Annotated in this window: 207 protein-coding genes and 3 tRNA genes (2 of these 210 cut by a window edge); 86 read left to right on the forward strand and 124 right to left on the reverse strand. The window is 51.0% G+C overall.

From position 1 onward, the window contains the following. The 3 genes in view from GQ51_RS03055 to GQ51_RS03065 are tightly spaced (at most 37 nt apart) and all read right to left on the reverse strand, a layout consistent with a single transcriptional unit that may run on beyond the window. Positions 1-30 carry the beginning of a chemotaxis protein CheW gene (locus GQ51_RS03055; RefSeq protein WP_047549632.1) on the reverse strand. Its footprint begins 489 nt before the window's first position, so only the first 30 of its 519 coding nucleotides appear in the window; its start codon is at positions 28-30; its stop codon lies beyond the left edge, outside the window. A 37-nt stretch (positions 31-67) separates the two neighbouring features. Beyond that, the gene (locus GQ51_RS03060; RefSeq protein WP_047549636.1) at positions 68-433 is read right to left on the reverse strand and encodes a response regulator; all 366 of its coding nucleotides are present in this window, start codon (positions 431-433) and stop codon (positions 68-70) included. A gap of 2 nt (positions 434-435) precedes the next feature. Beyond that, positions 436-813, reverse strand: coding sequence for a response regulator (locus GQ51_RS03065; RefSeq protein ID WP_052177669.1), 378 nt, complete (start codon positions 811-813; stop codon positions 436-438). 348 nt (positions 814-1,161) lie between these two features. Between GQ51_RS03065 and GQ51_RS03070 the strand changes: the two genes are divergently transcribed. Further along, positions 1,162-2,310 (forward strand): FIST signal transduction protein, encoded by a 1,149-nt coding sequence (locus GQ51_RS03070; protein WP_047549639.1) that lies wholly within the window; start codon positions 1,162-1,164, stop codon positions 2,308-2,310. A 147-nt stretch (positions 2,311-2,457) separates the two neighbouring features. After that, positions 2,458-2,961, forward strand: coding sequence for a thiol peroxidase (gene tpx / locus GQ51_RS03075; protein WP_047549642.1), 504 nt, complete (start codon positions 2,458-2,460; stop codon positions 2,959-2,961). A 94-nt stretch (positions 2,962-3,055) separates the two neighbouring features. Here tpx and GQ51_RS03080 read toward each other — a convergent pair whose 3' ends face one another. The 4 genes from GQ51_RS03080 to GQ51_RS03095 are packed head-to-tail and all read right to left on the reverse strand — an operon-like array spanning position 3,056 to position 7,399. Beyond that, positions 3,056-3,415 carry a nucleotide pyrophosphohydrolase gene (locus GQ51_RS03080; protein ID WP_047549645.1) on the reverse strand — a complete coding sequence of 120 codons (360 nt, stop codon included), beginning with the start codon at positions 3,413-3,415 and terminating at the stop codon, positions 3,056-3,058. Beyond that, positions 3,408-4,577 (reverse strand): THUMP domain-containing class I SAM-dependent RNA methyltransferase, encoded by a 1,170-nt coding sequence (locus GQ51_RS03085; RefSeq protein ID WP_047549648.1) that lies wholly within the window; start codon positions 4,575-4,577, stop codon positions 3,408-3,410. The genes GQ51_RS03080 and GQ51_RS03085 overlap by 8 nt, the downstream gene beginning before the upstream one ends. Before the next feature lie 3 nt (positions 4,578-4,580). After that, entirely contained in the window at positions 4,581-5,390 is an 810-nt protein-coding gene (locus tag GQ51_RS03090) for a polyamine aminopropyltransferase (RefSeq protein WP_047549651.1), read from the reverse strand. Beyond that, positions 5,390-7,399 (reverse strand): ribonuclease catalytic domain-containing protein, encoded by a 2,010-nt coding sequence (locus GQ51_RS03095; RefSeq protein ID WP_052177670.1) that lies wholly within the window; start codon positions 7,397-7,399, stop codon positions 5,390-5,392. Before GQ51_RS03095 ends, GQ51_RS03090 begins: the two co-directional genes overlap by 1 nt. Before the next feature lie 221 nt (positions 7,400-7,620). On the opposite strand from GQ51_RS03095, the gene GQ51_RS03100 reads away from it, so the two are divergent. After that, a complete protein-coding gene (locus GQ51_RS03100; RefSeq protein ID WP_047549654.1) occupies positions 7,621-8,652 on the forward strand; it encodes a CobW family GTP-binding protein in 1,032 nt (343 codons plus the stop codon). A gap of 82 nt (positions 8,653-8,734) precedes the next feature. Next, the gene (locus GQ51_RS03105) at positions 8,735-9,223 is read left to right on the forward strand and encodes a nucleoside deaminase (RefSeq protein ID WP_047549657.1); all 489 of its coding nucleotides are present in this window, start codon (positions 8,735-8,737) and stop codon (positions 9,221-9,223) included. Positions 9,224-9,272: 49 nt separating this feature from the next. Here GQ51_RS03105 and GQ51_RS03110 read toward each other — a convergent pair whose 3' ends face one another. Then, entirely contained in the window at positions 9,273-10,085 is an 813-nt protein-coding gene (locus GQ51_RS03110) for a methyltransferase domain-containing protein (protein ID WP_047549658.1), read from the reverse strand. A 73-nt stretch (positions 10,086-10,158) separates the two neighbouring features. Here GQ51_RS03110 and gloB point away from each other — a divergent pair, with 73 nt between their 5' ends. From gloB to GQ51_RS03140, 6 genes are all read left to right on the forward strand, one after another. Further along, positions 10,159-10,935: a hydroxyacylglutathione hydrolase gene (gene gloB, locus GQ51_RS03115; protein ID WP_047549661.1), complete on the forward strand. Its 777-nt coding sequence runs from the start codon at positions 10,159-10,161 to the stop codon at positions 10,933-10,935. A 169-nt stretch (positions 10,936-11,104) separates the two neighbouring features. Then, positions 11,105-12,991 carry a LysM peptidoglycan-binding domain-containing protein gene (locus GQ51_RS03120; protein WP_052177671.1) on the forward strand — a complete coding sequence of 629 codons (1,887 nt, stop codon included), beginning with the start codon at positions 11,105-11,107 and terminating at the stop codon, positions 12,989-12,991. A gap of 14 nt (positions 12,992-13,005) precedes the next feature. After that, the gene (locus GQ51_RS03125) at positions 13,006-14,667 is read left to right on the forward strand and encodes a peptide-binding protein (RefSeq protein WP_200884388.1); all 1,662 of its coding nucleotides are present in this window, start codon (positions 13,006-13,008) and stop codon (positions 14,665-14,667) included. Between the two features lie 2 nt (positions 14,668-14,669). After that, positions 14,670-15,692, forward strand: coding sequence for an ABC transporter permease (locus GQ51_RS03130; protein ID WP_047549664.1), 1,023 nt, complete (start codon positions 14,670-14,672; stop codon positions 15,690-15,692). 4 nt (positions 15,693-15,696) lie between these two features. Beyond that, on the forward strand, positions 15,697-16,536 hold the full coding sequence (locus tag GQ51_RS03135) for an ABC transporter permease (RefSeq protein ID WP_047549667.1): 840 nt from the start codon (positions 15,697-15,699) through the stop codon (positions 16,534-16,536). A gap of 53 nt (positions 16,537-16,589) precedes the next feature. Continuing rightward, positions 16,590-17,375, forward strand: a complete 786-nt coding sequence (locus GQ51_RS03140) for an enoyl-ACP reductase FabI (protein ID WP_047549670.1) — start codon at positions 16,590-16,592, stop codon at positions 17,373-17,375. A gap of 150 nt (positions 17,376-17,525) precedes the next feature. Here the strand turns inward: GQ51_RS03140 and GQ51_RS03145 are convergent, their stop codons facing one another. The 9 genes from GQ51_RS03145 to GQ51_RS03185 form a co-directional block, all read right to left on the reverse strand. Then, on the reverse strand, positions 17,526-19,427 hold the full coding sequence (locus GQ51_RS03145) for a SurA N-terminal domain-containing protein (RefSeq protein WP_047549673.1): 1,902 nt from the start codon (positions 19,425-19,427) through the stop codon (positions 17,526-17,528). A gap of 215 nt (positions 19,428-19,642) precedes the next feature. After that, a tRNA-Asp gene (locus GQ51_RS03150) sits at positions 19,643-19,719 on the reverse strand. A 121-nt stretch (positions 19,720-19,840) separates the two neighbouring features. Continuing rightward, a tRNA-Val gene (locus GQ51_RS03155) sits at positions 19,841-19,916 on the reverse strand. A gap of 19 nt (positions 19,917-19,935) precedes the next feature. Then, on the reverse strand, positions 19,936-20,208 hold the full coding sequence (locus tag GQ51_RS03160; RefSeq protein ID WP_047549676.1) for an HU family DNA-binding protein: 273 nt from the start codon (positions 20,206-20,208) through the stop codon (positions 19,936-19,938). 136 nt (positions 20,209-20,344) lie between these two features. Continuing rightward, positions 20,345-22,804 carry an endopeptidase La gene (gene lon, locus GQ51_RS03165; protein ID WP_047549678.1) on the reverse strand — a complete coding sequence of 820 codons (2,460 nt, stop codon included), beginning with the start codon at positions 22,802-22,804 and terminating at the stop codon, positions 20,345-20,347. A gap of 266 nt (positions 22,805-23,070) precedes the next feature. Continuing rightward, positions 23,071-24,351: an ATP-dependent Clp protease ATP-binding subunit ClpX gene (clpX, locus tag GQ51_RS03170; RefSeq protein WP_047549681.1), complete on the reverse strand. Its 1,281-nt coding sequence runs from the start codon at positions 24,349-24,351 to the stop codon at positions 23,071-23,073. Between the two features lie 107 nt (positions 24,352-24,458). Then, positions 24,459-25,103 (reverse strand): ATP-dependent Clp endopeptidase proteolytic subunit ClpP, encoded by a 645-nt coding sequence (gene clpP / locus GQ51_RS03175; protein ID WP_052177672.1) that lies wholly within the window; start codon positions 25,101-25,103, stop codon positions 24,459-24,461. Next, positions 25,103-26,407: a trigger factor gene (tig, locus tag GQ51_RS03180; protein WP_047549684.1), complete on the reverse strand. Its 1,305-nt coding sequence runs from the start codon at positions 26,405-26,407 to the stop codon at positions 25,103-25,105. The genes clpP and tig overlap by 1 nt, the downstream gene beginning before the upstream one ends. 105 nt (positions 26,408-26,512) lie before the next feature. Then, positions 26,513-26,597: transfer RNA gene (locus GQ51_RS03185), tRNA-Leu, on the reverse strand. 242 nt (positions 26,598-26,839) lie between these two features. Between GQ51_RS03185 and GQ51_RS03190 the strand changes: the two genes are divergently transcribed. The 4 genes from GQ51_RS03190 (at position 26,840) to GQ51_RS03210 (ending at position 33,131) form a co-directional block, all read left to right on the forward strand. Next, complete coding sequence (locus GQ51_RS03190; RefSeq protein ID WP_047549687.1) at positions 26,840-27,088, forward strand: hypothetical protein; 249 nt, start codon at positions 26,840-26,842, stop codon at positions 27,086-27,088. 40 nt (positions 27,089-27,128) lie between these two features. Then, positions 27,129-28,577, forward strand: coding sequence for a TolC family protein (locus GQ51_RS03195; RefSeq protein WP_052177673.1), 1,449 nt, complete (start codon positions 27,129-27,131; stop codon positions 28,575-28,577). A 129-nt stretch (positions 28,578-28,706) separates the two neighbouring features. Continuing rightward, complete coding sequence (locus GQ51_RS03200; protein ID WP_047549691.1) at positions 28,707-29,771, forward strand: hypothetical protein; 1,065 nt, start codon at positions 28,707-28,709, stop codon at positions 29,769-29,771. Between the two features lie 231 nt (positions 29,772-30,002). Beyond that, positions 30,003-33,131, forward strand: a complete 3,129-nt coding sequence (locus GQ51_RS03210; RefSeq protein WP_047549699.1) for an efflux RND transporter permease subunit — start codon at positions 30,003-30,005, stop codon at positions 33,129-33,131. Positions 33,132-33,185: 54 nt separating this feature from the next. Here the strand turns inward: GQ51_RS03210 and GQ51_RS03215 are convergent, their stop codons facing one another. Genes GQ51_RS03215 through GQ51_RS03235 form a run of 5 tightly spaced genes read right to left on the reverse strand, consistent with a single transcriptional unit; the run spans position 33,186 to position 37,662 of the window. Next, entirely contained in the window at positions 33,186-33,557 is a 372-nt protein-coding gene (locus GQ51_RS03215) for a 4a-hydroxytetrahydrobiopterin dehydratase (protein WP_047549702.1), read from the reverse strand. A gap of 27 nt (positions 33,558-33,584) precedes the next feature. After that, positions 33,585-34,217, reverse strand: coding sequence for an amino acid kinase family protein (locus GQ51_RS03220; protein ID WP_047549704.1), 633 nt, complete (start codon positions 34,215-34,217; stop codon positions 33,585-33,587). A 27-nt stretch (positions 34,218-34,244) separates the two neighbouring features. Then, positions 34,245-35,666: an aminodeoxychorismate synthase component I gene (gene pabB, locus GQ51_RS03225; protein ID WP_047549707.1), complete on the reverse strand. Its 1,422-nt coding sequence runs from the start codon at positions 35,664-35,666 to the stop codon at positions 34,245-34,247. Beyond that, positions 35,663-36,709, reverse strand: a complete 1,047-nt coding sequence (locus GQ51_RS03230) for a hydantoinase/oxoprolinase family protein (protein ID WP_047549710.1) — start codon at positions 36,707-36,709, stop codon at positions 35,663-35,665. The genes pabB and GQ51_RS03230 overlap by 4 nt, the downstream gene beginning before the upstream one ends. After that, positions 36,706-37,662: an ATP-grasp domain-containing protein gene (locus GQ51_RS03235; protein WP_235276157.1), complete on the reverse strand. Its 957-nt coding sequence runs from the start codon at positions 37,660-37,662 to the stop codon at positions 36,706-36,708. Before GQ51_RS03235 ends, GQ51_RS03230 begins: the two co-directional genes overlap by 4 nt. Before the next feature lie 125 nt (positions 37,663-37,787). Here GQ51_RS03235 and GQ51_RS03240 point away from each other — a divergent pair, with 125 nt between their 5' ends. Then, a complete protein-coding gene (locus GQ51_RS03240) occupies positions 37,788-38,492 on the forward strand; it encodes a HisA/HisF-related TIM barrel protein (protein ID WP_047549714.1) in 705 nt (234 codons plus the stop codon). Positions 38,493-38,570: 78 nt separating this feature from the next. Here the strand turns inward: GQ51_RS03240 and hxlB are convergent, their stop codons facing one another. The 6 genes from hxlB to GQ51_RS03270 all read right to left on the reverse strand — a co-directional run bounded on the left by hxlB (position 38,571) and on the right by GQ51_RS03270 (position 46,676). Beyond that, positions 38,571-39,107, reverse strand: a complete 537-nt coding sequence (gene hxlB, locus GQ51_RS03245) for a 6-phospho-3-hexuloisomerase (RefSeq protein ID WP_047549716.1) — start codon at positions 39,105-39,107, stop codon at positions 38,571-38,573. 132 nt (positions 39,108-39,239) lie between these two features. Further along, complete coding sequence (hxlA, locus tag GQ51_RS03250) at positions 39,240-39,872, reverse strand: 3-hexulose-6-phosphate synthase (protein ID WP_047549718.1); 633 nt, start codon at positions 39,870-39,872, stop codon at positions 39,240-39,242. Positions 39,873-40,135: 263 nt separating this feature from the next. After that, complete coding sequence (locus GQ51_RS03255) at positions 40,136-43,210, reverse strand: YadA-like family protein (protein ID WP_081987074.1); 3,075 nt, start codon at positions 43,208-43,210, stop codon at positions 40,136-40,138. A gap of 435 nt (positions 43,211-43,645) precedes the next feature. Further along, on the reverse strand, positions 43,646-44,596 hold the full coding sequence (gene tal, locus GQ51_RS03260; protein ID WP_047549722.1) for a transaldolase: 951 nt from the start codon (positions 44,594-44,596) through the stop codon (positions 43,646-43,648). A gap of 72 nt (positions 44,597-44,668) precedes the next feature. After that, positions 44,669-45,907 carry an ATP-binding protein gene (locus tag GQ51_RS03265; protein WP_052177675.1) on the reverse strand — a complete coding sequence of 413 codons (1,239 nt, stop codon included), beginning with the start codon at positions 45,905-45,907 and terminating at the stop codon, positions 44,669-44,671. An 82-nt stretch (positions 45,908-45,989) separates the two neighbouring features. Then, positions 45,990-46,676 (reverse strand): response regulator transcription factor, encoded by a 687-nt coding sequence (locus tag GQ51_RS03270; RefSeq protein WP_047549724.1) that lies wholly within the window; start codon positions 46,674-46,676, stop codon positions 45,990-45,992. A gap of 329 nt (positions 46,677-47,005) precedes the next feature. On the opposite strand from GQ51_RS03270, the gene GQ51_RS03280 reads away from it, so the two are divergent. Beyond that, positions 47,006-48,427 carry a phosphomannomutase gene (locus GQ51_RS03280; protein WP_047549728.1) on the forward strand — a complete coding sequence of 474 codons (1,422 nt, stop codon included), beginning with the start codon at positions 47,006-47,008 and terminating at the stop codon, positions 48,425-48,427. Positions 48,428-48,496: 69 nt separating this feature from the next. Here the strand turns inward: GQ51_RS03280 and GQ51_RS03285 are convergent, their stop codons facing one another. The 22 genes from GQ51_RS03285 to GQ51_RS03390 all read right to left on the reverse strand — a co-directional run bounded on the left by GQ51_RS03285 (position 48,497) and on the right by GQ51_RS03390 (position 75,477). After that, on the reverse strand, positions 48,497-49,921 hold the full coding sequence (locus GQ51_RS03285; RefSeq protein ID WP_152604105.1) for an O-antigen ligase family protein: 1,425 nt from the start codon (positions 49,919-49,921) through the stop codon (positions 48,497-48,499). A gap of 79 nt (positions 49,922-50,000) precedes the next feature. Beyond that, entirely contained in the window at positions 50,001-50,474 is a 474-nt protein-coding gene (locus GQ51_RS03290) for a hypothetical protein (protein WP_047549730.1), read from the reverse strand. A 65-nt stretch (positions 50,475-50,539) separates the two neighbouring features. Further along, entirely contained in the window at positions 50,540-51,751 is a 1,212-nt protein-coding gene (locus GQ51_RS03295) for a hypothetical protein (protein ID WP_047549733.1), read from the reverse strand. Positions 51,752-51,812: 61 nt separating this feature from the next. Beyond that, complete coding sequence (locus GQ51_RS03300) at positions 51,813-53,315, reverse strand: J domain-containing protein (RefSeq protein WP_047549735.1); 1,503 nt, start codon at positions 53,313-53,315, stop codon at positions 51,813-51,815. Position 53,316: 1 nt separating this feature from the next. Continuing rightward, complete coding sequence (locus GQ51_RS03305) at positions 53,317-55,617, reverse strand: GumC family protein (protein WP_047549736.1); 2,301 nt, start codon at positions 55,615-55,617, stop codon at positions 53,317-53,319. 50 nt (positions 55,618-55,667) lie between these two features. Then, a complete protein-coding gene (locus tag GQ51_RS12005) occupies positions 55,668-56,648 on the reverse strand; it encodes a polysaccharide biosynthesis/export family protein (RefSeq protein ID WP_160279994.1) in 981 nt (326 codons plus the stop codon). 74 nt (positions 56,649-56,722) lie between these two features. After that, complete coding sequence (locus tag GQ51_RS03315; RefSeq protein WP_047549738.1) at positions 56,723-57,535, reverse strand: tyrosine-protein phosphatase; 813 nt, start codon at positions 57,533-57,535, stop codon at positions 56,723-56,725. 24 nt (positions 57,536-57,559) lie between these two features. Further along, positions 57,560-58,954, reverse strand: a complete 1,395-nt coding sequence (locus tag GQ51_RS03320; RefSeq protein WP_052177679.1) for an undecaprenyl-phosphate glucose phosphotransferase — start codon at positions 58,952-58,954, stop codon at positions 57,560-57,562. Between the two features lie 320 nt (positions 58,955-59,274). Continuing rightward, positions 59,275-61,422, reverse strand: coding sequence for a DUF6600 domain-containing protein (locus GQ51_RS03325; RefSeq protein WP_152604106.1), 2,148 nt, complete (start codon positions 61,420-61,422; stop codon positions 59,275-59,277). Positions 61,423-61,591: 169 nt separating this feature from the next. After that, a complete protein-coding gene (locus tag GQ51_RS03330) occupies positions 61,592-61,936 on the reverse strand; it encodes a VanZ family protein (protein WP_160279995.1) in 345 nt (114 codons plus the stop codon). Positions 61,937-61,943: 7 nt separating this feature from the next. Continuing rightward, positions 61,944-63,230: a glycosyltransferase WbuB gene (locus GQ51_RS03335; RefSeq protein ID WP_047549748.1), complete on the reverse strand. Its 1,287-nt coding sequence runs from the start codon at positions 63,228-63,230 to the stop codon at positions 61,944-61,946. Between the two features lie 7 nt (positions 63,231-63,237). After that, on the reverse strand, positions 63,238-64,086 hold the full coding sequence (locus tag GQ51_RS03340) for a glycosyltransferase family 2 protein (RefSeq protein WP_047549750.1): 849 nt from the start codon (positions 64,084-64,086) through the stop codon (positions 63,238-63,240). Beyond that, positions 64,083-64,652: an acetyltransferase gene (locus GQ51_RS03345; protein WP_047549753.1), complete on the reverse strand. Its 570-nt coding sequence runs from the start codon at positions 64,650-64,652 to the stop codon at positions 64,083-64,085. Before GQ51_RS03345 ends, GQ51_RS03340 begins: the two co-directional genes overlap by 4 nt. Continuing rightward, positions 64,649-65,839 carry a glycosyltransferase gene (locus GQ51_RS03350; protein WP_047549756.1) on the reverse strand — a complete coding sequence of 397 codons (1,191 nt, stop codon included), beginning with the start codon at positions 65,837-65,839 and terminating at the stop codon, positions 64,649-64,651. The genes GQ51_RS03345 and GQ51_RS03350 overlap by 4 nt, the downstream gene beginning before the upstream one ends. Next, positions 65,836-66,993, reverse strand: coding sequence for a glycosyltransferase (locus GQ51_RS03355; protein WP_047549757.1), 1,158 nt, complete (start codon positions 66,991-66,993; stop codon positions 65,836-65,838). The genes GQ51_RS03350 and GQ51_RS03355 overlap by 4 nt, the downstream gene beginning before the upstream one ends. 8 nt (positions 66,994-67,001) lie before the next feature. Further along, positions 67,002-67,790: a glycosyltransferase family 2 protein gene (locus GQ51_RS03360; RefSeq protein WP_047549760.1), complete on the reverse strand. Its 789-nt coding sequence runs from the start codon at positions 67,788-67,790 to the stop codon at positions 67,002-67,004. Next, positions 67,787-69,046 carry a hypothetical protein gene (locus GQ51_RS03365; RefSeq protein WP_047549763.1) on the reverse strand — a complete coding sequence of 420 codons (1,260 nt, stop codon included), beginning with the start codon at positions 69,044-69,046 and terminating at the stop codon, positions 67,787-67,789. Before GQ51_RS03365 ends, GQ51_RS03360 begins: the two co-directional genes overlap by 4 nt. Before the next feature lie 3 nt (positions 69,047-69,049). Beyond that, entirely contained in the window at positions 69,050-70,540 is a 1,491-nt protein-coding gene (locus tag GQ51_RS03370) for an oligosaccharide flippase family protein (protein WP_081987075.1), read from the reverse strand. Positions 70,541-70,641: 101 nt separating this feature from the next. After that, positions 70,642-71,808, reverse strand: a complete 1,167-nt coding sequence (locus tag GQ51_RS03375) for a nucleotide sugar dehydrogenase (RefSeq protein ID WP_047549769.1) — start codon at positions 71,806-71,808, stop codon at positions 70,642-70,644. Then, positions 71,805-72,767 carry a GDP-L-fucose synthase family protein gene (locus GQ51_RS03380; RefSeq protein ID WP_047549772.1) on the reverse strand — a complete coding sequence of 321 codons (963 nt, stop codon included), beginning with the start codon at positions 72,765-72,767 and terminating at the stop codon, positions 71,805-71,807. The genes GQ51_RS03375 and GQ51_RS03380 overlap by 4 nt, the downstream gene beginning before the upstream one ends. Positions 72,768-72,829: 62 nt before the next feature. Further along, a complete protein-coding gene (gene gmd, locus GQ51_RS03385) occupies positions 72,830-73,939 on the reverse strand; it encodes a GDP-mannose 4,6-dehydratase (RefSeq protein WP_047549774.1) in 1,110 nt (369 codons plus the stop codon). An 83-nt stretch (positions 73,940-74,022) separates the two neighbouring features. Beyond that, complete coding sequence (locus GQ51_RS03390; protein WP_047549777.1) at positions 74,023-75,477, reverse strand: mannose-1-phosphate guanylyltransferase/mannose-6-phosphate isomerase; 1,455 nt, start codon at positions 75,475-75,477, stop codon at positions 74,023-74,025. Positions 75,478-75,879: 402 nt separating this feature from the next. Here GQ51_RS03390 and rfaH point away from each other — a divergent pair, with 402 nt between their 5' ends. After that, complete coding sequence (gene rfaH / locus GQ51_RS03400; protein WP_052177681.1) at positions 75,880-76,425, forward strand: transcription/translation regulatory transformer protein RfaH; 546 nt, start codon at positions 75,880-75,882, stop codon at positions 76,423-76,425. Between the two features lie 169 nt (positions 76,426-76,594). Beyond that, a complete protein-coding gene (locus tag GQ51_RS03405; RefSeq protein ID WP_047549782.1) occupies positions 76,595-77,374 on the forward strand; it encodes an ankyrin repeat domain-containing protein in 780 nt (259 codons plus the stop codon). Between the two features lie 22 nt (positions 77,375-77,396). On the opposite strand, the gene GQ51_RS03410 is transcribed toward GQ51_RS03405, so the two are convergent. Both GQ51_RS03410 and GQ51_RS03415 read right to left on the reverse strand, forming a co-directional pair. Next, positions 77,397-78,143, reverse strand: coding sequence for a phytanoyl-CoA dioxygenase family protein (locus GQ51_RS03410; protein ID WP_047549785.1), 747 nt, complete (start codon positions 78,141-78,143; stop codon positions 77,397-77,399). Further along, positions 78,143-78,952, reverse strand: a complete 810-nt coding sequence (locus GQ51_RS03415) for a glycosyltransferase family 32 protein (protein ID WP_047549788.1) — start codon at positions 78,950-78,952, stop codon at positions 78,143-78,145. The genes GQ51_RS03410 and GQ51_RS03415 overlap by 1 nt, the downstream gene beginning before the upstream one ends. Before the next feature lie 219 nt (positions 78,953-79,171). Between GQ51_RS03415 and GQ51_RS03420 the strand changes: the two genes are divergently transcribed. The 4 genes from GQ51_RS03420 to GQ51_RS03435 all read left to right on the forward strand — a co-directional run bounded on the left by GQ51_RS03420 (position 79,172) and on the right by GQ51_RS03435 (position 83,831). Next, the gene (locus GQ51_RS03420; protein WP_047549791.1) at positions 79,172-79,468 is read left to right on the forward strand and encodes a hypothetical protein; all 297 of its coding nucleotides are present in this window, start codon (positions 79,172-79,174) and stop codon (positions 79,466-79,468) included. Between the two features lie 21 nt (positions 79,469-79,489). Beyond that, on the forward strand, positions 79,490-82,006 hold the full coding sequence (locus GQ51_RS03425; protein WP_052177682.1) for a tetratricopeptide repeat protein: 2,517 nt from the start codon (positions 79,490-79,492) through the stop codon (positions 82,004-82,006). A 259-nt stretch (positions 82,007-82,265) separates the two neighbouring features. Continuing rightward, entirely contained in the window at positions 82,266-83,066 is an 801-nt protein-coding gene (locus GQ51_RS03430; protein ID WP_047549794.1) for an ABC transporter permease, read from the forward strand. A 15-nt stretch (positions 83,067-83,081) separates the two neighbouring features. After that, complete coding sequence (locus tag GQ51_RS03435) at positions 83,082-83,831, forward strand: ABC transporter ATP-binding protein (protein WP_047549797.1); 750 nt, start codon at positions 83,082-83,084, stop codon at positions 83,829-83,831. Positions 83,832-83,881: 50 nt separating this feature from the next. On the opposite strand, the gene GQ51_RS03440 is transcribed toward GQ51_RS03435, so the two are convergent. The 14 genes from GQ51_RS03440 to GQ51_RS03505 form a co-directional block, all read right to left on the reverse strand. Beyond that, on the reverse strand, positions 83,882-84,991 hold the full coding sequence (locus GQ51_RS03440) for a glycosyltransferase family 4 protein (protein WP_327037007.1): 1,110 nt from the start codon (positions 84,989-84,991) through the stop codon (positions 83,882-83,884). Then, positions 84,988-86,172 carry a glycosyltransferase family 4 protein gene (locus GQ51_RS03445; protein ID WP_047549800.1) on the reverse strand — a complete coding sequence of 395 codons (1,185 nt, stop codon included), beginning with the start codon at positions 86,170-86,172 and terminating at the stop codon, positions 84,988-84,990. Before GQ51_RS03445 ends, GQ51_RS03440 begins: the two co-directional genes overlap by 4 nt. A gap of 85 nt (positions 86,173-86,257) precedes the next feature. After that, on the reverse strand, positions 86,258-87,424 hold the full coding sequence (locus tag GQ51_RS03450) for a nucleotide sugar dehydrogenase (RefSeq protein WP_047549803.1): 1,167 nt from the start codon (positions 87,422-87,424) through the stop codon (positions 86,258-86,260). An 80-nt stretch (positions 87,425-87,504) separates the two neighbouring features. After that, on the reverse strand, positions 87,505-89,574 hold the full coding sequence (locus tag GQ51_RS03455) for a hypothetical protein (protein WP_047549806.1): 2,070 nt from the start codon (positions 89,572-89,574) through the stop codon (positions 87,505-87,507). 127 nt (positions 89,575-89,701) lie between these two features. After that, complete coding sequence (locus GQ51_RS03460) at positions 89,702-90,298, reverse strand: hypothetical protein (RefSeq protein WP_047549809.1); 597 nt, start codon at positions 90,296-90,298, stop codon at positions 89,702-89,704. Next, the gene (locus GQ51_RS03465; RefSeq protein WP_047549812.1) at positions 90,295-90,681 is read right to left on the reverse strand and encodes a GtrA family protein; all 387 of its coding nucleotides are present in this window, start codon (positions 90,679-90,681) and stop codon (positions 90,295-90,297) included. The genes GQ51_RS03460 and GQ51_RS03465 overlap by 4 nt, the downstream gene beginning before the upstream one ends. Beyond that, complete coding sequence (locus GQ51_RS03470) at positions 90,678-91,643, reverse strand: glycosyltransferase (RefSeq protein ID WP_047549815.1); 966 nt, start codon at positions 91,641-91,643, stop codon at positions 90,678-90,680. Before GQ51_RS03470 ends, GQ51_RS03465 begins: the two co-directional genes overlap by 4 nt. After that, complete coding sequence (locus GQ51_RS03475; RefSeq protein ID WP_047549817.1) at positions 91,640-92,593, reverse strand: UDP-glucuronic acid decarboxylase family protein; 954 nt, start codon at positions 92,591-92,593, stop codon at positions 91,640-91,642. Before GQ51_RS03475 ends, GQ51_RS03470 begins: the two co-directional genes overlap by 4 nt. A gap of 93 nt (positions 92,594-92,686) precedes the next feature. Further along, positions 92,687-93,535, reverse strand: a complete 849-nt coding sequence (locus GQ51_RS03480) for a triphosphoribosyl-dephospho-CoA synthase (protein WP_047549822.1) — start codon at positions 93,533-93,535, stop codon at positions 92,687-92,689. Between the two features lie 25 nt (positions 93,536-93,560). Further along, on the reverse strand, positions 93,561-94,448 hold the full coding sequence (locus GQ51_RS03485; RefSeq protein WP_047549824.1) for an ATP-grasp domain-containing protein: 888 nt from the start codon (positions 94,446-94,448) through the stop codon (positions 93,561-93,563). A 136-nt stretch (positions 94,449-94,584) separates the two neighbouring features. After that, positions 94,585-95,565, reverse strand: coding sequence for a methenyltetrahydromethanopterin cyclohydrolase (mch, locus tag GQ51_RS03490; RefSeq protein WP_052177684.1), 981 nt, complete (start codon positions 95,563-95,565; stop codon positions 94,585-94,587). Positions 95,566-95,659: 94 nt separating this feature from the next. Then, the gene (locus GQ51_RS03495) at positions 95,660-96,823 is read right to left on the reverse strand and encodes an ATP-grasp domain-containing protein (RefSeq protein ID WP_052177685.1); all 1,164 of its coding nucleotides are present in this window, start codon (positions 96,821-96,823) and stop codon (positions 95,660-95,662) included. 83 nt (positions 96,824-96,906) lie between these two features. Continuing rightward, complete coding sequence (locus GQ51_RS03500; RefSeq protein ID WP_047549827.1) at positions 96,907-97,824, reverse strand: NAD(P)-dependent methylenetetrahydromethanopterin dehydrogenase; 918 nt, start codon at positions 97,822-97,824, stop codon at positions 96,907-96,909. An 84-nt stretch (positions 97,825-97,908) separates the two neighbouring features. After that, positions 97,909-98,913 carry a beta-ribofuranosylaminobenzene 5'-phosphate synthase family protein gene (locus GQ51_RS03505; RefSeq protein WP_088178124.1) on the reverse strand — a complete coding sequence of 335 codons (1,005 nt, stop codon included), beginning with the start codon at positions 98,911-98,913 and terminating at the stop codon, positions 97,909-97,911. A 373-nt stretch (positions 98,914-99,286) separates the two neighbouring features. Between GQ51_RS03505 and ppsA the strand changes: the two genes are divergently transcribed. Beyond that, positions 99,287-101,659 (forward strand): phosphoenolpyruvate synthase, encoded by a 2,373-nt coding sequence (ppsA, locus tag GQ51_RS03510; RefSeq protein ID WP_081987076.1) that lies wholly within the window; start codon positions 99,287-99,289, stop codon positions 101,657-101,659. A 48-nt stretch (positions 101,660-101,707) separates the two neighbouring features. After that, positions 101,708-102,535 carry a pyruvate, water dikinase regulatory protein gene (locus tag GQ51_RS03515; RefSeq protein WP_047549834.1) on the forward strand — a complete coding sequence of 276 codons (828 nt, stop codon included), beginning with the start codon at positions 101,708-101,710 and terminating at the stop codon, positions 102,533-102,535. A gap of 111 nt (positions 102,536-102,646) precedes the next feature. Here the strand turns inward: GQ51_RS03515 and GQ51_RS03520 are convergent, their stop codons facing one another. Further along, positions 102,647-103,132: a glutathione peroxidase gene (locus GQ51_RS03520; protein ID WP_052177686.1), complete on the reverse strand. Its 486-nt coding sequence runs from the start codon at positions 103,130-103,132 to the stop codon at positions 102,647-102,649. A 148-nt stretch (positions 103,133-103,280) separates the two neighbouring features. Continuing rightward, entirely contained in the window at positions 103,281-103,676 is a 396-nt protein-coding gene (locus GQ51_RS03525) for a CrcB family protein (protein WP_052177687.1), read from the reverse strand. An 88-nt stretch (positions 103,677-103,764) separates the two neighbouring features. On the opposite strand from GQ51_RS03525, the gene glgA reads away from it, so the two are divergent. Continuing rightward, positions 103,765-105,222, forward strand: coding sequence for a glycogen synthase GlgA (gene glgA, locus GQ51_RS03530; protein WP_200884390.1), 1,458 nt, complete (start codon positions 103,765-103,767; stop codon positions 105,220-105,222). Between the two features lie 202 nt (positions 105,223-105,424). Here the strand turns inward: glgA and orn are convergent, their stop codons facing one another. Further along, entirely contained in the window at positions 105,425-105,985 is a 561-nt protein-coding gene (orn, locus tag GQ51_RS03535) for an oligoribonuclease (protein ID WP_200884391.1), read from the reverse strand. 182 nt (positions 105,986-106,167) lie between these two features. On the opposite strand from orn, the gene GQ51_RS03540 reads away from it, so the two are divergent. The 5 genes from GQ51_RS03540 to queD all read left to right on the forward strand — a co-directional run bounded on the left by GQ51_RS03540 (position 106,168) and on the right by queD (position 110,122). Further along, a complete protein-coding gene (locus tag GQ51_RS03540) occupies positions 106,168-107,418 on the forward strand; it encodes a M48 family metallopeptidase (protein ID WP_047549842.1) in 1,251 nt (416 codons plus the stop codon). A 24-nt stretch (positions 107,419-107,442) separates the two neighbouring features. Then, positions 107,443-107,754, forward strand: coding sequence for a c-type cytochrome (locus tag GQ51_RS03545; RefSeq protein WP_047549846.1), 312 nt, complete (start codon positions 107,443-107,445; stop codon positions 107,752-107,754). A 7-nt stretch (positions 107,755-107,761) separates the two neighbouring features. Beyond that, complete coding sequence (gene rsgA, locus GQ51_RS03550) at positions 107,762-108,661, forward strand: ribosome small subunit-dependent GTPase A (RefSeq protein ID WP_235276159.1); 900 nt, start codon at positions 107,762-107,764, stop codon at positions 108,659-108,661. 6 nt (positions 108,662-108,667) lie between these two features. Further along, positions 108,668-109,588, forward strand: coding sequence for a histone deacetylase family protein (locus GQ51_RS03555; RefSeq protein WP_047549852.1), 921 nt, complete (start codon positions 108,668-108,670; stop codon positions 109,586-109,588). 93 nt (positions 109,589-109,681) lie between these two features. Continuing rightward, positions 109,682-110,122 carry a 6-carboxytetrahydropterin synthase QueD gene (gene queD / locus GQ51_RS03560; protein ID WP_047549855.1) on the forward strand — a complete coding sequence of 147 codons (441 nt, stop codon included), beginning with the start codon at positions 109,682-109,684 and terminating at the stop codon, positions 110,120-110,122. Between the two features lie 58 nt (positions 110,123-110,180). Here queD and rfbD read toward each other — a convergent pair whose 3' ends face one another. The 9 genes from rfbD to GQ51_RS03605 all read right to left on the reverse strand — a co-directional run bounded on the left by rfbD (position 110,181) and on the right by GQ51_RS03605 (position 118,542). Continuing rightward, the gene (gene rfbD / locus GQ51_RS03565; protein ID WP_047549858.1) at positions 110,181-111,089 is read right to left on the reverse strand and encodes a dTDP-4-dehydrorhamnose reductase; all 909 of its coding nucleotides are present in this window, start codon (positions 111,087-111,089) and stop codon (positions 110,181-110,183) included. Positions 111,090-111,094: 5 nt separating this feature from the next. Then, on the reverse strand, positions 111,095-111,643 hold the full coding sequence (gene rfbC / locus GQ51_RS03570) for a dTDP-4-dehydrorhamnose 3,5-epimerase (RefSeq protein WP_047549861.1): 549 nt from the start codon (positions 111,641-111,643) through the stop codon (positions 111,095-111,097). Continuing rightward, positions 111,643-112,518: a glucose-1-phosphate thymidylyltransferase RfbA gene (gene rfbA / locus GQ51_RS03575; RefSeq protein ID WP_047549863.1), complete on the reverse strand. Its 876-nt coding sequence runs from the start codon at positions 112,516-112,518 to the stop codon at positions 111,643-111,645. The genes rfbC and rfbA overlap by 1 nt, the downstream gene beginning before the upstream one ends. Further along, positions 112,515-113,600 carry a dTDP-glucose 4,6-dehydratase gene (rfbB, locus tag GQ51_RS03580; RefSeq protein ID WP_047549865.1) on the reverse strand — a complete coding sequence of 362 codons (1,086 nt, stop codon included), beginning with the start codon at positions 113,598-113,600 and terminating at the stop codon, positions 112,515-112,517. Before rfbB ends, rfbA begins: the two co-directional genes overlap by 4 nt. Positions 113,601-113,673: 73 nt before the next feature. After that, a complete protein-coding gene (gene dnaQ, locus GQ51_RS03585) occupies positions 113,674-114,357 on the reverse strand; it encodes a DNA polymerase III subunit epsilon (RefSeq protein ID WP_047549866.1) in 684 nt (227 codons plus the stop codon). Next, entirely contained in the window at positions 114,354-114,830 is a 477-nt protein-coding gene (rnhA, locus tag GQ51_RS03590; RefSeq protein WP_047549869.1) for a ribonuclease HI, read from the reverse strand. The genes dnaQ and rnhA overlap by 4 nt, the downstream gene beginning before the upstream one ends. A 195-nt stretch (positions 114,831-115,025) precedes the next feature. Continuing rightward, complete coding sequence (locus tag GQ51_RS03595; protein ID WP_047549872.1) at positions 115,026-116,246, reverse strand: argininosuccinate synthase; 1,221 nt, start codon at positions 116,244-116,246, stop codon at positions 115,026-115,028. Positions 116,247-116,353: 107 nt separating this feature from the next. Beyond that, a complete protein-coding gene (gene argF / locus GQ51_RS03600) occupies positions 116,354-117,268 on the reverse strand; it encodes an ornithine carbamoyltransferase (protein WP_047549874.1) in 915 nt (304 codons plus the stop codon). Positions 117,269-117,360: 92 nt separating this feature from the next. Beyond that, positions 117,361-118,542 carry an aspartate aminotransferase family protein gene (locus tag GQ51_RS03605; RefSeq protein ID WP_047549877.1) on the reverse strand — a complete coding sequence of 394 codons (1,182 nt, stop codon included), beginning with the start codon at positions 118,540-118,542 and terminating at the stop codon, positions 117,361-117,363. Positions 118,543-118,829: 287 nt separating this feature from the next. Here GQ51_RS03605 and GQ51_RS03610 point away from each other — a divergent pair, with 287 nt between their 5' ends. From GQ51_RS03610 to GQ51_RS03625, 4 genes are all read left to right on the forward strand, one after another. Beyond that, positions 118,830-119,939: an aromatic ring-hydroxylating oxygenase subunit alpha gene (locus tag GQ51_RS03610; RefSeq protein ID WP_047549880.1), complete on the forward strand. Its 1,110-nt coding sequence runs from the start codon at positions 118,830-118,832 to the stop codon at positions 119,937-119,939. A 25-nt stretch (positions 119,940-119,964) separates the two neighbouring features. Further along, on the forward strand, positions 119,965-120,864 hold the full coding sequence (locus tag GQ51_RS03615) for a DMT family transporter (RefSeq protein ID WP_268746802.1): 900 nt from the start codon (positions 119,965-119,967) through the stop codon (positions 120,862-120,864). 149 nt (positions 120,865-121,013) lie between these two features. Then, positions 121,014-121,634, forward strand: coding sequence for a hypothetical protein (locus GQ51_RS03620; RefSeq protein WP_047549887.1), 621 nt, complete (start codon positions 121,014-121,016; stop codon positions 121,632-121,634). 102 nt (positions 121,635-121,736) lie between these two features. Then, the gene (locus GQ51_RS03625) at positions 121,737-122,855 is read left to right on the forward strand and encodes an FUSC family protein (RefSeq protein ID WP_235276160.1); all 1,119 of its coding nucleotides are present in this window, start codon (positions 121,737-121,739) and stop codon (positions 122,853-122,855) included. Positions 122,856-122,900: 45 nt separating this feature from the next. Here GQ51_RS03625 and GQ51_RS03630 read toward each other — a convergent pair whose 3' ends face one another. Both GQ51_RS03630 and GQ51_RS03635 read right to left on the reverse strand, forming a co-directional pair. Then, entirely contained in the window at positions 122,901-123,539 is a 639-nt protein-coding gene (locus GQ51_RS03630; RefSeq protein ID WP_047549891.1) for a response regulator, read from the reverse strand. Positions 123,540-123,577: 38 nt separating this feature from the next. Next, complete coding sequence (locus tag GQ51_RS03635; protein WP_081987077.1) at positions 123,578-124,948, reverse strand: HAMP domain-containing sensor histidine kinase; 1,371 nt, start codon at positions 124,946-124,948, stop codon at positions 123,578-123,580. A gap of 74 nt (positions 124,949-125,022) precedes the next feature. Between GQ51_RS03635 and dhaL the strand changes: the two genes are divergently transcribed. The 3 genes from dhaL (at position 125,023) to GQ51_RS12225 (ending at position 127,045) form a co-directional block, all read left to right on the forward strand. Further along, positions 125,023-125,646, forward strand: coding sequence for a dihydroxyacetone kinase subunit DhaL (gene dhaL, locus GQ51_RS03640; protein WP_047549894.1), 624 nt, complete (start codon positions 125,023-125,025; stop codon positions 125,644-125,646). Positions 125,647-125,657: 11 nt separating this feature from the next. Continuing rightward, positions 125,658-126,647, forward strand: coding sequence for a dihydroxyacetone kinase subunit DhaK (gene dhaK, locus GQ51_RS03645; RefSeq protein WP_047549897.1), 990 nt, complete (start codon positions 125,658-125,660; stop codon positions 126,645-126,647). Positions 126,648-126,727: 80 nt separating this feature from the next. Next, positions 126,728-127,045, forward strand: a complete 318-nt coding sequence (locus GQ51_RS12225; protein ID WP_081987078.1) for a YkgJ family cysteine cluster protein — start codon at positions 126,728-126,730, stop codon at positions 127,043-127,045. A gap of 106 nt (positions 127,046-127,151) precedes the next feature. On the opposite strand, the gene glnE is transcribed toward GQ51_RS12225, so the two are convergent. Then, positions 127,152-129,872 (reverse strand): bifunctional [glutamate--ammonia ligase]-adenylyl-L-tyrosine phosphorylase/[glutamate--ammonia-ligase] adenylyltransferase, encoded by a 2,721-nt coding sequence (glnE, locus tag GQ51_RS03650; protein ID WP_047549900.1) that lies wholly within the window; start codon positions 129,870-129,872, stop codon positions 127,152-127,154. 112 nt (positions 129,873-129,984) lie between these two features. On the opposite strand from glnE, the gene acs reads away from it, so the two are divergent. The 3 genes from acs to GQ51_RS03665 all read left to right on the forward strand — a co-directional run bounded on the left by acs (position 129,985) and on the right by GQ51_RS03665 (position 132,869). Continuing rightward, positions 129,985-131,961 carry an acetate--CoA ligase gene (acs, locus tag GQ51_RS03655; RefSeq protein ID WP_047549903.1) on the forward strand — a complete coding sequence of 659 codons (1,977 nt, stop codon included), beginning with the start codon at positions 129,985-129,987 and terminating at the stop codon, positions 131,959-131,961. A gap of 18 nt (positions 131,962-131,979) precedes the next feature. Next, positions 131,980-132,414, forward strand: a complete 435-nt coding sequence (locus GQ51_RS03660) for an EamA family transporter (RefSeq protein ID WP_047549906.1) — start codon at positions 131,980-131,982, stop codon at positions 132,412-132,414. A gap of 68 nt (positions 132,415-132,482) precedes the next feature. Further along, the gene (locus GQ51_RS03665; protein WP_052177691.1) at positions 132,483-132,869 is read left to right on the forward strand and encodes a hypothetical protein; all 387 of its coding nucleotides are present in this window, start codon (positions 132,483-132,485) and stop codon (positions 132,867-132,869) included. Positions 132,870-132,913: 44 nt separating this feature from the next. Here GQ51_RS03665 and GQ51_RS03670 read toward each other — a convergent pair whose 3' ends face one another. Next, positions 132,914-133,603: a hypothetical protein gene (locus GQ51_RS03670; RefSeq protein WP_047549912.1), complete on the reverse strand. Its 690-nt coding sequence runs from the start codon at positions 133,601-133,603 to the stop codon at positions 132,914-132,916. A 203-nt stretch (positions 133,604-133,806) separates the two neighbouring features. On the opposite strand from GQ51_RS03670, the gene GQ51_RS03675 reads away from it, so the two are divergent. The 3 genes from GQ51_RS03675 (at position 133,807) to GQ51_RS03685 (ending at position 136,500) form a co-directional block, all read left to right on the forward strand. Beyond that, positions 133,807-135,378, forward strand: coding sequence for a peptide chain release factor 3 (locus GQ51_RS03675; RefSeq protein ID WP_047549915.1), 1,572 nt, complete (start codon positions 133,807-133,809; stop codon positions 135,376-135,378). 30 nt (positions 135,379-135,408) lie between these two features. Then, on the forward strand, positions 135,409-135,810 hold the full coding sequence (locus GQ51_RS03680; protein WP_047549918.1) for a YchJ family protein: 402 nt from the start codon (positions 135,409-135,411) through the stop codon (positions 135,808-135,810). 129 nt (positions 135,811-135,939) lie between these two features. Continuing rightward, on the forward strand, positions 135,940-136,500 hold the full coding sequence (locus tag GQ51_RS03685; RefSeq protein WP_047553770.1) for a hypothetical protein: 561 nt from the start codon (positions 135,940-135,942) through the stop codon (positions 136,498-136,500). Positions 136,501-136,503: 3 nt separating this feature from the next. Here the strand turns inward: GQ51_RS03685 and GQ51_RS03690 are convergent, their stop codons facing one another. Both GQ51_RS03690 and GQ51_RS03695 read right to left on the reverse strand, forming a co-directional pair. Continuing rightward, positions 136,504-137,913: a HAMP domain-containing sensor histidine kinase gene (locus tag GQ51_RS03690; RefSeq protein ID WP_047549921.1), complete on the reverse strand. Its 1,410-nt coding sequence runs from the start codon at positions 137,911-137,913 to the stop codon at positions 136,504-136,506. 29 nt (positions 137,914-137,942) lie between these two features. Further along, positions 137,943-138,647, reverse strand: a complete 705-nt coding sequence (locus GQ51_RS03695; protein ID WP_047549924.1) for a response regulator — start codon at positions 138,645-138,647, stop codon at positions 137,943-137,945. A 260-nt stretch (positions 138,648-138,907) separates the two neighbouring features. Between GQ51_RS03695 and GQ51_RS03700 the strand changes: the two genes are divergently transcribed. Next, on the forward strand, positions 138,908-139,495 hold the full coding sequence (locus tag GQ51_RS03700) for a Spy/CpxP family protein refolding chaperone (RefSeq protein WP_047549927.1): 588 nt from the start codon (positions 138,908-138,910) through the stop codon (positions 139,493-139,495). 81 nt (positions 139,496-139,576) lie between these two features. On the opposite strand, the gene GQ51_RS03705 is transcribed toward GQ51_RS03700, so the two are convergent. Beyond that, complete coding sequence (locus GQ51_RS03705; RefSeq protein ID WP_047549931.1) at positions 139,577-140,140, reverse strand: hypothetical protein; 564 nt, start codon at positions 140,138-140,140, stop codon at positions 139,577-139,579. 185 nt (positions 140,141-140,325) lie between these two features. Further along, the gene (locus tag GQ51_RS03710) at positions 140,326-142,230 is read right to left on the reverse strand and encodes an ATP-binding cassette domain-containing protein (RefSeq protein ID WP_047549940.1); all 1,905 of its coding nucleotides are present in this window, start codon (positions 142,228-142,230) and stop codon (positions 140,326-140,328) included. 250 nt (positions 142,231-142,480) lie between these two features. Here GQ51_RS03710 and GQ51_RS03715 point away from each other — a divergent pair, with 250 nt between their 5' ends. From GQ51_RS03715 to mfd, 5 genes are all read left to right on the forward strand, one after another. After that, the gene (locus GQ51_RS03715; protein WP_047553774.1) at positions 142,481-146,422 is read left to right on the forward strand and encodes a YhdP family protein; all 3,942 of its coding nucleotides are present in this window, start codon (positions 142,481-142,483) and stop codon (positions 146,420-146,422) included. Positions 146,423-146,443: 21 nt separating this feature from the next. Then, positions 146,444-147,322, forward strand: a complete 879-nt coding sequence (locus GQ51_RS03720; RefSeq protein WP_047549943.1) for a carbon-nitrogen hydrolase family protein — start codon at positions 146,444-146,446, stop codon at positions 147,320-147,322. A 29-nt stretch (positions 147,323-147,351) separates the two neighbouring features. Then, positions 147,352-148,830 carry a metalloprotease TldD gene (gene tldD / locus GQ51_RS03725; RefSeq protein ID WP_047549946.1) on the forward strand — a complete coding sequence of 493 codons (1,479 nt, stop codon included), beginning with the start codon at positions 147,352-147,354 and terminating at the stop codon, positions 148,828-148,830. 66 nt (positions 148,831-148,896) lie between these two features. Next, positions 148,897-149,181 (forward strand): DUF2934 domain-containing protein, encoded by a 285-nt coding sequence (locus GQ51_RS03730; protein ID WP_047549949.1) that lies wholly within the window; start codon positions 148,897-148,899, stop codon positions 149,179-149,181. A 174-nt stretch (positions 149,182-149,355) separates the two neighbouring features. Next, positions 149,356-152,925 carry a transcription-repair coupling factor gene (gene mfd / locus GQ51_RS12520; protein ID WP_047549952.1) on the forward strand — a complete coding sequence of 1,190 codons (3,570 nt, stop codon included), beginning with the start codon at positions 149,356-149,358 and terminating at the stop codon, positions 152,923-152,925. Between the two features lie 116 nt (positions 152,926-153,041). Here the strand turns inward: mfd and GQ51_RS03740 are convergent, their stop codons facing one another. From GQ51_RS03740 to GQ51_RS03760, 5 genes are all read right to left on the reverse strand, one after another. After that, the gene (locus tag GQ51_RS03740) at positions 153,042-153,620 is read right to left on the reverse strand and encodes a glycine zipper 2TM domain-containing protein (protein ID WP_047549955.1); all 579 of its coding nucleotides are present in this window, start codon (positions 153,618-153,620) and stop codon (positions 153,042-153,044) included. Positions 153,621-153,684: 64 nt separating this feature from the next. After that, positions 153,685-154,251 (reverse strand): YSC84-related protein, encoded by a 567-nt coding sequence (locus GQ51_RS03745; RefSeq protein ID WP_047549958.1) that lies wholly within the window; start codon positions 154,249-154,251, stop codon positions 153,685-153,687. Between the two features lie 111 nt (positions 154,252-154,362). Beyond that, the gene (locus tag GQ51_RS03750; RefSeq protein WP_052177693.1) at positions 154,363-155,433 is read right to left on the reverse strand and encodes an acyltransferase family protein; all 1,071 of its coding nucleotides are present in this window, start codon (positions 155,431-155,433) and stop codon (positions 154,363-154,365) included. A gap of 149 nt (positions 155,434-155,582) precedes the next feature. Continuing rightward, positions 155,583-155,870 (reverse strand): c-type cytochrome, encoded by a 288-nt coding sequence (locus GQ51_RS03755; RefSeq protein WP_235276224.1) that lies wholly within the window; start codon positions 155,868-155,870, stop codon positions 155,583-155,585. Between the two features lie 74 nt (positions 155,871-155,944). Next, positions 155,945-157,825, reverse strand: a complete 1,881-nt coding sequence (locus GQ51_RS03760; protein WP_047549964.1) for a methanol/ethanol family PQQ-dependent dehydrogenase — start codon at positions 157,823-157,825, stop codon at positions 155,945-155,947. Between the two features lie 305 nt (positions 157,826-158,130). On the opposite strand from GQ51_RS03760, the gene GQ51_RS03765 reads away from it, so the two are divergent. Next, positions 158,131-160,074: a sigma-54-dependent Fis family transcriptional regulator gene (locus GQ51_RS03765; protein ID WP_047549967.1), complete on the forward strand. Its 1,944-nt coding sequence runs from the start codon at positions 158,131-158,133 to the stop codon at positions 160,072-160,074. Between the two features lie 83 nt (positions 160,075-160,157). Here the strand turns inward: GQ51_RS03765 and GQ51_RS12010 are convergent, their stop codons facing one another. The 3 genes from GQ51_RS12010 to GQ51_RS03780 form a co-directional block, all read right to left on the reverse strand. Beyond that, positions 160,158-160,427 carry a hypothetical protein gene (locus tag GQ51_RS12010; protein WP_152604108.1) on the reverse strand — a complete coding sequence of 90 codons (270 nt, stop codon included), beginning with the start codon at positions 160,425-160,427 and terminating at the stop codon, positions 160,158-160,160. A 127-nt stretch (positions 160,428-160,554) separates the two neighbouring features. Next, positions 160,555-163,905 carry a UvrD-helicase domain-containing protein gene (locus tag GQ51_RS03775; protein WP_047549970.1) on the reverse strand — a complete coding sequence of 1,117 codons (3,351 nt, stop codon included), beginning with the start codon at positions 163,903-163,905 and terminating at the stop codon, positions 160,555-160,557. Continuing rightward, positions 163,902-166,583 (reverse strand): PD-(D/E)XK nuclease family protein, encoded by a 2,682-nt coding sequence (locus tag GQ51_RS03780; RefSeq protein WP_047549973.1) that lies wholly within the window; start codon positions 166,581-166,583, stop codon positions 163,902-163,904. The genes GQ51_RS03775 and GQ51_RS03780 overlap by 4 nt, the downstream gene beginning before the upstream one ends. Before the next feature lie 77 nt (positions 166,584-166,660). Here GQ51_RS03780 and GQ51_RS03785 point away from each other — a divergent pair, with 77 nt between their 5' ends. The 7 genes from GQ51_RS03785 (at position 166,661) to GQ51_RS12240 (ending at position 172,863) form a co-directional block, all read left to right on the forward strand. Then, the gene (locus GQ51_RS03785) at positions 166,661-167,038 is read left to right on the forward strand and encodes a hypothetical protein (protein ID WP_047549976.1); all 378 of its coding nucleotides are present in this window, start codon (positions 166,661-166,663) and stop codon (positions 167,036-167,038) included. Between the two features lie 13 nt (positions 167,039-167,051). After that, positions 167,052-167,558, forward strand: coding sequence for a transcription elongation factor GreB (gene greB, locus GQ51_RS03790; RefSeq protein WP_047549979.1), 507 nt, complete (start codon positions 167,052-167,054; stop codon positions 167,556-167,558). Next, a complete protein-coding gene (earP, locus tag GQ51_RS03795; protein ID WP_047549982.1) occupies positions 167,555-168,694 on the forward strand; it encodes an elongation factor P maturation arginine rhamnosyltransferase EarP in 1,140 nt (379 codons plus the stop codon). The genes greB and earP overlap by 4 nt, the downstream gene beginning before the upstream one ends. 43 nt (positions 168,695-168,737) lie before the next feature. Then, positions 168,738-169,298, forward strand: coding sequence for an elongation factor P (gene efp / locus GQ51_RS03800; protein ID WP_047549986.1), 561 nt, complete (start codon positions 168,738-168,740; stop codon positions 169,296-169,298). Positions 169,299-169,658: 360 nt separating this feature from the next. Further along, positions 169,659-170,345, forward strand: coding sequence for a ribose-5-phosphate isomerase RpiA (gene rpiA, locus GQ51_RS03805; protein ID WP_047549989.1), 687 nt, complete (start codon positions 169,659-169,661; stop codon positions 170,343-170,345). Positions 170,346-170,374: 29 nt separating this feature from the next. Continuing rightward, positions 170,375-171,787, forward strand: coding sequence for a membrane-bound lytic murein transglycosylase MltF (mltF, locus tag GQ51_RS03810; RefSeq protein WP_235276161.1), 1,413 nt, complete (start codon positions 170,375-170,377; stop codon positions 171,785-171,787). 29 nt (positions 171,788-171,816) lie between these two features. Then, the gene (locus GQ51_RS12240) at positions 171,817-172,863 is read left to right on the forward strand and encodes a M15 family metallopeptidase (RefSeq protein WP_081987080.1); all 1,047 of its coding nucleotides are present in this window, start codon (positions 171,817-171,819) and stop codon (positions 172,861-172,863) included. A gap of 107 nt (positions 172,864-172,970) precedes the next feature. On the opposite strand, the gene GQ51_RS03820 is transcribed toward GQ51_RS12240, so the two are convergent. The 5 genes from GQ51_RS03820 to GQ51_RS03840 form a co-directional block, all read right to left on the reverse strand. Then, complete coding sequence (locus GQ51_RS03820) at positions 172,971-173,570, reverse strand: cysteine hydrolase family protein (protein ID WP_047549992.1); 600 nt, start codon at positions 173,568-173,570, stop codon at positions 172,971-172,973. A 42-nt stretch (positions 173,571-173,612) separates the two neighbouring features. Then, complete coding sequence (serS, locus tag GQ51_RS03825) at positions 173,613-174,887, reverse strand: serine--tRNA ligase (protein ID WP_047549995.1); 1,275 nt, start codon at positions 174,885-174,887, stop codon at positions 173,613-173,615. A gap of 216 nt (positions 174,888-175,103) precedes the next feature. Beyond that, positions 175,104-176,411 (reverse strand): replication-associated recombination protein A, encoded by a 1,308-nt coding sequence (locus GQ51_RS03830; protein ID WP_047549998.1) that lies wholly within the window; start codon positions 176,409-176,411, stop codon positions 175,104-175,106. Between the two features lie 142 nt (positions 176,412-176,553). After that, positions 176,554-177,177 carry an outer membrane lipoprotein chaperone LolA gene (gene lolA, locus GQ51_RS03835; protein ID WP_047553790.1) on the reverse strand — a complete coding sequence of 208 codons (624 nt, stop codon included), beginning with the start codon at positions 177,175-177,177 and terminating at the stop codon, positions 176,554-176,556. A gap of 58 nt (positions 177,178-177,235) precedes the next feature. Continuing rightward, a complete protein-coding gene (locus tag GQ51_RS03840; RefSeq protein ID WP_442922088.1) occupies positions 177,236-179,548 on the reverse strand; it encodes a DNA translocase FtsK in 2,313 nt (770 codons plus the stop codon). Between the two features lie 115 nt (positions 179,549-179,663). Between GQ51_RS03840 and GQ51_RS03845 the strand changes: the two genes are divergently transcribed. The 3 genes from GQ51_RS03845 to GQ51_RS03855 all read left to right on the forward strand — a co-directional run bounded on the left by GQ51_RS03845 (position 179,664) and on the right by GQ51_RS03855 (position 182,041). Further along, entirely contained in the window at positions 179,664-180,128 is a 465-nt protein-coding gene (locus GQ51_RS03845) for a Dps family protein (RefSeq protein WP_047550004.1), read from the forward strand. A gap of 272 nt (positions 180,129-180,400) precedes the next feature. Next, entirely contained in the window at positions 180,401-181,351 is a 951-nt protein-coding gene (gene trxB, locus GQ51_RS03850) for a thioredoxin-disulfide reductase (protein ID WP_047550007.1), read from the forward strand. 63 nt (positions 181,352-181,414) lie between these two features. Continuing rightward, on the forward strand, positions 181,415-182,041 hold the full coding sequence (locus tag GQ51_RS03855; RefSeq protein WP_081987081.1) for a Smr/MutS family protein: 627 nt from the start codon (positions 181,415-181,417) through the stop codon (positions 182,039-182,041). Between the two features lie 8 nt (positions 182,042-182,049). On the opposite strand, the gene GQ51_RS03860 is transcribed toward GQ51_RS03855, so the two are convergent. The 5 genes from GQ51_RS03860 to GQ51_RS03880 all read right to left on the reverse strand — a co-directional run bounded on the left by GQ51_RS03860 (position 182,050) and on the right by GQ51_RS03880 (position 186,633). Beyond that, the gene (locus GQ51_RS03860) at positions 182,050-182,529 is read right to left on the reverse strand and encodes a nuclear transport factor 2 family protein (RefSeq protein WP_047550010.1); all 480 of its coding nucleotides are present in this window, start codon (positions 182,527-182,529) and stop codon (positions 182,050-182,052) included. 59 nt (positions 182,530-182,588) lie between these two features. Further along, positions 182,589-184,415, reverse strand: coding sequence for an ABC transporter ATP-binding protein (locus GQ51_RS03865; RefSeq protein ID WP_047550013.1), 1,827 nt, complete (start codon positions 184,413-184,415; stop codon positions 182,589-182,591). A 9-nt stretch (positions 184,416-184,424) separates the two neighbouring features. After that, positions 184,425-184,898, reverse strand: coding sequence for a 2-C-methyl-D-erythritol 2,4-cyclodiphosphate synthase (gene ispF, locus GQ51_RS03870; RefSeq protein WP_047550015.1), 474 nt, complete (start codon positions 184,896-184,898; stop codon positions 184,425-184,427). Beyond that, a complete protein-coding gene (gene ispD, locus GQ51_RS03875) occupies positions 184,895-185,587 on the reverse strand; it encodes a 2-C-methyl-D-erythritol 4-phosphate cytidylyltransferase (protein ID WP_047550019.1) in 693 nt (230 codons plus the stop codon). Before ispD ends, ispF begins: the two co-directional genes overlap by 4 nt. A gap of 140 nt (positions 185,588-185,727) precedes the next feature. Continuing rightward, complete coding sequence (locus tag GQ51_RS03880; RefSeq protein ID WP_047550022.1) at positions 185,728-186,633, reverse strand: LysR family transcriptional regulator; 906 nt, start codon at positions 186,631-186,633, stop codon at positions 185,728-185,730. Between the two features lie 132 nt (positions 186,634-186,765). Here GQ51_RS03880 and rnk point away from each other — a divergent pair, with 132 nt between their 5' ends. The 3 genes from rnk (at position 186,766) to GQ51_RS03895 (ending at position 188,734) form a co-directional block, all read left to right on the forward strand. Beyond that, positions 186,766-187,125 carry a nucleoside diphosphate kinase regulator gene (gene rnk / locus GQ51_RS03885; protein WP_047550025.1) on the forward strand — a complete coding sequence of 120 codons (360 nt, stop codon included), beginning with the start codon at positions 186,766-186,768 and terminating at the stop codon, positions 187,123-187,125. Positions 187,126-187,129: 4 nt separating this feature from the next. Then, on the forward strand, positions 187,130-187,549 hold the full coding sequence (locus GQ51_RS03890; RefSeq protein WP_047550028.1) for a hypothetical protein: 420 nt from the start codon (positions 187,130-187,132) through the stop codon (positions 187,547-187,549). 258 nt (positions 187,550-187,807) lie between these two features. Continuing rightward, positions 187,808-188,734: a universal stress protein gene (locus GQ51_RS03895; RefSeq protein WP_052177695.1), complete on the forward strand. Its 927-nt coding sequence runs from the start codon at positions 187,808-187,810 to the stop codon at positions 188,732-188,734. 10 nt (positions 188,735-188,744) lie between these two features. On the opposite strand, the gene GQ51_RS03900 is transcribed toward GQ51_RS03895, so the two are convergent. Further along, entirely contained in the window at positions 188,745-189,662 is a 918-nt protein-coding gene (locus GQ51_RS03900) for a LysR family transcriptional regulator (RefSeq protein WP_047550031.1), read from the reverse strand. 177 nt (positions 189,663-189,839) lie between these two features. On the opposite strand from GQ51_RS03900, the gene GQ51_RS03905 reads away from it, so the two are divergent. From GQ51_RS03905 to GQ51_RS03925, 5 genes are all read left to right on the forward strand, one after another. Then, positions 189,840-190,541: a pirin family protein gene (locus GQ51_RS03905; RefSeq protein WP_047550034.1), complete on the forward strand. Its 702-nt coding sequence runs from the start codon at positions 189,840-189,842 to the stop codon at positions 190,539-190,541. Positions 190,542-190,590: 49 nt separating this feature from the next. Next, positions 190,591-191,469 carry an SDR family oxidoreductase gene (locus GQ51_RS03910; RefSeq protein ID WP_047550038.1) on the forward strand — a complete coding sequence of 293 codons (879 nt, stop codon included), beginning with the start codon at positions 190,591-190,593 and terminating at the stop codon, positions 191,467-191,469. A gap of 83 nt (positions 191,470-191,552) precedes the next feature. Next, positions 191,553-192,113 carry a cytochrome b gene (locus tag GQ51_RS03915; protein WP_052177696.1) on the forward strand — a complete coding sequence of 187 codons (561 nt, stop codon included), beginning with the start codon at positions 191,553-191,555 and terminating at the stop codon, positions 192,111-192,113. Positions 192,114-192,154: 41 nt separating this feature from the next. Next, positions 192,155-192,715 carry a YceI family protein gene (locus GQ51_RS03920; protein WP_047550041.1) on the forward strand — a complete coding sequence of 187 codons (561 nt, stop codon included), beginning with the start codon at positions 192,155-192,157 and terminating at the stop codon, positions 192,713-192,715. 36 nt (positions 192,716-192,751) lie between these two features. Beyond that, positions 192,752-193,318, forward strand: coding sequence for a YceI family protein (locus GQ51_RS03925; protein WP_047550045.1), 567 nt, complete (start codon positions 192,752-192,754; stop codon positions 193,316-193,318). A gap of 115 nt (positions 193,319-193,433) precedes the next feature. On the opposite strand, the gene GQ51_RS03930 is transcribed toward GQ51_RS03925, so the two are convergent. The 11 genes from GQ51_RS03930 to GQ51_RS03980 form a co-directional block, all read right to left on the reverse strand. Then, positions 193,434-193,949 (reverse strand): cytochrome b/b6 domain-containing protein, encoded by a 516-nt coding sequence (locus GQ51_RS03930; RefSeq protein WP_047550046.1) that lies wholly within the window; start codon positions 193,947-193,949, stop codon positions 193,434-193,436. An 18-nt stretch (positions 193,950-193,967) separates the two neighbouring features. Next, positions 193,968-194,228 (reverse strand): PepSY domain-containing protein, encoded by a 261-nt coding sequence (locus tag GQ51_RS03935; protein ID WP_047553802.1) that lies wholly within the window; start codon positions 194,226-194,228, stop codon positions 193,968-193,970. A 94-nt stretch (positions 194,229-194,322) separates the two neighbouring features. Beyond that, positions 194,323-195,396, reverse strand: a complete 1,074-nt coding sequence (locus GQ51_RS03940) for an alpha-hydroxy acid oxidase (RefSeq protein ID WP_088178143.1) — start codon at positions 195,394-195,396, stop codon at positions 194,323-194,325. After that, positions 195,396-196,076: a Fe2+-dependent dioxygenase gene (locus GQ51_RS03945; protein WP_047550050.1), complete on the reverse strand. Its 681-nt coding sequence runs from the start codon at positions 196,074-196,076 to the stop codon at positions 195,396-195,398. The genes GQ51_RS03940 and GQ51_RS03945 overlap by 1 nt, the downstream gene beginning before the upstream one ends. A 127-nt stretch (positions 196,077-196,203) precedes the next feature. Further along, positions 196,204-198,399 carry a TonB-dependent receptor gene (locus tag GQ51_RS03950; RefSeq protein WP_052177697.1) on the reverse strand — a complete coding sequence of 732 codons (2,196 nt, stop codon included), beginning with the start codon at positions 198,397-198,399 and terminating at the stop codon, positions 196,204-196,206. A gap of 131 nt (positions 198,400-198,530) precedes the next feature. Next, positions 198,531-198,956: an ExbD/TolR family protein gene (locus GQ51_RS03955; RefSeq protein WP_047550053.1), complete on the reverse strand. Its 426-nt coding sequence runs from the start codon at positions 198,954-198,956 to the stop codon at positions 198,531-198,533. Further along, the gene (locus GQ51_RS03960) at positions 198,953-199,693 is read right to left on the reverse strand and encodes a MotA/TolQ/ExbB proton channel family protein (protein WP_047550057.1); all 741 of its coding nucleotides are present in this window, start codon (positions 199,691-199,693) and stop codon (positions 198,953-198,955) included. The genes GQ51_RS03955 and GQ51_RS03960 overlap by 4 nt, the downstream gene beginning before the upstream one ends. 31 nt (positions 199,694-199,724) lie before the next feature. Then, the gene (locus GQ51_RS03965) at positions 199,725-200,534 is read right to left on the reverse strand and encodes an energy transducer TonB (protein WP_047550059.1); all 810 of its coding nucleotides are present in this window, start codon (positions 200,532-200,534) and stop codon (positions 199,725-199,727) included. Positions 200,535-200,609: 75 nt separating this feature from the next. Next, positions 200,610-200,792 (reverse strand): hemin uptake protein HemP, encoded by a 183-nt coding sequence (hemP, locus tag GQ51_RS03970; RefSeq protein WP_152604109.1) that lies wholly within the window; start codon positions 200,790-200,792, stop codon positions 200,610-200,612. A 384-nt stretch (positions 200,793-201,176) separates the two neighbouring features. Beyond that, entirely contained in the window at positions 201,177-201,665 is a 489-nt protein-coding gene (locus GQ51_RS03975) for a thermonuclease family protein (RefSeq protein ID WP_047550062.1), read from the reverse strand. A gap of 67 nt (positions 201,666-201,732) precedes the next feature. Next, positions 201,733-202,704: a quinone oxidoreductase family protein gene (locus tag GQ51_RS03980; protein WP_047550065.1), complete on the reverse strand. Its 972-nt coding sequence runs from the start codon at positions 202,702-202,704 to the stop codon at positions 201,733-201,735. 155 nt (positions 202,705-202,859) lie between these two features. Here GQ51_RS03980 and GQ51_RS03985 point away from each other — a divergent pair, with 155 nt between their 5' ends. The 9 genes from GQ51_RS03985 to GQ51_RS04025 all read left to right on the forward strand — a co-directional run bounded on the left by GQ51_RS03985 (position 202,860) and on the right by GQ51_RS04025 (position 214,223). After that, positions 202,860-203,072 carry a heavy-metal-associated domain-containing protein gene (locus tag GQ51_RS03985; RefSeq protein ID WP_047550068.1) on the forward strand — a complete coding sequence of 71 codons (213 nt, stop codon included), beginning with the start codon at positions 202,860-202,862 and terminating at the stop codon, positions 203,070-203,072. A 29-nt stretch (positions 203,073-203,101) separates the two neighbouring features. Next, positions 203,102-204,523 carry an aminotransferase-like domain-containing protein gene (locus tag GQ51_RS03990; RefSeq protein ID WP_047550071.1) on the forward strand — a complete coding sequence of 474 codons (1,422 nt, stop codon included), beginning with the start codon at positions 203,102-203,104 and terminating at the stop codon, positions 204,521-204,523. Between the two features lie 206 nt (positions 204,524-204,729). Next, positions 204,730-204,984, forward strand: a complete 255-nt coding sequence (locus GQ51_RS03995; RefSeq protein WP_047550073.1) for a hypothetical protein — start codon at positions 204,730-204,732, stop codon at positions 204,982-204,984. A 183-nt stretch (positions 204,985-205,167) separates the two neighbouring features. Further along, positions 205,168-206,778 carry a type I restriction-modification system subunit M gene (locus GQ51_RS04000; protein ID WP_047550076.1) on the forward strand — a complete coding sequence of 537 codons (1,611 nt, stop codon included), beginning with the start codon at positions 205,168-205,170 and terminating at the stop codon, positions 206,776-206,778. Next, on the forward strand, positions 206,775-207,950 hold the full coding sequence (locus GQ51_RS12245) for a restriction endonuclease subunit S (RefSeq protein ID WP_081987083.1): 1,176 nt from the start codon (positions 206,775-206,777) through the stop codon (positions 207,948-207,950). The genes GQ51_RS04000 and GQ51_RS12245 overlap by 4 nt, the downstream gene beginning before the upstream one ends. Before the next feature lie 88 nt (positions 207,951-208,038). Next, a complete protein-coding gene (locus GQ51_RS04010; RefSeq protein WP_047550079.1) occupies positions 208,039-209,304 on the forward strand; it encodes an AAA family ATPase in 1,266 nt (421 codons plus the stop codon). Next, positions 209,291-209,983: an RloB family protein gene (locus tag GQ51_RS04015; RefSeq protein ID WP_200884392.1), complete on the forward strand. Its 693-nt coding sequence runs from the start codon at positions 209,291-209,293 to the stop codon at positions 209,981-209,983. The genes GQ51_RS04010 and GQ51_RS04015 overlap by 14 nt, the downstream gene beginning before the upstream one ends. A 9-nt stretch (positions 209,984-209,992) precedes the next feature. After that, positions 209,993-211,012 (forward strand): virulence RhuM family protein, encoded by a 1,020-nt coding sequence (locus GQ51_RS04020; RefSeq protein WP_047553821.1) that lies wholly within the window; start codon positions 209,993-209,995, stop codon positions 211,010-211,012. Positions 211,013-211,019: 7 nt separating this feature from the next. Next, entirely contained in the window at positions 211,020-214,223 is a 3,204-nt protein-coding gene (locus tag GQ51_RS04025; RefSeq protein ID WP_047550085.1) for a type I restriction endonuclease subunit R, read from the forward strand. 94 nt (positions 214,224-214,317) lie between these two features. On the opposite strand, the gene GQ51_RS04030 is transcribed toward GQ51_RS04025, so the two are convergent. Together GQ51_RS04030 and GQ51_RS04035 are read right to left on the reverse strand one after the other, a co-directional pair. Beyond that, the gene (locus GQ51_RS04030) at positions 214,318-215,265 is read right to left on the reverse strand and encodes a vWA domain-containing protein (RefSeq protein WP_160279996.1); all 948 of its coding nucleotides are present in this window, start codon (positions 215,263-215,265) and stop codon (positions 214,318-214,320) included. Between the two features lie 19 nt (positions 215,266-215,284). Further along, positions 215,285-215,725, reverse strand: coding sequence for a hypothetical protein (locus tag GQ51_RS04035; protein WP_047550088.1), 441 nt, complete (start codon positions 215,723-215,725; stop codon positions 215,285-215,287). 169 nt (positions 215,726-215,894) lie between these two features. On the opposite strand from GQ51_RS04035, the gene GQ51_RS04040 reads away from it, so the two are divergent. After that, on the forward strand, positions 215,895-216,872 hold the full coding sequence (locus GQ51_RS04040) for a helix-turn-helix domain-containing protein (RefSeq protein WP_047550091.1): 978 nt from the start codon (positions 215,895-215,897) through the stop codon (positions 216,870-216,872). Between the two features lie 181 nt (positions 216,873-217,053). On the opposite strand, the gene GQ51_RS04045 is transcribed toward GQ51_RS04040, so the two are convergent. Continuing rightward, positions 217,054-218,244: an ammonium transporter gene (locus GQ51_RS04045; RefSeq protein WP_047550094.1), complete on the reverse strand. Its 1,191-nt coding sequence runs from the start codon at positions 218,242-218,244 to the stop codon at positions 217,054-217,056. A 273-nt stretch (positions 218,245-218,517) separates the two neighbouring features. Further along, the gene (locus GQ51_RS04050; protein WP_047550097.1) at positions 218,518-219,192 is read right to left on the reverse strand and encodes a hypothetical protein; all 675 of its coding nucleotides are present in this window, start codon (positions 219,190-219,192) and stop codon (positions 218,518-218,520) included. Positions 219,193-219,538: 346 nt separating this feature from the next. On the opposite strand from GQ51_RS04050, the gene GQ51_RS04055 reads away from it, so the two are divergent. The 4 genes from GQ51_RS04055 to hslO all read left to right on the forward strand — a co-directional run bounded on the left by GQ51_RS04055 (position 219,539) and on the right by hslO (position 224,202). Further along, complete coding sequence (locus GQ51_RS04055; protein WP_047550100.1) at positions 219,539-219,850, forward strand: DUF3301 domain-containing protein; 312 nt, start codon at positions 219,539-219,541, stop codon at positions 219,848-219,850. A 12-nt stretch (positions 219,851-219,862) separates the two neighbouring features. Next, positions 219,863-220,759: a tRNA glutamyl-Q(34) synthetase GluQRS gene (gluQRS, locus tag GQ51_RS04060; protein WP_047550103.1), complete on the forward strand. Its 897-nt coding sequence runs from the start codon at positions 219,863-219,865 to the stop codon at positions 220,757-220,759. 163 nt (positions 220,760-220,922) lie between these two features. Beyond that, positions 220,923-223,169, forward strand: coding sequence for a TonB-dependent receptor (locus tag GQ51_RS04065; RefSeq protein WP_047550106.1), 2,247 nt, complete (start codon positions 220,923-220,925; stop codon positions 223,167-223,169). A gap of 121 nt (positions 223,170-223,290) precedes the next feature. Further along, the gene (hslO, locus tag GQ51_RS04070) at positions 223,291-224,202 is read left to right on the forward strand and encodes an Hsp33 family molecular chaperone HslO (RefSeq protein ID WP_047550109.1); all 912 of its coding nucleotides are present in this window, start codon (positions 223,291-223,293) and stop codon (positions 224,200-224,202) included. Between the two features lie 28 nt (positions 224,203-224,230). On the opposite strand, the gene GQ51_RS04075 is transcribed toward hslO, so the two are convergent. Both GQ51_RS04075 and GQ51_RS04080 read right to left on the reverse strand, forming a co-directional pair. After that, a complete protein-coding gene (locus tag GQ51_RS04075) occupies positions 224,231-224,782 on the reverse strand; it encodes a pilin (protein WP_235276162.1) in 552 nt (183 codons plus the stop codon). Further along, positions 224,782-225,558: a TrmH family RNA methyltransferase gene (locus tag GQ51_RS04080; protein ID WP_047550112.1), complete on the reverse strand. Its 777-nt coding sequence runs from the start codon at positions 225,556-225,558 to the stop codon at positions 224,782-224,784. The genes GQ51_RS04075 and GQ51_RS04080 overlap by 1 nt, the downstream gene beginning before the upstream one ends. Before the next feature lie 131 nt (positions 225,559-225,689). Here GQ51_RS04080 and aqpZ point away from each other — a divergent pair, with 131 nt between their 5' ends. From aqpZ to GQ51_RS04100, 4 genes are all read left to right on the forward strand, one after another. After that, a complete protein-coding gene (aqpZ, locus tag GQ51_RS04085) occupies positions 225,690-226,382 on the forward strand; it encodes an aquaporin Z (protein ID WP_047550114.1) in 693 nt (230 codons plus the stop codon). An 81-nt stretch (positions 226,383-226,463) separates the two neighbouring features. After that, complete coding sequence (locus GQ51_RS04090; protein ID WP_047550117.1) at positions 226,464-227,198, forward strand: pseudouridine synthase; 735 nt, start codon at positions 226,464-226,466, stop codon at positions 227,196-227,198. A gap of 14 nt (positions 227,199-227,212) precedes the next feature. Then, positions 227,213-227,815 (forward strand): lipocalin family protein, encoded by a 603-nt coding sequence (locus GQ51_RS04095; RefSeq protein ID WP_442922089.1) that lies wholly within the window; start codon positions 227,213-227,215, stop codon positions 227,813-227,815. A 30-nt stretch (positions 227,816-227,845) separates the two neighbouring features. Beyond that, entirely contained in the window at positions 227,846-228,319 is a 474-nt protein-coding gene (locus GQ51_RS04100) for a hypothetical protein (RefSeq protein ID WP_047550120.1), read from the forward strand. 29 nt (positions 228,320-228,348) lie between these two features. Here GQ51_RS04100 and GQ51_RS04105 read toward each other — a convergent pair whose 3' ends face one another. Continuing rightward, positions 228,349-229,188, reverse strand: coding sequence for a TraB/GumN family protein (locus GQ51_RS04105; RefSeq protein WP_235276163.1), 840 nt, complete (start codon positions 229,186-229,188; stop codon positions 228,349-228,351). A 261-nt stretch (positions 229,189-229,449) separates the two neighbouring features. Beyond that, positions 229,450-230,686, reverse strand: partial view of a YgiQ family radical SAM protein gene (locus tag GQ51_RS04110; protein ID WP_047550125.1) — the 3' portion only. The gene runs 896 nt beyond the window's last position; the window shows 1,237 of its 2,133 coding nt (coding positions 897-2,133); its start codon lies beyond the right edge, outside the window — the gene reads right to left on this strand; the stop codon is at positions 229,450-229,452.

A 230,686-nucleotide genomic window follows, 5' to 3' on the forward strand; every position in this document is an offset into this window, starting at 1 on the left:
GAACTCACGTAAATTTGAAGTTTTTGCCACGATTTATTAACCAATCAAAGTGGAGTATTAATTGCGCTTACTCTAGAGTTTTAATCAAAGCCAGCAACTCAGAACCTACAACCGGCTTGGTCACACAAGCTTTAGCGCCCATTTTCAACGCCCATGCCAGATCGGTTGCCTGAGACTTGCCAGTGCATAGAATCACCGGGATATTCGCAGTATCAGGATTTTTGGTCAGCGTACGTGTCACCTGAAAACCGGTTAAACCTGGCATGACAACATCACACAGAATCAGGTCAGGATGGATTTCCGCAGCTTTAGCCAGACACTCCTCACCACTCTCAGCGCCAATCACTTTGTAACCGGAGGTTTCCAGAAGCTCAGTTAAAAAGAAACGGTCTGTTGCAGAATCATCAACCACTAAAATATTTTGTATTGCCATGTTTAATCCTCTTCTTGATTTTTTCTAGATTGCGCAGCATAAACCTGCACTGCTTCCAATAATGTTTCTTGCGTAAATGGTTTGGTGAGATATTGGTCAGAACCGACCATACGTCCGCGGGCACGGTCAAACAAGCCGTCTTTGCTGGATAGCATAATGACCGGTGTTGTTTTATAGCGTGCATTTCTTTTGATGAGTGAACAGGTTTGATAACCGTCCAGCCTTGGCATCATGATGTCGACAAAAATCAAATCAGGATGTTCGTTGGATATCTTTGCCAGTGCATCAAAGCCATCCTCAGCGAGGACAACCTGACAGCCGGATGACTTAAGGAATATTTCAGCACTACGACGGATCGTATTGCTGTCATCTATGACCATGACCTTGATTGTAGACAATTGATCTGACGTCAATTTTTCTTGATTTGGCTTTTCCTGGGTCACCAGTAAGCTCCTTATAATATATGCAACTATTTATAGATATTGGTTATTTGCACTATGTTGTGAACCATTTTATATATAGTCTTAGTTAATAAGCAATACTAATTAAAATTTTATTAAAAAAATAATATTTATTCCCCATTCAGCTGTAGGGTCATTTATAATAAATATTACATTTATTTACAATTTTGTGTAACATTTATTTACAACTTTAATTGTGCAAGATAAAGTGCATACAAAAATATTATAAAAATTCTGATGTTTTAAGCAGAAATCCGAGGGGTCAGCATGATAGTAAGACAAGAGTCATTAACGGCAAAAATGACGTTAAAAGATTTACCAGCCACATCGCCACTGCCTACCGCAAACCTGGTTCTGGTGTTTGGTTCGGTTAAACGCTTTGGCGAGGCCAAGCTACAAAGTACATTAAAAGAACGTTATCCAACTGCACAAATTATCGGCTGTTCAACTTCCGGGGAAATCACTGCATCCGGCGTATTCGACGACAGCCTGCAAATCACGGCCGTTTTGTGGGAAAAAACCGTTCAACGCGTCACACACACCAAAATGTCCGGCATGCAGAATTCATTCGAAACGGCAGCAGGACTGGCCAAGCAGTTAAAAGCCGACAGCCTGAAAGCCGTGCTCGTATACTCCGATGGTCTGAACGTAAACGGTTCCGAGCTGCTGGAGGGCTTCAAAAGCGTTCTGGGCGAGGTGCCTATCATGGGCGGCATGGCCGGTGATGGTTTCAATTTCAACAAGACAGTGCAGATATTCAACGACACGGTCGGTGACGGCCTGGTGATTGCGGTTGGCCTGTATGGCAGCCATTTGATTGCCGCCACCGGCGTTGGCAGGGGCTGGAAACCTTACGGCCCGCCACGCAAAGTAACGAAATCCGAGAAGAACATCGTATTGGAACTCGACGGCAAGCCTGCCCTGCCGCTTTACAACCTTTACATTGGCGCACACTCGGCAAAAGACTTGCCGGGCAGCGGATTGAAGTTCCCGTTTGCCATCATTGAGGAAGGCAAACGCGATATTGAAAAAATCCGCACGCTATTGGCAATTGACCCAAAATCCAACAGCCTGACCTTTGCCGGTAACGTAGATGAAGGTGAAACCGTGCGCTTCTGCCAATCCACGCATGACAGGCTGGTAGAAGGCGCCGGTGATGCCGCGCACCTTGTTAAAGACAATACCAATGTCAACCAGTCCGGCTTGGCTGTGTGCGTAAGCTGTGTTGGCCGTAAAGGCGTGATGGCTGAACTGGTGGCCGATGAAGTGAAACTGGTACAGCAGATCCTGGGCAACCAGACTGCGATCACCGGTTTCTATTCATACGGTGAATTTGCCCCGCGTCCGGATACCAGCGACAGTGTGCTGCACAACCAGACCATGACGATTGGCTACCTCAGCGAAAATCTGATTTAAAACACAAAAGACCCCACTAAAACAAAGGGTTATATTTAGCATGAATCCTCATACGCTCAGTGCAAACTGGGCGTTTTTGTTTTATGATGTGCGTATCCGCGGCTTCAGGGCCGATATTACAACACTCAACAACAAAGGATCACGCATATGACAAACACAGTTACCCTCAAAGGCGGACCAGTCGACATCGGTGGAAATTTCCCACAAAAAGGCCAGACCGCACCTGACTTCAATTTAGCTGACAAAACACGTACCGACGTAACACTGGCCAACTTTGCCGGCAAACGCAAAGTGTTGAATATTTTCCCTAGCATCGACACCCCGACCTGCGCGACTTCAGTGCGCACTTTCAACCAGCAGGCAGCCAGCCTGAACAACACGGTCGTACTGTGCATTTCTGCTGACCTGCCTTTTGCACAAAACCGCTTCTGCGCAGCGGAAGGTATTGAAAATGTAGAGACGCTTTCAACATTCCGCAATACAGCGGCATTTGCCGAAAGCTATGGCGTGGCGATCAAATCAAGCAGCCTGGCAGGCCTGACCACCCGTGCGGTCGTCGTACTGGATGAAAACAACAAGGTTCTGCACAGTGAACTGGTTGCAGAAATCACGGAAGAACCAAACTACAATGCGGCTTTAGCTGTTTTGTAATCAACCAGGCACAGTAATAAACGCCTGACAATATAGACTTCCGGCAATAAAAAAGACCAGCATGCAGCTGGTCTTTTTTATTGCCGGGCTTAAATTAATCTTCGCTGTAAGCCGTGTATTTGGCATTGCTGCCGCGTGCTTTATCCGCCGGGTATTTCTTGGCATTCAGGTCAATTTTCTGATTCGCAGCCGCAATCAGGTCAATCTTCAGCACTTCGGCAATACGCAGCAGGTACACGAAAGTATCCGCCAGTTCATGGCTCACCGCCTCGCGCTTCTCAGGGCTCAATTGCTGGCTCTCCTGCGCGGTATCCCACTGGAACTGTTCTACCAGCTCCGCAGCTTCCACGATCATCGCCATTGCCAGGTTTTTAGGGGTGTGGAACTGCGCCCAATCGCGCTCAGCCACAAAGTGATTAATACGCGCCGTCAGCGCCTGCAGTGAATCATCCATCATTTCTTTCCTTACGATTTGAACCAGCCACCATTTTAATCTCGAACAGACGGCACTCCAATGGCCCGTTAAACAACGGGGTGCGTTTGCTGGGGGTGAGCCGCATCAGTTTGGGCATGCGTAAATCGTTAGTCAGGAAATAAGCATTCCAGCCGGCAAACCTGCGTTTTAATGCTTCCCCCATTTTCGGGTAGAGTATCGCCAGCTCTTCATCTTCACCGATACGCACCCCATATGGCGGATTGGCCACAAGCACGCCGCTATCGGCCGGCGGCACCACATTGACCATGTCGACATGCGCCACCTGCACTGCCTCCAGCAGGCCTGCTGCTTCAAGATTCTGCTTGGTTACGCGCACTGCGCGCAGATCCATATCGGAGCCATATATCTTCTGGAACGATACATTTTTAACCTTGCCCAGTGCCTGGTTCCTGATTTTCTTCCAGGTATCAGACTCAAAAGTCCTGAGCTTCTCAAAACCGAAGCTGCGTTTTAATCCGGGCGCAATATCAAGCGCTACCATGGCGGCTTCAAGCAGGAACGTCCCGCTGCCGCACATTGGATCAAGAAACGGCTGCCCTGGCTGCCAGCCGGATAATTTCAAAATGCCTGCCGCCAGGTTCTCGCGCAGCGGCGCTTCAATACTGGCGCCGCGGTTGCCGCGCTGATACAGGGCTGCACCGGAGGTATCCACATAAAATTGATACTCATCTACGGTTAAATAAGCATGGATGCGCACCGCCGGGGTTTTGGTATCGATGTAAGGCCTGCTGCCTACAGCCTGCCTGAATTTATCGCACACCGCATCCTTGATCTTCAAGGTGGCAAATTCCAGGCTCTTGAGTGGGCATTTCACGCCTGTCACCTTCACCATGAAGTCATGCTTGACCTCGAACCATTGCGGCCAGTTAAGCTTATAGGCAGCGTTGAACAGGTCGTCCTCATTCGCATATTTTCCGCGCCCTACCTGCCATAAGATACGCGTAGCAATGCGGGAATGCAGATTAGCGGCATAACACACCGCCCAATCACCATCAAAGCTTACACCGCCATCGGTGACCTTGATGGATCTGGCGGCAACTTTTTGCAGCTCATCTGCAAGCAACTGCTCCAGGCCGCGCGGGCAAGTTGCAAAATATCGGTTTGGGGCATGCTGGGCCATAAATTAACGATCACTTTTCATAAAAATTCGGTTACTGGTACTGTCGTTGTGTTCCGCCAGCTTTTCTACAAACTGCAGGAACTCAATCTTGTGTGTTTTTTCCAATTCTTTTGCACGCAGGCGCAAGCTATTGATACGCAGATCTGCCGGCTCACGCTTAAAGCCGAACACGGCGATATTGCCAGGCCTGCCTGTGGGCAGGATCAGCGCTTTTCCGGAAAAACTTTGCTCGATCCGGTTCAGGTAAACATCAAAGTGTTTATCGCTGCCCCATAAATTAATCACCAGAATACCATCATACCTGAGGGAATCCGCACATTGATCAAAGAAGTCCTGGCTGCAGAAATCAGGCGGTATGCCATTGCTGTCAAAAGCATCGATCATCAGCACATCGGCCACTTCTTTATGTTCAGCCAGGTACTGCAGGCCATCCGCTTCAATCACTTGCAGCCGCTCATCATTTTCCGGCACACAGAACTGATTACGCGCAACCTGGATGATCCTCGGATTGATTTCAATGACCTTGCTTTCGATTTCGGGGCAGTACGCATGCACATATTTTGCAATGGAGCCGCCGCCCAACCCAATCGTCAGCAGATGCCGGACGCTATGGTGAAACAGCAGGAAACACATCATGCCGCGCGTATAAGCCAGTTCGAGCGCTAACGGATCCCTGATGCGCATGGCACTCTGTATAGTTGCAGATCCTAGATGCAGGGCGCGCACGCCATCCAGCTCACTCACATCAACGGCTTCATCCGCCGCTGAAGTCTGCGTCATGCCCCGCAGCAAATGCTTAGCAACCCGGAACACTACGCAGCCTCCCCTTCACTCATCGGGTCAGCATCATGCGTTTGATGGATACCTGGATCGGCTGCGCTGTCATTGGAAACTTGGGCATCAGTAACGGTAGCATCGGCTTCCGTTACTGTCATATCCATCGCCTCCCCTTCAGCATCATCCAGCACCAAAGGCTGCACGGGCTCTTCCTCAAGCACGCGCTGGAATTTTGTCCGCAAATCCATCATCAGCGTATCGACATCCTGCACCAGCAGACTCACGCGCGTACCGGGCTTAAGCTCCGGCATGCCATAAACCTTGGTCATATACGGCAGGTTGTCCAGTCGCACCAGGTTCTCACGCCAGACCGTAGCGTGAATCTCCTGAATACCTTCCTGAACCAGGTATTGCAGGCACCAGTAGCGCTCCATCCGGATCTGGAACTCGCTATAGGCTTTATAAGTCAGTTCGAAGTTACGCATATGCGATGTCAGGGCATCACTTTTCTGCGGATAGGCAGGTGCTGCATTCTGCACCACGCTGATGATCTGGCGCTGGTTAATCAGGTCTACCGCACGGCGCAGCGGTGAAGTACTCCAGCTATATTGGGCAACGCCCAGGCCTTGATGCGGTTCAGGCCTGGTGGTCATGTAAACCTTGCCGCCCATCTGCGCCCGGTACAGTCCTGGCACCTCATGCGCCGCAAGCAGCGCACCCCACTGGCTATTGGCCTCAATCATGAGTTCCGCCACCACTTTATCCATAGGCGAACCACGGCGGCGGCTGACGATACTGATCTTGTCATCATTGACATAAAAATTGTAATCAACCTGCGGCGGCTTGGTCGGGTCATATTTGCCACGGGCTTTTTCCAGTGACTCCGCAAGGTCGAACAGGAAACGCAGCCGGCCCCAGTAAGGATGGCCACTGTCAGCCTCAAGCGTATTTTCGTTAAAGAATGGCTCCAGTGAGTCATGACGCAGATTATCTGCGATTTTAATGCGCTCAACTTTACTGTTGCGCTGCAGTACCGTCATATCAGGCGCAACATCCAGGTATAACGACAATACCGGCTTGATCTCGCCTGCATCAAGGCTGAACGGCCTGATGGTGGATTCGGGCAGCATCGTGATTTTATGCCCCGGCATATAAACCGTGGATAAACGGTACATCGCCTCCTTATCCAGCGGGCTGTCGACCGGAATGCCCAGCGCCGGCGCTGAAATATGGATGCCGACCCTGGTAATGCCGTCAGCCAGCAGCTGTACTGACAATGCATCATCAATCTCGGTAGTCGTGCTATCGTCAATACTGAATGCTTCAACCTCTGCCAGTGGCAAATCATCGGGCGCAACGGGAATCTCATCCGTGCTGAAATCCGTGCCTTTGGCGAAATACTCTCGCAGGAACGCTCCAAGGTGATAATCGTGTATGGAAGGGATAGCACCGCAGGCATGCAGCAGCTTGATGTGATTCAGGTGCAGGGCTCCGGCGGCGGCATCCAGCGTTTTATATTCAAATGCGTTCTTATCCGGCTCGTACATCAGCATATCAAGTTTCTGCATCAGCTCATCAGGCATGCGATGCGCCTTGAGCTGCTCGACATAACTCGCCATCTTTTCTGCCAGCAGGCGTTTTTTCTCAAGTCCGGCCAATGCGGCTTTTAATATTTCGGCAGGTGCAGCCTTGTAGCGTCCCTTGCCCTTACGATTGAAATAGACAGGAGCGCTATGCAGCTTGATCGCAATCGCGGCAGCCTCCGTCGGTGCGGGTTTACGGCCATAATACTCGGCAGCGAACTCTTCAAAGCCAAACTCCGGTTCGCTGCAGCATTCCCACAGGAAATCAAGATCCAGTGTCTCGGCTTCAGTATTGGCGGCTTCCAGAAACCCGGCTACCGGCACTTCAAAACGCATCAGCACATTATTCGCCTTGAGCTTGCTGCGTTTACCGCTTGCAGATTCTATTTGCATAGAACCCTGCGTTTCGGTCATGATAGAGGCAACTTTAAAATTGCCGTCTTCTTCAAAAAATACATTCATACTGTGCCATAAATTAAAATTTGTGACATTTTACCTTGTATTTAGGGCACTTCTATAAATTCAAATTGCTAAATTAGACAAGGCGCGAATAAAAAATCAGGACGCGGTATATATTGATATATAAGGACTAATTTTTTATGAGCAACGCAGTATCATGACGGAATTTTAATTTATAGAAGTGCCCTTTAGCAGATTCCCTTTGAATAAAACCAAACTACATTATGGATAATCGAATCCCCGTTACCCTGCTCACCGGTTTTTTAGGCAGCGGAAAAACAACACTGCTGAATAAACTGCTGCACAACCCCGCCATGCGCGACACTGCCGTCATCATCAACGAACTTGGCGATGCCGGCCTGGACCAGATTTTTGCCAACAGCAACCTGGCTCAAAACATTGAAAGTGAACATATCGCAGACAATACCGTGCTGCTCAGCTCCGGCTGCCTGTGCTGCTCACTTAAAAACGAACTCGCAGACACCATGCGCGACCTGTTTTTCAAACGCGCGCTGCAGGCGATTCCGAAGTTCAAGCGCCTGGTGATTGAAACAACAGGCATGGCAGACCCTGGGCCGATACTGGCTAATCTCATGAATGAACCGGTCATCGAATCCGTGTACAGGCTGGATGCGGTTGTGGTCACCATAGACAGCGTTTACGGCCTGCAACAGCTCACGGCAAATCAGGAAGCGCTTAAGCAGGCTGCCGTTGCTGACGTATTGCTGCTGACGAAACCCGACCTGGCCAGCGATACCCAAGTCAATGACCTGGCACTGAAACTGAGTGCCATCAATCCGGGCGCGACCCAGCACAGGGTGGTTCATGGCGATATCGACCCTGCATTCATTATTGATGCCGGTTTATTCAACATTGCAACCAAACAGGCAGAACCGCAGCGCTGGCTGCGCGCACCGGTGAAAAACAACCTGCCGAAAGGCACGCTGCCGCAGAAGACGCATGATGATGAAATCAAAAGTTTCACCGTCACCATGCCCACCGCCCTGAAATGGCGTGAGCTGAAACCAGTGATTTTAAAACTATGCCAGACACATGGTGAAAAACTACTGAGGTTAAAAGGTATTATCCATGCGGATGACCAGCCGGCGCCACTGGCAATCCATGCGGTACATTTCACGCCCTATCCGCCCACGCTGCTTGAAGGCTGGTCAGAAGCTGAACCAGACTCGCGCATTGTGATTATCGGTAAAGGCCTGGATGAACTGGAAATCAGGAAAATATTAATGCAGGTTTAATGCCTGACCATGACAAATTTTCCGGCAGATATGCTGTCATAATTGCAGTGTGCAGGGTCAATGAGCGCAATGGGGAATGGCAATGAGCTTTTACGAAAAAGGACAGGCTGAGAAATTCATGCGATATGCCATTGCGCTTGGACGCAAAGGCATGGAAGCCGGCGACGGCGGGCCGTTTGGCGCAATCATCGTTAAAGACGGGAACATCATAGGCGAAGGCTGGAACCGCGTGCTTTCGTCCAAAGACCCGACCGCGCATGGTGAAATCGTTGCGATCCGCGATGCCAGCAAACACATTCAATCCTACGACTTAAGTGGCTGCGAGCTTTACACGAGCGGCGAACCCTGCCCGATGTGCCTGAGCGCCATCTACTGGGCTCGCCTGGATCGCGTATTTTACGGCTTCAGCATACAGGCTGCTGCGACGGCGTTATTTGATGATCAATTGATCTTTGAAGAACTGGGCAAAGCACCAGTTCAGCGCCGGATCCCCGAAATCCAGCTTCTTGAAGCAGAAGCATTAAAAACACTGGAAGACTACGTAGCCAATCCCAAACGCATCATTTACTGAGACTCAAGTGCCAGTTCTACTCAGGTGTATTGATCCAATCCGGTTATTTTCACTGCCCGCAATGGTTGGGATGCCGGGGTTTGATCGCGCTGTTCTGGCTTGGCTTGCGCTGGGTCGGCCTTACGGCCAGGCCGGGCTGCAAAGGTGATTTTTTCCAGTTCGGTTTAAGCGGCGTCATGCCGGCCACTCGCTTCTTGGCCACGATAAAATACACACCGCCCATAAATGGCAGCCAGCGATTGCCGAGTTTATGCATAAACCGGAAACGCTGCCGCCATGTTTCCTGCTCAAATGGTGGAATATGGCAGCAGGTTTCTACGGACAGGACTTCAAACCCCAGTAAAGTCAGCCAGTCTTTCAAACGGGCAAGCCCGATAAACCTGCTGTTCCATGGATAGGTTCGGGTACAGCATCGGCCTGAAACTATATTTTTCAACCCCAGTGCCAAACCCCACAGGCTCAGCGGATTAAACCCGGATATCAGCAAGTGCCCTTCCGGAATCATGACGCGCTCAGCCTCTCGCAGCGTCTGGTGAGGACGCTCACTGAATTCAAGGCGATGCGGCAACAGCAGCAGATCCAGGCTGGTATCGGCTATTGGCAGAAAGTCATCGCAGCACTGCAGGTCAACTCTGGCTGCTGCGTCAGCAAAGTCTGAAGATACATAACGATAGGCAACACGCGAATTACGCAGCAGGTCCATCTGCGGGCAGCCCATCTGCAAGGCATTGAAGCCGAACAAATCGACTACAGCCTGGTCATACAGGGGTTGCTCCTCCTGCTGCAGGTAGTGTCCCAGCGTACTGTCAAACCACGCATGGCGGGCATCATTCACTTGCTGTTGATTCGGCTGCTCACTCATTACAAGGGTATTATTCCAATATAACGCAATATTCAGTAAAAAAATTGAAACCTTTTGCCAGATAATAGACGATATGCAACATCAAATACAAATTATTCCGGTACCGGCTTTTAATGACAACTACATCTGGCTGATCCACAACGGCGTCAAAGCCGTGGCTGTTGATCCGGGCGACGCTGTGCCATTGCTCAGCGTATTGAATGCACAGAGCCTGGAACTGGAAGCGATCCTGATCACGCATCATCACCAGGACCACATCGGCGGTGTTGATGCGCTGCTCAGCAAGTTTCCCGATGTCCAGGTATTCGCACCAAGACTGGAACGCTACCACTTCCGGCACGTGCCTGTCAGCGAACCCGACAAGTTCAGATGTACCGGCTGGCTAACAGAAATCAAAGTGCTGGACGTACCTGGCCACACCCTTGGCCACATTGCTTTTTATATGGAACATGCCGGTAAAAAGTGGCTGTTCTGCGGCGATACGCTGTTTGGTGCCGGTTGCGGCCGGCTGTTTGAGGGCACCCCGTCACAGATGCTTGCCTCGTTGCAGAAACTGGCGGCGCTGCCACCGGAAACACAGGTATTCTGCACGCATGAATACACGCTGCAGAATATCGACTTTGCATTATCCATAGAGCCGGACAACGAAGCGCTGGCCAGAAGACAGCAAGAGACTGCCGCCATGCGCAAAGCGCAATTGCCCAGCCTGCCGTCTACGATCGCACTGGAACTGGCAACCAATCCATTTCTGCGTTGCGAATCAAAACAAATCCAGCTGTCAACGCACTTGCCAAACCAGCCGTTACTTCAGGTTTTCACAAAAGTTAGAGAGCTAAGAAACTCTTATTAATCATAGTGTTATGATTAATATATAAAGTAATTTGCACTGGAATTTTACTTGACTTTACAAGCATCTATTCGTTACCATGCTGCTACCTTATGATTTACAGCGTACCCATGGAATTTCTATTGATTTGCGCATTGATCATTTCAATAAAAATATCCTGCGTCCCACTTGAATGAAATCTTCCAGCATCAAATTATCAGTTCTCTCCTCAATATTGCTTGGCAGCAGCCTGCTGGCCAGCAAGCCACTGCATGCTGAATCCAACGTTGTCAGCAATGTACAAGGTGATGAGATCATCATCTACTCCGATGAAAGCTTTAAACCGGCGCTGCGCGACATGGGCAGCCCAGGCAACGGCCAGAACGATTATTCCCAGAAAAACAGCGACAGGAAAAACACAAGCCCTTTATCCAATGCCGCGCCGACATATAACAGCAGCCCGATTTATAACAGCGGTGATGGCGTCATGCCGAAAAGCCCACGTGATGACAGGATCACCAAGGTACTTGATTTAACGATCCCCCCGAACGATACCTACCAGAATACACTGCCCCAGGTCGAAAGGGATGACTTGTGGCAGCGCATCAAGAACGGGTACGCCATGCCGGAATCGACATCCAGCCTCACGCAGAAGCACGAGCAATGGTATAGCTCACGCCCTGACTATGTTAAGCGCATGGTTGAACGCAGCCAGAGATACCTGTTCCATGTCGTGGAAGAAGTGGAAAAACGCGGCATGCCTACTGAAATTGCGCTGCTGCCCATGATTGAAAGTGCTTACAACCCCAAGGCCTACTCTACCAGCCGTGCTTCAGGCATCTGGCAATTCGTGCCGTCCACAGGCAAATATTTCGGCCTGAAGCAGAACTGGTGGTTTGATAACCGCCGCAATATTACATTTGCGACCGACGCCGCACTGACTTACCTGCAGAAACTGCATGCCATGTTCGGTGCATGGGACCTGGCGCTGGCCGCATACAACGCCGGTGAAGGGACTGTATCGCGCGCAATTGAACGCAACCGCAGGTTAGGCCTGCCTACGGATTACGAAAGCCTGAACCTTCCGCCAGAAACCAGGAACTACGTACCCAAGCTACAGGCGGTCAAAAATCTCATGACCAACCCCGGCAACTATGGCCTCAATATCCAAACCATCGCCAATACCCCCTACTTTGCCAAAGTGACTGCCCCGGCACAGATAGATGCACACCTGGCGGCCAAGCTGGCTGAGATCAGCGATGAAGAGTTCCTGGCATTGAACCCCAGCTTTAACCGCCCGGTCATTACCAACGAGAACAAGAACGTGGAATTGCTATTGCCTATAGTGGCGGCACAGAACTTCAGGACCAACCTTGAAAACTACAATAAACCGCTGGTGAGCTGGAAAACCTATTTTGCAAAGAAAGGCGAACGCCTGGAAAAAATTGCGGATAAGTTTGGCATTCATGTCAGCAAGCTGCGTGATGTGAACGATCTGCCGGCTCAAAGCAAAATCAAGAAGACCGCGACTATCCTGGTCCCCAACGGCAACCGTACGGACTTCAAGGCAGATGGCAATAATGCTGCCGGCACACCAGAAACCGCTTTGCAAAGTACAGATACGGATTTTTCCGCCAACCCGGAACATGGCGCCGCCAATATCAATCTAGCCGACAGTGAAGATGGTTCGTTCAGCAGCGAATCAGGTGATGAAAATGAACCAAAAGAAAACCGCAGCGTCAGACATAAAGTTAAAAAAGGCGAGGTCATGGCGACTATTGCCAAGCGCTATGGCGTTAGCGTCAAGCAGATCATGGCCGCCAACTCACTGAAAACAAGCCGGGTAAAAACCGGCCAGGTGCTCAACATCAATGCTGCCGAAAACAGCAGTACAAAAACAAATAAAACAAATGATGCTAAAAAGACACAGTCTTATATCGTGAAACGTGGTGATACGCTGCATAGCATCTCCCAGAAGTTCGATGTTACAGTTGCAGACCTGAAGCGCTGGAACAAAAAATACAGCAGCCACATCCAGCCCGGCAACAAACTTACCATTAAACAATCTGATGCCTCTTAAATAAAAATATCAAAATGACAAACGCACTTTCGAGCTTTACTCAATCAGCTTCAATTGTTCTTGTCACCTTAATCATTTCCGCTTGCGGCTCTTCATACAATCCGGCTGCAACCAGCCAGGATTTATCCAAGCCTTATCCAAGCGAGGCCGGCGGCACCCTGATCAGCGCAATGACCGCAGAGCCCAGCGGCTTGATCTCGATGATTGCCGGCGAATCAGCATCATCGGCCATCAGCTCGAACATCTTCAACACGCTGCTCAAGTATGATAAAAACCTCGAACTTGAAGGTGAACTGGTCAAAAGCTGGGAAATTTCATCCGACCAGAAAACGATTACTTTCAGGCTGAAATCCGGCCTGAAATGGGCTGACGGCAAACCGTTAACGAGTGCGGATGCTTTATTTACATGGCAAGCCGTGACCGACGACAAAACAGCGAGCCCATACGCCTCTGACTTCCAGCTGGTTAAAAAAGCCGAAACACCAGACCCGCTCACATTTACCGTGACATACGCCCAAGCTTACGCACCGGCACTGGATAGCTGGGCAGGATTGCAGATACTGCCTAAGCATCTGCTGCAAGGCCAGGATTTACACACCACTTCATTTGCACGCAACCCGGTAGGCAGCCATTACTACAAACTAGATCGCTGGACCCATGGCGAAAACCTGAAGCTATCCAGGAACCCTAACTCGGTGCTGGGCCAGGCCAAAATCGACCAGCTGATTACGCGCATTATTCCGGATAATTCAGCCCAGTTCCTCGAACTGATGGCCGACAACATTGATTATATGGGCCTCGACCCGATTAAATATTCGCGCATTATTCCGTCACGCCCGGCATTACAGCAAAAACTCGCGCTTTACAAAGAGCTTGGCAATAGTTATACCTACATGGGTTTCAATCTCAAACACAAACCCTTTGATGACGTCCGTGTACGCCGCGCCATTAACTATGCAATCGATAAACAGGAAATCATAGACGGCGTATATCTGGGCCTGGGCATCAATATCGCCTCCCCGTACAAACCAGGTACACGCTGGAGCAACCCCGCGCTCACCCCCTACCCTTACGATCCGGCCAAAGCGCGGCAACTGCTTAAGGAAGCCGGTTTTTCCGACACGGATGGCGACGGCATACTGGACCGCGATGGCAAGCCTTTTGCGTTTGAAATCATCACCAACCAGAACAAGGAACGTGAAAAGTCAGCCGTATTGATCCAGCGCCGCCTGAAAGATATCGGGATTGATGTCAAAATCCGCGCCATTGAATGGGCAAGCTTTATCAGCCGCTTTATTAAAACCGGAGATTTTGATGTAGTCGTGCTTGGCTGGGGCCTGGGGCTTGATCCTGACCAGTTCAATATCTGGCATTCTAGCCAGCAGGCGCCGGGGCAGTTTAATTTTATCGGCTACCATAATCCGGCAGTGGATCAATTGCTGGAACAAGGCCGACTTGAACTCAACCCTGATAAACGCATGAAGATCTATCATGAATTCGCACGCGTGTTACTGGAAGACAGCCCGATCGTATATTTATCCGCCGGCTATGGCCTCACTGCCATCCATAAACGCGTAAAAGGTATTGATGACCCAGCCCCTCCGGCCGGCATTGGTCACAACTCCCAGGATTGGTATATTCCACAGCCGCTCAGGCGTAACGAAATAAGTCAGTAACCATGCTTAAATATATTATCAAACGTGTTCTATGGATGATTCCGCTACTGGTCGGCATCAGCCTGGTTTCGTTCCTGATCATGCATCTGGCCCCAGGCGACATCACCAGCAATGAATCGGCCTTCAACCCGAAAGCCAGTGAAGAATCCCGCCAGAAGCTGCGTGAAATGTACAACCTGGATAAACCGGTGATCGTACAGTATGGTTTATGGTTGAAGCGTATGGCTACGCTGGATTTCGGAAAATCATTCGCAAGCCACCAGAAACCCGTATTCTGGCAGACTACAGATAAAGACGGCAACGTGACCAAAGGGCTCATCCAGGAAGCGCTGCCGATCACCTTGATGATCAACCTGCTGGGGCTGGCGATTACGCTGCTGCTGGCAATCCCGTTAGGCGTGATTGCCGCGCGCAAATACCTGGGCTGGCAGGATCGCGCTATCACCTTGTTTAATTTCATCGGGTTCTCCATACCGGGTTTCTGGCTTTCGCTGCTGTTGATGTACTGGCTGGGCGTCGTCAATAACTGGTTCCCGATTTCAGGCCTGCACAGCCTTAACTACGATTCATTCGACACCTGGGGCAAGATCAAGGACTCCCTGAGTCATTTATTCCTGCCGGTGATCATTCCGTCCATTACCGGCCTGGCAGGCATCACCTTGTTTGTTAAAAATGGCATGCTGGATGTGCTGCATCAGGATTACATCACAACCGCGCGGGCAAAAGGCCTCAATGAGCGCAAAGTGATTTATACACATGCGTTGCGCAATGCACTGCTGCCGCTGATTACGATCATAGGCCTATCGATACCCGGCCTCATCGGCGGCTCCGTAATCGCAGAGACTATTTTCGCCATACCTGGCATGGGTAAGTTATTTTATGACGCAGTGCTGATGCGCGACTTTCCGGTGGTGATGGGAATACTGACCATCGGTTCTGCATTAACGCTGCTTGGCAATTTACTTGCCGACCTCATGTATGCATGGGCCGATCCGCGCGTAAGACGCGGTGTGGTAAAAGGATAACGACATGAACTGGCCCCTGTTCAAAAAAGCGCTTTCCAACCCTCTGGCACTGGCTGGTTTCATAATCATCCTGCTGATATTCGTACTCGCGATGCTGGCACCTGTGATCGCGCCATTTGACCCGGATGAAATCAATGTGAAAGCGATCCTGCTTGGGCCATCCATGCAGCACTGGATGGGAACAGATGGCCTGGGACGCGACGTATTAAGCCGTATGCTGCACGGTGGCCGCATCTCGTTACTGGTGGGCCTGGTCGCTGTCGGCATTTCAACCCTGATAGGCATACTGCTCGGGGCGGTTGCCGGCTTCTATCGCGGCTGGGTGGATGTTTTCATCATGCGCCTGGTAGATGTCATGCTTTCGATCCCCAGTTTTTTCCTGATACTCGCAGTCATCGCTTTCCTGACGCCGTCCATCATCAACATCATGATCGTGATTGGCCTGACTTCATGGATGGGGGTCACGCGGCTGGTACGGGCCGAATTCCTGAGCTTGTGCGAGCGCGAATATGTCATGGCATCACGTACGCTGGGAGCCAGGGACTACCGCCTGATTTTCAAACACCTGCTGCCCAATAGCCTGACCCCGATCATCGTGAGCGCGGTATTGGGTGTTGCCGGTGCAGTGCTGATGGAATCAGGATTAAGCTTCCTGGGCTTAGGCGTACAGGCGCCACAAGCCTCATGGGGCAATATACTGACGGATGGCAAAGAATACATTCAATTCGCCTGGTGGTTGTCGCTATTCCCTGGATTAGCGATTTTAATCACGGTGTTAGGGTATAATTTGCTCGGTGAAGGCCTGCGCGATGCGCTGGACCCCAGGAGCGGACATCTCAAGTAAGTGCCGCATAGCAAAACAAATTACAGATTTAATAAATCATTACAGGATTCATTATGGGATTTTTAGCAGGTAAAAAAGTACTCATCGCGGGCTTATTAAGCAACCGCTCAATCGCTTACGGTATCGCAGCGGCAATGAAGCGGGAAGGCGCTGAACTCGCATTTACCTATCAACTGGAAAAACACGAGAAAAGAGTGGCTGATTTAGCCGCTGATTTCGACTCTAAGATCGTATTGCCATGTGATGTTGCGGAAGATGCACAGATTGATGCCCTGTTTCCAGCACTGGCTAAACATTGGGATGGCCTGGACGCACTGGTACACTCCGTCGCGTTCGTGCCCAAAGTGGCACTGGATGGTGACTATCTGGATAACATCAACCGTGAGTATTTCCGTATCGCCCATGACATCAGTTCGTACAGCTTTTCAGCACTGGCGAAAGCGGCTTACCCGATGATGGAAGGCCGTAACGGCAGCCTGCTTACACTCAGCTACCTTGGCGCAGAACGCACCATGCCTAACTACAATGTGATGGGTGTTGCCAAAGCCAGCTTGGAAGCGAATGTACGCTATCTGGCGCAGAGCTTAGGCCCACGTGGCATCCGCGTGAATGCGGTGTCTGCCGGCCCGATTAAAACGCTTGCAGCATCAGGCATTGCCGACTTTGACAAAATGATAGGTTTCAATGAAAAACACGCGGCGCTGCGCCGCAATGTCACCATCGATGAAGTAGGCAATGCGGCAGCTTTCCTCTGCAGTGACCTGGCCTCAGGTATTACCGGTGAAATCACTTACGTGGACGGCGGCATGAACATCACCGCAGCGGGTGTGATTGACTAAGCAAGTCATACCTTGCAAATAAAAAAGGCACCAATAAAATGGTGCCTTTTTTATTCTGGATCGGTTTTATTTTGCATCAGGTCTGGAGAATTAAACCAGAGCCGGGCCCGCAAGCCCGTATCCCGGTAACCGGTCAGTTAATAGCCAATGCTATTGCTCTGCACTTTTATCCATTAACAATCTCTCGTTCACTTTGATTTTGGCTTTTTCGCGCAATGACTGCTTGTATGCTGTCAGGTACTCATCAGCCAATGCCGCATTCAGCTCAAACTTCGCACTCTTAATTGACTCATCATCACCAGCGGCAGAATTATCCACGCTGACGACTTTAACCAATAAGTAACCTTGTTTGCTATCTGCATGGCCTGAGTAAGCTGGCAATTTACTGATATCTGTTTTAAATACCTGCGTCATTGCCAATTGTGTCAGTCCTTGTGCTGTCTTGCGATCCACAGTCACTTCAGGAATCCACTCTACGCCTGCCGCTTCCTTACCGGCTTGCAGGTTCTTCAGCGCGTCTTCACCTTTAGCAACTGCCAGTTTTGCAGCCGCTTCCAGTTTCAGCAATGCTTCAATACCGCCTTTAACCTCATCAAAGCTCTTAGGCGTTGCCGGCTTGTAATCCAGAACACGGGCTGACAACAAGTTATTCGGTGAGATCTCGATAGCTTCGGTGTTGCGGCGCTCTTTTATAGAATCTTCAGAAAAGATTGCGCTAACCACTTTGTCGCTCTTGAAGAATTTTGCGACATCTTCCCTTGAAGACCAGTCAGATACCTGTACCTGTCCGCCGAATGTTTTCGCAGCAGGCTGCAAGCTATCAGACTGTTCGTATACGGTATTGCTGAACCCCTCGGCTTTTTCCGTGAAAGCGGCTTGTGCCTTCTGGAAAATCAACTCGCCTTTGATTTGTGGTTTCAGGCTCTCAAAATCTGAGCTTTGACCAGTGATTTCGGTCAGCTTGATAATGTGGTAGCCAAACTCGGATTCAACCAGGTCGCTCACCTGGCCAACCTTCATGCCAAATGCAGCATCTTCAAAAGGTTTAACCATTGCACCTCGACCAAAGCTACCCAGATCGCCGCCTTTGGTTGCAGATCCCGGATCCTGTGAGTTTTTGATTGCAAGTTCTTCGAATGATTTCGGATTCTTTCTGATTGCAGCCAAAAGCCCTTCTGCCTTGGCTTTAGCCGCCTGTTTCTGTTCCGCTGTTGCACTGACACCAAAGCCGATCAGGATGTGGCTGGCACGCCTTTGTTCATTGCCCTGGAATTTTGATGCATTTTCATCATAAAACTTCCTGACTTCGGCATCATCCACTTTGATTGTAGGCACCAGGCTGCTTGCTGACAGCAACAGGAACTCGATCTTGACTTGTTCAGGATTACGCAAACTGTCTTTATGTTTATCGTAATAAGCCTTCACTTCCGCAGGATCCACTTTGACCTGATCGATAAAATCTTTTGTTTTGATTTCTGAAACGGTAACCACGCGTTTTTGCTTGAGAAGCTTCAAGGTGCTTTCAGCGCGCGCATTTGAAATAAAGCCTAACTTAGCGATACCGTCCTGCGCCTGCTGTGCCAGCAAGTCGGCACGTACGGAGTCTTCGAACTTTTTAGGGGTCAGCTGATTCTGCTGCAGCAGTTCATCATACAACTCTTGTGAGAACTTACCGTCCTTCTGGAAGGTTGGCATGCCGGTAATGTAAGTAGCCAGCTGCGCATCACTGATTGCATATTTGGCAGTTTTAAGTTCTTTTTCCAGCAATTGCTGATTGATCAGACGATCCAGCACCAGCATTTTAACCTGGGGATTATCCAGCTCTGCCGGATCAGCCTTACCCTCTGACTGGAGCCGGTTACGCAAATTCTGCAATGCGTTCGAATATTCCTGTATGGATATGTTGCTGCCATCGACTTTGGCAACTGCAACATTATTACCGGCCTGACTTAAATAAGAGTCAATGCCAAATAAAGCAAATGGAATGGTGATCAGAGCCAGCAAGGTTTTACCAACCCAGCCTTGTGCAACAGAACGGATACTATCTAACATAAAACTCTCTTTTAATTTTTCACTGATAAGTAAAACATTTATGAACTTATACGAGACAAGTACATACCAAAACCGCATTAATATATCACAAGTTACAGGCTAGATATGCAGCAACCGTGATATGACACAAGATATAGGGGATCGGTTCTTTTTATGCTGCAGCAAACGTGAGGTAGAAATAAAAAAAGCGAGTCCTAAGACTCGCTTTTTTTATTTGGCGGAGTGGACGGGACTCGAACCCGCGACCCCCGGCGTGACAGGCCGGTATTCTAACCAACTGAACTACCACTCCATAAAATCTGCGTTTCTACATCGTAAAGATTTTTTACAAAATAAAGAGTGCTTAAACTACCAGCACTCTAAATTTAATAAGTAGAAACGGCTTAGTCACTTACATTATCGTCGGTTTTTTTTGGTGGGTGCTAACGGGGTCGAACCGCTGACATTCGCCTTGTAAGGGCGACGCTCTACCAACTGAGCTAAGCACCCTGCCTAACCAACGAAAACGCTAGTTTACAGCATCTTTGAGCGCTTTACCAGCCCTAAATTTAGGAGAATTAGCAGCTTTGATCTTAATTGTTGCACCTGTGCGAGGATTGCGGCCATTACGAGCTTCACGCTTACCTACGTAAAAAGTGCCAAAACCGATTAATGTAACCAAATCACCCTTTTTTAATGCTTTTGTTACGGCAGCAGTTGTTGCATCCAATGCACGGCCTGCAGCAGCTTTAGAAATACCTGCAGCACTTGCAACTTGATCAATTAGTTCTGATTTATTCACGTGTAATCCCCTTTTTAAGGTTTATTAAAGAAAAACAACGGTAATTTCCATGGGGAATAATCCCCGCACTGCCTTTATATCAAGCCTACAAAGGCCATGTCAAGCCTTTATAGACCTAATACCAGTACTTATTTTCTTAATGTTTTACGGCGTCAGATGTAGCAGTCTGCGTTTCCTGAGAGTTATCAGCAAGTTGAACCTCTTTTGCAGGAATTTCATTAACATCCGCAGCGTCCGCCAAAGGCACTGGCGCTGAAGCCAAAGCCAATGCCAGCACGTCATCGATCCATTTTACCGGATGAATATCCAGGTGATTCTTGATGTTTTCGGGAACGTCACTCAAATCTTTGACATTCTGTTGCGGAATCAATACGGTTTTAATGCCGCCGCGGTGCGCAGCCAGCAGTTTCTCTTTCAACCCACCGATAGGCAGCACTTCGCCCCTTAAGGTAATCTCACCGGTCATTGCGACATCTGCGCGCACAGGAATCCCCGTCAGGATGGAAACCAGAGCGGTAGTGATAGCAATACCCGCGCTGGGGCCATCTTTAGGTGTTGCCCCTTCCGGAAAGTGAATGTGTATATCATTCTCTTCATAGAAATTACTAGCGATACCTAAACGCTGCGCACGGCTTCTTACCACGCTCATAGCAGCCTGGGTGGATTCTTTCATGACATCGCCCAGCTTGCCGGTAGTGGTGGTTTTACCTTTACCCGGCAGCAGTACCGCTTCAATCGTCAATAACTCGCCGCCAACTGAAGTCCAGGCAAGGCCGGTTACCTGGCCAACCTGATTCTCTTTTGCCGCCACGCCAAAGTCATAACGCTGTACGCCAAGATATTTATCGAGGTTTTTAGGTGTCACATTGATTTTCTTAGGCGCTGTCGCGGCTTTTTTCGCTTTGGCAGTCAACAGCTCTTTCACTACTTTCCTGCATACTTTGGCGACTTCCTGCTCCAGCCTGCGCACGCCGGCCTCGCGTGTGTAATAACGTACGATATCCCGTACCGCAGCTTCAGACACATGCAGTTCCTCATCCTTCAAGCCATGTGACTTGAGCTGTTTAGGCAACAGGTAGCGCATTGCGATGTTTACTTTTTCATCTTCCGTATAACCGGACAGGTTGATGATTTCCATACGATCCAGCAAAGGCGCAGGAATATTCATTGAGTTGGCAGTCGCCACGAACATTACATCGGAGAGATCATACTCAACCTCGACATAATGATCCACAAAAGTATGGTTCTGTTCCGGATCCAGCACTTCCAGCAATGCTGATGAAGGGTCGCCCCTGAAGTCCTGTCCAAGCTTGTCCACTTCGTCCAGCAGGAACAACGGGTTTTTCACGCCGACTTTAGTCATGCTCTGCAGGATTTTGCCTGGCATGGAACCGATATAAGTACGTCTGTGACCGCGAATTTCAGATTCATCACGCACACCGCCCAGCGCCATGCGCACAAATTTACGGTTCACCGCTTTCGCAATGCTTTGGCCTAATGAAGTTTTACCTACACCAGGAGGGCCAACCAGGCACAGTATCGGCGCTTTGATTTTATCAACGCGCTGCTGCACCGCAAGATACTCGACAATGCGCTCTTTCACTTTTTCGAGGCCATAATGGTCATCATCCAGCACAGCTTCAGCCTTAGCCAGATTCTTGCTGATTCTGGTTTTTTTATTCCACGGCAGGCTGATCAGCGTATCGATAAAATTACGCACGACTGAAGCCTCTGCCGACATCGGCGACATCAGCTTAAGCTTCTTGAGCTCACTCGCCACTTTTGCCTGTGCATCCTTGGGCAATTTAGCATCTTCAATGCGCTTTTCAAGCTCATCCATCTCAGCATTTTCGTCATGTTCGCCCAGCTCTTTCTGGATAGCTTTCACCTGCTCATTCAAATAATACTCACGCTGCGTTTTTTCCATCTGGCGCTTTACGCGGCCACGTATGCGTTTTTCAACCTGCAGAATATCGATCTCGCCTTCCATCAGGCGCAGCAGATGTTCCAGACGCTCTGCAACATCGAACATTTCAAGGATTTTTTGCTTCTCTTCAAGCTTAAGTGTCAAATGCGCGGCAATGGTATCTGCCAGCCGGCCGGCTTCATCTATCGTAGCAAGTGAAGTCAGGATTTCAGGCGGGATTTTCTTGTTCAGTTTGACGTACTGGTCAAACTGCGCAAATACTGTACGCATTAAAGCCTGTATTTCCACATCGGTTTCAGATTCGGCAATCAGCTCAGGACGCGCAGCGAAGCACTCTTCCGTTTCAGTAAACTCGTTGATTTTTGCGCGCTGGACCCCTTCTACCAGCACTTTAACAGTGCCATCCGGCAGTTTCAGCATTTGCAGTACGGTTGCAACGGTTCCCACTTCATGCAGATCGCTCGCTTCAGGATCGTCTTTGCTGGCAGACTTCTGCGCTACCAGTAAAATCTGCTTATTGCCTTCAGACGCAAGCTCTAGCGCCTTGACGGATTTTGTGCGTCCAACAAAGAGGGGAATTACCAGATGCGGATATACAACGACATCACGCAACGGCAAGAGCGGTAATAGACCGCTATCTGGACTATATGAAGGTAATAATTGTGCCATGTGTAGACTTCCAAAATTAAGCTAAAAAGTAAGCAGGAATACTTATATAACTGTTGATGGGGTTAATTCTTATGAGTTCAAGTGTTAATTGATATTTAAGCACTAAATTAGCGAATCAGTGCTAATAATATAAAAGAAATTTAACGAGATCCGTTAAACAAAAAAGAACAGCAGGTATTTCAAGGAGATGGCTCTAAATAATTAGTCCCGGCTTGTTTGAAAATACAAACCGGGACTATATTTATCTAGCGGAATGATGAATGAAGCTAGCTGGCAGCTTCTTCCATGGCTTTGTCTTCATAGATAAGGATAGGTGGTGCATCACCGCGGATAACGCCCTCATCCACTACTACTTTGCTTAAGTTTTTCAAGGATGGCAACTCATACATGATCTCAAGTAATGAATGCTCCATGATCGAACGCAAACCACGTGCACCTGTTTTACGTTCCAGGGCTTTTTTCGCGATCAGCAACAATGCGGATTCCCTGAATTCAAGGTCAACCCCTTCCATCTTGAACAGCTTGATGTATTGTTTGGTCAGCGCATTCTTAGGTTCGGTCAGGATAGTCATCAGCGCGGCTTCATCCAATGATTCAAGCGTAGCTACAACAGGCAGACGCCCGATAAACTCAGGAATCAGGCCGAACTTGATCAGGTCTTCAGGCTCTACATCGCGCAATACCGTACCGACTTCGCGCACGTCAACCTTGCTTTTCACTTCAGCGCCAAAACCGATACCGCCTTTTTCTGAACGCAGGCGGATCACCTTCTCCAATCCATCAAATGCACCGCCGCAGATGAACAGGATATTGGTCGTATCAAGCTGCACAAACTCCTGATTAGGGTGCTTACGGCCACCTTGCGGCGGAATCGAAGCCACGGTACCTTCAATCAGCTTCAATAGCGCCTGCTGCACGCCTTCACCGGATACGTCACGAGTAATCGAAGGGTTATCTGACTTGCGTGAAATCTTATCCACTTCATCGATGTAAACAATGCCACGCTGTGCTTTCTCGATATCGTAATCGCACTTCTGCAACAGCTTCTGCATAATGTTTTCAACGTCTTCGCCCACATAACCAGCTTCGGTCAATGTAGTCGCATCCGCCATCACGAACGGCACATCCAACAACCTTGCCAGCGTCTGGGCAAGCAATGTTTTACCGGAACCGGTCGGGCCTATCAGCAGGATATTGCTTTTTGCGATTTCAACTTCATCTTTTTGGCCGCCGTTAGACAGGTTGTTATGTCCCAGACGTTTATAGTGGTTATACACCGCAACAGCAAGATTCTTCTTGGCCTGGGTCTGGCCGATTACGTATTGATCCAGTATTTTGCAGATTTCCTGCGGTGTAGGCAGGTTGGCTTCGGCAGACTTCAGACCGTCCGAATTCTGCACTTCTTCCTTAATGATATCGTTGCATAAATCAACACATTCATTACAAATGAATACAGAAGGACCCGCGATCAGTTTTTTAACTTCGTGTTGGCTTTTGCCACAAAAAGAGCAATAAAGTAATTTATCGTCGTCGGCTTTAGTGGCCATGGATTTAGTCCTATTAGTGTATTGCGCAGGAAAACCTAGCTGAGCCAGGTTCCATGCATGTTTGATGCTACTACTATACTATTAATAAAATAGAGTGAATAGTGCAATTACGCAGCTTCGTTGCGGCTACCAATCACTTTATCAATCATGCCGTACTCAACTGACTGCTCGGCACTCATGAAATTATCGCGCTCAGTATCGCGGTCGATTTCTTCAGAAGTCCTGCCAGTATGATGCGCAAGGATGTCGTTTAGTTTTGAACGCAAGTAGAGAATTTCTTTTGCGTGGATTTCAATATCGGTAGACTGCCCCTGGAACCCGCCGGAAGGCTGGTGAATCATGATACGGGAATTAGGCAAGCTGAAACGTTTGCCTTTTGCACCGGCAGCCAACAGGAAAGCACCCATGCTGGCCGCCTGGCCGATACATAACGTGCTTACGTCAGGTTTGATAAACTGGATGGTATCGTAGATCGACATACCGGCAGTGACGGAACCACCGGGAGAGTTGATATACAGGTAGATATCCTTATCCGGGTTTTCGGCTTCCAGAAACAACAGCTGCGCTACCACAAGGTTTGCAGACATGTCGTTAACCGGCCCAACCAGAAATATCACACGCTCCTTAAGCAAGCGTGAGTAAATATCATAGGAACGCTCGCCGCGACCACTCTGCTCAACCACCATCGGGATATAACCCAATCCGGTCGGTACTGAATCAAACTGAGATTGCGGTTGCGGCATTTTATTCATTAGGCAGTTCCCATTAAATCATCAAACTTAACTTTTTTATCAGTTACTTTAACTTGCGTCAGCACCCAGCTCACGGCATTTTCTTCTGTAGCCAAAGCCGCAGGCTCATCCAGGCGTTTTGGATCAGCATAGTACCAGGTCACAACATCCGCCGGACGCTCGAAACTTTGCGAGAACACATCAACCATTGCTCGCACTTGGTCAGCATTTGCATGCAGACCATTCTTGTTGATCAACTCACCAAGCAACAGGCGTAATTTACTGCTGCGTTTAGCCTGATCTTCAAACATTGACGGCTCAAGCCTGATGTTGGATATATCTGCGCCGCGCTGTTTCAGGTTCTGCTCGGTAGTCTGCATCATGCGATTGATTTCAACTTCCAGGATTGCACGTGGAATATCGAACTCTGAATTGTCAGCCAATGCCTGGAACACCTGTTCCTTCAGTTTGGCGCTCACACGCTTGGCAACCTCCTGCTTCAGGCTTTCGGCAATCTCAGCCTTCATTTTTTCTACATCGCCATCTTCGATGCCTAAGCTCTTAGCAAAGTCCGCATCAATTTCAGGATATTTAGGCTGAGACACGCTGTTGAATGTAACTTCATACCCAACGGTTTTACCTGCGATCTGGGCAGACTCATAGTCTTCAGGATAGGTAATATCGAATTTTTTGCTAACGCCAGTTTTGCTGCCGATCAGCTCATCGTCAAAAGAAGCCACACGGCCGCCTTCGCCAATCACCAGGTCAATGCCGTTATCACCGGTTGACTCGACTTCCTGGCCATCCAGAAATGCTTTCAAGGTTACATTAACGCGATCGCCTTTCTTGGATGCGCGCTTAACCGGCTCGAAGCTGACACGCTGTTTAACCAGCACATCCAGCGTTTTCTTAACGTCAGCATCAGAAATATCAGTCACTGGACGCTCGATTTTTACTTTAGACAGGTCACCGATAGCCACTTCAGGAAAAATTTCGAATGTAGCCGTGTATTCCAGAACCTCTGAAGCCGCGTCAAAAGGTTTATGTTCAATATTAGGGAACCCGGCAACGCGCAACTTGTTTTCTTCAACCGCATCGCCAAAGCTTTTCTCAACCGCGCCTGAGTAAACTTCATCACGCACCTGGTTGCCGTAATGCTGATTCACCAAACCGATCGGCGCCTTGCCCGGCCTGAAGCCAGCAAACTTTGCCGTACGTGAGATTTGGTTTAATCGTTGTTTGATCTGCGCCTCTAATGGCTGTAGCGGAACGCTGATAGTGATTCTACGTTCAAGGTTGCCGAGGGTTTCAACATTCAGAGCCATGCTGTAATTCCTAAAATTTTTAACCGCAAGTCATGAGCAGATGCATCTAGAAAAATCATTTTCCAGATTAAAGCCATCTTGATGACATGCTATTTAAAGTAAAGTTGGTGCGAAAGGAGAGACTCGAACTCTCACGCCGCGAGGCGCTGGAACCTAAATCCAGTGCGTCTACCAATTCCGCCACTTTCGCAGGTAGTGTACGGCTTACAAAACATCAGCCGTTCAGATAATTCGCTATTGTATCCCAAGTTTTCACATTGAGAAAAGACATAAAATGAAAAAGCGATAAATTATTCGGGCCTGCGCATTATTTAATCAGCGCACCCCGCCCATACCAGACAATGCTGAAAATATAGCGGTATCAGCAATGATTGTGCGAGAATAACACCAAGACTTCCTTTAGACATCAATTGAAAATTAAAGCTGACGACCATGCCAAACACCATTAATCAAAATGAAATCAATATGCTGCGTGCAGAATTAGAGCTGCTGATGCGTGAGCGACAAGCCCTGCTCAAGATTGCCGGGGTCGCCGCAGGGCTCATCGCAGAAATGGATAGCCATGAACTTCCGATTGCTACTGTAGAAGCAGCAGATCTGCTTGCAACATCAATCAACAGCCTAAGTGAAGAAACATTGCAGGATGCATTAAGCGCCGTCAATGCCGAAATCGTTGGATAAATGCACGGTCATCAATCACCGGTAAACTTGATCAGTCACCTTGAGTAATTCTGCCTATTCATATTCTGCTGCAACACCTAAAGCCGCCCTGCTTTCACTCCTGTGCCTGGGCATGGCTGCCTGCAGCTTTCAGGAATATATTGCCAAGCCAATAGATACGGCAGCCCTGACCCAGAAAATCGCCGGCAGGCGAGCAGACGATGCGCTGTTTCAACAATACCTGATCAATAATGGCTACTCCCCTGCGCAACTGCCCATCCAGCAGTGGGAGTTGGACGACCTGATTCACTGCGCCTTATTTTTCAACCCGAGCCTGGACGTTGCCCGTGCGCAATGGCGCAGTGCTGAAGCGGCAAAATTGACCGCGGCGGAAATGCGGCTGCCGACAGTAGGCGGTCAATATTCAAAAAGCAACAACGCAAGCGAAGAGATCAGCCCGCACGCTTATGGCTTGAGCATTGAGATACCGATTGAAACCGCAAACAAACGCAACATTCGCATTGAAAGCGCCCAGCACCTGTCGGAAGCGGCCAAACTGCGGATTGCACAAGCAGCCTGGCAATTGCGCAATGACGTTGCAAAGGCCTTCAACGAGTACCAGGCCAATCGACAGCAGATGAAACTGCTATCAAAAGAACAGGCTTACCGGCAAGATGTCGTTGCCATTTACCAGAAACGCGTCGATCTTGGGGAATCTTCCAATATCGAACTGAGTAAGGCAAAACTACAGCTGCAAACACTGAATACCGAACTGGAATCAAAGCAGCGCAATCACCTGGTATTGCTTTCCAGCCTGGCAAGCAGCCTGGGATTACCTCTGGCACAGGTCGAACAAATGCAGATAGTCGATGCTGCAAACACAAAAACACCGGGCATACCAGCTTCAGGCACGCCAGCCCTGGCGGATTTACAGACCCAAGCCCTGCTTAACCGCCTTGATATCCGTATCGCACTTGAGCGCTACGCTATTGCTGAAACCAAGTTGAAGCTGGAAATAGCCAGACAATATCCGGATATCGTGATCAGCCCCGGCTATGCCTACGAATTTGGTGACAAAATCTGGTCACTGGGCTTATCCAGCCTCATGACCATCCTGACTAAAAATAAATTGGCCATTGCAGAAGCAACGCAGTTGCGCGAAGCCGAAGCCAAACAATTTGAGGCATTGCAGACCAGCGTAATCTCTGAAGTTAACGTTGCCAATGCCAGGCTGACACAAGCCATGCAGTTTCTGGAAAACCAAAAGAACCTTTACCGACAGCAGCAAGCCAATACCAGGCGTATGGACAGCAGGCTGCGTACCGGCGAGATCGACAGGCTGGAACTCAGTTATGCCAGGCTGGAAGAAGTACTCGCCGAACAACATATTGCACTGGCTGATTTTCAACTGGCTTCAAGCATCAACGATCTGGAAAATGCCATACAGGCACCACTGGCCGGCAGCAGCATCACCAATGAAAAATTTGAAAACTTAAGCTCTGCGCCATAAAGTTTCATAACAAAACCAGAAGTTCATAACAAAGCTGACTAGTGATGCGCAGGCATGCACTAAAAGCACTAAAACATTAACAGCAGGCGCTTAAGCGTCATTTTCAAGCTCAATGGGAATAAAATAAAAATGAATCGTAAACTGACCATCATTATTGGCTTACAGGCATTTTTAATTGTAGTCTTATTCTGGGTTCTCGTGTTTTACGGTAAAGACGAATTTGAAGCCATGACACAGCAGTCAGAAGAGGAAATCGAAACGCCAAGCCGCGTTGTGACTGAAAAAGGCGCGACGATTATCAACATCAGCGCTGCCGCCCAGAAGCAGAGCGAAATCACCACCAGCCAACTGGCTCCCGGCAAGCACCAAAGCAGCGTCAACAGTTATGGAAGCGTCGTCAGCATCGACACGCTCATTGACCTTCGGTCACGCTACCTGGCAGCAAAGTCCGACATCGAAGTGCTGCGCACTGCACTGGCATACAACAAAAATGAGTTTTTACGCTTACAGACCCTGAATCAGGATGACAAAAACGTTTCGGATAAAGTCGTGGCAGCAGCCAGGTCAAATATCAAAGCAGATGAGGCAAAAATAGCAGCTGCCGAATCCAGCGCAAAAAGCATCACGGACAGCATGCGCCAGATGTGGGGAGAGACCCTGACCCAGCATGCGACCCAGCTCGAAAAAAGTGAATTGCTGCAAAACCTGATCTCCAATCAGGAAGTGCTGATACAGATCACCCTTCCGTTCGATGCCGCAGAGCCAGGGCAGAATAGCAGCATCATGATTGCTCCGACAGCCGTGCCAAGCCAATCGATTCGCGCATTATTCCTTTCACGCGCCCCAGCAAGCAGCACTACGATCCAGGGCAAAACTTATTTCTATCATGCCAAAACCAGGGCATTGCGTGCAGGCATGCAAGTGAATGCGGTGAGTGCAACATCCAGTAAGGTAGATGACGGCGTCATTATTCCCAATGCAGCGATCATCTGGTATGCAGGCAAATCCTGGGTTTACAAAAGAACCGCTGATGAGAAATTCAGCCGCATTCCGGTAGCCGCCGATATTGAGGTTGGAAACGGCTGGTTCTATCAGGGCAACTTGGAACCCGGCGACCAGGTGGTCACCAGCGGCGCCCAGCTACTGCTATCCGAAGAATTCAAATCACAGATCACCAATGAAAACGACGACTAAATTGTTAAATTTAGGAGGAGTCTCAGTGGAGACTAATATAGCGAAGCTATGTTATGTCGGAGCTAAAATGACGATTAATATAAATAGCCCACTCGTCATTTCGGTGCAGACTAATGCGACAAAGTCGCGTTACGTCGGAGCCAAAACGACGACTAAATTGTTAAATTTAGCAATGATTACTGCGACTCAATTGCATCACGAAACCATCGTCAAACCGGAGGCCAGCCAATCATGATGTCGGCTTTAGTACGCTTCTCTATCCGCTTCAGCGGCGTCATCATCGGCCTTGCTACACTCGTTGTTTTATATGGCTTTTATAGTCTGAACCACAGCAACCTCGACGTGTTCCCCGAATTCGCGCCTACCCAGATCATCATCCAGACTGAATCGCCGGGCCTTTCTGCAGAACTGGTCGAGAGCCTGGTCACCCAGCGCATTGAAACCAGTATTGCCGGCACGGTCGGCATTGCCAGCATGCGCTCGCAATCCATTCCCGGCCTCTCTATCGTTACGATCATTTTTAATGAGAAAACAGATGTTTACCGTAACCGCCAGGTAATTGCAGAACGCCTATCCACATTAAACAACAAATTACCGCAGGGCATTACCCCTAACATCACCCCGCTCACCTCATCCGCCAGCACCGTACTCGGCTTCGGTGTGACCTCTGAAAGCCGCAGCCTGACAGAATTAAGGACCCTGGTAGACTGGACTATCGTGCCACATTTAATGGCAATACCCGGTGTTGCCGATGTCAACGTGTTTGGCGGTAAGATACGCCAGCTTCAGGTACAGGTTGAGCCTGAAAAAATGATCAAATACGGCATTTCCCTGTTACAGGTTGAAGATGCCGTAAAGAAAGCGACCGGAGTGCGTGGCAATGGCTTCATTGAAAATAAAAATCAGCGTATCGTCATCAATACGGAAGGCCAGTCCACAACCGCCGATAAACTGGCAATGGTTGCACTGCTGCATAAAGATGGACAAACCATCAGGCTAGGTGATATCGGTAAAGTGATTGAAGGCGCGGTACCATCCATCAGCGCTGCTGCCATCAATGAAAAAACCGGCGTATATCTCTCAGTCCAGGGTCAACTGGGCGCCAACACGCATGGCGTAACGCTCGCCATTGAAAAAGCGCTGCAAGAATTGAAACCCACCCTGCAGGCGGAAAATGTAACGCTGCATGAGGGCCTGTTCAGGCCTGCCAACTTTATCGAGGTGGCAATCGAAGGTGTCCGCACCGATATCCTGGTCGGTTCAGTGCTGGTGATTACCGTGCTGTTCCTGTTTCTGTTCAATGTGCGCACGGCTTTCATTTCAGCTACGGCAATCCCGCTCTCCCTGCTCACCGCTATCGTAGTCATGAGCTACTACAACATCGGGCTGAATATCATGGTATTGGGCGGCCTTGCAATCGCACTCGGCGAGGTTGTGGATGATGCGATTATCGATACCGAAAATATATTCCGGCGCCTGCGCGAGAATCGCACCCTGGCAGCACCGCTGCCAACTTATCGGGTTGTGTTCGATGCGTCGATGGAAGTCCGCAGCTCCGTCGTCTATGCAACGATTATCGTGGTCCTGGTATTCATGCCGCTGCTGACCTTGAGCGGGGTTGCAGGTAAATTGTTCGCGCCGCTCGGCATCGCCTATATCGCCGCCATCATGGCTTCTTTACTGGTAGCGTTAACACTGACACCGGCACTATGCTACCTGCTGCTCGGCAACGCCAGGCTGGAAACAGAAGACCCGCCAATGATACGCATCATCAAAAAATGGTATGTCTCTACACTGGTGAAAATCGAAGCCCACTACAAACTGATACTGGCCATAAGCTTCATGCTGATGGCGATTGGCCTGGGCATGCTGCCTTTATTCAAAAACCAGTTCATTCCCGCACTGCATGAAGGCCATTACATCATGCATATGACGGCAGTGCCCGGCACATCCGAACAGGAATCCCTGCGCATCGGTAAAAAAGTATCTGCAGCCATCCGCAGCATTGATGGTGTCAAGACCGTGACGCAATGGGTAGGCCGTGCACCCAACGGGGCAGATACTTTCGGCACGCATTACAGTGAGTTTGAAATCGAGATCGGCGCCGTTTCCGGGCCGGAACAGCGCCGCATCCTGGATGCGATCCGCGAGAAGCTTGGTGGTGAGCCCATAGACCATGATGGTGATGGAGAAGCCGAAGCAGGTTTTGTCGGTGTCAATTTTGCCATCAACACTTTCTTGACAGAACGGATCGAAGAGACCATTTCCGGCTATGCCGCATCGACTGTGATTAATATTTACGGCCAGGACCTGGATGCACTGGACAGGGATGCCAGCGCGATTGCCGGCATTTTAGGCAGCATAAAAGGTGCCACAGACGTACTGGTACAATCCCCGCCGGGTACACCGCAGTTGGTCATGCGGCTGCGTACTGAAAAAATGGCCAGGCTGGGCCTGCATCCAACCGATGTGCTGGATAGCATTCGTGCCGCATACGAGGGTGTTCCGGCCACCCAGGTATATGAAGGCAACCGGGTCATCGGCGTCAGCGTACTGCTCGCCCCTGAAGCGCGTGATGATATTCAGGAAGCCGGCAATCTGCCATTATTCAATGCTGACGGCAAATTGATCAGGCTGCGTGATGTTGCCGATATTGTGCAGGAAAACGGCCGTTCCAAGATTCTGCATGCCGGTGCCAAGCGCATCCAGACCGTAACTGCCAATGTAGTGGGCCGCGATATCAGTGCATTTACCGAAGAACTTAAAGAAAAATTGAGGACCGACCTGACGCTTTCACAAGGCGCATACCTGGAGTTTACAGGTGCTGCCGAAGCGAATGCAAAATCCAGGGAAGCGCTGATCCTGCAATCCCTGCTAGCGGGCGTCACGGTATTCCTGATGCTGTATATCGCATTTGGCCGCCTGCGCAACCTGCTGCTGACTTTCGCAAACCTGCCTTTTGCGCTCATTGGCGGCGTGCTGGCCGTCATGTTTACCGGCGGCTGGATTTCACTGGGTTCACTGGTCGGCTTTGTCACCCTGTTCGGTATCACCTTACGTAACTCGATCATGATGATATCGCATTACCAGCACCTGATTGATGCAGAAAACTGCGTATGGGGAATAGACACCTGTATCCGTGGCGCATCAGAGCGGCTGCCATCTATCCTGATGACTGCGCTGGTAACGGCACTGGGGCTGTTGCCTTTAGCCGCCGCCAGCGGCCAGCCTGGGCGCGAAATCGAAGGCCCGATGGCAACCATCATTGTCGGCGGCCTGGTGACATCCACCATCCTGAATCTGCTGATCCTGCCAACGATCATGCTGCACTTTGGCAAGTTCGAGCGGCGTCAGGTTTGAGCGGCAGCAGTTTAAAACCAGCTGATTCAAACAGGAAGCGATTAGCCTGGCTGCCTAATCGTATTTAATATATTTGAACCTGGGATCGTCATTCGGCGTGCCGGTTAAGGCGCCACCTTCATTGGCAGGCTGCCAGCCGATGACTGCCTCGATTTTTGCCGCCAGCTGAAAATCCTTATCGGTAATCCCTTTGGCATCATGTGTGCATAGCTTGACGATGACATAGGCATAAGTCACCGCCAGATCCGGGTGATGCCACGCCGCCTCTGCCAGGTGACCGATGGTGTTCACAACCATCAATGTCGCCTTCCAGCCGCTGGTTCTGTACTTGCGGCGTATCCAGCCGTTTTCGAGATACCAATGCGGCAACTCCGCCTTTAACCTGGCTTCAATTTCCAACTCTGAATATGTGCGGTCAGACGTCATGATATTCTCCTGTTAATCATGTCAGATTCAATTTTTACTGACTGACAATGCCTGTTCCTTAAGTTTTTCCAGATTAAGGCCTTGTGCAAACACATTGCTGTCAGCCTTGTTCAAAATCCATATCTGCGTATTCACGCCGACGCCAAACTCGGCAAAGGCATTATCGATCAATCCATCTGCAATCAGTGTCTGCATGGCAACTGGTGATGCCTTTGAATAACCGGCCAAGGTTTTTGATTTAACCAAAACCAGATGCTCAGAACCGATTTTATCAGCGATCCATGCGCTCAAACTATCAGAAGTCACTTGCCAGTTTTTAGGTATATTTTCATCTGCAAGCACCATGCGGCTAGGCAGCCAGACAATGCCGCGATGCTGCCAGCCACGTTCTGCGATTTCCAGCTCACTGCTGGCTGTAACCAGCCGCGGGTTCATGCCAGCCAGCAATAAACCGAATTGGTCCATCGCCAGCAGCGCGAGGTGATGCGCCACTGCATCGTTTACCTGGGTAGTATGCTGCGCTTCACGCACAGCATCTGCAAACATGCCGCCGCCAGGCACGATCAGCACCTTGCCGTCACTGATCCTGACCAAGGTATCCAGCCAGCGTGGAAGCTCTGGTGAGCCAAGTAAACTGCCGCCTAATTTAACCACCCACATTACTTCGCTCCCTAATATTCAGATATGTTATGTTTTTGTAAAAAACTTCATCACCTTCATCATGCTCGAAGCTTTATCCAGCGTTTCCGTATACTCTTTATCCATATCGGAATCTGCCACAATCCCGCCGCCGGCATAAAAGCTCAGCTCCCCCTCACCATCACTGTTTTTAATATAAACGGCCGTACGGATGGCAATATTGGTATCCATATTGCCATCAAAACCAATGTAGCCGATTGCGCCGCAATACACGCCGCGCCGGTGCGGCTCCAGCTCTTCTATGATTTCCATGGCCCTGAGCTTAGGCGCACCGGTGATAGAGCCTCCGGGAAAGCAGCCGCGCAGCAGGTCAACCGCCGTTTTTACCGCCTGCAGCCTGCCAGTGACGATACTGACTAAATGATGCACGTTGGCAAAGCTTTGCAGCTGAAATAATTTATCAGCTTTAACTGAACCCGTCTCACAATTCTTGCCGATATCATTACGCAGCAAATCTACAATCATCAGGTTCTCGGCTTTATCTTTAATACTCGATTGCAGCTCTGCCGCATACTGTGCGTCGAGCACCGCATCTTCTGCGCGCGGCCTGGTGCCTTTGATCGGCCGCGTCTCAACATGCCCATCCACCACCTGCAGGAATCGCTCAGGGGAGCCGGACAGCACCTCCGTACGCCCCAGATTCATATAGGCCATGAAAGGTGCCGGGCTAACCTCCCGTAACTTGCGGTATGCCAGCCAGCCATCACCCGTCGCCCTCGCAGCAAACCTTTGTGCAAGATTCACCTGGTAACAGTCACCTTCGTGGATATAATTTTTGATTGCGGAAAAAGCTCTTGCATAAGTATGCTTATCCATATTGGCACAGACTGGAGAGCTCACGGCAAAGCCCACCAAGTTTGTATCCTGATCACTGAAAGGCGCATCGAACAAGGCTTTTAAAGCATCCCAATTTTCACGCGTCTCAGCATCAAACCCATGGGAAACCAAACAGGCTGTTTTATCGCGATGGTCAATCACAACCGCCCAGTCATAGATGCCAACCTGCATGGGCGGAATTGCATCGCTGTTTGATGCAGTACTCGCCAGTTTTTCCAGCCGGCGCGCAAGGTCATAACCAAAATAGCCGATCACCCCGCCTGTAAACGGAATATCGCCCGGCTCCGCTACATAAGACTGCATCGCCTGTTTTACCAGTTCAAACGGGTCTATGTCAGTGATATAAGTATGGCCGTGCTCTGATACGGTAGTCTGCGACTCATCGCTGATCAATGTGATAAAAGGGTCTGCCGCCAGAATATCATAGCGGCCATACTGGCTGCCTGGCTGTCCGCTAACAGGGTCAAGCAGCTGCCCGCTATCCAGGAACACGGCCCATGGTTTATGTGCAATTCGCGCAAACAGGCGCGCACTGTCATGATGATATACAAGATGGTGCTTCAGCAAACTCACGCCGATTCTCCCGCATCCCCAACGCACAGGTAAGCAACTGCATAAGCAGGGAAACATATGGCCGCCATGTCCCTGGTTTCGTGATCGATCGCTGCAATAAATTCAGAAACAGCGTGATATTCAAGTTCAAGCCGGACAGCCAGTTCCGACGCCAGGAACGCACCTGCGCCTGCACCGACTAATTGCAAAGCAGAATCATCCTTCAGCAAGGACATATGTTTAAGCAAAGCTTGCCTGATCTGTTCAAGCTGCATTTCTTTAAAAGAGCCGGCCAGAGCTTTCCATGAAGACAATGGCGCATCCTCGGCATCACGACCTATCATACGCGCAATACGGCAGGCACTGGCCTCAATTGTCTTATCGGCACCATCAGCGGTTTCCGCCATGTTGCCAGCCATATCCATATCACCGGTTAAGCTATACACATCGGCGGCAGTGGCAAAAAACTCTGCTGCAACATTAGTCATCTGCCCTGCAAATGGAACTTTCTGCGCAACTGCCATCAGCGGTGTACGGACGACCCCCGTATACACCAGCTCATCACTCTGCAAACGCGCAGCATCGGTGAATCCATCGACCTGCGGCGCCGCATTATCAATCAGGGCAATATCGGTTGTGGTACTGCCAATATCTACAAATATCGCTTTAGGCAGCTTCTTTGCGACATACTGTACACTGGCATACCAGTTCATGGATGCAATATCCGCCCAATGCCGATCAAGGGCGGTGCTGTCCACAAAGCCGTGCCTGCCGGCATAGTAACGCACCTCACCCTGCAGTTTTGAAGTCAGCGTACCTGCGATTTTCAGCACACCCTCACGCCTGTTCTGGAAAATATCCACCAGTTCGCCGGTCATGGTCACCGCATGCCGGTTCGCATTGAACTCCAGCAAAACATGGTCAATCGCGAATTCCAGCTCACGCAGACCTCGCCATAGCGGGCAATAAACCTGAGTAGCGGCCTGCACTACGCCTTCACTATCGAGCAGCACCGCTTTCAGGTGCGCCCCGCCTATATCCCAGCCTATATAATTTTCTGTCATAGTCGTACTTCAGCCTGATTCTGCGCCAAGCCATTTTTCGTAAAATCAGGCATTCTGAAACGGTCATTCAAAATACAGTCCAGGATCAGCCTGGCTGGGTTCATATTCAATGCCTGGCGCAGCCCAGCATAGCTTGTTGTGAGGCGCGGGTTAATTTCCAGCACATAAATTTTATTGGTTTCAGGCTCCACAATCACATCCACACCGATATAACCAAGCGCATCGGGCAGCATTCTGGCGATTTTCCTGGCAATGGTCTCGAAGCGCTGCCAGTAAGGCAGCATTGCATTCACTGACACGCCTGCCAGCCTGAACCGGCCGTCATTGCACTCAATATGCTGCTGATTACAGCTTAACAGCCATGCTTTTCCGTTACGGCACAACATCGAGAAACTTGCCGAGATGCCTTGCTGATATGGCTGCGCAAAATAATTCAGATAGCGCCCATCTTCAGATATCCAGTCTTTTAGTTCCGGCAGTGAATCAAACCGGCGGATTCCCTCGCAGCCGGCGCCATCTTCAGGTTTGACCACCCAGCTTTTAATATTCAGCTTCAACAGGCTATCGTAATAAGACGGCTGCATGACATCTTCCCCGGCATGCACCGGCAAGGTATGGATATTGGCTGCCAGCAGTGCTTCGTAGCACAGCGTCTTGCTGGTACCGGTCAGCATAGTATCAAAACCGGAGCCCAGAAAGATCGGGCCATGCTCAGCTTTTTCTGCCTCATAGCACAACTCGCTTAATTCCAGCAGCGTACCTTCTGATTCCGGTGCAATTAACCAGACCATATCCACTTGGGCAAGCGCCAGGGTGAAATGTTCTTTAAACTTACCCGGCTCTACTGCAATGCTATGTGCGGCCTGAGGCGGCGGCTGTAATCTCGCATCATGAAGAACCGTGAGCTCGTAAAAGCCCAGTTCAGCCAGGTCCTGCAGCAAGGTATCGCGCATGAGTGTGCCCTCATGCGCCAAAGATTCGGGTAAAGCTTCTGCTGCAAGACCGCCAGCAGTGATAAACTCACACACTAATATTTTTTTTCCGTGTTTAATATTTTGTTCGATGATATAACTGCCTTATGCAAATAATCCCTGTCATTGATTTATTGGGTGGCACGGTCGTGCATGCGAAAAAAGGCGACCGTAAAAACTACCATGCCATTCAATCCTTGATTTCAGGTTCCAGTGACCCTCTTGATATTGTTGCCGCCTTACTTAAATATCACCCTTTTAAACAACTCTACATCGCCGACCTCAATGCCATACAGAAGACCGGTAGCAACAATCTGAAGATCATTAAAAGTATCGCACTGCATCACCCCGGCCTTGAACTTTGGGTTGATGCCGGTATTAATAGCACGGCTGAGGTCGCCCTGTGGTCCGCTTGTAATTTTAACGTGATTTTAGGTAGCGAAAACTTTTCTGATTTGGATAATTTCATAAATATCAGAAAACAGCTGAATTCAAACTTTGTATTGTCTCTGGACTTTATGCCGAACGGTTACCATGGCCCGCAGGAACTCCTGCAAAACCCGGAATACTGGCCTGAACAGGTAATATTGATGTCGCTCCCGCATGTAGGGGCTAACCAGGGCCCAGACTTGGAACTAATCGAGAGGTTCAGGCAGCTATCGCAACAGCATAGATTCTACTCAGCCGGCGGTGTGCGCAGTGCTGATGATTTAAACAGGCTGAAGCAAGTCGGCACTGATGGCGCCCTGCTAGCTACGGCACTGCATCGCAGGCAGATATCCCAGGCTGAACTGGAATGCCTGTCACAGTAAATGCGACATAGCAAATACTGCGCAATAAAAAAGCCCGACAAGTCGGGCTTTTTTATCACACTTGCTTTACTGAAAACCTTATTCCAGGTTAGCGTGAATTGCACGCATACCTTCTTCAGTCAGGCCTTTAGCAAAAATCAGGTCAGCAATAGCGGCTTCCAGGAACAGCAATGTTGAAAGCTCGAACTGGCTGCCCATAGGCATGCCCTTAGTTAACGGGAAGCTATTGTCGTTACCGATTTGGATAACGAGGTCTGCAACATCTGCCATTGCAGAAGATTTCTTCATGGAAATCACAACCAGTTTGGCGCCCACTGATTTTGCCTTTTTAACGAATGGCAACAATGTTTCTGTACCGCCTGAACCGGAAACCAGAACCAGCAAGTCACCCGCTTTGATCGCCGGAGTAACCACTTCACCGATCATATTAACGTTATAGCCAGCATGCACCAAGCGCATTGCGAAGAAACGTGATACAAGTAGAGAACGACCAGCACCGCCAATAAATGTACGGCCAGCCTCTTCAACCATTTTCAGCAAAGTAGCTGCTTTGCTGTTATCTGTTTCTGACAAAATAGTAGTTAGTCTACCCAAAATCAATTCTTGACTGCTCATGATATGTCCTTCTCTAAAATTTAGTTTTATTTTTTAAATCAAAAAATCTTATAAAAAAAATCCCGACCCATTACTGAGTCAGGATTTCTTTATGCGTTCATTTCAATAATGGTTTATTGAAAAGAGGTTGAATTAACCGTGAACGATAGCTGTGATTTCTGCAGCAGCAGCAGCTGGGTCAGCAGCGCCGTAGATAGCAGCACCAGCAACAACGATAGTTGCACCAGCGTCAACAACTTGTTTAGCTGTAGCAGCTTTAACGCCACCAGCAACTGAGATTTCAACGCCTAAGTTCAAACCAGCAACTAAAGCCAAGTCAGCGAATGGTGTTTGACCAGCAGCTTGTTGGTCCAGACCAGTGTGAACGCCGATGATGTGAGCGCCAGCAGCAGCAACTGCTTTAGTAACAGCAGCTTTGTCAGCAACGTTGATCAAGTCAACTTGTGCTTTTTTGCCGTATTTGTTAGCAACATCGATTACGCCTTTGATTGTACCGATATCTGAGATACCCAATACAGTAACGATATCAGCACCAGCCTTGAAGAATGGCTCAGCTTCGTAGAAACCAGCGTCAGCTGTTTTCAAGTCAACCAAGATTTTGTTGTTTGGGAATTTAGCGCGCAATGTTTCAAGCAATTTGATACCGTTGTGCTTGATGCATGGTGTACCGATTTCCAGGATGTCCACGTGTGGAGCAACTGTAGTTGCCAAAGCAACTGTTGCGTCGAAATCTAATGAATCTAATGCCATTTGGGTTAAAGCCATGGTGTTTCTCCGATTATTAATTTAAATTACTACAGATTTATTGCTATTGTGCAGAATTAACTCACATATACACATTTGATTACTGACTGTTAAACACCCAATAAAAAATGCAATTTATGCGTATTAACCCTACCTGTTCAAATTTATACATCACTAAAGAATGTATAAAACTCATGCTATAAAAGCCGGGCACTAATAATAAGTGCCCGGCCAATTAATGTCAATCCAAAAGCGATTAAATTAGCAATAAATAGACTTAACAACTACCAGCTAAAACCAGCGCCCACGGCAAGGGCATTATTTCCCTGGCTAACACCGGCACTTGCATTCACTTGCCAGTTTTCGCCAATATTTGCCTTAGCACCAATTGCAACCGCACTTTGGTTAGCATAGTTACCAACTGCCATACCCACGTTATAATTAAAGCCCGGGCGAATCTGCGGCAAAGCAGACATAGCAAGTGCTGATGCAACGCCGGCATAAGCCTTGTCTGCAACGCCGCCAAGCTTGTTATCCAAATAGTCATATTGGCGTCTATTTACCGCATCATTTGGCGCCACACCATCCGCTATGCCACCCACCCTAACCGGTGCGCCGGTACCATTGTTGGCAAACGATGCACCATTGTTATCCAGCGTCATGGTTGTGCCACCAGCCGCAGTACCGCCTTTTAACACAGTACTGGTGTTGTTGTTAATCACCACACTACCACCGCCTGCTGTCGGTGTTGCCATTGACGCTGTTGTTGAATTCAAAATAACTTGAGATTTGGCAAGTGGCGTCGCCTCGTTAGATCCACTGATCACCACACCATTGGTTACACCGCTGCCACTCAGCGTTGTACCGTTTGCGGCACCTGCCGCATTGGTTTGAAGCTGATTGGCACCGCCTGCTGATGAAATGGTATTAGTGTTACCTTGCATGGTATTGGTTGATGTATAGGCATTACCAATCGTATTCACAGAGTTGCTGCTGCCGCCAATTGTGTTGTTAGCATTTGCACCGCTACCAAAAGTATTGGTGGTGCCATTAGCGGTAGCAATGGTTGAATTACCGGTTGAAGACATGCCGCCATTTACCTGCAACGCTTTATCTGTCACAGCATTAGCAGAATTACCTATGGTTGTAAGCGTACCTGTTGGTGTTGTGGTGTTAATATTGGTAGCACCTGCTATGTTGTTGGTAGTGCCGGTAATAGTATTGGTGGTGCCTGTCAGGCTATTTGCACCACCCTTGATATCTACACCAGTGCCGGTTACCTGAATGCCGCTGGTCGCACCTGCATAAGTTCCGCTGTTGGCAATGGTGTTGGTCGTCGCGTTCAACAGGTTAGATGCACCCTGCATGGTGTTGGTAGACGTAGTGCCATTACCGATGGTATTTACAGAATTTGGCACTAATGTACCAATCAGGTTAGTTCCACTCTGCATGGATGTCGTGTTGCCTGCGTTGCCGATATTCACCGCACCCGTCGTGGTACCGGTGCCGATATTGGTGACATTGGCACCCTGTGAGCTGTTCAGATTTAGCGTTGTGCCCTTCACATCAAGCACGCCGGTAGCCCCCAGCGCATTGATACCCACTGTTGATGCGCCAAAGGTGTTAGCGTTACCGATAAGCGTGGTTGGTGCAACAAAGTTATTAGTAGCACCAGCACCAGTAGCAGTGATGCTATTAGCAGTAGCACCCTTCACATCAACACCAGTTCCGGTTACCTGAATACCGCTAGTAGCACCTGCATAAGTTGCGCTGTTGGCAATGGTATTTGTAGAACCAACCATAGTATTTACACTATTGTTGTTGACAGCATCACCAATAGTGACTGCGCTGAGCGAGCTGTCAGCGTTGGTGGTTGCATTAAACAAGGTTTTAGCAGTACCACTATTAACACCACTTACCGTCAATGTTGCACCGCCGGGATTAGGGCTGCCTACAGGGCCAAGGCCATCCAAATTACCGTCTTGCAACGTCCATGTAGCCGAACGCGTACCGCCATTAAGTGTTGTAGTATTGTTACTAGCATCAATCGTTAAGCCATGACTGTTGGCGAGTAAAGAAGCTGCCGTGCCATTCACGGTAAGCGTGTTGCCACCAGCCGCCGCGCCATTAGTGTCTACTGCCAGCGTATTACTAAGCGTTGCTGCACCGTCTAATGTCATAGCTCCTGTCACACCTAAAGTGGTGTTTACAACGGCAGAGTTCAGTGTGGCAAGCCCGGTAGTGCCTAAGGTAGCCGTACCGACGTTGCCGCTGTTAGTAATATCACCAGTATTGCCGATACCTGCTGTGGTGGTTTGACCGGTAACGCCTAATGTATTGTTCACTTGCGTTGCACCACCAAGTGTCGTCGCACCAGTGACACCTAAGGTGGTGGTCACAGATGCTGAGTTCAGGGTTGCAAGACCGCTGGTGCCTAAAGTAGCGGTATTTGTTGCTGTACTATTTACAGTGGTAATATTACCCGTCGCGGCACCAATTGCCCCAGTGGCTCCATTTAGCTGAATTGTGGTAGAAGCGCCATTTTGTATGTTAACTATACCCGACGAACCGGACAAATTACCGACACCCAAGTTGGTGGTAATATTCGCATTAGTGGTATTTGCTGTAGTGGTATTTACTGTACTACTATTTACAGTGGTGATATTGCCAACATTGGCGCCCACAGTAGCGGCACCGATTGCCCCAGTGGCTCCATTTAGCTGAATTGTGGTAGAAGCGCCATTTTGTATGTTAACTATACCCGACGAACCGGACAAATTACCGACACCCAAGTTGGTGGTAATATTTACACTGTCCGCATTTGCTGTAGTGGCATTCACAGTTTCAGCACCCAAAGCATAGACAACATTCACATTATCAGCAGCTATAGAGCTAGTATCCAAAGTAGTGATACTGCCTAAATTAGTAGTTAATCTTCCTGTCATTCCTAGTTGTAGAACAGTGCCACTGTTGGTAATGGTAATAGTGGTTGGAACATAACCACCCATGCCATCCGACACCAGAATTTCTTCTGCCGCATTTGCCCCACTTACGAACGCCGAACATACGGCCATGACTAATAGTTTCTGTTTACATTTATCTATGTCATAGAGATTTTGCAATGCCTCGCTGTGTTTAGTAGCTTGTGCGCCAGTTTCACGATTAGACTTGCCTGAACTAGTTACGTGTTCTGCCACAGCCATGAGCATGCCGCGAAGTTTGTTAAATACAAGTCGATAATGCGTTTTGTTCATTTGAAGCTCCCTATTATCAAATTTACTTAAGTAAACACTTTGCAATTGCCATGAAATTAAATTTCCAGCTTTTACAAAAAATATATAAATGGATTTTTTTCCCATTTGAAGACTACTAAATAACTTTGTAAGTTACAAGAAAAATTTACAAATAAATGGGATTTTTTCCGTTATTTATAATTAATAATTTTGATTTTAGGAAATATCGGCTGATAAGTGATGCAAATGACAAGAGACATTTGAAATCACTGATTTATTGAATGGTTCATCATGAACATGAGACTTGATGAGTGATTGAGAACATCCTTATGACACGTCAATCCAATGAAAACGCCTAATGTATGGATTACTTCGGGCTACGCTATAGCAATGACGGGACAAGCACATACAACGCATTGATTACAAGAGATTACGTGGCTAATCTCATACTATTCTCAGCTAAACGCAAAAAATAACGCCCTGCTTGCTTTCACAAGTAGGGCGTTATTTACAGCATAGCTATACGCAGCTAGCTACAAGAGCATAGCCAACTGCATTTGATTATAGTTTTGCGCTTAATGCAGCTTCCAGTTTGTTTTGGTCAACTACGAAACCGCGGATGCCTTCAGCCAGTTTCTCAGTCGCCATTGGGTCTTCGTTCAATGCAAAACGGAACTCAGCTTCTGTCAATTTAGCAGGCGCTGCTGTTTTAGTGCCGCCATCAACCAGTACGCGGGTCAATGAACCTTCTGTTGCTTCCAGCTCTTGCAGCAGGTTTGGAGCGATAGTCAGGCGATCGCAGCCAGCCAAGGCAGTTACTTCACCGATGTTACGGAATGACGCGCCCATCACAACAGTTTTGTAGCCATGCTCTTTGTAGTAAGCGTAGATTTTACGCACTGACAATACACCTGGGTCTGTTTCTGATGTGTATGTCTCACCTGTTTTTGCCTTGTACCAGTCAAGGATACGGCCAACGAATGGTGAAATCAGGAATACGCCAGCTTCAGCACATGCACGTGCCTGGCCGAAACCGAACAGCAATGTCAGGTTACAGTTGATGCCTTCTTTTTCAAGGATCTCACCGGCTTTGATACCTTCCCAGGTTGAAGCCAGCTTGATCAGAACACGGCTTTTATCTACGCCGGCTTCTTCATACAGTTTGATGATTTTACGGCCTTTAGCCACCATTGCATCGATATTGAATGACAGACGTGCATCAACTTCAGTTGAGATGCGGCCTGGCACTTCTTTAACGATTTCCATACCGATCAATACAGCCAGTTTGTCAGCCGCGTTGTCGATTTGCTGTTCCTTAGAACCGCCTTGTGCTTTTGCGTAAGCAATAGCAGCATCAATCAATGGAGCGTATTGCGGCAATTGGCTTGCTTTTAACAATAAAGATGGGTTGGTTGTTGCGTCGTATGGTTTAACCGCTTTAATCGCTTCAACATCACCTGTATCTGCCACGATTGTGGTCATAGTTTTTAATTGCTCTAATAAAGTAGCCATTACATGCCTCCTAAAAATTATTCGAATACAACAGTCATACACAAAATCAAGTGCAATATTATAGCTTAAAAATCATATGATGTCCTCAAATGTGCTTTGCGGTTTGGCTCTTCTGTCATAAGCAACCGGAAGATTTTTCCGCCTGCGCTCAAGCGGCAGGGTAATCACAAACTCAGCCCCGCGCATGGGAATATTTGCAGCCGAGACCGTACCGCGATGTTTTCTAACGGTGACATCCACAAAATACAGACCCAGACCGCTGCCTCCCTGGTCTTGGTGCTCCCCATCCGCACGGGTGAAGCGCCTGAACAGCTTCTGGATTTTATCTTCAGGAATTCCCGGCCCTTGGTCGGTCACTTTCAGGCGGAGCATGACATCGTCCTTATCAATCACCACCCTGATCACGGAACGTTCCGGGGAATAATTGACTGCATTCTGAAGGATGTTGGACACAGCCCTGAACAAGAGCCCGAAATCACCCCTAACCCAAACATTCTCATCCGGATGATGCATTTCCAGAGATATATTTTTAGTGGTCAGCAACTCATAAACATCATCGACAACCTGCTGCGTCAAGCTCACCATGTCCAGCACGTTAAATTTATTGACATCGGACATCTCTGCACGCGATGCCTGAAGAAAACCTTCCGCCATGGTGTGTGCACGCGTCAGCAAATGCTCGATGCGCCCCCTGTATTTATTCTGTTCGAACTTTTCGAGAAGCAGCATTGCAGCCCCAAGCGGGGTACGGATATCATGCGAAATAAAAACCAGCGTATCGCTCCTGGCTTTATGCATGTCGCGCAAGTGTCTGGCGGTTAACGCCAATTTACGGATACGCGCCTGCTGAGGGTCTTCGCCACTATGCGGCTGCCCGGACTCCTGCTCCATACCCAGCCTTGCAAGTTCATCCTGCAGGTTTTGCAGTGCATGATCCAGCGCCGCCTGTGCCGAGTTAAGCCTGGCGCAGCTCCATATAGGATAAGCCAGCAATATTGCCAGAATGCAGCCAGTTGGCGGCACCCATATTTTGAACAGGTATGCCGCCGCAAATACCAGCGTAACAATGGCAAGAATGTATGCACATATACTGAGCAAAGCGTAAACGGGAGACAGTTTTGAAAACCATAAGAATGGCAGCACTGCGAACACAACCGTCAAGAAGCATGTAAGCCCCAGCGATGCATGCCCGACTGAATGATCATCCATAATGGCAGACAAGGCATGCGTGTTGAACTCGGCACTTAACGCGAGCATGCATGCAACAAGCGAAAGACCAGCCATGATAAAAATACGGTCTTTAAATTGCATGGGGAATCAGATCACCACTATACTTAAATGCAGGATTTAAACGCAGGCGGCAATCAGGCCAGATATACAGTGCAAGCATGAATCAGTTGCTGCGCTCAAGCCGGTAGCCCTGCTGGTAAATGGAAGTCAGCCGCCATCCGTATTCGGGCGTCAGCTTCAGCTTTGTACGTAAATGGCTGACATGCACATCCACCTTACGCGTTTCTATATCGGGCGATGCGCCCCACACCACCTGCATCAGATGCGACCTTGATAACAGCACGCCTTCATTTTTCATGAAATACAGCGCCAGATCGAACTCTTTATCGGTGAGCTTGAAATCCTCGCCATCCATACTGGCCAGACGCAGCTTGGTATCGAATTTCAGCGAACCAAACTCAATGCACGGGTCGGTGTTTGACTGCGGATTGACTCGCCGCAATAAAGCATTCACCCGTGCCAGCAATATTGCACGGCTTGCCGGCTTGACCACATAATCATCAGCACCGGCCTCTATCACGCGCACGATATCCTGTTCTTCAGAGTGGCCGGTAAGAAATATCAACGGGGGGAGCCTGTTGGCGCGCAGCTTGATACTGACCATCACATCCGGGCCTTCCATATCAGGCAAGCCCCAGTCAAAGATACAAAGGTCATAGTGTTCATGCGGATACCTGCGCACAAAATCCAAACCGGACTTGAAGTGATCAACCTCGAAACCGGCTTCCCCTAACCACTCAATCACAATCTCGGCATAGGCTAAATCATCATCTAACAAAGCTATTTTCATTTTTATAGTTTTAACTTTCGCATGAATTCTTAATTCTAAAGCCTTAGCTGCAAGGCATATGAAACCTATAGATTTCACCTTGCAACCTCCCCTGCATTTTAATTATTTTCCCGATAATCTAAAAATTGAACAGACAGGCATTCAGATTCAGATCATCAAGCAGCATCAAGTTGAATTCATTGTAATGTACAAAGTAAGCAAAAACAATCTCAGGCGAGGCTACAAGGCACTTCAGCCGCATAATAGCGACTGATATGCGATAATGACGACCTAATATCCAACCTGATCCAGAAACGCTTACCAGAATGCAGCACCCACTAAAAACAATAATGAATACCAGCGGAGTCGGGTTTGGCACCAGCGGTGTCCGCGGACTCGTTTCCGATCTGTCGGATGAATTATGCTACGCATATACATCAGCCTTTCTTCAAACAGTGGCCGCTGAAAAAAACCTGGTTTTAATTGGTCACGACCTGCGTCCAAGCAGCCCCGGCATTGCTTCTGCATGCATCGCAGCCATTGTTGATTCTGGGCGGGATTATATATATGCAGGTGCATTGCCTACCCCGGCATTGGCTTACTATGGCAGCCAGATTGCCGCTCCAGCACTTATTGTTACGGGCAGCCATATCCCGTTTGACCGTAACGGCATCAAATTCTATAGCGCCAGCGGCGAAATTTCCAAAGCGCAAGAACAGCAAATCCTTGGTGCAACAGTAGATATCCCCGAAAATATAAATAAAACCGAGCTGCCTTCGGTGGATGATAACGCGCATAAAGCGTATGTCAGTCGTTACGTAGAGTTTTTTGGTCAGGGCAGCCTTAACGGAATGCGTATTGCGCTCTATGAGCACAGCAGCGTTGCCCGTGACATACTGCGCGAAATATTGGAATCCCTAGGCGCAGAAGTGCTGTCGCTTGGGCGCAGCGATGCATTCGTGCCCATTGATACTGAAGCAGTACGCACCGAAGATGTGGCACAAGCTGCAGAATGGGCTAAAAAATACGCTTTTGATGCAATTGTCACAACAGACGGTGATGCAGACCGCCCACTGATAGGCGATGAAAACGGCCAATGGCTGCGCGGGGATATAGTGGGTATTCTGTGCGCCAGATTCCTGCAGGCAACACATGTCATTGCACCGGTCAGCTGCAACACGGCGCTGGAACGCTGCCACTTGTTCCAATCGACCGTTCGCACGCGCATTGGCTCACCTTATGTAATTGCGGACATGGAAGCCACCAAGAAACAATTTGGCAGACTGGTCGTGGGTTATGAAGCAAACGGCGGCTTTTTACTGGGCGGCAACCATGTTTCCGAGGGGCGAAGACTGCTCGCGCTGCCTACACGTGATGCAGTACTGCCCATTTTATCGCTACTCTGCGACGCGCGTAAACGCGCCTGCAAACTTTCAGAGTTATCCCAAGCCTTGCCAGCCCGCTTTACGGCAAGCGATAGGCTGCAGCAATTTACGACAGCGCTTAGTCACGACTTAATGGCACGCCTGCAATCCGACAAGAAAGAATCGGAGAAAATTCTTGCTCCAGATTCAGGTACCATTACAGACACAGATTTGACCGATGGCTTACGCCTGACTTTTGCCAACGGCGACATCGTGCATCTACGTCCATCAGGCAACGCCCCGGAACTCCGATGCTATGCAGAGGCTGACTCCCCCATGCATGCCCAGCAACTTTGCAATGCATGCCTGCAACGCCTGTCTGCGCTTATAGCGACTGCCCATACTTAAGCAGCAATGAAGTTTCACGAAATACAACCGTACAATTGCATATTTCGGTAGTGCGCATCAACGCAACCTTTAATCAGCAAAAGGGTTAGTGCTCTTCACTACATAAGATTTTTTCTCTTCCTGAACTGGCAAAGCATCTAAACGAGATACCTTTTTCACATCGGGGTTGCTTTGGAGCGGATGCGCATCAGACTCATTGTCAGATTGATAAAAGAACAATGCAGCCAGAAATGCAAAATAGATCTGGTTAGCCGGAATATGCAGGTTAAAATCAACGAAGGTATGCAGGATCATCGCAAGCAAGCCAATGCCAGCGCCAATTTGCATAAAATTGAATGTTCTCCATTCACCGCGCTTAATCACTTTGGTCCACCTGCCAACATAAAGGGACAAAAAGATCACAATCAAGACAGCAGCAAAAATACCGCCCTCCATGAGCCATTCCAGATAGTCATTATGCGCTCGGTTCACAAATGCACCATTAAAGCTAAAGTCCTGGAATCGGGGGAACACCTGATTAAAAGTGCCAACCCCACTGCCCAATGGGAAAAACTCGCCTATCGCTTTAATGGTGCTATTGAAAATCATCCAACGGCCATCTTGTAATGGATCCTGCTCTATGAATCTGTTCAAGACCGGCGCCATGCCCACCTCGACAGCGAGCATCAAAGTAATCGCCGCAAAAGTGCCGATCACGCCATAAACATTTCTGCCGCCTATCCGCGTGGAAAACATCACTGTACTCAGGAATATCACCAGCATAGCAAGCGCATTACCGGTCCTTGAATGCGTAAATATCAAACCCAGCAATATCGCAATTGAAATAGACGCATAAACAGCGGTCTGATTCAGATAGGCCGATGTCAGAAAAGCCAGGCGCTGCCGCAGGTTTCGGGTATGTCTCCGCACAGAATGCGTATGGCCGACAGAGACACTGAGCATCGCCAGTGACAATGGCAATGCCATTTCCAAAAACCCAGCCAGATGGTCGCGATTTGTATAAGTGCCCAATGCATAGGCTTTATGCGGACTGTCATTGATCTGCAGCAGGCTATCAGGCCCTGCGCCATACTGCATTAAACCCAAAATGGCCTGAAATGCTGCCATGCCCAAAAACACCATCACCGCTGTTTTGAGCTGTTCCCTGGGTACATTGAGGGTAAATAGAAAAACCATGATAGGCGGCAACACTGCCAGCCAGGAGTACTCGGTCAGAGATGGATCAATAGAGGCGGCGCGTGCGCTGCCATTTAAATTGACACCGATATCAGCTAAGGCCTGCGCATAAACTGCATGCCCTGGCAACGTTGCCCACAACGAGGAAGGCAGTGGAACCAAGTGAATCAGGGGCAGCAGGAAAATACCTGCCACTACCGCAATATATAACTTTGGAATACGTGAGAGTTTTTGAGGGTTTGCCACCAGATAACCGGCAATCGCCAGTGCGGCAAGCTCAAGGATCAGGAGGGGAATAGGCCTATTCCCACCTTTCACTAGCGGAGCAAATACCAACAATAATACAAGAAGGTAAAAACCCCGCACTTGATACTACTTACTACAGTTAATTACAGAATTACTGAGGACTGCTGTTGCGATTGTTGTTATTATCGTTGTTTGCCTGCGTAGCAACAAGCGCTCCCATGCTGCCTGCGAAACCAATAACAACAGGATTTATAATGGATGCAGGAGGTTTTACAGCAACAGTGCTATCACCTAGCGCAGCCACATAAATGCGCTCTTTACCTGCGTTAGCAGCACACTGCTCCGGAGTGCCTACGGTATGCATTGTGTTTTGCTTAAGCTCTTTAACACAACCATTCTGATATATCAGAGATACATTGGATGACTTGGCTGTTACGATTTTTGCACCTGGTTTAAGCTCAAGACCTGAAACGGCTTTTACAAAGCGTGAACCGTTATTGACCATAACATCACCCTGCACCTGCGCCAGCTTTACAGGTTCGGCTACAGAAGCCGCTAAAACTCCTTGTGACAACAGGACAGCTGATGCTGCTAAAAAAGTTACAGCGCATTTAGACATTTTCATTTTTTTCTCTTCTTTTTATTTAAGTAAACCGCTTTACGGCATGTAGGTTACAACACCATCCATGATCAGTCAACCCTTGCAATCTCAAGATCATCAAACCACGCCGCCCCGCTAAAAGGGGTTTCATCATAATCATTTCCGGCATCGAGTTGCAGGCGCAGCATCTGCACTTCACATTTTTCAGGCGGGACATCAAATCCGGTTTCGAATTTATTCCAGCTATCGGTACCGATAAAATATTCCGAACTGGACAACAATTGCCTGCCATCCCTGTCAGCGCAATTAATTTCCCAGCGCACGCCTTTTCCTGCATCCAGTTTATCAAGCCTGGCTTTACCCGACAAACGGTACTTGCCGGCATCCAGCATTAAGAACTGATGAATCAGTTCACGTGATTGCAGTTTTTGCTGAAAAGCGACGTGCAGCGCTTTTTTACCGCCCTGGCCATAAGTTGGTTCTGCCGCCATCATAACGCCTTTGCTCACGCTCAGGCGCCAGCCAAAACCCTCATCATCAAGCATCTGCTCGAAACCACCATCATATACATTCCCCAGCGCAGCCAATTGACCAGACTGCAAACCGTTTAACCAGACAAAATAAGCATCTGTATAGTAGCCGACATCAAGCAGATGATCGATATATGCACGCCGCTGGTCATGCGCGATTTTGTCACTACGCGCAAGGTACAATGCCTTGAGTGTATCTTCCTGCGTTGTATTTTTCAGCACATGCATAAAAAATCCATTCCACCAATCGGGCACATTACTTAGCACCTTTGCGGCTTCCAGACGGCTCTGTGGCGTATCTACAATACTCTGCATCACCGGAAATAATGTTTTAGACAGCGCCGGATTAGACTCCACGGCCGCCCCCCAATGTGACAGTGCCTGAATCGGCAACCCCCTGCGCAGCCAGAAAGCACCTAATGGCAACTGTACATCAGCATCTCGCGGAGCCAGGAAATGTGCCATCTTCGCGGCATTTTGAGCCAAAGCGACATTGCCTTCCAACTCCAGCAACCCTGCCAGCATCAAAAATCCCCGCCCGCTGGCAGGATTATAAAAAACGGCATCTTCAGCAATCGCACGTGCCCTTGCCGCGTCGGCATGCGCTGTAACCGCAGCTTGTGCCAACAGAATCTGTGACGAATTCTTATTCCATGCTGAAGCGGCCGTAATATTTTCAGCTGCCAGATGCTGCGAGACATTAACAGCGACAATCCTCCATGCAAGGAAAGTTGCCACAACACCAAAAACCCACCACTTGACCTGTTTCATCTATCTGCCGTTCTGAAATCAAATTGAGCATCAACACCATTCATGTTGTGATTATCCATGTTCACTTTTTCGCTTCCTGATAGAAAAACCCTGAAATCATGGCACGGCTACCCGTCTTTGCGACTTCGATCTGCAGTTTTCCGGAACTGGTGCTATCTTTCGATTCACCTGTACGCAAGGTAGTGGCCCGATAGTCTGCGAACGCAATAGCCAACGCGCCCTGCTTTTTCCATTGCAAGTCTTTCAGCACGATAGATCGCGAGGCTGTTTTAGCAAAAAAATCTGCATAGGCACTGGACAAACCTCGTTTGCCGCCGCTTTCATCGGAGCGTACCTGCTCGTCAAATATCTGCATAAAGGCATTGATATCTCCATTTGCATAATTATTCATGAAGCTGGCAATAAGATCATGCAACTCACGATCAGTTGGCGCATCTGCAACCTTGACCAGTTCTGCTCTTTCGCTAGCCTCCGGCAACCGCGCGGCATCAGGAGCCGTCAATGCATTTTTCTTATTGACCTGAGGCACAACCGTGCTTGGCAAACTGTTGCCCGGCGGCGCAGCTACGGCGACAGGCTGCACAACTGCTGCTTTGTTGTCAGGTTTGGCATCGGCATATTTAATATCGGCAGGCTTGGCTTTCTTTTCCGCAACGACAGTGGCCTGCGCCGCCTTCACCATATGTTTTTTTACCAGGGGTGGAGTTTCCAAATTAACAGGCTTAACCTCGACAGGCAGCTGTTCCGGCGCTGCTGCTTCCACCTCCACAGGGGTCGGCATAACTTCAACAGGAATATCTTTAACAATCTCGTCAGGCAGCGGTGGCGGCTCAGATGCAGCCACCCCTGGGCCAGGCGTGAAGCGATCAGCAGGCATCATTGCCAATGGCTCCTCAACCGTACTCGCACCCCATGGTTGCATACGCATTTTCTGTGGAAAAGACAGGTAGATAATCAACCCAGCCAGCAACGCCATGCCAAACAGAACCCTGGCTGGCGTTAACCCCGATGCCCAGCGTAAGGAATCGCTGCCGTTATTTTCAATACCGACAGGCTTTGCAAACCTGCGCGGCATCACTGCAGGCTGCGCACGATAACCTGCATTTGAGTGTTTTGGCAGATCAATACTGCTGTCGGTTACCTGCTGTTTCAGCAAGGCATAGGCCTGATTGATCCTTGCAGAATAGGCTTCTGCAACTTTGCCATCTACCTGCCCGCGGTCAGGATGAAAGATACGGATCAGCAAGCGATAATGTTCTTTCACGGCATCCGTATTTGCCCATGGGTTCAACCCAAGCACACTGAATGGGTCAGCGTCCTTACCAAAACAGATACGCTCAATAAAAGCGACACAACTCACGCGCAACTCTTCTGCCGCGGCACTGGTAGAGCTGGTTGCCCAAGCCATTAATTCAGCGTCGCCATTGGCAAGGCGCAGCAGCAGCAATATATCGTCTGTGTATCCGGCATCCGGGATGTCGACCAGCCGTTTGCGGTGCAGGGAAAGTATCAGGTGCAGCAGCTTGACGCCGTTTGCACGGTTAAAATCCTGGCTAGACGACATATCAGGTAGTTAATTGATTAGCGGTTGACTGCGGCTTAACCCCATAGCCTTCACCGTAATAATATTCATAACCATAACCATGTGCCTGCCCGCTCATTTTTGTGAGCAGGCAACCTAGCGGTTTAGCGCGCACACTTAGCAAGCGCTTAATGCTGGCTTGCGCTGCTGCGCGCCTGGTTTTGCCTGACTCCACCACTACCAGCATGCCTTCGACCAGGTTCGCTATCACCAATGCATCCGCCAGACCCAATATTGGCGGACTGTCAATGATGATATGGTCAAAACGCTCCGCCGCCAGTTCCAGCAGCATCTGCATTTTCTTGCCTGACAGCAATTCGGCAGGATTCGGAGGCAATGGCCCTGTAGTGATCGCAAACAGGTTATTCACCGTTGTGTTAAGCGTCACTTCAAACGGCTGCAATTTCCCGGCCAGGCAATTTGACAGCCCCTGGGTATTTTCAGCACCCAATACGCGATGCAATGATGGGTTACGCAAGTCGGCGTCGATCAGCAATACGCGCTGCCCGGACTGCGCAAACTGAATTGCGATACTGAGCGCACTGGTACTTTTACCCTCACCCATATTGGTGCTGGTCACACCCATCAACTTCGGTGCCCCATGCGCAGTGGCAAACTGCAGTGCGGTACGCACAGACCGGTATGCTTCTGCAAGTGCAGAACGTCCGTCTTCCACCATGAGTTGTACCACATTCGTCTTATTGTTCAATTCGGCCGATTCCGGGATCAAACCCAGCACCGGTATACCCAGCAGGCGCTCCACTTCAGAAGCCTGCTTGAAGGTATCATCCAGATACTCGAAGAACAAGGCAAGACCAATGCCGCCAACCAGCCCAAGAATAACTGCAATCGCCAGATTCAGCTTGAGCACCGGCTTGAACATTTTGTTGGGCACCTGCGCATGATCGACTACAGAGATATTATTAGTACCGACGCCACCGGCAACGCTCACTTCTTTAAGCCTTTGCAGCAGCCCGTCGTACAGCTGGCGATTGGTGTCTGCTTCACGCTTGATAATGTTGTACTGGATGCTGCGTGTCTGCAAATCCAGCATTTCATTCTTGCTGCTGGCCAGCATTTCTTTCAGCAGATTCTCCTGCACCTTAGCCGCTTCATAGGTTGCAATGACTGAATTACGCGCATTCTCGGTTTCCGTTGCAACCTGCATCTTTACTTCAGCGATCTGCGCCGCCAGCTCCTGCATTTTGGGGTAACCGGGTTTAAACTGCTTCAGATTATTCTGATACTCTGCTTCCAGCTTGGCTTTGTTTTCTTTTAACTGCTGAATGAGCTCATTTTCCAGCCCCTGCGGCAACTGGCCCGACTTGCTGGCCTGGATCTGGCGATAAGCAGACTCCGACTTGATTCGCTCTTGCTGTGCTTTGGATAATGCAGCGTTGAATTCCTGCAGGTTCTGTGCGCTGGTCGTGCCGCCATCTTTATCCGTAGTAAAAATTTCCTTATCGCGCGCAAACTCGACTTGGGCACGTTCGGTTTCCTCAAGTTTGGACTTGACCTGTTTAATACGCTGTTCCAAAAAGTTTTTGGCATAAGCGTTCGCATCAAAGCGACGCTCCAGGTTCACTGCAATAAAATTTTCCGTCACTGCATTAGTGACATCCGCTGCCAGGGTCGCACTTGGGCTATCGAAGCTGAGTTTGACCAGCCGCGAGTTGCGTATCGGCTCTACCGTCAGGCCATTCATCACCACAGTAACCAACTGGCGCTTGACTCTTTCCTCTTGCTTCAGCAGTTCGGCCTGCTGCTGGTCAATCCTTGACTGTTTCCCGCTTGCACCAGCACTGCCGCTTTCTTTTGCCAGGGTCAAATCTTCTGAATACTCACGTTCCAGCGCGGGGCGCATTTTTTCGACGACACGTTCTGCCAGCGTGCGACTTTTGAGCAGCTCATATTGCGTCTGATAGAAATCACGGTCGCCGGCAGTCTCGGTTTGCGCAGCATCCTTGAACTCGACAACCTTGGCCGCCTCACGCTCGATCTGCAGCACACTGGTTGCACGGTATATCGGCGTCATCAGCAGGGTTGCCGTTGCAACGGCAACCAGCACAATGATAAAAAAGCCTATGACAGTCCATTTACGCTTGACGATAATGCGCCAGTATTCGCGCAAGTCCAGCGTATCATCATCTTCATCCTCGACAGCGGCGGCAGGCGCTGGCTGTAACACATGCGTACTGAGCATGCGATGTACAGTTTGCTCAATCAATGCGCGATGGCTGGATTCCGGGTCGGACGGGATAGGATGAATATCTGAAGATGCCATAATTTAATATCTACGTTATTTAATATCTACGTTGAGTAAAAGAAACGCGCTTAGCGACTACCCCAGGGGTTACCGAAACCGATAAACCCGCGTAAAGTTCTGGTGACATTTTCTACCAGAGACTTGCCGGCAGAACGCTCGACCACGACCACGTCGCCTGCATGCAGCATGGGATCAACCATTTTGCCGTCACGAATTTTTTCCAGGTCGTACTCCAGCGCTGCATTCTTGTTGTTTTTCTGTGTGCTGAACACTTTAATTGTCGAGGGGTCAGCCAAATCGTGCAGGCCACCAGCCTGTGAAATCACCTGCATCAGCGAGGTGTTACCGCTCAGGTAGAACATACCGGCCTTGACCACCGCGCCCTCCACCGTTATCGGCTCAGCTTCTTCCACCACTACCACATCACCGCCCTTCAGAATCGGGTTTGGTGCATTGTTTTTGCGAATTGCCAGCAGATCGTATACAACGGTCTCCGTCTTGTTGCCAGGCAACTGGCGGATCACCTTAACAGCCCGCTCATCTGCTTTAACATCCAGGCCACCGCCCATAGAAATGGCTTGCAGCAGCGTGGCCTGCCCCTGAAAATCATAAAGGCCGGCTTTCTTTACAACCCCCTGTACCGTCACACGCTGGCTGGTAAACTCTTTGATAAAAACACTGACTTGTGGATTCTGCAGGTAATCTGCCTCCAGCTTTGCGGCGATCAGCTGCTCGGCCTCATAAGCGCTGAGCCCGGCTACATGCACGACATTGATCAGCGGCATTGAGATATTGCCGCGCGCATCTACCCGTACTGAACGCGACAGATTGACATCCTGCAGCACTTTAATCTCCAGCAGATCAAGCACGCCGATCTTGTATTCGTTGCTTTCAAGCACTTCTTCAGCGGCATTCACTTCAGCCGCATTGCTCACTGTCGCCGGCATAGCCACCTTGGCTGAACCTGCACTCTCGGCGTAAACGGTTTGAGATAGCGTGACCATGCCCGCCAGAAGCAACCTGGCACCTACCCTATAAAAATTCTGCATATTGCCCATTCCTTTTAAAAATACATCACATTGGCCTAGTGCCTTGCCGCATAACCATCATGATGTCTCCATACTCAGTGAGAAATTCCCACCCAACGTTTGATCTTGTTTAACAAATTATTCTGTTGTGAGCTGCCTGCTGCCGATAACGCCAGCATGGGCGCTACATGCGCCGGATCAACGTTCGCCAGCACAGCAGCCGGACGCTCCGACACCATGCGCTGCGCTTCTTCCTGCCCCACCCATTTCGCTGCCGCAACCATGCCCTCGGCCAGCAGCGGTGGGCGCCTTGTTACACCGTGCGAATCAGTCGCCAGTATCTGCACTATGCCTTCATCCAGCATGCGCTCACCCCAGTAACGGGCGCCATTACCAAAACGCCCCGTCAGGCTCCCAGAAGTCAACTGCATCCACGCCCCTTTATGTGCCAGGCGCTGGAAAACCGTATAGTCCTGCTCAATCCAGCTCAGCCGTTCCGGATGCGTGACAATAGGCACATAGCCGGCAGCCAGCAACCGAAACACGAAATCTTCGAAATTCGGCGGCGCTACATGATGCGGCGGCTCGAGCAAAAAATATCGACCGCCGTTAAAGGTGGGAGATGTGCCGTTTTGCAGTTTTTCAACCAGGTTCGGCACCACATGGGTATCCGACGCATAGGTGAGTTTCAGCGGTATGCCGGCATCCTGCAATGCCAGCTTTAACGCCTCGGTTGCCTGTGCAATGCCGGAGGCTGTGTTCTCGTACATGCCGGGATAAATGTGCGGCGTACAGGCAACCGTATGGATGCCATCCGCTACGGCGATACGTGCCATCTCAAGCGATGTCGCCATATCCGGCGCGCCGTCATCGATTCCTGGCAGCATATGACAATGCAAGTCAATCATTCAGGTTTTCCCATGGTTATAGGGCTAATAGGCATGCTTGCTGTTAAACCCCCTGATTACGGTAAGCACGACAATCCGGATATCCAGCCACACGGTCCAGTTGCGGATATACTCCAGATCGCACCTGACGCGGTTCTGCATCTTGTCCAGCGTGTCGGTTTCACCGCGATATCCCTTGATCTGTGCCAGTCCTGTAATGCCCGGCTTGACCTTATGGCGCAACATATAGCCATGCACCAGCTTACGATATTCCTCATTATGCGATATGGCATGCGGCCTTGGCCCCACTACCGACATTGTCCCTTGCAGCACATTAATGAACTGGGGCAACTCATCCAGCGAAGTCCGCCGCAAAAAGGCACCCAGGCGCGTCACTCGTGCATCACCGGGCTTTGCCTGCGGCACAACATCGCCGTCTTCACAAACCCGCATCGTGCGAAACTTCCATACTTCTACCACATGACTGTTAAGACCGTAACGACGCTGTTTAAAAATAACCGGCCCCGGCGAACTCAGCTTTACCGCAAGCGCGATCAGCAGCATCGGCAACGCTACCGCCAACAGAATCAGCGATGAGAGCACAACATCTTCGGCACGCTTGAGCCAGCCATCTACGCCATTGAATGGCGACTCATAAACACTCACCACCGGCACGCCGCTCATGTTGTACCAACGCGCATGCATCAACTCGAATGTCAGCATGTCGGGCACGATATAAACGGTAGCGGTCGTGTCGGCAAGCTCATTCACGCAGAACTCAAGCTCCACGGTTTTATGTTGCGGCAACGCCAGGTAAATCTGGTCAACCCCGCCCAGCTTGACTTCCTGCACCATGTCTTCCAGGCTGCCCAGCACTTTTAATTCCGGATAGTCCGGCAATGGCACAAAACCAATAGGATGGCTGTAATCATAGAAACCCAACACATCCAGCCCCAGCCACTTAGACTCCAGAGCAACCAGCGCCATGCTCTGCGCCGCAGCGCCGGTGCCTGCAATCACCAGATTGCGGCTATTCATGCCCTGACGGCGCGCATAGCGCAGCGCCTGGCGCAACAGTATCCGGTAACCAATCAGCAACCCCCAGCTTATCAGCGCATGGGCGACAATGACGACCCTTGAATAGTTACTTGAAGTTTTAGTCAGAAATGCCAGCGTTACCATCACGACCAGCGCCAGAACCCATGCAATCGTAACGCTGCGAATCTCCGGCCACAGCTGCGAGATACGCCACGAACCATAGACCCGGTTTGCACTGGCAAACAATAGATAAATCAATATCGCACGAATGGCAGCATTGATATATTGCCCATCGAAGGTGACATTATGCAGTCCGGTGCTGATGACCATTGCCAGCATGATGACCAGACTATCGACAAATTTATGAGCTACGGAAAACTTGGTTTGATGGGGACGAATCATTCCACCTTGCGGCATGCAGTTTACACTTTCTTATTAGTTATTTTTAGCTTATTAGTTATTTCCAGGAGATGTCTGCGCATCACCTGAAATTATTTAAACTCGCCATTAGAGGCGGTTTTGGTCATGGTTTATTATAGTCGAAATCCGGTGATTAAGTAGCAGTATTCTGTTACAGGCATAACACCGGTACAGATGGCTTTACGCGTGCTGTCAGCAATCACTGCCAAGCAGCAACTACCTATGTTTTAAGGAATAAAACGCGCCTGAACGGAATATTCACAGCGTTGTGCAGGCAACGCCGGGCTGCCATGCACAACGACCTATTGGCGCTGAGGTCTACCCTGGTCTTGTTGTCTACCCTGGTCCTGCCTGCCTTGAAAAGCCCTGCCCGGGTTCTGCATTTCCGGCACTGCCCTTCCCTGCTCCGGCCGGCCAAAATCAGAACGCCCCGGGTTCACATCTCGATAGACCCGATTGGCAGGCATGCCCGGCAATTCTGCACGCCCGCCGCGTGGCTGCTCTACCTGTGGCACTGACTCAAAACGCTGCTGGCGCTGGGGCATTTCTGCCGGCACCTGCGGCAAACGCTCTTGCGGCGCAATGCGTATCTGCGCAGGCACATCGCCATCGCGACCTCCCCGCGATGGCTGCCTCAGGTTCGGCTCACCTTGCGGCATCGGCTGCTGACGTGCTGCCGGTTCACGCCATCTGTAAGGCTCTGTGATCTCGCGTGATTCAAATCGGTTCGGCCTGGACTCAACCGCACTGCCAGTATCCGGTTTGGCAACATTGCCGTTACCCGGCTCAACAACCGTGCCGGCACTTGAACTATTGCGGTTAGCGCCAGCCGGCCTGTTGACACTGCTATTGCCAGGTTCACGCATTTTGGGCGACGCTGCAGGAGCGGGCTGCGGCCGCCAATCTTCATAGCGTGACGGCAGAGGCGGGCGAACGCGCTCGGGACCTAGCTGGGTGCCGGGTTCAGGGCGACGCAGCTCCGTAACGCCAGACTTCGGCGGTTGCAGATAGCGCGGCTCATCATTGCCCGTTGACCGCGCTTCAGGCTGCCATGGCAGCTTGGTTTCCTGCGGCCGTTTATTAACCACGACCGGCCTTGATATTATCTGCTCCGGCGGACGCGAAGCCCTGGGGGCATCAGCCACCAGGTTCGCGGCTCCCGGTTTCATCGGCAGCGCACCCTGCATCGGTTTTAATTCTTTAGTCTGTGCAGGCAGGCGCTGTGCGGTTTCCTGCATACGGTGCCTGCCAAAGTTCTCGGCAGAGGTTGCGATAATGGCATCTTTCACGCGACTGTTGCTGTACTGGATGCTGTTGATATTGATCGCCCTTCTGGGATCCACATGTTTATGGTTCACCAGGCGCGGCCCACCCCAGTTACCCCACCACGGCTTGCCGACAAATCCGCGATATCCCCACCACGGCACACAGGGCTCACCCCAGCCCAGGGCAACCCAGCCAAACCCCGGGCTGCCGAACGATACCCCGAAAAACGCCACCAATGCCGGTGCATACACCGGGCGCACGGTAACAACGGGGCCGGGAGTCCAGGCCCAGTAACCGGCGTAATGCACCCAGCGTCCGTAGTGAAATGGCACCCAACCCCAGGGCGCATCATCAATCCAGGTCCACTGGTAATAAGGATCCCACACCCAGCGTCCGGTACTGTAAGGAGCCCAGTTGCCTGGCATGGCATCCGGCACCCATATCGGGCCATATTCAACGGTAGTACGCCAATTGCCGTAATAATCGAGATCACGCGCCCCTGCGATGCCCGGCGTAATATAGCGCTCGCTGTACGCATCCGCCAGGTCATTGCTGCGCTCATCATTCCAGCGGTCCCAGGAATTGGGCTCCGGAGCCACATAGGTCTCTGCGCGGCCATCCTCACTCACCACGATTTCTTCAGAGGGCAGAATAACCAGCGCCTGCCCCTTGGCCTGCGTCATCGTAGCTGCACCGCCGCGTCGCGTAATGAAATGCACGTTCCCGTTTACATCCACGCGGTAATAACCGATACGGTCGATCGTAAACACAGCATGCGGGGTCGCGATTTCAATGTTATAACCCGCGACAGGCAAGGTACGGATATCCAGGGAAACGCGCCCGCTGGCTACCTTGATTTGCAGAAAATCCGGTGTCTGGCTGACTACGGACACTTCCGTCCTGTCATCGGCGCGAATGAACATACGTCCCTCGCCTTGCAGCTCCAGCACGGAATCAGGGCTGGTGTATAAGGCATCACCGCTGATGATCGGTGTATTGAGGCGAGCGTCGACCCAGTCTTCTGCGCCATTGCGCCAGAAAGACACATTGCCGGTGGTATAACTAAGCCGTAGCGGGTTGACTGCGGATCGCTGCGGATCAGTTTGCGCAAGCACATTAGCGCTGGCAAAGGCTAAAAGCAGCCACAGCATTAATGAGCTAGTGAATCGGGAAAAGGTAAGCATTTGGGCACCTGCTTTATTCATGACGGATCGTGTCTGCATCCCCCGCGATTTGCGGGATGACAATAACTGGTTAACGTATCTTCATGGTTGCAGTTGACACCCCATCAAGCATACAAACACGGCAAAAAAATCCATCACCGGCAATCACATTGCCCGTAGCGCAAAAGTATTATTTGCGTTTAAAAATGAGCCCGGCAAACGCCAGCGCCAGTGCGACACCTATGCTGTCAGCCAGAAAGTCATCCCAGTCGGCGGTTCTGCCCGGTAAATAAGTCTGGTGAATTTCATCAGCCATACCAAGCGCTAAAGAGACTGCAACGACCAGGACCACCGGCAATCCAACAAATCGATACAAAAGCAAAGTGAGCACAAAAAAGTACCCGGCATGCACGAGCTTATCCCAAGGCGGGTGGAACAAACTGCCTGCGCCTGGCTGTGCGCCGCCTATGAACAATGAAGCAACCATGAACACAACCACTACCAATCCTAACAGGCGCATAAATTTACCAACCAAATCACTCTCACTTTTGGGCATTGATCAGCTGCTTGATATTTAACTCAAACTGGCTCAATACTGCACCTTTATCCAGAAAATCCTCTGCATATTTACGCCCGGCAGCACCTAAGCCAGCGCGTAAACCTGCATCGTTCACCAATCTTTTAATCGCATCTGCGAACAGCATCGGGGTCGCCGGGGGCACTACAAGCCCACATCCGGCAACTACTTTTGCTAACTCGGTGCCCTCAATTGCAGTTGCCACAACCGGGCGGCCACTCGCCAGCATACCCGTAAGCTTGGATGGCATCACCAAGTCGGCCGCATCAGCACGCTGTGGCAGCAAGTGAATATCCGCCATGCTTAGCAGCTCGCCTAACCGCTCTAATGGCTGCAAATCGAGGAATCTAACATTTTCAAGGCCTGAGCATTCGCGCTCCAGCATGGGTCGCTCGGCTCCATTGCCACAAAATACAAAAACAATACCCGTTAAATCACCAAGCAGCACTGTCGCCTGCGCCAAAATCTCCAGCCCCTGCTTACCGCCCATATTGCCAGAATACAGCGCTACAACTGCATTTGCATCTATACCCAATTCATGCCTGTAACTTAAGGCATTTGCCCGTGAGGCATTCAATCCGGCAGCTTGCGGGCTGGGCACAATAGCGCTCACGTCTACCCAGTTTGGAAAAAACACACACTGATCAGCTACAACACCTTTAAGCAGAAGCCGATCCAGCATGCGCTGCGAAATCGTAGAAACCTTATGAAAGCGCGACAACAGCCAACGCTCTGCGGCGGCAACAAAGCTGCGCAAACGCGCACCTTTAATCAGCCCCAGATCAAACGCTGCATCCACCTCAAAATCCTGAACATGCAGCCAGGCCCTGGCGCCTGATAACCTTGCCACCAGCAACGCCTGTGGCGCACAGAACAAAGGCGGCTCAACCACAAACACAATATGAGGCCGCCAGAAAACCTGGCGCAGCATCACCGGTAAACTTGTTAAAGCAAAGCTGGCCAAATGCAACAGCCGCTTCAACCCGGATGGCTTAGCCGGCACCCATAACGGGCAGCGATACACCAATAGACCACCGCCACTTGCCGGCAAACGCTTTGCAAGATTAACTGATTGTTTATGCCACCAATTTGCATAGCCATCCGCTATTTTCCACTGCGGATAATAAGGCGGCGCAGTGACAACCCGCACCTCATGGCCTTGCAAGGCAAGCCACTCAGCCAGTTCACCGGAATATTTGCCTATGCCGGTGAGTTCGGGTGAAAAATTAATACCGTGGATCAAAATGCGCACAACACACTCACTGTTTTTTCTTATTGGTTTCTAGCTCGCGAGTTTTTAAGACAATAAAATACTCATAAATGGATTGCAGCATTGCATAGGTAAACCCTGCCCGACCATCCAAAAAACCGCGTTTGCCAACATACAAGATTAAAAACTTGATAAACGGGCGGAACGGCAGCCGATAAAACAACTCTTTTTGATGAAAGCGGCGCTCGTTAAAATCTTTAGCCATGAAGGCTTTTTTTAAACTGAACGTTGCCTGATTTGCTCTGTTTTCAACAATCTGCTGCGCCTCAAAGCGGCTGTAAGCATTGTGCCGATCCACCCAATGACCAATGCCCTTGCTGAACGGAAAGTGATCCAGGTAACCTGCGATGTCACCTATAGGGCCATCAACGATAGTTACCGTATTGATCACTCGCTCGTGGTGTATTTTTTCCGGCTTAAATAAGCGAATGTAAAACGGCGATGTTTGCACATGCTTTAGCCATGTATCCATAAAAAAGTCACGCCGCTGAATACGGAACGCCACATAAACATTCGGCTCGTTCACCGCAGCATTCATGGCGGCCAACAGACCAGGGGTAACACGTTCATCAGCATCTATCACAAAAACCCAAGGGTATTTGAAAGGGAGATTGCTTAAACCCCAATTTCGATGCGCCGATTCATCACCTCCAAAAGCAAGCTTACTCTCACCGTAACCACGCTGAGTAACCTTTGCACCAAAACGCTCTGCAATGGCAACCGTATCATCCGTACTCATAGAATCATAAACGTGAACATCATCTGACCACGCAACACTCTCGAGGCAGCCTGGCAGATCTTGCTGTTCGTTTTTGGTAAGAATTAATACTGAAATCATTTTTGATTTAAAACCCGCTGCTTATCACGAACGCCAACCTGCTTTACGGGCACACCCGCCCAAACCAGCCAAGGCTCATTTATGGTTTTAGATACCACGCTACGCGCAGCCACCACAGAACCATCTGCAATTGAAACACCAGGCCCAACAAAAGACTCTGCACACAACCACACACGGCTACCTATGGCAATTGGTGAAGTAATCAACTGAAAGTTACTGGAATTGTAATCATGGCTACCCGTGCATAAATGCGCACCTTGTGAAATAACGGCAAAATCACCGACATTGATTTTATCCATAGAATACAAGTTCACACCGTTAGCCACACCAACATGATCACCCAAAACCAGATTCCATGGCGCCCAAATTTTCACCGCAGGGTAAACATGGCAGCCTGAACCCACTTTTGCACCAAACAACCTGAGCAAAAAACTACGCCATGCATGCAAAGGACGTGGGCTCGATCTAAACAGCATTAGATACACCACACCCCAAACCACGCGCATTAAGCGATTGCCCAGTGAAAATGATGCCCCGCGATAAGGGTCATTGCCTTGCAGAATCATTGACTCTCCCGAATGATTTCCAGCAGCCGCCCTGCCGCACGCTGTACATGGAAACGGCTCATGAAACAAAGCTGTGTTTTTGCTTTCATTGCATTAAACTCATTTGAGGTCATGTTCAACCAGCGTTCAAGGTTATATAGCGTTCCGCTTAAGTTATCTGCTGCAACCAGCCCCGCGCCATCGGCCTCTATCTCGCGCCAGATATTCACCTTGTTGCTGATTAACACTGGTTTACCGCAGGCCAAGGCTTCTGCAACCACAATGCCAAAATTCTCCTGGTGCGAAGGCAAACAGAACACCTCGGCTGCATAGAATGCACCCCATTTCATATCACCTTGCAGCATGCCCGGCCAACTAATGCGGTGTGCAATACCCAATGCTTCCGCCTGCGCTTTTAATTTAGCGACCCAGCCTGTTTGATCTGGCCCGGCCATGACTAAATGCAGGCTTTCATCTCGCTGCGCCACTTTGGCAAAAGCCTCTACTAAAAGGTCGCAGCCTTTTTTTTCATGAATGCGGCTGAGATATAAAGCAATGCGCTTACCCTGCAACTGGGGGTGCTGCGCAAAAAACTTTGAAACCAGATCATCAGAATCGGCAGGTGGATTGGCTACACCGTAAGCAGTGACGGCTTCTTTAGCTTTATATAGCCAGAAAGATTCCCTGGCTAACAAGCGCTCATCTTCACAGGTAAAAATCACCCTGCGTGCATCACGCAACACCCTATATTCTGCCCAAGGCCAATAGAGCCATTTTTTTAGATGCTTTAACGGATAAGTGTTTTTAAACCAAGGATCTAACATGCCATGGGTGAACACATAATAAGGCGTTGCGGTGCCCTTCAAAGCTCGCCATACGGCAAAACTATGGTACTGCCATATGCCATTCACAATCACGGCATCATACGCATGCGCATGCGCCCGCAGCCAGGGGATTAATCTGGGGGTATAGCCATAACCAAAATAAGAAGGCCCCAAGGCAATAACATTCGTGCCAGGGATACCTACCGCAGTGTTACTGGCCGCCAAAGCCTGGATTTCAGCTATATATGCAGCGCTATCGTTATCACCACAAACTATGTCAACCTGAACACCTAAGCCACGCACAGGGAGGTTAAGCTGCTTAATACCTTCAATTGGGCCGCCACCTTTAGGGTCGACTGAAGAAATTACGTGGAGGATTTTCAATTAACAGCCTTTATTTCATAAAATGGTGCAGGCCTCGCTGCCAGTAGAAATCGCCATTCAATTATGTCCAGGAAATATCGAGCACCACTTTCTGCACTCAAACACTGCCTTGCTAAAATAGCACGTTGTATACGCATATCTTCAGAGTAAGCATCTTGGGATTGGAGTTCAATTATTGCTTGGGCAATGCTATCAGGTGATTTTGCAGGAACACATTTTCCAAATGATGACTTACTCAACACAATTGAGGCACCAACAAATGGTGTAGCAATTACAGCGGTGCCAGTCATGAGTGCCTCACTAACGACAACACCCCAACCGTCTTTTGATGTAGAAGCTAATACCAATACATCTAACTTATTCATAAAGCTACTTACTTCTTGAATTGGCATTACACCTAAAAAGTTTGCATCTAAGTGCAGTTCTTGACATTTAGTTCTCAGCGCTTGCTCTTCTGACCCTGAACCAACAATACTTAACTGAACAACTGAACCAAGCTTAGCAACAGCATTTATAAGATCAAAAACACCCTTCATCTTAACTAAGCGACCTACATAGCCAACATGAATAAGAAGATTAGAATCACGTAATTTATGGCTCAAAGAATCAAGTTGTTTAGGTGGATCAATAAAATAAGCAAACGGGAAAATTTTATTCTCAGGATACCCTACAGACTTAAACCACGAAGGCCCATTGCCACCTTGAGCCAGAACAAACTGAGAGTTTTTACGCAACCAACCTTCTGTCAACCAAGAGTGTAAAAATCTCAACTCACCTTTCCACCCCTCTCGTACTCGAGGCTCAGACATAATGGCAAATTTGGCTCGATTACGTTTTACTGATTTAAGACCAGCGATAATACTTGGCACCCAGCGGATACCTGAAAAAACATGCAAAGTAGTGTCTAAATACTCAGTTACAAGCTGATCTATTTGAGCTTGATTAGGTGACAAAATTGTTTGAAATTTATCAGAAGTTTTAATACGCCACCCTTGCGATTGACGCTCACTTGATAGATTGCTGTTTGCGCAGCAGATAACTTCTATATCAGGCTTTATATTTTTGATAGCAGAAAAGAAGTCTTCTTTATGCGGTGATATACAAGGTTCCCAGAAAACAATACGCTTTATCTGCAACAAACTTCTATTATTCATTATTTAATTTAGCTAAAAAATGTTGAAATACGCCTGAAGTAATATGCAGGATCAACAATTCCTTTAACTATTCTCGCTAACGTATCCTGAATGCTATCAAAGGCATTTCTTTGTCGACCAGTCCCTTTGACAAATAATCGCATCGTGTCTTTTTTGTATTGTTCTTCTAAACGGCCACTTCCGGTTATTCCACCATCATGCAAACAAAAATGCGCTAAATCATCACCTATGGTCGCAAACTTTGCACCGGCTAGGCTCATATCAAGAAACAACTCACCATCCCAACAAGTTTTATTTTCAACATTAAACCCTCTGACCTTATTGAAATAGTTTGCACGGAAAAATGTTCCTTGCTGAAAAACTGAAACACCGCCATGCACATAAAGCCATGAGGTTAGTTTAGATGGCACGATACGACGCAGCCGTTTACCTTCAGCATTGGTAAAGTATCCGCAACCAGAGACTGCATCCACCGTTGGGTTAGCAGTTAAAAATTTAACAATCTTATTAAAGGCATCTGGCAACAGTTCGTCATCCGAGTTTAAAAAGTAAAAAATATCACCAGTTGCATATGCAAAACCTTTATTAAGACCATCTGCAGCTCCAGCATCTTTCTCAAAGACTACTTTTGAAATCTTATTTCGATATTTTTCAATAATCTCTCTACTGCCATCTGTAGAGCCAGGATCAACTACAATATATTCAATATTAGAATACTTCTGATTAATCACAGAAAGAATTGCCCGTTCAAGGAACTGAGCTTGGTTGTATGAAATAGTTACGATGGATATTTTCATTTAATAACGCCTTTTACTTTACCATTGTGCTCAAATATTTTGGATTTCAACACCGTACTCCCAATAAATATGACCACTAAAACTATAGCCCATGAGATGCGTGCATTGGCTCCGAATGGGGAAAACAACAAATTCCAAATTGCAGAAATACCGCTAAAAATAACCAAGGGTTGTAGTGCATATGATGATGTAAATGATGCGAAGGTAATACGCATGATGAAGCGTAAAATGAACAACCAAAATACAGCGCCCAGCAAACCAGCCCACACCCATGCCTGCATGATCGCTGAATGCGTTGGAATCAAATCGCTGGATTCAACGCTGTATTTCATATAGGCCTCGTCAACGTCTAACCCTAACTTGGCTACTGCATCATATCGCATGTACGTATACTTTGAATCTTCTGCCCATGAGCCATGCCCGATAATGGGCGAATCAATCACAGCTTGCGAAGATATTAATATCTCAGGGCGACCGCCGGCAATCAGCCCCAATAATCCGGCATCTTTAGTTTTGCCCATTTGATATTTCTCAGCCACTTTCTCTGGCAAGTAACCTGATTCAGCAACCCATTGATATATATAAAGAATACAAAAAACAGCCATCAACACCGCTGCTGCCATTCCAGCTAATTTGGCCGGATTACTACGCTGCGTTGCATAACTTCTAAAACCGGGTTGCTTACCTAGATAAAGAATCGCAGCGGTCAATATCGTCATCCCACCCAAAGATCGGGCATTCAAATAAACACTTAACATACCCAGCATCACCAATATCAAAAGCCCAGCTGTAGATTTAAACTTGTTCCCAGTCGATAAATACAAGAGCACCAGCATCGTCACAGGAAAACCATAGCCAAACTTCCATGGCTCGATTTCTGAATAGTCGGTCGGCAAAGCCAACACAGCGAATATCGCCCCTAATGAGCTTCCAAGAATCAATACTCGCAACACACCAGGCTTACGTCGCACCATGATGTAAACCGCGCAAAAATCGATCAGGAAGAAAATAATTGCCGCCCAACCACGCAGATAATTTTCAGATGGTGTGTCCCGTATCATGTCTGTCGCAATCTGCGATAACAACCACAAACCACCAAGCAGGAGAATATTACGCGGCAACGGCTCAGATAATAGGCGGTATCTATTGATCGAAATAAAAAGATAAGCAGCAAACAGTAGCTCTGTGATGTAAAGCTCACCACCCACGCTGATATGTGCAAAGGAAAGAAATGAAGCAAAAAAAGCAAAAATCATTTCTTAAACACGCTTCTTAAAACGCTGGAGCAACAACGTCCTATATGGATGAACCCACATTACAGCACCAATACTTACTAAGTAGACACTCACATTAATAACACCCGAAATAACAATACTTTGATTCAAGAGATACATTGAATTTATCCATATAGATATTAAAATGTACCCAAAAATTACTATCAATAACATATAGTGTTCATGTGGAACAATTGTTTTGAATGAAATTTTGTATCGTTTGTGCAGTGTATAAATAACAAATCCACTCCCTACAACCAATGCTGCCATTGAACTAATCGCTACACCTATCCCACCATACATAGAACCTAATAACAAACCTAACAACACATTCAAAATCGCCGTTAAAACATGTGAAATCGAGTTCCATTTCAGATCACCAGTACCCAGATTGATGAAATAAGCAGGACCATTTAATGTATTTAATCCCCAGCCTACTATCAAAACGGTTCCATAGATTATAAATTGCGCTTCACTATAGCCTATCCATAGCATCGAGACCGCTGGCAGCGTAATTAAAATGGCGACATAAAAAGGGATCACCACGAAGAATAACAATCGGTATGCCTTTAGATAAACATCTCTTACCTTATCAGGTGAGATTTCGTACAACTCAGCTACTGCTGGCACAAGCGCCTGATTTGCTGCAATAATTAAGGCTCGCAGCTTTAGTACTAATTGACTGGCCATTTCATAATATGCTGCACTCGAAAGCCCTCCGTATCGACTCATTAATAATTTAGTAAGTGGGTCAAACAGCATTATTGCAATAGAGTTGATTTGGAAATTAACAGCATAACTAAACATCTCTTTAAATTTCTCTTTGTGCCAAAATATGGGTAGCCAAGGCAATGTTTTAAGTTGCCTTCGAAGGACAAGCCAGCTTGCCAGCATAAGTAATATAACTTGCAAGGTCTGCCCAATCGCCAGACCAACCAAACCAAAACTAGGTACCGCCCAAACTGCTGCTACGAGAAAAAATATATTGCCAAAAATCATCAGTATGTTGCGTATATCCATGCGCTGACAACCATCCAAGCCTGATTGGAATACACCGGCTATACTGCTTAGCCATAAAGAAAAGACTGCCCACGGCAAAATGCTCATTGCTTGCGGCATTGATGCAGAAGGAATAGCCAACACCAACAAGTTATCTAATAACGGGTAAGCTGCTAGACACAAAAATCCCATTATAAATGCGATGCTAATAGCGGCTGTCTGCACAATTTCTGCCGCCTGTTTATTATCTTTAAGTGCATAGTAGCGCGCTACAAACTTAACAACACTTCCTGTTAATCCCATTTCGCTAAGACGTGCAATTGATGTGCTCGCCAGTACTACAGACCATAAACCTAATTGCTCAGAACCAAGGTGATCAATAAGATATCGGTAAAGAACAAATAAAATCAAACTCGATATTACAGTCTGAGCAACAGATACTGAGGCATTGCTGATAAAGCGGCGAGTATTAATCATAAAAAATTAAATTTTTGATACTGTAAGCATTTGTTGAAATTCAGAAAAAGTACACTTTGCCAAATTAATTAGAGCTTTAAAAACTCAAACACTTAACTAACTTAATCTTTACCAAACAAATCACGGCTATAGATTTTGCCAGGCATGTCGCTAATCTCATCGCTAATGCGGTTCGCCACAATCACATCTGCCATCTGCTTAAACTGTTGCAGATCTTTAATGACTTTTGAATTAAAGAACAATGGCTCGGCAAAGGCGGGCTCATACACCACGACCTCTATGCCTTTTGCCTTGATGCGTTTCATGACGCCCTGAATGCTGGAATCTCGAAAATTATCGGAGCCTGCTTTCATCACCAGCCGGTAGATGCCAACCACTTTGGGGTTACGCTTGAGGATTTCATTAGCAATAAAGTCTTTACGGGTGGTGTTGGTTTCTACAATTGCATGAATCAGGTTTTGCGGCACTTCATTGTAATTGGCCAATAGCTGTTTGGTGTCTTTTGGCAGGCAGTAGCCGCCATAGCCGAATGAAGGGTTGTTGTAGTGGTCGCCTATACGTGGGTCCAGGCTCACCCCCTGAATGATCTGTTTTGTATCCAGGCCATGGGTGCTCGCATAGGTATCAAGCTCATTAAAATAGGCTACCCGCATTGCCAGGTAGGTGTTGGCGAACAGTTTGATCGCTTCAGCCTCGGTGCTGCCGGTAAACAGCACCTCGATATTTTGCTTCACTGCGCCCTGCTTCAGCAAATTGGCAAAAACCTCGGCACGTGGTGAGCGCTCGCCGATAATGATGCGTGACGGGTACAGGTTGTCATAAAGGGCTTTGCCTTCACGCAGGAACTCCGGCGAAAAAACGATGTTGTTGCAATTAAACTGCTGGCGTATCTTTTCGGTATACCCGACAGGTACCGTGGATTTGATCACCATGACCGCATGCGGGTTGATGTCAATCACATCGCGTATCACCGATTCAATACTTTGGGTATTGAAGTAGTTGGTGTTCGGGTTGTAGTCGGTAGGCGTCGCTATGACAACGAAATCCGCACCGGTATACGCTTCATTACGATTCAGCGTGGCTTTAAAGTTAAGCGGTTTGTTCGCCAGGTAATCCTGTATCTCTGCATCTTCAATCGGTGATTGCTTGCGATTGAGCATGGCGACTTTTTCTGGCAAAACATCAAGGGCAACAACTTCATGATGTTGCGCCAGTAGAATCCCGTTTGATAACCCGACATAGCCGGTGCCGGCAATTGCTATTTTCATGATGGCAAACTTTCCAGATAATCTTTATAAGAGAGGGCGATACCAGCTTCCAGATCCGTTTTCGGCTGCCAGCCCAACGCTTTGATTCTGGATACATCCATAATTTTGCGCATGGTGCCATCAGGTTTGCTGGTGTCCTGCACAAAGCCGCCCTGATAACCGACGACTTTGGCCACGGTTTCAGCAAGGGCGCGTATCGTGAGGTCTTCACCGGAGCCAACATTGATGAGCGGGCAACGTGTCGGCTCAACCAAGGTGTCATAACGGGCAGCATCAAGCGTAGCCAGAAACACAAGGGCATTCGCCAGGTCATCCACATACAGGAATTCACGCTTGGGCGTGCCGCTACCCCACAGCACAACCTCTTTGGCATTGGCCTGCCTGGCTTCGTGCATCTTGCGAATCAATGCCGGCAGCACATGCGAGTTGTTCAGGTCGTAACTATCACCCGGGCCATACAGGTTGGTCGGCATGGCAGCCAGCCACTTGGTGCCATACTGGCGATTATAAGACCAGCACATTTCAATGCCGGCGATCTTTGCCAGCGCATAGGCACGGTTAGTCGGCTCCAGCGGGCCGGTCAGCAGGTATTCTTCTTTAATTGGCTGCGGGCAGTCACGCGGATAGATGCAGGAACTGCCGAGAAAGATCACGCGCTCAACCTTGGTGGCAAAAGCAGCCTTGCATACGCTGTTCTCTATTTGCAGGTTATTCATCAGAAAATCTACCGGATAGGTATTATTCGCATGAATGCCGCCTACCTTGGCCGCCGCCAGAAATACAATAGCCGGCCGCTCCTGTTCAAAAAAAGCGCGTGTCGCTGCGGCATCTTCCAGATCCAGCTCGGCATGGGTGCGCGTAACGATATTGGTGTAGCCTTCACGTTGCAGTGCGCGCAGTATGGCGCCGCCAGCCAGGCCGCGGTGACCGGCAATGTAGATTTTTGTGTGCTTATCCATAAGTTTGATGAATGTTTTTTATAATGACATTGGAATGAAAAGGCTGCTGATAAATAGCACGATTACTCGTGGTAATCCATGGCCTGATAGCCATGAAGCTTCACCAGCTCGTCACGCTGTGCGCTCTTCAAATCTTCACGCACCATCTCGGCCACCAGTTCATCGAAAGTGATCTTGGGCGACCAGCCCAGTTTTTGTTTGGCTTTACTTGGGTCGCCTAATAAGGTTTCCACTTCCGTTGGGCGGAAATAGCGCGGGTCAACCTGCACAATGCATTTGCCGGTAGCGGCATCGTAGCCTTTTTCATCAACGCCTGTGCCTTCCCAACGTACGCTGATACCAAGCTCTTTGGCTGCGGCATTGACGAAATCGCGCACGCTGTATTGTACGCCGGTGGCAATCACAAAGTCGTCTGGCTGGTCTTGCTGCAGCATTAGCCATTGCATCTCGACGTAATCTTTGGCATGGCCCCAGTCACGCAGTGAGTCAAGGTTACCCAGATACAGGCAGTCTTGCAGCTCAAGCTTGATGCGGGCAAGTGCGCGCGTGATCTTGCGCGTCACAAAGGTTTCTCCGCGGATCGGGCTTTCATGGTTGAACAGGATGCCGTTGCAGGCGTAAATACCGTAGGCTTCACGGTAATTAACCGTAATCCAGTACGCATACATTTTGGCAACCGCATATGGGCTGCGCGGGTAAAATGGGGTGGTTTCTTTCTGCGGAGTTTCCTGCACCAGGCCATACAGTTCTGAAGTTGAGGCCTGATAGAATTTTGTTTTTTTCTCAAAACCTAAAATACGAATGGCTTCGAGAATGCGCAGAGTACCAATGCCGTCGGCATTAGCGGTATATTCCGGGGTTTCAAAGCTGACAGCGACATGGCTCATGGCAGCCAGGTTGTAAATCTCGTCCGGCTGCGTCTGCTGAATGATGCGGATCAGGTTGGTGGAGTCCGTGAGGTCGCCATAGTGCAGGATGAAATTTTTGTTATCTACATGTGGATCCTGGTAGAGGTGGTCGATGCGGTCAGTATTAAACAGGGATGCACGGCGCTTTACGCCATGCACAATATATCCTTTGCTTAGCAGCAGTTCTGCCAGGTAAGCCCCATCCTGGCCGGTAACACCGGTAATGAGGGCGACTTTTTGTTGATGCGAGGTCTGTGTGGTCATAGTTTTTAGTTCTTGTTTGTGAGTTCTTATTTGAATGATTGGATTGCAATTGCTTAATAGCTTTGATGTAAAACGGATCCGGCTTAACGGCCGTAATGGTCTTCAAAACGTACGATGTCATCCTCACCCAGGTAAGTGCCGGACTGCACCTCGATGATCTGCAGGGGCACCTTGCCTGGATTGCTCAGGCGATGTGTTGACCCTTGCGGAATATAGGTGGACTGGTTCTCGGTAAGCATGAATGTCTTGCCGTCACAGGTCACTTCAGCCGTGCCTGTCACCACGATCCAGTGTTCGGTGCGGTGGTGGTGTTTCTGCAGGCTGAGGCTGGCGCCGGGTTTGACATGAATACGCTTTACCTTAAAACGGTCGCCGTCATCAGTGCTGTCATACCAGCCCCAGGGACGGTGCACTTTTCTGGGGAGAACATGTTCGTTACGGCGCAATGATTCCAGCTGCGTGACCAGTTTTTTCACATGCTGGCTCTGGCTGCGGTCTGCAACCAGCACCGCATCCGCGGTTTCCACCACAATCAGGTTATCTACCCCCACCGTAGCGACCAGGCGGCTGCCTGCATAGATAAAACTGTTTGCGGTATCTGCCAGCAGCGTATCGCCCAGCTTCACGTTGCCGGATTTATCCTGCTCGCCCACCTGCCATACGGCATCCCAGGCGCCAAGGTCATTCCAGCCGGCGGCCAGCGGCAGCATATGAATTTGAAATTCCGAATCCGGGCAGCGTTCCAGTACGGCGTAGTCCACAGAATCAGCCGGGATTCTGGCAAAAGCATCTGCATCCGGGCGCTCAAACTGTGCATCACGGCTTTTACTGCTGAATGCCAGCATAGTAGCGGCCACCATCTGCGGCTGGAAGTGTTGCAGCGCTTTCAGCCAGGTGCTGGCACGCAATACGAACATGCCGCTGTTCCAGGTGTAGTCACCGCTTTCAACGTAAGCCTGTGCGGTTGCCGCATCCGGCTTTTCGGTAAACTGGGCGACGCGGTAGGCACCATGGGCATTTTGCTCGCCGGTGTGTTTGATATAGCCATAACCGGTGACCGGAGCATCCGGCGTGACTCCAAGGATAACAATAGCGCCATCTGCCGCATCGCGGATGCTGGCTTGCAGCGTTTCGGTAAACGCGGCACTGCTCTGCACGGTCTGGTCGGCCGGGGTCACGACCAGAATCGGGTCGTCACCCTGCTCTATTGCCTTTAGCGCAGCCAGCGTAAGTGCCGGTGCTGTATTGCGTCCCACAGGTTCCAGCAGCAGCGTGGTGGCAACCTGCGGCAGCTCGCGCAATTGGTCCAGCGCCAGAAAACGATGCTCTTCATTCGTCACCACCAGCGTTTCACCGATACTGATATCGTCTGCCGCCAGCGCATTCACGCGTGCCACCGCCTGCTGAAACAGGCTGGTCGCTCCCGATAGCACCAGAAACTGCTTAGGGAATCCAGAACGCGATAAAGGCCACAAGCGGGTACCGGAGCCGCCGCACAGAATGACTGGAACAATGTTCAAATGAGGAGGTTTATGCATGGGTGAAATAGAAAAGAATTGTACGTGTCATAATTTTTTTATTGATGTTGCAATGCGCCGATACGCGACCTGATAAAGCAATGTTCAAGCCTATCAGAATCAGTTTTCAGAAAAAAGACAGCCTCTCAAATCCATCACTTCAAACTGAAAGGATTGTGCGCGGCGAGCAGGTTTCAAGCACATCACACATTGGCTCCGGTTATCAGATTGTGGCTGGCTGCATCTGCCTCTATTTCAGTATGCGTCAGGCACGCTACCGCCATACTGTAACCACGATCAGCATACGCAAGCCAGCGACTATACAGTATTGAAACCATGCGCTCAAGCAAGCGCCCGGCTGATGAACATTAAATTTGCACCAAAATCGTGCTTAAAAGATGGCATGCAGGTTAAAATGCAGCCATGCCGAATGACCTGCCTGCACCCGCCGTTCCCAAAGCAACAAAACCTGAAGATGCAGTAGACAGTGCCCACTGGTACCTGATTTACACCAAACCGCGTCAGGAGTACCGCGCGCTGGAAAACCTGCAACAGCAGGCGTTTGAAGTTTACCTGCCGCTGCACCAGACAGAGCGCTTGCTGCGCGGCAAGCTCCGTTTAGTAGAAGAACCTTTGTTCAAGCGCTACCTGTTTGTCCGCTTCGATGCTCACCGCAGCCCCTGGCATACGATTCGCAATACATTGGGTGTCAGTGAACTGGTGCGTACCGGCGGCCAACCGGCCATAGTACCGGCTGCGCTGGTGCAGGCGCTGAAGCAATTGCAGCCCGGGCCACAGGCGCTATATCAGCCTGGCGAGGCGCTGCAGATCACAGCCGGCCCGTTTCGGGACCTGCTGGCCGTATTTGAAATGCAAGAGGGAGATAGCCGCGCCATTGTGCTCATTGAACTGCTTAATAAAATGCAGAAAATCTCCATCAACCTGAATGCGTTAAGCAAACTGGCTTAAACAATTCGCCGCGACTGTCACCGTCGATATGCATTCAAGCTGAATTTAATACACCAGCCGTGTCACTGACCCGGATTTGTGTGACAATCAACATAACTGATCAACAACCATACCCGGCTGAATGGCTGGGCTCGGGCAAATTACCTTTCTTAGAGACTCAAGACGCCGCATGAAACATCCTTTTTTTGAACACTTAGGTGAACATTATCCTACTCAGCTTGAAGAAAGCTTTGATCGCATCCTGAGCAAGATAGAGGCACTATGGGATAAACCCGAGATTGATGATTATTTCAGCGAACTGATCATCGACCGGCGCGGCGGGCGCCAAGGATTCTCTGAAGGCGTCATGCGAGACATCATGTTCCTGCGTGAGTACCGCGAACTGGAGCGGCTGCGCCATGCCGAGCGCGAGGTGGATGCCATACGCGAACTGGAACGGCGCGGTGTAAACCTGGACAAAAAAGGGTTTATAGATGCTATCTCTGAAGGCAATATCGAGCTGGTTGACCTGTTTGTGCGTGCCAATTTCAACATCCATACTGAAGATGACCAGGGAACACCCGCAGTCATCATCGCCCTGAAAAAAGGCTATACCATCATCGCGCGCCTGCTGATCAACGCCGGTGCCGACATCAACGCCAGGGACCGCATCGGCATGACCCCGCTGCTGCTGACCTGCGGCAAATTAAGCAGCGGCAACAAAGAACTGGCTGAGCTGCTCATCCACAAAGGTGCCAACATCAATGTGCGCGACCTGGTTGGCTTTACACCGCTGATACTTTCCGTCACCGGTGGGGTTTCGGGCGTCGCCGAGCTGCTGATCGAAAAAGGCGCCAACCTGCTTGCAGCCACCAAAACCGGCAAAAGCGCATTGTCTATCGCAGAAATGACCGGCAACACCAGGATTGCCGAGCTGATACGCCGCAAAATACAAGAGCAGCGCAAATAGAGCGCTGCACCAATCGCCAAGCCTATGAATATTGATTGATCCAGGCCATCAGCCGGTGAAAATTCCCGACTTCCATTGCATTGGTCAGCGGGTAATCCACGCCGCCAAAAACCGTAGAAACCAGGATCTTGGGATTATCAGCCAAAGACAAAGACTGCATCTCGGCTTCTGTGGAGCCGCGGTGAATCAGCCGGAGATCGATGATGACGACATCGCCGCCATTAACATGCACATGGGTAATGCTGTCAGGATCCTTGGGAATGACGCATTGATCATCTTCCAGTGATATTCTGCGCAGGTGTGACCCCGGCACCGTAGCCAGGGTCCTGCCCGGCTGCAGGTAAAGCAGCGCTTTATAAACGCCACCGCCACGCGGCCCCCAGCATACATCGTCACTCAGGTAAGTGCTGAATCGCCCCCTTAGCAAATCACAATGCCACTCTTGCGACCTGTTAACGGTGATATCGCTCAACCCTATCGTTACGATCTCCATATCATCCAGCGCGCCCCTGATAAAAGCACAGACACCAGGATTGCTTGCCAGCATGGCATGCAGGTCTTCAAATTGCGGATGGCGGTGAAAACCTGCCAGATGCCGTGAAGAAACGGTTGGCCTGGTGTTCTTTAACAAATGCATATTGTCCAGCACGGTTTTTCTGGCGTATGCAATCTGCTCCGGATTGAACAGCCTGGGCAATACAGCAAAACCATGTTTTTTCAGATTATCTGACTGGCCCATATTTTCAACAACCTGGCTATTTGACAGCATCACTTTATCCGACCCCTGAACCCCGATGACGGGATTCCGATAACAGGCCTGATCATTTGTATCAGCGAATCCAGAATGCCTTTTTCAGCCCAGACTTGTCCCTGGTTCCACATTTCCGCGTAATTGTTCGCGCCTTTGATGCCATAATCAGCGATCTGCCCGCCTTCTTTTTTATTCCTGAATGCGATTAAATCGCCACCGGGAAGCATCTTGTATATGTTTCTGTTTTCAGCGCGGTTAGGCGTTAACTCACGTGAATCCCCAAATACAATATCCCGGTAATTATTCACCGAGGCCAAAGCCCTGCCGAACAGATAAGGCCCCGTCACATCCAGGCATGAATCACCGTAATAATTCCCGGCGGCGTGGCCTACTATCATATCGATCGCATGTTTAAGCTCTTTTCTGCCCGGCTCGGAATAGATCACCGCATTGCTGACTGCCCACGATGGATGACCGGAAATATCGCGGAACACAATCATTCCGGTATTTTCATCAGGCTGGAGCGGCGTGAGATGCAGGTGTGACAGGTCAGAATAAAGGCCGCCATGGATATACAGCAGGCAATACCTTGCCAGATCCGCTTTAAAGGCATAAGGCTTCAGCCTGTGATAGGTTTCAACGACTTCGGTATCGAAATTGTCTGACAGGAACTGTCTTAAATCTGAATCCTGATACAGACGATAATCAGCATCAGGATAATTGTTTTTAAAGGATTCAACGTTCATTTTGAATCCTGGCGACCACGCCTCCATGCGGACCGGTTCCGCAGCAATCGCGATCTGGAATATTTTCTGGATTTTTCTCATTATATGAAGGCTATCTGTATCCCCAACGCCTTTAGCTTATCATTTAAATCAAAAACTATCACGCCTAAGGCAGCCATTTGACGTTACATGCTAGACTAGCTCGCATTAATGGGCATGCAGCGTGGCGCGTCAACAATCATTTCCGCTTAATTGTTTTATGATGTCGCATGCATTCATGTAAAAATAACTAAAAAATAAAACTTCCAAGGAATCCAAAATATGTTTTTTGATTGGTTCAATACAAAAGAAGTGACGCTTCTTGCCATCAAGCTTGCCAACGATTTATCAGCAGAATTGGAAAAGAATAATAAAAACCCAAAAAAGGCCAATGAACACAACGCCAGAAGCATGCAAAAAATCTGCAGGGAGCTGAATCAATACCAACAGAAGAATAAACTTAATTTCTTAAAGAAATCAAAACTGGCCAACGAGTTCAGATGGAGACTCACCGAAATCGGGCACCAGAAGGATTTTGTTGACAGCACGACCCAAGAACTCCTGATGCATATGAATTAATAAGTTTAGAAATTTAAAAACATGTTAAAAAAATTAGTGCGGCTCTTTTCACAAGACAAATCACCCGATCATCCGATCAATGACGCCAAGGATGGGATACAGCACCAGGCTCCCGGGCAGGATCTGTCTCTCACTGCCGCAGAACTGAAAGATGCAGGGGACCAGGCTTTTAGAGCAGGCAATTTAAGCCAGGCTGAGGTCTTTTATACGCAATCACTTGGCATTGATGCCAATCAGCCTGCCACATACAACAATCGCGGCATTGCGCTTTATTACCTGAACCGGTTTGAAGAAGCATTGGCAAGTTATCAGCATGCCATATCACTCAAACCGGATTATGCACAGGCATACAATAACCAGGGCATTGTGCTGAATGACATGCAGCGTCCGGATGAAGCCCTGGCAAGCTATGAGCGCGCCATCACACTCAAGCCGGACTACGCCGAGGCTTACTATAACCGGGGCATTGCACACAACAAACTGGAGCAGCCGGATGAAACACTGGCAAGTTATGACCGCGCCATCGCCCTCAAGCCGGATTATGCCGAAGCTTATTACAACCGGGGGCTGCTGCTTAACCATCTGAAACGTTTCGATGAAGCATTGGCCGATTATGACCGGGCAATCGCACTGCGGCCTGACCACGCTGAAACCCACAACAACCGGGGCGTTGTGCTGGATAGCATGAAACGGTTTGCCGAAGCGCTGGTGAGTTACGACCATGCCCTTACCCTCAGGCCTGACCATGCTGAAACATACAACAACCGGGGTACGGCACTCAGCAATCTCAAGCGGCTTGATGAGGCAGTCGCCAGTTATGACCGCGCCATCGCACTCAAGCCGGATTATGCCGAAGCCTACAATAATCTTGGGCTTGCACTTTATGACCTTCAGCGCTGGGATAAGGCGCTGGCCAATTATGACCGTGCCATTGCAATTAATCCTGATTATGCAGAGGCCTATTACAACAAGGGCATTGTACTGAATGTCCTCAAACGCCTGGACGAAGCGCTGGCGAGTTATGACCGTGCCACCGTGCTTGACCCTGACTATGCAGATGCCCATTACAACCGCGGAATGATCCTGAATGACCTCAACCGCCCGGATGAAGCGCTGGCGAGTTATGACCGTGCCTTTGCATTGATGCCGGATCATGATTTTTTATATGGTTACTGGATACACAGCAGAATGCAGCTTTGCAACTGGAGCAATTATGACAATCAAATGAAGCTGCTTGCCGACAAAATCGAGCAGAATGAAAAAACGACACCGCCATTTGTGGTACTCGCGCAATCCAGCTCCCGCAGCCTGCAGAAAAAAGCGGCAGAAATTTATGTGCAAAGCCTGCAAACATCCAATGACACGCCCCCTGCGGCTGGCAAGCATGACAGGCACCAGAAAATACGCATCGGCTATTTCTCGGCAGACTTCCGTAATCACCCACTCGCTTTCCTGACCGCAGAATTATTTGAAACGCATGACAGATCCAGGTTCGAACTGATTGCATTTTATTTTGGCCCTGAGACAAAAGACGACATGAGGTCTCGTGTTGAAGCGGCATTCGATCAGTTCATTGATGTCCGCCAACTCTCGGATATGGAAATAAGCGCAATGGCGAGAAAGCTGGAAATTGATATCGCAGTAGACTTAGGGGGCTTCACCGCAAAAAGCAGGACTGGTGTATTCGCTTTAAGGGCTGCACCGCTTCAAGTGAGCTATTTAGGCTATCTGGGCACGCTGGGCGCAGGTTACATGGATTATTTAATCGCAGATGCAACGATGGTCCCGCCGGAGCACCGCAAAGACTATACCGAAAAGATCATCTATCTACCCAGTTACCAGGTGAATGACAGCAAGCGCCGCATTTCGGAGAAAGTATTTACACGGGAAGAGTTGGGGTTACCCGCTACAGGCTTTGTGTTCTGCTGTTTTAACAACAATTATAAAATCACGCCGCATACATTTGATTGCTGGATGCGGATATTGCAGCAAGTCGCACACAGCGTACTATGGCTGGTCGGCGACAACGCTACCACCGAAAACAACCTTCGGGCAGAAGCCACGCACAGGGGCATTGATGCACGGCGCCTGGTTTTTGCCAAGCGCCTGCCCTTGCCTGAATACCTGGCCAGGTTTCGCGTCGCTGATCTATTCCTGGATACGACACCCTACAATGCCGGCGCTACCGCCAGTGATGCGCTTTGGGCTGGCTTGCCTGTATTGACTTATCTCGGCGAAACTTTTGCAGGCAGGATGGCGGCTAGCCTGCTTAATGCAATCCACTTGCCAGAACTGATCACGGCAACACCGCAAGAGTACGAGGCGGAAGCCATCGCCCTCGCCACACAGCCCGGCAAGCTATCGGAAATAAAACAGAAACTGGCAGAGAACCGGCTAACGACGCCATTGTTCGATACCCAGCATTTCTGCAATCATATTGAAGCCGCCTACACGCAAATTTATGAGCGCTATCAGGCAGGCCTGATGCCCGATCATATCATTGCAACAGTAAACGATCATGAGCGGATATCGCCATAATGTGCAATTGGCTTACATGCATGACAGGGTCAACGGCGAACCATTTCAACTGAAGCAGGCACATCCGCCCCACGCATAGCATATGCAAGCTGCCGCAAATGATAAATAAATATTAGCCGTTACGATTAGGCATTATAATCTGCAACGCGTACATAGCCTGGTTGACACCGCTCAATCAGGCTATGCGTTATTTAGACCAATGATTTCCATCACTGGTGCTCCAGTGACTTTTTCATCCTCACGGATATTACTGTAACGAATGCAAAACAACTCTTTCGGCATTGCATGCCAGGACCTGGCCGCAGCGGTTAAGCGGCACGCGCTGATCACCCTGCTGGCCTGGCAGGATATACGCCAGCGCTACAGGCGTTCAGCATTGGGTCCATTCTGGCTGACATTGAGCATGAGTGTGATGATAGGTGCCATCGGCCTTGTGTTCAGCCAGGTTTTTAAAGCCCCTGTGCAGGATTTCCTGCCGTTCATTGCAATCGGCATCATCTTGTGGACGTTTATCTCCAATATCATCATTGAAGGCTGCACCGGCTTTATCGCAGCTGAAAACATCATCAAGCAGCTGCCGATCCCATTGTTTGTGCATATATTGCGCATGGTCTGGCGCAATGTATTGATCCTGGCACACAACATCGTGATATTCCCTGTCGTGCTGATCATTGTCGGCAAACCGCTGGGGCAGGTTGCGTTGTTGAGCATTCCGGGATTTATCCTGGCAACGATCAACCTGACCTGGGTCGCACTGATACTGGCCACCATCTGCACCCGCTACCGTGACATGCCGCAAATGGTGGCGAGCCTGATCCAGGTCACGTTCTACCTGACACCGATCATCTGGATGCCGAAAACCATCTCCGCCCATGTCAGCGGCTATTTGCTGGACCTGAACCCCGTTTTCCATCTTATCGAGATTATGCGTGCGCCGCTGCTGGGAACCATGCCAACCGCAACCAACTGGCTGGTTTCAATTGCAATGGCCATCATAGGCTCGGTGCTGGCACTCGCCTTCTACGGCAGTTACAGACGCCGCATCCCCTATTGGCTTTGATTCAGAGGATACATAGTGGCCAGAATTGAGTTTAATAACGTCAGTGTTGATTTCCCGATCTATAACGCCAATAGCCGTTCATTAAAGAACCACCTGATCAAAGTGGCGACCGGCGGCCAGCTGAATACCGACCAACAGGGACGCGTGCTGGTTCGGGCGCTTGAGAACCTGACGTTCACATTGCAGGATGGCGATCGTGTCGGCATTATCGGCCACAATGGCGCGGGTAAAAGCACGCTGCTGCGCCTGCTTTCCGGCGTTTACTTTCCATCCGAAGGCAACGTGAGGATTAACGGTGAGATCGGTTCATTGATCGACATATCACTCGGCATCGACCACGAAGCCACCGGCAGGGAAAACATCTACATCCGCGGCAGCCTGCTTGGCCTGAGCAAAGCCGTGATCAATAAAAACATTGATGAGATCATCGAATTTTCCGAGCTGGGCGGCTTTGCAGACATGCCGGTACGCACCTACTCCTCCGGCATGCATCTGCGCCTGGCATTCGCGGTATCAACCATCGTCCACCCGCAGATCCTGCTCATGGATGAATGGCTATCGGTCGGTGATGAGGGTTTCAAGGAAAAAGCCAGGGCACGCATGCAAGCACTGGTGGATAAAACCAGCATTCTGGTAATTGCAAGCCACTCTAAAGAACAGCTGCTGCAGGTCTGCAACCGTATCATCTGGCTGGAACATGGCAGAATCCTGATGGATGGCGACGCAAGCCAGGTTGCAGAGATGTATTTCAGCAAAAAGCCCTGATCTTAAAAGCCATCGGCCTGTCTTTTACGGCCATTGGCTGCGGATGGCATTCAAACCATCTCCTGATAAAGCCGGGTATAAGCATCAGCCATCTTATCAGCCGTAAAGTAATGCCAGTAGCGTTCTTCGGCTTGGGCGCCCATCTCTGCCGCCTGCTGCGGGTGCTCCCATAAATGCCGCATGGCTTGCCTGAGCGCCGCCGGGTCGCTGGGCGGCACAACCAGGCCTGTCTCACCCGCAATATTGATATAGGTGGTACCGGTACCAATTTCACTTGAAATCATAGGCTTGCCGAACATGGCGCCTTCCAGCAATGAAATGCCGAAAGCTTCGGAACGCAGGTGGGAAGGAAAAAGGACGCCGTAGCACAATGCGAGTAAGGCAACCTTGTCTTCGTCAGGCAGCAGCCCAAGAAAATGCATATTCTTCAACCCTAATCCGGCAGCCTGCGCCTTTAACTCGGCCTCGATAGGCCCGGCACCTACAATCACAACCGGGTAATCATTCCCTTTTGCCGCTTCGATCAGGATATGCAGCCCTTTGTAATAGCGTAATACACCGACAAATAAGTAAAACCGGCCTGTAAACTGCGTCTGCCAATACTGCAGGCGCTCCGCTGAAGGCTGCGGGTATGAGGCTTTATCAAGACCTATCGGGATCACGCTGACTTTATGCCTGAATTCTGACAGCACATCACTGGTCGCAAAATAATTAGGTGAAGTAGCGACGATACGGTCTACGCTGGATAAAAATCTGCGTTGCAGCGGCCTGTAGAGCCTGAGCAGGTTTTTCTGGCGAATGATATCCGAGTGATATGAAACCACGCTTGGTTTTTTGACGCGACTGGCAAAATGCACCAGATCCATGAACGGCCATGGAAAATGGTAGTGAATGATGTCGGCCTCGGCAGCCAGCGCTGCAAATTTACGGAAGCAGGAAACCGAGAACGGCGTAGATGCAAGCTGAAAATCAGTTTTGGCACGACAGGCCAGATGCCCGTCCATCTGCATGACATGATCATCCGCATGCTCGCTTAAGGAAAGCACCACACTCTCTATGCCGTTGCGATGGCAGCCACGCGCCAGTTGAAAAATGAACTGCTCGACACCGCCCATGGTGTCGGGGTAATAAGTCTTGAAAAAATGCAGAACTTTTATCAAGCCCGATTCCCTGCAGCAAGCTCGCGATAGACCTGCATGGTCTGATCTGCACATCTATCCCAGCTGAATCCAGCCGCTCGCCGCAAGCCTTTGATGATGGCATCGGCTCTCCAGCCTTCATCTTCCAGGCCCCTGGCGATCAATTGCCGCAACGTCGCCACATCGTCATGATCACAGGTGAGCGCGGCCTCCCCCACCACTTCAGGCAGTGAGGATACGTTCGAGCAGACCACCGGCACGCCGCTCGCCATTGACTCAAGCACCGGCAAGCCGAAGCCCTCGTAATGCGAGGGGAACACGAACAATCGCGCACCCGCATACAGATACGGCAGCTCCTCATTCGTGACATAGCCCAGGTAATGTACCCAGCCGGCATCTGCCGCAGCCTTGATGCGCGCATGCAATTTTTCGCTCTGCCACCCATGAAAACCGGCGATCACGAGCGGCCATCTCTGCCGTATGGCTTGCGGCAATGCGGAATAGGCATCGAGCAGGCCGTCAATATTCTTGCGCGGCTCCACCGTGCCTGTAAACAATGTATAGCCGCCATATTTCAGGCCGTGGCGTTCCAGTACCGGACTGGCTTCCAATTCACTCCTGGGATGAAAATCAGCCGAACAGGCAAGCGGAATGGCGCGGATCTTATCCAGCGGGTAAGCAAAGTATGATGCAATTTCCGCCCGGGCAGATGCGGACACCGTAATCAACATCGATGCGCGTTCCATCGCCAGCTTCATCTGGCGCTGCATGAACCTGACACGCTCCGGTGGATGGTACTGGGCAAAAGTAAATACTGAAATATCATGGAAGGTCGCCACGCTGGGGCCGTCGAACCTGGTTAAATAGAAATTAGGGCCATGAAATACCGCATCTTTATGTTTATTCAGCGCATGACGGCTGATAGCATCTTTAATCGCCTTCGCGGCCTCTACCGCAATATAACTCTTGCGCAAACGCTGGTAGAGCCAGCTTTTCATCACCGGCAGCGTTGGTCTATGCAGCGTGGCATTGGCAGCAGCAGCAGCTGCATGCGACGGCAACTCAGACACAAACCTGTCATTGGACAAAAGCAGCAGTTCCAGCGCATCGCGGGTCTGCAGCCTGCTGGCAAGCTCGTAGGTATAACGGCCGATCCCTGTAAGCGGATATTTCACCGGGTCGACGGATAGAATCACTTTCATATTATGCTGCCGGCATCCCCGTGAATGCCTGTTTTAACCACTGCATGTCTGACTTTCAATAAAAATATAACGGCTGCATATTGCCTTAATCACTGCCGAACAGATCACGCGTGAATACCTTTTCGCTCACGTCGGCAAGGTCTTCTGACAGGCGATTGGTCACAATGATGTCAGCCTTGGCTTTGAACTCATGCAGGTCATTCACCACCTTTGAGTGGAAAAACTCTTTCTCCTCAAGCGCAGGTTCGTAGATGATCACTTCTATGCCTTTTGCCTTGATGCGTTTCATGATGCCCTGGATGCTGGAGGCGCGGAAATTATCAGACCCCGCCTTCATGATAAGCCGGTAGATACCAACAACCTGCGGCTTGCGCTTGATGATGGCTTCGGCAATAAAATCCTTGCGCGTGGTATTGGAGCTCACAATCGCGCGGATCAGGTTCTGCGGCACATTACTGTAATTAGCCAGCAGCTGCTTGGTATCTTTAGGCAGGCAGTAGCCGCCATAGCCAAAAGACGGGTTATTGTAATGGCTGCCGATGCGGGGATCGAGGCAGACACCGTTAATGATCTGCTTGGTATCAAGCCCGTGCGAAAGTGCGTAGCTATCGAGCTCATTGAAATACGATACCCGCATGGCAAGATAGGTATTAGCGAAGAGTTTAATGGCTTCGGCTTCTGTCGGATCAGTGAAAAGCACCTCAACATCCTGCTTGATTGCGCCTTCCCTGAGCAGTTCGGCAAAGATTTCCGCACGCCTGGAGCGTTCGCCAATCACGATACGCGAAGGGTGCAGATTATCATAAAGCGCCCTTCCCTCACGCAGGAACTCTGGCGAGAAGATCAGCTTGTCACAGCCAAGGGCCTGTTTGGTCGCCAGCGTATAACCAACCGGAACCGTGGACTTTATCACCATGACGGCATCAGGATTGATCGCCATCACATCGCGAATGACCGCCTCAATGCTGCGGGTATTGAAATAATTGGTTTCAGGGTCGTAATCAGTCGGCGTGGCGATAATCACGTAATCTGCCCCTGCGTAAGCATCCTGCTTATCCAGGGTGGCACGGAAATTAAGCGGCTTGTTTTTAAGGTAGTCTTCAAGCTCGGGATCAACAATAGGCGACTGCTTGCGATTGATCATGGCCACTTTTTCAGGAATGATGTCGAGCGCCACCACTTCATGGTTCTGTGACAACAATACACCATTAGACATGCCGACATACCCGGTTCCTGCTATCGCTATTTTCATACTTCCAATTTCCCCCAACTAAAAATAAGAACTGTATACCACTCGAATATCTGCTGTTGACGGCTACAGATGCCGAATATCTATTCTGCCACCCAATCAAGCTCCAGGGGGCGTATGCCAATATCATGCCCCCAGAATACGAACTCCTGGACTACGGATATTTGTAACTTGCGCCCTCGCCCGGCCAGCTCTGCATGAACCGGTATCTTTACATTGACGCTGCCATTGGCGGGTATGTCATAAGGCAGGCTTTTACGCGTATCCCAGCCTGATAATGGCTTGCCATCGGCGCCAATCACCCGCCATGACAAACGTACCGGCTTATTCACTGCAGAAGCCGCACATATGCTGTGTTGACCGCTATTTTTAATCGTGACATGCACATAAGGTTTACCTGCCGATGCACCTCGCCTCGCATATTCCAAAGACAGCCGGCTGAGTTCATCCGCACTGTATGCACGGCTGGCAACCGTATAAGGCCGATCCGCAAGCCAATCCGCATCGCAGCCGGTAAAGCCGACCGGCACAATACGATGCATTAAATCCTGATACGCCTTTTTATTATCAAGCTGCCCGGTAAAACCCAGGTACTGCCGGATGCGCAGCGGCAACTCAGCACAGTCATTACCGAACTCTACAGAATAACCGGGCGGATATAAACCACTATATCCATTCAGCGTTGGCAAGCCATGATTCAAAGCCACCCACATCGCATCGATTTCATCCGCATAGAAAATATCGCCGGCCTGTGCGTAAAACAATATGGCGCCTGGCGGCAAGCCAGTCGGCATGGCTTGTTCGCGGGCTTCCAGCCGGTGACGCCACTCCGCTTTGGAAGACACGACTGGCGCAGTGGCTGCAAACTCAAACACCAGCAGCGGCACCATAACAAACAATGCCATGCGCCGCCAGACCGGCTTTGTTATTAACCGTGCTTTTAGCCTGTCTATTGCAACCGCTCCCAGGAAAGCCACCGGAAACAGGAACACCAGAATGATGCGCGTCATGGCACGAATGGCTGAGGCTAACGGCAGCTTACTGAAAACATACCATAAACTCACGCCGCCGATAGAGAGCGTCAGCACCAGCAGCAAAGCCAGCGAGCCGCTCAGCAGCGGAAACGCCAAACCAGTGTTTTGCCTGCGGCCCAGCAGGTAGCCGCCGATCGCCAGCAGCATAGGCACTGCGCCCACAAACATCTGGTGCTCATGGCGCATGGGGAGGCTGGCAAAGATTCCGGATTGCGATGCCCATAGTGTAGAGTAGTCATCCAGGAAATAGCTTTGCAGCCTGGGCATCATGCTCGATATTTCATGCCAGTGCCGCCTGGCGTCATATAGCAGGCTGACCCGCAGATATGGGTAAAACAGCACTGCCGTAAAAAACAGCAGCGCTGCAAAAATTACGGCCAGCCTGATTCGCTCGGCATCAGGCAGTCTACTGAACCGATCCGCAAACATAGTGCTGATCGCTTTAATACCGCCGCTGCTGTCTTTTAATGACCTGAATACATAGACACAAGCCATGGCAGCCAGCATGAGCAATAGAAAAAAACCGATATATATCGTGCAATAAAACTGCCACACCAGCCATGCGGCGGCAGCTGCAAAATATCGCCAGTCTTTTCTTTCCAGGAAATGAATGAACGCTGAAATCGCCAACGGAACACCGAACCTGTAATGCAGCTGGGCATGGCCGGAGTGCGCGGTGACCGGCAATGCAAACGCAAAAATCAAAGCGCCGGCAGCAGCGGCAAATGCACTTATGTCCAGCTTGCGAAGCGCATAGTAAGCAGCCAGGTAGTTAGCAAAATAGCCGAACAGATACCATATCTGGAACGCTGTATCTGCCTGGCCAGTGATCGCCCGCGGAAGCAGGTAGGCCGGTGAGGAGCCGAAGTGGTTGTCACTGAAACCCAGGACATAGGGAAAAGGATAAAAGAAACTTAAATGCACCAGTGAAGGCGATTTTCCCTGAATATACCGGTAAATATTTTCCAGGAAATAATTGTTCAGCCGGCCATCGCCTATATCGCCCGGCATCAGCAGCATATGGTCGAGCTCGGCGTAAGGCACGGCAAGGAACGCAAGCGCAAAAAAACCCCAGAAAAAGGCTGATTTCCTGATTAATTGCACATGATTAGCCGGCATGCTTCCAATGCTTTTTCAATAGGTCATATTGTGGATTCATATCGTGAATTTCGCTCATCCGGGGTTCATGCTGATGAAGCCCGGGCAACCCCTGTAAAACCTGGACTCCACCTTGCTGCCTGCCGGCCTATCGGCATGCGTAATCAGTTTCCGGTACGCTGTTCTTAAATGGATTGGTCAGGTCATCCGTATATTGCCCCATCAGTAAGCGCTGCTTTGGCAGCAGGTTCTGGCGGAATGCCCGGCTGAACGATGCGATCTTTTTACCTTTTTCAGTCAGCGTTACGCACCCATGTTCGATCCGGATCGTACCCGAGGCCAACTGTTCAGTCAGCCTCACATCCACCAGACGGTGCTCTTTGACATACTCTTTGGTAAAAACCTGCTCAAAGCTGTCAAGCCTGATCCCGCCGCCCCGCTGCTGCAGTTTCTCCAGTATATAAAACGACAGCGAACGGTCAATGACCGTAGGTACCGAAATAGCAAACGCGTAACCTGCAAGCAACCAGATAATCACCAGCTGCGTTTTCTCAAAATGGTTGAATCGCTGAAAACCGCTGGCGGTGAACAGGATGACGCCGGCAAGCAACGCTGCCAGCAAGGCGTCAGCGATTGCCGCATAGAAAACGACATCGACACTGAAATAGCGGATGTGTACGTAGTAAATGAGCAGCAGCAAGGTGATAAACACAAGCGTTGCCATAGCGGCATGTATCAGTTTCATACGTTGAATACCAGTTTTTTGTTGCCGAAATAGCTCAGCGACACCTGAAAGGCCGTGGCAATCAGGAACCCTGCCCGGTAGTCGAATCCCAGCCAGTCTGTCCACACCAGCAGCACAGACCCATGCACGAGGGCGATTGCCGCATACAGGCTGCTGAATTTCAATGCCTGGGGCAACATGGCTTCATCGGTGCGGTTAAAGACAAAATAACGGCTGCCGAGAAAAGACGCTGCAATGCCAACCATTGCCGCAGCCAGGTTGGCCGCGCCGGCAGACTGCATGCCAAGCGCATGCAGGTTATACGAAAGTGCGCCATAATGCACCGCAGTTGCGACAAGGCCGTTGATGGCATAACGCATCAATTCTTTAGCGTGACTGTTCATGCCTGATGCACACCATTATCTGTTTCGGTAACGCTCGCAATAAAATCCTGATAGGCCAGCGCCGTCGTGACGGTGCCGCTGCGGATCACACCGGTCAGCATCAATGTCATCAGCGCCAGCGCGCCGGTTTGCAGCAGCATTAAAACCAGTATGCCAAGGGCTACTGAGAACCAGCCCGGTGTTGAGAACCCAAGCAGTTTGAGTATGATCGCAGCAACAGCGCCAATCACGGAAAACGCGGCAATCACGGCACAGGCGATGCCCACGCGCACAAGCACATCCTCCGCAAACACCATCAAGCCTTTGAATCCATGCAGCACCAGGCCGACAAAGTTCATTTTCGATTGCCCGGCATAACGCTCCCCGCGATCCAGCGGGCAAACTGCGGTACGCAGTTTTGAGGCCAGCACGGCGCCTGCAATATGAATCGACAGTTCCTGCATCGCCACCAGCCGCTTCACGGAACTGGCTTTAAGCGCCATAAAGTTACCGAAGCTGATGGCGCGGCCGGTCATCATGCTGAAAAACACCTTATACACCGCATAAAAAGCTTTGAAACGGAAAGTTTCCACGCGGCTTTTGCGTTGCGCCACCACCAGGTCAATGTCATCGGCTTCAAGCTGCTCAAGCAAACTGGTGATGGTGGCAGGTACGTCTTCACCATCCGAATCCATGACCACCACACGCTGCCCGGGCTGTATATACTCCGAAACATAACCGAGACCGATCGCAATTGCGCGCTGGTGGCCTACATTACGCCGCAGTTTCAGCACCACGCCATCAACACCCGACTGCTCGAGGCTGGCGATATCCAAAGGCTGCTTCACCGAACCATCATCCACCGCCACGACGAAAACATCGCCCTTGAACTGAACCGACAGCTCCCTGAACAAGCGGCTGCTGGCTTCAACATCTTCATAAACAGGCGTCACGACTATCAGGTTATGCCGGGTCAGTTTCATCGTGTCAGGCATTCCCTGAAATAAGCGATTGTTTTCTGCAAGCCTTCCTCAAGCGCGACTTGCGGCTCCCAGGCCAGGGTATTCCTGGCAACGGTAATATCAGGCTGACGCTGTTTCGGGTCATCCTGCGGCAATGGTTTCAATATCAGGCTGGACTGTCCGCCGACCATTTTCAGTATGGTTTCTGCAAGCTGCCTGATCGTGAATTCCTTGGGGTTGCCTATGTTGATCGGCCCGGTCACTTCATGGTCGCTCGCCATCATGCGCAAAAAGCCTTCAATCAGGTCATCTACATAACAGAAACTGCGGGTCTGCGATCCATCGCCGTAAATCGTAATATCTTCACCGCGCAAAGCCTGCACGATAAAGTTGCTGACCACGCGGCCATCATTCGGATGCATGCGCGGGCCATAGGTATTAAAAATCCGCACCACTTTGATATCCAGGTCATGCTGCCGGTAGTAATCAAAGAACAGCGTTTCGGCGCAGCGCTTGCCTTCATCATAGCAGGAGCGGATCCCTATCGGGTTCACATGCCCCCAGTAATCCTCTTTCTGCGGATGCACTTCAGGATCGCCATAAACTTCGCTGGTCGATGCCTGGAGGATTTTAGCCTTGGTTCTCTTAGCGAGCCCAAGCATATTGATGGCCCCGAGTACGCTGGTTTTAGTCGTCTGCACCGGATCCCACTGGTAATGCACCGGCGATGCCGGACATGCCAGGTTATAAATCTCGTCTATCTCGATATAAAGCGGAAATGTCACATCATGGCGCATCAACTCGAAATGCGGATTCCCGAGCAGGTGTACTATGTTGTCTTTGGTGCCGCTATAAAAGTTGTCGACACAGAGCACATCGTTACCCTCTTTCAGCAGGCGCTCACACAGATGCGAGCCCAGAAACCCAGCCCCCCCGGTGACCATCACTCTTTTTCGGTTAGAAACACGCATTCAATACCCCTATAAAATTAACCTGGTTTTCCCACGCATCATGCAAGACCGTTATTGGCTTTGAAGCCCATTGTTCCTACCATACCAGTATAGCTAAAGCAGCTCGCTTACCAGAAGCGTAGCGACTGTAAGGTCGGCACTGGTACCCGGATTAATGCCGCGCTGTTTGAGCGACGCATCCCAGTCCAGCAGTTTTTTCTGCACCAGCTTAGGGTTTTCAGCGGCAAGATGCAACTGCTCAAACACCGAAGCTTCCTGCATCAGGCTTTCCGCAAAGGCGGCACCGTATTTACGCACGACATGCGTATCGGGGTAATGCGCCAGAAAAGACAGATACAAAGCCGTGGCCGACCATGCCGGATTGCCCCACTTGATCAGCGCATCGGTATAACGTGTTATGCCGAACGCCATGATATCCTGAAAACTGTTGGCATATTGCCATGAAATACGGTCCCGATCCTGGGCAGAGCGCATCATTTCCAGCAGGCTGACATGCGGTTTTTCATGCACATCATGCTGGTCAGCCGTACCTAGCCCCGCCGGGCTGGCCAGCACAATCGCTTTTGACACGTATTCCGCATCGCTGACCGTCAGCGCAGACAATGCCTGGTTCAGGCACTGTGCCAGCGATTGGCTGGCGGATACATGCATGGCTGCCTCGATGATCGGCGCACACAGCAGCAGCACGCCCAGGTTGGTGTTCTGGCCTACCGCCTTTTTTGTGGCTTCTGCCGCAAGAAATATACGCTCACCAGGGGTCAAACCGGCACGCGTGATAATTTCAGCCGTCACATCGGCACTCAGGATAAAATCCTGTACCGTCATGCCGTGTCCATCGGCAAACGCATGGACATTACCGGGTTTAAGCGCCTGCAGCTCCCCCATGCAGGCGGCTTTGTAAGCGGCAGCTAATTGTAATGGGGTGAATTTTCCTGATTCCACGAGTCTTCCTTATTGCCACACGCATCTACTTGCCGTAAATGCCGGATTGATGTAAAAAATCATCGGCAAGCACTTCGGCAATATTGAAATCCGTCACACCCTGCAAGCCACGCCAGGCTGGGATACTGTTCACTTCAAGTACTTGATAGCTGCCATCTGCGGCCTGGATGACATCCACGCCGCAGTAATCGATATCCAGCGCCTGTGCCGCTTTTAAAGCCAGCTCCTGCATCTGGTGATCAGGCTGTATCGACTCGCAGCGCCCGCCGGAGGCCACATTGTTCACCCAGCTTTCACCCAGGCGCTTCATCGCGGCAATCGCCTTGCCGCCCACTACAAATACGCGATAGTCGTGCGGCTTATCTGTCGTTTCTATGAATTGCTGCAGATAATAAACGCCATCCACATATTGCTGCATAGGAACCGGCAGCGGTTCATCAGCCAGCAGTTTACGCACCCCCTGCCCCTGCGAGCCGAACAAGGGTTTGAGCACCAGCGGCTGCTGTCCCGTCATCTGCCGGACAGCAGCTATCTGCGCCCTGGATTCACACACCCAGGTAGCAGGGGTTGCCACGCCATGCATACGCAGCAGGAAACTGGTCATCGCCTTATCCACAGTACGCTCGATGGCCTGTGGATGGTTATACACGCGCACGCCCAGCCTGCTCAGCATATGCAGCACATTCAGGCGCGTAATCACCTGCTGCATGGTACCGCCCGCAACGCCGCGCACAAAAGCGGCCTTGGGCAGCGTATCCAGGCCGGGGATAGTAATTTGCGGTACAGGCTGCGACAGGTCAATGATGCAGTCTTGCAATGAAACAAACACGGTTTCAATGCCACGCCCGGCAAACGCCTGCTTCAGCTGCGCACCTTGCCAGCCGGGCTCATCGGTAAAAATCGGGATTTTCAATCAATCGATCCTAAAACCAGATAGCCGCAGATGAATGCAGATGCACGGGTAAAAACATTAAGGTTGCCCCTGTGAATTTCAGCAAAATCATCTGTGTTTATCTGCGTGCATCTGCGGCTAAAATTGTGCTTAAAGCTCAAGAGAACGACAGGTTAATCAAATCGGCATTCAGGTAGCCGCCTTCAAACGCATTGCCGGTATCGATGTTGGTAACGGTCACTTTAGCGGGGCTGAACAGCATCGGGTCAATTTTATAGAAATCCATTTCATAAAACTTGAACACTTCGGCAAAAGTCTTGCCGTAATCTTTTGAAGCACTGCTCGGCAGGTCTGCTGCCAGCCTGGCCGCAGATACATCATCGCCGCGCACTTGCAGATGCACATCCCCACCGAACAGGATCGCATCATTGGTACGTCCCATCGCGGTCATGAAATCTTTGGCGACTGGCGGCAGGACGGCCAGCCCGGTGCCGCTGACAATATTTTCCAGCGGGAAATGCAAGGTATGCGCTTTATGCAACGCGACTTCCAGCACACGGCCGACAATCTGGACCACACCGGCAATACTGGTAGTTGGCGTTAAGATCACGGTCAGGTTTTCAGCAGCGACCTTGGTGTCGCGCACGATCTTTTCAATCACCTGCACTGGCGGCACTTTATCGGTTTCGAGCACGATACAGGTGCTGGCGGCGCTATCCGCATAAGCCAGTTCTTTGAACAGATCCTCGCGCTGCGCCAAGGCACGCGCCGGCCCTGAGCCCAGTGAAAAGAATTTTTCATGGCTAAGCGCCCAGCCGGCATACTGGCTGGCAAGGCAGGCCAGCACAGGCTCAGCCGAAGTTACGGCGATGGCTTCGTTCCAGCCTGCAAAACGATGGTCTGCCTGCAAGGCCACGCTACCCAGGCCGCCCATGCATATTTCAGCGATCAGCCTGCCCGCTTCGGCGCTGCCTGCATGCTGAATACCGGCATCCACTATGGTGCAGCCTGTTTCATGCCTGGAAATGCCAAGCTGCAATGTATCCGCCTGCTGCAATAACCGGTTAACCAAAGGCACGGCAAGCTGGTTCACGCTTGCCTGTTTTATTGATGATGGTGATGCCTGTGTGTTCTGCACGATTTATCCTTTTTTACTGCCAAATGATTGGATTGAGAAATATGATTTAAAAAAAACCGTCTTAGAGATCATTATTTTAGAAACATTCGTTAAATTAAAGGCCTTGCGCTGAGGTGCACCTGAAACCATTCGCACCGGCAGTTCCATTAAGTGATTGTAATAAACTTTGCATCGTTTCTACCCTAGCCTGCACTAATTTTTTCGCCGCATCAGCGCTGCCGGCACTGGCAAGCACCGTACATACAGGCTCACCGGCAGGTACGGACAGGCGTTTTTCATGGCATGCCGGTATATCCGTCACCCAATCCGGCCATGACACCGGCGCAGCAAGCTCCAGCGCCGCCGCCGCATACACAATGGCATGCGCGTTATGCTGCCGGGCGGGCTGATGCATCTGGGGCTGATGCATCTGGGGCTGGTCATATGGATTCTGGTCATACGAACGCCGACCATGCAGGTTCGGGCTATGCGTTTTCAGGCATGCCTGCACATGCCACGCAAACAGCCTGCTCGCAGCAGCGCTGTATAAATCCACGGTTGCGCTTAAGCGGGGGTTGATCTCGAGTACAAACACCGGGCTGTCAGCCGTTGCGGCAGCATCTACGTTGGCAGTTGGCGCAATCGCATCAAGGCTGTTGAGGCCTGTTAAACCAAATTCACGCGCCAGCATCTCCGCAGCATGCATCAGCTGCTCCCGGACACCGGGCGCCAATACCGGATTGCTGACCGCGCCGCCGTAACGATACGGGGCATGAACTGCCGGGCTCAGCCACTGCTCGTTAAAACCGATGATTTCCACACCATGCGGATTGGCTAAGAACAATAGCGATACCGATTGACCGTCAATCCTGCGCTGGTAGTAATCATTGTCAGCCAGCACAGGCCGCAACCGGCTGACAACGCGGATGTGCGTGCCGCCACAGTCGCCGCCGGACTTTATCAGGTAATCATGCGGGCACGGTTCGGGCAGTGAATGACACACGTCGGGGTGCCGGATACCGAGCCGCTTTAATGCCGCAAAAAAAGTAGCCGGGTGCTTGACTGCGGCCACCGCATCGGGCGAGTTACCGATCAGCGGCAGCTTTTCGGATAATCTTGCCAGCAGCTGCGGCTGCCCCTCAAAACCACTGCCGTAGGCAAAACCGATATAGCGGCTTAAATCCAGGCCATCAACCGCCGCCATCAGCGCTTCGGCATCAAAACCATGACGGCCATACGCAACCGCTACCGATTTTTCGGCCAGTGCGGCAGTCTGCATGTCGGCAAAAGCGTCAATTGCCGTAACGGCATAACCAGACCTTGCGGCAGCCTCTGCGAATGGACGCGCTGACAGCGCTATGATCAGGACTGATTGTTTGATAATTCTCGTGCCAGGTTGAATGCCGCCATGAACTCAAGATACTTGATCCTCTCCTGGGTCTGATCCTGCGGCAGCATTTGTTTTAATAACGCATGCTGTGTTGCATATTTAAGCTGGCCGATCGCCAGTGCGCCAATGCCGAAAATACCGGTACCGGCAAGCTGGATACCATCATGGCTCACATCCACGCCCTCCACCCCGCTAGGTGGCACAGCGTTCACATCCGCCGCGATTTTAAGGCGCCTGGATTGTGTCAGCTGCTGCAGGCTAAGCACCTGCACTCCAGCCGCCGCCGCGCTGATTACGATATCTGCCTGCGCCACGATACCGGCTTTCTTTTCATCGCTGCTGCCATCAACCACTTGCAGGCTGATCTGGTATTCGCTGTTCCAGGCCTGGGCTTTTGCTTCTACTCTTGCGACCGAGTTATGCGCAACCAGCTGCACATTCGCGCCCTGTTTCGCCGCTATGATGGCGGCACAGCCGCCTACCGGACCAGTGGCACCGAACACGCTCAGTGTTTTACCGCTCAGGTCTTCGCCGAATTTGGCTTTCAGGTGCGTTTCAACCTTGGCGATCATCGCTGCGGCAGTTGTGAATGCGCCGGATGGGTCAGCAAACACCGAGCAGGCAAACGGAGAAAACATCGCGTTTTTGGCTGCTTTCAGCATCTGCATGGCAAGATCGATGTCCCGCCCGCCAATAAAAATACCTTCACGTTTCACACCTGACGGGCTGCGCGAGAAAATCGCATCCTGTGTCAGCCCGGCGACTTCGGCCAGCTCAACGCTGGTATAGGGCATGATTTTGTCAAAACCAGCGTCAAAGGCCATATTGACATCAAATGGGCTGGCATTTTTAGCTGCCGTGAACAAATGCAAAATGCTGGGTTTTTCCATGGTAACAACCTTAAAATTGAGTTAATTAAACACCTGCCCGGCTTAACGCTTGAATATTAAGCCCGGCCATTGAAGCCAATCCTTTTAAACCTGAAACGTCAAATCCGCTCCCCGGTTATTGGCTTTACAGAGTTTCCAGGACAAGGCCTGGTCAGTAAACTTTGCCTGCAGCTGCTGCGCAAACACCTCAGCAGTCGCGCTGTTCTCAAACACGGCAAAACCGGTTGGCCCCCATGAGCTCTGGCCAAAACAGGCCACACCGGCTTGCTGCAGGTAATGCAGCACGCCGGCCACCAGTGGGCTGGCGTAGCGGCCACCCTGTACCGGAGCGAAGTAATCGCCCACATGCTGCTGTAATACCTGTATGGCATGGCCGAATGCGGCCAGGTCACGCTCGACAATCGCCGGCATGGCCTGCATCAGCACATGCCTGCATAGATGTGCCGCCAGGTTCTCGGGGAAAACCGGCAGCTGGTTGAAGCCAAGCTTTTCCTGCTCCCCATGGATACCAGGCTGTGTCGCATCAAAGACCAGTAATATTGTCCAGTCTTCAGGGAACAGGTATCTTGCCAATAAAGGTGGCACAGGATTGGCGTCTGGGGCAAGGCTGCGCCCACCATCGATCAGCAATCCGCCATGATCGAAAGCGGCGATGCCGATACCGGAGCGCCTGCCGCGCCCCGCAAGCGCTGCGATTTGCCTTGCATTCAGGTCAAGCTGGTATAAATGGCTGATCGCCGCCCCGACGGCAAGCGCTATCTGCGTCCCGGAACCCAGGCCCGCGTGCTCAGGTATATGCTGGCTGACATGCAGATCAACACTGCCGGCCAGGTCAAGCCGGTTAAGCAGCTGCTGCGCAACTGCCGATGCTTTTGCAAGCACGGTTCCCGGCACCGCCGGCGCGCCGGTTACATTCAGGCGTTCGGCCGCACCCGCCTCAATTGCCAGGGACGGTTCATCCAGGCTTAAGCCTATACTGCCGAACTTGCGGCCTATGCCGCCATGCAGGTCAAAAAATCCCATGTGCAGACGTCCGCTGCACTGCACCTTCATTCGCGCAGTCAACTGCATCCCCATTCTCACAGTCATCGTTTTTCCAATTGCCACCGGTGCCGGACAGGCGTGTTATGTAATTTAAAATGTTGCATTATATTTAGTATTATTTCATGTTATGCACCTGCATTTTAGCTGACAGTCATTTATTTTCATATATCACAAACGGTCAGCGCAAAATGAATCAGATTCAGCGATTCCAGCCATTTGCTTTGCAAAAGATTTATTCAATCTGAGCATTATCAGGTGACAACATCGGCATAATTAGGCAAAATAAGACCTATACAACAAAAACTACTATTTAATCACCCTTTTCAAACGCAAATTTCACAGATTTTCTGCGATATGTTTTAAAAGCGGACTATAAAGAATTAACCAAATTACTCGTTTGAACATCTAAGGAACTATCATGTCAGCCCACGTTATTCCATTTGAAAATCTACGCAATATAGATGTACCTTCTGTCGGAGGTAAAAATGCTTCCTTAGGCGAAATGATTTCACAATTATCCGCAAAAGGTGTGCGCGTCCCTACCGGATTCGCGACTACAGCAGACGCATATCGTGAATTCCTGGCTCAGAATAACCTTGATGACAAAATCAACGCCGAGCTGGATAACCTGAACATCGATGACACGCAAGCATTGGCTATCTGCGGTAAAAAGGTTCGCGAGTGGATTATGGAAGCACCGTTTCCGGCTGCACTTGAAAAAGCAATCAAGGAAAACTACGAGATACTGATCGAAAAATCAGGCAAAGACGCCACATTTGCAGTACGTTCATCCGCTACCGCTGAAGACTTGCCTGACGCCTCATTTGCCGGCCAGCAGGAGTCTTTCCTGAACATTCACGGTTTGGACAACATCCTGCATGCCATCAAGGAAGTATTCGCTTCACTTTATAACGACCGCGCAATCTCATACCGTGTACACAAGGGCTTTGTACACGCGGATGTAGCGCTTTCAGCAGGCGTACAGCAAATGGTGCGCAGCGATATAGGCTGTGCCGGCGTGATGTTCACGATCGATACGGAATCAGGCTTCAAAGACGTGGTATTCATCACATCATCATATGGTTTAGGTGAAACCGTGGTGCAAGGTGCGGTAAACCCGGATGAGTTCTACGTTCACAAACCAACACTGGCGCAAGGCAAACCTTCAATCGTGCGCCGCACCATGGGTTCCAAACTCATCAAAATGATTTTCAGCGACGCCACGCGCGCTGGCAAAAGTACGCATACCGTTGATGTTGACCCTGCCGAGAGCGACCGTTATTCACTGTCCGACGAAGACGTGCTGGAACTGGCACGTTACGCCACGCAGATCGAAGCCCATTACGGCTGTCCGATGGATATCGAGTGGGGCAAAAACGGTATCGACAACAAGCTCTACATCCTGCAGGCACGTCCGGAAACAGTCAAATCACAACAGGCTGCAAACAACGTGACTGAAACATTCAAGCTCAACAAACACAGCGAGAAACCATTAGCGGTGGGTCGCGCCGTCACCCAGAAAGTGGGTGTGGGCCCGGTGCGTATCGTGCTGGATCCGGCTGAAATGCACCTGGTGCAGCCTGGCGATGTGCTCGTGGCAGACATGACCGACCCGAACTGGGAACCGGTCATGAAGCGTGCCAGCGCCCTGGTAACCAACCGCGGCGGCCGTACCTGCCATGCAGCGATTATCGCGCGTGAATTGGGTATCCCGGCGATTGTAGGCGCAGTCAATGCAACCGATGTGTTGCGTGAAGGCGAAATCGTTACCGTATCCTGCGCTGAAGGCGAATCCGGTTTTGTCTACCACGGCGCGATCGAATACGAGGTATCGACACAGGCAACCGCAGCGCTCACTAAACCACCCTGCAAGATCATGATGAACGTCGGCAACCCGGATATGGCGTTCAGCTTTGCGCAGACACCAAATGACGGTGTTGGCCTGGCTCGCCTGGAATTCGTGATCAACAACATGGTCGGCATTCACCCGAAAGCGATTTTGAATGTAGATGCGATGCCGGCTGCCGTTCAGACCATCGTTAAAAACCGTGCGCGCGGCTATGCTTCACCAAAACAATTCTATATCGACAAAGTCGCTGAAGGCGTTGCCACCATTGCTGCTGCGTTCTATCCGAAACCAGTGATCGTCCGTACTTCAGACTTCAAGTCCAACGAGTACAAAAAACTGGTTGGCGGTGAAATCTACGAGCCAGACGAGGAAAACCCGATGATCGGTTTCCGCGGTGCGGCGCGCTACATGGCGGAAGACTTTAAAGAGTGCTTTGCCATGGAATGCGCAGCCATGAAAAAAGTACGCGATGAAATGGGTCTGGTTAACGTTGAGTTGATGCTGCCTTTCGTACGTACATTGGACGAAGCTAAGGCCGTGACCGAAATCATGGCTGCTAACGGCCTCAAACGCGGCGACAATGGCTTGCGCCTGATCATGATGTGCGAGATCCCATCTAACGCATTGCTGGCTGAACAGTTCCTGGAATATTTCGATGGCTTCTCAATCGGTTCCAACGACCTGACACAGCTGACATTGGGTATGGACCGTGACTCAGGTATTCTGGCTGACGGCTTTGATGAGCGTAACGATGCCGTGAAAGTGCTGCTCAAAATGGCAATCAGCACCTGTAACCGTTTAGGCAAATATGTCGGCATCTGCGGCCAGGGCCCATCAGACCATCCTGACTTTGCAGAATGGCTGGTTGCTGAAGGCATTCAATCCGTGTCATTGAACCCTGACACCGTGGTTGCCACATGGCAGAGACTGACCAAAAAATAAGCTTTCGCTGCACATCACCCGGATAATTCAGGAATTGGATAACAGAGCATGATAAACCGCACCGCTTTCTTTATTTCTGACGGTACCGGCATTACGGCAGGCTCTTTGGGTAAGTTGCTGGAACATTTTCCGCATACGCACTTTACCCAGGAGCGCCTGCCGTTCACCAATACACCGGAAAGAATCAAACTGGCGCAGGATGCGATACTGCGCGCTGAGCAGACGGACGGTGGACGCCCTGTCGTGATCATGTCATTAGGTGACCTGAACCTTCGCAACATGATCAAGCAGTCCAATGCCTACTTTATCGACCTGTTCACCACCTTCATCGATCCGCTCGGCGTAGAGCTTGAGCAGCCGCCGCTGACAGGCGCCGGGATTGCGCACAGCGTCATGGGCAGCAGTTATAACGACCGTATGGAAGCCGTGAATTTCACGCTGAACCACGACGATGGCATGACCAACAACGGGCTGGAGCAGGCTGAGGTCATTCTGATTGGTGTTTCACGCTGCGGCAAAACCCCGACCAGCGTTTACCTGGCCATGCAATTCGGCGTTAAAGCGGCCAACTATCCGCTGATCCCTGAAGATTTTGAACGTGGTCATCTGCCGGAAATACTCAACAAGCACGTAGACAAAATATTCGGCTTGACCATCAAGCCTGAACGCCTGCACGCCGTGCGCAATGAACGCAGGTCCGGCAGTTTTTACGCTTCACTGGATAACTGCCGCAAAGAGATCGCCACGGCAGAAACCCTCATGCGCAATGCCGGCATCACATGGGCAGACTCCACCAGCCGTTCGGTTGAAGAGCTTTCAGCAATTATTATCGAAAAAATCCGGCGCCCCGAGAAAAAATTAAAAGCGGCAGGCTAAGCGCCCTCCGGCCAGGCCAATACACCGATGCTGCAAACAAAAAAAGGAACTTGGATTCAAGTTCCTTTTTTTATAATTAAAGCTTTATGACCAAAAGTCGGGGAAACCGCCTTATTTCAATGCAGGTTTGATCTTCCCTACAATCTCGGGCGCATCGGGTTTCACGTCACTGCTGTAAGCATAGACCTCCTTACCGCCGGGCAGAATCACATATTTAAAGAAATTCCAGCTGGGCGCCTGGCCCGTTCTCGCCTTGAGCTGCTTATAAAAAGGATTGGCATTAACACCGCTCACAACCGTTTTGGTGATCATGGGGAATTTAACCGCATAGGTCTGTTTGCAGAAATCGCCGATCTGTTTATCATCACTCAGCTCCTGCCTGAAATCATTCGATGGAAAGCCCACCACCAGCAAGCCCCTATCCTTATACTTGCCGTATAACCCTTCCAGTGACTCGAACTGCGGCGTAAAGCCGCATTTGCTTGCCGTATTCACGACCAGGATCGGTTTATCCTGGTAATCACACAGGTTGATTCTGTCACCCTGCAAAGTTGTAAACTGATGGTTATAGAGTTCTGTACACGCAGCATTTGCCATATGTGTCACCGTTAATAAGAGAGTAGATAACACGATCTTCTGACCGTGCTTTAGTACATGTTGAAATCGGTTCATATTGATTCGCTCAAGTTTCATTGCATACAGCTACTAGACTGAAAATATGCAATAAAATTCCGGTGCATAGCACCTAATGTTTTAAATACTGAATAAAAGCGACCCCTGCCGCTGCCATCAGCAACGCGCCAAATACATGGCCGCAGGTATGCAGCAGCGCCAATGCATATTCCTGCTTGTGCAGCAGTGCCAGGCTCTCGCCGGTAAACGCCGAGAATGTAGTCAGCCCGCCCAGAAACCCGGTCGTGACAAACAGCCGCAGGCTGGCGCCATCCAGGCTGCCGACGCCGATCAAGCCCATCGCCACGCCCATCAGCAGGCCCCCTATTAAATTTGCGGCGAGCGTGCCCAACGGCAGGTCAGGCAATATATTATTCAGGGCTAGCCCCAACCCCCATCTTGACCAGGCCCCCAAGGCAGCACCGGCACCGATTGCCAACATATTAGTAAAACTGATCACTGGATTCATCTTCTGGCCGCACCGTTATGTTTCGTATAGTAGAATTACAGACGCCAGCAGGCGTTGCAAGTATTCACAGAACTTTAACGAGAAAATCATGCCAATGAAAGTATTATTTGTCAGCTCAGAAGTTTTCCCCCTGATTAAAACCGGAGGCCTGGCTGATGTCAGCGGTTCATTACCGAATGCACTGCAAAGGTTAGGGGTTGATGTCCGCATACTGATGCCTGGCTACCCACCCGTCCTGAATCAGCTGGCCGACCTGCACACCATTGGCGCTCTGCATCATTTACCGCACGTTGACCATGTTGAGCTTCTGCTCGGCACCATCCAGGATACCGGCGTCAAAGTCATGGTGATCAAGTCAGAGTCGCTGTACGAACGCAATGGCGGGCCATATGCAGACCAGAATGGGCTGGAATGGCAGGACAACCCGGTGCGTTTCGGCGTGCTGTCCAAAGTCGCTTCGATACTGGCCAGCGGGCACTCCCCGATCCAAGGCTGGCAGCCCGATATCGTGCATTGCAACGACTGGCAGACAGGCCTGGCGCCCGCCTACATGAAACTGACGGAGCATAGCACGGCTAAATCCGTTATCAGCCTGCACAACATGGCCTTCCAGGGCTGCTACACCCCTAACTGGGTAACGTCACTGGGCTTGCCTAGTGCCGGATTTTCGATCGAGGGATTTGAATATCATGGCCAGCTCTCATTCCTGAAAGCAGGCATTTTTTATGCTGATGCCATCACCACAGTCAGCCCCCGTTATGCAAAAGAAATACAGACCGCCGCTTTTGGCTTTGGCCTGGAAGGCCTGCTGTCAAAACGCAGCGATGAGATCAGGGGCATACTCAACGGGATTGAAACCGAAGAATGGAATCCCGCACATGATAAATACCTGGTCAGCAATTACAGCAGCCACCATTTAGCCGGCAAGCAGGAGGTCAAGGCAGCACTGCAGAACAGCCTTGGGCTCGATGCCGATGCACATGCACCATTACTGGGCGTCGTCAGCCGGCTGACGCATCAGAAAGGCCTGGACATGCTGGTGCCGAATTTGCAGTCATTAATAGACCAGGGCTGCCAGTTTGTACTGCTCGGCGGCGGTGAAATGGGCCTGGAAGCGTCTTTCAGGAACATTGCCGCACATAACCCCGGTCGTGCCAGCGTCACCATAGGCTACAACGAACCGCTGTCACACCAGATCATGGCGGGCTGTGATATGTTCATCATGCCTTCGCGCTTTGAGCCATGCGGCCTTAACCAGCTTTACGGCCTGGCTTACGGCACACCGCCTATCGTCAATGCAACCGGCGGACTGGCTGACTCGATTATCGACAGCAGCCATACCCATATTGCAAACAGGACTGCGAATGGCTTTGTCATGGTGGAGGCAAGCGCAGACGGCCTGATCGCCTGTATCAGGCGTGCGGTAGAGATGTACCGGCATGACAAGGACACCTGGCTGCAGATCCAGAAAACTGGTATGTCGCAGAATTTAAGCTGGGATAAAAGCGCTCAGGAATACCTCGCCGTGTACCGTGAGCTGACCTGAAGCGGCACAAAAGGATTCATCGTTAAAAAATCGGGAGATACGCAATATCCGGAATATGCAGCTTGGCATGGTTAATGCTTTAATAAACCTGAGCCTCGTGCTTCTCCAAAATTATTGCTTTTCTCCCTACGGGCGTCTACTGACATGGGCGCCCTCTTTTTTTGTCTTGGCACTCACTTCGGAGCGGCATCAACAGTGTTCGCTATTTAACGATAAAGTGTTCACGGTAATATTTAAGCTCATCGATTGATTCATAGATATCAGCCAGCGCTTCATGTTTACTCGCTTTTTTGAAGCCGGAATAGATTTCAGGTTTCCAGCGGCGCGCCAGTTCTTTGAACACGCTTACATCCAGGTTCCGGTAATGGAAATAACTTTCCAGCTGCGGCATATAACGCGCCATGAATCGCCTGTCCTGGCAGATGGAATTGCCGCACATCGGTGACTTGCCGGCTGGCACGTACTGCTTCAGGAACTCTATCATCTGTGCCGATGCATCGTCCTCAGTCAATGTGGAAGCCTTCACTTTATCGATCAGGCCGGAGCGGCCATGCGCCCCTTTGTTCCAGGCATCCATGCCGTCAAGCACAGCATCACTTTGATGCACGACCAGAACCGGCGACTCGCCCAGCACATTGAGTTCGGCATCAGTCACCACTGCCGCCAGCTCCAGAATACGGTCAGAATCAGGTAGCAAACCACTCATTTCCATATCAAGCCAAATTAAATTATTCTGATTCGTTCCATTGTTTGATGCTGTCATCATGATTTCCATTAAAATTAGCGTTATAAAGCAAACTGCGTGAACCATTATCTACAAAATGCTTCACAATACATAATATTAACTTAAAAGAAACCTTTACATGAACGTCCGTGCCTGTGAATACTGCACAACCTGCCCATGCCAAGGTTTCACAAACTGAATTTTAAAGAACCAGATTAACAATGGCTTATACACTTACCTTCACTTTTATCACCCTGCTGCTGCTTACAACCGGCATTCGCGTCTGGCTTGGCAATCGCCATATTGCACATGTGCAGTCGCACCGCAGTGAAGTGCCGGCTGCGTTCAGCGGCAGCATTTCCCTCGAAGCACATCAGAAAGCCGCTGACTATTCCAATGCAAAAACAAAACTCGTCATTACCGAAGCCACAGCCCAGGCAGCACTGCTGGCACTGCTTACCGTAGGCGGTGGCCTGCAGCTGATCGATGAAATCTGGCGCAGTCTGCTGCCGGCTCATGAAATTGCACGCGGCGCGCTGGTGATCTGCAGTGCCATGATCGTCAGCAGCCTGATTGACATCCCTTTCGATTACTACAAAACATTCACCGTGGATGAGAAATTCGGCTTTAACAAAATGACACGCCGCATGTTCTACAGCGATCTCATTAAACATACGATCGTAGGCGTGCTGCTTGGCGCCCCTATCCTGTTTGCCGCCTTATGGCTGATGCAGGGCGCAGGCAGCTACTGGTGGCTGTACCTGTGGGTGGTGTGGAGCGTATTCAATCTCCTGATGCTCGCGGTGTACCCGACGTTTATTGCCCCTTTCTTCAACAAATTCACGCCATTGGCAGATGCAGCGCTGAAACAGAGAATTGAAACCCTGCTTACAAAATGCGGTTTCAAATCACAAGGCCTGTTCGTGATGGATGGTTCCGCACGCAGCAGCCACGGCAATGCTTATTTCACCGGGTTTGGCGCCTCCAAGCGCGTGGTGTTCTTTGACACGCTGCTGGAAAGGCTCAATGCCGACGAAATTGAATCCGTACTCGCTCACGAGCTTGGCCACTTCCGGCACCACCATGTCATCAAACGTATTGCGCTGATGTTTTTTATAAGCTTCATCGGCCTGGCCCTGCTGGGCTGGCTCATGAACCAGGATTGGTTCTATGCCGGCCTGGGCATTGAACAGGCAAGCAACTACATGGCTTTGTTGCTGTTCCTGCTCGTATCACCGGTATTCCTGTTCCTGCTGCGCCCGATCATGGCGAGCTACTCGCGCAAAAACGAGTTTGAGGCTGACGATTACGCCGCAAAACATGCAAGTGCCAAGAGCCTGGTTGAAGCACTGGTGAAACTTTACCGTGATAACGCCTCAACATTGACACCGGACCCGCTGCATTCTGCATTTTATGACTCGCATCCGCCAGCGAGTATTAGAATTTCAAAATTAGCGGCGTATACTAGCTGAACTACTGCTTAAAAGGCGTTGTATATGAAATCACTATGCTTAATCACTGGCTTGCTGCTCGTAAATGGCTATGCCCAGGCAGAACCCTTCAAGGCTGCCGATGCGAACGCAGGTAAAGCGCTGGTTGAAAAACACTGTATCAGCTGCCATGCTTCAAGCTATGGCGGCGATGGCTCGGCAATTTACACGCGTGATTACCACAAGGTGCAGACTGCCAAAGGGCTGGTGGCACAGATCCGCAACTGCAATACCATGCTGGGTTTGAAATGGTTTGAAGACGAAGAACTGAACGTTGCCAAATACCTCAACCAGACCTATTACAAATTTACCGAATAATTCACCAGTGCAATCTCCCGACAACACGCAAGCGCACAGCGACTTGCAAGGCACAGTAGTGGCAGCTTACGGAAAACGCTACCAAGTTGAACTCAACGAAACCAGCCAGCGCATCAGCTGCGTGACCCGCGGCAAGAAAACCGATGTTGCCTGCGGCGACTGCGTGACGGTAAAGCTTACTGACAAGCATGAAGGTGTGATCGAAAACATCGTGCCGCGCACGACCCTGCTGTACCGCAGCAACGCATTCAAAAGCAAAATGCTGGCAGCCAATGTCACGCAAATCATCATCGTGCTCGCGACACAGCCCAGTTTTTATGAAGCGCTGCTGAACCGCTGCCTGATCGCGGCGGAAGCCGCCGGAATCAAAGCATTGATCGTGCTGAATAAATGTGATTTAGCCGACAACGATAATGCAAAACAAAAGCTGGCGCTGTACACAGGCCTGGGCTATCGGGTATTACCGCTATCGGCCAAGCAGGATATTTCTGCACTCAGGCCATATCTGCAGGGTGAGGTCAGCATTCTGGTAGGCCAGTCCGGCATGGGCAAGTCCACCATGATCAACGCGCTGCTGCCGCATGCGTCCGTGCGCACGCAGGAAGTCAGCACGGTGCTCGATAGCGGCAAACATACGACGACAGCCGCCCATCTGTACCGCCTTGATACTGAAAGCATCCTGATCGACTCGCCCGGCCTGCAGGAGTTCGGCCTGCACCATTTGAGCACTGATGAGCTCGAACATGCATTCATCGAATTCAGGCCATTTCTGGGTAAATGCCGCTTCAACAACTGCAAACACTTGCAGGAGCCGGATTGCGCCATTACCGCAGCCACAGCCGCCGGCAACATTTCAGCGGAGAGGCTGGCAATTTATAAAATGCTGCGTACAGAAATCTCCCGCTAAACCATCATGAAAACTGCATTCATCTCGCACCCGGATACCTTGCTGCATGTGATGGATGGCAACCACCCCGAATCGCCCGCCAGGATCAATGCAATCAAAAATGCCCTGATCAGGAACGGCATTTACCAGAAACTCGATATTTACGAAGCCCCCCTTGCCACGGACAGGGAGCTGCAGCGCGTACACAGCAGCGCCTATATCCAGAAAATACGCACCCTGTCACCCAGAGCAGGCCTGGTAAGGCTGGATGCGGACACCGCAATGGGGCCGATGAGCCTGTCGGCGGCGGCCCACGCAAGCGGCGCCGTCATCTTTGCGACCGACCTGGTCATGCGCAATATGGCGGACAATGCCTTTTGCTGCACCAGGCCGCCCGGACACCATGCCGGCCGCGCCAACAGCGCCGGATTCTGCATCTTCAACCATGTGGCAGCGGGGGTGGCGCATGCATTTGAAAAATACGGCATCAGGCGTGCCGCGATCATTGATTTTGACGTACATCACGGCGACGGTACGGAAGATATCTTCAGGAACGACCCGCGCGTCATGCTGTGCTCAACCTTTCAGCACCCGTTTTACCCGCATCGCGGCGCAGAAACGCGCAGCGACAGGATGCTGAATATCCCGCTGCCGGCAAAGTCAGGTCGCAGAGAATTCCAGCAGGCCTTTGAGCAGGAATTCCTGCCCGCTTTGGATCAGTTCAAGCCGGAAATCATTTACGTTTCAGCCGGCTTTGACGCACATGCCGATGACCCGCTGGCGGATATGGGACTGACAGATGCCGACTATGGCTGGATGACGCAATTCATCAGGCAAGTTGCAGCGCGGCATGCGCAAGACCGGGTCATTTCATCACTGGAAGGCGGCTATAACCTCGGCACTCTGGGCGGTGCGGTTTGCAGCCATGTCGAGGCACTTCTAAGCTGATGCCGCTACTCATATTCACTCTATACAAAAAAGCCAGCCCACTCAGCGTATAATGCACATATTCCAATTTTAGTATCTGAAGCGACTGCACTCATGCAAATTACCACCCGTCTTGAGTTTGATTCCGGACACCGTATTCCCAACCATAAAAGCCAATGCAGAAACCTGCATGGGCACCGCTATGTGCTGGAAATCACACTATCCGGCGACATCATCAAGCAGGAAAACGCCTCTGAAAACGGCATGGTCATGGATTTTTCCGATGTGAAAGCGATTGCCAAAGAATCTGTAGTCAACGTCTGGGATCACGCATTCCTGGTATACAAAAATGATACGGAAGTGCTGAATTTCCTCAACTCCCTGCCGGATCACAAAACAGTGGTATTCCCTACCGTGCCTACCGCTGAAAATATGGCGCTAGAAGCATTCCGGATACTCAAGTCGAAATACCATGATACTTATGGCAACCACCTGAAACTGGAAAAAGTACGCCTGTACGAGACGCCGAACAGCTGGGCGGATGCACTGGGCTAAATTGACCAGGCCGAGGCAAACAGGCCTGGCAGGTACTGAAGCTGGCCGGTCGAACTCTTTACTGGCTCAAAGCTTCTAGCTCTGGTATCAAGGCGTTTCGCCAATCCGGCAATGTCACTGAAAAATCCCTGGCCAGCTTGCTGCAGTCCAGGCATGAATTTGCAGGCCGCACCGCAGGGGTCGGGTATTCCTGCGTGCTGATTGCATGAATATGATCCAGGCTGGCTTTCAATAACGGCAGACCGCGGGACACCTGAAGCCGGTTGTATTCTTCTACGATCGCCATGGCAAAACCGTGCCATGACGTCTGCCCGGCGTTCACCATATGATAAGTACCCGAAACATCACCCCGCCATTGATGCATGACGGCAGATAGCGCATCTGCAATACTGCGGCTGCTGGTAGGCGCCCCAACCTGATCAGCCACGATGCGTAGCGCATCCCGCTCTGCCGCCAGGCGCAGGATCGTTTTCAGGAAGTTCTTGCCGTAAGCACCATAAACCCATGAGGTGCGGAAAATAAGGTGCGGCAGACCGGTTGCCCTGATGGCATCTTCGCCCGTGAGTTTGCTTTTGCCGTATACGCTCAACGGCTGCGTCGGGTCTTCTTCAACATAAGCGCCAGCTTTACTGCCGGCATAGACATAATCCGTAGAAAAATGGATCAGCCTGGCACCTGCTCTTGCGGCTTCTTCAGCGAGAATTTGCGGCGCCGTCGCATTAATGGCATAAGCCAGTTCAGGTTCTGACTCGGCTTTATCAACCGCCGTATAAGCTGCGGGATTAACGATCAGGTCCGGCTTGATGGCCTGCACAACGCGACGGATTGCATCCTGGTCTGCCAAATCCAGCTGGCTGCGGTCAAGGCTGACAACGTCAGCCGATAAAGCTCCCTGGTTCAGCAGCGTCTGCTGCAAGGCATGGCCAACCTGCCCATTGACGCCGGTAAGTAGGATTTTTTTATACACGGTATTTACGCTTCAAAAACATCGGCTTCGGCAAGGCCTGTACCTGACTGATCTTTAACAGACAAAACCGGCTCACTAGCCAGCGGCCATTCAATACCGATCTCCGGCTCATTCCAGCGGATGCAGCGCTCATGCTGCGGTGCATAGTAGTCTGTCGTTTTATATAAGAACTCGGTGCTTTCTTTCAACACCAGGAAGCCGTGCGCAAACCCGGGCGGAACCCAGAGCTGACGCTTATTTTCGGCAGAAAGCACCACCCCAACCCATTTGCCGAAAGTGGCAGACTGGCGGCGCAGGTCAACCGCCACATCAAATACCTCGCCGGCCACTACCCGCACCAGCTTGCCTTGCGGCTGCTGGATCTGGTAATGCAGGCCGCGCAATACGTTCACGGCTGAGCGGGAGTGGTTATCCTGCACAAAATCAGTTTTCACCCCTGTCAGCGCCTCGAATTTCTGCTGATTGAAACTCTCGAAAAAGAAACCGCGTTCATCACCGTAAACCTGGGGTTCAATGATCAACACTTCCGGAATTGCTGTCTGGACAACTTGCATCAATACACCTGCTCACTTAATACCAGTTTCAGGTACTGGCCATAACCATTTTTAATATATTTATCCGCCAATGCATCCAAGGCATCGGCATCAATGTAATGCATGCGGTACGCAACCTCTTCCGGACATGCAATTTTGAGACCCTGCCGTTTCTCGATGGTCTGAATAAACATCGAGGCATCCAGCAGGGAGTCATGCGTACCGGTATCCAGCCAGGCGATACCACGCCCCATGACTTCAACCTGCAAATCCCCGGCTTGCAGGTAGATCCAGTTCACATCCGTGATTTCCAGCTCGCCGCGCGGTGAAGGTTTTAACTGTGCCGCAATATCGACTACCCGATTATCATAAAAATATAAACCGGTGACTGCGTACCTGGATTTTGGTACTTTAGGTTTTTCTTCCAGGCTCACAGCCTGACCCCGGCTATTGAACTCAACCACGCCATAGCGCTCAGGGTCGCTGACTGGATAGGCAAATACGGTCGCGCCCTGCGTCAGTCTGGCGGCCTGCTGCGTCATGACCGCCAGCTCATGGCCATAAAAGATATTGTCGCCCAGTACCAGCGCACAGCTATCCTGCCCGATGAAGTCTTTGCCGATAATGAATGCCTGCGCAAGGCCATCTGGCGAAGGCTGCACCGCATACTGGATGGACAGCCCCCATTGGCTGCCATCACCCAGCAACTGCTGAAACCTTGGCGTGTCTTCAGGGGTAGAAATCACCAGGATTTCACGGATGCCCGCCAGCATCAAAGTCGTCAGCGGGTAATAAATCATAGGTTTATCGTATACCGGCAGCAACTGCTTGGAAACCACCTGGGTTACCGGATGCAGGCGCGTGCCGGAACCGCCGGCCAGAATGATGCCTTTCACGCCATCTCCTCGCCACGCTCTGTATAGTGCGTCTGCACCCAGTTACGATACTCGCCGCTGGTGACGTTATTCACCCAGTCCTGATTCTGCAGGAACCAATCCACGGTTTTTTCAATGCCGGTTTCAAAAGTCTCCACAGGTTTCCAACCCAGTTCTCTGGATATTTTGGTGGCATCAATCGCATAGCGCTGGTCATGCCCCAGCCGGTCTTCGACAAACGTGATCTGTTCTGCATAAGAATGGCCATCTGCGCGTGGTTTTTTCCTGTCCAGCAACCTGCAAAGTGTGCGTACCACTTCGATATTCGGTTTTTCGTTCCAGCCACCTATGTTGTAAACCTCGCCTGCCTTGCCAGCCTCCAGCACGCGGCGGATCGCTGCACAGTGATCTTCGACATACAGCCAGTCGCGTATCTGCTGGCCGTTACCGTAAATCGGCAATGGCTTGCCGTTCAATGCGTTGTGAATGACCAATGGGATCAGCTTTTCCGGAAAATGGTGCGGCCCATAATTGTTGGAGCAATTAGTGGTCAATGTCGGCAAGCCATAGGTGTGGTGATAGGCGCGCACCAGATGGTCTGATGCCGCTTTGGAAGCGGAATACGGACTGTTGGGCGCATACTGCGTCGTCTCGGTGAACGCTGGGTCGTCTTTTGCCAAGGAGCCGTAGACTTCATCCGTTGACACATGCAGGAAACGGAAGGTTTTCTTGTGTTCCGTATCAAGCCCGTTCCAGTATCCACGCACGGCCTCAAGCAGGTGAAAGGTACCGACAACATTGGTCTGGATAAAATCTTGAGGGCCGTGAATCGAACGGTCCACATGGCTTTCTGCGGCAAAATTCACGACAGCGTATGGCTGGTGTTCCGCCAGAAGCTTATCGAGCAGATGACGGTCGCCGATGTCGCCATGCACAAATACATGGCGCGCATCACGGCCTAATGACACCAGGTTATCGAGGTTGCCGGCATAGGTCAGCTTATCGAGGTTGATGACATTTCCCAAGCCCTGTTTTACCCAGGCCAGCACAAAATTAGAGCCGATGAAACCGGCACCGCCAGTCACTAGTATTGTCTTGTTCATTTTCCGCTTTCTTAAACTTTAAAATACAGCAGGCATTCCATATCCGGCCATTCCTACCCCAAGTGCTCCCAACCTAGCCATTCCAGATACAGTTGCCCGATTTGGCAAGTGCCGCCAGGTATTCTTCATGAGCCGCCAGCTCATCCGCATTTGCAGGCTTAACCAGTAGAGGTGCATGACTGCCGGGCACAACATCCACATCTGCCTGCTCCGGCTTATCCAATGCCATCATCAGGCTTTCCTGGCCGCGTGTCATCGCCATATACACATCGGCCAGAAGTTCGGCATCCAGCAACGCACCGTGTAAAGTCCGTTTGGAGTTGTCAATACCGAAATGCCGGCACAATGCATCCAGGTTATTACGCTGCCCGGGTCGCATCTCTTTGGCAATCTTCAACGTATCGGTCACTTTTGCCGTAATTTCCTCTACGGTCTTCAAACCCAGCAAGCCAAATTCACTGTTCAGAAAACCCACGTCGAACGGTGCATTGTGCATAATCAGTTCAGAATCGGCAATAAATGCGATCAGGTCATCGGCAATGTCGGCAAAACGCGGTTTGTCCTGCAAGAATTCCAGGGATATTCCATGCACTTCCTGTGCTCCCTGATCGATCTCACGATCAGGATTCAGGTAAAAGTGAAAATGGTTCTTGGTCAGGCGGCGGTTAACGACCTCAACCGCCGCGACCTCGATCACACGGTGCCCCTGTGCCGGGTACAAGCCGGTAGTTTCAGTATCCAGAAAAATCTGCCTCATGAGGCCACCCCTCCTTGCATAAGCTGCTCCACCCCTTTGTTTGCGAGCATATCGGCGCGTTCGTTGCCGGCATTACCCGCATGCCCCTTGACCCACACCCACTCAACTGTATGCTGTTGTGCCAAACCATCCAGCAAACGCCACAGGTCGTCGTTCTTTACCGGCTTTTTGTCTGAGGTACGCCAGTTGCGCGCTTTCCAGCCGCTGATCCACTCGGTCATGCCCTTCTGCACATAAACCGAGTCGGTAAACACACGGGCATGACACGATCTTTTCAACGCTTCCAGTGCACGGATTACCGCAGTAAGCTCCATACGGTTATTGGTCGTATCCATCTCGCCCCCGAACAGCTCTTTTTCATGGCCGTCATAGTGTATCCATGCGCCCCAACCACCAGGGCCAGGGTTGCCTTTACAGGCGCCATCTGCATAAATCTCGACGGTACGCTGCCGGCTAGAATCTATTTTTGTCATGAATGATCTGGTCTCGCTATTTGTACTTTCTGAATGACCCGATTATAAGACATTCAGCCGCCAATTTAAGGCTTTGTCGTACAGATAAGCACACATCAGTGATCACCGCAGGTACTACTCAAAAAAAATGCACCTGGATACCAGATGCATTTCTGTCAATCACGCCAGTGAATATGAGCGCCTGGCCATCAACACTTATTTTTTATTTCTCAGGTTTGCAGCGATACGCATCCTGAGGGCATTGAGTTTAATGAAACCGCCCGCGTCCTTGTGGTCATACGCGCCTTTATCATCTTCAAAGGTAGCAATGTTAGGATCAAACAGCGAATTAGTTTTGCTGTCGCGCCCGCTGACGATGACATTGCCTTTATACAGTTTCACGCGCACCCAGCCATTCACTGAAGCCTGTGTATGGTCAATCAAGGCCTGCAAGGCCATGCGCTCAGGGCTCCACCAGTAACCGTTGTAGATCATACTTGCATAACGCGGCATCAAATCATCTTTGAGATGCGCCACTTCACGATCCAGTGTTATGGACTCAATGGCACGGTGCGCTTTCAGCATGATGGTGCCACCAGGGGTTTCATAGCAACCGCGTGATTTCATGCCCACGTAACGGTTCTCAACCAGGTCCAGACGACCGATGCCATGTTTGCCGCCAATCACATTCAGGTGTGCCAGCAGTTCGTGCGGTTTCATTGCCACGCCGTTCAGGCTGACCGGGTCACCGTTCACATATTCGATATCCAGGTACTCAGGGGCATCCGGCGCTTTCTCCGGGCTCACGCTCCAGCGCCACATTGATTCTTCAGCTTCTGCAGCCGGGTTTTCAAGATGGCGGCCTTCATAAGAAATATGCAGCAGATTGGCATCCATGCTGTATGGGCTGCCGCCTTGCTTGTGTTTCATATCCACCGGAATGCCATGTTTTTCTGCGTAAGCCATCAATTTTTCACGGCTTAGCAGATCCCACTCGCGCCATGGGGCGATGATCTGGATGTTCGGATTCAGCGCGTAAGCGCCCAGCTCGAAACGCACCTGGTCGTTGCCCTTGCCGGTCGCGCCGTGTGAGATGGCATCGGCATTGGTCTGGCGCGCCACTTCAATCAGGCGCTTTGCGATCAGCGGACGCGCGATAGAGGTGCCCAGCAGGTATTCACCTTCATACACTGTATTGGCACGGAACATCGGGAACACGAAGTCACGCACGAACTCTTCACGCACGTCATCAATGAAAATCTCTTTAACGCCGGCTGCCTGTGCTTTTGCACGTGCCGGCTCAAGCTCTTCACCCTGGCCCAGATCAGCGGTATAGGTCACCACCTCGCATTTATACTCATCCTGCAGCCATTTCAGGATCACTGAAGTATCCAGGCCGCCTGAGTAGGCTAAAACTACTTTATTAATTTTGCTCATAATTTCCTTTTTTATTAGCCACAGATGAACACAGATACAGAGGGATTAAGATCAAAATCAAAAACATTTTTCATCATGGTTCTATCTGTGTACATCAGTAGCTAAATTCAAACCTTTCCTAATAACAAATATTCCATCAATGCTTTTTGTGTATGCAAGCGATTCTCCGCTTCATCCCACACCACGCTTTGCTTACCATCAATGACGTCCGCAGAAACCTCTTCACCGCGATGTGCCGGCAGACAATGCATGAACAATGCATCTGCGGCGGCAACGCGCATCATGTCTGCATCCACCTGCCAATCGGCGAAGTCACGCATACGTTCTTCATTTTCCGCTTCAAAGCCCATGCTGGTCCACACATCGGTCGTGACCAGGTCGGCGCCTTTGGCTGCATCCATCGGATCTGCAAACACTTCAAAGTGATCAGTGCCATACAGATTTGCGCGCTCAGGTTCCACTTCGTAACCGGGAGGCGTTGATACATGCACGTTGAAATCCAGTACTTCAGCCGCCTGCAGCCAGGTGTTGCATACATTGTTGCTGTCGCCGATCCAGGCCACGGTTTTGCCCTTGATTGAACCGCGATGCTCAATGTAGGTAAAAATATCGGCCATGATCTGGCAAGGGTGATATTCATTGGTTAAGCCATTAATGACCGGAACGCGTGAGTTCGCGGCAAAACGCTCGATGATTTCCTGCTCAAAGGTACGGATCATCACAATGTCGCTCATGCGCGAAATCACCTGTGCCGCATCTTCCACCGGCTCACCGCGCCCCAGCTGTGAGTCACGGGTGTTGAGATAGATCGCTGAACCACCCAGCTGCTGCATGCCTGCTTCAAATGAAAGTCGCGTACGCGTGCTTGCCTTTTCAAAAATCATGACCAAGGTACGATCCTGTAAAGGCCAGTATTGCTGATAGGCCTTGAATTGATTTTTAATCCAGTGCGCACGCTGAAACACGTACTCAAACTCGTCACGATTTAAATCATTGAATTGCAGAAAATGTTTTATTGCCATAATGGTTTGGAAGCCAGAGTTTTATTGAAACGGGCTTCTTCAGTTAATTAACTCGTTTAAGATTGTTTATATTATTTATATTGTTCAAGTTCTTATTTTGCCAGAAAAGCCTTAACCAAAGCAGACAGGCGTTTCACCAGTTCTTTCGCCTCAGCTTCATTCATGACCAGTGGCGGTAGCAAGCGCACCACCTTGTCGGCGGTTACGTTAATCAGCAGCTTGTCAGCCAATGCCATCTTCACCAGGTCGCCGCATGGACGATCCAGCTCTATGCCTACCATCAGGCCCGCGTTACGTACAGTCACAACACCGGCTGTATCCTTGAATTCCGCCATAAAACCCTCGCAGATCAGATTGCCGATCCTGTCGGCATTCTCACGGATGCCTTCCTCTTCGATAATGTTCAGTGTGGCCAGGCCGGCAGCGGTTGCCAGAGGGTTGCCGCCAAAGGTTGATCCATGTTTACCGTAGGTAAACACATCGGCAGCTTTACCGCTGGCGACACATGCACCGATAGGCACGCCGGAACCCAGTCCTTTTGCCAGGCTCATGACATCAGGCTTGATGCCGGTATGCTGAAAGGCAAACCAGGTACCGGTACGGCCGATGCCGGTCTGCACTTCGTCCAGCATCAGCAGCCAGTCATGGGCATCACATATCTGGCGCAATGCCTCAAGGTACGCACTCGCCTCTTTGGGGATATTGATGCCGCCCTCACCCTGTACAGGTTCCACAAGGATCGCCACGATATTGGGATGATGCTCGGCGACATGTTTGACCGCATCCACATCATCATAAGGTACACGAATGAAACCGCCCACCAGCGGCTCAAAACCTGCCTGCACCTTGTAATTACCGGTCGCGGACAATGTTGCCAGCGTACGACCGTGGAACGATTGCTCCATCACGATAATTTCAGGGTTTTCAATGCCTTTGTTATGCCCGTAAAGACGCGCCAGCTTGATTGCGGCCTCATTCGCCTCACAGCCGGAATTGCAGAAAAACACCTTGTCCATACCTGCGATTTCACAGAGCTTATCCGCAAGGGCTGCCTGCTCGGCAACCTGGTAAATGTTGGAAACATGGATCAGTCTGGCAGCTTGCTCACTGATCGCTTTCACCAGCTTGGGATGGGCATGCCCTAAGCCATTGACGGCCACGCCGGCCAATGCATCCAGATATTTTTCACCTTTATCATCCCATAGCCACACCCCCTCACCTTTAGCAAAGGTAACCGGTTGACGCATATAGGTATTCATCAAATGATCAGACATTTTTTACTCGATACTCAATTATTTTTTGATAATGCTTACAAGACAGCCTTTAAACACAACACGGCAGAATGATTAAACAATCACGACTTATTAATGATTGAATTATTCTAATTGATGGTTATAATTTGAAGGGCATGGAAACTCTCGTGAGAGTAGCTTAAAACCTCAATCTTGGCAAGTTTTACAACAGGATCCAGCCTGATTATTATTGAATAATCACTTGATAAAAATAGCAATTTAGGCAAAAATCGCGATCCTCGTAATTTTAACTGCCAATCATTTTATTTATGGCATCTTTGAATTTGATCCCCCAACAAGATACGCAAACACAACTGCCGGTAGCCTGGTATGTTGATGCAGATATTTATGCACTTGAGCAACAGCATATGTTTGCCCAAGCCCCTCATTACCTTGGTCACGAACTGATGGTACCCAAAGAGGGTGACTACCGCGTGCTTGACTGGTCTGGCGAAGCGAAAGCCCTGGTGCACGGGCAGGATGGCATTAACGTGATCAGCAATATCTGCCGCCATCGCCAGGCTGTCATGCTTAAGGGCCACGGACAAACTAAAAATATCGTATGTCCGCTGCATCGCTGGACGTATGACCTGCAAGGCAAGCTGCTGGGCGCTCCGCATTTTGAACAGAACCCATGCCTGCATCTTGATAAAAAACCGCTGCAGAACTGGCAAGGCCTGTTATTCGACAGCAAGCGCGATATCGCAAAAACACTGGCCGGCCTGGGCTGCAAACAGGACTTTGATTTTACCGGCTACATGCTGGATCGCGTTGCCGTGGAAGAATACAACTTCAACTGGAAAACCTTCATAGAAGTGTATCTTGAAGATTATCACGTAGGCCCGTTCCACCCCGGGCTTAACCAGTTTGTAGACTGCGAAGCGCTGAACTGGGAGTTCGGTGCTGATTACAGCGTGCAGACTGTCGGCTTCAAACAGTCACTCACCCGTGCCGGTTCACCCGTCTACCAGCAATGGCAGGAACAGGTGGCAAGATACCAGAATGGAAAACTGCCAAAATATGGCGCAATCTGGATGGTGTATTACCCATTCCTGATGATTGAGTGGTACCCGAACGTGCTGGTAGTGACTCACATTATTCCGCGCGGTGTTGACGCCTGCGCCAACGTGGTTGAATTCTATTACCCGGAAGACATTACCCTGTTCGAACGCGAATACGTCGCGGCACAGCAGGCAGCCTATAATGAAACAGCCGTAGAAGACAACGACATCTGCCAGCGCATGCATGACGGCCGCCGTGCCCTGCATGCCCAGGGCATTGATGAACGCGGGCCTTACCAGCATCCGATGGAAACCGGTATGGAACACTTCCACAAATGGTACCGCACGCAGATGCAGCAGCACATTTGCCAGCGTTAACGCCTGCTGCCTGGCCATAGCCCCAGTGAGACCTTCCAGCTCCCAACGCTCTCAATCCAGGCTGCCCAACCTGGGCAGCCTGTGGATGCTGGTAGCGGCGCTCGGGTTTGCCATCATGGGCGCACTCGTGAAAATCGGCGCGCAGAAATTCAGTGCGGCCGAACTGGTGTTTTACCGCTCCCTGTTCGGATTGGTCAGCATCTGGCTATTCATCCTTATGCAGAAACTGCCGCTGGCAACGCCGTACCTGGGCAAACACATGACACGCGCATTGATGGGCTTTGCCGCACTGGTACTGTTTTTTTACGCAATCGCACACTTGCCGCTGGCAACAGCCATTACACTTAACTACACATCGCCGCTATTTCTAGCCGTACTCATGCCGCTTTTCCTGCATGAAAAACCCAGGAAAATCCTGCTGATGGCACTGGCAATCGGTTTCATCGGCGTCAGCTTGCTGCTGAAACCCACCATTGACCAGGATAGCTGGTTCGCCGGGCTGATGGGACTACTCTCCGGCGTCGGCGCAGCGTTAGCTTATGTACATGTGAAACAGCTGGGGCAAGTCAATGAACCGGACTGGCGCACCGTGTTTTACTTCACGCTGGTTTCCACCATAGGCGCCGGCTTATGGATGCTGTTCGATTCTTTCCAGAAAATCACCTGGCAAGACCTGCTGATCCTGTGCGGGCTGGGGCTATCGGCCACGATTGCGCAACTGGCGATGACACGCGCATACCGCACCGGCGACACACTGGTCGTTGCAAGCCTGGCCTATGTGACCATTCTGTTAGCCAGCCTGCTGGGAATATTCCTGTGGGGTGAACACCTGAGCGCTGATGCCTGGCTCGCAATCGGCCTGATCATCCTGAGCGGCATGATCAGTATCCGCAGTGCCCAGCCGGCACAGGAAGACCGCCAGTAACCATCAGGAAAAAACCATGATGCGGCTCAATGACTTACTGCACATTAGCGCTGGACAATTATTTTATTCGGCAGTAACCTAACCCTCCCGCGTTAACAACGCCCTGCCCTTAAAATGAAGCTGGATCCCGGCACAATAAAACTGACATCATGAAACTGGCGCGACTCAACCACTGGCCGAAACGCCTGCTGTTACCGGCATTTGCAGTATTACTGCTCACGGGCTGCTTTGGCGGTACGGTTGCGCAGCAGCTGGCGCGCTCCATATTCATGCACGGCGCCGACAAGGCGACCGCGGCAGCCATTGATGCGCACGAACGCCAGGAAAAACTTGCCGCCCAGCATATGGTGCTTGAAAGCAAAGAATTGGACACATACCAGATCGCATTTTTACGCTCGGGTTTTAACGTGATCCAACCTCAGGTAGAAACGCTGCCGCAGGCTGCTGAACAAGCGGAGCCGGCAGTGCAGGAGTTGCAGGCAAGCAAACTGGTAAGCGTAGAAGTATGGAGCCTGCTGATCGGCGACGAAAAACAAAAGCTGCTTGAAAAAGCCAGCTTACAGGGTTCCCAGCTAATTCCTCCCAAAGAGGAATGGCCGACATGGCATGTCGCGATAGGCGGCGCAGACGAGATGAAAACCGGTAACCGGCAGGAATCCATCATATTCCTGATCCCGCCTGATTTAGGAAAAATGCACAGCGGTAACAGGGCACTGGTGGAACTGCCTCACAGCGGTGAATTAAGCATTGCCCGCTATGCGCTGAACTAGCGCCAGCCTTAGGCCGCACGGCCGCCTGCACACAAAATCCGGCTTGATTTTCGGTTTCACTTGATTGATGATTCCATATCATGATTGCCTACAGCAGGAAACATGACATCTATGACGCAAAGCAGGCTAACCCGATTAAAAAAGCTGATTCACGCAGAGCTTGATCATTTAACAAAAATAACGCCTAGCGACCGCCCATGGCAGATGCCGTTCACGGCCGCGCTGGCGATAGGTTTGCCACTGACAGTAGGTGCATACTTCAATCACCTCGATTACGGCCTGGTTTCCTCACTGGGCGGGCTGGTGTTCCTGTACCTGCCGAACACGCCCATGCATCACCGCATGGTCACAATCATGGCCTGCGCATTTGCAATCACCGCATGCTATGCCCTGGGTGTGATGAGCCACTTTTCATCGGTATTGATGGTGCCGGTGCTGACATTCATCTCTATCCTGATCACCATGCTGTGCCGGTTCTACATGCTGGGCATGCCCGGCAGCCTGTTCTTTATCATGGCTGCAGCCATCGGCGCTTATACGCCGTTGACTCCAATGCAGGTGCCGCTGATGGTAGGCCTGGTCAGCATGGGAGCCCTGCTGGCCTGCCTGCTCGCTTTCTTTTACAGCCTGTACCGCCTGCGCCTGCATGCGGCAAAAGCCGCACCGCCCCTGGCCGCCCCCACTTTTGACTTTGTCGTATTCGACTCCGTGATTATCGGCATATTTGTAGGCATTTCACTGCTGCTGGCACAATCACTGCACCTGGAAAAAGCCTACTGGGTACCGGTCAGCTGCCTGGCAGTGATCCAGGGAGTATCGGTGCGTGCGATCTGGAATAAACAGCTGCATCGCATTGTCGGCACCGGCATTGGCCTGCTTGTTTCCTGGGGGCTGCTGTCGCTGACCATGGACAAATGGATGATCTGCCTGACCGTCATGGTGCTGACTTTCATGATCGAGGTCATCGTGGTCAGGCACTATGCATTGGCCGCAATCTTCATCACACCGCTGACGATATTGCTGGCAGAAGCCGCCACCATGGCGCATGGCAGCGTGTCACTGCTGATCCAGGCCAGGTTCTTCGATACGGTGCTCGGCTGCCTGACCGGCCTCGCGGGCGGCATCTGCCTGCACAGCCCGGCTTTCAGAAGAATCGCAGGTGCCCAGATGAAACGTCTGGTACCCGCCAGTATCAGACGCCAAGATCAACATCGAGATTAAATGTTGGGATTACGCATCTGATATTAAAGGCGGCGCATGCGGAAATCAGGCATCCAGCAATCCGCTGCGCATTGCAATCAGCGCAATTTCAGCCGAATTATTGGCGTTCAGTTTCTGCTTGATATTGTATAAATGCGTCCCGACTGTACGCGGGCTCAGGAACAGCGTTTCGGCGATCTCGTTGGTGGTCTTGCCTTTTGCCAGCGCCATGAATACTTCAAATTCGCGCGGCGACAGCACATCGACAGGGTTCTGGTCACCGGAAAGCTGCTGAATCGCCATCTGCTGTGCAACGCTGGCTTCCAGGTACTTTTTGCCTGAAGCTACGGTACGAATAGCCTTGATCAGTTCTTCAGCCGCACTGCGCTTGGTTAAATAACCCATCGCCCCCGCATTTAAAACACGTTTAGGATGTACGGAATCCTCATGCGCAGACAATACCAGGATTTTCGCCGCATTATCCTTCGCGAGAATGCGCTCGATGGCTTCCAAGCCGCCAATGCCGGGCATCGTAATATCCATCACCACCACATCCGGTTTATGCTCCATATAGCGCTGGATCGCCATTTCACCGCTTTCCGCCTCTGCGATCACTTTCATATCGGCGTCAGACTCCAGCAGCATCTTGAACCCCATGCGCACCACGGCATGGTCATCCACTAGCATCACGTTAATCTGGCTCATTTTTACCTGCTCTTTTCTTTTTTGTTAACTCTAATGTGTTACCGGTTCGGTTGACTGTCCGGCACCGTGATATTGATCCTGGTGCCATGGTTAGGTGAAGCGATAATGTTAAAAGTTCCATTCAGTGCCTGCACGCGTTCTCGCATGCCCAGCAGGCCAAAGTGGGTCACCTGGTCCACCGCTTCCACATTCATGCCGACACCATCATCTTCTATGCTCAATTGCAACTCTCCCGTTTCTGATTTAGTCAGCCGGATGTCTATTTTGGTGGCCTGCGCATATTTGAATGCATTGTTCAGCGCTTCCTGCACGATCCGGTAGAGATTGATGCTCACGGTCTCACCCAGGCTCCGCAGGTTTCCGGACTCCAGGTTCTCAGACAGGTAAAGCTGGATCCTGATGTCAGGATGCTGTGCCTGGTAATTAGACACGGCATCTTTCAATGTCTCTGCCAAGCCAAGGTTATCGAGCGAGCCGGGACGCAGCTGGCGGACGATATTATGCATGCCGTCGTATATCTGGTTCGCCGCAGACACGATCACCTGTGCGCTTGATGCGATTTCGGGCATGCCGGCAGTTGTGCTGTTGGCTTTTGCCTTATTGGCAATGCCTACGGCAAAGGTTTTAATCGCCGTCACATATTGGCCAAGCTCATCATGCAGCTCACGCGCCAGGCTTCTGCGTTCTTCTTCGATATGCTTCTGGATCAGGAATGTCAGCTGGCGATTTTCTTCCAGCTCGCGCTCGGCTTTAAGCGAATCCGCCATGCGATTGAGGCTGTTACCGATGCGGTCGAACTCCGGCAGCGCAAGCCTGGGCAGGCGTGTACTCAGGTCACCCCGCTCAATACTGCTGATCGCAGCCAGAATCCGGTTGATCGGCCTGAGCGAATGACTGAGCAGCAGGTACACCATCATATTGATCAACAGGAAAAACGCCAGCCCGACCCATATCAGCTGGCGAAAACCGGACCAGGCCTCACGAATGGATCCGGCGGAACTGGAACTGATCACAAGCGTGCCGTAGCGTATCTTGCGCTCTACGATTTCCACCTTGGGCTGTACCAGTTTGATAAACCACTCGGGCGGGACTACATCGCTTTTGAAAGTGGATTCCGGCGAGCTGTAAATCTCGCGGCCGTAATAATCATAAAGCTCGATATGGCTGCTGCGCACATATCCCAGCGAGCCGAGGAAACTCTGCAGCACGATATGCGTAGGCCCCATTTCCGGGTTTAACGCCGAACTCACGATCACGGTATCGAGCAGCTGCACCGTCACGCGGCTGGCAGCCTCCACCCGTTCGCGGATCGATACGCGGGTATCATTGACCAGGATGGTGCCGACCACCAGTATAAAAGCCAGTGAAAGCAATGTGATCAGCAGATTTAAGCGAAAACGTAAACTCATAAGTTGAAATGAAATCTCGACATGTGTAGAGTTTAACAACTTTAACCAATAATCAATATAGTGTTATTCATGATATGAATCCGTCATTTATCCCAAACGCCGCAATCGCCATCCAGAACACCATCCTGCTGCACGAATCAGAACTCGAATCGCTAGACCGTGCAATCGGCGACGGTGACCACTATATCAACATGAAACGCGGGGCACAGGTGATTGCCGATCTGCAGCAGGAGCTGGCGACGCTGCCACCGGACGCCGCACTCAACAGGATCGGCATGAAACTATTGAGCACGGTTGGCGGTGCATCCGGCCCGCTGTTTGCGAGTTTCTTCATGGCGATGGCTAAAGTTATCAAAGAAAAAGGCGACACATCCACATCAACCGTTGCCGTTGCATTTGCCGCAGGCGTTGATTCAATCCGTCAGCGCGGCAAAGCCGATGCCGGTGAGAAAACCATGCTGGACGTGCTGATTCCGGTTGCCGCCCAATTTACCGCAATGGCAGCCCAGAACGCCAGCAGCGAAGAAATCTGCACAGCACTTGTGCTCACGGCCGAGCAAGGCATGCTTGCCACTAAAGACCTGATTGCCACCAAAGGCCGCGCCGCCGGCCTGGGTGAACGCGCCATCGGGCATATCGACCCGGGTGCCAAAAGCTGCCAGCTCATGATAGAAGCGGTTTGCAAGTTAATAAAATAAAAAGGCTCACCATGAAAAAATTCATCAACAAAACCGACGATATTCTGGCCGAAAGCCTGAGCGGCTTTGCCCTTGCCCACAGTGACCTGGTGAGCCTTAACCTGGAACCCAACTACCTCACCCGCAAGCAGAAAGCCTCTGGCAAAGTGGCGATTATTTCAGGGGGCGGCTCCGGACATGAGCCGCTGCACGCAGGCTACATCGGCGATGGCATGCTCGACGCAGCCTGCCCTGGCCATGTGTTCACCTCCCCCACCCCGGATCAGATGCTGGCCGCGGCAGAGGCGGTACACGCTGGCAAAGGCATTCTGTTTATCGTGAAAAACTATGCCGGTGATGTCATGAACTTTGAAATGGCAGCCGAAATGCTGCCATTTGAATCAGCTACCGTACTCACCAGCGACGACTGCGCCGTCATCAACAGCACTTACACCACAGGCCGCCGCGGCGTTGCCGGCACCGTGATCGTAGAGAAATGCGTTGGCAGCCTGGCTGAAACCGGCGCCGACCTGCAGGCCTGCAAAGCGCTGGGCGACAAAGTGAACAGCCGCACCGCCAGCATGGGTGTCGCCCTCACCAGTTGCACGGTACCGGCTGCCGGCCGCCCTACTTTCGATATTGACGACACGGAACTGGAAATGGGCGTAGGCATTCATGGCGAACCTGGCCGCAGGCGTGAGCCCATGCGCGAAGCCGATGCAATTGTAAACGATGTCGTGCATGCGATCCTGGAAGCGCTGAAACCCGCGGCAGGCAGCGAAGCACTGCTGCTGATCAACGGCTTTGGCGCCACGCCATTAATGGAGCTTTACCTGATCTACAACACGGCAGCCAGACTGTTCAGCGAACACGGCATCAAGATCACCCGCTCACTGGTCGGCAATTACACGACAGCGCTCGACATGGCAGGTGCCTCTATCACCCTGTGTCTGCTTGATGACGAAATCAAAAAGCACTGGGATAGCCCGGTGCATACCCCGGCATTAAGGTGGGGTGTTTAGGCCAAAATCTCCAAGCACCTTCCGGGTACGCAAATCAGTACTCAAGTTCCAATTACCGCTCGTTTTCTGAATCGTTATTTATGTCGCAAGAATGTGTAAAGTGCGGAGCCTGCTGCGCTTCTTTCCGGGTCTCCTTTTACTGGGGTGAAACCAGTGCGCATGACCAGGGCCTGGTACCTGTTGAATTAACCACCCCCATCAGCCCGCATCATGTCTGCATGAAAGGCACTGAACAGAGACTCGTGCATTGCGTAGCATTGACTGGCAAAGTGGGGCAAGAGGTGAGTTGCAGCATTTACGGGCAACGCTCCAGCACCTGCCGTGAGTTTGAAGCCGGCAGCGAAGATTGCATCAAGGCAAGGAACATCCACGGACTGCCCGAGTTAAGTCTTGGTTAAGGATTGCGGCTTCACCAAGCGATTGCAGGGAGAGCACAGCAAGGCGGGCATAGTAAGGTGAGCAAGCTGCCGACAGTCTCCGCCTGCCCTGCCGGCCTGCGCGCGGTCAGCCTGACGTAAAAACCTGCTCCCACAAGGCGATCACATCCTGTGCGTGGTGCATGGCTGCCGACGGCTCCATACTGATGCTGGCAGCGCCCTGCAATTTGAGCATGTGCTGGGTATGGCGATATTCACGGTAAGCGGCGGCTACGCGCTCTGCCAGGTCTGCATCAATAATACCAAGCGCACCCATCCGCCTTAGCAAACCGATGTTACCGATGTTGGCTGTAAGCTCCGCATGGCCTGGCGCGTGCAGCAAGACCAGATATTGCACCAGGAACTCGACATCAATAATACCGCCCACACCTTGTTTCAGGTCAAAAACGCCAGCTTGCAGATGCTGTGCATTCCGCATTTTTTCGCGCATCGACAGCACCTCGGCTTTCAACTGTTCACTGTCGCGCCGCTGCGTCATGACCTCGAAGCGGATGGCGTCAAACGCTTCGCCGATACCGCTATCGCCTGCAACAAAACGTGCACGCGTGATTGCCTGGTGTTCCCATACCCAGGCTTTATGCAGCTGGTATTCCCTGAATGCCGCCACACTGCTGACGAGCAGGCCGCTGTTGCCGTCAGGGCGTAGCTGTAAATCTGTTTCATACAGCAACCCGGCAGAGGTCAGGCTGTTGAACCAGTTGTTGATGCGCTGCGCGAAACGTGCGTACACCTCACCTGCATCCGCCGCTTCGTCATCGTACAGAAAGATAATATCAAGGTCGGATGCGTAGCCAAGCTCCTTGCCGCCCAACTTGCCGTAACCGATGACTGCAAATTTAGGCACATCAAGGTGTTTGCCGCGGACGTTAGGCCAGATCGTTTCCAGCGCCAGACCTAAAATCAGGCAGGCCAAGTCGCTCAGGTAATCGGATAAGGTCTCCAGCGCCAGTTCGCCGTTGATATCCTGCACCGCAAAGCGGAATACGTTGGCATGCTTGAAATGGCGCATGATATCCATCTGCCGCTCCACATCGCCATCGGCCTGGGCCAGCCTGTGTTTCAGTTCTTTGCGCATGCCGCTGAAATCAGGGGCGGCATATAAAGTACGCGTATCCAGCAACTCATCCAGCAGGATCGGATGCTGTGCCAAATAACCAGCCAGCCAGGGGCTGCTGCTGCACAGTTTCACCAGCAGTTGCAGCGCCTGTGTATGTTCTGCCAGCAACGCCAGGTAGCTGGCGCGGCGGCATATGCTTTCTATGAGGTCAATCACGCGCGTCAGGGTGACATCTGCATTTTTCATGCGGGCCGACTGTGCGATCACGTGCGGCATCACGGCATCAAACCGCTGGCGGCTAAGTTCCGGCAATTGCAGGTAGCGCGCGCTATGCTGCAATACTTCCAGATGCCGCAAAGTTTCCCCGGCGTCGCCAAACCCCATGTTTTCCAGCGCCGAGATGGCCGCCGGCTGGCTGGTGGTGCCGTTCCAGATGGATTTCTCCAATTCAAATGCGTCTTTGCCGGCGCCGGTTTCATTGAATGTCGCATCAAAATGCTGCTGCACCTGGCTGCGGTAAAGATTCAGCTGCACCAGCAGCGCCTGCCAGTCGGGAAAATCCATGGCCAGTGCAATACGTTCGCGCGCTTCATCGGTTTTAGGCAGCTCATGCGTCTGTGCATCTTCCACATACATCAGCCGGTGCTCAAGGTTACGCAGGAAATAATAAGCCTCAGTCAGTTCACTGCATGCCTGCTCGGACAATATGCCCATATTGCGCAGCAAGGCGAGCACAGACAGCGTGGGCTTGATCTGCAGGCTGACATCGCGGCCGCCCCGGGTCAGTTGAAACACCTGGGCAATGAACTCAATTTCACGGATACCGCCGCGTCCGAGCTTGATATTGTCATGCATGCCTTTGCTGTTCACGTCACGCTGAATCTGCACTTTCAGATCACGCATGCTGTCAAACGCGCCAAAGTCCAGATATTTGCGGAACACGAATGGCTTGAGCAATTTTGAAACCGCTTCACCGCCGGTCACTTCACGGCCTTTAATCCAGGCGTAGCGCTCCCACTCACGGCCATTATTCTGGTAATAACATTCCAGCGCGTACAGGTTGCTGACCAGCGCACCTTCGGAGCCAAACGGGCGCAAACGCATATCGACACGGAACACGAACCCATCCTCGGTCACTTCATCAATCGCGGCAATCAGCTTTTTAGCGAGGCGCGTGAAGTAATCCTGGTTGCTCATCGGTTTTTCCGACTGCGTCTCACCTTCGGATTCATACGCAAAAATCAGGTCTATATCAGACGAAACATTGAGCTCATAACCGCCCAGCTTGCCCATGCCGATCACGATCAGGTGCTGCGGCTCGCCTTCGGCGCTGACCGGCTGGCCGTATGTCTGCGACAGCCAGCTGCCGAGATAATGAATTGCCGTGTTGATCGCGCATTCCGCAAGCTGCGAGGTGGTCTGCATGACCTCATGCAGGTCTGCCAGTTTATTCAGGTCACGCACGATGATGCGAGCCATTACCTGCCTGCGTAACAACCTGAGTGCCCGTTTCAGGCCAGGCTCATCAAAAATATCCTGTGCCGCCAAATATTTTTGCATGTCTTCTATCTTATAGCTTTTATGCAAATTTTCTGACAGATCCTGCAGTAATGTCGCATCCGCTCCCAACATTCTTGCTAAAAACGGGCTGCAGGAAATTGCATGGGTGATATAAGCCTCATCATTAGATGGGATGCGGGTGTCAGAGAATGGATTATCGTGTGTTAGCATAGTTTTTTTCAGGTAATATTACGTACGTTACAAATATGTAACATGTTCAATGTGGTCAAATACCGGCAACATTTATTATAAGTGTGTAACAGCGATTTAAGGGGTTTTAAGCATGTCAATTGAATCAGTTCTTCATGAAAATCGGGTTTTTGAACCAAGCGCCGATTTTGTAAAATCCGCCAACGTTTCCGGCATGGCGGCATACAACGCATTGTGTGCCGAAGCCTCTGCCGACTATGAAGGATTCTGGGCCAGGCTGGCCCGTGAATTATTGATTTGGCACAAACCTTTCACAAAAACGCTTAATCAGGATAATGCGCCATTTTACAAATGGTTTGAAGATGGTGAGCTGAACGTTTCAGCCAACTGTCTGGATAAACACCTGAATACGATCCCAAACAAAGTCGCCATCATCTTTGAAGCTGACGACGGCAGCACCAGAAACGTCACTTATAAAGAGCTTTATCATCAGGTTTGCCAGTTTGCGAATGGCCTTAAAAAGCTCAATTTGAATGCAGGTGACCGTGTCATTATCTATTTACCGATGGGCATAGAAGCCGTGGTGGCCATGCAGGCCTGCGCGCGCATCGGTCTGATCCACTCCGTAGTCTTTGGCGGTTTTTCAGCGAAAAGCCTGAACGAACGCATTATCGATGCCGGCGCACGCGCCGTCATCACCTCTGATGGCCAGTTCCGCGGCGGCAAAACACTGCCGCTCAAAGCCGCTGTAGATGAAGGCATTGCCATGGGCGGCTGTGACAGCATTGAAAAAGTGGTCGTGCTGAAAAAAACCGGCCTGGAAATCGAATGGCAGGGCAACAACATCTGGTGGCATGACCTGATTGCTGGCGCGGCCGACACTTGCGAACCTGTCATGGTGAATGCTGAACACCCATTGTTCCTGCTCTACACTTCCGGTTCTACCGGAAAACCAAAAGGCGTACAGCATAGCTCTGCCGGTTACCTGCTGCATGCCATGAACACCATGCGCTGGACTTTCGATATCAAGGATAATGACGTATTCTGGTGTACTGCGGACGTGGGCTGGATTACCGGCCATAGTTATGTAGCCTATGGCCCGCTGGCGATGGGTGCAACACAGGTTGTATTCGAAGGCATCCCGACTTACCCGAATGCCGGCCGCTTCTGGGAAATGATACAGAAGCACAAGGTATCCATTTTTTATACGGCGCCTACGGCAATCCGTTCACTGATCAAAGCTTCGGAAACCAACCCTGAAGTACATCCAAAAAATTATGACCTATCAAGCCTGCGCCTGCTGGGTTCAGTTGGCGAGCCGATCAACCCGGAAGCATGGATGTGGTATTTTGAGAACGTAGGCGGCAACCGCTGCCCGATTGCAGACACCTTCTGGCAGACCGAAACCGGCGGCCACGTGATTACCCCGCTGCCGGGCGTAACGCCATTGATCCCGGGATCATGCACGCTGCCCTTCCCCGGCATTGATATTGACGTTGTGGATGAAACAGGCAAAGACGTGCCCTGGGGCACCGGCGGCTTGCTGGTCATCAAAAAACCCTGGCCTTCCATGATACGCACCATCTATAACGACCCGGAGCGTTACAAGGCCAGCTACTATCCGGCAGACCTGGGCGGCAAGACTTACCTCGCCGGTGATGGTGCGGTACGCGATGCAGTAACCGGTAACTTCACGATCATGGGTCGCATTGATGATGTATTGAACGTATCCGGCCACCGCCTGGGCACCATGGAAATCGAATCGGCACTGGTCGCCAACCCGCTGGTGGCCGAAGCCGCCGTAGTGGGCAAACCGCATGACGTAAAAGGCGAATCCGTGGTGGCTTACGTGGTGCTTAAAGGCACCCGTCCGGAAGGTGATGCCGCCAAGAAAATCGTGGCCGAACTGCGCGACTGGGTAGGCCATGAAATCGGCCCGATTGCCAAGCCGGATGAAATCCGCTTCGGTGACAACCTGCCAAAAACCCGCTCCGGCAAGATCATGCGCAGGCTGTTACGCACTCTGGCAAAAGGCGAAGAAATCACATCCGACATCTCTACGCTGGATAACCCGGCGATTCTGGAGCAGCTGAAAGAAGTCGTGAAATAGAAGTGAACCATACGAACGATGACGACACCTCACAGCTGGTTTTTCTGGGCAATCATGTCGGCAGTTTTTGCGGCAATGACTGCCATATTTGCCAAAATCGGCATACAAGGTGTCAATTCTGACTTTGCCACGCTGATTCGCACTTTCATCATCAGCGTCATTCTCGTGTTTTTTGTATGGTTTACCGGAAAATGGAGCAACCCGTTCACCCTGCCTGCTAAAACATGGGTATTTCTCGGCTTATCGGCACTGGCGACAGGCGCATCATGGATATGCTATTTCCGTGCTTTGCAGGTCGGGGATGCTTCCAAGGTAGCTCCGGTCGACAAACTCAGTCTGGTGCTCGTTGCCGTTTTCGCATTTACATTTTTAGGCGAGCGCCCGTCACTGAGAGAGTGGGCCGGCATTGCAATGGTAGCAGCCGGCGTCATGCTACTGGCGATCAGGCGCTGATCATTGATTAGTCACAACAGGAAACCCGACAATTGAATAAAATTCTCATAGGCCTTTGCCTGCTAGCCATGGCACCAATCGCTTCCGCCAAACCGGCATTCACCGGCCAGGATCTCAGCGGCATCTACGACTGCACAGGCGATGACAGCCACGAAGGCAAATACAGCGGTACCGTCACCATGGAGCTTGTGCCCTCACAAAGCACCGGCCAATACGGCGCATATAAATTCAAACTCGAAGTCCCTGGCTACGGTGCCTACCTCGGCCAGGCTGCCGCCAATAGCACGCATGCCGCCATGCACTTCACCCTGGCCGACCAAAACACGAAAGACTATGGCACAGGCATCGCCAGCTTTAAAAAGAATAAAACCGGTAAATGGTCTTTCAGCAAGTACTACTATGAACCGGAGTTCAAAGGTGGTAATTACGGCACGGAGCAGTGCACACAGCGTTGATGTTTGTTGCTAAAAAACCAAAACAGCAGCATGCACATTGCATATTAAATTTCCCAATCCTGCTGCGGGTTTATAAATCCGCCTGCTGGTAAGCCATGCTTTATATTATTCTGCGTGACTGGGGTTGGATCGAGCTTAAGTAAATCTTCTTCGTGCAGATGCACTTTAGTTGCCCAATTTCTAAAAATTGAATATTCAAAATCTGGATTAAGCCCAGATGTTGAGTTTTGCAGCAGTTTTGCAGCTGCATAAACATGCGGATATTCACTTCTTTGCTCTTCGGTTAAATAACCAAAACTTGACTGATGGATATGCTGTGACGCTTCTTGATAGTCAGCTATGGCCGCGGTTGCTATCCCTGCAACTTGCGCAATTACTAATTTGGGCGCACCGCCTTTCGGTGCCTTGTGCATCTCATCAAGTCCAAGTTCCGTGATTGTGAACCCTGCTTCCTGCAATCTGAGTTTAAATGGCGCCGAATCTTTGATATCTGGATAAGTTTTAAGCACGTCCCTCACAAATTTCCCCGCATCCCCATTCGCCGCTGCAACACCTGCTTGAAAAACCTCCGCTTCTTCAGTTGCTGTCCTTATTGCCAATCCCTCATAAAACTTGATCTTTCTTTCATCGCCAGCAGTTTTAGCTCCCTCCAAACCAGTTGCTATCTGTTGCGCAGTTGCGTAATTGTTATGATATAAATCCTGTGTAAATTCATAATCTGATAATGGTGGCATATAAAATCTCCCGGTTCATATCTGTCAAAACATCACTATATTCATTAGCAAACAAGACCTATCGCCATACATAATAAATGGGAATTTTTCACACAAACAATGTACCACTCTTCTGATTGTGAATGCAAATAGAAATACTAAGAAAACCTAAGATTAATTGCGGTAAAATGCCACCTTTGTATTTTTAGCTATATCCATTCCTTATGTCCTTGCAAGAAGAAATCTCCAAGCGCCGCACCTTTGCCATCATTTCCCACCCGGATGCGGGTAAAACCACGCTGACCGAAAAGCTGCTGTGGTTCGGCGGTGCCATTCAGGTCGCCGGTGAGGTGCGTGGCCGTAAGGCAGCGCGCCATGCCACGTCTGACTGGATGGAGCTTGAGAAACAGCGCGGCATTTCCGTGACCTCATCCGTGATGCAGTTTCCCTATCGTGAACACATGATCAACCTGCTCGACACGCCGGGGCATGATGACTTCTCTGAAGACACCTATAGAACACTCACTGCGGTCGATTCCGCGGTGATGGTCATTGACTCGGTCAACGGCGTTGAGGCACAGACCATCAAGCTGCTGAACGTATGCCGCATGCGCGATACGCCCATCATCACCTTCATCAACAAGCTGGACCGCGAAAGCCGCGCGCCGATTGAACTGCTGGACGAGATTGAAACCACGCTGGGCATGGAATGCGCACCGATTACCTGGCCTATCGGCATGGGCAAGACCTTCCGTGGCGTTTATCATTTGTACAACGACGAGATTTCATTTTTTGACCCGCGCGCGGAAAAAGGCACATCAGAAGTGATCAAAGGCCTGGACAACCCGCGGCTGGACGAATTGCTTGGCCAGCAGGTGGAAGACCTGCGCCTGGACATTGAACTGGTGCGCGGTGCATCGCACACTTTTGACAAAGCGCGCTATTTGGGCGGCAAGCAGACACCGGTATTCTTCGGCTCTGCCATCAACAACTTCGGCGTGCAGTCGCTGCTGGATGCCGTAGTAGAACTATCGCCGCCGCCACAGGCACGCAACACGGCGAGCCGTTCGGTGGCAGCGGATGAAGGCAAATTTTCAGGCTTTGTATTCAAGATACAGGCCAACATGGACCCGAAACACCGCGACCGTATCGCATTTCTACGCGTCTGTTCCGGCCGCTTTGAACGCGGCATGAAAGTGAAGCAGGTCGCTTCCGGCAAGACCCTGAGCGTGAACAATGCCATTACCTTCATGGCGCAGGACCGCACCACCATGGATGAAGCCTATTCCGGCGATATTATCGGCATTCCCAATCACGGCACGGTAAAACTTGGCGACACCTTCACCGAAGGCGAAAACCTCAAATTCACCGGTATCCCTTCATTCGCGCCGGAGTTTTTCCGCCGTGCGCGCATCAAGAACCCGATGAAGATGAAGCAGCTGCAGATCGGCCTCAAACAACTGGCAGAAGAAGGCGCGGCGCAGCTGTTCCGTCCGCTGCTGTCCAACGACCTGATTCTAGGCGCTGTAGGTATGCTGCAGTTCGACGTAGTCGCACACCGACTGGAACATGAATACGGCGTGGACATGGTGTTTGAACCCTATGACTGCTACACCGCGCGCTGGCTGCATGGCAAAGATGCTGATTTAAAAGCCATCGCAGATAAATATGGCTTTAACGTGGCGCTGGATGGCGCCGATGATTATGTATACCTGGCGCCGAATCGCGTCAACCTGCAAATGGCGCAGGAGCGCTATCCGGATATTGAGTTCAAAGAGACCCGCGAAATTGCCTAGTTCTGTCATTCCGACGGATAGCTAAATATCATGCCGACTTGCCCCTGCGAAAGCGATAAACCTTACGGAAAATGCTGTGAGGTTTACCATCTAGGCACACCTGCCCCAACGGCTGAAGCGCTGATGCGTTCACGTTACAGTGCTTACGCACTCGCCGGGCAGAATCCGGCATTGATCGACTACCTGCTGCGAAGCTGGCACGAAGATACAAGACCGCAAAGCCTGGACCTGAGCGGTGAAAATGCAGCAAAATGGCTGGGCTTGCAGATCAAGCGCCACCAGGATATTGATGCAGAGAATGCAATCGTTGAATTTGTAGCCCGCTACAAGCCTGCCGGCAACCTGGGTGGAAAAGCTGAAAGGCTGCACGAAACCAGCCGCTTCAGACGCATTGATGGCCGCTGGTATTATGTAGATGGCAATTACAGCTAGCAATTCATAAAACCATCATCAATTCGCAACAAAACTTTCAGAAGAAATTCATATTCCCTCACTAACATTCATCCCATAACGCTCAGACCTCATTCAAAAGAATAATTGAGCCCACATGAGATGACCATCATGGTATATGAAAAATCTGCGCTTGGTTTTAATGAGTTCATTACAGACAAGCGCACACTAGGCGTACGTGAACGCCAGGTGCTGCTGCTGGTGAACGGCGTGCGTAAACTGGACGACCTGGAAAAATTCTTTAAAAAAGACCTGCTGCTGGATACGATTAAAAAGCTGGAATCTGAAGGCTATATTCAGCTGCCGATCGAGCAGCAGCAACTAAGAAACCAGCAGCAAGCAGAATACACGAACGCATTTCCCGTTACGCTTTCGTTTTTAGATACGCCGGGTACCGCACAACCGATATGTCCGGCGAAGCTGTCTGCAGTAAAAACGGTATTGATCGATGCGGCGGATGACTACCTAGGCATTATGGGCCGCGGCATCAAATCAAAGATTGAAGCCTGTGATAATGAAGATAAGCTGCGGCAGTGCATTTCAAGCTGGCATATGGCCATGCGTGAATCCAAGCTCGGGCGTGAATCCGCTAGCTTCCTGATGGAGCAGATTCACCAGATGCTGGAAAACAAAATAGCCAATCACGTTCCCAGCCACGATTCTGCCCACTAAAAACTACACCCTGGGCAACTGGATCAATACGCTCAAGCCTGCCGCCGGCTCATTGTGCGCGGCAATGGTGCCGCCATGCGCCTCAATGATCTGCTTTGCGATCGCCAGCCCTACGCCATGGCCATCCGCATGGCTGGTGTTCGTGCCCCTGAAAAACGGCTGAAATATCATCTCCAGCTCATCGGGCAGTACTCCGGCACCCTGATCGCTCACAACTATCGTCACGTAAGCATCGCTGCATGCGGTACGGATACTGACATGTGACTGCTCGGGCGTATATTTCACGGCGTTACGCACCACATTGTCGATAGCACGGTGCAGCAAATCCGGCTGTGCTGACAGCATGATCGGTTCCGCTGCATTTTCACGCTCCGGAGCATAGTCAATGATGATTTTTTTTGTTTCACCTTCAAACCGTGCATCTTCGGCCACGGTCAGCAGCAGCTCATTCAAATTGACCGGCTCTTTTGAAATATCCATCACGCCGGATTCCAGGCGCGACAGCGCCAGCAATTCGCCGACCAGATCATCCATCCGCTCCGATTCTCTTTCGATACGTGCCAGTGAAGTCGCCAGCTTGTCCGGCTGCTGGCGCGCCAGGCCAACGGCAATCTGCAAACGGGCCAGCGGCGAACGCAGCTCATGCGATACCTGATGCAGCAAACGTGTCTGGCTCTGCAGCAAGGCACCCAGCCGGCTTGCCATCAAGTCAAATGCATGGCCTAAATCGGCAAGTTCATCACGGCGCGACCCCATGGACTTGCCAACGCGCACATCCAGGTTGCCGGCGGCGGCACTGGCAAAAGCATTCCTGAGCTGCTGGATGGGTTTGGAAAAATACCAGGCCAGAATCGCTGCAAAAATAAAACTGGCAAATGCACCAGCCAGCAATGGCATCACAGGATAGGAATGCCTGCCATGAAAGCCAAACTGCCCGGCATGCGGCTTTGGCCGCGCCGTGCCGCTCACATGACGGTTGGCCGGCACAAACAATAAGTATTCGTGCCGGTCATTGGCCTTGATCTTTTGCAGCGCCATCCTGGGTGAAAAATGCCCATGCCTGCCTGCTGCCGGAACCTCGGTCGTCTGCCGATCAAAAAGCGCACGTGCATTGCTGATCACATCTGCTGGCAACTGGCGCCCCAGCAGGTCGCTCCCCTCTTCGCTAATTGCAAACACCTGCGGCATCGGCTGACGTGACCATCGAGTGATCAACGCATGCAGGCCTTCCACCCCGCCATACTGCAAGGTCGCAGCAGCCGCATCCACCAGCGACCTGGCAGGCGGGCTGGTTTCAATCTGGCTATTCAACCTATCCTGATTCTGGTTCGCGACCCAGATTGCAACCGCAGTCACCGCGGTTAATTGCGCGAGGAAGAAAAAAATGAAGAATTTCCAATAAAGCCTGCCCATGAATCGACCTATATCCCTGCCATTGAGGTTTAATTTTTCAGCAACTGGTAACCGGTGCGGAACACCGTCTGTATGCAGTGCCGCCCGTCCGGCAGCAAGCCCAATTTGTGACGTATGCTGCTCAGGTGCACATCGATGCTGCGGTCAAACCTGGCCAGCGGGCGACCCAATGCCGATTGGGACAGTTCCTGCTTGGTCACCACTTTCCCTGCATTTCTGGCCAACACTTCGAGCAGATTAAATTCCGTGCTGGTCAGGCTGAGCACCTGCCCATTCCAGCTGGCCTGCCGCAGCGCCGGCCTGACATTCAAGGCACCGACAATGATCTGCACATCTGCAGGATCAGCATCATCTGCCACAGACTCAGCCACCGGTTTTACGCGGCGCAAAATTGCCCGTATACGCGCCACGATCTCACGCGGGCTGCTGGGCTTGGGTACATAATCATCGGCACCCAGCTCCAGGCCGATGATACGGTCCGTGTTATCCCCTTTTGCCGTCAGCATGATCACCGGCACATTGCTGTGCTGACGTATCGCCTTCAGGGTTTCTATCCCGTTCAGCTTCGGCATCATCACATCCAGCACCACAATATCAACCGTTTGTCTGCAGGCTGATTCGGCGCCAGCTTCGCCATCATGCGCAAGCAGGACGTCAAATCCCTCCGTCTCAAGATACTCCTTGAGCAGCCCGGCCAGTTCTACATCATCATCAATCAACAATACCGTTTGCATAACGCACTTAACCCGGAAATTAACAAAAAGCTTTCAGCCGTATATGACCTCATCAAGTCATGTATGGCGTCATCATATAGAGCGCCAACATTTGCTACAACAAGCAGGCTTTACCTTTACCCGGTTTTACATGTGGTTAACTTAAATTAACAGCGCCGGAATGCACAATGGCATCGTCTTAAACAAGCGCGGATGTGAGGCGAAGACACATTGAACGACTCACAGACTTTTAGTTATTTTTATCAGGATAAAGGAATGTTATGAATACTACACATCCATTAAAGGCTCAATTGTCATTGAAAAGGATATTGGCGGCGTCGATCATTGCGATTTCACTGCCATTGGCCTTGACCGCTTACGCCGAGCATGGCGGCCAGGATGGCAAAGCCTGCAAAAGAGGAGACGCGAGACCGCATCATGGCATGGGTTTTGCAAAAGCCGGCGTACCGCCATACCTGCATGGAATAAAACTGACCAACGAACAGGAAGACCAGATTTTCACGCTGATGCATGCCCAGATGCCTGAGCTGCGCAAACAGCATAAGCAGCAGCATGAATTAATGCACGAGATTCGCACAACCGCACAGGCAGATAAATTCGATAGCGCAAAAATACAGCAGCTAGCGGATAAGGCAGCCAGCCTGGAAAAAGGCAAAGTACTGCTGTTTGCGCAGCAGGATGCAAAAATCTTTGCATTGCTGACTCCGGAACAGCGTAAAAAAGCCCGTGAATTCAAAGGCTTCAGGCATGACTTTGCAGATCGTGACGCGCAAGCCGATGATGGCGAAAACAAACGCCCCGCCGGTTTTAAACGATCCAGCCATGCACCGGCCTACCGTAGCATATAGCCATAGAATTTAGCCACAGCTACGGCCATGCGCAGCCCTGTACAACAGGGGCTGCGCATGTTCAATCAAGATTTTTCAGGATCAGGCGCTCTCGAACGCTTCGCAGAACTGGCTTAACAGCTGGCCAAAAATCGGTAATATTTCTTCAATATCGTGCGGGCTGTCATCATCGGTGCCTGCAATCACAAATGCAATCACCACCTTATCCAGGTTTTCCCTGAACTCTACCCAATGCTCGGCTTGCGCTTCCGCAATCAGCTGGAACTTGTTAAAGCCTGAATCGATGATTTCAATCAGCTCTGCATCCGGCAGGCCTGCAAACAAGGTCTTGGCAATCGTAATCTGTGCTGTTGAAAACTCGGGGTTGATATCCTCCTGTGCCAGCGGCGTCGTGAAGAAGGCATAACTCAGCAAGGCAAAAGCCTGGTATACGCTAAGCATGTCAAAGTTATCCGAACGCTCTTCCAAAGGTGAACGCTCTGCTGCCTGAATGGCTTTAAAGGTGACATAACAGCTCAGGTAATCCGCAGCATTCAGCGCATCATATTCATCCAGATTGGTGCTTGGTGTTTCGTCATCTCGTAATGTAGCCGCCAGGCTCAGGGCATGCATCAGTTTCAAGCGTTGTGAATAAGTGGTTTGCATAATCGATATTCCAATTCAAATTTTAAAATCTAAAACACTATTAAACCGCCGATAAACGCCGATGAACGCCGATGAAAACATAAACCTTAGATCTTGATTTAAGTGCTCTGCTGAGATTTATTGTCAGTAATCTTGCTTTTTAATATCGGCGTTCATCGGCGTTTATCGGCGGATAATAAAAATCATCAATCAATGACAGGCAAAGCTTCCAGCATTTCATGCAGTTCCAGCCAGCGCTCTTCAGCCGTTTCCAGTTTAGCGGCCAATTCTGCCTGCGTTTTCAACAACTGCTGCAGTTCTGTTTTATCGCTTGCGCTGTAAAGTTCGGTATCGTTCAGGCGGTCATCACAGGTTTTTTTATCAGCCTGCATTTTTGCCATATGACGTTCGATCTGCTCCAGCTCTTTCAGCAACGGGCGCCGCTCGGCGATCCGCGCCTGGCGCTCGGCCTTGTTCTGCGCCCTGTCATTTTTATTGGGCTTATCCGCCACCTGTAGTTGTGCGGCTTGCTTTTCCTTGAGGCGCTGCTCGTTCAACCACTGGCTGTAATCCTCAAGGTCGCCGTCAAACGCTTCCGCCTTGCCATCAGCCACCAGTATGAATTGATCACAGCTGGCGCGCAATAAGGCCCTGTCATGCGATACCAGTATCACGCCGCCTTCAAAATCCTGCAATGCCAGCGTCAAGGCATGCCGCATTTCCAGGTCAAGATGGTTGGTCGGCTCATCCAGCAACAGCAGGTTTGGCCTGGTCCAGATCAGTAACGCCAATGCCAGCCTTGATTTTTCACCGCCTGAAAAATGAGCACAGGGTGCCCGTGCCATATCGCCTTTGAAATCAAAACCACCCAGGTAATTCAGGTGTTCCTGCTCGCGTGTCAGCGGATCCAGCTTCATCATGTGCTGCAATGGAGACTCGTCAGGCCGCAGCTGTTCCAGCTGGTGCTGGGCAAAATAGCCGATGTTCAGGTCTTTGCCTTCCACACGTTTACCGGATATCGGTTCCAGTTCATGTGCCAGCAGCTTGATCAGCGTCGTCTTGCCGGCACCATTCTTGCCCAGCAGGCCGATACGCTCACCGGGCCTGACTGCCAGCTCGATATTGCTGATCAGCGGCTGATTGCCGTAACCGACACTCATGCCATCCAATACCAGCAGCGGATCAGGGGCGGCAAGCGGCGCCCTGAATTCAAAACCGAACTGTGAATCAACATGTGCGGCTGAGATCATTTCCATGCGCTCCAGCGCCTTGATGCGGCTTTGCGCCTGGCGTGCCTTGGTCGCCTGTACGCGGAAACGGTCGATATAACTTTGCAGGTGGGCGACCTTGCGCTGCTGCTTTTCAAACATGGCTTGCTGCAAGGCCAGCTTCTCTGCACGCTGGCGTTCAAAATCCGAATAACCACCACGGTATAAGGTCAGCGTCTGCTGCTCGATATGGGCGATATGGTTCACAATCGCATCCAGGAAATCGCGGTCATGCGAGATCAGGAACAAAGTGCCGCGATAGCTTTGCAGCCAGCTTTCCAGCCAGATGACGGCATCCAGGTCCAGATGGTTGGTAGGCTCATCCAGCAGCAATAGGTCGGAACGGCACATCAGTGCCCGCGCCAGGTTCAGACGCACACGCCAGCCGCCGGAAAACGTGGAAACCGGCTGCTGCAGAGCTGCCTGGCTGAAACCCAGCCCGCTTAACAGTTCTGCCGCGCGCGCTTTGGCGCTATAGCCATCCACATCCGCTAAACGATGGTGCAGCTCGGCAATCAGTTCACCCTGGTGATGCGCCTCGGCTTTGGCTAAAGCGGCCTCTATTTCACGCAACTCAACGTCGCCATCCAGCACAAATTCAATGGCCGGCATCGGCAATGCCGGGGTTTCCTGTGCAACATGTGCCACGACCCAGCTTGCCGGCATCTCGAAATCACCTTTTTCAGGGTGAAGCTCACCGCGCAGCATGGCAAAAAGCGATGACTTACCCGCACCGTTCGCCCCGGTAAGACCTACTTTATGGCCGGGATGCAGTTGCATGGATGCGCCCTCGATCAGGATTTTCGTACCGCGGGTCAATGTAAGTTGTTTAAATTGAATCAAGTCATTACGCTCTTAAAAATGGCAGGCTACATTCAAGTCAAGGCCAGGCGATTCTGGCCAAAGGCGCTATTCTAAATGATTCAGCCAGGAGTTCTCATAATTCTTTCATTTTCGCGACGCAGGATATGCCGCACATTTACCTGGTTTTACATAGTATTTACATCTGCAAGGCCTTGCAAAACATACCTGCTGACTGATATTGCAGTAAAATGCATGCTTAATAAATAATTCAAATATATTGATCAAACCAATGCTAAAGAAATCCGTACTCTGGCTATGCCGTTCAGCGCTATGGCTCACCGGGGTTATGCTCTCTATCATGCTGATTGCGGCATTGACCATACAATTCTGGGTCATGCCGAATATCGGGCGGTATAAACATGATATTGCCGCGTTTGCGAGCGATGCAGCCGGGCAGAAAGTCGCTATCGGCGACATCAAGGCGAGCTGGCGCGGCATCAATCCGCACCTGTCAATCAGCAATATCGATATTTTTGATACCGAAAACCGCCTGGCTCTACAGCTAAAGAATACCGAAGTTTCCTTGTCATGGCTAAGCATACCGATGCTTGAACCGCGGCTGAATGAGCTCGTGATTCATTCTCCGGAGCTCACTATCCGGCGTGTTGCATCCGGCGAAATCTTTGTTGCCGGCATCAGCATGAGCGGTGAATCAAAACCCGACCTGGCCAACTGGCTGTTGAGGCAAAATACCGTAGAAATCAACCAGGCCAGGATCATGTGGCTTGATGAAAAGCGCAGTGCCCCGATGCTAAGTCTCGGCAGTTTCAACTTGCAACTGCATAGCCCGCTATGGAGAGGCCTGGTGAAGAACCATAGTTTCACCATGAGTGCCATTCCTTCAGCAGGCACAAGAAACCCCATACTGGTTGACGGCAGTTTTTATGGTAACGACATCAGCAAAACCCGGGAATGGGATGGCTATATCAATCTGGTTTCAAAAAATACCGACCTGGCAGCCTTTAAAACCTGGGTGGATTATCCGGTGGACATACATTCCGGAGTTGGCTCCACCACTTTGAAAGTCAAATTCAGGAACCATGAACTGCAATCGGTCAGCAGCACTGTCGATATCAAAGATCTGCAGATACAGACCAGATCCGGCGTACTGCCGGTAAAACTGCGTAAACTCACCGGCAACCTTGAATGGCAGAACCTGAACAAGTTTCAGCTGATAGGCACCAATCCGGCCAAATCCGGCTATTCAGTCAATGTCAGCCAATTGTCTGCCAGTGCAGATAACGGCCTTAACCTTGAAGACCTCAAAGCCGACTACTCGGAAACAACCAGCGGCAAGCAAGCCTTCAACCTTGAACTCGCCACATTCAACCTGGCCGGCATGCACGAATACCTCGCGTTCCTGCCTTTGTCTGACGCGCTGCAGCAGCACATCACAGCAGCTGCGCCCAACGGCACGCTTAAAAACCTGGAACTGCACTGGGAAGCCCTGAACAACAAAACTACGGCCTACCGCGTCAACTCGGCGTTCGACCATCTCAACATCAATGCCCAGCAGCACATCCCTGGCTTCAGCAATTTATCAGGTGCCTTGAAAGCCAGCCATAAAGGCGGACAGCTACAGCTCGACTCCACCAACAGCAAGCTCGACCTGCAAGGCATCCTGCGCTGGCCTGTCCCGCTGGACAGCCTGAGCGGAGAAGTGTCCTGGCTCATCAAGGACAAAGCCACGCAAATCAATGTCAGCAGGCTGAATATCAATAACCAGCACTTATCCGGTACCGTCAATGCCAGCTACCTGATGGATGGCATTAAAGGCGGCAACCTGAACCTGAGCGCGCATTTTGATAAAGGCGATGCCAAATACGCACTTTATTATTACCCGATAATGCTCGGTGAAACCACACTGCAATGGCTGGATACGTCTATCCTGGCAGGCCGTGCTGAAGATATTGAACTTACGATCAAGGGCCGCCTGGCAGACTTCCCGTTTGTCGACAGCAAAAACCGCATGGACCCGAAACTGGGGCTATTCAGGGCTACCGCAAAACTGAGCGACGCCACCCTGGAATACGGCACCGACTGGCCTGTGATTAACCACCTGGGGCTGGACCTGCTGTTTGAAGGCAAGCGCATGGAGCTGAACGCCCATACCGGCAGCATACTTGGCAACAAGATCATTAAAAGCAAAACGACGATCGCCCAGCTTGATGCCGACTACCCTATCCTCAGCATCACTTCTGAAGTCACCGGCCCGGTCAGCGAAGGCATCAATTTTGTCAATAAAAGCCCGGTGCTGGAAGTCACGCAAGGCTTTACCGAAGACCTCAAAACCAGCGGCAGCGGCAAGCTGAGCCTGGGACTGATGATTCCCATGCAGAATCTTGAAGCCGCTAAATACAAAGGGCTCTACCAGATCATCAATGGCAGCATGGAAAACGCCAGCATACCTGCGCTCAGCCAGATCAACGGTGCGCTGGAGTTCACCGAAAACAGCCTTTCAGCCAAAAATGTCAAAGCCTATGCCTTTGGTTCCCCCGTGGCGTTCAACCTGAACACCGGCAAAGACAAATCCATACGCGTGGCAGCCAAAGGCCGCATGAGTGAGGATGGCCTGAAACAGTTCCTGAAAGAACAGAACGCTGAAAAAGTTTCAAGTTATATCAGCGGCAGCGCAGAATGGACCGGTAATATCCTGATCCAGAAGCCACGCGTCAACATCATCATACGTTCCGACCTGCTCGGGATCAGCTCCCAATTCCCGGCACCGCTGGATAAAACCGCTGACAGGCCGCTTAACCTGCTTATAGATAGCAGGCAGGACGCAAACACCGACCAGATCCGGCTGGCGCTTGGCAGCAAGGTCATGGCCAGGATCATACGCTCGGCCGATAACGGCAAACTTAAATTCCAGCGTGCCGACATCCGCTTCAACAGCGAATCATCGCCTGTTGCCGCCGATACCGAGACCGCCCAGGATACCCGGTTTGCCGGCATCTCATTAAACGGCAGCCTGGATTACCTCGATGCCGACGCATGGCGCTATGTCCTCAAAAACATCACCGACGGCAGCAAACAGGCAACGCCGTTTGCGTTCCAGCAAACCGCGCTGACGATCAATGCTCTGGACATTTTTGACCGCCGCATCAACAATCTGAAAATCCGCAACGTTCCCAATAAGGAAGGCCTGCATGTCAACGTGCAAAGCCGCGAGATCACCGGCGACCTGCAATGGATCAGCCAGAACAACGGCAAACTGATTGCACGCCTGAGCAACCTGTCGATTCCCGGCAATGCACCGGACAGGCTGACAGCGATCAAGGATTCCGGCAGCCCGCTGCCACAGCAGTTCATCAAGCTTGAACAGGACTATCCTGCACTGGACATCGTTGCGGATAATTTTGAATTCAATAAGAAAAATTTCGGCGCACTGGAACTGATCGCCTATCCGCAGAACGATAACTGGGATATCCAGAAAATCAAATTCAGCAGCCAGGACAGCGTCATCAGCGCCGAAGGTCAATGGAACAACTGGATCAGGAACCCGAACACGTTCCTGAACATCAGCTGGGATATCAAGGATTTAGGAAACACCCTGAAAAGGTTTGGCTATCCTGACACCGTGAAAGGCGGTGCCGGTGAGTTAAAAGGAAGATTGCACTGGCCGGGAAGCCCCTCACAGTTCAATACGACGCGCCTGAATGGTGACCTTGAGTTTGAAGTACATAATGGCCAGATTTTACAGGCTCAGCCTGGTGTCGGCCGCCTATTGGGCCTATTGAGCCTGCAAAGCCTGCCGCGCAGGCTGACTCTGGACTTCAGGGACCTGTTCAGCAATGGCTTTGCTTTTGACAAAATCAATGCAACGGTTAAAATCAACCAGGGGGTGATGCGTAGCGACAACTTCGTGATGACCGGGCCGGCTGCCGATGTGGAAATGAAAGGTGAAACTAATTTGCAGAAAGAAACCCAGCACCTTTTTGTCAAGGTACTGCCGCGCATCAGTGACAGTCTCTCGCTGGCTGCACTTGCCGGCGGGCCGCTGGCTGGCGCCGTGGCGTTTCTGGCGCAGAAAGTGCTGAAAGACCCGCTTAATAAAATCATTTCTACCGAATATGAAATTACGGGCACCTGGGATAATCCGCAAGAAGTTAAACCCGCAGAAAACAGCAACAGGCAGCAAGACAGCAGCCTAATCTCACCCAATAAATAACAGCAGACAAATGGATCAGATATGGCAATTACCTCACGCATAAAAACAACCAAAGCCAAACTCAGCAAACAGAACGCTAACGACATCATCAAAGTGGCTGCCATCCAGATGGCATCAGGCCCTTATGTCAGCGCAAACTTGAGCGAGGCAGAAAGGCTGATCGAGATTGCCGTCAACCAGGGCGCCAGGCTGGTGGCTTTACCCGAATACTTTGCCATCATGGGTCTGAAAGACACGGATAAGATCAAAGTACGCGAAGAAGAAGGACAAGGCCAGATTCAGGACTTTTTAAGCAAGACCGCTAAAAAACACAAGGTCTGGATCATCGGCGGCTCTGTTCCGCTTGCAACCAAAACAGCAGGAAAGGTACGCAACAGCTGCCTGGTTTATGACGACAAAGGCAAACAGGTTGCGCGCTATGACAAGATCCACCTGTTCGGGCTGGACCTGGGCAATGAACACTATCATGAAGAGCACACCATCGAACCGGGCGATGCTATCAAAGTGGTTGATACGCCGTTCGGTAAAATCGGCCTTTCAATCTGTTATGACCTGCGTTTTCCTGAACTTTACCGTGCCATGGGGGAAGTCAACATGATCGTCGTGCCGTCTGCATTCACCGACACTACCGGAAAGGCACACTGGGAATCACTGGTACGCGCACGTGCTATTGAAAACTTGTGCTACGTCATTGCCCCGGCACAAGGCGGCTACCATATTTCAGGCCGGGAAACACATGGCAACAGCATGATTGTAGACCCATGGGGTGTGGTATTGGACAGGCTGCCGCGCGGCTCCGGGGTTGTCATGGCAACGATCAATCCCAAATACCAGGAAAGCCTCAGAAAAAGCTTACCGGCATTGCAACATCGCACCATTCAAGTGGTCAACGCTAAATAATCATTATTTTATTGAATTGAAGCAAAGTCATGAAATCAGACGCAATCCCCGGCAGTTCCAGCCTCCTCAAAGGTTCTCATTTCGATGAGGCTACGCAAGCCCTGCTCGCGCCAGCAAGCCTGGATATTGCAAAACTGCAAAATGTGCTTGGCGACATGATGTCGCACCAGATCGACTATGCAGACCTTTATTTTCAATACAGCCGCAGCGAAAGCTGGGGGCTGGAAGAAGGCCAGGTAAAATCCGGCAACTTCTCGATTGACCAGGGGGTTGGTGTGCGCGCCGTGAGCGGTGAGAAAACCGCCTTTGCCTATTCAGATGATATAAGCCTGGAAGCATTGCAGAAAGCCGCAATCGCAACCAAGTCGATTGCCGCCGTCGGTAGCGAACAGACTGCCAACGGCATTATCACAACACAGGCGACACAGCTTTACCTGCCCCATGACCCGATCGCTTCGCTGTCGGCTGAAGCAAAAGTAAAGCTGCTGGAACACCTGGAATCCATCGCCAGAAAACTCGACCCGCGCATCACCCAAGTCACGGCCTCAATCGCAGGGGAATACGAAGTCGTGATGGTGGCGCGCCATGACGGGGTGATGGCTGCCGATGTGCGCCCACTGGTGCGTGTGGGCATTAATGTCATTGCCGAGAGCAACGGCCGCCGGGAGCAAGGCTCGGCAGGTGGCGGCGGCCGCTTTGATTACAGTTACTTTACCGACGAAGTGCTGCACGATTACGCACGCAAAGCCGTACACCAGGCACTTGTGAATCTGGATGCGCGCCCTGCCCCGGCAGGCAGCATGACGGTAGTACTGGGTGCCGGCTGGCCGGGTATCTTGCTGCACGAAGCCATCGGCCATGGCCTGGAAGGCGACTTCAACCGCAAAGGCAGCTCGGCATTCAGCAATATGATAGGCCAGCAGGTCGCCGCCAAAGGCATCACCATTGTCGATGACGGCACCATTGCCGACCGTCGCGGCTCACTGAGTGTGGACGATGAAGGCAACCCAACCAGCAAAACCGTGCTGATCGAAGACGGTATCCTGCGCGGCTATATTCAGGACACGCTCAATGCGCGCCTGATGAACATGCCGCTTACCGGCAACGCACGTCGCGAGAGCTATGCCCATATCCCCATGCCGCGCATGACCAACACCTATATGCTCAACGGCACCACTCCGCCGGAGGAGATTATTAAATCTGTCAAAAAAGGCCTGTATGCTGCCAATTTTGGCGGCGGCCAGGTTGACATCACCAGCGGTAAATTCGTATTCAGCGCAGCCGAAGCCTATATGATTGAAGACGGTAAAATCACTTACCCGGTCAAGGGCGCTACACTGATAGGCAACGGGCCGGAAGTGCTGAAGCGTGTTTCCATGATAGGCAACGACATGTCGCTGGATAGCGGCGTAGGCACTTGCGGCAAGGAAGGGCAAAGTGTGCCGGTAGGCGTTGGACAGCCTACACTCCGGATCGATGGACTGACTGTGGGCGGCACGGGCACATAGAAATGCACAATCAAGGTTTAGTAGTAATTCAATGGCGTAGTAAGTAAAACTTTGAAAGGAAATAAAATGGCTGAAGAAAAGAAAGCAGTTAAACCTAAAAAAGCAACTACCGCTAAAGCTGAGGCAAAACCCAAAGCCGCCGCTAAACCAAAAACCTCAGTAAAAAAAGATGCCCCGGTAAAAAAAGCCGCAGCCAAACCTGCCGCAAGAAAAACCAAAGCCAGCCCTGTAAACGCTGAATTACGTTACAGAATGATAGAAGTCGCCGCCTATTACCTGGCGGAAAAAGATGGCTTTGCCGGCAGCCCGGTGGAATACTGGATCGCAGCGGAATTACAGTTCAATAAGTAACAACCTGTACGGCGTATTGCGTTTACACGGATACGCCCTACGTTGTACATCAAAGTCAGTCTAACTACCTGAACCGTGTATGTTTAATCGCATGCACGGCAGAAAACTTTTTAAGTTTTAACGCCCCACAACCGTTATAATCTTGCCCTCAAGAATCGCTTCAAACTCTCATTTATGACGCAGACTACCCTGCCAATTCCTAAACCGGGTCAGGCAACACGCTTTAGTATCAACGCTACAGGTGAGGACAGCTTCGCGCTTGCAAACCTCGCGGCGGAATTAAAACAAAAAAGGCATGCGCACCCGCTGGTGATCATCTCTGCAAGTGCATTCGATGCGCAGCGGCTGCTGGAAGAAATCCCCTACTTTGCACCTGAACTGAACGTGCATCTGCTGCCGGACTGGGAAACGCTACCCTATGACCAGTTCTCGCCGCACCCGGATCTGATTTCCGAGCGCCTGACTACGCTTTACCACATCACGCAGAACGCTTGTGACGTGATTATTGTGCCGCTGGCTACGGCGCTAATCCGGCTGAGCCCCAAAGCCTACCTGAGCGCCAATACCTTTATGCTCAAAAAAGGCCAGAAACTTGATCTGGAAGCCTTGCGCAAACAATGTGCAGAAGCTGGCTACCACCATGTCACGCAGGTTGTGGCGCACGGTGAATTCAGTGTGCGCGGCGGCCTCGTCGACCTGTTCCCCATGGGTTCTGCGCTGCCTTACCGCCTTGACCTGTTTGATGACGAGATTGAAACCATCCGCACCTTTGATGTGGATACGCAGCGCAGCCTGTACCCGGTGCCGGAAATCCGGCTACTGCCGGCACGCGAGTTTCCACTGGATGAAGCCGGTATTGCCATGTTCAGAAGCCAGTTCCGCGAGACTTTTGAAGGCGATCCGCAGCGCGCCAAAATCTACAAAGATGTCAGCAAGGGAATCGCATCAGGCGGCATTGAATGGTACCTGCCGCTCTTTTTTGAACAGACTGCCACCCTGCTGGATTATTTACCAAGCGACAGCCTGCTGTGCCTGCATGGCGACCTTGACCAAAGCGCACAGCAGTTCTGGCGTGAAGCACAGTCGCGCTATCGCACGCTGGCACATGACGCAGAACGCCCCCTGCTGACGCCGGAAACACTGCTGATCAAGACCGAAGATTTTTTCGCCTCCACCCATACATTTCCGAGACTGGCGCTGACCATCGAAAAAGCCTGCAATGGTTTGCCGTCATTAGACATCGAGCGCCGTGCCGAGCAGCCGCTGCACAAGCTGAAAGATTTCATCAGTCAGTTCAAAGGCCATATGCTCATTGTTGCCGAGAGCCTGGGCCGTCGTGAGACCATGGCGCAGCTGTTTGCGGAGCATGGGCTTGAAGTTGCGGTCTGTGAAACCTGGCAGGATTTTCTTGGCAACAAAGCTAAGGTGATGCTCGGGGTTTCCCCCTTACATGCTGGCTTCGTATTAACACCTTCCCCCTCGCAGGGGGAAGGTGGGGATGGGGGTAAACGTAATAAAGAATTAACTGGAATTACCCCCACCCCAACCCTCCCCCTTAAAGTGGGAGGGAGTGATATTGCTATACCCGCAGGGGGCATGTCCGTACAATTGGCAGCTAAAGCAGCTCAATCGTACGCCATCATCACAGAAGCAGAACTGTATGCCGCCACCGTCCGCCAGCAGCGCCGCCGCGAAAAAGAAAAAGCGCGCAGCACCGAGGGTATGCTTAAAGATTTGTCCGAACTGCGCCTGGGTGACCCGGTAGTGCATGAACAGCACGGCGTAGGCCGCTATAAAGGTTTGGTGAATCTGGATTTTGGCGAAGGCGAAACCGAATTCCTGCTGCTGGAATATTATGGTGACGACAAGCTTTACGTGCCCGTTTCGCAGTTGTTCCTGATTTCGCGTTATTCCGGCGGCCCGCCGGAATCAGCGCCGTTACATCGATTAGGTAGCGGCAACTGGGAAAAAGCCAAGAAAAAGGCGTTGAAGCAGATTCGCGACACAGCTGCTGAATTACTCAACTTATATGCACAGCGCGCTGCGCGCCGTGGCCATGCCTTTACCTTGAGCCTGCACGATTACGAGGCGTTCTGCGAGGGCTTCCCGTTTGAAGAGACACCGGACCAGCTGGAAGCGATTGAGAACGTCATCAAGGACATGCAATCCGGCAGGCCGATGGACAGGCTGGTGTGCGGTGATGTGGGCTTTGGCAAAACCGAGGTCGCCCTGCGCGCTGCCTTTGTGGCGGTGATGGGCGGCAGGCAGGTGGCTGTGCTGGTGCCGACAACGCTGCTGGCAGAACAGCATTTCAACAATTTCAGCGACCGTTTCGCCGAATGGCCGATCAAGGTCGCTGAGATCTCGCGCTTCCGTACCGCCAAGGAACAAGCCGCCGCGCTGCAAGGCCTGGAAAACGGCGATATCGATATCATTATCGGCACCCATCGCTTGATTCAGAAAGATGTGAAGTTCAAGAACCTTGGACTGGTGATCCTGGATGAAGAACATCGCTTTGGCGTGCGCCAGAAAGAGCAGCTTAAAGCCCTGCGTGCGGAAGTCGATGTACTGACGCTGACGGCTACGCCGATTCCGCGCACGCTGAGCATGGCAATGGAAGGCCTGCGTGAATTCAGCGTGATTACCACACCGCCGCAGAAACGCCTGAGCATCAAGACTTTCCACACCGAGTATTCCGAAGGCATCATCCGCGAGGCGGTGATGCGCGAATTCAAGCGTGGCGGCCAGGTGTATTTCCTGCACAACGAAGTGGATACCATACACTCCATGCGCGAAAAACTGGAACGTATCCTGCCGGATGCGCGCATTGCGGTGGCGCATGGCCAGCTGCGCGAGCGCGAGCTGGAACACGTGATGCGTGATTTTTACCACCAGCGTTTCAACCTGCTGCTATGCACTACGATTATTGAAACCGGTATCGATGTACCGACCGCAAACACCATCATCATGAACAAGGCTGATATGTTCGGCCTGGCGCAGATGCACCAGCTGCGCGGCCGTGTCGGCCGTTCGCACCACCAGGCCTACGCTTACCTGCTGACTGACCCGGACCGCAAGATCACTCCGCAGGCGCAGAAGCGGCTGGATGCGATCCAGCTCATGGAAGACCTGGGCGCGGGGTTCCATCTGGCCATGCATGACCTGGAAATCCGCGGTGCCGGCGAACTGCTGGGCGACAGCCAGAGCGGTGAAATGCAGGAAATCGGGTTTCACCTGTATTCAGACATGCTGAATCACGCCGTAAAACAGCTTAAGGCCGGCAAAGAGCCGGACCTGAACGCACCATTGGGCGTGACGACGGAAATCAACCTGCACACGCCTGCCCTGCTCACCAACGCCTATTGCCCGGATGTACACGAGCGGCTGGTCATCTATAAACGCCTGGCCAACTGTAACGATGATGACGAGCTGGATAACCTGCAGGAAGAACTGATAGACCGCTTCGGTTTATTGCCGGAGCAAGGGGAAGCGCTCATGGCCTGTCACCGCTTGCGTATTGCAGCAAAAAACATAGGCGTCATCAAGATTGACGCCAGCGCAGATTCGATTCAGCTGCAATTCAACCCCAAGGCTGATATCGACCCGTTGAAACTCATCAACCTGCTGCAACGCGACAGAAGATGCCGCATGAACGGCCCGGATAAATTGCGGGTTTCAGTAGGTTTTGAGGCCATCAGCCTGCGTACGGACTTTGTAAAATCCCTGCTGAAAGAGTTTGTTTAAGGGCATTCGCTACCGCCTGCAGTGCGTTATGCCTTTCATCAACACACTGCAAGCAGCGATCCGCGGCGGCTGGATTTCATATTGCCAAGACAGCAGCCAGATCAAAGCCGGCCGCATCAGCCTCGATAAGGTTTCCACGTACCATCCGTGGCCAGGCAGGCACGCTCGCTCCTGGTATCGTTAATGCCGTCGCCACGCATGTTGAGTTTGTAGTTACGGCATTTCTGACCGTTGGCACTAAAACCGCTCAGCGGGGTCACCGTATAATTCAGGCGGTTATCCGGGTTAACCCAGGTAACCGGCCTGTTTTGCGCACCAAGCTCCAAAGTATGACCCAGGCAGCCGCGATCTGCATTATCAAGGTCACGCCCGATTTTATTACCGACCACAGCACCGATCACGGTCCCCAGGATAATCGCCACGGCTCTGCCATCGCCTTTGCCAACCGTTGAACCGATTGCGCCGCCGACGATGCCGCCTAATGCGGTACCCACCGCTTCACGGTTGCAGCGGCCACTGGAAATACCGTAGTCATCAGACCATTGCCGACCGGCATATCCGGTGTAGTAAGGATCATTCTTTTTGCGCCAGCCATGGGCAGGAGCCCACGGCGGCGGGTCGGCATACACGGCGGGCGCCATTGGAAAAAGCATCGTAAACAGGCTGCAGCTGATCAATAGTTTTTTATAGTGCATGGCTTTTATTCTCCTGATAAATGATTCAGTGAAATTGCATATTGCAGGTAAACACATAAAAACGCTAATTCAATTCATCATCTTTCCAATATTTGGTACCTTTGACCGAGGCTTGCAGCACTAAGCCGCTTTTAGTGATCTGGTAGATGACAATATGGTCGATCAGGGCCTCACCGCCTACGGCCGAACCCTGGTCAGATGCCTTGGCCGCTGCATCCGCATGCCCGCCGAATTCCCAGCCGCTTTCAATGAATCTGTCGATGGTAGAATGGTTCTTGAAAATAAAGACTGCACGGAAATCCTTTACGCCGAGCCCCAGGCCTATACCGGCCTCGCCCATTTTCATATAAGTCTGCTTGCCCGTTTTTTCCTGCACCACGCCGTATCCTCCTCCAAAGCTGGCAAAAATGATATTGACATTCGCATTACTGAACACGGCATACCCCGGGGCGGAGGCGATTTCCTGCCTGGCCTGGGGATATAACTTGTACAGCTCGGTTAGCACATCTTCTTTCATGGCCAATACCGCATGACGCTTTTCCTGGACAGAAGTGCCGCTGGTCGTAGCACAGCCGGCTGTAATCAGCGCAATCAGGACACTGAGAAGGCCTGCGTTAAAGAATCGATTCATTGATCACCTCGAAACATCACAAAACAAATGGCAGCTACCGCATAAAAGCTGCGTGTTACTAGAATGACACACGTTTCCGCATCAGCATGACATGCCCGCCAGCGGCATAAGCTATACACGTAACTTTATAGCAGCTGTGGCCGGCTTTTCAACCTTGCGATAAAAAATGTCCGCCAGCGCCAGACTAGCCAGCCATGAAAACATCATGAACAACAAGCCGGCAAGTGAACCGGAAAGTTTCAGCCAGCCAAACACGGCATTCGCCAGCATCACAACCGAAAAGTGCACCAGGAACAATGCATAGGAAACCGTGCTCAGGTAATGCACAAACCCCGGCATCTTTTTAATCCGCACATTTCTTGTAAAAAACAGCATCAATGCCACACCCAGCGCTATCAGGATGCGCAGCCTGAAATCAGCAACCAGGGCCGTCAGCGTAATCGCTGCGTTGAGCCAGAACCATGCCGAAAGATGTTCACGCAGCCCGGCCCAGTAAGCCATGGCGCCCAGGCCATATGCACCGAAGAAGTATAAAGCCCAGTCATCATAACCGGAGTCACGGTTAAACCAGAACAGCGATGCAGCAGCCATCAGCGTAACAACCAGAAGCATAACCTTAGCGGAATCAACTGACTTGCCGCCCAGCCAGGCAATGCCAAGCATCATCAGAAAGAGCTGAAAATCGACAGCAATGAACCACGCACCGGCAGTCAGTGAATCAAAATCCAGAACCCCGTGCAACAGGAATACATGCGACAGGAATTGCGATAACTCAGGCACATCCGGGATAAAATCATCGGTCAGCAACTGCCGTGCAGCGAGCGCACACACGACAGCCAGAACCAAAGCGAAGAAAAATGGAACAACCAGCCTTAAATACCGGTTCACCAGATTGGCCGTGAACCAGGCCATGCCGGCGCTGCTGGTCTGCATGGAGCGCGCCGCCAGATAGCCGCCGATGACAAAAAAAACCTGCACCGCCATGCGTGCATAATCATACAGCCAGCTGATCATGTCCGGCGCAGCTCGCTGCACCGCGTCAGAAACAGGGCCGTAAGCGGCAAGGTGATGCAGCACAATCAGCTGCGATGCGACCGCCTTGAATGCGTCGATAATGGGAAAGCGGGCAAAAGAGCTATTTTCCGCAGGTGAACTATTTTCAGAAAGTGAACTATTTCTCATCGTGTGCTGATTATAATCTTGATGCCGGCACAGCCTGATGAATTAGTTTTTATTTCGGCATTCTGGCCCATGCAAGTGCCATGCGTGGCCGTAGAACAAAATAGCCAACCTTGCGGTTGGCTTCTTGTTTACACCATTAACAACGAAGGTTAATAACTTCTAGTAAGAACCCACTTTACTATGGTTTTAATATCGTCATCTTTTACTTTGGGGCTGTTGGCAGGCATAGGCATCTTGCCCCATACACCGCCGCCACCCGTTTTGACTTTTTCCACCAGTCTTGCTTCTGCGGATTTATCATCTTTATACTTCTGTGCAACATCCTTATAAGATGGCCCAAGTACTGCGTTCTGCAAGCCGTGGCACATCAGGCATCCGCTTTTCTGCGCAAGCGCTTCTACCGGATCCGCCGCGTATGCAAAACCAAAACCGGACATCAGCACGCTGAATAAACATGCTTTTTTAAAAAGTGTATTCATGCATTATTTCCTTTTTAAATTATGGTAGGCAATTACAGGCTAAACACGTTCATTGCGCCGCCGCCAGGTGCCGCATTGTATTTAACCAGCTCTTTATAGCCGCCAGCTGCACCCAGGCCATCGGTATCGTTCGTCAGGCCCAGGTTCATTGCAACACCCGCCCAGCCGCCGATGCCGGAAAGCACACCGATATACTGCTTGCCTTTATGGCCGTAAGTGATGGCGTTACCGACTACACCTGAACCTACCTGGAATTTCCAGAGCTCTTTACCTGTGTTGGCGTCAACCGCTTTCATCCAGCGATCCAATGTGCCGTAGAACACCAGGTTGGAAGATGTCACCAGGGCACCGCCCCATGCTGAGAACTTCTCTTTGTTGTACCAGGCTTGTTTGCCTTTCAGGCCGTCCCAGGCCATAAAGCCGCCCATGACGCCATCCGGCCCTGCAAACATCGTGAGTGTTGCACCCACCCATGGCTGACCCGCTACGTACTTGGATTCAACAGGCTCGTAAGTCATGCAGACATGGTTCATCGGCACATAGAAAAGTCCGGTTTTAGGTGAGAATGCAGCAGGCTGCTCATCTTTCACGCCCAGCGCTGATGGACATACGCCCTGCGCGTTGTAATCCTGGTGGGTTGAGTAAGCTGCATCTTTGATCGGCGTACCGGTTTTCAGGTCTATGCTTTTTGCCCAGTTCACAAACGGCTGCATTTTCTCTGCAACCATCAGGCTGCCATTCGTGCGGTCAAATGTGTAGGCGAAACCGTTACGGTCAAAGTGCGTTGCCAGGCTCTTGCCTTTGGCATCCCACAGGATGGTTTCATTCATGCCGTCATAATCCCACTCGTCATGCGGCGTCATCTGATAACCCCATTTCGCTACGCCGGTATCGACATCACGTGCAAATATTGTCATGGACCATTTGTTGTCGCCAGGACGTACATCCGGGTTCCATACACCTGGGTTGCCCGTACCGTAGTACATCAGGTTAAGTTTCGTATCGTATGAATACCAGCCCCAGGTCGCGCCGCCACCGTTCTGGTAACCGTCTTTCCTGGCTTGCGGCTTGAGCCATGTCCTGATACCAAGGTCTTTCTCAGGGAATTTCAATTTGTCTTTAGGCAACGCCTTGAATGAACCGCCAACCTTGTTGCCGCCATTCACGTCTTCATACAATGACAGTGCGCTGTAGTGCGGATTCGCTTTGTTGAAGTCTTCGCCGATCAGGACATCCTTATCTGAACCGGTGCTGTAAGCACGCCATACCAGGGCGCCGTCCTTGATGTTGTAAGCAGTGATGTGGCAGCGCACGCCGTATTCGCCACCTGAACAGCCGGTGATGACTTTATCTTTGATGACGTGCGGTGCATTGGTGTTGGACTCGCCGACTTTAGTATCGGTGACTTGGACATCCCAGATTTTTTTACCGGTTTTAGCATCAAGCGCTACCAGTTTGCCGTCGTTCTGCTGCAGGAAAATCTTGCCGTCACCATAGCCCAGGCCACGGTTCACGTTGTCACAGCACAGCAAAGCCTGGATTGCCGGATCCTGCTTGGGAAAATATGACCACAGGATTTTCTGGTTGTCATTCAGGTCAAGTGCATAAATGTTATTCGGGAAAGCAGTATGCACATACATCACATCGTTAATCACCAGCGGAGCGCCTTCATGGCCGCGGTTGACGCCGGTAGAGAATGTCCAGGCAAGCTTCAGGTTCTTTACGTTGCCTTTATTGATCTGGCCAAGTTTGCTATAGCCGGTATTGCTGTAGTCTTTGCGCGGCGCAGCCCACTGGTTATCATCCTGCATGAGCTTTGACAACTCGTCTGCAGCAAAAGCGGTATTACTTAATACGGTAATCAGGCCGGCACCTAATGCCAGGCTGAATTTGCGTTTAAATTGATGACTCATTCTACATCCCCAAAATATAAAATCTGTTAAATTGTTGTATTACTAATCTCAATTTCATCCGTTGAAATGACATTGGTAGCAGTGCTAGTATTGCAAGCGATGTGCCAGCGCCATATTTTTTTGTAACCCAGAGCAAAATTCACTGACAAAATCGTTTAAAATCAACATATTATTTTTTAATAAAAATATTTTCCGCGAACTGACAGCGATTTAACACCAGACAGGTCAGATTCTGGAACTGTGTCAGAACTGAACAGTTGTCACGTGACAATTGCTCACCTAATTTAAGCGACAAGGCCACTCCAATGAGTTCATCTTCATCAAACAGCACACCCAAGATACTGCAGGCCAGAACCGAGTTCCTGGCTAACGGGCATGTGCAGGAAGGAACCGTTGCAGAGGCGATTGAACGCTCCTGGCGGCGTTGCGTTGCAGGCGGCATCAACACCATCTCGCCATCGAATATCGAAGTCGTTACGGCACAGGAGCTGGCGCATAAACTCGAACAGCACCACCGCCTGCTGGCGCTTGCCCGCCCGGAAATGGAAACATTGAGCGAGCAGATTGCCCATACGCAGAATGTAGTGATACTGACAGATGATGAAGGCCTGATTCTGCATAGCCTTGGCAGCCAGCAACTGCTGCAGGATGACCAGCGCATTGCATTATCCGCTGGCGCTTCATGGAACGAGAACCAGCGCGGCACGAATGCTATCGGTACCGCCATCATCGAGCAGTCGGCATTGACCGTGCAGGGTGCAGAGCACTTCATGGCCTATCACCATTCGCTCAATTGCTCTGCCGTACCTATATTCGGTGCGGAAAATCAGCTGATAGCCACGCTTGATGTATCAAACGACCACAACGTCTCGCAGCAGCACACCCTGGCATTGGTGAAAATGTCTGCCCAGATGATCGAGAACCGGCTGTTCCTCGCCAGCTACCAGAGCGACATCATCCTGCACTTCCACGCCCGCCCTGAATTTATCGGCACATTATGGGAAGGTGTGGCGATGTTCACCGATCACGGCGAACTGGTGGCAACCAATCGCAGCGGCCAGTTCCAGCTTGGCCTGAACATGCAGCCGTCACGCACCGAGTCAGCATACGAAAAGCCGCAGATCAATTTTAGCCAGCTGTTCGACCTCTCGATTGAGAACCTGCTGAGGCAGACAGGCAGTGCAGATAAGCTGGTCATTCCATTGAAATTGAACAATGGCGCCCGGCTCTATGTACAGGTAGAGCTATTGCATAAACGGGCGCAGGTTGCCAGAACAGCCCCGGCAACCAGGAGAACCAGCGCCGCTAACCTGGACCTGCTGAATAGCGGTGATGCAAAAGTTGACCGTGCGATTGCGCAAGTCAAGCAAGTGCTCACGCGTGATATCCCCATCCTGATCCAGGGGGAAACCGGCGTTGGCAAAGAACTGTTTGCACGCGCCATTCATGAAGCCAGCGCACAGCATAAGGGGCCATGGATTGCCGTTAATTGTGCGGCGCTGCCTGAAGGCCTGATTGAGGCCGAGCTTTTCGGCTATGAAGAAGGCGCATTTACCGGTGCCAAACGCAAAGGCAGCCCGGGCAAGATCGAGCAGGCCAACGGTGGCACCCTGTTCCTGGATGAAATCGGGGATATGCCGCTTTCCTTGCAGGCCAGGCTGCTGCGTGTTTTGCAGGAGCGCACCGTAACCCCCTTAGGCAGCACGAAATCCATACCGGTCAGCTTTGCCCTCGTCAGCGCCACCAATCTTAAACTTAAAGAAAAAGTGGAAAGCGGCGAGTTCCGCAGCGACCTGTATTACCGCCTGAACGGCCTGAGTGTGGCGCTGCCGCCGCTAAGGCAGCGCTCGGACCTGAATGCGCTCATCAACATCATCTTGCAGATTGAACATGCGGATGGCGTGGAAATCACACCGGATGTGATGGATATATTTGTCCAGCACCCGTGGCCCGGCAACATACGCCAGCTGCATAATGTCCTGAGAACCGCGCTGGCACTCGCAGATGGCGCGCCGATCAGCGAGCTGCACCTTACCCAGGATTTTATTGATGAAATCGAAAGCAGCGGGCGTGCCGGAACCATGGATGAAACACCGGCTTCCGGGCAGCAGAATCTTGATGACGTCACCGCGAATGCGATTCTAAAGGCCATGGAAAATCATTCAGGCAATGTTTCTGCCGTTGCCCGCCAGCTGAATATCAGCCGCAACACGCTGTACAGGAAACTTAAAGCCCTAGGCGTGCATTAAAGGCCGCTGCATCCGGCCATGCCCGCATCACGGGCAGCCTGCATGCAAAACCCGCATCAAAACCACAGCCAGCCAAATGTCGGCTAGCGGCGGTAGTACGGACGTCCGTAATATGGGCTCCAGTACGGATAATCCCAGTTGTTCTGCTGGCGCATGATCGTCTGCTCATACTCGCGCTGTATGCACATACGCCAGGCGTCCGTATCTTTTGCAAAACCGAGTTTCTCGCACGCCGGTCCGTACACCTGCATCTTGTACTCCATCTGCCTGGTTGCTTTCTGCTGCTCTGCCTGCGGGTTTGTTGCACAGCCCGCCAACAGCGCCACCGCAGCCAAAATATAGATCGTTCGCATTTTTATATTATCCATTCTGCCTGTTTCAATATGTCCGTATGATTTTCGCGGATCACCTAAAGTTCGTGCCTCACAGAATTAAATCTGCAGTCAGCCATTTCACCATGATTACTTTCTTTCATCATGATTACAGCGGAACAAGCCTGCCGATATGCATAAAGAATACCGCGCATTTCACGGGCAAACCTTCGTGCTCGAATAATGCGGCATAACCATCCAATTGCCCGCGGTGCTTCTCCGCTGCCAATTGCAAGACCTGGTCTGGCGCATCGGCAGCCAATTCTGTAGTTTTATAGTCGATTATCCAACGTGTGCCTCCATCAATGAATGTGCGGTCAACAATATGCTTTTTAACTTCATCGCCGCTCGCTTTCATCAATGCCAGTTCAACTGCGGCTCCTGGCCTTGCCTGCAACACCCACTGCCCTTCCGAGCTGTTCAATGTTGCCGCCAGCAGCTGCACTACGCACGCGGCCGCTTCATTCGCCAGGTCTTCGGCATGCCCCTGCTGCCGTAGCCAGCGATGCATTGCAGGCTGCAAGGCATTCACGCGCGACACTGGCCAGGCAGTTGAACCCTGCTGCGCAATCATCTCCATATAGCGATGGGCCAGGGAACCAATGTCAGCATCAATGCCGGCACTGCTGCTGCCGGGTTTGCTGTTTGGCTTGCCGGCAATCACCACCGGCTTATCCGTTTGCAGTACCAATGGCACATGCGGCTGCTTCAACCGCACCAGGCGAGGCGTAAAACCGGCAATATCGTCCGCTTTACCGGCGGCTATTCCAGCCAGCGCCGCAGATTCGAACTGCGGCCCAACCACATCCCAGAGCAGATCAAGATAGGTATTCCTGGCAGCGCTGATCTCCCCTTTCGCATTCTGGCTGGCAATGCCCACCAGATGCAATTTGCGCTCTACACGGGTTGCAGCCACATACAGCACACGCGCCGATTCATTTGCGTCACGTTCTTTTTCACGCGCTTCCAGATAATCATACGGGCTGACTTTATCCTTGTCGCGCGCACCTTTGGGAATGTATGGCGCAGCCAGCAATTCCTGCTGATAGCCAAGCTGGACTTCTTCCCACAGCACCAGCGGTTTGTCGCTGTTATTGCCGCCGGTCGCCGCACCCAGGCCAGGCAGGATGACCGTATCGAATTCCAGCCCTTTGGATTTATGTATCGTCATCATTTGCAGGTTCTCGCCGCGGATATCCGGGGCGGCAAACAACTTGGTGATTTCAAGCTCGACACGCTCCGGTGAAAACTGGTTGCTGCGGTCCAATGCATCCAGGCAGCCAAAAAATGCCTGCACATCGACCACATCGCCCGGCGACCACAGGCAGGAAGTGCCATTCAGCATGAGCCATATCCCGCGTATCCAGCGCCCTGCACTCATGCGCCCCTGGCTTGCATAGGCTTCCTGCAATATGCCGCGCACATGCAGCAGCCGTGCCTGTCCATCGGGCAACAGCCGGGCGACGGCCTCGTCATCGTTCATGAGCGCCCAGATGGTTCTATCATGGTCATGCCCGGCAAGCGCATGCATGTCATACAAAGTCAGGCCGCACCAGGGTGCCCGCAATATTGCCAGCCAATGTACGCGATCTGCCCGATGGTGCAGTGCATGGGTAAGCGCCAACAGATCCTGCACCACTTGCCGCCCCTCAAGCGCTTCGATTTCCACGGCCTGGAAAGCAATGTCCTGATGGTCACGCCGCAGCATGCTGACCAATGGTGACAAGTGCTTTTTGGAACGCACCAGCACCGCAATCTTCACATCCGGGTTGGCAAGTCGCTCTGCCTGGATCACGCGCACTATCGCTTCAGCTTCGCGCTGCTGCGCCAGCTCTGCACTTTCGTCAGCCTGCTTGATGACAGGATGCACCGCCACGCCGGCCTGCGGCAGATTATCTTTGGTTGCGATAAACGGGCGATAATGAATCGCCCCCTGCACGATCTCATCATGTCCAGGGAAAACAGGCGCAAAAGTATGGTTGATCCAGTCCACGATTGCCGGCGATGAGCGGTTGTTGCGATATAGCTGCAAGCGTTCCAGATATATATCGCCGATGCCATGCTCCGCCGCATCGATGAACAGGCCGACATTCGCCTTGCGGAAGCGGTAAATGGACTGCATCGGGTCGCCCACTGCAAACAGGGTGCGCCCGTCATCCATCTGCCAGCCCGAGGTGAGCTGCTCCAGCAGCCGGACCTGGCTGGGGCTGGTATCCTGGAACTCATCCACCAGCAGATGCTGTATGCGGTAATCGAGCTTCAGCGCCAGCTCTGTCGGCTCGCCGGAATCATCCCCCAGGGCACGCGTGGCACACTGCGCAATTTCAACAAAATCGACCTCACCCGCACGCTGGAATACCAGCCACAACTGCGCCACAGCCAGATTCAGCAGCCGGGAAAGCGTAGCGATCATTTGCCATGCATCCGGATTGGCATTCATTTCCGGCAGCCCGCGCATCCTGGCTAACGCAAGGGCGATGCCTGCATCGGCTCCGACAGATGCCAGAAAGGCACTGAAATCCGCTTTTTCATCTTTTTTATCGGCAGGGAAACCTGTGTTTTTATCGACCTTGGCGCGAATCGTATTGTCTTTGGTCAAAAGCAGTTCACACACGGCCAGCCATTGCTGCAAGCCATCTGCACCCAGGGGCAAAGGCTCATGCCAATCCGCCAGCAAGGCGATGGGATGCTCCGGCGGCAGCTGGCCGGCAGCAAACCGGGCCAGCGGCATCAGCGCAGACTGGAAGCGCGTATTGAACACTGCGGCAGCTGTTTGAATTTCCTGCTTGATCATGAAGCGCAAGGTCTGCTGCAGCGTTTCTGCATCCACTTCGAACTGGGCATGGTGCAGCCACTGATCACGCTTCTCCAGCATCCTGACCAGCAACTTCCTGAGCTGGCCGGCATCATTATCGACATAGCGCAGTGCAGCCCTGATGATGTCGCTGTGCGACTGGTCTTCCAGCAGTGCCAGCGTCTGTTCTGCCGCTGTTTCATAGAGCGCTGTCGCATCCAGAGCCACCCTGGGCTGGGAGCCAAAACGGCTCATCAGCGGCATTTGCCTTGCCAGGTGCGCGCACAAACTATCAATCGTGAAGATACGCAGCCGTGAAGGATTCTCGACCAGCTGCCAATTCTGCACTGCTGAGCGTTCAAGCGCTTTCAGGCTCAGGTCATAGGTAATCTGCTTATGTGCCTGGGCAGGCTTCTCCTGCCTGGCCGCTTTCATGAGGCTATCGAGGATGCGCAGGCGCATCTCAGCCGCGGCCTTATTGGTAAAGGTGATCGCGATGATTTCTTCAGGTTCGTTCACGGTTTGCAGCAGTTTCAGGTAACGCTGCGTGAGCAGCTCGGTTTTGCCCGCACCGGCCGGCGCTTCTACGATGAACGAGCTGAGTGCCAATGCGCGTTCGCGGTTCTGCGCATCGGCTTCCAGGTTGAAAGTATGCCCATTGTTCATTTGCCGGCCTCCTGCTGCCTTTCAAATTGCAGCTTGCGCTCAGGCAGGCGCAGCAAAGGCTTTACTTCACAGTACATCAGCTCGTTCTCATCGCTGAAACGAACAGCCGCCTCGCCTTCGCGCAATTCAGCCGCAATCGCTTCAATCGCAGTTCTCCAGTGATTCAGCAGATGCTGCCAGTCACTGAAATCATTGGCGAATGCAGGTTTACGTTTACCCTGTTCCGATGCAAAGTGATCGGCTGATATGCCTGAAAAACCATGCTCGGCAGTCTTCACCATGCCAAAATATACCCCTGCGACCTGCTCGCCGGGATCGGCATAGAAAGTGGCGTATATCGGCAATTGCGGTTCTGTGATGCGGTCTTCACCCCAACTCTTGATTTTCGGCATCTGCCCGGTTTTGTAATCAATGAATTCCAGCCCGCCGCTTTCAAGCTGCTGTACCCGGTCAATCTTCAGCGTCACCTCAATACCGCAGATATCCACTTTCCTGCCGACTTCGCAATCTACAATCCTGAACGGGATCCCGCGCGTTTTTTCATGCACCAGCCAGTCCCCCACTAACCGTAATAGCCGCTCCGCTTCCAGCTCCAGCACGGCAGGCGAGACGATGCCCGTATCGGCGGCAAACGCCTGTATCGTATTGCTTACGGCGCCGTTCAAAGCATCCATGAAAGCATCGGCGCTCATGTCGCGCAAATCGGCAAAGTGGCGTTTACGCCAGAACTCCTCAAGCACGCCATGCACCAGTGACCCGCGATCCATATTATCCAATCCGGCTGCAGGGGACTTGAGCGCTTTCACACCCAGCCGATACTGATAAAACGCCCATGCCGGACAAACCGCCTGCGCTTTCAACAGCCCGGTGCCGCCGGAAACATGTTCACCCGCCTTCACCGCAGGTGCCATATGGTCATCAATATGCTCCAGCGCATCGTGCCTGCCGGCGTTTAGCTGCTCTGCCAGCGTTTCCGCCAAAGGGACGGCATCATCACGAAGCGCGATTTCCTTCATTAATGGCGAGGGTCGCAGCTGGCTCTCGCCATCCATGACGCTGCTCGAAAAAACAATATCTCTTGCCGAATGCAGGAGCCGCTGCTGGATCGTGGCCGCAAAAACCGACTGCACATTGTTATCGGCATTCGGCAGCGCTGCCGCACGCTGTATGAATGCGGGCAGCAAAGGGTTAGGCCGTGCCGGCGGCGGCCAGATATGGTCGTTCATGTGCATGCACCACAGGGCATCTACCGGGGCGCTTAAGCCCTCCATGATACCCAGTATCTGTATCGCAGGTTCAAGTTCGGTTTCCGCCTGAAATACCTGGCTGGTACATATCTGTTGCAGGTAATGCACCGCTTCACTTGCGGAAAGTTTCTGCTCCAGCACATCCATTCTGGCCAGCTGCTGCAAAGCTTTTTGCCATGCATTCAGTGCCTGGTACTCAAGGCTGTTGATATTGCGCTCCCCGGGCCAGCCCAGTGCCTCAAGGATTGCATCCAGCGTCTGTGCCCATTGCACTGCCGGCAACTTCCTGCCGGTTGGGATTGCCTGTGCAGCCTGGATATTTTCCAGCAGCGCTTCCAGCCGCAGGCCTTCCGCCTGCTGCTTCCGGATGAATTCCGTAAAACGTGCAAGACTGAACTGCATGGGCAGTTTTTCACGCATGCCGGCATCCAGCAGCGCGCGCGCATCAGCTTCCTGCCTGCCCGCAGACCAGAATGGCGAACGCAGCAGCATGGAAACATCGGATTGCTGCAACTGATGCGCGGTCAGCAGGCGCAGCAGATTCAAACCGGCCTGAATGACCGGCTGCTGCGCTAACGGAGTACCCAGTGAGAAATTATAGTGGCGCGGCGTGTCGGCCAGGCCAGGGCGGATACTCAGCGGATAAAAGACGTCATCCAATAAATCTGCCAGCCGGCTTCTTACCTCACTCAGGCGCGGCGTCACGATCGCCAGTCTTGCGGCAGGATTTTCAGCCAGCTGCGCCTGTGCCCAGGCGACAGCGGCACGCAGCTCGGCATCTTCATCCTCCAGCTGGGCATGTCGGGTGCGTGCCGCTTGTGCAGCCGTAGTGGCATAATCGCTTAGCTGCACGCCCAGGCCCGACAGGATGTCGCGCAGTTGCTGCTCCTGCGGTGCGGCCTGGTCAAAACCGGCAAACTGTATCTCCGCCGGCAAATACGCTGCCAGCTGCGGCAGCTTCGACAATTGCCAATCTAGGTAACGCACACTTTCCAGCGCATTCAGTTCATGGCAGCGTTGCTGGAACGCGCGCTGCCAGCGCAAAAACTGCCGCGTTTCTTCAGCCTGATATTCCGGTGCCACATGCAGCTTCCATGCAATCATGTAGCGGTTAGCCTCTATTGCCGCGCTGGCCAGGCCGGAAATATCAAACAGGTCGCCAAACGCATTTTTTTTCAGCGACTGCGCAATCACCTCTTCCCACAGCAGCTGCTCATTGAAAGTACTTAACACATAAGACGGTGATTGCCCATCTATCACTCCGGTAAGCAAGCCTTCCGCCATGATGCTTTCCAGCCATTGTGCTAAAGTCTGCACATCCGGGCTATGCCACTGTGTTTTTCCTGCTGCTATCTGCTGATGCGTAATGTCGTTCTGAACACTGCGCGCCAGACGCGCTGAAGGGCATAAAGTGATTGAATTGACTGTCATCACACAATTCTATTGGATAATTAACATTAGGCAAATAAAATACAATCATTCAGACACGTTAAGCTCAGAGGCGCAGCATGCAGGTTAAAAAGATCATTCAATACTCCACCATTATTTTATTGATTCCAATCGGGCTATTTGTTCTTTATTTATGGGCTGCGCTGAGCTGGACATATTCTTCCGGCGAGCGTGCCGGTTATGTGCAGAAGCTGTCGGAGAAAGGCTGGGTATGCAAAACCTATGAGGGCGAATTGATATTGGTCTCCATGCCGGGCACGCAGGCGGAGAAGTTCTTTTTTACGGTCAGGGATAAAGCTGTCGCTGTGAAAATCAATGAAACTGTAGGCCAGCGGGTACGCCTGATCTATGAGGAACATAAAGGCCTGCCAACCACCTGCTTTGGTGACACGGCTTACTTTGTCACCGATGTGCAGCCACTAGATCATCAACAATAAGCCAACAAGAATAATGGCCGCAACCGACGAAAAAAACTACATCACGCCTGAAGGCTTTGCCGCACTTAAGGAAGAATTCCATCAACTCTATAAAATAGAACGCCCGGAAGTCGTACGCACGGTTGCCTGGGCCGCCAGCAACGGCGACCGCAGTGAAAACGGCGATTATATTTACGGTAAAAGGCGCCTGCGCCAGATCGACAGCCGCTGCCGACACCTGATGCGACGCATGGATCTGGCCGAAATCGTGGACTCAAGCCAGCAGCAGCATCTGGAAAAAATCTTCTTTGGCGCCTGGGTCACGCTATACAACCTGGATGACGAATCTGAACACACCTATCGCATCGTCGGCAAAGATGAGCTGGCACCTTCAAAAGGTTATATCAGCTGGGTATCACCCCTGGGCAAAGCCATGCTCGGCAGAACCATCGGCGACACCGTGCGCCTGACAACCCCAAAAGGTGAAGAAGAGTTTGAGGTGGTTGATGTCAGCTACAAGGAACCCGCCCCCATAGCATGAAAAGTTATGACATTTTCTGCAAGGTCGTCGACAACTTCGGCGACATCGGCGTGTGCTGGCGCCTGGCAAGACAACTTCGGGCAGAACATGGTATTAATATCCGCTTATGGATTGATGCATTAAATGTTGCCCAACAGCTTATTCCGGCATTGGATGTCACAGAAAGAATTCAAACCATTGAGGGCATCACCATCGCGGCATGGGATGCAAACACCAGATTCGAACAGGCATCCCCTGTAGTGATTGAAGCCTTTGGCTGCGAATTGCCATCGGACTATCTGGCGCTTATGCAAGCTGGCAATATCTGGATCAATCTGGAATACCTGTCAGCGGAGCCATGGGTCGAAGGATTTCATGCCCAACATTCAAAGCGCGGCAATCTGACACGCCATTTCTTCTTTCCTGGCTTTACCCAGGCTACCGGCGGCCTGCTGCGTGAGCATGGCATGATTGAAAATAATCAGAAAATCGCTGCCAGCCGGCTGCTGCAACATGATTTTTTTCGACGGCTTGAAGTAACGCCGCCTGCAGAAAACAGCACCGAATTGAAAGTTTCGTTATTCAGCTACCCGCATGCGCCTATTCATGAGTTATTGAACGCAATGGCAGAAAGCAGCCGGCGCATTGTCTGTTATGTTCCCGCAACCAGCATCCTGCCCAAGATCGCAGACTTTTTCGGCAAAGCATTTATCACGGCGGGAGAGCGTCTCACCCATAAAAACCTAAGCCTGCAAGTACTGCCATTCCTGAGCCAGGCCGATTACGACAGCCTGCTGACGATCTGCGATATCAACTTCGTGCGCGGTGAAGATAGCTGGATACGCGCGATCTGGGCTGGCAGGCCTTTTATCTGGCAGCCTTACCGGCAAGCCGAAGACACGCACATGGTTAAACTCAACGCTTTTCTCGATGTGTTTTATACAGGCTGCGCGGAGAACGCCAGGCAGGCCGCCATTAACCTGCATCGCGCATGGGCGTCGGAACAACTCAGCGTATCAGGCTGGCAGGATTACCTGGGCAATATCGACACACTTGGAATATTTGCAGCACAGCAGGCCGACAGGCTGGCCCTGCAGCCGGACCTGGCAACTAACTTGGTGATTTATATTGAAAAATTACATCACAATAATATATAATGCCCGGTTTTACGCATGTCCCCTTTAATTTGTAAGGCAACCTATGAAAACAGCACAAGAACTCCGCGTTGGTAACGTGATTATGGTAGGCAACGATCCGCTCGTTGTTGTGAAAACAGAGTACAACAAATCTGGCCGTAACTCTGCCGTAGTTAAAATGAAATTCAAAAACCTGCTCACTGAAACCCCTAGCGAGAACGTGTACAACGCTGGCGACAAGTTTGAAGTTGTGATCCTGGATAAAAAAGAAGTGACTTACTCATACTTCGCTGACCCGGCTTATGTATTCATGGATGCTGACTACAACCAATACGACGTTGACGGCGAATACATGGCTGACGTTCTGCCATTCCTGGAAGACGGTTTGGCTGCTGACCTGCGTTTTTACAACGATAAAGCGATCTCAGTTGAAATCGCGAACTCAGTCGTGCGTGAAATCACTTACACAGAACCAGCAGTTAAAGGCGACACTTCAGGCAAAGTGCTGAAACCAGCGAAGATCGCCACTGGTTTTGAAGTAGCGGTGCCTTTATTTGTGAGCCAAGGCGACAAAATCGAGATCGACACCCGTACCGGCGAATACAAAAACCGCGTAATGAAATAAGCCTGATCGCATTTTTACCCGCTGCAGTCAGGTAAAAACTCAAAAAAGGGAGCAAACAGCTCCCTTTTTTTATGCCTCATAAAATCAAAATGGCGTTAAGATAGTATTGTTCCACCAATTAATCTGTCATTCCCGCGCAGGCGGGAATCTAGTCAAGGTAGTGGTCACGAATAGTTGTTTATCGAAACAACGCTAATATTCACGTAGCCTGGATACCAGCCTGCACTGGTATGACAAGGTGAATTGCCACCTTGTGGCAAGTGAGGGTACTCTAGGGTACGAATAAGCAAGATGAGCCAAATCATCGGGTTATTTAAAAGAATAGTGATATCAAAAATAAAAACCACCAGGAGAAGAGCAATGAACGACAAACAACTGGTTGCACTACAAGCAGCAAAATACGTTAAGAATGATATGGTGGTAGGCCTGGGCACAGGCTCGACAGCCAATTACTTCATCGACGAACTGGCGCGTCTATCCCGTGAAGATGGCCTGAAAGTGACCACTGTCGCAAGCTCCACCATCAGCGCCCAGCGGGCGCAATCGCTGAACCTGCCGATTGTTGCACTCGAACATATACGCCAGATCGATCTGTACGTTGACGGTGCAGATGAGATCACCCCGGATAAAACCCTGCTTAAAGGCCGCGGCAGCGACCTGGTGAAAGAGAAACTGCTGGCAAAAGCCGCTACGGAGTTTATTGCCGTGGCTGATTCCAGCAAACTGGTCAGTTATATCGGGCAGAACTTTGTGATCCCTATCGAGGTCATTCCGTTTGCCTGGCAACTCGCCAGGAAGAACCTTGAAGATATTGGCGCACAAGGCGACCTGCGCCCGAACGCAGCCAAGGACGGTTTCTGGATAACCTCTCATGGCAGCTATGTGCTGGATATGAAATTTGACAGGAGCCTGGATGCAGCAACCCTGAATACTCTCATCAACAACACACCCGGCGTTGTTGAGCATGGCATTTTCTATAAACTTGCCGATACCGTACTGATTGCCGATAACGGCATTGTCAGTGAATATCAGGCAACCGAGCACTAACATTGATTTTTTCAATTCAAGATAAACCGTTGATACGTTTATTTTCTATTCAGCCGTTTTTGATCCTGGCGCTGACAGTGCTGGCAGGCTGCAAGCCTGCCGACCCTATCAGCAGCCTGCCTCCAGTAAATCCGGCTAAAAAAGAAATTGTCTTCGTCTCGCATAACGGCCCAACTACCTATTATTTAAACAGCGATAACCAGCCGGCGGGAATTGAGTACGATCTGGCAAAACTATTCGTAGATGAATATTACCCTGGCTATGAAACCCGCTTTACACTGGTCAACAGCATCAGCGATGTAATCCCCAGCCTGCTGAAGAACAAAGCGCATATCGCCGCCGCCAACCTGACCGTCACGCACCTGCGTGAACATCTGGTGTTATTTTCCACACCATACCAGGAAACACAGCAGCAGTTGATTTTTAACAGTGAGGTGAATAAAAAGCCCAAAAGCCTGGCAGACCTCAAAGACAGAAAAATTGTGGTGCCGGAAGGCACCAGCTACGCAGAGCGGCTAGCAGAGCTGCAGAAAAAGCAGCCCACGCTGCATTGGCATACCGAAAAACATACCAACACAGAATCGCTGTTGGAGGAAGTGGCAGACGGTGTACTTGATTTCACCGTTGCCGATAACTACATCGCAGCCCTGATGCAGAACTACTACCCCAATCTGGATGTCGCCCTGCCGATAGGCCCTGCCGACAAGATCGCCTGGGGCATGTCCAAAAACGCAGACCCGCTACTGGTTAAGAACGTCAATGCTTTTTTCAGCAAAATCAAAAAAGATGGCACGCTGCGCAATCTGCTTGATCGCTACTATGGGCATAACGAGCGCCTGAACACGCTGGATGTCACCACGTTCCTCAATCGCAGCAACACCCTGCTGCCAAAATACATTCACCTGTTCAAGCAGGCACAGGACATCACCGGACTGGACTGGCGCCTGCTGGCCGCAGTCAGCTACAGGGAGTCTCACTGGGATACTTACAACACCTCGCCGACCAATGTGCGAGGTTTGATGATGCTGACAGAAAGCACGGCAGACCTGATGGGGGTCACCGACCGGCTGGACCCCAAGCAGAGCATCCCGGCTGGCGCTAAGTACATCATGAAGCTCAAGGACACGGTTCCGGAGCGCATTGCGGAACCTGACAGAACTTATATGGCGCTGGCAGCCTACAATATCGGCTATGCGCATGTTGAAGATGCGCGCGTGCTGGCAAAACGGCTGGGCCTGAATCCCGACAGCTGGGCAGACGTCAAGAAAACACTGGTACTGCTCAAGAACCCGGACTACTTCACTACGCTCAAATATGGCTATGCCAGCGGCGGCGCACCTGTGGTTTTTGTCGAGTCCGTGCGCAGCTATCAGCGTATTTTAGAAAAATACCAGCCCGAGCATAACACCGATATATATAAGCTCAGGATTGCTCGCAATTAACCATTTTCAATAGAAAGCGCGTTCCAGCCATGCCACCAGACATCCTCCCTCTGCGCTTTTCTCGTGCCATGGCCACGGCAGCTTTTCTGACAGCGGCGTTTTTAACGACGGGCGCGATGCTGCACCCAGTCAGCGCCATCGCTGATGATTACCCGCACATGCAGATACTGCTGGAAACAGGACAGACCATTGCCGGAGAGCCGCTTGCATACCCGCCAGGACAGGCAAAAGTGACCTCTGCCATCATTACCATCCCGCCCGGAAAGTCTACCGGCTGGCATAAGCACAAGGTGCCGCTCGTAGCCTATATGTTAGCCGGTGAACTGGAAACGGAGTACGCTGATGGCAGGCGGGTCCAGTTAAAACAGGGGCAGGCGCTGATGGAAGCAATCTCCGTATCACATATAGGCGCAAACCTGGGCTCAAGCCCGGCGCAATTCTTTGTTGCATTCCTGGGAGCCGATCACGCTGACTACACTGAAATCACGAATGCTCCGACCACGCCACCGGCAACCCCTGATGCAACAGCCAGCGTCGACCTGGTTGACCTGGCTGCATTCGATAAACGCCTGCAACTGGACATCCGCTACGCCACGGCCAATAACTTTATGGCAAAACCTTTATACCCAGTCGCCCGCGCAATGCTGCAGCGCCCTGCTGCCGAGGCCCTGCGCAAAGCCCATGACAGGCTGCACGCTGCCGGCTACGGCCTGATCGTGTTTGATGCTTACCGGCCATGGCAGGTGACGCGTGAGATGTGGGATCAACACCCGATGGACCGGCCGTACCTGTCAGACCCGCTCAAAGGTTCACGCCATAACCGCGGCTGCGCAATAGACCTCACGCTATATGATCTGAAAACAGGTAAAGAAGTCACCATGCCCAGCACTTATGATGAATTCACCGAGCGTGCCCACCCGGATTACAAGGGAGGCACGCCCGAACAAAGAAAATTGAGGGACCTGCTGAGATCGGCAATGGAAGCCGAAGGGTTTACGGTATACCGCAATGAATGGTGGCACTTTGACTATAACGGCTGGGAGGCTTATCCAGTGCTGAATCAGCCATTGCAATAAGGCTGAATAAACCACTGCTTTGCTTAAACCATCATCCTGTTTAAACCGCAGTCTGGTTTAAACAGGGGTTGGATTTAAAAGTTTCAATTCAGAATTTTAAATCCAGGCTAGTTCAAGTCATCAACAGTATCGACAATCGCCGCGTATAAATCACGGGTAGATGCAATCGCGCCATCCTGCACTTCCTGCGCAGACAAAACTTTACCGTTGGCCGCCTGCAGCGGGCGCGTCGCGGTGGCAGCTGCAACAATCGTCACGGAATATCCAAGGTTGAAGCCGCCATGTGCCGTTGAATTAATGCACATGTGCGTCATGAAACCCGCCAGCACAATATTTTTGATACCCAATGCCTTCAACTGCTGATCAAGGTCAGTAGCCACGAACGAATTCGGGTAGTTTTTCGTAATCACCGTTTCTCCGGCAACAGGTGCTACCTCATCGCAGATGGCGCCGATTTCCGCAGAAACATCATAAGGTGAGCCAACGCCGGCATCATGCCGGATATGGATAACGGGTATTTTATACTCGCGGGCTTTGGCCAGCAGCTTGCGCGCCTCCAGGATGGCGGCTTCAACATCTGTCAGCTGCATCAGGCCTTTTCTGTAGGTATTCTGGCAATCGATCATTACCAGGGCAGACTCTTGTAACGGCGCAGGTGCCAAGCCCAAACCGACAATTTCACGTAAAGTTTTTGATGCAGTAGTCATGACACGCTCCAAAGCATAATGGCTAGTATGTAAATCTTAAAATCAGGCTTTTATATATTCCAGGTTATTCATATAGGCGCGCAGAACCTGTGGCACTTTCACGCTGCCGTCGGCCTGCTGGTAGTTTTCCAGCACGGCAACCAGCGTGCGGCCGACCGCAAGGCCGGAGCCATTCAAAGTATGCACCAGTTCAGGTTTACCATTCTCGTTCCTGAATCTTGCCTGCAGACGGCGCGCCTGAAACGCCTCACAGTTGGAAACCGATGAAATTTCACGGTAGGTGTTCTGTGCCGGCAGCCACACTTCCAGGTCATAAGTCTTGGTCGCGCCAAAACCCATGTCGCCGGTGCACAGCGACACCACGCGGTAAGGCAACTCCAGCGCCTTTAATATATTCTCGGCGTGGCCTACCATCTGCTCCAGGGCTTCATAACTGGTTGATGGATGCACGATCTGCACCATTTCCACTTTATCGAACTGGTGCTGGCGTATCATGCCTTTGGTATCCCTGCCGTAGGAACCGGCTTCGGAACGGAAACACGGCGTATGTGCCGTCAGCCTGATCGGCAACGATTCCAGCGGCACGATTTCGTCGCGCACGGTATTGGTAAGCGTCACTTCCGAAGTTGGAATCAGGTAAAGCTTGCTGTCATTATGCCTGAGCGAGAACAGGTCTTCTTCAAATTTAGGCAATTGCCCGGTACCGACCAGGCTCTCGGCATTCACCATATAAGGCGTATAGCACTCGGTGTAGCCGTGATGGTCGGTCTGCGTATCCAGCATGAACTGTGCCAGCGCGCGGTGCAGCTTTGCGATCTGGCCGCGCATCAGCGTAAAACGCGCGCCTGATAACTTGGCACCGGTATCAAAATCGAGGCCTAGCGGCGCACCGACATCCGCATGGTCTTTGATCTCAAAGTCAAATACACGCGGTGTGCCGATACGGCGTACTTCGACGTTGTCTTCTTCTGATTTTCCCTGCGGCACGCTTTCATGTGGCAGGTTAGGCACATTCAGCAACAGATTCTGCAACTCAGCCTGCAACTCAGCCAGGCGGGCTTCATCCGCCTTCAGCTGGTCACCGAGACCTGCCACTTCGGCCATGATTGCAGAAACATCTTCGCCTTTGGCCTTAGCCATGCCAATCTGCTTGGAAGCATTATTGCGCTTGGCTTGCAAATCCTGGGTGCGTGTCTGCACGGTTTTGCGCTCTTGTTCCAGCGCTGTGAACCGGGCTGAGTCAAACTCAAAGCCCCTTCTTTTTAACTGGGCAACTACGCCATCTAAATCGTTTCTTAGTGCTTGAATATCTAACATTCTTATTCCCAAAATATTTATTAAACCGCCGATAAACGCCGATGAACGCCGATAAAACCTGAGTGATTTTTTGGTAATTGAAAACTGTAACAAATTGATCGGAAACTACTCCCCCACAATTTATAAAAACTTCACATGTTGGGTTATCGGCGTTCATCGGCGTTTATCGGCGGTTGCAAAGATTTCTGCATCTGCTTATAGCGATTGAGTGTTAATTTATTTTTTCGCTTTTTTATCCAACTCACGCAAATGCGCCAATTTTTCCGCTATTTTACCTTCTAAGCCACGCGGTGTGGGCACATAAAACTGCGGCGGCGGTAATTCATCCGGGAAGTAGCTCTCACCGGCAGCATAGGCTTCCGGTTCGTTATGTGCATAACGGTATTCTTTGCCGTAATCCAATGCCTTCATCAGCTTGGTCGGGGCGTTACGCAAGTGCAGCGGCACCGGCCGCGACTTGTCCTGCGCCACAAAGGCCTTGGCCTGGTTATATGCCATATAGGCCGCATTGCTCTTGGCAGCCACTGCCAGGTAAATGACGGCATTCGACAGTGCCAGCTCGCCCTCCGGCGAACCCAGCCGTTCATAGATCTGGCAGGCCTCAAGCGCCATGGTCTGTGCACGCGGGTCGGCAATGCCGATATCCTCAACCGCCATACGCACGATGCGGCGCCCTAGGTATAACGGGTCGGCGCCGCCATCGATCATGCGTAAAAACCAGTACAAAGCTGCATCGGGATTGGAGCCGCGCACGGATTTATGCAAGGCGGAAATCTGGTCGTAAAACGCTTCACCGCCTTTGTCAAAGCGGCGCAGTTTGCTTGCCATCGTGGTCTGCAGAAAGGCTTCGTCTATCTCGGTAACGCCTGCGCCCTGCGCCGCATTGAACAAGCCTTCGGCAAAATTAAGCAGGCGCCTGGCATCGCCATCCGCATACGCCAGCACTTGTTCACGCACGGCGTCGGTCAGCGTCACCTGGCTGGCAACCAGTTGCTGGGCACGATCAAGCAATAAAGACAGTTCAGCCTCAGACAGCGCGCTAAGCACGAACACCTGCGCCCGGCTCAACAGCGCGCTGTTCACTTCAAACGACGGATTCTCGGTAGTCGCTCCGATAAAGGTAATCAGGCCGCTTTCAACAAACGGCAGAAAAGCATCCTGCTGGCCTTTATTGAAACGGTGAACTTCATCCACGAACAGAATGGTCTTGCGACCGTGCTGCTGCAAGGTAAGTTCTGCACGCTCCACAGCTTCGCGGATATCCTTAATGCCGGACAGCACCGCTGAGAGCGGGATGAATTCAGCATCCGCCGTATTGGCAATCAACCGCGCCAGCGTGGTTTTACCCACGCCAGGCGGCCCCCACAGTATCATCGAGGGCAGCTTGCCGGATTGAAACGCCAGGCGCAATGGCTTGCCGGCACCAAGCAGGTGCGATTGTCCGACTACTTCATCCAGCGTTTTCGGGCGTAACCGTTCAGCAAGAGGCGCTTCCGGCGTGTTGGGAGCAAACAGGCTATTCAAAATATGCGATACATTTCATTAAAATTCAGCGTTCTATAACATTCAGCGCTCTATAAAGCCCGCTGTTCTTATATTCGGTGTTCTGTAGTGCAACCGTCACTCCCGCATGTGTCCTTGCAGCGCTTCAGCGTTCAGCAACCATTTAGTCGCCGACGACATCCACCCCTTTAGGTGTTTTGAAAAGAAAGTTTTTCTCTTCAAGTGCGGCATTCACCTCAACCCCGGTAAATACAATCTTCGTCGTGTGTCCAAAACTGTCGATCAAAGACATTTCCTGGATTTTATTACCGCTGAAACCCATCAGTATCTTGTCAAAACCGGACTCTTTATCATTTGGCGTTGCACTTACCCATTCCAGGTTGTCTTTACGAGGTGCGTTCGCCAACCTGAAAGTTTTGTCGATTGCCGCACCGCCCGCCAATAACGCAGCCGGGCTGGAACCGATGGATTTATCCAGGGACCGCACCGTCACCTGCGCCAGCTCAGTATCATACAGCCAGACCTGATTACCGTCGCTGATGATCTGCTGCTCATAAGGCTTGTGGTAATCCCACCTGAATTTATTAGGCCGCAGCAGCTGCATCTCGCCGTCAACTTCCTGCACCTTGCGTCCTTGCTTATCTGTCACCACCTGATGAAAATTGGCACGCACGGACCTGGTCTGTTCATAAAATGCCTTGACGCTCGCCATGCCATCGGCAGATGCCGTTTGCGCTGCCAGCAGCAGCGGCAGCAATAGCAAAGGCACTATACTTTTAAAAGGCATTATGTTTTTAATACGTATCATTTAATTCCTAAAAATCTATTCAGTCTTCACAGACGCATCAAGCTTCATGATGAGGTGCGAGCACCTCTCGATTGCCGTTGCTTTGCATGGCTGACACCAGACCCGCGCGCTCCATGTCTTCGATCAGCCGCGCTGCACGGTTATAACCGATGCGCAGCTGTCGCTGCACAGATGAAATACTGGCCCGGCGCGTTTTCAGCACGATACCGACGGCTTCATCATAAAGCGGATCCACTTCAGCACCGCCATCACTTGCGCTGCCGCCGGCAAAATCAGCGCCACCCTCTTCTGCCTCATTCGTCAGAATACCTTCGATGTAATTTGGTTCACCCTGTGCTTTAAGATAGTTAACGACCTTATGTACTTCCTGGTCTGACACAAAAGCGCCATGGATACGCACCGGATAGCCTGTTCCCGGCGGCAGGTACAGCATATCCCCCTGCCCTAACAGCGCCTCGGCACCCATCTGATCCAGTATGGTGCGTGAGTCGATCTTGCTGGATACCTGAAACGCAATGCGCGTTGGGATATTGGCTTTGATCAGGCCGGTAATCACATCCACTGATGGCCGCTGCGTTGCCAGCACCAGGTGAATGCCGGATGCACGCGCTTTTTGTGCCAGTCGCGCAATCAGTTCTTCCACCTTTTTACCGACCACCATCATCAGGTCGGCAAACTCATCGATTACCACCACGATCAATGGCATTTCATCCAATGGCTCGGGTTCATCCGGCGTCAGGCTGAATGGATGCGGAATCGGGTTGCCTTCTTTTTTCGCTTCCTTGATCTTCTGGTTATAACCGGCCAGATTACGCACGCCCAGCATGGACATCAGTTTATAACGGCGCTCCATTTCGGCCACACACCAGTTCAGGGCGTTGCCGGCCTGGCGCATGTCAGTCACCACAGGTGCCAGCAGATGCGGAATGCCTTCATACACCGAAAGCTCAAGCATTTTCGGGTCGATCAGGATCATGCGCACCTGGCTGGCGTCAGATTTGTAAAGCATGCTTAAAATCAGCGCATTCACCGCTACCGACTTACCGGAACCGGTGGTACCGGCAACCAGCACATGCGGCATCTTGGCAAGATCAGCCACGGCTGGTTTGCCTGAAATATCCTTACCCAGTGAGATCGCAAGCGGGGAATGCACATCGGCATAAGCCTGGCTGCCCATGATTTCCGACAGGTGTACGATCTGGCGTTTCGGGTTCGGGATTTCCAGCCCCATGCAGGTCTTGCCGGGAATCGTTTCGACCACGCGCACACTGACCACAGATAAAGCACGCGCCAGGTCTTTTACCAGATTGGTGACCTGGCTGCCTTTGACACCGGGAGCAGGCTCCAGCTCATAGCGCGTAATCACCGGGCCTGGCTGCGCAGTGAGCACTTTCACCTCGATGCCGAAATCCATCAGTTTGCGTTCGATCAGGCGTGAAGTGAAATCCAGCGTTTCGGCAGACGGCAATTCAACATTGCTGATGGCCTCATCCAGCAGATGTATAGGCGGCAAAGGGGAATCCGGGTGCGCTTCGAATAATGGTGCCTGTTTTTCTTTCTGCACGCGGACGCTTTTCGGAATTTCCAGCACAGGCGTCTCGATCTGCACAGGTTCGCGGTCTACAGTACGCGCACGTTCGTTCAGCACGAACTCAGTGCGTTCCTGTTTGACAACCTCGCCGGCTTTCCTGTCCTGCCAATCCTGCCATTTCAGCCTGATAAACTCATAGCCGGCAATCAGGCCGGCACCGAATTTTTCGATGATCATGATCCATGACCACCCCGTGAACAGGCTGAATCCCACCACGAACATCAACAGCAGGAACATGCTGGAACCGACATAACCAAACAGGCTGCGCAGGCCGCCATCAACCGCAGAACCCAGCATGCCGCCAGGCGCAAGCGGCAGGCTCGCCGGCAGCGTCAGCAGGTGGCCTGCTTCAAGCGCGCTTGAAGCCAGCAACAGCAAGGCGAAGCCGATAAAATTAAACAGCAGGAACGGCTTCTCGCCCTGGTCCACCGCCTCCAGCTCCAGGTATACAAACCACATGGCATAGAATGCCAGCACCGCCCACCACCACGCCGAAAAACCGAACACATACAGCAGCAGGTCAGACAGCCAGGCACCGACACTGCCGCCGCTGTTATTGATAACCGCATTATCCGGGGCCATGTGTGACCAGGAAGAATCATCCGGGTGATAGGTAAAAAGAATGACCGTAATGTAAAGGCCAACCAGCACCAAACCCAGCCACCAGGCCTCTTTTATAAGCGTTTTGGCCAGTGCGCTTGATTTAGCGGCTTCAGCCTCGCGCCTGGCATTGACCGGTTTGGATTTTTTGAAAAACAAGATAGCAAAACCTTAGCTTATTTACTGTTGGATTTAATTATAGCAGTATCAAAGTCAGTGCGTAGCGATTAGAATATCAAACTGATTTCAACTGTAAATATCATGGAGTAACGCAATGGATATCGGTATAAAAGAACAGGATAGAAAAAACATCGCACAGGGTCTGTCACACCTGCTGGCAGACACTTATACACTTTATCTTAAAACACATTATTTTCATTGGAACGTGACAGGCCCCATGTTCAACACCTTGCATTTGATGTTTGAGACACAGTACAACGAACTTGCACTTGCGGTTGACCTCGTTGCTGAACGCATCCGTGCATTGGATGTCTATGCTCCAGGCACTTATCGCGATTTTGCCAGACTGACTTCCATCAAAGAAACCGAGTCCGTACCAAAAGCACAGGACATGATTGCGGAGCTGGTGGCAGGTCACGAAGCGGTGTGCCGCACAGCGCGCAGCGTATTCCCGAGCGCTGACAATGCATCCGACGAAGCAACTGCAGACCTGCTCACACAGCGCCTGCAAGTGCATGAAAAAACGGCATGGATGCTGCGCAGCTTGCTTGAAAAATAATACTGATTTTAGTTTTACGTCATTCCGGCGGAGGCCGGAATCCAGACAAATCACTTAATTGCATAAAACTGAGCATGCGGGAGACAATTTTTTATTCGTTATTTTGAGATTATTAATCACTTAAATTACCACTCTATACACCACCTTGCCTAGATTCCGGCCTCCGCACCACAGGCACCCCGATCTGCCAAGTGCTAAAGCACTTGCAAAGTCGTATGCCGGAATGACGGACTTATTGATATTTTTGTTAAAATTTTAGAAAGCAATACACTATGGCAACACGTCACGCCAAATTACTTATTTTAGGCTCTGGCCCGGCAGGCTATTCTGCGGCAGTATATGCAGCACGCGCCAACCTCAAACCCGTGCTGATTACCGGCATCGCACAAGGCGGCCAGCTCATGACCACGACTGAAGTCGATAACTGGCCTGCCGATGCAGACGGTGTGCAAGGCCCGGAACTGATGGCACGCTTCCAGAAGCACGCTGAGCGCTTTAACACTGAAATGATCTTTGACCATATCCACACCACGCACTTGACTGAAAAGCCAATCCGCTTGGTCGGTGACAGCGGCGAATACACCTGTGATGCACTGATTATCGCAACCGGCGCCTCTGCAAAATACCTGGGCCTGGCATCCGAAGAAAAATTCTCGGGCAAAGGTGTTTCAGCCTGCGCCACCTGCGACGGCTTCTTCTATCGCAACCAGGAAGTTGCAGTGATCGGCGGCGGCAATACCGCGGTTGAAGAAGCGCTGTACCTGGCCAATATCGCCAGCAAGGTGACCCTGGTACACCGCCGTGACAAGTTCAAAGCCGAAGCGATTCTTGTAGACAAACTCATGGCACGCGTTGCAGAGGGAAAAATCGTACTGGAAACCTTCTCAACCCTGGATGAAGTGCTGGGCGATGACACCGGGGTAACCGGCATGCGCATCAAAAGCGTCAATGACGGCAGCACCAAGGACATCGCGTTGCAAGGCGTATTCATTGCGATTGGCCATAAACCGAACACCGATATTTTTGAAGGCCAGCTGGAAATGGAAGGCGGCTACATCGTGACGCAGATGGGTCGCGCCGGCAATGCCACGGCAACCAGTGTACCAGGGGTGTTTGCGGCAGGCGACGTGCAGGACCATATCTACCGCCAGGCAGTCACCAGCGCCGGTACCGGCTGCATGGCGGCACTGGATGCCGAGCGTTATTTAGATCACCTGAAATAAATGCATGCTGCCTTTCCGGGCATTCATACCCGGAAAGGCAAATAGACATAAAGACTTAAAGTGATGAAAACGCTCAGCGAACAGATCAAGCAAGTCAAAACGCAAATCAAACAAGCTGAACCCGTAAAAATTGCAGCTGCTGTGACTGAACCGGTGCTGGCACCGGAAGAGCTGTTCAAGCTGGCAGTAAAAGATGCACGCCCATTGCCTGAAGAATTAAAGCATGCCCGCCTGCATCATTCCCCCAAAAAACCTAAACCCATCCCCAAACAGTTCATCCTGGATGAGCGGCAGGCGCTGGCCGATTCATTATCCGACCACTACATCCCGGCACATGAACTGGAAACCGGTGAAGAGCTGCTATACCTGCGTGACGGACATTCGCCGGATATTTTAAGCAAGCTGCGGCGCGGGCACTGGGTGGTTCAGGCCGCCATAGACCTGCATGGACTGATCTCTGACGAAGCGCGCGCTTATGTCGCCAGCTTTCTCAACGACTGTAAAAAACGCGGTCTGCGCTGCGTGCGCATCGTGCATGGCAAAGGCCTGGGCTCTCGCAACAAGGAACCTGTACTTAAGCACAAGCTGCGCGGCTGGCTCATGCAGCGTGACGAGGTGATTGCCTACGCACAGGCGCGAAAAACCGATGGCGGCAGCGGTGCCGTGATCGTGCTGCTCAAATCCCAGTAAGCATTTCGCTACAAGCCAAGCTCGCTCAGGCTGGCGTGATCATCCGGCCGACGCCCCAGTGGCCAGAAGAATTTGCGTTCCGATTCCTTGATCGGCAAGTCGTTGATACTGGCATAACGCAGCTCCATCAGGCCATTCGCATCGAACTGCCAGTTTTCATTGCCATACGAGCGGTACCATTGGCCGGAATCATCATGCCATTCATAAGCGAACCTGACCGCAATACGATTCAGGTCAAATGCCCATAACTCTTTAATCAGCCGGTAATCCAGCTCTTTTGCCCACTTGCGGGTTAAAAACTCAACGATCTGCGCCCTGCCGGCCGGAAATTCCGCGCGATTGCGCCACTGGCTATCAGGCGTATAAACCAGCGAGACCCGCTGCGGGTCACGGCTGTTCCAGCCATCTTCAGCCAGCCGCACTTTAAGCTCTGCGGTTTCACGGGTAAATGGCGGCAATGGTGGCCGTGCATCTGTACTAGCATTCATCATGAACTCCTTGTGCAAATAAACCAGGTTCGTCAGCCGGCCCAAGACCCGGCCGGGCTTTAGTTTTCTACCAGGAAGCCGCCGCTCTGGCGTTTCCAGAACTGTGAATATAAACCGCCTTTAGACAGCAGTGCGTTATGGTCGCCCTCTTCAATAATAACGCCTTCGTCGAGTATCACCAGCCTGTCCATAGCGGCGATTGTAGACAACCGGTGCGCGATGGCAATCACGGTCTTGCCCTGCATCAGCTCGTACAGGCTGCTCTGGATGACGGCTTCCACCTCGGAATCCAGCGCGCTGGTGGCTTCATCCAGCACCAGTATCGGCGCATCCTTAAGCATGACGCGTGCAATCGCAATACGCTGGCGCTGGCCGCCGGAGAGTTTCACGCCGCGTTCGCCCACATGGGCATCATAGCCGGTACGCCCTTTTGCATCGCGCAGGTTTAAAATGAAGTCATGTGCTTCGGCACGCCTGGCGGCGGCAATCATCTCGGCTTCAGTAGCATCCGGCCGGCCGTAAAGAATATTGTCTCGCACGCTGCGGTGCAGCAGGGAAGTATCCTGCGTCACCATGCCGATATGCGCCCGCAGGCTATTCTGCGTCACGGATTTGATATCCTGTCCGTCGATCAGGATACGCCCGGACTCGATTTCATAAAAGCGCAGCAGCAGGTTCACAATCGTGGATTTACCGGCACCGGAACGCCCCACCAGCCCGACTTTTTCACCCGGCCTGATATTAAGCTCAAACTTATTCAGCAGCAGGCTGCGGTTATTGTAAGCAAAGTCAATCTGGCTGAAATGCACATGCCCGCTGCTGACCTGCAAAGGCTGGGCATCAGGCATATCCACTACCCGGTGTGGCAATGAAAGCGTATTGATGCCATCCTGCACCGTACCTACCTGCTCATACAGCGAAGTCATCTCCCACATCACCCAGTGTGAGATGCCGTTGAGCCTTAATGCCATCGCAGTGACCGCTGCAACGCCGCCGACACCTACCTGCCCTTGGCTCCAGAGCCAGAGCGCCACGCTGCCGCAGCTTAGAATCAGCAGCATGTTCAATAGGTGGTTGATGGTTTCGATGCTGCTCACCATGCGCATCTGCTTGTGCACCGTACCCAGAAACTCATGCATGGCAGTCTGTGCGTAGCCGGCCTCGCGTCCCGCATGGGAAAACAGTTTTACGGTACTGATGTTGGTATAGGCATCGGTAATGCGGCCGGTCATGAGCGAACGCGCATCCGCCTGCTGCTGGGAAACCTTGCTTAATTTGGGTATAAAGTAAATCAGCGCACTGGCATAGAGTACCAGCCAACCCAGAAACGGCCAGATGATCAGCACATTGAAACTGCCGACAACGGCCACCATGGTGGCAAAATAGATCATGACGAATACCAGGATATCCGCAACGATAAACCATACATCACGCACCGCCAGCGCGGTCTGCATGACTTTGGCTGAAACGCGGCCGGCAAACTCATCCTGATAGAAACTCATGCTCTGGTTAAGCATCAGGCGATGGAAGTTCCAGCGCAGGCGCATCGGGAAATTACCCGCGAGCGTCTGGTGTTTCAGCAATGACTGCAAACCGATGAATACGGTGCTGAATATCAGCACGCCGGCCAGTAGTAGCAAATGGCTTTTTTCCTGCGCCCATAACTGATCCGGCTGCACTTTGCTGAGCCAGTCCACCACTTTACCCATCATGGCGAATAACAAAGCCTCAAATGCCCCGATCAAGGCAGTCAGCAGGGTCATCACCAGGATATAGGGACGCATGCCCTCGGTACAGCCCCAGGCAAACCGCCAAAAACTCTTTGAGGTAGCCTGGATGGACTGGCTAGGAAAGGGATTGACTAGATTTTCAAACCAGCGAAACATAATGTCCGATCAAAATGGCTTAATAATACAGACCGCCTCAGCCGCAATACCTTCGCCGCGCCCGGTGAAACCCAGCTTTTCTGTAGTGGTGGCCTTAACGTTCACCTGCGATAGCGCAATTTCACAATCAGCGGCGATATTGGCGCACATCTGCGCAGTATGCGGGCTTAATTTAGGCGCCTCACAGATGACGGTAGCATCGATATTGCCCACGCCGAACTGACGTTCTTTAAGCAGCGTCACCACATGCCGCAACAGCTGGCGCGAATCGATGCCTTTGTAACGCATGTCACTCGGCGGAAAGTGCTTGCCGATATCCCCCAATGCCGCAGCGCCCAGCAGGGCATCGCAAATGGCATGCAGCAGCACGTCTGCATCCGAATGCCCATCCAGCCCCTTCTCATGCGGGATCTCCACGCCGCCGATAATGCATTTACGTCCTGCAACCAGTGCGTGCACATCAAAACCGTGCCCTATTCTCATGACGATATTTCCTTTTGCATCAGCACTTCCATCAAAGCCAGGTCCTGCGGGTAAGTGATTTTCATATTACGCATGGAGCCTACCACCAGTTTGGGCTGCAAACCCAAAGCCTCTACTGCCTGCGCTTCATCCGTAGGCACGCCATCAAAGCCGGCCAAAGCTTGATGAAGCAGATCGAAACGGAACATCTGCGGGGTCTGCGCCTGCCATAAACCGTCTCTCGGGATGGTCTTTTCTACCCGCGAGTCCGCATTAGACTGCTTCAGGGTATCCGCCAGCGGTAATGCCAGCAGGCCGCCGACATCATCATGCTCCAGCGCATCCAGCAACTGGTTCAATAATGCAACCGTCAACCCGGGGCGCGCCGCATCATGCACCAGTATCCAGTCATCCGCAGCTACATTCGGCCGCATCGCCTCCAGCGTATTCAGCACCGTCTGCGCACGCGTATCGCCGCCCGTGTAATGCAGGTTCAGGCGGCTATGGCTGTCCAGCGTCAGGCTGCGCCAGAAAAAATCATCTGCGCTCAAGGCAAGGTTGATACTTGAAATGCGGGGGCATGCGAAAAATGTCTGAATGCTATGTGAAACGACGGGCTTGCCGCACAAAGGCAGGTATTGCTTGGGAATGGCGGTAGCCATGCGGTTACCGGCACCGGCGGCCGGGATGATAATGTGAAAACGCGCCATATTGAAAATCTGAACATGTTGGAATGATGGCTAAATTCTAACATGGCGCCCCGCACTCTCCCCATTCCGCAGCAACTAAAATACCGGCCAGAAAGCGCCGCCTGAGTTTAACGGGTCAGCTGACATGCGGCACGGCACATTTATTCTCGATCCCAGTATGGCTCCGCACCGAAGCGCTCTACCAGGAAATCGACAAAAGCGCGGATCTTGATCGGCAGGTTGCGTTTTGGCATATACAGCGCATAAACCTGCTGCTTTGTCGGGATATATTCAGACAGGACCGATCTCAGGCGCTTGGCCTGCAGATCCTTACCGATAATGAACGTAGGCAGCAGCGCGATACCAAACCCACTCAGCACCACTTGCGACAGCGCCTCGTCATCGTTAATCCTCAGCTTACCCGAAACCGATACGGAAACCTCGCCGGCAGGGCCGGTAAAACGCCATAAACCGCGCTCACCGGAATGGATATAATCCAGGCAGTTATGCTTAACCAGTTCGTCCGGAGATTGCGGGATACCGAACTCCTCAAAGTAAGCCGGCGTTGCACAAAGTCGGCGGCGTATGGGCGCGAGTTTCCTGGCTACAAGCGCCTGCGGCAAGTCGCTCGTTACCGAGATCGCAACGTCATAACCCTCTTCAGCCAGGTCAACCACCCTGTCCGTGATCGTCATGTCGATGTCCAGCTCAGGATAACGGCGCAGGAAATCACCGACGGCCGGGGCAATATGCAGCGTTCCGAAAGCAACGCTCGCAACGATCTTGAGTACGCCGCGCGGCTGGGTGTTCAGGTTATCAATCATCTTATGGGCTTCATCCGCCTCATAACCGATACGCGTGCAGTAATCAAAAAAAGCAGCCCCGACCTCAGTCAGGCTAAGATGCCGCGTGTTGCGGTTGAGCAGGCTGGCGCCTAGAGCCTGCTCCAATTTAGCTACAGATTTACTGACGGAAGACCTGGAAACATTAAGCTTTCTGGCCGCGCCAGAAAAGCTTTGCTCATTGACGACGTGCGCAAAAATGATCATCAGATTCAAATCATACATGCGCCTATTGTAGCGTGATAAGAAACAGTGATGTGCATTTATGAGTACTTATTTATTTTGCATGAGCCCATTATCATTCAAGCCTGCCCAGCATGCATGCTGAGCATTTTTTTTTGAAGTTATGGAATCAATATGGAATTAGAAAAGTTAATCATTTCAGATCAGGACTATGCGCGCTTATCCAAACTCAGAGATAGCCAAATACTGGAAGATGAGCTAAGCAGGGCTGTATTAGTGCCTTCCGACCAGGTACCGCCCAATGTCGTAAAAATGAACGCACGCGTCACCTACCTGGACGAAAGCAACGGCACCACCAGGGAAGTCGAGCTGGTCTACCCGGAGGAAGCCGATTCCAGCAACGGAAAGATTTCCGTGCTGACACCAGTAGGCTCCGCTCTGTTAGGCCTGGAAGTAGGCCAGACGATCGAGTGGCTATTCCCAAACCAGCAATCAAGACTGCTGAGGGTCATAAGCGTCATACATACGGCTTAACGATATGCTTGATTTTAAACACACCGAATTAAAGAACAAGACCCTGGTCATTTCTGAGAACGGGTCTTTGTCAGATCACATTGAAAATCTGTTCGCAGACCGTGACTGGCTTGTCGAAAGCATGTCTACGCATTTGATGATCTGGCAAGGGGCCTCATCGGCCATCGATTACCGTTGCGTGATATTTGTGATAGACCAGCATTTCCGCAAGCGTTTCAGCGGGCTTATTACTGAAATGAGTGCAGTGATCAGAAACGCTTCTATGCACACGCCTGTTTATTTACTATTGGAGAATGACGATGACACCATGTTCTCCGCATGGCTCAATCACGTTAAAAAGACATTCAAATTGGCCACTGGCCAGCATGGCCTGCATGAAGCGATACGGAGCATCGTCAGCACGGAAGCGCCATGCGCCTCATAAGCCTTTGCACCTCAAGCGCCGGCACATATCCCTGGCGTTCATATTTTAAAAAAACTTGAACGCCAGGGTCTGCCTGCGCTTATTAAAACCCAATCACATTCCAGATACTACAAGTGCACAGGCAAGTATTCACCAGCTTGCGGCAATGCATGGCCTGCATGCATTGCCGGGCTGATGCCGACGGCGTCACCCGGTGTGCACCGCCACCGGCAACGCTGTTAAAAACCGATCGCACGCAGGGGTTAACTCGTGAAATTAATGAAAAACATTCTGATCGCAGTCGATCTCTCAGACCAGCCCTGCCATGCCGTATCGCGAGGGCTTGACCTGGCAAAAGGCTGCAATGCACATTTCAGCGTTATCCACACACCAGGGATGAACATGTTTCTGCTTTCGTTACGGCATGCCCTGGGCCATAGAACCGATAAGCTGACCCGCAAAGCGTTATGTGAACAGATGACGGCACTACGGAACATTGCAGACCTGCCTGCAAAAAATCCTGACAACGGATCCAGCCTTCAATTGGCACAAGGCATGGCGTTATCGGCCATTCCCAGGTTTGCAGATTCCACCGATGCCGACATGATAGTGATAGCGCTCCGCAGGTCATCGCCTGTGCAGCGCATGGTTATCGGCGTTACGGCCACGCACATTCTGCGTAAAAGAAAAGCGCCGTTACTGATCGTAAAAAACCCCTGTAAAGGCGCCTACCAGAACCTGCTGATTTATGTAGATTTTTCGCCCATTACGGAGTTATCCATCAGAATGGCAAGAGAAATAGCCCCGGAAGCAGACATCGTCCTGTTGAATGTTTTTGGCGTGCCGTTTGAGGGCATGCTGCGGCATGCAGGCGTTGCAGAAGAACTCATCTACCGCCACAGGATCGAGGCCAGGGAACGCGCAACACGCCAGATCTGCGCGCTTGCAAACAAGGCGGGATTGGATTCGCATGAGTTCTCAGTCGTCATAGAGCATGGTGATGCTGCAGAAATCATTCTGGAACAGGCACGCTACAACGCCAGCGACCTCGTGGTGATGGGAAAGCACAGCACCCATATTACAGAGTACATCCTGCCCGGCAGTGTTGCAAAAAAAGTGATGGGCGGGGCTATTGCCGATGTGCTGCTCGTTGCCGACAAGCAGCGCTTTATCTTAAGCCAGCAGCAAAAGCCGCTCGAGGATTAAATGAGCGGCGCTACCTGATAACGTCGCGCCAGAGCCTTTCCATCAGATCGGGGGCTTTCATTTTTTCAATCCACCATTTCAAACCCGCGCCCACTTCCCCGCTGCGCCAGGCCAGGTAAAGCGGCTCCGGCTGCCTTGGCTCTTCCACCTGTTTTTCAACCAGCAGGCCTTTTTCAATAGCATTGCGTGCCAGCGGTTCAGGCAGAAAGCCAAACCCGACGCCAGCCAGCTGGAACTCGTATTTATTACGCATATCAGGCAGCGTCAGCGTATCCTGCCCAAAAATCAGGCCTACGGTACGCGGCTGCATTTTACGTACGCTATCACTGACTGCAATCGCCTTGTATTGATACAGCTCGGCCTTGCCAAGCGGTTTGTCGATCGCAGCGAGCGGATGCTGCGGCGAAACCGCAAATACAAACTTGGTGGCGCCGATGATCTCGGCGCTATATCCCCCGCCGGATGGCCCTGCCCCGGCTGCGGCCACGAGCAGGTCCACCCTTCTATCCATCAAAGCCTCCCAGCTGCCGGACAGCGCCTCCTCCGAGAATCTCAGCCGTGTCAGGTTGGCTACTTTGTAAAACTCCGTTATTTCTGCTATCAGCGCTGTCGGGGAAAAAATCGAATCCATGCCGATAGCGAGCTCCGTCTCCCAGCCGCAGGCAACCCTGCGCACCCTGTGTTCAAGGTCTTCTGCCGCCTTCAACAGGTAACGCCCTTCTTTCAGCAACTCTTTTCCGGCGCCGGTCAGCGTGACTTTCGGACCCTGCCGCTCAAACACCTGCACGCCCAGATCCTGTTCCAGCTTACCGACTGTGTACGAAATTGTCGACGGTACTTTGTGCAGCTCTACTCCGGCGCCGGCAAAGGTGCCGCAGCGGTCAATGGCATCAAGTATCAGCAGTGAATCCAGGCTTATTCTAAACATTCGAAATTTTCGATCATAGATTGATAATCTTTCCGTTTTTCATACGGGAACGAGCAGTTCATAATACACATCACATTAACGGGTGGCGATATATTTAAACAATATCGTGTTTCAAATTATCGCATATAGATTAATGAAGATTCAAACAAATAGATCGGCAGACAGGAGTCATAAATCATGTTACAGGTTCTAAGAAACAGCCAGCGCGGCACCGCAGACCATGGCTGGCTGCAATCTAACCATTCATTTTCATTCGGCCATTATTACAACCCGGATGAAATGGGGTTCGGGCCGCTGCTGGTGATTAACGAAGACCGCGTGCAGCCGTCACGTGGCTTCGGCACGCATGGCCATGACAACATGGAGATCATCAGCTATGTGCTGAGCGGCGCATTGGAGCACAAAGACAGCATGGGCAACGGCTCCGTGATCCGATACGGCAATGTACAGAGGATGAGCGCCGGCACCGGTGTGCAGCACAGTGAGTTCAACCACTCCGGTACCGATCTGGTGCACTTTTTACAGATATGGATCAAACCTGATGTCACCGGCATTGAACCGGGCTATGAAGAAAAGTATTTTGACACGGCATCAAAAGCCGGAAGCCTGCGCCTGATTGCCTCGCCTGATGGCCGTGATGGCTCCGTACTGATTCACCAGGACGCGCATATATTTGCATCCATATTGAGCGCTGGTGATCACGTGAAATATGGCCTGGCACCCGGACGCACAGCATATGTGCACCTGATACGCGGCCATGCTGAAGTGAACGGCATTGAATTAAACAGCGGGGATGCATTAAAGATCAGCGAAGAAACCCTGATTGATTTTAAAAACGCCGCGGATGCGGAGTTGCTGCTGTTCGATCTGCCTTATTAACTTATTCATCAATTTTTAATTCATTATCTTTAGACTCAGGAGTCATGCAATGAACCAGGAAACAATACTTATCGTAGGTGCAGCAGGCAATAACGGCACGGCGGCCATTGAGGCGCTTGTGAATAGAAACGGCAGCCATATCAAGGTGCGTGCAGGTGTCAGGAGTGCAGATAAAGCGGCACAGCTTAAAACACGCTTTCCCGCGATTGAGGCCGTACTTTTCAACCTCGATGAGCCAGCGACGCTGAAGGCCGCTTTTGCAGGCGTGTCCAAGGTGTATATCATCCCAGGTAACGTCGAGAATCGCGCCCAGCATGCCAAGAACGCAATCGATGCGGCAGTTGCAGCAGGCACCGTCAGGCAAGTGGTGCTGTTATCCGTAGTCGGCGCCGAGTGGGAAGCCATCCTGTTTGCGAAACAGTTCCGTGAGGCGGAAAAATACCTGGAAGCCTCAGGCCTGCCCTGGACACACCTGCGCACGATCTGGTTCCAAGATAACTTCTTCGGCTGGGCTGATGGCATTAAAAACGGCACACTGTATTTTGGCATCAGGGATGGCAAACTCGCACCGTTGAATGTTAAGGATATCGGTGAAGCCGCATCTGTGATCCTGACCACAGACGGCCACACCGGCAAGGCATATAACCTGACAGGCCCGGAACTACTGTCGGGCAATGATATTGCGGCGATATTTGCACGCGTCACCGGCCATGCCGTTGATTATGTATCACCGGATGAAAACTCAACCTATGAGTCACTGACAAGCGCAGGCTGGCCAGTGTGGCAGGCCAAAGGCTTGCTTGAACTGTTTGAAGTGTTTGCATCCAACCAGGCGGCAGTGGTCACCCCTGATGGTGAAGCGCTGCTTGGCAGGCCATTGACCAGGCTTGAGGACTATATAAATGCCAACAAAGAGGCGTTTATTTAACCCTTCACTATATTTAAGCGGCGAATCCGGGGAACTATTACCCGGATTTGCATTCAGTAATCAATTACACCGGAGCCCCATGCATGCAATATCAGCAACAACTTGACCTGAGTAACCGTTACACCAGAACTGCCATGAGCCTGCATTGGTTCATGGCCGTACTATTGCTTGGACTGTTTGCCGTTGGCATATACATGCATGAACTGCCATTATCCCCCTGGAAACTGCAGGTTTACTCCTGGCATAAATGGGCAGGTGTAACCGCATTCATACTGGTATTGGCAAGGCTGGCCTGGCGGTTTACGCACCGCCCGCCGCCATTGCCGATCAATATGTCCAGGTCGGCGGAATTAGCAGCCCATGCCGGGCACGCCCTGCTTTATGTGCTGATGATCGCGATTCCATTGACAGGCTGGCTAATGAGTTCAGCCAAGGGGTTTCAGACCGTGTATTTCGGCATTATCCCGATCCCTGATTTGCTGGCTAAGAACAAAGAACTCGGCAACCTGCTGCGTGAAGTGCATGAGGTCCTGAATTTCATACTTGCCGCAGTTGTCATCGGACACATTGCGGCGGCCATCAAGCACCATCTAATCAACAAAGATGATGTGCTGACGCGTATGTTGCCGCGCAGCAGAAGCTAACACCGACTCAACATGAAATTGAATAAACAGAGACATTGATAATGAAGAAGATTACTGCAATCGTGGCGGGCAGCCTGGCATTCGCCGCCCAGGCACAAGCCATTGAGTTCAACCACATCCAGGCAGAGAAAAGCACGCTGGGTTTTGTATACAAACAGATGGGGGTGCCCGTTGACGGGAGTTTCAAAAAGTTCAGCGCGCAGCTCAGTTTTGATGCCGCAAAGATCAGCACCGCAAAAGCGGCGCTGGATCTGGATGTCAGCAGCATTGACGCCGGCTCCGATGAAGCCAACGACGCGGTAGCCGCCAAGGAGTGGTTTAATGCCAAAGCTTTTCCGCGTGCAAGATTCGAGTCCACCGGTTTCAAGGCATTGGGCGGCAACCGCTATGAGGTCAGCGGAAAAATGACAATCAAAGGCCGCACGCAAACCGTTACGGCACCGTTTACCCTGAACCAGCAAGGCAACAATGCCCTTGTGGATGGGGTCTTTGTTCTGAAACGCGCAGATTACGCGATTGGCGAGGGATCATGGTCTGACTTCGGCACTGTCGCCAATGAAATCCAGATCAAATTTCACTTTATCGCAAATGCAGGAAAATAAGCAGCATTTTTATTGATCATTTAACAGGAGACATGAATGAAACGTTTTACATTATTAGCAATTGCAGCAACATTTTCTACGGCGGCACTGGCCGCACCTGAAACCTACGTAATCGATGGCTCGCATACCCTGCCGCGCTTCTCTTACGACCACCACGGCTACTCAACCCAGTTGAGCCGCTTCGATAAAACCACAGGCAAGATCACGCTCGACCGCGCCGCGAAAACCGGATCCGTAGACATCACCATTGACACGACATCCGTCAACACCGGCTACCCATTATTCAATGAGCATATCCAAGGTGAAGATTTTCTCTACACGGCCAAATACCCGAAAGCCACATTCACTTCAAACAGCGTGAAGTTCGATGGCGACAGAATTGCCAGCATCGATGGCACGCTGACACTGAAAGGCATCAGCAAACCGGTAACACTGACAGTCACATCGACACTGTGCAAACCGCATCCTATGGTTAAAAAAGAAGCCTGCGGCGCCAATGCAACCACAATCGTAAAACGCTCGGACTTCAATATGGCGAAATACGTTCCTTACGTGAGCGATGAAGTCACGATCACGATTCCGGTAGAAGCGATTAAAGAATAATCAGCAGTCTTTTAAATGAAAAAGCGCCAGTGGCAATTCCTGCCTCTGGCGCTTTTTTTACGATCACCTCGCATGAATGTCTTTGCTGCATCCGTGCGTTTACCAAGCCACGGCATCAGCCCTTGATCATGGCCTTGATCAGGTTCCTGCGCTGCAGCCTGGACATCAGCAATACCGCCAGCAGATGCAAGACAACCATGGCCTGCAGCAGGCTGGATAATATTTCATGGATCTGCACCGGCAGATCCTCGCCCCAGTATAAATCAGTGCGGCTGATCCAGCCGGTAAAGCCAAGCAGCACGATCAACAGCCACATCACATAAACAGCCAGCTGACCCAGCGGGTTGTGGCCGTGGTGGTCAGCCACCTGCCCGGTTCTGATCCCGTGCAGGTGCAGCCTGATGTCTACAAATCTCGGCACAAAAAACCTTGAAGCAGCCGAACGCGCCAGCCAGAAGCCATCAACCAGGCGCAGCAGCACAAATACGATGCAGGCATAGCCCAGCAGGCGATGCCAGTAGCCGGAGTCATTGAAGAAATTCACCATCACGCCTGTAGCCACTGCCCAATGCGTCAACCTGACGGTCAGGCTCCAGGCACTGTCAGCGGATTGGGAAAGATTCGCTTTCATGACTTGCAAGCTGCCAGCCTATTTTTCCACTTCAGCTTTGATGATGGCTAGGGTCTTGGTGTCAAAATAGATCTCTACCTTTTTACCCTGCTTGTTGCGGCCGTAAATCTCATAGCAGTTAGCGTCCACCTTGAATTTCTTGATGGTGTAACCCTCTTCATTCAACGCTTGCTTTAAGGTATCTTCAGAAGCCCACTCCGATTTCGGGTATACCGGGCAATCAGCTCCGGCAAGCGCCTGCAATGGCAGCAGGGAAAATAACGCGAATAATAATTTCATTTCATAGCCTTTCAAAAAATCAATCAAAAATAGAATCATTAAATACCGGGGCAGTCAATTCCTAGCGCCGGTAAACACCTGGCCCTGATAAATGTCAGGCCTGGTACACATATGTGCCGCTCCTGATCGCGGTCAGGTCTTTGGCGCCGGATAATGCCATCGTCATCTCCAGTTCATCGCGCATCAGCCGTATTACATGGGCAACGCCAAGCGCCCCGCCTGAAGCAAGCCCCCAGATATACGGTCGCCCGACCATGACCGCATCGGCGCCCAGTGCAAGTGCCTTGAACACATCCTGGCCATTACGGACACCGCTATCAAACAGGACTTTTGCCTTGCCGGAAATTGCGCGGCTTATGTCCGGCAGCAATTGCAGGCTACCCGGCACGCCATCCAGCACGCGGCCGCCATGGTTGGAAACCACAACGGCATCACAGCCCAGGCTTACCGCATGCTCCGCATCTGCAGGATGCAGGATGCCTTTAATGATCAAGGGCACCGTAATCTGGTCCCTAAGCCACATCAGGTCATCCCAGCCCGGAGCCTGTTTCATCCAACCATCGAAGACGACGCTTGCGCCCGTTGCATCGGCCAAGGCGATCGGCGCCTCAAGATTGACGGCGCTCACGTCTTTAGGCAAGGCAATTGCAGCCTGCTTGACCGGCGCATCTACCGTAAACATGACCGCACTATAACCGGCGCTTAACGCCTTTTTCACCAGCCGCAATGTAGTTTCGCGGTCAGCCTGCCAATACAGCTGAAACCACAGCGGCTGGCCTGCGGCCTCGATAATCGTCTCCAAAAGCTGGCTTGCCAGTGAGCTGACCACCATCTGCCCGCCTTGCGCTACGCCGGCCATCGCGCTTGCCGTCTCGCCGTCAGGGTGGAATAAGCGCTGGTAAGCCAGCGGCGCCAGAATGACCGGGTGGCTGAAAGACTGCCCGAACAGTTCAACGCGGGTATTGCCTCCCCTCACATCCGCGAGAGGCCTCGGCATCAGGCTGACATCTTCAAACACCTTGCGGTTCCTGGCCGAAGTCAGGCCCTGGCCGGAGCCGGACTGCAGGTACTGCCAGACTTCCTTGCGCAGGCGCTCTTCGGCATGGGGTAAATAATCAATCGCGGTCTGGATATCGGCAGCAGGCGACTTTAAATAGGCGCGATGCATCATTCTGTCCAGCGCCTCAACAGATTATGATAGCTGCCCGTCAGCTGAATCACCGGCGCGACTTCACCAATGTTCGCGCGCAGGTCAACCAGCGCCATGTCCATGTCGTACAGCAGGCGGCGCTTGACCGGGTCGCGCACCATGCTCTGGATAAACATGAAGCAGGCGACGCGCTGGCCGCGCGTTACCGGCGTTACCTGGTGAACGGAAGAAGATGGATAAACCACGATACTGCCCGCCGGCAATTTAATGCCATGGGTACCGAACGTATCATCAATCACCAGTTCACCGCCGTCATATTCGTCCGGCTCAGACAGGAACAAGGTTGCAGAAACATCGGCACGCACATAGCCGCTGCCGTCAGGCATCATGCGCATCGCATTATCCACATGAAAGCCATAGGCATTGGCATCGCCTGCATAACGGTTAAAAAACGGCGGCAGTATCTTTAGCGGTAGTGCCGCAGAGAAAAACAGGGGATTGCGGTTCAATGCAGTCAATACGATCTTACGTAATGCGCCCATTTGCGCGGCTTGTTCAGACAACTGCTGGTTATTCTTGACCGCAGCGGCCTGCAGCCCGGCCGTCACCCGGCCATCAACCCAATCAGCGCCAGCCAGCAAGGCCTGCGCCTGCTCGAGCTCCTCCCTGTTCAATACCTGTGGTATCTGCAATAACATCGCATCTCCTCTTTATCTATCAAAACTTCTGCCGGGCGGTACGCTTAACCTGGTCGCAGCATGCAATCACAACATGCGATAAAGCCATGCTGAAACAGCATGACTTTATCGTGATTGCTAACCGTGATTAGAATTTAAACTCAGTGGTGAGTATCGCGGTACGGCTATTGCCCGGAACGCTGAAACCGCCATTGTCATAAATTGCGTCGTAATAGGTTTTGTCCAGCAGGTTCTTGACGTTCAGCTTGACTGCCCATTTCTTTTCTTCATAACTTAACATGGCGTCTACACGTGCATAACCCGGCAGTTTATTCGGGTCAAACTTGCCATCCGTAAAGTTATTTCCCGGGGTCGCACCCTGTGGGCTGTATCCAAGACGTTCAGCTTTGGCTTCCAGACCCATGCCGAATTTCCATTTCTCGGCAAACTTGTACGTACTCCAGATATTGAAAGTAGCCGGCGGCGTGTTTCTTGGGCGCTGTCCCTGGTAACCGCTGTAAGACTTTGTGATCACACCGGTATTCGCGTTCACGTTTTCTGCCACTTCCACGATCTCGGCATCCATGAATGCCAGGCCGCTGAACACTTCCCAGTTTTCTGTAATACGGCCGGCCAGCTCAAACTCCAGGCCATTGGTACGACGCTTTTTCGTCAGGATCGCCGCGGTTGATTCCAGGTCTGTGTTGCGCTCCCAGTCTTTTTCAGTGCTATACAGCGCAGCCCTGAAAGCCAGATCGCCATCAAGGAACAGCCATTTACTGCCCAGCTCGATGGTTTTGCTTCTTTCAGGCGGCTGCGGTTTCACGGTCAGCTGGTACAAGTCAGCCGTCGGGCTGAAAGAATCGCTGTAACTTACGTAGTAATGCGCTTCCGGGGTGTGGTGGTACGATAAAGCCGTACGATAGCTGTTTTCACCGTAACTTAACTTGGGTGAAGTCGCGCTGGAGTAATCCGCACGCAGCTCATCGCGGCGCATGCCGAACAGCACATCCCATTTTGGCGCAATGGTCACCGTATCCTGGAAGTACACGGCATAGTTATCCGCATCGAACTTGGTCGGATTGGCAGTATCCTCGGTACCTGCATTGTAGTATTTCTCGGCACCAGGCGCGAGATCAATCAAAGTACTGCGATAATTCTTCTCTTTGAGATATTCAACCCCAGACAGGAACTGGTGCTTTAACCCGGCCAATTCAAATTTAGTGCTGAAATCAGACTGCAGGGTCTGCGTCTGGTAATGCATTTGCCGCGTAACGGCACCGGTGCTGCTGAAATCTGCCGTTGGCAGCACGGTTGAACTTGGCTTCTGTGCCCAATAGGCACGCACATAGTCGGCATCCCTGAATTGTGTACGCAATTGCGTATCTTCACTGAACTTATGCGTGAAGATGGCGGTAGTAATTGACGTGTTGCTGCTATCAAAGTTCTTGCTGCCGCCGTAATACACGGAGTCGTCGATTTTTCCGCCTGCGGTATTGACATTGACAGGCCGCTTGTTGAAGAACGAAACGCCGAAATCCGGATCATCATCGGTTTTGGTCGTGACATGGTTCAGGAAGAACTCGTTATCTGTCCCGATACCGGTACCAAAGCTAAGCGCGATACCCTGACGGTCAAGCCTTGGCCTGTCGCCATTGGTTGGATTCTTACGGTAGTTCTCTTCCGCACGGTCCATCACGTTGAGGCGGATTGCCGTGGTATCGCCCAGTTTTTGATTGAAATCGCCGGTAAACTGATGATAGTTGTAGCTGCCCAATGAGCCGCTCACCGTGTTTTCATCAGTAAGCTTTGCCATTTTTGACACCTGGTTGATGACGCCGCCCGCCTGACCACGGCCAAACAGCATGGCCGCTGAACCACGTAACACATCCACCTGCTCCAGGTTGAAAAGCTCACGGTTGTATTGCGCAGTATCACGCACGCCATCAAGGTAAATATCGCCGAATGTATAAAAACCGCGCAGCATCATGTTGTCGCCGGCACGGCCGCCTTCAGCCGCATTGAATGTCAAGCCAGCCACATTTGACAGCGCTTCTTTCAGTGATGCAAGCTGCTGGTCCTTCATCAGGCTGTTCGTCACGGTAGTGACCGCCTGCGGGATGTCATGCGGATCCTGCAGCACTTTGCCGACACGCGTTTTGGTTGCCTGATAGCCATCTGCAACCGGTATTGCGCTGGCCTTGACATTCACCTCCTCAAGCTCCTGCTGTTCAGCAGCTTTTTCCACTTTCTCCTCGGCGATTGCAGTCATGGACTGCACCGCAAGGATCACCGCCAGGTACAGCGATTTCTGTGCAGATTTTTTTTGTTGATACAATTTCATAGTATTGCGTCCTAGTTCCCGATAGGCACGGATAAAGGTGCCCTAATGTCATTGGCTGGCTAACTAAGTAGGTTGTATCAACAATACTCACTGGCTGGCTGAATTTTGATTGCGACCTGCGTCGCGGTTAATTATTTTTTTGCGGGCTCGCTTACAAACCCTAATTTACTGATACCGACGTTCTGTGCATCTGCCATCACTTCGGCCAGAACCTGATAGCGCGTTTCTTTGTCGGCGCGTATATTCAATTCCGGCTGTGGCTTCTTCACGGCGATTTCCTGCAGCCTGGTTTTTAATTCCCCCTGCACGATCACCTGGTCATTCCAGTACATCTTGCCGGAGCCATCAATGGATACCGAAATCACTTCCGGCTTCTCGGGCAAAGGCTGGCTGCTTGCCTGCGGCAGGTCGATTTTTACCGCATGCGTCAGCAATGGCGCAGTGATGATAAAGATCACCAGCAATACCAGCATCACATCCACTAATGGTGTGGTATTGATCTCTGACATAGGTGCGGTATGTGATGTCACACCTGCACCGCTCCCTGAACCTATCATGCCGGCACCTCTGCAATATGAATGTGTTCTTTGGCTGAAGCCAGTTTCGCCTCATCATGCGCCGATTTAATCACGGCACCTGTCGTTAACAGTGTATGCAGGCTGTAGCCAAACTTTTCCAGCTCGCCGGAAAGCGCACGATTGCTGCGCACCAATGCGTTGTAAGCCAATACGGCAGGAATCGCCACTGCCAGACCCAGCGCAGTCATGATCAAGGCTTCGCCGACTGGCCCGGCGACTTTATCCAGCGTGGCCTGGCCGCTTGCACTGATACTTGCCAGCGCATGATAAATGCCCCACACCGTGCCAAACAAGCCCACGAACGGCGATACGCTGCCGACTGAGGCCAGCACGGTCAACCCGCTTTCCATCTTCGCACTCTCTTCTGCAATGCTGCGATTCATTGCACGTGCAACAAATTCATCCTGCGTGACCTGCTCCGAATTTCTGGATGCATGCAGCTTATGATGCTCAGCCGCTGCCACTGCTTCTTTTGCGAGCACAGATAAAGCGGTCTCCTGGTCTATTTTTAATGCTGCATTCAAGTTGGGCGCATTCCAGAACTGCTGTTTATAGCTTTTATAGGCTGCACGTAAACGCCATGCCGCTATGCTTTTTGTGATAATCAGATACCAGCTTGCCACTGACATGATCAACAACGTAGCCGCCACCAGGAAAGACACCACACCACCGGCGGCGATAAACTCCCAGGCATTAAATTCATAACCATTCTGCATACTTACTCCTTGATTGATATTAGCTGTCAGCTTAGCTGTTCAGTGAAAACTTCACCGGCACCAGCACATAGGCACTGACAGGCTGATTACTGCGTTTAGCAGGAATAAAACTCCACTTTTTCACAGCCTCGATTGCCGCCCGGTCAAGCTTTTCATAGCCGCTGCTGGAATCAAGCTGTACCGTTTCCGCCAAACCTTTTTCCGACACCAGCACCTTAAGCAGCACGCGCCCCTGCTCACCCGCCCTGCGTGAAATAGAGGGATACGCCGGTGCTGGGTTATTCAGATAAGCGGCACCAAACCGCGGTGGCTCAACCACCGGCTCAGCCTCAGCTTTATCCTTGGCGGGCGCTTCTACCGGCTGGGCAGCTTCTTCAGACTTAACCGGGCTTTCTGAAGACGCAGCTTCAGTCACCGCCGGCATTGCAGATGGCTCACTTCTGGCCGGCAATGTAGACTCCACTTCTTTTGCAGGCAACTCAACCGGCTTTTGTATTGGCTTTACTTCCGACTTCTGTTTTTTAGGTACGGTGACCACCTCAGGCGGCTGCTCCGTTACCTGCGGCTCTTCTGCAGATGGGGCGTTGACCAGGCTGACTGTCATCGGCGTAATCAGCTGCTCCTTTACCTCAACATCGGTACTGGCGATTAACATTCCGGCCAGGATCAGCATGTGCACCGACAGCACGGCTGCCAGCATCTTATAAGACGGCGCTGTGTCTTCAGCTTCACTTGCAGCCGAAGCGGATGCCAGCGGCAAGTCACGTACGCCGGGTTCATCAATTGCCGCATCCGACTGGAACCAGCTTGAATTTGCCACCAACTTCAGATTAGCCACCATAATTCTCTCCTGCTCCGTTAAGTGTCACCATCACCGGATCACTTTTTCCATCTTCACGAAATCCCACTGACCTGCCTACTTGGTAAGAATGAGTTTGCCCTGATTGGTAATACGCAAACGGTAACTTTCATTCGCATGCTTGATCAGCAGCTCACGCGCACCGTTAAATAAAACTTCACTGGTAATAACATAGGGATTGGACGAATCGACAGCCCTGCTGCTAAGCACTTTGCTATCTTCCATCAGGCTTTTATCCATTTCGCTTTTTATCAAATTACCACTCATGAATACAAATGATAATGATTCTCATTTGTTTGGTCAACAAAAATTTATCCAATTGCAATAATTCAGTAAACTTTGTTCGGAAAACAGGCAAATATCGCTTTCAAATCAAGCCGGTCAAGGGTTTTGTATCGGCTAGACAGTGACTGGAACAAACAGCTTAAGTGCGGCATTTAAAGCGTGAGGACTTAAAGTGTGGCGCAGTAATGAAATACACAGGATATACATCAGGATGATGATGATGTTATATGGATATAACGGCAAGAAACAGAAAGCGATACATAGAGCACTGCCCCGTCATTGGCGACAGGCGGCATGGCAAACGTGAATGATACGCAGCTGATGGGCGCTGCTGAAAGATTACGGGTTTAACCTGCCTTGTTTCCTGAATTCCCATGGCGGGGTCGGGTTCTTGTCAGCCCACAAGCCGATGCGCTTATTTTCGGCTACATTCTGGGCCTGCATATATTTTTCAGAGTCCTCGGTTGGATGTTCGTTCTGGTAATGCCTGAAAAACCAGGCCATGCCGCGCTCGATCTGCACTAGGTTCACATCAAGCCCATATACAAGCACCCTGCCCACCACGTGTGGGTAATAATCACGCCTGATCAGGTCGACCGTCACTTCTTTACCGGAAACCAGGCTGGAAAGAGATTTTTTTGCAGCGGCTCCAAATGGTTGAGCCTTTTCAGGGGCATCGATGCCAGAAAGCCTGACCTTGTAGTCCTTATGCGCAGCATCGCGTACCGTAATGGTGTCGCCATCAGCCACGGCGACCACGCGCCCGGTAATCACATCGGCATGAGCCGGCAACGCGAGCAATAAGCCTGCTAACAAAAGTTTTTTCATAAAAATTCGGTAATAATCAAACAGTCAATAAAATCACACTACCATACAAATCAGGCAGCAGTAAAAATCAAACAGTCAGCACAGTGGCACCGGTTGTTTTTCTCGCTTCAAGGTCACGATGCGCGATCGCGGCATCCTTAAGCGGGTAGGTCTGGTTCACATGAACTTTTACCTTGCCTGAAGTCACCACCTGTATCAGGTCATTCGCATTTGCTTCAAGCTGAGGCCTGTCGGCAATAAAGGTAGCCAGTATCGGCCGGGTGATCAATAGCGAGCCCTTCTGCGCCAGAACAGATAAATCCACAGGCGGAACCGCACCAGACGACGCACCGAACAGCACCATGAGCCCACGCGGCCGCAAACAATCCAGAGACTTCATAAAAGTATCTTTGCCTACCGAGTCATAGACCACAGCCAATTTCTGCCCGCCGGTAATTTCCAGCACCCGCGACTGGAAATCCTCGCGCGCGTAAACAATCGGGTAATGACAGCCATTGGCTTTCGCCAATGCGGCCTTTTCATCTGTAGACACTGTGCCGATCACCGTTGCACCCAGGGCTGCCGCCCACTGGCAGACAATCAAACCGACACCGCCGGCGGCCGCATGCACGAGAATAGTATCGCCGGGGCCAACCTTGTAAATATCCCGGATCAGATAACGCGCCGTCATCCCTTGCAGCATCATTGCTGCTGCCGTTACATCGCTGATCGTGTCAGGCAGTTTGATTAAACGGTCAGCGGCGATAAGCCTTTCTTCCGCATAAGCACCCATCACCGAGGCGTAAGCCACCCTGTCGCCAACTTTCAAGTGGGTCACGCCTGCACCAACAGCGTCAACGATGCCCGCCGCTTCCATCCCCGGAGTAAAAGGAAGCGCTACCGGATATAGTCCCGTACGGTGGTAAACATCGATATAATTCAGTCCGACAGCTGTTTGTTTCAGCCTTGCCTGCCCAGGGCCGGGAGCGCCGACATCAGTCTCCTCCCATTGCAGCACATCCGGGCCGCCAACCTGATGAATTCGAATAGCTTTAGACATCGTGACAATTTCTCCGGCATGATATAAATTTTTCAACACAAAATAATATCATCAAAAAATATAGCGTTAGAATATAGTCAGCGTAACATCGTAGCTTAAGAAGCGATTCTTTGTGTGACAAGCCGTGATCACACCATTCAAACAGGAAAAACATCATGCAAACTGAACATTTAAAAGTAACAGGCTTAACCTGCGGAGGCTGTATTAACAGTTTAACGAATGCCTTGAAAGCTGTCGCTGGCGTAAGTGATGTCAAAGTGATACTGGCAACCGGTGAAACCTCTGTGCAATACGACGAACATGCAACCTCGCCAGCACAGTTGCGGTCAGCCATAGACAACGCAGGTTTCGCAGCCGAGCCAGGCTAAACGGCACCAATGATTGAAACCTGCCAATCATGAAACTTTACGAACAGCTTGCCGATTCCATTGCCAAATCCATTCAACAAGGCACGCTCTGCCGGGGCGATAAATTGCCCTCAGTTCGCCACACCAGCTTCAGCCGCAAGGTAAGCACATCGACAGTACTGGAAGCCTACTACCTGCTGGAGGCACGGGGGCTGATCACTGCCCGCGAGCGCTCCGGCTACTTTGTAACCAGTGGCGGCATCAGCATCCCCTCCTCCCCGGAACCTGCGATGCAGGCAGACCCGGAATTAACGCGGGTTGATGTCAGCGAACTCGTGTTCCAGGTGCTGCAATCGATCCGGGTTAAAAACATTGTGCCGTTAGGCTCTGCATTTCCCAGCCCGCTTTTATTCCCGCGTGCCAGCCTGGCCAGAACCATGGCTTCCAGCATACAGACTATGGATCCCTGGTCCAGTGTGGATACCCTGAGTACCGGTGATGCCAATCTGCGGCGCCAGATTGCATTGCGCTACATGATTGATGGTTTGCACATAGCCGCTGACGAAATCATCGTCACCAATGGAGCGCTGGAGGCCTTGAATCTATGCCTGATGGCTGTAACCAGACCCGGCGACACGGTGTTGATCGAATCCCCGACCTTTTACGCCGCCCTTCAATCCATAGAACGTATCGGCCTGCGTGCAGTAGAAGTGCCGAGCCACCCCAAAGACGGCATAGACCTTGAGGCGATGGAAAGGGCAATAGAACGCCACCGGCCGCAGGCATGCTGGCTAATGACCAATTTTCAGAACCCGCTAGGCAGCTTGCTTTCCGCTGAAAAGAAGCAAGCATTGGTCGCCCTCATCACCAAACATCAAGTGCCGCTGATAGAAGACGATGTTTACAGCGAACTCTACTTTGGTGAAAAAAGACCGATGCCGGCCAAAGCTTTCGATACAGAAGGCCTGGTCATGCATTGCTCTTCATTTTCAAAATGCCTGGCGCCCGGTTACCGTGTGGGCTGGGTAGCTCCCGGCCGCTATGCACAGTCAGTGGAGCGGCTTAAACTCACCACCACAATCTCAGCTTCTGCGCCTGCCCAGATCACTTTAGGCAGGTATCTGCAAAAAGGCGGTTATGACAAACACCTGCGCAATCTCCGTCACACATTGCTCGTGAACCAGATCAAGTTCGTTGAGGCCATCGAACGCTATTTCCCTCAAGGCACTTGCCTGACAGCGCCACAGGGCGGGTATTTCCTGTGGATCAAACTTCCGGACGGCGTGGATGCGCTGAAGCTGCACCAGCTGGCTGCGGCCCAAGGCATCAGCATTGCACCTGGGCCGATTTTTTCTGCCCAGAGAAGCTTCACCGACTATATCAGGCTGAATTACGGCCATCTCTGGGATGCGAGAATTGAGGCTTCCCTGGCAACACTAGGTAAACTGGTCAGCAACCTCATGCCGCAATAAAGAACCAGGCAGGCAATCTATCATGCTGCATGCGCATGCCATCGTGATTGCTCCCCCGCCCAAAACCTGATGCTTTGCCACGGATTCATGCACGCTTGCCCTCCAGACAGGCTTCAAGTTTCTTGCTGTCTGCTGACGCTTAACCTATAGTGAATGAATGAGTGCATTGAATAGCAAGCGCATTAAAATAACAATGGAGAACCAATATGAAAAGACTGCAAGTAACAATCAACCTGGATATGGATATTCCGGATGAATGGACGCTGATAGACCATCCGGATGGTGTTCCTGTGTTAACCCTGGCGGATGGGCGCTATATGTACATGAGCTTTTTACCTATGTTTACCAAGGAACTGCAGCCTGAATCAAACTGGACCAGCGAGTGTTCTGCCAAATTCGCAGAGGAAGTTGTTGACATGGTGCAAGATGAAGAAGTCGAGATGAAGATCATCAGCAACTAGAAACCGCCAGAAACCAGCCTGGGATTATGCCAAGATGCAGGAATTTAATCCTGCGCTTAATAGTCAGCCACTTAAAATATTGTACAAGTCACTCACACAAAGCAGGATTTATCTATTCAAGATTCTTCCCTAGAAGTTATGATGCAATAAAATACATATACAAAAAATAATTCAGGGAAATAAATGGCTGCACGAAATAAAAAACAAACAACTTCAGAACCATTAGAGAAACAACTTTGGAAAGCAGCCGATAAACTCCGCAAAAATATCGATGCGGCTGAATACAAACACATCGTTTTAGGTTTAATTTTTCTTAAATATATTTCAGACTCCTTCGAACAGCAGTTTGCCAAATTATCAGAAGGCAAAGGCGAATACGCAGGTGCAGATCCGGAAGACAAAGACGAATACGCAGCTGAAAACGTGTTCTTTGTGCCACAGGATGCTCGTTGGAGCTACTTGCAGTCACAGGCCAAGCAGCCAGATATCGGCAAACTGGTGGATGCCGCAATGGATGCCATTGAAGCCGAAAACGCCTCACTTAAAGGCGTGTTGCCCAAAGTGTTCGCACGCGATAATTTAGACCCAGCCAGCTTAGGTCAACTCATTGATTTAGTCGGCAATATTGCTTTGGGTGATGCCAAATCACGCAGCGCAGATGTACTTGGCCATGTGTTTGAATATTTTCTAGGTGAATTTGCGCTTGCAGAAGGCAAACAAGGCGGGCAGTTCTACACCCCGCGCTCAGTGGTTGAGTTATTGGTTGAAATGCTGGAGCCATACAACGGCCGCGTGTTCGACCCCTGCTGCGGCTCTGGGGGTATGTTCGTACAATCCGAAAAGTTTGTGGCAGACCACCAGGGCCGTGTGAATGATATTGCCATCTACGGGCAAGAGAGCAACCAAACCACATGGCGCCTGGCTAAAATGAACCTTGCCATTCGCGGCATTGAAGCCAGCCAGGTGAAATGGAACAACGAAGGCAGTTTTTTAAACGATGCGCATAAAGACCTGAAAGCCGATTACATCATTGCCAACCCGCCTTTCAACGTGAGCGACTGGTCAGGCGAACTACTGCGTAACGATGGCCGCTGGCAATATGGCGTGCCGCCCGCAGGCAATGCCAATTTTGCATGGCTGCAACACTTTATTTATCATCTTTCACCACAAGGTCAAGCAGGCGTAGTGCTGGCTAAAGGCGCACTTACCAGCAAAACCAGTGGTGAAGGGGAAATACGCAAAGCACTAATTGAACAAGGCAACGTGATTGACTGCATCGTCAACCTGCCAGCCAAGCTTTTCCTCAATACGCAAATCCCCGCTGCGTTGTGGTTTATGAGCCGAAACCGTACTAATGGCAAATTTAGAAACCGCAGCAACGAGATGCTGTTTATTGATGCCCGCAACTTAGGGCACCTCATCAACCGCCGCACCAAAGAACTGAGCCACGAAGATATTCGCAAAATCGCAGATACCTATCACGCATGGCGTAACCTACCCCGTCATTCCGCACTTGATGCGGAATCCAGCGAAAACAATCAAGCGCTGAGTGAAACTCAACCGCACACCTACCAAGACATCCCCGGTTTCTGTGCCTCCGTTAGTCTGGAACGCGTTAAAGAACTGGATTACGTGCTCACCCCAGGCCGTTATGTAGGCTTGCCAGATGATGAAGATGACTTTAACTTTGCTGAGCGCTTTAATGCCCTAAAAGCAGAATTTGAAGCGCAGTTGTTTGAGGAAGAAAAACTCAATAAAGCGATTGCAGAGAATTTGACGAGGGTGAAGCTGTGAGTGAGTGGCAGAAACTAACGCTCAGTCAAATTACTGAGCCAGTTAAAAACACTTACTTACCAAAAGGTGATGAACAACTGGCTTATATTGGACTTGAGCATATTGAACAAGAAACTCTTAGACTTACTGGAGTTGGCACATCATCAGATGTCACAAGTAATAAATTCAAGTTTGAAGCTAATGATGTGCTTTTTGGAAAATTAAGGCCATATTTCAGAAAAGTCTACAAACCAAAATTCTCAGGTATTTGTTCTACTGACATTTGGGTCTTCAGAGCAAAAAATGGATTCATACAAGATTATTTATTTTATTTTTTAGCCTGTTGGGATTTTGTAGACACGGCAAACAGCGGTGAAGGTGGCACTCGTATGCCACGCGCCGACTGGAACTTCCTTAAAACAACAAGCTGGCTTGTTCCCTGCGGAAAAGAACAAAAAGCCATTGCCTCAATCCTCAGCAGTTTGGATGACAAAATCGACCTGCTCCATCGTCAAAACACCACCATAGAACGCATGGCCGAAACGCTGTTCAGACAGTGGTTTGTAGAAGAAGCACAGGATGACTGGGAATTTGTAGTACTAGGAAAATATATAGAATGTTTTAATGGCGTTTCGTACAAAAGCTCAGAGCTTAACCCATCAAAAGTGGCAATGGTTACATTAAAGAGCTTTGATAGAAATGGTGGCTTTAGATTAGACGGGTTTAAAGAATTCACTGGCAAGTTCAAAGAACAACATATTGTTACTCAAGGTGATTTGGTCGTGGCACATACAGATATTACTCAAGATGCAGAGGTTATAGGTAACCCTGTATTAGTCGTCAATAATGCAAGGTATGAGCTTATGGTTATTTCAATGGACTTGGTAAAAGTTAAGTCCAAACATGAATGGCTTTCAAACGAGTTTTTATATCGGATGATGCGAACCAGAGAGTTTAAAGAGCATTGCTTAGGTTATTCAAATGGATCAACGGTTCTACATTTAAGCAAACAAGCAATTCCAGCGTTTGAATTTTCCATGCCTCCAAAAGAGAAAATTGAAAGCTACACAAAGCTTACGAAAGATTTATTTAATAAAAAATTTAAGAATATTGAACAAATCCAAACCCTAGAAAAACTCCGTGATACATTGCTCCCCAAGCTAATGAGCGGTGAAGTACGGGTAACTATTTAAGTATTAAATTATAAATAACTTATAAAATTATTTGCTTTTTTGTACATTTTATTCATAATTAACTTTTATTTTCAATTAAACACCTATTATGTTGCTAGAATTCCGAGTTGGTAATTATCGCTCTATTCGTGATGAGGTGGTTTTTAGTTTTGTGGCATCAAGCGATAAAAAATTGCCGAATCATGTGATGGTTACCGGTTTGAAAGGTTTGCCAAGTGCGGTGCGTAGTGCTGCGATTTATGGTCCGAATGCGAGCGGTAAATCCACGTTGTTGTACGCATTTAACTACATGCGTGCGGTGGTGGCTGAATCGGCAACTGCCATGCAGTTGGGGCAGGTTTTTAATGTTCAACCTTTTAAGTTAGATGCAGATTTTGCCAAGCGGCCGTCAACATTTGAGTTGAGTTTTATTTTGGGTGGCATTCGTCATCAGTACGGGTTTGCCATTACGGCTGAACGTATTGTTGAAGAGTGGCTACTGGTTTATAAAACAGCAAAGCCACAGCAGTGGTTCCGCAGAGTGTTTGACGATAAATCTCAGCATTACACATACAACTTCAGTAGCCATCTGGCCGGGCCGCGTAAGCTTTGGCAGGAGGCAACGCGACCTAATGCGTTATTTTTATCAACAGCGGCACAATTAAATAGTGAATTGTTGGGACCTGTGTTTCGCTGGCTGGTTGAGCAGCCTGTATATTTTGGTGCGGGTTTGGTGCCTTTGCCGGATTACACGACCGCACTTTTACAAAATGAAGCAGGTAAGAGCGCTGTGCGGGATTTTCTGATTGCGGCAGATATTAGTATTGCTGAAATATTGACTATACCGCGTCAGGGGTTTCATCAAAATATTGTGTTTAGCCCTGAGGGCACTCAGGTGACGCGTGAAGAAAAAGAATTGCTGATTCCACAGTTTGTGCATAAAACAGATAAAGGCGTTGCCAGTTTTGAGTTGCATGAAGAGTCAGAGGGTACGCAACGTTTATATGCGCTCGCAGCCCCCATACTGGATGTGCTGGAGCATGGGCGGATTTTAATTGTGGATGAACTTGATAGTAGTTTGCATCCCTTGTTAGTTCGTCAGCTAATTAGGCTGTTTAACAGCCTTGCGACTAACCCGAATGGCGCTCAGCTTTTGTTTACGACGCATGACACTTCGTTGCTGGATAAATCGCTGTTTAGAAGGGATCAAATCTGGTTTACTGAAAAAAACCGTGATCAGGCGACATGTTTATATCCTCTTTTAGATTTTAGCCCACGTGAAACCGAGGCTTGGGAAAAGGGATATTTAATCGGGCGCTATGGTGCTGTACCGTTTTTTGATGTGCCTGATGTGGCATCGAATGCGTTGGGTTGACCATATGGGTAAGGATAATCAACCCAAAGTACGTCAGGCTGCACAGTTGGTACGTAAAAAAGGGCGAAGAGCCACTTATGACCGCGTGCTGATTGTTACAGAAGGTTCAAAAACTGAGCCCAATTATTTAGGCGAGATACGCCGTGAACATAAGTTGCATACAGCTAATGTGCAGGTTGAGCCAAGTGCGTATGGAACATCGCCATTGCAGGTGGTTGTGTATGCAGAGCATCTTTTGATTCATGGTCATGAATCAAAACATATCGAGCCAAAAGCGTTTGAGTGTGTATGCGTAGTGTTTGATCGTGATGATCATGACAGCTATCACAATGCTTTGGCTAAAATAAGCGCAATCAATGGTAAGTATCTTAATGACAACAGAAAAAAGGTTGAATTTATAGCGATACCCTCCGTGCCATGTTTCGAGGTCTGGCTGTTGCTGCATTTTGAAGACATTCAAGCACCGATTCATAGAGATGAAGTTTATGAGCGGCTACGTACCTATCTTCCGGATTATGAAAAGGGGCGAGATGGCTACTATGCAATGACTCAATCATCTCTGGATGTTGCAATAACAAGGGCAAATGCCTTAAGTCAAGTGAACAATGAGTATGATGGGGTTAATCCATATACGGCGATGCATCAATTGGTGATGAAGTTAAAATCTTTAAAAAGTTAAGTGCATTTAATGAAATTAAATAGTGAAATCGTGATTTACCAAAGCGATGATGGGCGCATACGCCTAGAAACTCGCCTACAAAATGAAACGCTATGGATGACGCAAAGCCAAATGGCTGAGTTGTTTGGTTGCTCCGTCGACAATATTTCATTGCACCTTAAAAACATCTTTGAGGAAAACGAGCTGGTTGAGACGGCAACTTCCGAGGATTTCTCGGTAGTTCGTTTAGAGGGTGAGCGGCAGGTTTCACGTAATATCAAACACTATAACTTGGATGCAATTATCAGCGTTGGTTATCGCGTTAAAAGCGTGATTGCGACCCGCTTTAGAATCTGGGCAACGCAGCAGTTAAAAGAGTTCATCATTAAAGGGTTTGTGATGGATGATGAGCGGCTTAAAAATCCACCTGTTGGTAAGTCCGTTACCCCTGATTACTTTGCTGAGATGCTGGCGCGCGTACGTGATATACGTGCAAGTGAGCGGCGTATGTATTTGCGGGTGCGTGAAATTTTTGCATTAGCCGCAGACTATGAGCCGACGCTGGCTGAAACTACCAGATTTTTTAGCGTGATTCAAAATAAGCTGCATTTCGCTGCTACAGGTATGACCGCGGCTGAGCTAATTGCAAGCCGTGCAGATCATGCAAAACCCAATATGGGCTTAAGCACTTGGCAAAAAGATGCGGTACGCAAAACCGATGTGGTAATTGCCAAAAACTATCTCGCTGAAAATGAAGTGACTGAACTCAACCGTATTGTGACCATGTGGCTGGATTTTGCTGAAGACCAAGCCACAAGACGCAAGCAGGTGTTTATGAAAGATTGGGCAAACAAGCTGGATGATTTCTTAAAGTTTAACGATAGAGCCGTGCTTAATAATGCAGGCAGTGTGAGCAAAAAACAGGCTGACGCAAAAGCGGGTGCAGAGTTTGAGAAGTTTGCTGAAACAAGGCGGGCTTTGAAAGAAAAGCAAGCTGAGGCTGATTACTTTAACCAGCTTTCGCAATTGGCAAAAGAAGACAAGAAGTAGATTAGGCATGCAAAAGCTCACAGAATCCGCTATAGAAACCCTCGCAATTGAACGATTGCAAGCCCTTGGCTATGGCTATGTGTACGCCCCTGACATTGCACCCGATGCTGCAAACCCAGAGCGTGAGAATTTTACCGATGTAATTTTAGATGAGCGTTTGCGTAAAGCGATTACCCGCATTAACCCCACCCTGCCCGCTGCCGCTTTAGATGAGGCTATTAAAACCATACAACGCATCAACTCACCTGAGCTGCTGGCGAATAATGAGGCGTTCCACCGATTACTCACGGAGGGCGTGAATGTCAGCTACCAAAAAGATGGCAACACACGTGGTGATTTAGTTTGGCTGATCGATTTTGCCAACCCGGACAATAATGAGTTTATGGTCGCGAACCAGTTCACCATTATTGAAAACAACCAGAATAAACGCCCGGATTTGATTCTGTTTGTAAACGGTTTGCCGCTGGTGGTGATTGAGCTTAAAAACGCAGCGGATGAAAACGCTACGGTTAAAACTGCTTATGAGCAGATTCGCACGTATAAAACCAGTATCCCCGGTTTATTTACCTACAATGGTTTTGTGGTGGTGTCAGATGGTTTGGAAGCGCGAGCCGGAACCATATCGGCAGACCTCAGCCGTTATATGGCTTGGAAAAGTGCCGATGGCAAAGCAGAAGCATCGCACCTTATCAGCCAGCTGGAAACACTGATTAACGGTATGCTGAACAAAGTCACGCTGCTGGATTTGATTCGCCACTTTATCGTGTTTGAAAAATCCTCCAAAGAAGACGCCAAAACCGGGCAGATCAGCATCAGTACGGTTAAAAAGCTGGCAGCCTATCACCAATATTACGCAGTGAATGCGGCGGTGATTTCCACCTTGAGGGCATCCGCAGAAGCAAATGGCGTGGCGCAAGACCCTGCCAGCTATGGTTTGCCAGATGTGCGCACCCAGCCCAAGGGCGACCGCAAGGCCGGTGTGGTATGGCATACGCAAGGCAGCGGCAAGTCGCTGAGCATGGTGTTCTACACGGGCAAGATCGTTTTAGCCCTGAATAACCCGACCGTGGTGGTGATTACCGACCGCAATGATCTGGATGACCAGCTGTTTGATACCTTTGCCGCATCCAGCCAATTGCTGCGCCAGGAGCCCAAGCAGGTGGAAGATCGCCAGCAGTTAAAAGATCTGCTCAAAGTGGCCTCTGGTGGCGTGATTTTTACCACCATACAGAAATTTCAGCCAGAAGAAGGCAATGTGTATGAAACGCTATCCGAGCGTCGTAACATTGTGGTGATTGCCGATGAGGCGCACCGCACCCAATATGGCTTTAAGGCCAAAACCGTAGAGGATAAAAATGCAGCCGGTGAAGTCATCGGCCAAAAGATTGTGTATGGTTTTGCCAAATACATGCGCGATGCCCTGCCCAATGCTACATACCTGGGCTTTACCGGCACGCCAATTGAAAGCACCGATGTGAATACGCCGGCGGTATTTGGCAATTATGTGGATATTTACGATATTGCCCAAGCCGTGGAAGATGGCGCAACAGTACGCATCTATTACGAAAGCCGTTTGGCCAAAGTGCAGCTTTCCGAAGAGGGCAAAAAACTGGTTGCGGAGTTGGATGAAGAACTGGAGCAGGACGAGCTCAGCGAAACACAAAAGGCCAAAAATCGCTGGACGCAAATTGAGGCACTGATTGGCAGTGAAAAGCGCATTCAGAATATCGCGCAGGATATCGTCACCCACTTTGAGCAGCGTCAGGAAGTGTTTACCGGCAAAGGCATGATTGTGAGCATGTCGCGCCGCATTGCCGCTGCGCTGCATGCTGAAATCATTAAAATCAAACCTGAGTGGCATTCAGATGACTTAAACAAAGGTGTAATCAAAGTGGTGATGACCGCTTCATCCAGCGATGGCCCGGAACTTGCCAGGCACCACACTACCAAACAGCAGCGCCGCAATCTTGCCGAGCGCATGAAAGACCCGGACGACGAACTAAAACTGGTAATTGTGCGTGATATGTGGCTAACCGGTTTTGATGCGCCAAGCATGCATACGCTCTACATCGACAAGCCTATGAAAGGCCATAATCTGATGCAGGCGATTGCTCGTGTGAACCGTGTCTATGGTGACAAGCCCGGTGGCTTGGTGGTGGATTATCTAGGTATTGCTGCCGATCTCAAGCAAGCCTTATCGTTCTATTCCGACGCCGGCGGCAAGGGTGACCCAGCCGAAACGCAAGAACAGGCCGTGAACCTGATGCTGGAGAAACTGGAAGTCGTCGCCAATATGTTTCATGGCTTTGATTACAAGGCTTACTTCACGACAGATACCTCTAAAAAGCTCTCGCTGATCTTGGCGGCTGAAGAGCATATCCTGAATATTGAAGATGGCAAAAAACGCTACATTAACGAAGTCACCTTGCTATCCCAAGCATTTGCCATTGCAATTCCCCATGAACAAGCCATGGATGTGAAAGATGAAGTGGCTTTCTTCCAGGCGGTGAAGGCGCGGCTGGCTAAATTTGACAGCACAGGCGAAGGCAAAACCAACGAAGAAATTGAAACCACGATTCGTCAGGTGATTGATAAAGCCCTGGTTTCGGAACAAGTGATTGATGTGTTTGATGCCGCAGGTATTAAAAAGCCGGATATCTCTATTTTGAGTGACGAGTTTCTGCTTGAACTTAAAAACCACGAGCATAAAAATATTGCGTTGGAAGTGCTAAAAAAACTGCTCAATGAAGAAATCAAAATACGCGAACGGCTGAATGTGGTGCAAGGCCGCAGCCTGATGGAAATGCTGCAGAACTCGATCAAGCGTTATCAGAATAAAATCATCACTGCCGCTGAACTGATGGATGAGCTGATTAAAGTCAGCAAAGAAATTGTGCATGGCGACACTGAAGCTGAACGCCTGAAACTCAACCCGCTGGAGTTTGCTTTTTATACCGCCGTAGCCAATAACAATAGCGCAAGGGAGTTGATGCAGCAGGATAAGCTGCGTGAACTGGCTGTGGTGTTGCTGCAAAAAGTACGTGAAAATGCAAGCATCGACTGGACGATCAAGGAAAACGTAAAAGCGAAACTAAAAGTTATCGTAAAGCGCACACTCCGGCAGTTTGGCTATCCGCCTGATATGGAGATACTGGCAACGGAGACTGTGCTGAAACAGGCTGAGATGATTGCGGCTGAACTTCAACACTAAATAAATAATTACTTTTGATCAACAATAAAGCCATGATTTTTCAGGAATTTTTAAATTATCTGTTCAGGCAGCCTTCACTATCTTCTGCCTGACTTTATTCATTAGCATTGACCGGCTTTGGGGAACAGGTCATGATATATTCAGCAAGAATACAAAACATCGCTAGAAGCGCAAATAGCCAACCAATATTAACAGACACATTGCCATGACCTGCAGGAGGCAACTTCTCTAAACTCGTTGTTAGATTTTTTTGCGTATCTGCTCTTGTATAGCTTGCGCCAATCTCATTGGCTAGCTCTTTTAAATAACCTTCACGTAAAGCTGATAAGTAATATTCATTAGGATCAGAGGCAATGGAGTCATCACGTTTCCCAACCGAGTCTTCATTCACTATCTGGCTGGGCTCTATCTTAATCGCATAATGCGACCAGTATCCTATTACTTCATCTTTGCTGTTAAATTTGGGCACTGGTGAAGGCTTATCTGAGCCTACACCCGCTAATAGCCAACTGCTACTTCCTTGCATGGGAGTCAAATCAACTTTGGTAATCGCATTCAGTGGGGCGGCCTCATCGCCATCGGTAAAAAAAATAATCTGGGTAGGTTCCGGCATCAATAGCAGTACACTTGTCGCGTTCAGCAAAGCCAAACGCAGGTGACTACTTCCCCGCCAAGCCATACGCCACTCGATGTGACTTAATGTGTCATCCAGAATGTCAAAGTTCGAACAAACTTCGATCGGGATATATAGCGGTACAATTTCTGCGTTGGAAAATAAGGCGATACTGACTTTAGTACCGCATGACAGGTCTTTAATCGTGCTCCTCAAGAGCTGTAAGGTGTAATTTAACCTGCTGACAGATACGTTATTAAATTGCATGTCTTCCACATTCATGCTTTGCGTGATATCCACCACAAACATGTAATGCCGAAAGTCTCTGGGTAAATCTACTTTGGGATTCCATATGGCTATGGCCAGCCCTATCAGGGCCAGCCATAAATATGTACCGTTACTTACCAAACGTAAGTGCAGTGGGCTCATTAAAATTCTGCGATCAAAATTAAGCTCTATTGAAGGTTGATCGCAGAACGTAAACAGCCGCCTTACCGAAACCATAGCTGGTGATCAGAATACTGGCAAATAAGTAAAACTTAAACCATTCTGGCGGCGGTATTGTTGGGCTATCCAATCCGGGGAAGACAGCCATCAATAGAAACAAGCTGGAGTTGGTAAATGCCCCCACAACCATTGCCCAACGCACATGCCAAGGCAATGGCACTTTGGTTGCATATACCCCTAGAATCAGTGCCGTCATTAACAGAAAATCAATATGTGCCTGCAATAAACGTGTGAACTTGCCAGCAAAGATCGACTGGAGCGGTTCTACCCCAAAATTCAAACCGACCATGCACCAGGCTAATAACAACGCCATGAGTAACCACAGTGCGGCACCGCGAATCAGAACAACATTTCCAGCATACTTTCGGTCTTCTTGTAACATGCATCCTCCTTATTTATCTAATAAAAAAACATCCGTTAGATTAACAAGAATGATTTTAAAAACTTGTTCAAAAAGGCTGTAATAATTGACTTAAACGGTGTTCTGTCGATTTACACAAGCAATGCAATGCGGCTAATATGGCTGGTGTCGAACAATTAGGAATAATTGAATGGGACAGCAAGACTTGAATTCAGAACAGCTTAATCGACCACTTCGACTTTCAACAGAGGATATTCCTGCCTGGTGCAGACAGGAATGGTTGCGTGAGGTCATCGGACGCGAGTATGCGAATGTCGATATAACGCCACCTCGAAGCGAGAGGCTGTTCAATGAAATGGCTATCTATTCGGGTAAGCTGATGCGTTTGTCTGTCATTCATTCAAATAGCATTACTATTACGCGACTGCCTAAAGAACCCAGTCTGATTAGCCAAGATGCCTATTTTGGCGTGATTCTGCTTGCAGGAGAATATCTGCTTGAACAAAACAACCGTGAAGTATTCTTAAAACCTGGTGACATGACGATCTATGATGCAACACGTCCACATCGTATCCATTGCCCTGAGAGCTTCTCTAAACTCATCATATCGATCCCCAGAAAGCTTATGCGGGAAAGACTTGCTGGCGTAGAACACTGCACCGCTTTACATATTAAAAGCGAACAAGGCGCGGGGAGCATTGCCTCACACTTCATTCAATCAATGGCCAGGGAAGCGGACAGAATCTCGCGTAATACATTTGATGCCTTGTCTGAGAATTCTTTAGATTTATTTACTTTAGCACTCAATGGCATTCGACCACAAAGTCACAATCTATCAAGAAGTCGCTCTCTTTCTTTATTCAGAGTAAAAGAGTTTATAGAGCGCAACATTACCAACCCTTTGTTAGATACAGCTGCAATTGAGTCTGGTACAGGATTGTCAGCAAGATATATCAATGAATTACTTCAATACGAAGGTACATCTCTCATGCGCTACGTTTGGAATTCCAGGTTAACGCATTGTCACAAAGAACTATCCAGCCCAGATTGTTTTCCAAACAGAATATCTGATGTTGCACTGCAATGGGGATTTAATGACTTCTCGCATTTTAGCCGGGCATACAAGAAAAAATACGGCATGAGTCCAAGAGATGCTAGAAACCATTAAGCGCTGCGACTGAAGCGCAGCTAATTGACTAGAAATCTTAAGATAGCTGCAACCGGAAATGGCCTAATTACAGGCTAGAAATGAAAAATCCCTTGAGGCATTGTAATTTCCAAGGGATTTTTCTTTTTCTTACTGCTTAGTCTTGGCAGGCTTGATTTATTTATATCAAAAGCATTCAGGCTCAATCATCCGCCATCGAGTTGATTTTATGAATGCTCAGGTCCGCACCGTCAAACTCTTCTTCCGCACTCAGGCGAATGCCGACTATCTTTTTAAGCGTGCCATACACAATAAAGCTGCCAGTAACCGCAACTGCAACCCCCAACCCGGTGCCGATGAGCTGTGACATCAAACTCACGCCGCCCAGCCCGCCCAGCGATTTTGCGCCAAAAATACCGGCGGCGATACCGCCCCATGCACCGCACAGCCCGTGCAAAGGCCAGACACCGAGTACATCATCGATTTTCCAGCGGTTCTGGGTCAAGGTAAATGTAAGCACGAATATCACGCCAGCCACAGCCCCGGTCACCAGAGCACCCAGCGGATGCATGATATCGGAGCCGGCACAGACAGCAACCAGGCCTGCCAACGGTCCATTGTGTACAAATCCGGGGTCGTTCTTACCCAGCACCAGTGCCGCCAAAGTACCGCCGACCAGCGCCATGAGTGAATTGACCGCAACCAGCCCGGAAATCCCCTGGATAGACTGCGCGGACATCACATTGAAACCGAACCAGCCTACGGTCAGTATCCATGCACCCAAAGCCAGAAACGGAATATTTGAAGGCGGATAGGCATGCAGGCGACCATCCTTGCTGTAACGGCCACGACGTGCGCCAAGCAGCACAACGGCGACAACGGCAATCCAGCCCCCCATCGCATGCACGACCACCGAGCCGGCAAAATCACGGAACGGTGCACCGAAAGTAAGTTTCAGCCAATCCTGGATGCCATAATGGCCGCTCCATGCAATACCTTCAAAGAATGGGTACACCAACCCCACCAGTATGAAAGTTGCAGCCATTTGCGGGTTGAATTTTGCACGCTCCGCAATACCACCGGAGATAATTGCCGGAATTGCCGCCGCAAAAGTAAGTAAAAAGAAAAACTTAACCAGCTCGACGCCATTTTTAGCCGCCAGCACATCTGCACCGCTGAAAAAACTGATGCCGTGGGCAATGCTGTAACCGATAAAAAAATAAGCGATTGTCGATACGGAAAAATCCACCATGATTTTCACCAGCGCATTGGTCTGGTTTTTCTTACGCACAGTGCCGACTTCCAAAAATGCAAAGCCGGCATGCATTGCCAGCACCATAATGGCACCAAGCAATACAAATAGCACATCATTTGCTGTTACTAACGCTTCCATTTATATGTCACCTCTTAACATTTAAGCCGATGAATACAAGCAAAGAATAAGCCAAAAGTTAACCTTTTGTTTTATATGGATATTAGTATTACACAAAACATGGCAACGCACCGAGAAAGTGCATGCAAGGATGCAATGCACTTTATTTGTGCAAACCTGAATTTATGCAAATTGGAACTGGTACAAATTTGACGTACATACCGGAAGGTGCATTTTTAATCAGGGCCAAATGATGCGATCAGCAGTAAAAAGCGGCTAACTCAAACCCCGCAATTACAGCAGCATGCTGCCGGAACCATCTTTGAGCACCATGCTTGCAGCATCCGGGTTACCCGACCAGAAATGATAAAACTCCCTGACCACAACCAGGAACAGCCTTCTGTTCTGCTTGATGGTGAATAACGGCAAAGTCAGGTCAACAGCGGTTCTGTACATGGCACCGCTCTTTTCCGGCGCACTTCTTAAACGGATCAGGATGATCTTTGCCAGCTTGACCCGGGTATCCACCAGTGCCTGCTCTGCGCCCTCCTGGCGCAAAGCCTGTGTGTAAGCCTTTAACGGCCAGTTTTCAGAAGTGTCGAACTTTTCGGTTTCCAGACTATCCGTCAATGCTTTCAATGAAACGAAATCCGGCTTCCAATCAACGGGCGGAACCTCAAAGCCGGGGTTCTTGTTGAGCGCGGCAATCGCCTTGATGTCTTTCAGCCAGAACGGGTAAAACTCGCGTGCAGCGGTAAGATTCTCATGCCAGTGATCTGCCGGAACGGATTCCATTATATTTTCAATGGCGACCCGATACGCAGCGCCATCAAGCGCCAGGTCCTGCAGGCTGACACTCAGCTTATCCAAAAACAATGAACGCTTATGCAGCAGGGAACTTGTTGCCCCTTTTGATTGCAGCAATTTCAAATAGGCATTGATTGCTTCTTTTTCACGGATCATATTCATTGATTATTATTTCGATTCAACAACCAGGAAAACCATTATTCAGAAAGGATACTGGTTTGCACTTGCAATTTAATTATAGAAATTTGTTTATTATGTGTATTGGATCGTCAGTTTTTAGAACTGCCGTCGATTTTTCTATAAGTATTATATATAAAAACCCAGCGCTAGTTTTATATATGCAACACATAATCACACTATCAGCAAAAATCAGATACAGATGGATTCCATACTTATATTTTTAAGGTTTTACCAGTAAGATGCCGCCAGCTGGGTAGAATGGACACGTGCCCTCAATACTGATCGGCAATCCAAATTTTTTACCGGAATTTTATTACCAGGGTTTTTTATGGAAATAGCATTAATCGTGATATTACTAGCCATTGCATGGTTCTGGATTGACAGCCTTGACAAGCGCGAAAGGGCAATCCTGCTGGGGGGAGAACTCGCTTCCAGATTCAACCTGCAACTACTTGATGAGTCAGTGGTCTGCAGCCGCATATGGTTAGGACGCAACCGTAAAGGTCATATGCAGCTGCTGCGCACTTATGAGTTCGATGTAAGCGCCAGCGGCGATGACCGCCTGCACTGCCACCTGATGCTGCTGGGCAACCAACTAGGCTCCTGGCATATCCCGCCTTACCTGCAACCTGTAAATTAAGCCGCCTGCCAGATGTATATCGGTCGCTTTGCCCCCTCACCTACCGGTCCGCTGCATTTTGGCTCTCTGGTAGCCGCAGTTGCCAGCTATTGCGATGCCAGGAAAAACGGGGGACGATGGCTGCTGCGTATGGAAGACCTGGATAAACCACGCACCGCCAAAGGTGCTGCGGAAACTATCCTGCGCCAGCTGGAAGCCTTTGCATTCGAGTGGGATGGACCTGTGCTGTATCAAAGCATGCGCGACCGTTTCTATAACGAGGCGCTTGAAGCATTAAAGGCCAAGCAGCTGATCTACCCTTGCACCTGTACCCGTAAAGAGATCAACGATTCAAGCACCAGCTTTGGTATTGAAGGGGTCATTTATCCGGGAACCTGCCTGCAGAACCCGATCAAGCACGATGCGGCAATTGCCTGGCGCATTAGAACCGATGCTGTCAATATCCGCTTCCAGGATGCGGTTCAAGGCGAGGTCAGCCAATCCTTGAATACAGATATCGGTGATTTTATTCTAAAGCGCGCAGATGGCTTGTTTGCTTACCAGCTGGCAGTCGTCGTGGACGATGCCGCACAAGGCATCACGCATATAGTGCGCGGCGCCGACCTGCTGGATTCTACGCCGCGCCAGATTTACCTGCAGCAAATGCTGAATTTCACCACCCCTTGTTATGCGCATGTGCCTGTTGCCTGCAACAATGCCGGCGAGAAACTCAGCAAACAGACGCTAGCCTCGCCCCTGGATATCGCCAACACTTCATTGCATTTAATCCGGGCACTGGATTTTCTTGGCCAGACACCGCCGGCAGCTTTAATACATGAAGATAAAAGCACTGTCTGGCAATGGGCTTTCAGCCATTGGCAGCTTTCCAAAGTCCCGGCCTTGAAAACACTTAAACTTGATGCAGCCTGAGCCGACTCCAACCCAGCCCGTCAAACATGGATCCGCACGGATGTTGATGATTTATCAGTATTTCTTATCGTAACTTTCCGACATACTACTTAAGTTGTATTTGATAACCATTCTCATTTGCATTATCATGGATGCAACTTAACATCCGCTCTCAGGACCCGTAATGAAAACGACGCAAGCCAGGCTATCACTCAATCAGAATGCATCCGCATTTCCATATGAAAACTCAAGGCTGAAATCAGCGATTCAGCTTGCAATCCTCGGGCTTGGCCTGGCAGCCGGTGCGTCACACGGCACGGCATATGCCGAAGCACCAGCTAAAAATGCCATCGAATTGAAAGAAGTTGAAGTGGTCGGAAAAGCGGAAAGCGACACAAAACCGGTCAAGGGCTACAACGCAAAAAGCAGCCGCTCCGCCACCAAGACCGATACCGATTTAAAAGATACGCCTCAGTCGGTCACTGTAGTCACGCAGGATGTAATGAAAGACCAATCCATCCAGAGCATCAGCGAAGCTGTGCGTTATGTGCCGGGTGTTACCGCGTCGCAGGGTGAAGGCAACCGCGATGCCTTGAACTTCCGTGGTGCAGGCGTGACCACAGGTGACTTTTATCTGGATGGTGTTCGCGATGATATTCAAACTTACCGTGACTTGTACAACACTGACCGCATCGAAGTGCTGAGAGGCTCCAATGCGATGATTTTCGGCCGCGGCGGTTCCGGTGGCGTGATCAACCGCGTGAGCAAGGAAGCTGGCTGGGATCCGGTACGCGAGCTGTCGCTCACCTATGGCGCTTATGACCAGAAACGTGCCACCATCGATGTTGGTAATGGTATTAACGATGTTGCGGCATTCCGCCTGAACACAGTCTACGAGGATGCCAACAGTTATCGTGACGGGGTTAACCTGGAGCGTTACGGCATCACACCTACCTTGACCATCAAGCCTACCGATAGCACCAAGATTGTATTGAGTGCCGAGTACTTCATGGATAAAAGAATTGGTGACCGCGGCATGCCGTCTATCGGCACCGGTTTGAAAAACCGCGCCTATGATATTGGCGACCACAGCACTTTCTTTGGCAGCGCAAGACTCAGCCCCAACGAAACGGAAACAAAAGCATTCAATGCCTTGATCGAACATGCTTTCGATAACGGCCTGACTGTACGCAACCGCACCCGCTATGCAGATTACGACAAGTTTTACCAGAACGTATATGCAAGGGGCGCGGTAAAAGCAGACGGTACCGTAGATTTAGGCGCATACCATGAAGGAACCGACCGCCAGAACCTGATCAACCAGACCGACCTCACTTACAACCTGAAAGCCGGAGGTTTTGAACACCGGCTGCTCGCGGGCATGGAACTCGGCAGGCAGGACACCAAGAACTTCAGGCTCTCCCCTAACGGCTCCAACGACAATCTCCCCGGCGCAACAGGTAACGTAAATGCAGAAGACCCGGCATTTACCGGCACATTAAACCTTAACAATTTAAGGATCCACCGGAAAAGTGAAGCAAACATCACGGCTTTCTACCTGCAAGACCAGATCATCCTGTCACCCAAATGGGAAATGGTGCTGGGCGTCAGGCATGACAAATTCGAACTTGACTATACCGACTTGCCAACAACTGCCGACCCGACCAGGAATGTCAAGTTAAGCGTAACGGATAACAAAGTTTCACCACGTGCAGGTCTGATATACAAACCGATGGAAAACCTGTCGCTGTATGCCAGCTATAGCCAATCTTTCGTACCGCGTGCGGGGGATCAGCTAACCGGCTTGAGCGCCAGCACGACCAGCCTGTCGCCTGAAAAATTCACCAACCATGAAATCGGCGCCAAGTTCGATGTCAATCCTGACCTGGCCCTGACCGCGGCCATCTACAAACTTGTGCGCGAGAATATCGCCGCAGCGTCAGACATCCCTGGGCAGACCATCCTGGTTGACGGTCAGGAAACCAAAGGCCTCGAATTAGGCATTTCAGGCAAGCTGACTGACAAATGGAGCATATTTGGCGGCTACGCTTACCAGCACGGCGAAATCACCAAAGACCAGAACATCAGCGGCAGCCAGTACACCAGCGGCACCGACCTGGGACAAACCCCGAAACATACATTCTCATTGTGGAATCGCTACGACTTCAACGAGGTCTGGGGCGCTGCAATCGGTATGGTAAGCCGCTCAGACATGTACGCACTGACACCGACCACGACGACCAGCACCTTGCTGCCGGGCTACACCCGCTTTGATGCAGCCGTTTATGGCAAATTCAGCAAAAACCTGCGCTTGCAGGTTAATCTGGAAAACCTGACCAACAAAGAGTATGCCTTGAGCGCACACAACAATAACAACATCGTGCCCGGTGCCCCGCTCACAGGCCGTGCAACACTGATCTACAATTTCTAAACGACGGGTTGAAACCAGCCTGACCAGCCCCGGCAAACCTTGCCGGGGCTTTTTTATTGACGAATGCAGATATAAAGAAGGCGCCACCATCTAAAAATGCATGCTATGTTAAAATCACGGCATGGATAAAGCTAATGACACTCTCAACCGTTTTCTATTTGAAAACACGCCGGTTCGCGGCAACATCGTGAACCTGACCAATACCTTTCAGCTCGCACTGAACAAACAGCATCTGCCGGCCGGCCTGAAACGCGCGCTGGGCGAACTCATGGCCGCAAGCGCCCTGCTGACTGCCACACTGAAGATGAATGGCTCTTTAGTCTTGCAGATTCAAAGCACGGGCAAGCTGAAATTACTGGTTGTAGAATGCACTTCCGACTTTGGCATTCGCGCCACAGCAAAATGGAACGGCGACATCGGCGACGAGCAGAACCTGTTTGACCTGATCGAGCATGGCCAGTTTGTGATCACCCTGGACCCCAAAGACGGCGGGCAGACTTACCAGGGTATCGTCCCGATCGAAAGCAGTGACATCAGCACCATTCTTGAAAATTACATGCTGCGCTCCGAACAGATCGACACCAGGATCTGGTTATGCTGCGACGGCAACTCCGCTGCAGGCATGCTGCTGCAGAAACTGCCTGAAGTCATGAACCAGGTAACGCAAAGCGAAGAATCCATTGCACATGACCTCGATGCATGGAACCGCGTTGGCCACCTGGCAGACACGGTGACTGATGATGAGCTGCTGCACCTGCCGACAGAAACCCTTCTGCACCGCTTATTCCATGAAGAAGACGTAAGGCTGTTTGAGGCGAGCAACACAAAATTCTTTTGCAGCTGCACCAGGTCCAGCGTTGCCAACATGCTACGCATGCTGGGCAATGATGAAATTACCGGTATTCTTGAGGAACAAGGCAAGATCGAAGTGAACTGTGACTTCTGCAATACGCACTACCAGTTCGATAAAGTGGATGCGGCGCAATTAATGGTGAGCGATGTTGCTGCGCAAGGCAGCAAAGAAGTACATTAAATACGATACAAGAGACTGATCAAACGCTCTATTTGCAGATATACGGCAAATACTCGGGCGCAATATCCGTCTTATTGGCGCCCATAACCGTCATTTGTTCCGGCGCTTTTGCGTTGCCGCAAACCCAGGTCACCGGAACAATGGGCGAGTCCTCAATCACGGCCGGGCGCATTGATAGCGTTTTGCCTTTGATTATCGGATGAGCCTTGTTACCGAAAGTCATATGAATTGCACCATTTTCCACAAGCACGCCGCTGACATAATTATTCACAATCTTATTATGCGCAGGCAGGCCTGCCGCTTCATTATCGGCCAGTAAGGTTTTTTCCAGCTTCCAGCTCGCCGCAACCGGTGCTTTTGCAATATCGGCCAGCGGCATTGCGGTCACGACCTGTTCTTTGACGATGCGCGCCATGCCTGAAGGAATGGCGATGGTTGCCAGAATGGCAAGAATCGCTATGACAACCATCATTTCGATCGCAGTGAATCCGGTTATATTTTTACCGAAAGCATCGCCAGGCCATTCTGGCTGATGGCGCATATAGGCACTTAACCGCTTCTGCATAAAGTCAACCTGCATTACAGCACCTGGCGTTTGCGCTCAAACAGGCAGACGGCTGCCGCAGCACCTGCATTAAGGGATTCTACGGAATGATCCGCCATCGGAATCGTGATGGCTTTCGTCGCCGCTGCAATGGTCTGCTTGCGCAGGCCGGCGCCCTCATTACCGATGACAAAAGCGGTGGGCTGGGTCAAGTCCTGCGCATAGACAGACTCGCCTGTCATTGTCGCTGCATAACTGTCGCCCCGGAAATTTCCTAGTTCCGCAATCAAGTCGGCACGCTCGACGATAGGCAGCACAAACTGCGCGCCCTGCCCCCCTCTTAACGCTTTTGGCGACCAGGCATCGGTACAGCTGGTGCTTAGATAAGCCACTTCGACCCCGGCTGCAGCTGCGGTACGCAGCATGCTGCCAAGGTTGCCCGGGTCCTGGATATCTTCCAGCATCAATACAAACTGTGGCGCTTCAGGCACAGGCAGCTGTGGCAGCTTAACCAGTGCCAATATGCCTGTAGCGCTGGCAACCGGCGTCAGCTCCGCGAACATCAGGGTCGGCAGCATGACCGTAGAAACATCAGCCAGCTCCTGAATCAGGCCAGTGGCCTCTACTGTGCTTTTACCTTCAGGGATGATGACAACATCGGGCAATCCGAATGTTGCCATATAAGCTTCGATGAGATGCACGCCATCCAGCAGGGTCTTGCCTTCGCTGCGCCGCTCGCGTGCATTATCGGCAAATTTCTTGAGCTGCTTGAAAATAGGGTTGTCGCGCGAAGTGATGTGTTTAAAAGACATATAACGATTGTTTACAGACTAAATGGCTAGTTTAACCGAACTTGTCTTGTGAGCGTAACAGGATTGCAGTAAATTACCGCTGTAGCAGACGTTGGCCTTTATCAAAAATTCAACAATCACGGGGGTTATCTATGTCATTAACAAAACGTTCATTAGCAGAGTTGATCGGTACGTTCTGGCTGGTTTTAGGCGGCTGCGGCAGCGCAGTATTAGCCGCAGGCATACCAGACCTGGGCCTGGGATACTTAGGCGTATCACTTGCTTTCGGTTTAACGGTGGTCACCATGGCCTATGCCATCGGCCATATTTCGGGCTGCCACCTGAACCCTGCCGTTTCTGTGGGTCTGGTTGCCGGTGGCCGTTTCAGTGCAAAAGACTTGCCTTTTTACGTTGTGGCGCAGGTGCTGGGCGCAGTGCTCGCCGCCATGGTGATTTACGTCATTGCCAGTGGACAGGAAGGATTCATCGTCGGCGGTTTCGCAGCCAATGGCTATGCAGAACTATCACCGCATAAATTCTCGCTGCAGGCCGCATTTGTCTGTGAAGTTGTCATGACCGCCGTGTTCCTGTTCATCATCATGGGGGCAACAGACAAACGCGCACCTGCCGGCCTTGCCCCGCTCGCCATCGGCCTGACGCTTGCACTCATTCACATGATCAGCATCCCGGTGACCAACACTTCCGTCAACCCGGCACGCAGCACAAGCCAGGCGCTGTTTGCAGGCACCGCCTACATTGACCAGCTCTGGCTGTTCTGGCTGGCACCGATTGTCGGCGGCATCATAGGTGCGCTGGTTTATAACTTCATAGCAGCCGATGATTAAACCTGCCGCCATGCAGACTGCCTGACTAAAAAAACGCCCGCATGATGTGGGCGTTTCTGCTGAGACGGCTATAATACAGCCATGGCTAAGAAACTCTCTATAGAACGCATTTTGCATAATCAGGGCTTTGGCTCGCGCAAACTATGCCGCATTTTAATCATCAACGAAGAAGTCACCGTGAACGGCGAACTTTGCGATGATCCCGATGCCGCATTCGACACCGACAAACTCAGTTACACCATCAAAGGCGAACCATGGGTTTACCATGAAAAGTCCTACCTGATGCTGCACAAGCCGGGCAATTACGAATGCTCGCACAAAACCCAGCATCACCCTACCATCTACAGCCTGCTGCCGCATCCGCTGGTGGAGCGCGGCGTACAGTGCATAGGCCGGCTGGATGAAGATACGACCGGGCTGATCCTGATTTCGGACGATGGCCAGTTCATTCACAAAATGAGCTCGCCAAAATGGAAAGTGCCCAAGATATATGAAGTGACCTGTAAACATCCGGTGAGCGATGAGCAGATTGCGCATATACTGAAAGGCGTGCAGCTCATTGATGAAGATGCGCCGATTGCAGCATTATCCTGCGAAAAGATCAGCGACCATGTCATCCACATGACGCTGGCAGAAGGTAAATACCACCAGGTAAAACGCATGGTGGCAGCCATCAGCAACCGTGTCGAAGGCTTGAAACGTATCCAGATCGGGCAGCTGAAACTGCCCGATGACTTGAAAGTTGGCGAATGGCGCTGGCTAAGTGAAGAAGACCTGCTTAAGCTGAAGCCGCAGGAAAACCAGGCCACAGCATAAACAGGGGACACTTAATGATGCAAGCGGCCAAAGCCATGATAACGATACGAAACCAGCTGTTGATGCTGTGCACGCTGATGCTGACATCCTGCATGGGCGTCCCGGACGGCATTAAAGTGGTGAATGGCATTGATGCCAGCCAGTATCTGGGCACCTGGTATGAAATCGCACGCCTGGATCACAGCTTTGAGCGCGGCCTGGTCAATGTCACCGCGACTTACAGCCTGCGTGATGACGGCGGGATCAAAGTCGTCAACCGGGGCTTCAACCCTGAAACTAAAAAATGGAAAGAAGCCGAAGGCAAAGCCTATTTTGTCGACCCTGAAAATGCAGATGGCAGCTATACCGGCAAGCTCAAAGTATCTTTCTTCGGCCCATTCTATGGCGCGTACAACATCATCGAACTGGACAAGCCTTACTATAACTACGTGATGCTGTGCGGCCCGGATAAGTCCTACTTCTGGATACTGTCACGCACACCGCAGCTGCCTTATCCGATCAAACAGCACCTGATCGCCAAAGCCAAAGAGCTGGGTTTTGCGACTGACCAGTTGATCTATGTGTCACAGTCTGCTGATAGTGTAGATTACGAAGCCGGCCGCCACGTAAGGCATTAATCATGCAAGCTGATCAGGCATAAGTTAAAAATGACACTGGAAACCTGGGAATTACTGAGCTATATCGTGACCGTTTTCGGCTTTCCCCTGGCCATATTCGCTTTCATGGTCGAGCAGCGCAAAGAACGGGAGAACGAAGACGAAGAAGTGTACCAGTTACTTACCGCCGACTACACGGATTTCCTGAAACTGGTCATGCAGCATCCTGACCTCCAGCTACGCTCAAGCTGCGAAATTACCAACCTCACTGAAGAACAGCAGGAGCGCCAGCTTGTGATATTCGAGATCCTGATCTCACTGTTTGAGCGCGCTTACCTGCTGAGCTACGATGAAAAAATGTCCAGCAAGCAATTGCGGCGCTGGCGCTCGTGGGAAGACTTCATGAGCGAATGGTGCGAGCGCGAGGATTTCCGCAGACTCCTGCCCAGGCTGCTTCACGGTGAAGATCCGGATTTTGCGGACCACATCAGGAAGCTGGCCGAAAAACACGCATTCAAACAATAAGCGCCTGCATCGTTCGAAACCGGCGCATGCTACTTAAGCCGGCTTAATTTGAAACCAGCCCGTTTCAGGCTGACAATCAAGCCTGTTTCACCAGCCAGGTGAGAAGCACCGACGGCCACAAACAGTTTTTTTGATGTTGCAGCTTCGATAATACGCGCTGCCATTAATGCATTTCGCTCATCCAGCAGCTTGTAGCGCATACGCTGCCAGACTTCGGCCGGCAGCATGCCGCCGGTGATTTTTTCATCCAGCGCAGCCAGTTGATCGCTGTCGCCCGCGAGGTATGTTCTGATCAAATGCTCATAATCATTCAGCTTCTGTTCATCACTGCGTTTGAGCACGGCACGCAGCAACAGCAGCTGCTCTTCAAGGCTCAGGCTATCCATCGCGTTAAAGTGCTCTGCCGGGGTTTCCAACCCGCGCACCTCTTTGCCAAAGTCTTCAGCTTTAGCCATCAGCAGGTTATCCTGCGCGAATGGGGTCAGCGGCCTGGGCGAATCAAATATCGCCGCCAGCAGCCATGGCTTCATGCGCAGCACTTGAGCCCTATGCATCACATGGAACTCGGTCAGCGCATAGACTTTATCAAGCTCATCCTGGCTCAGCATATCCCTGAGGTTGCCATCGGACATCATCAACAGCTGGTTGTCCTGCAGCGCCTGGGTTTCCATCATGAAGACATCAATCGACCCAAGTGCCTGCATCACCGCAGGCGGGAACTCAGTCACGCGATCATCATCGGTATGGATAGTGCCGAACAGGTAGACCGTTTCACCGGCAGGCGATTCCGCTTTCCAGAACAAGCCCGGAGCAGCCCATGTATTTGCGCTGCATAAAAAACTGAATAAGGCAAAAAGGCTCAGTAACATCAGCCTCTTTACCGCATTATTGAAATTAGAAATCATATTAAAGTCTTTTAAAGGCTGCGGTTTACTTCAACAGGTACAAACCTTACTCTTTTCAAGACCTTAAGCACACAAGAAAAGTTTTACGAGAACGCCTATAAATTCAACTTTTGAAACTAAAAACAGGAATTTTTGCCTTGACCGTCATTCCCGCCTGCGCGGGAATGACAAAATCAAGAGAGGTTCATAAATAACTCATCATTAAATCAATTGATAAAAGTACCCTTACGAATACTTACGTTTCTTCTCTGTGGAACGCCTTCTTACCGTGCGTTCCAGCTGCTCGCCGCGCACCGTAGTCACAGGCTTACCGGAAAGCGGCTGCCACGCAGGGATCAGGCAATGCTTGCCGCTGCCGATCAGGTCGGGGCGCCCCATACGGTTTAGCGCCTCGCGCAGCATAGGCCAGTTGTTCGGGTCATGGTAGCGGATAAACGCCTTGTGCAGCTTGCGCACATTGCCGGCCTTAGGGATTGGCACCCCCTCTGAATCTGCCGTCACCTTGCGCAATGGGTTCTTGCCGGAATGATACATGGCGGTAGCCATTGCCATTGGCGTTGGGGTAAAGGTCTGCACCTGGTCCAGCTTGAAGTCATATTTCTTTAGCCACAACGCGAGATTGAGCATGTCTTCATCCGTGGTGCCGGGATGTGCCGCAATAAAATACGGAATCAGATATTGTTTCTTACCGGCTTCAGCACTGAATCTTTCAAACATGGCCTTGAAGTCGTCATAGGCATCCATGCCGGGTTTCATCATCTTGCTCAGCACATTATCTTCACTGTGCTCAGGCGCGATTTTCAGGTAACCGCCCACATGGTGCTGTACCAGTTCCTTGACATATTCAGGCGATTTCACGGCCAGGTCGTAACGCACGCCGCTGCCGATCAGGATTTTCTTCACGCCTTTAATGGCACGCGCCTTGCGGTAAAGCTGGATCAATGCGCTGTGGTCGGTTTGCAGGTTTTCACAGATACCGGGGTAAACGCAGCTCAGTTTGCGGCAGTTCTTTTCAATAGACTCGCTCTTGCAGGCAATGCGGTACATATTGGCGGTGGGGCCACCCAGGTCAGAGATCACGCCGGTAAAGCCATCGACCTTATCGCGGATTTCCTCGATTTCCTTCAGGATCGAACCTTCTGAACGGCTCTGGATGATACGGCCTTCATGTTCGGTAATGCTGCAGAACGTACAGCCGCCAAAGCAGCCGCGCATGATATTCACGCTGAAACGGATCATCTCCCAGGCCGGGATTTTTGCCTCTTTATATGCCGGGTGCGGCTTACGTGCATACGGCATGTCGTAAATATAATCCATCTCTTTCGTCGTGAGCGGAATCGGCGGCGGGTTAAGCCAGACCTCGCGGTCGCCATGACGCTGCACCAGCGCACGGGCATTGCCGGGGTTAGCTTCCAGATGCAGCACGCGTGAGGCGTGTGCATACAGCACCGGGTCATTCGCC

The sequence above is a fragment of the Methylotenera sp. G11 genome (assembly GCF_000799735.1).
GTDB lineage: Bacteria > Pseudomonadota > Gammaproteobacteria > Burkholderiales > Methylophilaceae > Methylotenera.

What these genes read in the sequence shown, in the direction of transcription:
- GQ51_RS03060 (WP_047549636.1), bottom strand. Translation starts at nt 433, where the DNA reads ATGGCAATACAAAATATTTTAGTGGTTGATGATTCTGCAACAGACCGT.
- GQ51_RS03065 (WP_052177669.1), bottom strand. Translation starts at nt 813, where the DNA reads ATGGTCATAGATGACAGCAATACGATCCGTCGTAGTGCTGAAATATTC.
- GQ51_RS03070 (WP_047549639.1), top strand. Translation starts at nt 1,162, where the DNA reads ATGATAGTAAGACAAGAGTCATTAACGGCAAAAATGACGTTAAAAGAT.
- tpx (WP_047549642.1), top strand. Translation starts at nt 2,458, where the DNA reads ATGACAAACACAGTTACCCTCAAAGGCGGACCAGTCGACATCGGTGGA.
- GQ51_RS03080 (WP_047549645.1), bottom strand. Translation starts at nt 3,415, where the DNA reads ATGGATGATTCACTGCAGGCGCTGACGGCGCGTATTAATCACTTTGTG.
- GQ51_RS03085 (WP_047549648.1), bottom strand. Translation starts at nt 4,577, where the DNA reads ATGGCCCAGCATGCCCCAAACCGATATTTTGCAACTTGCCCGCGCGGC.
- GQ51_RS03095 (WP_052177670.1), bottom strand. Translation starts at nt 7,399, where the DNA reads ATGAATGTATTTTTTGAAGAAGACGGCAATTTTAAAGTTGCCTCTATC.
- GQ51_RS03100 (WP_047549654.1), top strand. Translation starts at nt 7,621, where the DNA reads ATGGATAATCGAATCCCCGTTACCCTGCTCACCGGTTTTTTAGGCAGC.
- GQ51_RS03105 (WP_047549657.1), top strand. Translation starts at nt 8,735, where the DNA reads ATGAGCTTTTACGAAAAAGGACAGGCTGAGAAATTCATGCGATATGCC.
- GQ51_RS03110 (WP_047549658.1), bottom strand. Translation starts at nt 10,085, where the DNA reads ATGAGTGAGCAGCCGAATCAACAGCAAGTGAATGATGCCCGCCATGCG.
- gloB (WP_047549661.1), top strand. Translation starts at nt 10,159, where the DNA reads ATGCAACATCAAATACAAATTATTCCGGTACCGGCTTTTAATGACAAC.
- GQ51_RS03120 (WP_052177671.1), top strand. Translation starts at nt 11,105, where the DNA reads ATGAAATCTTCCAGCATCAAATTATCAGTTCTCTCCTCAATATTGCTT.
- GQ51_RS03125 (WP_200884388.1), top strand. Translation starts at nt 13,006, where the DNA reads ATGACAAACGCACTTTCGAGCTTTACTCAATCAGCTTCAATTGTTCTT.
- GQ51_RS03130 (WP_047549664.1), top strand. Translation starts at nt 14,670, where the DNA reads ATGCTTAAATATATTATCAAACGTGTTCTATGGATGATTCCGCTACTG.
- GQ51_RS03135 (WP_047549667.1), top strand. Translation starts at nt 15,697, where the DNA reads ATGAACTGGCCCCTGTTCAAAAAAGCGCTTTCCAACCCTCTGGCACTG.
- GQ51_RS03140 (WP_047549670.1), top strand. Translation starts at nt 16,590, where the DNA reads ATGGGATTTTTAGCAGGTAAAAAAGTACTCATCGCGGGCTTATTAAGC.
- GQ51_RS03145 (WP_047549673.1), bottom strand. Translation starts at nt 19,427, where the DNA reads ATGTTAGATAGTATCCGTTCTGTTGCACAAGGCTGGGTTGGTAAAACC.
- lon (WP_047549678.1), bottom strand. Translation starts at nt 22,804, where the DNA reads ATGGCACAATTATTACCTTCATATAGTCCAGATAGCGGTCTATTACCG.
- clpX (WP_047549681.1), bottom strand. Translation starts at nt 24,351, where the DNA reads ATGGCCACTAAAGCCGACGACGATAAATTACTTTATTGCTCTTTTTGT.
- clpP (WP_052177672.1), bottom strand. Translation starts at nt 25,103, where the DNA reads ATGAATAAAATGCCGCAACCGCAATCTCAGTTTGATTCAGTACCGACC.
- tig (WP_047549684.1), bottom strand. Translation starts at nt 26,407, where the DNA reads ATGGCTCTGAATGTTGAAACCCTCGGCAACCTTGAACGTAGAATCACT.
- GQ51_RS03190 (WP_047549687.1), top strand. Translation starts at nt 26,840, where the DNA reads ATGCCAAACACCATTAATCAAAATGAAATCAATATGCTGCGTGCAGAA.
- GQ51_RS03200 (WP_047549691.1), top strand. Translation starts at nt 28,707, where the DNA reads ATGAATCGTAAACTGACCATCATTATTGGCTTACAGGCATTTTTAATT.
- GQ51_RS03210 (WP_047549699.1), top strand. Translation starts at nt 30,003, where the DNA reads ATGATGTCGGCTTTAGTACGCTTCTCTATCCGCTTCAGCGGCGTCATC.
- GQ51_RS03215 (WP_047549702.1), bottom strand. Translation starts at nt 33,557, where the DNA reads ATGACGTCTGACCGCACATATTCAGAGTTGGAAATTGAAGCCAGGTTA.
- GQ51_RS03220 (WP_047549704.1), bottom strand. Translation starts at nt 34,217, where the DNA reads ATGTGGGTGGTTAAATTAGGCGGCAGTTTACTTGGCTCACCAGAGCTT.
- GQ51_RS03230 (WP_047549710.1), bottom strand. Translation starts at nt 36,709, where the DNA reads ATGACAGAAAATTATATAGGCTGGGATATAGGCGGGGCGCACCTGAAA.
- GQ51_RS03235 (WP_235276157.1), bottom strand. Translation starts at nt 37,662, where the DNA reads ATGCGCGATACCTTGCTGCAGGACCTGGCTGAACTGGGCTTTTACGAG.
- GQ51_RS03240 (WP_047549714.1), top strand. Translation starts at nt 37,788, where the DNA reads ATGCAAATAATCCCTGTCATTGATTTATTGGGTGGCACGGTCGTGCAT.
- hxlB (WP_047549716.1), bottom strand. Translation starts at nt 39,107, where the DNA reads ATGAGCAGTCAAGAATTGATTTTGGGTAGACTAACTACTATTTTGTCA.
- hxlA (WP_047549718.1), bottom strand. Translation starts at nt 39,872, where the DNA reads ATGGCTTTAACCCAAATGGCATTAGATTCATTAGATTTCGACGCAACA.
- GQ51_RS03255 (WP_081987074.1), bottom strand. Translation starts at nt 43,210, where the DNA reads ATGGGAAAAAAATCCATTTATATATTTTTTGTAAAAGCTGGAAATTTA.
- tal (WP_047549722.1), bottom strand. Translation starts at nt 44,596, where the DNA reads ATGGCTACTTTATTAGAGCAATTAAAAACTATGACCACAATCGTGGCA.
- GQ51_RS03265 (WP_052177675.1), bottom strand. Translation starts at nt 45,907, where the DNA reads ATGCAATTTAAAGACCGTATTTTTATCATGGCTGGTCTTTCGCTTGTT.
- GQ51_RS03270 (WP_047549724.1), bottom strand. Translation starts at nt 46,676, where the DNA reads ATGAAAATAGCTTTGTTAGATGATGATTTAGCCTATGCCGAGATTGTG.
- GQ51_RS03280 (WP_047549728.1), top strand. Translation starts at nt 47,006, where the DNA reads ATGAATACCAGCGGAGTCGGGTTTGGCACCAGCGGTGTCCGCGGACTC.
- GQ51_RS03290 (WP_047549730.1), bottom strand. Translation starts at nt 50,474, where the DNA reads ATGAAAATGTCTAAATGCGCTGTAACTTTTTTAGCAGCATCAGCTGTC.
- GQ51_RS03295 (WP_047549733.1), bottom strand. Translation starts at nt 51,751, where the DNA reads ATGAAACAGGTCAAGTGGTGGGTTTTTGGTGTTGTGGCAACTTTCCTT.
- GQ51_RS03300 (WP_047549735.1), bottom strand. Translation starts at nt 53,315, where the DNA reads ATGTCGTCTAGCCAGGATTTTAACCGTGCAAACGGCGTCAAGCTGCTG.
- GQ51_RS03305 (WP_047549736.1), bottom strand. Translation starts at nt 55,617, where the DNA reads ATGGCATCTTCAGATATTCATCCTATCCCGTCCGACCCGGAATCCAGC.
- GQ51_RS12005 (WP_160279994.1), bottom strand. Translation starts at nt 56,648, where the DNA reads ATGCAGAATTTTTATAGGGTAGGTGCCAGGTTGCTTCTGGCGGGCATG.
- GQ51_RS03315 (WP_047549738.1), bottom strand. Translation starts at nt 57,535, where the DNA reads ATGATTGACTTGCATTGTCATATGCTGCCAGGAATCGATGACGGCGCG.
- GQ51_RS03320 (WP_052177679.1), bottom strand. Translation starts at nt 58,954, where the DNA reads ATGATTCGTCCCCATCAAACCAAGTTTTCCGTAGCTCATAAATTTGTC.
- GQ51_RS03325 (WP_152604106.1), bottom strand. Translation starts at nt 61,422, where the DNA reads ATGCTTACCTTTTCCCGATTCACTAGCTCATTAATGCTGTGGCTGCTT.
- GQ51_RS03340 (WP_047549750.1), bottom strand. Translation starts at nt 64,086, where the DNA reads ATGATTTCAGTATTAATTCTTACCAAAAACGAACAGCAAGATCTGCCA.
- GQ51_RS03345 (WP_047549753.1), bottom strand. Translation starts at nt 64,652, where the DNA reads ATGATTCTGCAAGGCAATGACCCTTATCGCGGGGCATCATTTTCACTG.
- GQ51_RS03355 (WP_047549757.1), bottom strand. Translation starts at nt 66,993, where the DNA reads ATGAATAATAGAAGTTTGTTGCAGATAAAGCGTATTGTTTTCTGGGAA.
- GQ51_RS03360 (WP_047549760.1), bottom strand. Translation starts at nt 67,790, where the DNA reads ATGAAAATATCCATCGTAACTATTTCATACAACCAAGCTCAGTTCCTT.
- GQ51_RS03365 (WP_047549763.1), bottom strand. Translation starts at nt 69,046, where the DNA reads ATGATTTTTGCTTTTTTTGCTTCATTTCTTTCCTTTGCACATATCAGC.
- GQ51_RS03370 (WP_081987075.1), bottom strand. Translation starts at nt 70,540, where the DNA reads ATGATTAATACTCGCCGCTTTATCAGCAATGCCTCAGTATCTGTTGCT.
- GQ51_RS03375 (WP_047549769.1), bottom strand. Translation starts at nt 71,808, where the DNA reads ATGAAAATAGCAATTGCCGGCACCGGCTATGTCGGGTTATCAAACGGG.
- GQ51_RS03380 (WP_047549772.1), bottom strand. Translation starts at nt 72,767, where the DNA reads ATGGATAAGCACACAAAAATCTACATTGCCGGTCACCGCGGCCTGGCT.
- gmd (WP_047549774.1), bottom strand. Translation starts at nt 73,939, where the DNA reads ATGACCACACAGACCTCGCATCAACAAAAAGTCGCCCTCATTACCGGT.
- GQ51_RS03390 (WP_047549777.1), bottom strand. Translation starts at nt 75,477, where the DNA reads ATGCATAAACCTCCTCATTTGAACATTGTTCCAGTCATTCTGTGCGGC.
- rfaH (WP_052177681.1), top strand. Translation starts at nt 75,880, where the DNA reads ATGCCGAATGACCTGCCTGCACCCGCCGTTCCCAAAGCAACAAAACCT.
- GQ51_RS03405 (WP_047549782.1), top strand. Translation starts at nt 76,595, where the DNA reads ATGAAACATCCTTTTTTTGAACACTTAGGTGAACATTATCCTACTCAG.
- GQ51_RS03410 (WP_047549785.1), bottom strand. Translation starts at nt 78,143, where the DNA reads ATGCTGTCAAATAGCCAGGTTGTTGAAAATATGGGCCAGTCAGATAAT.
- GQ51_RS03415 (WP_047549788.1), bottom strand. Translation starts at nt 78,952, where the DNA reads ATGAGAAAAATCCAGAAAATATTCCAGATCGCGATTGCTGCGGAACCG.
- GQ51_RS03420 (WP_047549791.1), top strand. Translation starts at nt 79,172, where the DNA reads ATGTTTTTTGATTGGTTCAATACAAAAGAAGTGACGCTTCTTGCCATC.
- GQ51_RS03425 (WP_052177682.1), top strand. Translation starts at nt 79,490, where the DNA reads ATGTTAAAAAAATTAGTGCGGCTCTTTTCACAAGACAAATCACCCGAT.
- GQ51_RS03430 (WP_047549794.1), top strand. Translation starts at nt 82,266, where the DNA reads ATGCAAAACAACTCTTTCGGCATTGCATGCCAGGACCTGGCCGCAGCG.
- GQ51_RS03445 (WP_047549800.1), bottom strand. Translation starts at nt 86,172, where the DNA reads ATGAAAGTGATTCTATCCGTCGACCCGGTGAAATATCCGCTTACAGGG.
- GQ51_RS03450 (WP_047549803.1), bottom strand. Translation starts at nt 87,424, where the DNA reads ATGAAAATAGCGATAGCAGGAACCGGGTATGTCGGCATGTCTAATGGT.
- GQ51_RS03455 (WP_047549806.1), bottom strand. Translation starts at nt 89,574, where the DNA reads ATGCCGGCTAATCATGTGCAATTAATCAGGAAATCAGCCTTTTTCTGG.
- GQ51_RS03460 (WP_047549809.1), bottom strand. Translation starts at nt 90,298, where the DNA reads ATGAAACTGATACATGCCGCTATGGCAACGCTTGTGTTTATCACCTTG.
- GQ51_RS03465 (WP_047549812.1), bottom strand. Translation starts at nt 90,681, where the DNA reads ATGAACAGTCACGCTAAAGAATTGATGCGTTATGCCATCAACGGCCTT.
- GQ51_RS03470 (WP_047549815.1), bottom strand. Translation starts at nt 91,643, where the DNA reads ATGAAACTGACCCGGCATAACCTGATAGTCGTGACGCCTGTTTATGAA.
- GQ51_RS03475 (WP_047549817.1), bottom strand. Translation starts at nt 92,593, where the DNA reads ATGCGTGTTTCTAACCGAAAAAGAGTGATGGTCACCGGGGGGGCTGGG.
- GQ51_RS03495 (WP_052177685.1), bottom strand. Translation starts at nt 96,823, where the DNA reads ATGCAGACTGCCGCACTGGCCGAAAAATCGGTAGCGGTTGCGTATGGC.
- GQ51_RS03500 (WP_047549827.1), bottom strand. Translation starts at nt 97,824, where the DNA reads ATGGAAAAACCCAGCATTTTGCATTTGTTCACGGCAGCTAAAAATGCC.
- GQ51_RS03505 (WP_088178124.1), bottom strand. Translation starts at nt 98,913, where the DNA reads ATGACTGTGAGAATGGGGATGCAGTTGACTGCGCGAATGAAGGTGCAG.
- ppsA (WP_081987076.1), top strand. Translation starts at nt 99,287, where the DNA reads ATGTCAGCCCACGTTATTCCATTTGAAAATCTACGCAATATAGATGTA.
- GQ51_RS03515 (WP_047549834.1), top strand. Translation starts at nt 101,708, where the DNA reads ATGATAAACCGCACCGCTTTCTTTATTTCTGACGGTACCGGCATTACG.
- GQ51_RS03520 (WP_052177686.1), bottom strand. Translation starts at nt 103,132, where the DNA reads ATGGCAAATGCTGCGTGTACAGAACTCTATAACCATCAGTTTACAACT.
- GQ51_RS03525 (WP_052177687.1), bottom strand. Translation starts at nt 103,676, where the DNA reads ATGAATCCAGTGATCAGTTTTACTAATATGTTGGCAATCGGTGCCGGT.
- glgA (WP_200884390.1), top strand. Translation starts at nt 103,765, where the DNA reads ATGCCAATGAAAGTATTATTTGTCAGCTCAGAAGTTTTCCCCCTGATT.
- orn (WP_200884391.1), bottom strand. Translation starts at nt 105,985, where the DNA reads ATGACAGCATCAAACAATGGAACGAATCAGAATAATTTAATTTGGCTT.
- GQ51_RS03540 (WP_047549842.1), top strand. Translation starts at nt 106,168, where the DNA reads ATGGCTTATACACTTACCTTCACTTTTATCACCCTGCTGCTGCTTACA.
- GQ51_RS03545 (WP_047549846.1), top strand. Translation starts at nt 107,443, where the DNA reads ATGAAATCACTATGCTTAATCACTGGCTTGCTGCTCGTAAATGGCTAT.
- GQ51_RS03555 (WP_047549852.1), top strand. Translation starts at nt 108,668, where the DNA reads ATGAAAACTGCATTCATCTCGCACCCGGATACCTTGCTGCATGTGATG.
- queD (WP_047549855.1), top strand. Translation starts at nt 109,682, where the DNA reads ATGCAAATTACCACCCGTCTTGAGTTTGATTCCGGACACCGTATTCCC.
- rfbC (WP_047549861.1), bottom strand. Translation starts at nt 111,643, where the DNA reads ATGCAAGTTGTCCAGACAGCAATTCCGGAAGTGTTGATCATTGAACCC.
- rfbB (WP_047549865.1), bottom strand. Translation starts at nt 113,600, where the DNA reads ATGAACAAGACAATACTAGTGACTGGCGGTGCCGGTTTCATCGGCTCT.
- dnaQ (WP_047549866.1), bottom strand. Translation starts at nt 114,357, where the DNA reads ATGAGGCAGATTTTTCTGGATACTGAAACTACCGGCTTGTACCCGGCA.
- rnhA (WP_047549869.1), bottom strand. Translation starts at nt 114,830, where the DNA reads ATGACAAAAATAGATTCTAGCCGGCAGCGTACCGTCGAGATTTATGCA.
- GQ51_RS03595 (WP_047549872.1), bottom strand. Translation starts at nt 116,246, where the DNA reads ATGAGCAAAATTAATAAAGTAGTTTTAGCCTACTCAGGCGGCCTGGAT.
- argF (WP_047549874.1), bottom strand. Translation starts at nt 117,268, where the DNA reads ATGGCAATAAAACATTTTCTGCAATTCAATGATTTAAATCGTGACGAG.
- GQ51_RS03605 (WP_047549877.1), bottom strand. Translation starts at nt 118,542, where the DNA reads ATGTCTGATCATTTGATGAATACCTATATGCGTCAACCGGTTACCTTT.
- GQ51_RS03610 (WP_047549880.1), top strand. Translation starts at nt 118,830, where the DNA reads ATGGCATCTTTGAATTTGATCCCCCAACAAGATACGCAAACACAACTG.
- GQ51_RS03620 (WP_047549887.1), top strand. Translation starts at nt 121,014, where the DNA reads ATGAAACTGGCGCGACTCAACCACTGGCCGAAACGCCTGCTGTTACCG.
- GQ51_RS03625 (WP_235276160.1), top strand. Translation starts at nt 121,737, where the DNA reads ATGACATCTATGACGCAAAGCAGGCTAACCCGATTAAAAAAGCTGATT.
- GQ51_RS03630 (WP_047549891.1), bottom strand. Translation starts at nt 123,539, where the DNA reads ATGAGCCAGATTAACGTGATGCTAGTGGATGACCATGCCGTGGTGCGC.
- GQ51_RS03635 (WP_081987077.1), bottom strand. Translation starts at nt 124,948, where the DNA reads ATGAGTTTACGTTTTCGCTTAAATCTGCTGATCACATTGCTTTCACTG.
- dhaL (WP_047549894.1), top strand. Translation starts at nt 125,023, where the DNA reads ATGAATCCGTCATTTATCCCAAACGCCGCAATCGCCATCCAGAACACC.
- dhaK (WP_047549897.1), top strand. Translation starts at nt 125,658, where the DNA reads ATGAAAAAATTCATCAACAAAACCGACGATATTCTGGCCGAAAGCCTG.
- GQ51_RS12225 (WP_081987078.1), top strand. Translation starts at nt 126,728, where the DNA reads ATGTCGCAAGAATGTGTAAAGTGCGGAGCCTGCTGCGCTTCTTTCCGG.
- glnE (WP_047549900.1), bottom strand. Translation starts at nt 129,872, where the DNA reads ATGCTAACACACGATAATCCATTCTCTGACACCCGCATCCCATCTAAT.
- acs (WP_047549903.1), top strand. Translation starts at nt 129,985, where the DNA reads ATGTCAATTGAATCAGTTCTTCATGAAAATCGGGTTTTTGAACCAAGC.
- GQ51_RS03660 (WP_047549906.1), top strand. Translation starts at nt 131,980, where the DNA reads ATGACGACACCTCACAGCTGGTTTTTCTGGGCAATCATGTCGGCAGTT.
- GQ51_RS03665 (WP_052177691.1), top strand. Translation starts at nt 132,483, where the DNA reads ATGGCACCAATCGCTTCCGCCAAACCGGCATTCACCGGCCAGGATCTC.
- GQ51_RS03670 (WP_047549912.1), bottom strand. Translation starts at nt 133,603, where the DNA reads ATGCCACCATTATCAGATTATGAATTTACACAGGATTTATATCATAAC.
- GQ51_RS03675 (WP_047549915.1), top strand. Translation starts at nt 133,807, where the DNA reads ATGTCCTTGCAAGAAGAAATCTCCAAGCGCCGCACCTTTGCCATCATT.
- GQ51_RS03680 (WP_047549918.1), top strand. Translation starts at nt 135,409, where the DNA reads ATGCCGACTTGCCCCTGCGAAAGCGATAAACCTTACGGAAAATGCTGT.
- GQ51_RS03685 (WP_047553770.1), top strand. Translation starts at nt 135,940, where the DNA reads ATGGTATATGAAAAATCTGCGCTTGGTTTTAATGAGTTCATTACAGAC.
- GQ51_RS03690 (WP_047549921.1), bottom strand. Translation starts at nt 137,913, where the DNA reads ATGGGCAGGCTTTATTGGAAATTCTTCATTTTTTTCTTCCTCGCGCAA.
- GQ51_RS03695 (WP_047549924.1), bottom strand. Translation starts at nt 138,647, where the DNA reads ATGCAAACGGTATTGTTGATTGATGATGATGTAGAACTGGCCGGGCTG.
- GQ51_RS03700 (WP_047549927.1), top strand. Translation starts at nt 138,908, where the DNA reads ATGAATACTACACATCCATTAAAGGCTCAATTGTCATTGAAAAGGATA.
- GQ51_RS03705 (WP_047549931.1), bottom strand. Translation starts at nt 140,140, where the DNA reads ATGCAAACCACTTATTCACAACGCTTGAAACTGATGCATGCCCTGAGC.
- GQ51_RS03715 (WP_047553774.1), top strand. Translation starts at nt 142,481, where the DNA reads ATGCTAAAGAAATCCGTACTCTGGCTATGCCGTTCAGCGCTATGGCTC.
- GQ51_RS03720 (WP_047549943.1), top strand. Translation starts at nt 146,444, where the DNA reads ATGGCAATTACCTCACGCATAAAAACAACCAAAGCCAAACTCAGCAAA.
- tldD (WP_047549946.1), top strand. Translation starts at nt 147,352, where the DNA reads ATGAAATCAGACGCAATCCCCGGCAGTTCCAGCCTCCTCAAAGGTTCT.
- GQ51_RS03730 (WP_047549949.1), top strand. Translation starts at nt 148,897, where the DNA reads ATGGCTGAAGAAAAGAAAGCAGTTAAACCTAAAAAAGCAACTACCGCT.
- mfd (WP_047549952.1), top strand. Translation starts at nt 149,356, where the DNA reads ATGACGCAGACTACCCTGCCAATTCCTAAACCGGGTCAGGCAACACGC.
- GQ51_RS03740 (WP_047549955.1), bottom strand. Translation starts at nt 153,620, where the DNA reads ATGCACTATAAAAAACTATTGATCAGCTGCAGCCTGTTTACGATGCTT.
- GQ51_RS03745 (WP_047549958.1), bottom strand. Translation starts at nt 154,251, where the DNA reads ATGAATCGATTCTTTAACGCAGGCCTTCTCAGTGTCCTGATTGCGCTG.
- GQ51_RS03750 (WP_052177693.1), bottom strand. Translation starts at nt 155,433, where the DNA reads ATGAGAAATAGTTCACTTTCTGAAAATAGTTCACCTGCGGAAAATAGC.
- GQ51_RS03755 (WP_235276224.1), bottom strand. Translation starts at nt 155,870, where the DNA reads ATGTCCGGTTTTGGTTTTGCATACGCGGCGGATCCGGTAGAAGCGCTT.
- GQ51_RS03760 (WP_047549964.1), bottom strand. Translation starts at nt 157,825, where the DNA reads ATGAGTCATCAATTTAAACGCAAATTCAGCCTGGCATTAGGTGCCGGC.
- GQ51_RS03765 (WP_047549967.1), top strand. Translation starts at nt 158,131, where the DNA reads ATGAGTTCATCTTCATCAAACAGCACACCCAAGATACTGCAGGCCAGA.
- GQ51_RS12010 (WP_152604108.1), bottom strand. Translation starts at nt 160,427, where the DNA reads ATGCGAACGATCTATATTTTGGCTGCGGTGGCGCTGTTGGCGGGCTGT.
- GQ51_RS03775 (WP_047549970.1), bottom strand. Translation starts at nt 163,905, where the DNA reads ATGAACAATGGGCATACTTTCAACCTGGAAGCCGATGCGCAGAACCGC.
- GQ51_RS03780 (WP_047549973.1), bottom strand. Translation starts at nt 166,583, where the DNA reads ATGACAGTCAATTCAATCACTTTATGCCCTTCAGCGCGTCTGGCGCGC.
- GQ51_RS03785 (WP_047549976.1), top strand. Translation starts at nt 166,661, where the DNA reads ATGCAGGTTAAAAAGATCATTCAATACTCCACCATTATTTTATTGATT.
- greB (WP_047549979.1), top strand. Translation starts at nt 167,052, where the DNA reads ATGGCCGCAACCGACGAAAAAAACTACATCACGCCTGAAGGCTTTGCC.
- earP (WP_047549982.1), top strand. Translation starts at nt 167,555, where the DNA reads ATGAAAAGTTATGACATTTTCTGCAAGGTCGTCGACAACTTCGGCGAC.
- efp (WP_047549986.1), top strand. Translation starts at nt 168,738, where the DNA reads ATGAAAACAGCACAAGAACTCCGCGTTGGTAACGTGATTATGGTAGGC.
- rpiA (WP_047549989.1), top strand. Translation starts at nt 169,659, where the DNA reads ATGAACGACAAACAACTGGTTGCACTACAAGCAGCAAAATACGTTAAG.
- GQ51_RS12240 (WP_081987080.1), top strand. Translation starts at nt 171,817, where the DNA reads ATGCCACCAGACATCCTCCCTCTGCGCTTTTCTCGTGCCATGGCCACG.
- GQ51_RS03820 (WP_047549992.1), bottom strand. Translation starts at nt 173,570, where the DNA reads ATGACTACTGCATCAAAAACTTTACGTGAAATTGTCGGTTTGGGCTTG.
- serS (WP_047549995.1), bottom strand. Translation starts at nt 174,887, where the DNA reads ATGTTAGATATTCAAGCACTAAGAAACGATTTAGATGGCGTAGTTGCC.
- lolA (WP_047553790.1), bottom strand. Translation starts at nt 177,177, where the DNA reads ATGCCTTTTAAAAGTATAGTGCCTTTGCTATTGCTGCCGCTGCTGCTG.
- GQ51_RS03845 (WP_047550004.1), top strand. Translation starts at nt 179,664, where the DNA reads ATGGATATCGGTATAAAAGAACAGGATAGAAAAAACATCGCACAGGGT.
- trxB (WP_047550007.1), top strand. Translation starts at nt 180,401, where the DNA reads ATGGCAACACGTCACGCCAAATTACTTATTTTAGGCTCTGGCCCGGCA.
- GQ51_RS03855 (WP_081987081.1), top strand. Translation starts at nt 181,415, where the DNA reads ATGAAAACGCTCAGCGAACAGATCAAGCAAGTCAAAACGCAAATCAAA.
- GQ51_RS03860 (WP_047550010.1), bottom strand. Translation starts at nt 182,529, where the DNA reads ATGAATGCTAGTACAGATGCACGGCCACCATTGCCGCCATTTACCCGT.
- GQ51_RS03865 (WP_047550013.1), bottom strand. Translation starts at nt 184,415, where the DNA reads ATGTTTCGCTGGTTTGAAAATCTAGTCAATCCCTTTCCTAGCCAGTCC.
- ispF (WP_047550015.1), bottom strand. Translation starts at nt 184,898, where the DNA reads ATGAGAATAGGGCACGGTTTTGATGTGCACGCACTGGTTGCAGGACGT.
- ispD (WP_047550019.1), bottom strand. Translation starts at nt 185,587, where the DNA reads ATGGCGCGTTTTCACATTATCATCCCGGCCGCCGGTGCCGGTAACCGC.
- GQ51_RS03880 (WP_047550022.1), bottom strand. Translation starts at nt 186,633, where the DNA reads ATGTATGATTTGAATCTGATGATCATTTTTGCGCACGTCGTCAATGAG.
- rnk (WP_047550025.1), top strand. Translation starts at nt 186,766, where the DNA reads ATGGAATTAGAAAAGTTAATCATTTCAGATCAGGACTATGCGCGCTTA.
- GQ51_RS03890 (WP_047550028.1), top strand. Translation starts at nt 187,130, where the DNA reads ATGCTTGATTTTAAACACACCGAATTAAAGAACAAGACCCTGGTCATT.
- GQ51_RS03895 (WP_052177695.1), top strand. Translation starts at nt 187,808, where the DNA reads ATGAAAAACATTCTGATCGCAGTCGATCTCTCAGACCAGCCCTGCCAT.
- GQ51_RS03900 (WP_047550031.1), bottom strand. Translation starts at nt 189,662, where the DNA reads ATGTTTAGAATAAGCCTGGATTCACTGCTGATACTTGATGCCATTGAC.
- GQ51_RS03905 (WP_047550034.1), top strand. Translation starts at nt 189,840, where the DNA reads ATGTTACAGGTTCTAAGAAACAGCCAGCGCGGCACCGCAGACCATGGC.
- GQ51_RS03910 (WP_047550038.1), top strand. Translation starts at nt 190,591, where the DNA reads ATGAACCAGGAAACAATACTTATCGTAGGTGCAGCAGGCAATAACGGC.
- GQ51_RS03915 (WP_052177696.1), top strand. Translation starts at nt 191,553, where the DNA reads ATGCAATATCAGCAACAACTTGACCTGAGTAACCGTTACACCAGAACT.
- GQ51_RS03920 (WP_047550041.1), top strand. Translation starts at nt 192,155, where the DNA reads ATGAAGAAGATTACTGCAATCGTGGCGGGCAGCCTGGCATTCGCCGCC.
- GQ51_RS03925 (WP_047550045.1), top strand. Translation starts at nt 192,752, where the DNA reads ATGAAACGTTTTACATTATTAGCAATTGCAGCAACATTTTCTACGGCG.
- GQ51_RS03930 (WP_047550046.1), bottom strand. Translation starts at nt 193,949, where the DNA reads ATGAAAGCGAATCTTTCCCAATCCGCTGACAGTGCCTGGAGCCTGACC.
- GQ51_RS03935 (WP_047553802.1), bottom strand. Translation starts at nt 194,228, where the DNA reads ATGAAATTATTATTCGCGTTATTTTCCCTGCTGCCATTGCAGGCGCTT.
- GQ51_RS03940 (WP_088178143.1), bottom strand. Translation starts at nt 195,396, where the DNA reads ATGCATCGCGCCTATTTAAAGTCGCCTGCTGCCGATATCCAGACCGCG.
- GQ51_RS03945 (WP_047550050.1), bottom strand. Translation starts at nt 196,076, where the DNA reads ATGTTATTGCAGATACCACAGGTATTGAACAGGGAGGAGCTCGAGCAG.
- GQ51_RS03950 (WP_052177697.1), bottom strand. Translation starts at nt 198,399, where the DNA reads ATGAAATTGTATCAACAAAAAAAATCTGCACAGAAATCGCTGTACCTG.
- GQ51_RS03955 (WP_047550053.1), bottom strand. Translation starts at nt 198,956, where the DNA reads ATGATAGGTTCAGGGAGCGGTGCAGGTGTGACATCACATACCGCACCT.
- GQ51_RS03960 (WP_047550057.1), bottom strand. Translation starts at nt 199,693, where the DNA reads ATGCAGAATGGTTATGAATTTAATGCCTGGGAGTTTATCGCCGCCGGT.
- GQ51_RS03965 (WP_047550059.1), bottom strand. Translation starts at nt 200,534, where the DNA reads ATGGTGGCTAATCTGAAGTTGGTGGCAAATTCAAGCTGGTTCCAGTCG.
- hemP (WP_152604109.1), bottom strand. Translation starts at nt 200,792, where the DNA reads ATGGATAAAAGCCTGATGGAAGATAGCAAAGTGCTTAGCAGCAGGGCT.
- GQ51_RS03975 (WP_047550062.1), bottom strand. Translation starts at nt 201,665, where the DNA reads ATGAAAAAACTTTTGTTAGCAGGCTTATTGCTCGCGTTGCCGGCTCAT.
- GQ51_RS03980 (WP_047550065.1), bottom strand. Translation starts at nt 202,704, where the DNA reads ATGTCTAAAGCTATTCGAATTCATCAGGTTGGCGGCCCGGATGTGCTG.
- GQ51_RS03985 (WP_047550068.1), top strand. Translation starts at nt 202,860, where the DNA reads ATGCAAACTGAACATTTAAAAGTAACAGGCTTAACCTGCGGAGGCTGT.
- GQ51_RS03990 (WP_047550071.1), top strand. Translation starts at nt 203,102, where the DNA reads ATGAAACTTTACGAACAGCTTGCCGATTCCATTGCCAAATCCATTCAA.
- GQ51_RS03995 (WP_047550073.1), top strand. Translation starts at nt 204,730, where the DNA reads ATGAAAAGACTGCAAGTAACAATCAACCTGGATATGGATATTCCGGAT.
- GQ51_RS04000 (WP_047550076.1), top strand. Translation starts at nt 205,168, where the DNA reads ATGGCTGCACGAAATAAAAAACAAACAACTTCAGAACCATTAGAGAAA.
- GQ51_RS04010 (WP_047550079.1), top strand. Translation starts at nt 208,039, where the DNA reads ATGTTGCTAGAATTCCGAGTTGGTAATTATCGCTCTATTCGTGATGAG.
- GQ51_RS04015 (WP_200884392.1), top strand. Translation starts at nt 209,291, where the DNA reads ATGCGTTGGGTTGACCATATGGGTAAGGATAATCAACCCAAAGTACGT.
- GQ51_RS04020 (WP_047553821.1), top strand. Translation starts at nt 209,993, where the DNA reads ATGAAATTAAATAGTGAAATCGTGATTTACCAAAGCGATGATGGGCGC.
- GQ51_RS04025 (WP_047550085.1), top strand. Translation starts at nt 211,020, where the DNA reads ATGCAAAAGCTCACAGAATCCGCTATAGAAACCCTCGCAATTGAACGA.
- GQ51_RS04030 (WP_160279996.1), bottom strand. Translation starts at nt 215,265, where the DNA reads ATGAGCCCACTGCACTTACGTTTGGTAAGTAACGGTACATATTTATGG.
- GQ51_RS04035 (WP_047550088.1), bottom strand. Translation starts at nt 215,725, where the DNA reads ATGTTACAAGAAGACCGAAAGTATGCTGGAAATGTTGTTCTGATTCGC.
- GQ51_RS04040 (WP_047550091.1), top strand. Translation starts at nt 215,895, where the DNA reads ATGGGACAGCAAGACTTGAATTCAGAACAGCTTAATCGACCACTTCGA.
- GQ51_RS04045 (WP_047550094.1), bottom strand. Translation starts at nt 218,244, where the DNA reads ATGGAAGCGTTAGTAACAGCAAATGATGTGCTATTTGTATTGCTTGGT.
- GQ51_RS04050 (WP_047550097.1), bottom strand. Translation starts at nt 219,192, where the DNA reads ATGAATATGATCCGTGAAAAAGAAGCAATCAATGCCTATTTGAAATTG.
- GQ51_RS04055 (WP_047550100.1), top strand. Translation starts at nt 219,539, where the DNA reads ATGGAAATAGCATTAATCGTGATATTACTAGCCATTGCATGGTTCTGG.
- gluQRS (WP_047550103.1), top strand. Translation starts at nt 219,863, where the DNA reads ATGTATATCGGTCGCTTTGCCCCCTCACCTACCGGTCCGCTGCATTTT.
- GQ51_RS04065 (WP_047550106.1), top strand. Translation starts at nt 220,923, where the DNA reads ATGAAAACGACGCAAGCCAGGCTATCACTCAATCAGAATGCATCCGCA.
- hslO (WP_047550109.1), top strand. Translation starts at nt 223,291, where the DNA reads ATGGATAAAGCTAATGACACTCTCAACCGTTTTCTATTTGAAAACACG.
- GQ51_RS04075 (WP_235276162.1), bottom strand. Translation starts at nt 224,782, where the DNA reads ATGCAGGTTGACTTTATGCAGAAGCGGTTAAGTGCCTATATGCGCCAT.
- GQ51_RS04080 (WP_047550112.1), bottom strand. Translation starts at nt 225,558, where the DNA reads ATGTCTTTTAAACACATCACTTCGCGCGACAACCCTATTTTCAAGCAG.
- aqpZ (WP_047550114.1), top strand. Translation starts at nt 225,690, where the DNA reads ATGTCATTAACAAAACGTTCATTAGCAGAGTTGATCGGTACGTTCTGG.
- GQ51_RS04090 (WP_047550117.1), top strand. Translation starts at nt 226,464, where the DNA reads ATGGCTAAGAAACTCTCTATAGAACGCATTTTGCATAATCAGGGCTTT.
- GQ51_RS04095 (WP_442922089.1), top strand. Translation starts at nt 227,213, where the DNA reads ATGATGCAAGCGGCCAAAGCCATGATAACGATACGAAACCAGCTGTTG.
- GQ51_RS04100 (WP_047550120.1), top strand. Translation starts at nt 227,846, where the DNA reads ATGACACTGGAAACCTGGGAATTACTGAGCTATATCGTGACCGTTTTC.
- GQ51_RS04105 (WP_235276163.1), bottom strand. Translation starts at nt 229,188, where the DNA reads ATGTTACTGAGCCTTTTTGCCTTATTCAGTTTTTTATGCAGCGCAAAT.